This is a genomic window from Corallococcus macrosporus (assembly GCF_017302985.1).
GTDB classification, from domain to species: Bacteria; Myxococcota; Myxococcia; order Myxococcales; family Myxococcaceae; genus Corallococcus; species Corallococcus macrosporus_A.
Genome location: NZ_JAFIMU010000007.1, coordinates 398,387 through 625,812 on the forward strand (window position 1 = coordinate 398,387; position 227,426 = coordinate 625,812).

Genomic DNA, 227,426 nt, shown 5'->3' on the forward strand with positions numbered 1-227,426 from the left:
GAGCTGGTGGTACAACTGGTCCCCCCGTCCCGAGGCGGGCGCCGCCAGCGTCTACGTCTCCGAGAACGTCTCCTTCGTGCCCATGGCCTGGGGCGGCACGCCCACGGTGGCCCAGCTCGAGTCGGAGATCCCGGCGGGCGCGAAATACCTGCTGGGGTTCAACGAGCCCAACTTCAAATCCCAGGCGAACAAGACACCCCGCCAGGCCGCGGCGCTGTGGCCCGTGCTGGAAGAGGTGGCCCGCCGCAAGGGACTCAAGCTGGTGTCACCGGCGGTGAACTACTGCGGCGACTGCGTGTCCGAGGACGGCGTCACCTTCACCGACCCCGTCGTGTACCTGGATGCCTTCTTCAAGGCGTGCGCGAACTGCCAGGTGGATGCCATCGCCATCCACTGGTACGCGTGCGACGTAGGGGCGCTCAAGTGGTACGTGGGGCAGTTCAAGAAGTACAACAAGCCCCTCTGGCTGACGGAGTTCGCGTGCGGCGACCGTCCTCATGACGAAATCACCGTGGCCGTGCAGAAGCAGTACATGGTGGATGCCATTGGCTATCTGGAGTCGGAGCCCGCCATCGAGCGCTACGCGTGGTTCTCCGGACGCAACAATGAAATCCCCTCCATCAACCTGCTGGGCGCCTCCGGGGAGCTGACGGAGCTGGGTCACCTGTACGTCACGCTGGCCGCGGGCGCAGAGAAGCCGGCCCCATGACGCAGGGAGGCACTGGCCTCCATGTGGGGCAGGCGTGGGGGCGTCTATTCGTCGCTTCCGGGATTCTGGAGTTAAGGTGCGCCCCGGATGACTCTTGAGGCAGGAGACACCTTCGGAAGGTATGAGCTGGTGTCCTGGCTGGGCCGGGGCGGCATGGCGGAGACGTGGCATGCCCAGTTGATGGGCGCCGCGGGCGTCACCAAGTCCGTGCTCATCAAGAAGGTCCTGCCCGAGTACGCGGACGACGAAGCCTTCATCTCCATGTTCATCAGCGAGGCGCGCATCTCCGCCACGCTGTCGCACGGCAACATCGCGCAGGTCTACGACTTCGGCCAGGTGGAGAACGAGTACTTCCTCGCCATGGAGTTCGTCGACGGCAAGCCGCTCGACAAGGTGCTCAAGCGCACGATGCGCAGCGGGATGCCCGCCCTGCCCGTCCCCGTCGCCGTCTTCGTCGCGATGGAGATGTGCCGGGGCCTGCACTACGCGCACACGCGCACGGACAGCAGCGGGAAGCCCCTGGGCATCGTCCACCGCGACATCTCCCCGGACAACGTGCTCGTCAGCTACGAGGGCCAGGTCAAGATTGTCGACTTCGGCATCGCCAAGGCGCAGCTGCTGCGCAACTTCAAGACGGCGCCGGGCGTGGTGAAGGGCAAGTACCTCTTCTTCTCCCCGGAGCAGGCGCGCGGGGAAGAGGTGGACGCGCGCACGGACATCTGGGCCACCGGCGTCGTGCTGTATGAGTTGCTCTGCGGCCGGCTGCCCGTGGACGGCCCGCCCCACGTCGTGATGACGAAGATTGCTCACGGGGAGATTCCCCCGTTGAGCCAGGTGCGGCCGGACCTGCCGGAGGCGCTCGACCGCATCGTCCTCAAGGCGTTGAACCCGGATCCGGCGCAGCGCTACGCCACCAGCCACGCGTTCGGGGACGCCCTGGCGGAGTTCCTGTATGCGAACCATCCGCGCTTCTCGTCCTTGAGCCTCGCGCACCTGCTGCGGGTGCTGTTCCGCGGAGACCTGCTGAACGAAGGCCGGGAGCTGGCGGTCCCAGAGGACTTCCTGGAGGAGCTCAAGGCCTGGCGCCAGCCCGTGGCGCAGGATCGGATCCCCACGGTCCGCCACATCCGGGCCCTGAAGCCGCCGCCTCGCCCCGCCACCGCGGCGGTCATCGTCACGCGCGAGTCGCAGGAGGAAGAGGCCCCCGCGCTGCCCACGGCCGAGGTGTCGCCCGTCCGCCGCTCCCGCGCGCCCTGGGTGGGGCTCGCGCTGGGCGGTGCGGCGCTGCTCGCGCTGGGGGGTGGCGCCTGGTGGACCCGGTTCCGGAACGCGCCGGTTCAGGAGCCGCCGCCCCAGGCCAAGGTCGTGGATGCCGGGGTGCTGGTGGTGGAGCAGCTCCCCGAGCCGCCTGCGCCTGAGCCTGAGCCTGAGCCTTCGACTCCACCACCTCCGGTCAATGAGTGGGATGAGACGCGGGTGCGCAAGCTGCTCGAGGACGTGTATCGCCTGGGCAAGAGCAGCAAGGACCTGCCCCGGGCCGCGAAGCTGGTCCAGACCTGTGTGGACGCGCTGCCTGACAACGCGGACTGCCGGCTGGCCGCGGGCTTCGCCTACGAACGGCTCCGGGCCTTCGACAAAAGCGTGCTTCACTACCAGGCCTTCCTGGAGCGCGCCCCCACCACGGACATCCGGCGGAGCGCGGTCGCGGACCGGCTGGCGGACCTGCCGCTGCGCAAGCCGATGGAGTCCACGCCCGCCAGCGAGGCGGAGCTGGAGTCGTCGCGCAACGCCGTCCTGATGAACCTGAGCCGGGGCCAGTTGAAGGAAGCGCTCGACGCCGCCACCCGATGCGTCACGAGCCTGCCCCGTGAGCCGGAGTGTCACCTGTTGCAGGGCGACGTCCTGGCGAGGATGAACCAGGGAGCGAAGGGCGCGCGAAGCTATGAGCGCTTCCTGGCGTTGGCGCCCGCGGACCATCGCCTGCGCCCCTCTGTCCTGCGGAAGCTCGTCGCGCTGCGGGCAACAGGTCCCTAGCCCGGCAGGCAGGGAGCCTGCATTCGGGGTTTCACGCGTTCCGGATAGGATGCGCGCCCCATATGGAACTGCGCGCCGGAGATACCTTCGGAAGGTACGAACTGGTGTCCTGGCTGGGCCGGGGCGGCATGGCGGAGACGTGGCGCGCGCAATTGATGGGCGCCGCGGGTGTCACCAAGTCCGTGCTCATCAAGAAGGTCCTGCCCGAGTACGCGGACGACGAGGCCTTCATCTCCATGTTCATCAGCGAGGCGCGCATCTCCGCCACGCTGTCCCATGGCAACGTCGCGCAGGTCTTCGACTTCGGGCAGGTGGAGGACGAGTACTTCCTCGCCATGGAGTTCGTCGACGGCAAGCCGCTCGACAAGATGCTCAAGCGCGCGCTGAAGGCGGGCCTGGGTGCGCTGCCCATTCCGGTGGCTGTCTTCATCGCGATGGAGATGTGCCGGGGCCTGCACTACGCGCACACGCGCACGGATGGCAGCGGGAAGCCCCTGGGCATCGTCCACCGCGACATCTCCCCGGACAACGTGCTCGTCAGCTACGAGGGCCAGGTCAAGATCGTCGACTTCGGCATCGCGAAGGCGCAGCTGCTGCGCGGCTTCAAGACGGAGCCCGGGGTGGTGAAGGGCAAGTACCTCTTCTTCTCCCCGGAGCAGGCGCGCGGGGAAGAGGTGGACGCGCGCACGGACGTCTGGGCCACGGGCATCGTGCTGTACGAGCTGCTGTGCGCGAAGCTTCCGGTGGATGGGCCGCCCCAGACGGTGATGATGAAGATTGCCCACGGACAGCTCCCCGCGCCCACGGAGCTGCGGCCGGACCTGCCGAAGGAGCTGAACGACCTGGTGATGAAGGCGCTGGCGCCGGACCGCAAGCGACGCTTCGCGACCAGCCATGCCTTCGGAGATGCGCTGGCGGGCTTCCTCCATGCCCACTACCCGCGCTTCTCCTCGCTGAGCCTCGCGAGCCTCCTGCGCGTGCTGTTCCGCGCGGACCTGATGAACGAAGGCCGCGAGCTGGCCGTGCCCCCTGAGTTCCGCGGCGAGGCGAAGCAGTGGGGAGCGCCCGCGCTCACGAAGCTGCTGGATGCCCCGCCGCCGGAGCAGGTCCAGACCCGGCGGATCGTGCGCGCCGTTGCGAAGCCTCCGGCGACGGAGACCACGCAGCCCGACGCCGCCCCCACCCTGCCAGCCCGCACCTCTCGCAAGGCGCTCTACGGCGCGAGCGCGGTGGGAGGCCTGGCCGTGGTGGGAGCCGGTCTGTGGTTCCTGATGGACGCCCGCGCCCCTGCGCCCGTCGCATCGCCGGTCGCGCAGCAGGTCGCGGTCGCAGCGCCCGCGCCGAAGGCCGAGCCGCCCGCGCAAGCCCCCGTGGAGGAACCACCGGAAGCGGTGGCGGTGGCGCCGGCGGAGCACATCGAGGCGCCAGCGCCCGCGAAGCCCGCGCATTCCACCCGGAAGTCCTCCACCCGTCCCGTCCGCGCCCCCCAGCGCGTCCAGCCCGAGGAGCCGCAGCCGGTCCCTGTCATCGAGGAGAAGCCCGCGCCGCCGACGGTCGTCGCGGCCAGCGCCGTCCAGGAGCCGCCTCCCGCCGTCGTGGAAGCAGCTCCCGCACCCAGGAAGGGCGTCCTGGGGCTGCTCGACTCCAAGCGGCAGGAGGTGCAACAGAAGGTCACCTCGCTCGTGAAGACGAAGCAGCAGCAGTTCTCCGGTCTGCTCCAGAGCCAGGACTATGACGCGGCCCTGGAAGCCGCCAATGACTGTGCGAGGAACAATCCAGGCGTGCCGGAATGTCACCTCATGCTCGGGGACGTGCACGCGAAGATGAACCATTCGCGTGAGAGCACGCAGCACTACGAGACCTTCCTGAAGCTCGCCCCCGTGGACCATCCCCGCCGGGCGCGCGTCCTGGAGGTGCTTGGGAGGAGCGGCGCCACGGATTGAGCGGTCAGGGACTTCCACTCGCTGACATCCCAGGCGGCCAGGCAGGCAGAAAGGCAGTCGGGATTCTGCCATCCCTGGAATATGGGTTTAAGATGCCCCACCCATGGCACTCCAAGCGGGCGACGTCTTCGGACGATATGAGCTGGTCTCCTGGCTGGGCCGGGGCGGTATGGCGGAGACGTGGCGTGCCCAACTGGTAGGTGACGCGGGCGTCACGAAGCCGGTCCTCATCAAGAAGGTCCTGCCCGAGTACGCCAACGACGAAGCCTTCATCTCCATGTTCATCAGCGAGGCGCGCATCTCCGCCACGCTGTCACACGGCAACGTCGCGCAGGTCTTCGACTTCGGCCGCGTGGATGGAGAGTACTTCCTGGCCATGGAGTTCGTGGATGGCCAGCCGCTGCACCGCGTCCTCAAGCGGGCGATGAAGAGTGAGCTGGGTGCGCTGCCCATTCCGGTGGCCGTGTTCATCGCGATGGAGATGTGCCGGGGGCTTCACTACGCGCACACGCGCACGGACAGCACTGGCCGGCCGCTGGGCATCGTCCACCGGGACATCTCTCCGGACAACGTGCTCCTGGGTTACGAGGGTCAGGTCAAGATCGTCGACTTCGGCATCGCGAAGGCGCAGCTGCTGCGCGGCTTCAAGACGGCGCCGGGCGTGGTGAAGGGCAAGTACCTCTTCTTCTCTCCGGAGCAGGCGCGCGGAGAGGACGTGGATGCGCGCACGGACGTCTGGGCCACGGGCGTCGTGCTGTATGAGTTGCTCTGCGGGAAGCTGCCGGTGGAGGGGCCACCCCACGTGGTGATGATGCGCGTGGCGCGTGGGGAGATTCCCGCTCCGAGCGTGCTTCGGCCGGAGCTTCCGCAGGAGTTGAATGACATCGTGAGGAAGGCGCTGACCCCGGACCGGGAGCAGCGCTTTGAATCCAGCCACGCGTTCGGGGACGCGCTGGCGGGGTTCCTGTATTCGAACTTCCCGCGCTTCTCCTCCATGACCATCGCGCACCTGTTGCGCGTGCTGTTCCGGGGCGACCTGGCGAACGAAGGCCGCGAGCTGTCCGTGCCGGGGTCCTTCCTGGAGGAGCTGAAGGCCTGGAGAGCGCAGGCCGCACCCGAGGAGGCGGTGACACCGCCGCCCGCCACCGGGCGTCAGACCCGGCGTCTCCGGCCGGTCAACCCGCATGTCACGGAGACCACCCAGCCGCGGTCCATCGCGGCGGCATCTGGCACCCCGCGCCCGCTGCTCTACGGGCTGAGCGTGGGAGGACTGCTGGTCGTGGGCGCGAGCCTGTGGCTCCTCATGGATGCGCATTCCTCCGGGGCCACCGTGGGAGCCCCGCCGCCCACACCCATCCGTGCGCCAGTCACCGAGCAGCAATCCCCGCCGCCGGTCACACCGGAGAAGCGAGCCGAGGCGCCTCCGCAACCCGCGGAAGTCCCCCAGACTCCGCCTGAAACCGATGCCCACCAGGCTCCACAGACTTCCGACGAGACCACGGCCTCAAGCACGACGGACGTCGTCCTGCCCAGCTCAATCGACGCGATACAGCGTGAAGTCCTGAGACTATCCAAAGTGGACGCCCCAGCAGCGCTAAGGATGTCAGAAGCCTGCGCACTCAAGATGCCCAAGACTCCAGAGTGCTACCTCATGCTTGGCGTCGTCTACGCCACGCTCAAAGACCACAAGAAGAGCGAGCAGTCCTACGAGACATTCCTGACACTCACCCCCGAAGGCTACCCCAAGAGAGATCTTGTCATCAGGGCCTTGGGGGAGATGTCGAAATCGAATTCGTCACCCTCCCGCGCTTCCGTGGAGGGCCATGCATTCATCGAATTGGAGAGGGAATGGGCGAAGACAAAGGCGCTCTTCCTGACGCTCGAGAAGAACCACAGCTGCGAGGCCATGGGGCTGCAGTGTCAGCGCTACGGCACGCTCGTGGAGGGGTTCAACGAGGGCGGCAGCAAGACGCCGACCCTCAAGGAAGTGCGGACCCTCTACAACCAGCTCAAGGAAGTGCAGCGTCGTCAGGAGTAGGCCCTACAGCGGCGGCAACAGTCCAATCCAACACATCCATTCCCAGCCTGAGCAACAAGGCATTGCCGCCAGGGATACAATGGCATCACGCCCACCCCTCGGGCGCTCTTCCAAAGGATCCCACCATGAAGAGAAAGCTGCTCACCACCAGCGTGTTCCTGTTTGGCCTTGTCCTCGGAGGCGCCTCCGCCAGTGCGTCCAGTCCGTCCAAGGACGCCCCGGTCCCGAGCATCACGCCGGAGATGTCTGCGTGCCTCGCCGCCTGTCAGAACGATGGACAGACCTTCGAGGCGTGTTGGGCCTGCTGCGTGCGCAACATCTGCGGCGCGGTGGATTGAACCTGAGGCCCACCCTGGTTCGCCATCCTGGCGGGCCGGGGTGAGGCCGTCACTCGTTGCCACAGCCCGTTGAATCCTCGCTTAAGATGCCCAACGCATGGCACTGCAAGCGGGAGACACCTTCGGACGGTATGAGCTGGTCTCCTGGCTGGGCCGGGGCGGTATGGCGGAGACGTGGCGTGCCCAACTGGTAGGTGACGCGGGCGTCACGAAGCCGGTGCTCATCAAGAAGGTCCTGCCCGAGTACGCCAACGACGAAGCCTTCATCTCCATGTTCATCAGCGAGGCGCGCATCTCCGCCACGCTGTCGCACGGCAACGTCGCGCAGGTCTTCGACTTCGGTCGCGTGGACGGGGAGTACTTCCTGGCCATGGAGTTCGTGGATGGCCAGCCGCTGCACCGCGTGCTCAAGCGCGCGATGAAGAGCGGAATGGGTCCCCTGCCCATTCCCGTCGCCGTGTTCATCGCGATGGAGATGTGCCGGGGCCTGCACTACGCGCACACGCGCACGGACAGCAGCGGCCGGGCCCTGGGCATCGTCCACCGGGACATCTCTCCGGACAACGTGCTCCTGGGTTACGAGGGTCAGGTCAAGATCGTCGACTTCGGCATCGCGAAGGCGCAACTCATCCGTGGCTTCAAGACAGCGCCCGGCGTGGTGAAGGGCAAGTACCTCTTCTTCTCTCCGGAACAGGCGCGCGGAGAGGACGTGGATGCGCGCACGGACGTCTGGGCCACGGGCGTCGTGCTGTATGAGTTGCTCTGCGGAAAGCTGCCCGTGGAGGGGCCACCCCACGTGGTGATGATGCGCGTGGCGCATGGAGAGATTCCCGCGCCGAGCGTGCTCCGGCCGGAGCTTCCGCGGGAGCTGAATGACATCGTGAGGAAGGCGCTGACCTCGGACCGGGAGCAGCGCTTTGAATCCAGCCATGCGTTCGGAGATGCGCTCGCGGGCTTCCTCCACGCAAGCTTTCCCCGACTCTCTTCATTGAGCCTTGCCCATCTGCTGAGGGAGTTGTTCAAGCAGGACCTGGCACAGGAAGGCAGGGAGCTGCCGGTGCCCGAGACCTTTCGCGACGATTTGGCGGGATGGAACAAGCCCGCGCCGCCACTCGTCAAACCAGCCGTCAAGCCCCGTGCCCCCATCCAGACCGGGCAGGTCGACGCGCCGCAGCCTGTCACCGCCAGGCCCGATGCACCCGCGGCGTCAGCCCCGGCTTCAAGAAAGTGGCTGCTTCGGTTGGGGTTCGTCTTCCTGGTGGCCAGCGTGAGTTGGGCCATGTTCGTCCTGGGCAGTGCCTTGCCGACCCTCGCGGAGGACACAGCGCAAACAACGCATCCATCGCCGGAGGCCGGGCCGGATGCGGAGATACAGGTCACCACCGGTAAGCCTTCTCAGCTCCGGGAGGAGAAGGCCCGCCAGGATTTGGAACTCGCGAAGTCCTGCCTCCAGGCGCAGCCAGAGGACGCTGACTGCCACCTGATGATGGCGAGCAGCTACCGACAACTCGGCAACTTCCCGGAGAGCGCGCTCCACTACCGGGCGTTCCTCGCCTGCGCGAACCCAAAGGATTCGCGGAGGGATTCCGTGACCGCGGCGTTGGGAGAACCCATGCTTGCGCAGGCCGCGGCCCTTGCCCTCCCCTCTTTCCACTCGCGGGTTCGTGAGCTGCTGGATCGGCGTGCGTACCTCCTGGCCCTCGACCTGGCAGCCCAGTGCGAGGCGCAGTATCCCGAAGACGCGGAGTGCCAGCTGCTGCTCGGGATGGCGAACGCGCGGCTGGAGAAGCCAGCTGAAAGCGCCGAGCACTACCAGAAGTTCGTGCTCCTGGCCTCCGAGGATGAGCCCTTGCGCCAACGTGTCGCAGACCTGTTGCGTGGCATGGGAATCGCTACCCCCGTTGCCCCGGAGCCGCCGCCGCAATTCTATGATTTCGCGCAGTCGCTGTCGGCCGCCCGCAGGGCCGTCAAGAAGGAGCAGCCCCAGGAAGCAATCAATCACTACCGGGCTGCCTTCATGCTCAGACGAAGTTCCGTTGAGGCCAGGACTGGACTGGCCATCCTGCTGACCCAGACGGGTGAGCACGGGGACTGCCAGGAGGCCACGGAGCTGCTCTCGAAGCTGGTCGCCGAGGCCCCGACTCGTGCGAAGCAATGGTACTGGCTGGGAATGGCGCACCACTGCACGAACAAATTGGACCCAGCAGCTCGCGCCCTCAAGAAGTACCTGTCCCTGGAGCCCCGGGGCGCCGAGGCCGCCAGCGCTCGCGAGGTCCTCCAGCAGCTTGCGCCCTTCGCGCCCTGAGTGCGCCCCTGGCTATGCGCCATCCGCGCCGGGCTGGAACCCCAGCCCCTCTGTTACTTCCCCTGCCGTCAGCTCGCGGACGGCCCCTTCCGCCACGTCCAGCGCCACCCGCCCCACTGCTTCACGGTGCAGCGTGAGCACCGGGTGCCCCACCGCCGCGAGCATCCGCTTCACCTGGTGGTGCCGCCCTTCCGTGAGCGTGAGCTCCACCACGCCGGGTGCGCGGAGCGCGGCTTCCGCCGGACGCGTGGGGCCGTCCTCCAGCGTCAATCCCTCTCGCAGTCGCGTGAGCGCCGCCTCCGGAGGCTGCCCCTCCACGCGCGCCACGTACCGCTTGGGCAGGTGTGTCTCCGGCGCCGTCGCGTGCCGCACCAGCCGTTCGTCGTTGGTGAAGAGCAGGAGCCCCGTGGTGTCGCGGTCCAGGCGGCCCACCGCGTACCACTCGAAGCCCTGAAGCTCCGGCGTCAGCACCGCGCGCAGGCTTTCGAAGACAGTGCCCACACCCTCCGGATCCGAGCCGTGCACCACCGGCCCCGCGGGCTTGTGGAACATCAACACGCGCACCTCGCGCGTCAGCGCGCGCTCCACGCCGTCCACGCGCACCCGCGTCCCCTCCCCCACCGGCGCGAACGGCTCCCGCTCCACGCGGCCGTCCACCTCCACGCGGCCGTCGCGGATGGCCTGCTCGGCCTCGGCCCGGGGCAGCACGCCCGCCCGGCCCAGCGCTCGCGCCAGCCAGTCCGCGCCCGGGCCCGAGGGGGCTTCCGGCCCCCTGCGCCTCGCGGCCTCCAGCCATCGCGGCGTCCGTTGCTTGCGCGCCATGCGTCCTCCCGGGTTCCCACCTGCTGTATCAGATGTGTCACGCCTGGGGATTCCCCGAGCACCCCGCACATTGGAGCGAGCAGGTGGGCTTCCGGCGCGGCGCCATGCCGTTTGACTCGCCCCGGCGGCTCTGCGCATGTGCGCGCCCGTCGTGTCCACGCGCCCTCCCGAAACCGCTGATGTGCCGCCCGAGTTCGCCGCCGCGCTCGCGCCCCCACCTCCCGGCCCCGCGGTGGCCTTCGTGCTGCGCCTGGGCCAGGCCCTGCACCGCCACGGCACGCCCGCCCACCGCCTGGAAGGGCTGATGCTGCGGGTGAGCGAGCGGCTGGGCCTGGAGGCCCGCTTCTTCTCCACGCCCACCTCCATCTTCGCCTCCTTCGGCCCGCCCGAGGACCTGCGCACCAGCCTCATCCGCGTGGAGCCCGGCGACATGGACCTGGAGCGCCTCATCCTCCTGGACATGCTCGCGGACGACGTCATCCAGGGACGCCTCACGCCAGCGGAGGGCGCCACCCGCGTGGAGGACATCCTCGCCCGGCCGCCGCGCTACGGCCCCGCCCTCCAGTTGCTCTGCTGGATGCTGGCGGGCGCGTCCGCGGCCCTGCTCTTCGGCGGTGGCTGGAAGGAGATGGGCGTGTCTGGCTTCAGCAGCCTGGCCATCGGCGTGCTGGACCTGGTGACGCGCAAGCAGCCCACCACGGCGCGGGTGCTGGAGCCCGTGGCGGCCGTGCTGTCCGCCGCGTTCGCGGGCATCGCGGCCCACTTCTTCGGCCCGCTGCACGGCGAGGTGGCTACGCTCGCGGGACTCATCGTCCTCCTGCCCGGCCTCACGCTCACCGTCGCCGTCAACGAGGTGGCCACGCGCAACCTCATCTCCGGCACGTCGCGCCTCACCCACGCCGCGCTCATCTTCCTGCAGTTGGGCTTCGGCGCGGCCCTGGGCAGCCGCGTGGCCACGGTGCTGCCTCCGGTGCCCACGCCGCCCCTGCCCGCGGTGCTGCCGCCCGGCACGGCCGTCGTCGCGCTGGTGGTGGCGGGCTTCGCCATCGCGGTGCTCTTCCGCGCCCGGCCGCGCGACTGGGGATGGATTGCCCTGGCCGGCGCCGCCGCGTTCATGGGCGCGCGACTGGGAGCACTGCTGCTGGGGCCTCAGCTGGGCGCCTTCGCGGGGGCGCTGCTCCTGGGCATCGGGAGCAACGCGCTGGCGCGGCTGCGCAACCGGCCCGCCGTCACCACCGTGGTGCCGGGCCTGATGCTGCTCGTGCCCGGCAGCGTGGGCTTCCGCAGCCTCGCGTCGCTGCTGGAGCGCGACGTGGTGGCCGGCGTGGACACGGCCTTCTCCATGCTGATGGTCGCGGTGGCGCTGGCGGCGGGCCTGCTGTCCGCCAACGCCATCATGCCCTCGCGCAAGGTGCTCTAGCGGGCCGGGCTCACGCCAGCCGCAGCAGGTACACCGCCGCGACGGTGACCACGAAGTACGGCACCAGCACGGCGGCGCCCGCGTACTCCTTCGCCATGCGCTGGCCGAAGAAGAGGGCCAGCAGCGACAGCGCGGAGAGCACCGCGCCCAGGTACGCGAGGAACGGGTTGCCGTTCACCAGCAGCGCCACCGCGCCCGCCGCGCTCAGCGCCCCGGACGCCAGCTCCATCAGCGTGATGACCGCCAGCATCGGCGTCACCACGCCCTTCAGGGGCGACTTGGAGAAGTGGCCCGTCAGCCAGCCCAGGTTGCCCTTCCAGTCCACGACCTTGTCCAGGCCGGACTGCAGGAAGAGGATGGCCAGGAAGACGGCGCACAGGAGCTGCGGGAGCCAGAGGGTGAAGCGGGCGGAGTCAAAAGGCGGCATGCGCGCACTCTACCGCCCCCTTCGCCGCCCCCAAGTCCGGTGAGCAGACAGGCGGGCAGGCCTGGGGGAATGTTCCCGCGTCATCCCGGCCGGGCAGGCTCCCGCCGACAGGTCCGGCTCCTTAAATTTGCAAGGCCATGGCCTCCGATCAGGTAGCGCGACGCGTCTTCGTGGGTCTCATCCTCCTGTCCATCCTCCTCCTGTGCCTGGTCATCCGGCCCTTCGCGGAGGCGTTCTTCCTGGCGGCGGTGCTGGCGGGCACCTTCTACGGCCTGCACAGCCGGCTGCGGAAGCGGCTGCGCGGCCACGGCAACGTGTCCGCGGGCCTCATCGTCACCGGCATCCTGCTGGCGCTGCTGCTGCCCCTGGGCGGCCTCACCGCGTTCGTCGTCGCGGAGGTCTCCGAGGGCGCCCGCTTCGTGTCCCAGACCGTGCAGAAGGACGGCATGACGGGCCTGGTGGAGAAGCTGCCCAGCGGCGTCCGGGGCCCGGTGAGCAAGCTCATCGAACGGCTCCCCCTGGAGGAGGAGCAGATCGACCAGAAGCTCCAGGAGCAGGTGACCACCCAGGGCGGCACGGCCGCCAAGGCCGTCACGGGGGCGGTGGCCGCCACGGGCACGCTCGTCCTCCAGACGACGATGATGCTCATCGCGCTCTTCTTCTTCCTCACCGACGGCGCGCGGCTGGTGCAGTGGATCGAGAGCGTGTCCCCGCTGCGGCGCGGACAGACGCGGGAGCTGTTGCACGAGTTCAAGAACACCTCCGTGTCGGTGCTCGTCTCCACCGTGGCCACCGCGGGCGTCCAGGCGGCGGTCGCGCTCATCGGCTTCCTCATCGTGGGGGTGCCCGCGCCGCTGTTCTTCGCGGGCCTCACGTTCTTCCTCGCCCTCATCCCCGCCGTGGGCGCCGCGGTGGTGGTGCTCTTCGCCGCGGGCCTGATGTTCCTCAGCGGTCACCCGTGGGCGGCCCTCTTCCTGGCCATCTGGGGTGTCGTCGTCGTGGGGCTCGTGGACAACGTCGTCAAGCCGCTGCTCGCCCGGAAGGGCATGAACCAGCACGGAGCCATCGTCTTCTTCGCGCTGCTCGGCGGCCTGGCGGCGTTCGGCACGGTGGGCCTGCTGCTGGGGCCCCTCATCGTCGCCTTCTTCCTCTCCGTGGTGCGCATCTACGAGCGCGACTACGGCCGGCCCAACCCCCGGCTGGGCGACCCGGCCACCCCGGGTGGACCGGTGCAGCCGGGGACCCAGCGCGTCGTGCTCACCACGGAGTCCGGCGCGCCCCTGACGGAAGGTGACGCGCCGTCCAATCACTGACGGGCGGCTCGCGTCAGGGCGTGCCCTTCGCCGGCGCCGCTCCCTTCCTGGGAGTCGGCGCCGGAGCCGTTTCAGGCCCCAGCTCCCGGAACGCCTCGCGCACGGCGTCCGGAGAACCCGCCACCTTCGCGGCGACGCGGCGGGCCTCGGCGGGAGACAGCCGGCCCAGCAGGCTGCGCTCCAGGTGCTGATCCACGAAGGCCTGGGTGGTGTCCTCCTTCAGGTCCACCAGCTCCCCCTTGGCGTCCAGCACCGGCACCACGCGCGGAGAGTTGAGCAGCAGCACCGTGGGCACGTCCACGGCCTTCACCCGGCGGGCGACCTCGTCGCGCAGCTTCGGGTCGAAGTGGATGCCCTTCTCCTGCACCAGCGCGCGGATGCCCTCGTAGTCGCCGGTGGCCTTGATGACCATGAGCTTGGAGAGCAGCTCGCCCACGGCCTCGCGCATCCTGGCGTAGTCCGGCACCGTGAGGTACGTGCGGCCGTCCTGCGTCACCTGCTTCACCGCGCCCTTCTCCTCCAGGAACGTCACCGTCATGTGGTGGCCGCGCTGGTGGTCCTCCTCGAAGGCGTTGCCCTGCTCCACCCGGCGCAGGTTGGTGAGCCCCTCCACCAGGAAGTCGCGGTACATCTGCCGCGCGATGGCCTCGTGGTCCGGCGACAGCTCCGCGAGCGCCGGGTCGAACGCGTGCCACAGCGCGATCAGGTCCGCGCGCGCCTCCTCCAGCGTGTTGTCGTACTCCTTGAGGAACACGGACGGGGACTGGCCCTTCAGCTTCGGATCCACCTGGCCGGAGGCGTGGCCCAGCACCTCATGGAAGGCCACCAGCCACTTGCGCGCGGTGACGGAGTACTTGCGCGCCTCCTCGCGATCCTCCGCCGTGCGGGAGAACTCCAGCGCCAGGGGCAGCCGCGTCACGGCGGAGGCCGCGTCCATGACGTTGGTGATCATCACGCTCTTGCTGCCGTACTTCTCGCGGATGTGCTGCTCGTTGGGCAGGTTGATGCCCGCGGGCGGCTCCGGGTTGGACGTGATGAGGTTGATGGCCTTGGCGACGGGCAGCGCGACCTTCTTGCGGCGGTACTTCTCCGGCCACGGCAGCCGGTCCTCGAAGTACTGGGCCTTCTGGCCCATGAGTACCATGATCTGGTTCTCCTGCGTGTCGCGGTAGTTGACCAGGGCCTCCCACTGGCCCTTGTGGCCGCGCGGGTCGACGTACGTCTCGATGAAGCCCAGGTTGGCATCCACCTTCGGATCCACCTTGAGCCACGCGATGTTGTACGCGTCCCAGTCCTTCGGGCTGCCCGTCTGGAAGTAGCGCACCAGCTTGCCCAGCGCGGCCTTCTGCGTGGGCTCCGCGGACTTCATCGCCTCCTGGAGGTGTGCGATGACGCGCGAGAGCTCCTTCGCGTACAGGCCCGGCTTCACCTTGCCGTCCGGTGTGCCCGCGCGGAACACCTGCTCCACCAGCTTCCCGTCCTGCTTCACCACGCGCGAGTTGAGCGGGTACTTCTCCGTGAAGCCCACCAGGTCCTTCTCCGTCACGCCGGGGCCATAGGCGGTGTTGGAGGACGCGGTGAGGAGGTCCTGTCCCGGCGGCGGGGCCTTGGAGGTGAGCTGCGGCTCGAAGGCCGCGTCGAAGAGGGTGGGCTTCAGCTCCTGGAGCCAGGCCTGGAGCGCGGCGTCATCCTTCACGGACCAGGGCGCGCCGGCCTTGAGGGCTCGCGAGGCGCCCGCGGCCAGCTGCTCCGCGGTGAAGCCCGGGACGAACTTCTGGCCGGTGGTGCTGTCGTGGTTGCCGCCGTGTCCGTAGAAGCGCAGCAGGTAGTCCGCCAGCTTCGCGTCGAAGCCGGACGCGGCGCTCTGCGCGTCCCGGCCGAAGAGCCACACGCCCTCCAGCAGTTGCTTCGCGGGCACCAGCTTCCAGCCGAGCTGATCCAACGCGATGTCCTCGCCCGCGTGCGCCGCGAGCGTGAGCGACCACGCCACGCGCTTCTCCGCCAGGGACAGCTCCGCGATGCCCGGCGCGAACATCTGGGCGACGGCGGTGTTGCCGGAGCGGGCGCGCAGGAACTTCCCTCCGGGCACGGTGAGGGAGGGCTGCGCGGCCTGCGCGGGCCCGGCGTCGGGCGCCAGGGACTTCGGCGGGGTGGCGGGCGCGGCGGCGAGGACGGCGGCCAGCAGCAGGGGCTTCATGGCGGGCTCCAGGGAGACGTGACGGGACGTGGCTATCTCGCGCGCGAGGGGGACTCAAGCCGAGAGCCATCCCGAGCCACCGGGGCCGGACAGAGCAGGGCGGCGCACCCCGCAGGGAATGCGCGGAGGGCCGCCGGCTCGCGCAAGGATTGCGCCGGGCCCCCTCACGCGAGACGCCCCGCGCGTGCACGCATGCTGGCAGGCCCGCCGGTACGGGGCATGCAGTGTCGAAGGCCGGACAGGTCCCCGTACCTCTCTCCTTTCGAGCCAGCGCCCATGCCCTCTTCCTCGTCCCTGCCCCACGCGGTCCTGCTCGCCGCCCTCTTCGCCACGGGGTGCGCGGGCTCCGCGAGGGAGACGCGTGCGGATCCGGCCCTGCCGCTGCCGCCCCCGCCCACCTCGGTGGCGCTCACCGTGGGTTACGAGGAGGCCGTGAGGCTGGGGGCCGCGTACGCACGGAACCAGGGTCCGGCACTGGAACTGGTGATGGCGAAGCAGGGGGCCGCGTCCTGGTGGCTGCGCTACGCGTCGCCGGAGGGACACTCCCTGCTGGACCTGCGCGTGGATGGGCAGACGGCGGCGGTGGAGCCCATTCCCCTGCCGCCGCCCCGCGCTCACGCGGAGTGAGCCCGCCACAAAACAGAAGCCTTGCAGTCGCGGTCCCCTTTTTATGAAACGGGACGCGGTCCCCAGGTCCCTTGGAGGTTGCACTGGCGACGCTCATGATGGTGCTGCTCGGCGCGGTGGCTGTGATGGTGGCGATGATTGCCTATGCCGCGGGGTATCTCACCGCGAACGGGCTGGGTCGCCTGGTGTTGCTCGGAGGGCTGGCCCTGCTTCCGCTGGCCGTCAGCGGGGCCGGCGTCGCGGTGGGCGTGCGCGAGTCGAGCCAGACGCAGTTCTGCATGGGCTGTCACGAGATGGAGCCCTACGGGCAGAGCCTGTTCGTGGACAACCCCAACGCCCTGGCCGCGGTGCACTACCAGAAGCGGCTCATCAACCGCGACTCCACCTGCTTCTCCTGCCACACGGACTACGCGCTCTTCGGGGACGCGAAGGCCAAGCTCAACGGCTTGCGGCACGTCTGGGTCCATTACTTCGGGACCGTTCCCCCGGAGCCCCGGCTCTATCAGCCGTATCCCAATTACAACTGCCTCCACTGCCACAACGATGCGCGCGGGTACCTGGAGGGCGGGCCGCACCGGGAGCTCCAGGCGGAGCTCCAGAGCGGGGCACGTTCGTGTCTGACCTGCCACGACGTCGCGCATGACATGGAGGGCGTGAAGGCCCAGAACTTCTGGCTGCCGGAGCGACAGCATCCATGAGCCATGAGAAGCGCATCCGGGTGGCGGCCCTCTTCGTCCTGGCGGGGCTGCTCGTCCAATTGTTCGCACGCCTCGCGTGGTCCCCGCTGGCCTTCGTGGTGTCCACCGCGGTGGGCGTGCCGCTGGTCCTGCTGGGGGTCCTGCTCTACGTCATCACGGTCTGGCGGATCCTCAAGGAGCAGAAGGCCCTATGAGCGCCGCTCCCTCCCAGCGCACGGGGTGGTGGCGGGCCGGGCTCGTCCTCCTCCTGCTCCTCACGACGCCCATCTTCGCCGTGAACTCGCCGCAGGACGTCCGGCTGCCGCCGCTCAAGGAGCGCGCCGCTCCGGCTCCGGCCCTGTTCTCGCATTGGGGGCATGGCTCCATGCACTGCTACAGCTGCCACCCCGGCACCTTCCCGCAGGCCCCGCTGGGCTTCACGCATCAGGACATGCGCGAGGGCCGCTACTGTGGGCGCTGCCATGACGGACGGGCCGCCAGGGCCCAGACGTCCATGAACTGCGAGGCGTGCCATGCGCGCCGCTGAGCGGAAGGCCTGGACGCTGCTCGTCTGCGCGTGGGTGCTGGCCGTCCCCGGCGCCACGCGGGCGCAGTCGCAGGAGGAGAAGCGGCGGCAGCTCCAGGAGCGGCTGGGCATCAAGCCCGCGCCCCCCGGGCAGGCACCGGCGCCCGACGCGGGCGTCATCGAGCCGGGAGCGCCGTCGCCTGTCGTTCCGCAGGGCGCCGTCCGGAGCCCCGCCGCGCCACCGGCCCGGACGCCTTCCGCCGCGGTCCGGCCGCGCGTGCCGGACTTCGACGATGCCCGGCCCATCCTGGAAAAGGCGTGCGGGTCCTGCCACGGTCCTGAGGGCATGGCGTCCAGGTCCCGCTGGGTGCTGCGGGGTGAGCCGGGCGACTACGACGCCACCGTGCGTTTCGTGCAGCCCGCGACCGCCGCACAGAGCCCCCTGCTCAAGAAGGGCACCGGCACCTCGCTTCATGGAGGCAAGAAGGCCCTCGCGGTGGAGTCGGCGGAGTACGCGACGCTCCTGCGGTGGATTGAAGGGGGCGCTCCGCCCGGCCGGGCACGGGCGGGCACGTCCGCGCACGCCGCATCACGTCCGGAGCCCTCCGCGTCAGCGCAAGCCGGTGCGCCCTCCACTGCGCCTTCCGCGTCCACGCACCCGGGTTCGCCCACCCCGACGCCTTCCACGCCCGCGAGCTCCGGTGCGTCCTCGACGGCGCCTTCCGCGCCAGCACAAGCCGGTGCGCCCTCCGCGACGAACGCCACGGCCTCGCAAGCCGGCTCAGCCGCCACTGCGCCTGCCGACGCCGCGCACACGGGTTCGCCTGCCCCGACGGCTTCCGCGTCCAGCTCGGCGCCCACCACGTCCTCCGGAGCAGTCACGGCCGCGCAGCGCTTCGCGCCCCAGGTCCACGAGGCGCTGCTGGCGGACTGCTCCAGCTGTCATGCCTCCGACGGGATGGCCGGCGCCAGCCGCTACGTCACCCACACGGATCCAGACGCGCACCTGCGGTCGGTGACGCCCCTGGTGGTGCCCGGCGACGCCGCCAACAGCCTCCTGTACCAGCGCGCGAAGGGGGACTCGCATCCAGGCGGCGCGGTGTGGGAACCGGGCAGTGCGCAGCTCGCGCTCCTGGCCCGGTGGATTGACATGAGTGCGTCGGGCTCCGCGCCACCCGCCACGGCGAGCGCCGCCGTGCCCACGCCCTCCGCGCCCGCCCCGTCCAAGCCTCCCGTCCCGGCGGGCCCGCATCCGCATGCAGGCGTGCCGCTGGGGACCTTCCCGGTGCTCGGCTCGCTGAGCCTCAACGGGCGCTTCGACCTCAACTACGAGCGCGTCAACTACAACGACCATCCCTTCAAGTCGGAGGGTGAGAGCGCGCTGCGCAGCTATCACCACTTCCTCTTCCTCACGCGGCAGTCCGCGGAGGATCCGGTGACGCTCACCCTGGAGGTGCTGTCGTTGCAGTTCTGGGAGTTGGGCTACCGCGTCAGTGGCGAGTCCTGGCCGGTGAAGGTGTTCGCCAAGGGGGGCAAGGTGCTGGTGCCCTTTGGAGGGGATCCGCTCTTCCACCACAGCTACGGCGGACTCGCCGGCTTCGACCAGCGGGTGCTTCCCGTCGTGTTCGCCCGGGAGGGCCTCACCGTGAACGTGGAGCACCGGCTGGGGCCCCTCGCCCTCTCCGGCGACGCCTATGTCATCGCCGGCTACCGGTTGAAGCGCGCGGACGCGGTGCTCAACCTCCAGTCGGACCTGGCACCGCTGGAGGACACCCGACTGGGCGTCGGGGCGCGGCTGGGCGCGGCGTGGGGACCCATCAACCTCTGGTACTCGCCGTATTACAACTCACTGGGGTTCGGACGCCGCCTGTTCCTCCAGGCGCTGGACGTGGCGGTGTGGCGCCCGCGCGGGCTCCCGGTGCTGGAGCACTTCTCCCTGGGCGCCGGGCTGCTGCGCGCGGATGTCTCCGGAGGCGAGGCCGAGGGCTACGGCGGGCCGGGCGCGGACTACTACCACTTCGCCAGCTACCTCCAGCTGCGCTACCACCCCACGGACTGGCTCTACGTCCAGTACCGGCAGGGCCTGCGCACCTTCGGAAACCGGAGGGGGCTCATCCTGGATGAGAACGCGCTCACCCGGGAGGACGGCTCCAGCCACAACCTGGGCGTGGTGGCCCGGTGGCGCGGCCTGAGCGCCGGCCTCTACCAGTACTGGAACCTGGAGAAGACAGACGAAACGCCGGACGACTTCACCCGGCTGGTGGTGGCGTATGAGTTCTGATTCACGCATCCCGTCCCTCGCCGCGGTCCTCATGGCGGCGGTCGCGCTGCTCGTGGGCTGCGCGGACTTCGAGCGGGGCCCGGTCTCCGCCGACGCAGGGGTTCCTCCCGTCGATGGCGGCGGCGGGGATGGCGGCGGCGCCGTCTCCTTCGCGACCGACGTCCATCCGCTGCTCACCACCGGATGTCAGAGCTGCCATCGCAGCGGAGGGGCCGCGGGCTCCACCTCCTTCCTGCTGACGGGCGAGGCCGAAGCGGACTACGCGGCATCGAGCTCCCTGACGGACAGTTCCAATCCCTCCGCCAGCCGGCTGCTGCGCAAGGCCTCCGGCGCGGGCCACGGCGGCGGGACCATCTACGGGGCGGACACCCCGGAGTACCAGACCCTCCTGTCGTGGATCTCCGGAGGCGCTCAACCATGACGTCTTTCTTTGCCAGGAAGGCTCCGATGAAACGCTCCCCGCTGCTCCTGGTCGGACCGCTGCTGCTGGCCCTGGCGCTGAGTGCCTGCGCCAAACTGGAGACGCCCCACCCGGAAGTCATCACCGACGGTCCGCACTCGGTGCTCGTGGGCCAGACGCTTCAGCTCACCGCCACCACGCGCGAGGCCACCGACGACGGCTATCAATGGGAGAGCGAGAACCCGGCCATCGCCACCGTGGACGCCGCCGGACAGGTGACCGGTGTGGCCGCGGGCGAGACGGCCATCAAGGTCACCGGCACGATGTCCAGGCTGGAAGCGCGCCACGTGGTGGTGGTGATGGGCGCCCTCGCGGGCGACGCCGGCGTCGACCCCAGCCAGGTGCCCTACTTCCTCGCGTGGTCGGGCTCGCCGCATGCGGACACCACCGCCGAGGCCTTCTCCCACTGGAACAAGGACGGGCTCGTCCCCACCAGCTGCGCGCGGTGCCACAGCTCCGAGGGCTACATCGACTTCCTGGGCGGTGACGGCTCCACCGCGGGCAAGGTGGACGCCCCCGCCCCGACAGGGTCGGTGGTCCGCTGCGAGACGTGCCACGACAGCGCCGCCGCCAGCCTGACCTCGGTCACCTTCCCCTCGGGCAAGAAGGTCACCGGCCTGGGCCCGGAGGCCCGGTGCGTGGTGTGCCACCAGGGGCGCGCCTCCGGGAAGGACATCGACGCGCAGGTCGCGGACGCGGGCGTGGTGGGCGAGGACACGACCTCACCCGCCCTGGGCTTCACCAACATCCATTACTACCCCGCGGGCGCGACGCTCTTCGCCAACCAGGCCGCGGGCGGCTACCAGTACTCGGATCAGACCTACGACTCGCGCTTCCGCCACGTGCCGGGCTTCGACAAGTGCAACGAGTGCCATGAGCCGCACAGCACGCGCGTCCGGTGGGACGCCTGCGCCACCTGCCATCCCGGTGTGACGGACGTCACGAAGGCGTGGGACATCCGGCAGATGGCCTCGCGCAACCAGGACTACGACGGGGACAAGAACCGTACCGAGGGCGTCTATTACGAGATCCAGGGCCTGAGGGAGCGGCTGCTGGCCGCCATCCAGCGGTACGGTGCGGAGCGGGCCCAGCCCCTCTGCTACGGCAACACCCACCCCTACTGGTTCCGGGACACCGACGGGGACGGGACGTGTGGGCAGGCTGAATCCGTCGCCACCAACGCGTACGCCAGCTGGACCCCGCGCCTGCAGAAGGCGGCCTACAACTATCAACTCTCCCGTGTGGACCCGGGCGCGTTCGCGCACAACGCGAAGTACATCCTCCAGCTGCTGCATGACTCGACCCAGTCGATGAACAAGGGGCTGAGCGTCCCCTTCGACATGTCCCTGCTGGTGCGCAACGACCCGGGCCACTTCAACGGCGCCAGCAAGGCGGCGCGCAACTGGGACTCGGGCGAGAGCGTCCAGGCCAGCTGCTCGCGCTGTCACAGCGGCGCGCAGGGCTACCGCTTCTTCGTCCAGTACGGCGTGGGACAGCAGGTGCCGGAAACCGCGAATGGCCTGGAGTGCTCCACCTGCCATGAGAACTTCGAGCCGGACTACGACGTCTTCGTCCCCGCCCAGACGTGGCTGCCGGACGGCAAGACGGTGAACCTGCCGGGCCAGGACAACCTCTGCGCCAACTGCCACATCGGCCGCGCGTCCAAGGCCACCATCGACACGGCGCTGGCGGCGGGGGGCACGCCGCGCTTCCAGAACGTGCACTACCTGCCGGCCGCGGGGACGCGCGAGGGAACGCTGGTCCGCATTGGCTACGAGTACCCCAACAAGACCTACGCCGGCCGGCTCACGCACATGGGCGGCGTGCAGTGCACCAGCTGCCACGTCCCCGGCAAGAGCAACCACACCTTCCGCATCCAGGACGTGTGGGGCGAGCGCTGCAAGACGTGCCACGCGGACCAGACCGCGGCCGAGCAGCTCCGGGTCGTCCACGTGTCGGACTACGACGGCGACGGAAACACGACGGAGACCCTGAAGGCGGAGGTGGAAGGAATGGCCGCCCGCCTGCTGACCGCGATGCGCGGGGTGACAGGCAATGGCCTCTGCTACAACGGCGACGTCAACCCGTACTTCTTCAAGGACACGGACAAGGACGGCACCTGCGGCGCCACCGAGTCCGTCTCCGCCAACGCGTTCGCGCCCTTCACGCCGGCGCTCGTGAAGGCAGCGCACAACTACCAGTTGAGCAAGAAGGACCCGGGCGCCTGGGCCCACAACTTCAACTACGTGGGACAGCTCCTCTACGACAGCGTGGAGGACCTCACCGGGGCGGCCCCCTTGAACATGCTTCGGCCTTGAGGGTGGAATCCGCGCGGAAGCATCGTCGCGCACCGGGGCAGGCCCGGTGAGCGACGGTCGCCGAGGAACGCGGACCGATGATGCCCTTCTTGCTCTTCCAGCCCTCCCACGCGGCACGCATTGGCCGTTGGGCCTTGCTCGTCCCCCTGCTCGCCCTGCTGGGTGGACCGGTCGCATGTGGTGACGACCCGGACGAGCCGCGTCCCGATGGCGGCTCCCAGACCGTGGACGCGGGCACTGACATCGACGCGGGCACTGACATCGACGCGGGCACGGACGCAGGCACGGAGGCCGACGCGGGCACCGATGCGGGCACGGTGGCGTGCACCCCGAGCGGTTGGGTCGACACGCCTCCGGACCTGAGCGTCATCCAGGACCCGTCGCTGGACCTCAAGGTCCGGCTGCAGGCCATCCCGGGCCTGACCGTGACCGAGGAGCGGACCAGCGGTGTCCCCGTGGGCTACCGGTTCTTCGTCATGAAGTACAACCAGCCGGCGGATCACGCCCACCCGGAGTGCCAGCGCTTCGAGCAGGTCGTCACGCTGCTGCACAAGGCGGACACCAGCCCGATGGTGCTCTACACCAGCGGATACAACGTCTCCACCGGGGTCGGCCGCTCGGAGCCCCAGCAGCTCCTGACCGCGAACCAGCTCTCCGTGGAGCATCGCTTCTTCAGGTCCAGCACCCCGTCCCCCGCGGACTGGAGCCACCTGACCATCCGCCAGTCCGCGGATGACTTCCACCGCCTCACCCAGGCACTCAAGTCCATCTACACCGGCAAGTGGGTGTCCACCGGTGGCAGCAAGGGCGGCGAGACGGTGGTGTTCTTCCGCCGCTTCCACCCGGACGACGTGGACGCCACCGTGGCGTACGTGGCGCCCATCGCGAAGCGCAACGACGAGCGCTTCGTGACGTTCCAGGACGGCGTCGGCGGTGACGCGCAGGCCGCCTGCCGCGAGCGGCTGTGGGCCTTCCAGCGCGAGGTGCTCTCGCGCCGGGAGAACATGCTGAAGCTCCTGAAGGACTACGCGGTGGACCAGAACGCGACGTACTCGCAGCTCGGCTTCGAGCTGGCGCTGGAGCACGGCGCCATCGAGACCTACTTCGCCTTCTGGCAGTACGACGTCGCCTCGCGCTGCGTGCAGAACATCCCCGACACCACCGCGACGGACCAGCAGCTGTTCGACGCGATGGACCGGCAGGTCGGCATGAACTCCTTCGCGGACGAGGGCCTCAAGAACTACGCCGCCTACTACCACCAGGCCGCGACGGAGCTGGGCTGGCCCCAGCCGTACGACAAGCACCTGGGCGCGCTCATCCACTTCCCGGACACCGACACCGGCGAGGTGTACTCGCCGCCTGGCATCCCGTTCGTGTTCCGTCCGCAGGCCATGCCGGACGTGCAGGACTGGGTGTCCACGCAGGGGCAGCGCCTGATGTTCATCTACGGCAGCCACGACCCCTGGACCGCGGCGGCCTACACGCTGGGCAACGCGCAGGACTCCTACCTGTACTCGGTGGCGGGCGGGAACCACGGCTCGCGCATCAGCCAGCTCCCGGCGGCCCAGCAGGCCGAGGCGAAGGCCACCCTCAACCGCTGGATGGGCCTGTCCCCCGCGCTGAAGCGCGCTCCGAAGTACGTGCCGTCCGAGGAGCCGCCCGTCTTCGGGCCCCACGTGCCGCCCCGCCTGCGCGAGGCGTCGCGGAACTAGTCCGACAGTCGGACAGGTTTCAGCGGCCCATCTTGTACGGCCCGCCCCGCTCCAGCGCGCGCTGGTACGCGGGGCGCGCGTGGAGCCGGTCGAGGTAGGCCGTGAGGTTCGGAAGGTCCCCGAGCAGCCGGAAGGACTTCGCGGCCTCCAGCACGAAGCTGAGCTGGATGTCCGCGCCCGTCAGCGACGGGCCCACCAGGTACTCGCGGCCCTGGAGCACGCCCTCCAGGTAGCCCAGGTGGTTGCTCAGCTCGGAGTCGATGCGCGGCTTGATGGGCGCCGCGGCATCCCCCAGCCGCTTCACGTAGAGCAGCTGCACGATGGGCAGCATCGCGGAGCCCTCCGCGTAGTGCAGGAAGTGCGTGTACGCGTCCAGGTCCTCCGGCGCGGGCGTGAGCCGGCCCTGGCCGTACTTGCGAACCAGTGTCTCGATGATGGCGCCGGACTCCGCCAGCACGCGGCCCGAGTCCTCCACCAGCGGCGACTTGCCCAGCGGATGGATGGCCTTGAGCTCCGGCGGGGCGAACCCCGTCTTCGGGTCGCGCTCGTAGCGGACGACCTCGTAGTCGAGCCCCAGCTCCTCCAGGAGCCAGAGGATGCGCTGCGAGCGGGATTCGGAGAGGTGGTGGACCTTCAGCATGGGGTGTGGGCTCCTCGCGTCCGGTGGCGGGACGGCGACGGGGCACACTCTCCCAGGTCGCTCCTCCGGACCAGCGAAGTCCGGAGGAGCGGTGTTCAGCACTAGAACGCGGTGCCGCTGGCGCGCTTACCGGGCGAGCTGCTCAGGCTGGACACGCCCGTGTGCAGCACGAAGCCGCCCGACGACGACGCATCCGGGCTGCGGTTGGCGGACACGCCGTCCGTGCCCGAGAGCGCCGAGGCGAAGGTCGCCGTGTCCACCGCCGTGCCCGTGCTGTTCTTCAGCGTGACGGTGTCACCGCTGTTGCCCAGGCCCAGCGTGCCGGAGGACGCGGCCACCGCGCCCGTCGTGCCGGAGGGGATGCCGGACGCGCCGCCGAACACCACCACCGCCTTGCCCGCCGCCACGGACGTGCCGCTGGCGAAGGTGTGGCGCACGCCCGTGCTGTCGGACACCGTCCAGCCGCTCAGGTCCACCGCCGCGGTGCCGCTGTTCACCAGCTCCACGAACTCGCCGTTCACGTCCGAGCCCGGCTCGTTGAGCAGCACCTCGTTGATGAACACGTTGCCCGTGCCGCCCGTGCCGCCCGTGGTGATGGTGAAGGCCGCGTTGGACAGGTCGGTGACCGTGGCGTTGCTCGCGTCGCTCACCCGCACCCACGCGTTGGTGCTGGCGCTGGAGGGCACCGTCCACGCCACGCTGCCGCCGGACGCCCCCGTGCTCGACGTGAGGGTCGTCCAAGAGGCGCCGTCCAGCGAGTACTCCACCTTCACGTTGGACACGCCGGAGGAGCTCCAGGTGATGGTGCGCGCCGAGCCGGCCGTCCAGCTCTCACCGCCGTTGGGCGACAGCACCGTCACGGCGGAGGCCGTCGTGCCGTCCCCGGGGATGAGGAAGTCCTTGATGACGCCCATGTGCTGCATGCCGGACGCCCCGCTGTCACCCGACAGCGCCGGGGAGATGTCGGACAGGGGCGAGTACACGCGCGTGTCCACCACCAGGCCGTTGGCGAAGGTGCTGGAGCCCATCACGACGGACGTCTGGTAGGCGCGCAGGTCGCTGTCCACCAGCACGTGGTCGTACGGCGAGCTGCGGCCCGCGTTGGTGTTGGTGTTGCCGTTCTTGTCCGCCGGGTACGGCGACGCCGTGGACACCACGCTGGAGAAGGTGCCGAAGCACGCCTCACCGCGGCTGCCGGTGTTGAAGTCGCCGCCAATCACCAGGTAGTCGCTGGCGGGCACGTTGGCGTTGATGAACTTCACCAGGTTGGAGGCCTCCGTGTTGCGGACGCTGGAGCCGGAGGTCAACAGGTGCACGCTGATGGCCCACAGGTCCTTGGGGCCCGGGATGTCGATGCGCGCCCACGCGAAGTCGCGGTTGGACACCTGCGTGTCGTCCCACTCACCGGCCGCGATGATGGGGTAGCGGCTGATGATGCCGTTGGGAATCTGCGCGCCGGCCTCGCGATAGTACGAGAAGCCCGTGCCGAAGGCGGTGTCCACGAAGGCGCGGATGTCCGCCGCGGAGTCCGTGCCGTAGTTGAACTCCTGGATCATCACGACGTCCGCGTCGGTGCCCTGGAAGATGCGGATGCCGTGGCCCGGGTTGTAGTCCTGCCCCGTGCCGCTGGTGATGTTCGCCGCCATCAGGCGCAGCCGCACGTTCGCCAGCGAGTCCTCGCGCGCCACGAGCCGCGGCGCCACCGTCTCCGCGTCCGCCTCCACGGAGCCACCGCACGCGCTGAGCGCCGCGCACACCAGCGTGAAGGACCACGTACGCCAGGAGACAACAGGACGCCGGAAGAGGTCTTGTTTCAGGCTCACGATGTTTCACCCTGCTCCCGGCGAACCCGGGAGCCATAGAGGTTCAAGGACGTCACGGCAGCGCCGCGGACGCAGTATTCCGCGTACACGACGCCACCGCCGTTTATCCGTCACATTCCTTGAAACGTTGCGTGAGCGGCGCATCCCGTCCTCCGGGCGCGCGCAATGTTACGCATTGTTACATCGCGGCCGTGGTGGACAGCGCCACGAAGGCGTAGCGCAGACCCTTGCCCAGGGTGACGAAGACGACGAAGGGCAAGGGGCGCACGCCCACGAAGCCGCCCGCGAGCACGAATGCGTCCCCCAGGATGGGCAGCCACGCCATGAGCAATGCGGGCGCACCCCAGGTGCGGAGGTTCGCTTCGACCCGCGCCATGCGTGGGCCTTCCTTCTCCCGGCGTCGCGCCACCCAGCGGCCCAGGGCGCCGCCACCGCCACGCGACACCCACTGGCCCAGGATGTAGAGCGTCACCGCGCCCAGCACGTTGCCCACGGTGGCGACGACGGTGGCCGTCACCGGCGGCGTGCCGTTGTAGATGAGGGCGGCGAGCATCGCCTCGGAGGGCACCGGCACCACGGAGCCCGCCATCATGGCGACGAAGAACATCCCGGGGAGACCCCAGGTGGACAGGGTGGACGGCTCGGCGGGCATGGGCGGCATGGGCCATACACCCGGTCCGGGGCGCGCGTCTCGTCCTGCGTCCAGGCTCCCTTGCTCGCCACCCTGTCCCCCGGGGCGTGGGGCTGTCCGGCGACGGGGGCCTCCCGGTGGCACGGGTTGTAGGCGCGGGTGGGGGTCCCCATCGTCCCCGGCATGCGACGCTCGACGCGCGAACGGTCAGGCATGCGGTCCATCGACACCGAGGACGAGCGGATCGCCTCCCTGCTCGTCGCGGAGCCTCCGGCGCTGCACTTCGAGGGCTCCCGGGACCTGGTGGTGCGGCTGCGCGACGGGCGCAGCTTCGTGCTCAGCGTGATGACCCTGGAGGCGCTGGAGGCGCGGCTGGGCAGTGCGCCGTCCTACGTGGCCCCCGGCATCGTCCTGGTTCGCCGGCTGTCGGATGGCGCCCTGCTGCACGCGGTGCGCTCCGCGATGGACCAGGGCCTGGAGCGGTTCGGCACGCTCCAGCCGCCCATCGAGGAGTAGGCGGGTGCTACAGGCCGGGCTCACGGTGGGAAACGGACGCCGCATCGCGGCGCGCGCGTGACTTCCTCCGGGAAGCGGGGCGCCGTGATTATGCTGCCCGCCCGATGGATGAACCCGGCCTGCAATATCCCGGAGAAGCCCTGCGCAGCTGGCTGCGCCAGTTCGCCAAGACACCGCTGGCCGAGCCGACGCTGAAGCTGCTGGTCGTCCTGGCGGACACGGTGTTCTTCGCGAGCCTGGGCCGGGAGGAAGGCGAAGCCACGCGCGTGCGCATCGCCTACCACGCGCAGGGGTTGCAGGGCCTGCAGGCGGTGCGGGAGACCGTCTACGTCGGAGGCCAGAAGGGCAAGCGGCAGGCGTGGGAGACGCTGCCCCTGGAGCCCAAGTCGAGCATCACCGACTTCAGCGTGGAGGCGCTGGTGAAGCTGGCGCCCGCGGCGCACCTGCCGCGCACGGCGGTGGTGGTGGGGCCGCGCGAGGGCAAGCTGCGCATCCAGGGACTGGCGCGGCGGGTGGAGTACACGGAGTTCCACGCCGAGGGCGAGGAGGACGTCTTCATCCTCCACGCGCCGGAGCCGGGCCACCTGGTGGTGAGCACGCAGGGGCGCGAGGTGTTCCGCTACGAGCAGGGCGCGCCGGTGCCGCCGGGCCGCCGCGTGGCGCTGCACGACCTGCTCTTCCACGAGGACAGCGCGGTGCGCGCGGCGCTGATGGAGATGTGCTCCACGCTGGTGGAGTCCCTGCCGAAGGTGCAGCCTCTGATGGGCGGCAACCGCGAGTGGTACGTGTCCAACGCGGTCCAGGGGCTCATCCGGAAGATGGCGGGCCTGCACCACGGAGGGCTCATCGCGCTGTTGCCCAAGCAGCACGACGTGGAGCGCTTCCGCACGCGAGGCAAGTACGTGTTGCCGCCGGAGCAGGGCTCGCTCCTGCGTCAGCGGTTGCAGCGCTTCGTGCAGGCGCGCGCGGACCTCATCAACGGCGCGTGGCAGGCGGAGGCCGGGAAGGCGGCGGAGGAGGAAGAGGACCCGGAGCTGAAGAAGGCCGCCGCCGAGCACGACGACAAGGCGACGGAGAGCGACTTCCAGGCGCTGGTGGAGAGCATCGGGCAGTTCACCGCGGTGGACAACGCGCTGGTGCTGGGGCCGGAGCTGGAGGTGCTCTGCGCGGGGTATCAGATCGCCATCCCGCGAAGCGGCCCACCGCAGGTCTTCGAGGCGCGCACGCTCCAGGGAAGGCCCGGGCCGCACTACCCCATCAGCCAGCACGGCTCACGCCACCGCGCCGCGGCCGTCTTCGCCAACCAGCACTCCGGCGCCATCGTCTTCGTGGCGTCCCAGGACGGGCCGCTTCGCTGCCTGCACCGGCCGCCGGGCAAGAAGAAGGTGCTGCTCTGGAGCCTCCTGCTGACGGAGGACTGAGATGAAGCGGCTGGGCTGGGCGCTGCTGTTGGGATTGTTCGTGTCAGGCTGCGCGACGACGCGGGTCGTGCGGCTGGAGACTGACGACGGAGAGCGGGTCGTCGTCACGCCCCGGGAGGACGCGTCCTCTTCCGAGGCACGGCTGGAGGTGGAGGAGTTCGGGGACGCCGTGAGGACGCTCGCGCGGGACGTGCGGCCGTTCTCGCATCCGCTGCGGGACGCCCGGGCGTTGTTCGGCCTGCCGGAGCGAAGCGGCCTCTTCGGCTTCCAGGAACGGACTCGGCGGATCATCCCGTTGGGCGAGGACGAGGCACGGGACCTGCGTCTGATGGATGCGTCGGACGACCTGACCCGCGGCTACAAGCAGTGGTGCGGCCAGAGGCGCGAACAGGCGGGGGACTGCCTGCGCTTGCTGGACGAAGGGCCATTGCTGGGAAGCGATGGCCGCTATGCGCTAGCGATGGCCATTGCGATGGATTCGGTCTGGCGCGAGACGGCGGAAGCCCTGGAGGGCATGGCGAGTCCCCAGGCCGTCATGGCCACGATGACCTCCACCGTGACGATGTACCTGTTGCTCTGGGCCATGCCGGAGCCGGTGTCCAAGGGGCTCGCCGCCTTGCTCACCGCCACGGCGATTGCGTACCTGGGCGTGGACACGGTGTGGCGCATCCTCGACGGGTGGATGACGCTGGTGCGCCACGTGGACCGGGCGACCACGTTCGTCCAGGTGCGTGACGCGGGCGAGGTCTACGGAGCGGTGCTGGGCAAGAACGCAGCGCGGGTCTTCGTGATGCTGACGGCCGCGGCGCTGGGCAATACGGCGGGGCTCGCGATGAAGGCCCCGACCCTGCCGGGGTCCGCGCAAGCAGCGGTCGCGGTGGAGACACAGGCGGGCCTCCAGTACATGTCGCTCGGAGGCGTGCGCTCCGTGGCAATGACGGCCGAGGGCTTCACCATCGCCCTCGCGCCCAACGCGGTGGCCATGTCATCGCGCCCCGGGAAGCCTCAGCGTCATCACCTGGCCACGATTCGCAACGAGAAGTCCGCGAAAAATGGCGGCCCGTGGACCCCACTCTTCCGGCGCATCTTCAAGCGAGCCGGTATGGAGTTGAAGGATCCGGAGAACATCGTCGAGGTCCCAGGCCACCGGGGGCCTCATCCCGCCGAGTACCATCAACTCGTCTATGACAGGTTGAGGCAGGCTACTTCCGAGTGCCGCAGCGTGGAGGCATGCCGCGAAGCCCTGACGGGCGTCCTCAAGATCCTCGCCGAGCAAGCCAAGACGCGAGGTACGGAACTCAACCGATTGCTGATCCGAGGCCCATGACAGCTCGCTACTTCCGATTGTCAGAAGACGTCTACGCTCCGGGACGCTGGTACCTGGGTGATCCCGTCAATGAAGTCTCCGTGGAGGTCGAAGACCCATGGATGTTCAGCGCGGGGAGGCCCATCCAGGCCCCTGGCTCCCTTCGATTTCCCATCGACGAGCTTGGAAAGCCGCTGGACTACTCAGAAGCGGGCATCGGAGGCACGCCCATCATTCACGTCAAGCTGGCCACCGTCTTCGCGGAGCTTGCACCCGATGACGTCCAGCTCTTCGCAGTGGACATCCCAGGCCACCCTGAGCAGTTCAGCATGCTCGTGGCCACCCGGCTGATCCGCTGCATCGACGACAAGGCCTCCCGGGAAGTGGAGTACTGGGATCCCATCAAGCATCAACAGCCCGAGAAGGCAGGCCAGTACGCCTCCGTCGCGGGAATGCGAATCGATCCATCGAAAGTGGGCGGAGCCAAGGTCTTCCGCACCTGGGGTTGGAAGGTCGCCCTCATCGTCTCCGAGGACCTGAAGACAGCGCTGGAGCGCACCGGCGGCACCGGCATGTCCTTCACGGAGGTGTGATTCGCGCCCCCAAGCTGGCGGGTGCTCTCAAGGAGCTTGCTTAAGAAGCCAATACTCCAGGCACCGTGCTCAACAAGCTGCTGATCTCTCGTCCGGGACGTTGAGACACCCCATGACTGATCGTTTCTTCGAGCTGGATGGCCACCCTCAGGATGGCTACTGGTATTTGGATGATCCTGCGGACAAGAACGGAGTGGAAGTCGACAGTCCCTGGGTCTTCAGAGCAGGCAAGCCTGTCGAAATAACGGGGCCCCTTCAGATTCCCATAATGGAGCCAGGGAGGCGTCGAGACTTCTCAATGGCAGGGTTGAGCGTGGCCCCCGTCATTCACGTCAAGCTCGCCAACATCCTGTTGGAGCACGCGGCGGATGACGTGCAACTCATCCCCGTTACCATCCCGAAGCATCCTGATCAGTACGCACTCCTGGTCGCCACGAAGCTCATCCGTTGCATCGACGAGCAGGCATCGGAGGGGGTTCGATTCTTTGGGCCCGAGCACGGTCAGCCCTGGCGGATCGGTGAGTACCTCTCCGTGGACATCATGCGCATCGACAAGTCGAAGGTGGGGAACGCGAAGATCTTCCGCCCATGGGGCTGGAATGTCGCCCTCGTCGTCTCCGAGGACCTGAAGACCGCGCTGGAGCGCACGGGCGCCACCGGCATGTCCTTCACGGAGGTGTAGCTGGAAGCCGGCGAAGCAGGCTCCTGGTACAACATCCAGATTGTCATGGTACAATCCGGACCATGTCCCGCTCCAATTGGAAGCCCCGCATGAAGCGCTCAGAGGGTCCCCTCTATGGGGCGCTCGTGGATGCGCTGGCCGCGGACATCAGCGCGGGGAAGTTGCGAGCGGGAGACCGGCTGCCCACGCATCGGGAACTGGCCAGCACGCTGGGGGCGTCTCTGGGCACCGTGACCCGGGCCTATGCGGAAGCAGAGCGGCGAGGTCTCATCTGGAGCCAGGTGGGCAATGGGACGTTCGTGCGCGACCTGCGGGAGGGTGACCGGTACTCGCCCCAGCTTGACCGGACGCGCATCGACCTGGGGCCCACGGCGGTGCCCATCGTGCCCGGGGACGTGGGACATCTGGCGTTCGCCGCCGCGCTTCGGCGGCTGGGCGAGCGCGCGGACCTGGGCGCGCTCAGTGGCTATCAGGCCCATGCGGGCACTGGCACGCAGCGCGCGGCGGGGGTTCGCTGGTTGGAGCTCGCGGGGGTCCCGGCCACCAACGAAGAGGTCCTCGTGTGCAGCGGGGCCCAGCACGCGACCCTGATGGTCCTGTCCCTGCTCGCGAACCCGGGCGGCCTGCTGGTGGAGGATCTCACCTATCCGGGCGTCCTCGCCGCGGCGGAACTCCTCCGGCTGCCCATGCATCCGGTGGCGCTCGATGCGGAAGGGCTGATTCCCGAGGCGCTCGCGGAGGCGTGCCGGAGGACCCAGGCTCGGGTGCTCTACTGCACCCCCACGAACCACAACCCGACCACCACCGTCATGCCCCTGAAACGGAGGCAGGCGCTGGTCGACGTCTGCCGGGAGTTCGACGTCACCCTCATCGAGAACGGCACGCTCGCGCCACTCGTAGCGAAGGCACCCGCGCCCCTGGCCGCCCTGGCCCCGGAACGGACGTATCACCTGACGAGCCTGTCCAAGGCCGTCCTGCCCGCGCTGCGCGTCGGCTACATCCGGGCGCCAGTCCATGCACGGCTGTCATTGGAGCAGGCCGCCGCGGCGACGGTCTGGTCCGGGTCGCCCCTGTTGCATGAGCTGGCCACGCAATGGGTGACGGACGGCACCGCCGAGTCCCTCCGCGACGCGCGCCGGGCCGAAGCCGCTGCCCGCCAGTCCCTGGCCGCGAAGGCGCTGAAGGGCCATCCCTACGTCGCGCACGCCAGCGCGTACTTCCTGTGGATGCCCATTCCCGAGCATCGCCGCGCCACGGGCCTGGTCGAGGAGGCCGCCGCGCGCGACGTGCTGCTCGGCCCGGCGCACCTGTTCTCCGCCCGGCCGGGCCAGGCCCCCAATGCGCTCCGCGTATCGCTGGGCGCGGCCGGCTCGCGCGAGGAGCTGGAGCGGGGCCTGAAGACGCTGGCCGAACTGCTCGCTGCCCCCGCACCCCGCCGACTGGCCTGACGTTTCCATCTCCTCCTTCCTGGAGCGTGCCCATGACGTCTTCCCTTCCCCGCCGTGGTGGACTCCTGTCGCGTGCGCGCATCGCGCTGCTCCTCGCGGGGCTCGCCCTCCCCTGGAGGACAGCGGCGGGAGCGGAGGCCGGTGACACGCTCCAGGCGCGGCTCGACTTCTCCCAGGCTTCGCTGCGCTGGCCCGACCGGATCCGGGACACCCTGACGCCGCCCCGGTGGCTGCCCGAGGGCGAACGGTTCGTGTACTGGTCCAGTGTCGAGCCCCATCGCGACACCTGGGTCCTGGTGGATGCGCAGCGGCGCACCCAGCAGCCCCTGTTGGACTCGGAGTCGCTGCGCTCCCAGCTCACGCAGCGGCTCGGCAAGCCGGTAACGTTGCCTCCGTTCATGCCGTTCACGTTCAGCACCGATGCGAAGGCCCTCGTCTTCAGCCTCCAGGGCCGCGCGTTCTCCTTGGGCCTCACCGACAAGCGTCTCGTGGCGCTCGAGCCCTCGCACCCGGTCGCGCTGTCGCTCGTGCGCGGCAACGTCCTGTCACCGGACGGTGGGGCGGTCGCGGTGCAGCGGGACACGGGGTTCGCGGTGGTGGACGCGAAGGGCGCGGCCCGCGTGGAGCGCACCGGCACGGAGGACGCACCGTGGCGGCTGCCCGAAGCGGCGTGGTCCCCCCAGGGCCGGTTCGTGGCGGTCTGGCGCGACGACATGCGCGGCATGCACCGGCTCCCGCTGGTCGACTACAGCACCCCGCTGGAGAAGGTGGAGTGGGCGCCCTACGCCAAGGCGGGCACACCGCTGATGCGCTCGGAGCTGCACTTCGTCACGGTGGAGACAGGGCAGGTGGCGCCCGCGCCGGGTGACGCAACGGAGGGCTACGACTGGTTCGCGGGCTGGCGTCCGGACGGCAGTGAAGCGCTGGTGCTCCAGCTCTCCCGGGATGGCAAGCGGCTGGACCTGATGGCGGTGGAGCCAGCGACGGGCAAGCGCCGCCGCGTGGTGCGGGAAGAGCGCAAGGACACCTTCGTGGGAGCGCTGGACTTCGTGGTGGGCGGCTGGGCCCAGCAGGTGAAGCCGCTGCCGGACAACCAGCACTTCCTCTGGATGTCCGAGCGCGATGGCTGGCGCCACGTCTACCTGTATGACTATTCCGGCAAGCTCGTGCGCCAGCTCACCCGGGGCGCGTTTCCGGTCCACGCGGTGGTGGGCATCGCGCCGAAGTCGGACGCCTTCTTCGTGCTCGCCTCCGCGGAGTCCGGTGCGCCCTATGACCGGTCGGTGTATCGGGTGCCGATGACGGGCGGAGCGCTGAAGCGGCTGTCGCCGGAGCCCGGCATGCACCGGCCCGTGCTGTCGCCGTCCACGCGGTTCTTCGTGGATGGGCACTCCACGCGCGAGCAGCCCCGGGTCTGGGACGTGACGCCCACGGATGGACGCCCGTCCTTCCGCTACGCGAAGGCGGACACGAGCGCCCTGGCGGAGCTGCACTACACGCCGCCGGAGGGCATCACGGTCAAGGCCGCGGACGGCGTCACGCCCCTGTACGGCGTGCTCTACAAGCCCTGGAACTTCGACCCGAAGAAGCGCTACCCGGTCATCGACGTCATCTACGCGGGGCCGTTCACGACGGTGGTGCCCTGGAGCTACGTGGGCCCGTACGAGTCGGTCATCGCGCATTCACTGGCACAGCTCGGGTTCATCACGATGGTGCTGGACGCGCGAGGGACGCCGGGGCGGAGCAAGGCGTTCCAGGACGTGAACTACGGCCGCGTGGGCCAGACGGAAATTCCGGATCACGTCGCGGCCCTGAAGCAGGCGGCCGCGAGCCGGCCCTACATGGACCTGGAGCGCGTGGGCATCCATGGCCATTCCTGGGGAGGCTACTTCGCGCTGCGCGGCATGCTCACGGCGCCGGAGTTCTTCAAGGCAGGCTACGCGGGAGCACCGGGAGCCCTGACGGAAGAAGCCGTCATCAACGAGCCCAACATGGGCCTGCTGTCGGACAACCCCAAGGGCTACGCGGCCGGCTCCAACGAGGCCCTGGCGGACAAGCTCCAGGGAGCGCTCAAGCTGATGCACGGCACGAGCGACGTGAACGCCTCCCTGTCCACGACGATGCGGATGGCCCAGGCGCTGATCCGCGCGAACAAGCCCTTCGACCTGCTGCTCATGCCCGGCGAGGGACACGGCCCCGAGGGCCGCTACTACCCGGACGACGTGCGCCGGTTCTTCCTGCGGGAGCTGGGCGATCCCAAGTGAAGGGGCCAGGCCCCCTCACCCCTCGCGAGGGACGTTGCCCTCCAGGCCGGGCCCCGCCACCGCCATGCCCAGCGCGGCCACCGCCGTGAGCCCCGCGGCGATGGCGAACTGCGTGGCGAAGTGGCCTCGCGCCAGCGACAGCGCCGCCACCGCCAGGGAGCCGCCCAGCAGGCGCATCGAATAGAGTGTGCTCGTCACGATGCCCCGGTACTGCCACGGCGCCCGGGACTGCGGCCCCAGCAGCGAGCTGCTCGCCGCCGGGCCCACGCCCATGCCCACCAGCGCCAGCGCCGCGAACGTGGCGGGAATCCCCCAGCCTCGCAGCGCCGCCACCGACAGCAGCGCCGCGCCCGTCGCAGCGAGCGTGAACCCCAGCCCCACGCTCGCGCGCATCCCGCCGCGCACCAGCACCTTCACGCCGAAGGTGGACCCCACGGACCAACCCAGCAGCATCGGCACCAGCGCCAGCCCCGCGCCGATGGGCGAATGCCCACCCTGCTCCGTCATCCACAGCGGCACCCACGCGGACATCGTGTACAGCAGCGCGCCCGCGAACAGCCCGCCCGCGATGCCGCTCACCACCGTCCGGTCCCGCACCAGCACACCCGGCAGCAGCGGCGCGGACGTCCGCTTCTGCTGCCACACGAACAACGTTATCCCCACCACCGCGCCCAGCGCGCACACGCCCCGCGCCTGCGCCGCGCCCGGCTCCAGTGCGAAGAGCAGCAGCGCCACCGTGCTCCCCGCCAGCACCGGCCCCCAGGTCTCCAGCGTCGTCCCCTCGTGCCGGGGCGGGTCGCGGTAGGACAGGTGCAACAGCAGCGCGGACAGCACGCCCACGGGCAGGTTCACCAGGAACACCCACCGCCACGACGCGTGCATCACCAGCCAGCCGCCAATCAGCGGGCCCAGCGCGTTCGCCGCGCCCCACGCGCCGGTGAAGAGGCCCTGGATGGCCGCCCGCTCGCGCAGCGTGTAGAGGTCCGCGCTGATGGTCAGCGTCGTGGGCTGCAACGCCCCCGCGCCCAGCCCCTGCATCACCCGGAAGCCCACCAGCGCCGGCACCGACGTGGCCAGGCCGCACAGCGCGGACCCCAGCAGGAACAGCCCCATCCCCGCGAAGAACACCGGCTTGCGCCCCAGCCGGTCCGCCAGCTTTCCGCTCACCAGCACGCCCACCGTCGAGGCGAAGAGGAACGCGGAGAACACCCACGAGTAGAGCGCGTCTCCGCCCAGCTCCCGGGTGATGGTGGGCATGGCGCTCGTCACCACCGTGCCCTCGAAGGCGCTGACCACCAGGGCCAGCAGCACCGCCCCCGTGGCCACCCGCCGCGCCCCACCCGGCCGCATCCGGCTGCCCGCTTCCACCGTCACACCGCTTCCATCCATGCCCCCTTCCATACGCCCGGGAGGGCCATGCGGAAACCGCATCTTCGGCATAGGCTCCTTGCGGACTCCGCATGACCTCCGAACAGCTCCGAGCCTTCCTGCAGGTCGCCCGCGAGGGGCGCGTCTCCACCGCCGCGAAGGGCCTGGGCCTCTCCCAGTCCGGCCTGTCCCGGCAGCTCCAGGCGCTGGAGGCGGAGGTGGGTGCCCGCCTCCTGGTGCGCACGCCCTCCGGTGCCGTCCTCACCGACGCGGGGGAGCGCTTCCTCCCGCACGCCACCCGCGCACTGGAGGCCATGGCGTCGGGCCGGGCGGAGCTGGAGCGCCTGGCCGGCACACCTCGAGGTCCCGTGGTGCTGGGCGTCCTGCCCACGGTGGGCGCCTTCCTCGCTCCAGACCTGATGGCCGCCTTCGTCCCCGCCCACCCGGAGGTGCGGCCCCGGCTGGTCCAGGACCACGCGCCCGTGCTGGAGGAAGGCGTGGCACGGGGCACGCTCGACCTGGCCATCCTCACGATGCCCGTGCGCCGGGTGGACCTGGTCGCGCAGCGGCTGTGGGACGAGCCCCTGGTGCTCGCGGTGCCCCGGGGTCACCGGCTGACGCGGCTGGGGCGGCCGGTGGCCATCCAGGAGCTGACGGAGGAGACCTGGGTCCGCATCCCCAACATGGTCGGAACCCGAGCGGTGGAAGCGGCGTGCGAGGCGCGCGGCGTGACGCCGAAGGTGGCGCTGGAGACGGACACCGCCGAAGCGCTGGGGCGCATGGTGGAGCGCGGGCTGGGCCTGGCGCTCGTGCCCCGCCTCATGGCGAAGGACGCTCCCGCCCACGGCTTCGACGTGGTGGCGCTCGTCCGGGGCAGTCCGCGCAGACAGGTGGCGCTCGTGCATCGCGGGCAGGGCTCGCTCACCGCCGCGGCGCGCGTGCTCAAGGACGCCATCACGGACCTGGTGAAACAACAGGTGACCCGCTGACAGCCGAGCCGCCGCTGGACTAGGAGGGCCCCATGCCCCGCATGGACAGCTTCGTGGAGTACACGTTGGAGTTGCTGGAGCCGCTCGGCGCGGTGCAGGCCCGCTCGATGTTCGGCGGCTGGGGTCTGTACTACGGGGGCCGGATGTTCGGCCTCATCATCCAGGGCCAGCTCTACCTGAAGACGGACGACGTCACCCGCGCCGACTTCGAGGCCGAGGGCTGCCGGCCCTTCATCTACCAGAGCCGCGGCAAGGAGCTGCCGATGAGCTACTGGACGCCCCCCGCCGACGCGGAGGACGACGGCCGCCGGCTGCTGCCCTGGGCCCGCCGCGCCGTGGACGCGTCCAACCGCGCCGCGATGAAGAAGGCCGCGAAGAAGGCACCGGCGGCGAAGAAGGCACCTGCGGCGAAGAAGGCCGCCGCGAAGAAGAAGCCGGCGCGCGTCAGGCGGTCTTGATGGCGGCCACGTCGCCGAGCCCCAGCTCGGCGATGGAGACCTCGCGCATGCGGAACTTCTGCACCTTGCCGGTGACCGTCATCGGGAAGCTGTCCACGAACTTCCAGTGGCGGGGAATCTTGAAGGTGGAGATGCGGCCGGTGCAGAACGCCGTCAGCGCCTCCGCGGTGAGCGCGGCGCCGGACTTCAGGCGCACCCACGCCATCACCTCCTCGCCGTACTTCACGCTGGGCACACCGATGACCTGTGCCTCGGAGACCTCCGGGTGCGTGTGGAGGAACTCCTCCACCTCGCGTGGGTACACGTTCTCCCCGCCCCGGATGATCATGTCCTTGATGCGGCCGACGATCTTGACGTAGCCCTCCGCGTCCATGGTCGCCAGGTCGCCGGTGTGCATCCACCCGGCCCGGTCGATGGCCGCCGCCGTGGCCTCCGCGTTGTTCCAGTAGCCGAGCATCACGCTGTAGCCGCGCGTGCACAGCTCTCCAGGCTGTCCCAGCGGCACCACCGCGCCCGTGTCGGGGTCCACCACCTGCACCTCCAGGTGCGGATGCACGCGGCCCACCGTGGCCACGCGCTTCTCCAGCGTGTCGTCCAGGGGGTTCTGCGTGGACACGGGGGACGTCTCCGTCATGCCGTAGCAGATGGTGACCTCCTCCATGTGCATCCGCGATTGCACCTGCTTCATCACCTCCACCGGACACGGCGAGCCCGCCATGATGCCGGTGCGCAGCGACTTCAGGTCGAACTCGCCGAAGCGCGGGTGGTCCAGCTCCGCGATGAACATGGTGGGCACACCGTAGAGGGATGTACAGCGCTCGGCCTGCACCGTCTGGAGCACCGCCAGCGGGTCGAACGCCTCGCCCGGAATCACCATGGCCGAGCCGTGCGACGTGCAGGCCAGGTTGCCCATCACCATGCCGAAGCAGTGGTAGAACGGCACCGGGATGCACACGCGGTCCTCCGGCCCGTAGCGCAGCATCTCGCCCACGAAGAAGCCGTTGTTGAGGACGTTGTGGTGCGACAGCGTCGCGCCCTTCGGGAACCCCGTGGTGCCGGACGTGTACTGGATGTTGATGGGGTCATCGAACTGGAGCGACGACTCGCGAGCCTCCAGCACGTCGTCGCCAATGCTCGCGCCGCCCTTCACCAGCCGGTCCCAGTCCGAGTCCATCACCAGCGCCTCGCGCAGTCCCGAGCACCGGGGCCGCACCTCCGCCAGCATCTGCGTGTAGTCCGTCTGCCGGAAGCCCTTCGCAAGGAGCAGCACGCTCACGCCCGCCTGGTTGAGCGCGTACTCCAGCTCCGACGTGCGGTAGGCGGGGTTCAGGTTGACGAGGATGGCGCCCGTGCGCGCGAGCGCGTACTGCGACACGGTCCACTCGAAGCGATTGGGGGACCAGAGCCCCACCCGGTCGCCCTTCTGGATGCCCAGCGCGAGCAGCCCCTTGGCCACCGCCGTCGTCGCATCCCAGAACTGCCGCCAGGTGACGCGGTAGTTCTGCGAGGCCACCACCAGCGCCTCACGGTCGCCGAAGCGTTCGACGGTGCGGCGCAGGTTCTGGCCAATGGTCTCCCCCAGCAGCGGGGTGGTGCTGGTGCCATGGGCATAGGACAGGGCGGTCGTCATGAAGCCATCGTCCCCACGGTGGCCCCGGGTCGGCAAGCACCGGCGTGGAGCAGGGCCTCCGGCTGTCCGCTTGTACCCGCCGACGCCCCCGCTAGGGTCGAGGGCTTTCCGGGGGATTCGCATGCGCCTGTCGCGGTCGTTCCGTCGTGGGTTGTGGGGCCTCGTCCTGCTGTCCGTCCTTCACGCGAGCACAGCCGTCGCGGCCGGGGACACGCCCATCGTCATCGGCACCCGCACCTCGATGACGTCCAAGGTGTTGGGAGAAGAGCGGCCGCTGATGATCCACCTGCCCGACAGCTACGAGGCCGCGCCCACCGAGCGACACCCGGTGCTCTACGTGCTGGACGCGGAGACGCACTTCGTCCACGTCGCCAGCATGGTGGAGTTCCTGGCGCGGACGCGGCACATCCCGGAGATGATCGTCATCGGGGTGCCCAACACGAACCGCGACCGCGACCTCACCCCGCCCTTTTCAAAGACGGAGCGCGTCGACGACGGCCGGCTGCTCTCCGAAGTCGCGCCCACGGCGGGCCATGCGGACACCTTCCTGCGGTTCCTGACCGAGGAACTCGCTCCGTCCGTGGAGGCGCGCTACCGCACGCAGCCCTACCGGATCCTCGTGGGCCACTCCCACGGTGGCCTCTTCGCGATGCACGTCCTCACGCACAAGCCGGAGAGCTTCAACGCCTACGTGGCCATCAGCCCGTCCGTGCACTGGAACTCCGCGGAGCTCGTGCGCACCGCGCCGGAAGCCCTCGCGCGCCTCTCCGCGCCAAGCCGGGCGCTGTATCTGTACGAAGACGCCGAGGAGGCTCCGAACGTCGCCAACCTGCGCGCGCTCACCCGGGAACTGCGCAAGCGAAAGCCCGCGAACCTCACGTGGCGCTACGACGAACTGTCCGGTCAGGACGACCACGCGAGCCTCCCGCACATCGGGGCGTACGAAGGGCTGCGGTTCCTCTTCAACGGCTGGAAGGTCCCAGAGGAGCTCCAGATGACCGGAAACCTGGCGCGCCTGGAAGCGCACTACGCCGTGCTGTCCAAGCGAGTGGGCTACCCGGTGGTGCCACAGGAGCGCCTGCTCAACAGCGTGGGCTATCGCCACCTGGAGGGGAAGCGCCTTCCCCAGGCGATCGCCGCCTTCGAGCGGAACATCACCCTCCATCCCGACTCCGGCAACGCGCACGACAGCCTGGCGGATGCGCTGGAAGCGGCGGGACGCCTCCAGGAGGCCCTGAAGCATCGCGAGCGGGCCGTCGCGCTGGCATGCGAGCACCAGGATCCGGACCTGCCGCACTACCAGAAGCACGCGGATGCACTCCGAGCCCGGCTCGCCACGCAGCCCGCGCACTGAGCGTCGGCCCCGGACTCCGTCTCTCTCGATGAGAACGTAAGAGCCCTGCCAGGCCACCCGCCGACGGCGCACTCCACGAACCTGTCCGACAGTCGGACCAGTTGAGATGAACCGGCGCCGAAGCCGCTGCGCCATCCAAGCTGCGGAAACCTGTCCGACAAGTTGGGTCCCCCGGCGAGGGAGCCACCGTGCCAGTCGAGCCAAGGAAACCTGTCCGACTGTCGGACAGGTTTGGTCCATGTCGGGTGGGGGCGGGGACAGGCTGGAGATCCGGGGCTCAGGACGCGTGGGCTGCGGCCGGCTTCCGGCGGGGCCCCCTCACGCGGTCCACTCCCTGGCACGCGGCGCAGAAGTAGAGCGTGCGCGCCGCCAGTGGTTGCCCCGTCACCTGTCCTCCGCAACGCGGACACGGCAGGCCCGCGCGGCTGTACACGCAGAAGCGCTCCGCCCGCTTGCGTCCGGGTGACGGCAGCGGCGGTGCTCCCGGGGTGACGATGAGCCCGTCACGTACGCCGTCCTGCAACAGCGCCCGCATCGCGCCCCACAGGCCGTTGAACGCATCCCGCGCCAGCTCGCACGCGGGCATCAGCGGCGGCAGGCGCGCGACGAACAGCGCCTCCGCCCGCACGATGTTCCCCACTCCCGCGATGCGCCCCTGGTCCAGCAGCGCCTGCGCCAGCGGCACGCGCCCCCGCGTCAGCCGCGCGTACGCCCGGTCCGGTGACGCATCCTCGCGCAGCGGATCCTCCCCCAGCCTCGCGCGCAACGCGGCCTCCTCCTCCAGCGACAGCAGCTCGCAGGCGGACGGTCCGGACAGGTGCAGCGTCGCGCCTTCCGACGTCAGCCGCAGCCGGCATGCCGTGGACGGCTCGGGTGCGTCCCCCCGGAAGTGGCGGATGCGTCCGAAGAGGCCCAGGTGGATGTGCAGCCGCACGTCCCCTTCGAACGTGTGGAACAGGTGCTTGCCGTGCGCATCCACGCCCAGCAGCACCCGCCCGGACAACCCGTGCGCCACCTCCGGCCGGCCCTGCGGTGAGTCCGCCGTGAAACGCCGCCCCATCAGCCAGCGGCGGTGGACCCGGGCAACCCGGTGGATGCTGTGACCCTCAGGCATCCCCCTGGGTAATCCCCGCCTCTGCCCGCTGCCATGGCGCACCGCGCCCTGGCCCCTGGACGACCGGACGGCCGCGACGTTTTCTCGCGGCCGGCATCCACGTCCAGAACCCCGCCGTTACGCTCCCAGAGGCAGGAAGAAGACCAACCGGGCCGCCATCAGCCATTCCTCCGGCGGAAACAAAGAAAACGCGGTCCTGCCACGCTATCCTGACGCAACGCCCCATGGACGATCCGAACGCCCGATTGGTTGCCACCCTGCTGGAGGCGCGGCAGCGCCACTGCTTCCCCCCGGACGTGCGCAAGGCGGCGCCCGAGTTCGTCGCGCAGGTGCTGGGGCTGCTCTTCCCCCACTTCGCGGAGCGGCTGGAGTGCAACGCCGCCGCGGTGCGCCGGGACGTCACCGCCGTGGAGGCCAGCCTCCAGCGCATCCAGGGGCTGCTCGCGCCGCACTACCCCGTCACGGACGCGGGCATGTCCTCGCGCTTCATGGCGAAGCTGCCGGACCTCTATGAGTGGCTGCAGCAGGACGCTCGCGCCATCTTCGAGGCGGACCCCGCCGCTCGCAGCGTGGACGAGGTCGTCCTCACCTACCCGGGCTTCTACGCCATCGCCATCTTCCGCGTGGCGAACGCGCTGCACCGGCTGAACTTCCCCCTGCTGCCGCGCCTGCTCACCGAGTACGCCCACCAGCGCACCGGCGTGGACATCCACCCGGGCGCCACCATCGGCCGTAGGTTCGTCATCGACCACGGCACGGGCCTGGTCGTCGGTGAGACGACGGTCATTGGCGACAACGTGAAGCTCTACCAGGGCGTCACGCTGGGCGCGCTCATGGTGGAGAAGGCCCTGGCGGACAAGAAGCGCCACCCGACCATCGAGGACGACGTGGTGGTGTACGCGAACGCCACCATCCTTGGAGGCGGGACGGTGGTGGGCAGGGGCAGCATCATCGCCGGCAACGCGTGGCTCACGCAGAGCGTGCCCGCGCAGTCCGTCGTCACCCGCCGCAGCGAGGTGCGCGCGCGCCACGGCGACGAGGGCCTGGACGTCCTCGACTACCAGATTTGAGCCTTCCCTCACGCAGTGCCCGTTCCCCCTCACAGGAGACGCCATGAAGGTCGACAACATCCTGCAGACCATTGGCAACACGCCGCACGTGCGCATCAACCGGCTGTATCCGTCTCGCGTGACGGTGCACCTGAAGCTGGAGCGCGCCAACCCGGGCGGCAGCATCAAGGACCGCATCGGCCTGGCGATGATTGAAGACGCGGAGAAGAAGGGCCTCCTCAAGGAGGGCAGCGTCATCATCGAGCCGACCAGCGGCAACACCGGCATCGGCCTGGCCATGGTGGCCGCTGTGAAGGGCTACAAGCTCATCCTCGTGATGCCGGAGTCCATGAGCATCGAGCGCCGCCGCGTGCTGGCCGCCTACGGCGCCCAGTTCGACCTGACCGAGCGCGCCAAGGGCATGAAGGGCGCCATCGCTCGCGCCCAGGAGCTGGTCGCGCAGACGCCCAACGCGTGGATGCCGCAGCAGTTCGAGAACGAGTCCAACATCGAGATCCACAAGCGCACGACCGCGCAGGAAATCCTGAACGACTTCCCGGAGGGCCTGGACTACCTCATCACGGGCGTGGGCACCGGCGGCCACATCACCGCGTGCGGCGAGGTGCTCAAGGCGAAGTGGCCCAAGCTGAAGGTGCTCGCGGTGGAGCCGCTGAAGTCCCCCGTCATCAGCGGCGGCCCGCCGGGCCCGCACCCCATCCAGGGCCTGGGCGCGGGCTTCATCCCGAAGAACCTGCACACGGCCATCCTCGACGGCACCGTGCAGGTGGATGAGAAGGACGCCTACGAGTTCACCCGCCGCGCCGCGCGCGAGGAGGGCATCTTCGTGGGCGTGTCCTCCGGCGCCGCGCTGTCCGCGGTGAACCAGAAGCTGGCGGAGATGCCGGACGGCAGCCGTGTGCTCGCCTTCTGCTACGACACCGGCGAGCGCTACCTCTCCGTGGAGAACCTCTTCCCCGCGCAGTAGCCGTCTTCGTGGGTCCCGGTCCGGGTGGGACGCCTCACCCGGGCCGGTACGCGCGCACCAGGTCCACCAGCCGGTCCATCTCCTCGTGCGTGTTGTAGAAGTGCGGCGACAGGCGGATGCGCCCGCGCCGGACGGAGTGGGACACCTTCTGCTCCGACAGGTACGCGCTGAGCGCGCGGACGTTCGCGCCGGGCGGCAGGAAGGTGAGGATGCCCGCGCGGTCCTTCGGCGAGGGCCCCACGTCGCAGCCCAGGTCGCGCAGGCCTGAGTCCAACCGGCCCAGCAGCTCGCCAATCCGCGCGCCGATGGCGTCCGGGCCCACCTCCAGCAGCAGCTCCAGCGCGGCGCCCAGGGCGTAGATGCCGGGGTACGCGGCGCTGCCCTCCTCGAACTTCGCCGCGTCCGGGCGCAGCTCGAAGTGTGAGCGGTTGAAGTTCCACGCGTCGGTGGTGCTGCGCCAGCCCACCAGCGCGGGGCGCACGCGCGGCAGCACGTCCTTCGCCACGTACAGGAAGCCGATGCCGGAGATGCCCAGCATCCACTTGTGGCTGTCCGCGCTGAGGAAGTGCGCGCGGCTCTTCTTCACGTCCACCGGGATGCAGCCCACGCTCTGGATGCCGTCCACGCAGAGCAGCACACCGGAGCGCTCACACAGCTCGCCCAGCGCGTCCAGGTCCGTGCGGTGGCCGGTGGCGAACTGCACCGAAGACACCGCCACCAGCCGCGTGCGCGGAGTGAGCACGGATGCGACGGCCTCCAGCGTCACGCCGCCGTCCGGCGCGGGAATCTCGCGGACCTCCACGCCCCGGGCCTTCAGGTGCTGCCACGGGTAGACGTTGGAGGGGTACTCGATGCTCGTCGCGACGGCGACTTCATCCCCGGGGCGCCAGTCCAGCCCTTCCGCCACCAGCCCCAGGCCGTGGCTGGTGTTGCGCACGAAGGCCACCTCCTCCGGCGAGGCACCGATGATGCGCGCGGCGAGCCCGCGCACCTTCTCGCTGTGGGCCTCCCAGCTCCGCTCATTCAGGACGCCGTGGTTCACCACGTCGTCCATCCACGCCTTCACGGCGGCGGCGGCGCGCAGGCTGGTGGGCGCGACCCCAGCGTGGTTGAGGTAGAGCTGTTCCTTCAGGACGGGGAACTCGGCGCGGTAGGACTCGAACGGGGCGGGCATGTCCCACGAGTGTAGCCACCCGCCCACCGCGAGCCGCGCGCGCAGCAGTCCCCGTCGACTACAGGACGACCAGCAGGCCCAGCGACGCCGTGGGGTACACCGTGCGCAGGCCCAGGTTGCTGGAGCCCACCTGGAGCTCGCGCACGTCCGTGAAGGTGAAGCCCGGGCCGGCTCGCGCCGACAGGCCCACGCGCCCGGAGCCCGGCCGCCACATCACGCCCAGCGTCGGCTCCAGGAAGGCCGTCGTCGTGTAGTCCTTGCGGTCCGGCACCGCCGCGCCAGCGGGGCGCGCGACGAACTCCTCCAGGCCCGCCGTCATCCCCACGAACGGGCGCACCGTGCCGTCCGCCAGGAAGGCGAGCGTGTAGCGGCTGTCCACGCCCACGCCGAAGTTGAGCTTCACGTCGTTGCCGCCCACGCCGGTGAAGCGCGCCTTCGCGCCCAGCGACCGGTTCCACCCGCCCGCGCGCCCCAGCAGGCCGAACGCGAACCGCGAGTCCCTCGACGGAGCCACTTCCGCCCGGATGCCGTACAGCGAGCCGTCCAGCGCGGGCGGCTGCAGCTCCAGGAGGAACGCGCCACGCCGCGGCTGCTCCTGCCCCGTGGACGCGGACGCCATGTCCTGGGCCATCGCCGGCACCGACACCAACGCCGCCCCCACCGCCACCGCCTTCACCCACTGCATCGACCGCTTGGACTCGACTCGCATGGCCCGTCTCCTTCGGTTTAGCCGGACGACTAATTTAGTCACACGGCTAACTAAGACCGACAACGCGGGATGTCAAGCCGGCGACCGGTCGTCGCCCTTGCGGGGGTGGGAGGCGGTGCCCTATGGGACTGGGATGCCTTCCCCCCGCCGTGGCAAGACGCCGCCTCCCCCAACCGCCCCGGAGCCTGACGCCCGTGCGCGCCTCATCACCGCTGGCCAGCGAGTGTTGGGGGAGCGGGGCTACGACGCCGCGACGGTGAAGGAGGTGGCGCGCGAGGCGGGGGTGAACCAGGGGCTGGTGCACTACTACTTCGGCAGCAAGGACGCGCTGCTGCTGGCCGTGACGCAGGAAGCGAGCCGGCAGTACCTGTCGGAGCTGGAGCGGCTGCGCGCGCAGACGCCGGCGGAGGAGCTGGCGGAGACGGCCTTCGCCTGGGGCGAGAAGCTGGCGACGGACGCGCCCGGGACGTGCCGGCTGCGCTACGAGCTGTTCGCGCTGGGCCTGCGCAACCGGGACCTGACGCCCGCGGTGGCGCAGCTGCTGGGCCAGGGGGACGAGGAGATCGCCCGCACCGTGGCGCACGTGCGCACGGGTCACGACTCGGCGCCCACCGCGGAGGACCTGCACTACGCGGTCATCATCAAGGCGTGCGTGGACGGGCTCGCGCTGCACCACCAGTTGGACAAGAGCTTCGATCCGCTGCCCGTGTACGCGCTCCTGCGGCGGATCATCCTCGCGAGCGTCGGGCCGCCCACCCCGCCCCGAGCGTCCACGCGCAAGCCGAAGGCCCAGGGCCGGCGCGCGAAGCCGTCACCGCGCACGCGGAAGACGCCGGGTCCGCGACGTCGCTGAGCCGCCGGGCCTGCGCTTCAGAACGGGGTGCATCACCTCGCCGGTCAACGCGAGCAGTTCCTCGCGAAGCCAGCGGCCCTTCGGGTCCTCATCCACCTGACGGTGCCAGTACAGGTGCAGGTCCACGGGCGGCAGCGCCAGCGGCACGGGCAGCAGGTGATTGCCGAGCCCCACGTCGAGCGCCTCCGCGTGCCGCCGGGGCATCGTGAGCAGCAGGTCCGAACCCGCGACGATGCGGCACGCGGCCTCGTAGTGCTGGCACCGCACGGCCACGTCGCGCTGATGCCCCAGCCGGCCCAGCACCAGGTCCTCGAACGGCAGGCCCGTGCGCCGCGACGACACCGCGACGTGCCGCGCGGACAGGTACGCCGCCCCGGTCAGTGAGCGCTTCCGCGCCGCCACCACGCACAGCTCGTCGCGCAGGAGCACCGTGTGCCGCAGGTCCGGCCCCGTGGGCTGCGCGACGTCGATGGCCAGGTCCAACCGCCCCGACGCCAGGTCCCGCTCCAGCCGCGTGCGCTCCAACCGGACGCTGCTCACGCGCGCCTCCGGCGCACGGACACGCAGCCGCTCCACCCACGCGGGCAACAGCGACGGCTCCAGCACGTCATGCATCGCCAGAGCGACGTGGAGCACGTCGCGCGCGGGCTCGAAGTGCCGGGTCCGGTGCACGGCCTGCTGGAGCAGCGCGAGCGCATCCTGGATGCCGGGGGCCAGCCGCTCGGCCAGCGCCGTGGGTGCCACGCCCCTGCCCTCCCGGACGAAGAGCGGCTCGCCCAGCTGCTCACGCAGGCGCGCCAGCGCGTGGCTCACGGCGGAAGGACTCAGGAACAGCACGTCCGCGGCCCGGGCCAGGTTGCGCTCGCGGAGCACGACGTCGAACACCCGGAAGAGGTTGAGGTCGAGCGCCGGGCGAGCAGCGGAATCCTGAACAGGCTTCATGAGAACACATGACCAACATTCAGTGGCTTCATCAACCCGCCGGGGCGCAGGATGCCCCACATGGACTTCCAGCCCTCCGCCAGGACGACCGAATACCTGGAGCGCGTGAAGCGCTTCATGTCCGACCACATCGAGCCGGTGGAGGCCGAGTACCTCCAGGCCCTGCACGCGATGGAGGCCGGCGGAGACTGGCGCCAGTGGAAGGTGCCGCCCGTGATGGTGGAGCTCAAGGCCCGAGCCAGGGCCGAAGGACTGTGGAACCTCTTCCTCCCGGACGCGAAGCTGGGTGCGGGCCTGAGCACGCTGGAGTACGCGCCGCTCGCGGAAGCCATGGGCCGCAGCTTCATGGCGCCCGAGGTCTTCAACTGCAGCGCCCCGGACACCGGCAACATGGAGGTGCTCTGGCGCTACGGCTCTCCGGAGCAGCAGGAGCAGTGGCTCAAGCCGCTGCTCGCGGGCGACATCCGCTCCGTGTTCTGCATGACGGAGCCGGACGCCGCGTCGTCGGACGCCACCAACATGCAGGCCACCGCCGAGGTGGACGGCGACCACGTGGTGCTCAACGGCAAGAAGTGGTGGTCCAGCGGCCTGGGTCACCCCAACGCGAAGGTGGCCATCTTCATGGGCCGCACGTCGCAGGCGGGCGCGGACCGCCACCACCAGCACTCCATGGTCCTGGTGCCGCTGGACGCGCCGGGCGTGGAGATCATCCGCATGCTGCCCGTCTACGGCGACCATGACGCCCCGCACGGCCACGGCGAGGTGCACTTCCACGACGTGCGGCTGCCCAGGTCCGCCATCATCTCCGGGCCGGGCATGGGCTTTGAGATCGCGCAGGGCCGGCTGGGCCCGGGCCGCATCCATCACTGCATGCGGTGCATCGGCGCGGCGGAGCGGGCGCTGGAGCTGATGATCGACCGTGGCATGGGTCGCACCGCGTTCGGCAAGCCGCTCCTCAACCTGGGCGGCAACCGCGAGCGCGTGGCGGAGGCGAGAATCGCCATCGACCAGGCCCGCCTGCTCACGCTCTACGCGGCGTGGAAGCTGGACGACGTGGGCGCGCTGGGGGCGATGACGGAGATTTCGGCCATCAAGGTCGTGGCGCCCAACGTGCTCCAGCAGGTGGTGGACGACGCCATCCAGGTGCACGGTGGCGCGGGCGTGTCGCGCGACACGCCGCTCGCGGGCTTCTTCGCCCAGGCGCGCAGCCTGCGCATCGCGGACGGCCCGGATGAGGTCCACAAGGGCGTCATCACCCGCATCGAGCTCGCGAAGCGCGGCTTCAGCAAGGGAGGTTGAACATGACGACCCCGGTCTCCATCCCGCTGGACGAGGGCAAGGCGGTGCGCTCCGGCGAGGCGCTGGACGTGCCCGCGGTGGACGCGTGGCTGAAGGCCCATGTGCCCTCGCTCCAGGGCACGCCGGAGGTGACGCAGTACACGGGCGGCGCCTCCAACTGGACCTACCGGCTCAAGTACGAGAACCGCGACCTCATCCTGCGCAGGCCGCCCTCGGGTACCAAGGCGAAGTCCGCGCACGACATGTCGCGCGAGTACACCGTGCAGCAGGCCCTCAAGCCCGCGTACCCGGTGGTGCCCACCATGGTGGGGCTGTGCCAGGACCCGGCCGTGCTGGGCGCGGAGTTCTACGTGATGGAGCGCATCCCCGGCCTCATCCCGCGCAAGCACCTGCCCAAGGGGCTCAACCTGGACAAGGCCCGCACGCGCCAGCTGTGCCTCAACGTCGTGGATCAGCTCATCGCGCTGCACGGCGTGGACGCTCAGGCGGTGGGCCTGACGTCGCTGGGCAAGGGGCCGGGCTATCCGCAGCGTCAGATCTCCGGCTGGTCCGACCGCTACGAGAAGGCGCGCACCTGGAACGTGCCCCGGATGAAGCGCACGCGCGAGTGGCTGGCCGCGCACGTCCCGCCGGACATCAAGACGTGCGTCATCCACAACGACTGGCGCTTCGACAACGTGGTGCTCAAGTCGGAGGACCCCACGCAGGTCATCGGGGTGCTGGACTGGGAGATGGCCACGCTGGGCGACCCGCTGATGGACCTGGGCAACACGCTGGCCTACTGGGTCCAGGCGGATGACGACGCGTTCCTGCGCATGACGCGCCGGCAGCCCACGGACCTCCCCGGCATGCTCACGCGCGAGGAGGTGGTGGCGTACTACCTGGAGCGCACCGGCCTGAAGCCCGCCAACTGGACCTTCTACGAGGTCTACGGCGTGTTCCGGCTCGCGGTCATCGCGCAGCAGATCTACTACCGCTACCACCACAAGCAGACGCGCAACCCGGCGTTCAAGAACTACTGGCTCATCGTCAACTACCTGGCCTACCGCTGCCGCCAGCTCATCAAGAAGGCGGGGGGCTGATGGGCGCGCTCTACCTCATCCGCCACGGCCAGGCGTCCTTTGGCGCGAAGGACTACGACAAGCTGTCGGACGTGGGCGTGCAGCAGGCGCGCGTGCTCGGCGAGGCGCTGCGCTCACGGCTGCCAAAGGTGGACGCCGTGGTGACGGGCACGATGCTGCGCCACCTGGAGACTGCGGAGTCCTGCCTCGTGGGGCTGGGACAGCGGGTGGGCGTCCAGACAATGGAGGGCTTCAACGAGTTCGACCACGTGGAGATCGTCGAACGGCACACGCCGCGCTACGCCGACCCCATGGTGATGCGGGAGGAGCTGGCCGCGACGAAGGATCCGCGCCGCGCCTTCCAGGAGGTGTTCACCCAGGCCGTGGGACGCTGGGTCGCGGGCGGACATGACACCGAGTACCGGGAGTCCTGGCCCGCCTTCAAGAAGCGCTGCCTTCAGGCACTGGCGACGCTCGTGACGTCGCTGGGGCCCTCGCGGACGGCGCTGGTGTTCACTTCCGGCGGTCCCATCACGGCCATCAGCCAGGACCTGCTGGGCATCCCGGATGCGCACGCGTTCCGGACGAACTGGACGCTGGCGAACTGTGGAATCACGAAGGTCCTCTACAGCGAGCGGGGCCGGTATCTGTCCACGCTCAACGAGCACGGACACTTCGAGGGCGAACACCGCGCGCTCATCACCTACCGCTGAGGTGGGGGCTCGCGTAGCGTGGGCCCATGACGCGGTGCCTGCTCAACATCGACCTGGGGGAGCTGCCCGGGGAGGACGAACAGCTCTACGTGCTGGCACACCTGGCGAACATCGCCTGCGGAGGACACGCGGGGGATGCGGCGTCCATGCGCCGGGCGCTGGAGCTGTGTGAGCGGCACGGCACGCTGGCCGGAGCGCACCCGTCGTACGCGGACCGCGAGGGCTTCGGGCGCAAGGCCCTGGACGTGGCGCCGGAGGTGCTGCGCGCGCAGGTGGCCGAGCAGTGCGGGCAGCTGGCCGCGCTGGCTCGAGAGCGCGGCGTGCCGGTGCGGCACGCGAAGCCCCACGGGGCGCTGTACCACGCGGCCAACAAGTCACCCGCGCTGGCTCGCGCGGTGGTGGACGGCGTGGTGGAGGCATTGGGCACGGACGTCACGGTCGTGGGGCCCGGCGCGGGAGCGCTGAAGGACGCGGCGGTGGCGGCGGGGCTCGGGTATGCGCGTGAGGGCTTCGCGGACCGGGGCACGCTGCCGGACGGTTCGCTGATTCCGCGAGGCCAGCCCGGCGCGGTGCTGACGGACGTGGGGCAGGCGCGGCAGAACACGGTGCGGCTGGCCACGGGCGGCACGGTGGACACGCTCTGCGTGCACGGCGACACGCCGGGCGCGGTGACGCTGGCCCGCGAGGTGCGCGCGATGCTGGACGCGCTGGAGCATCCCCCCGAGCCACTTGGGGACAGCGCGCTGAGGCTGGTGTTGCCGGAGGCCGTGGACCGGGGACTGGCGAGAGAAGCCCTGTGCGCGCTGCCGGGCGTGCGGGACGCGGTCATCACCGAAGCCCACGCCTGCGTGTACTTCGACCCGGCGACACCGCCCGAGTCCCCGGCGCTCGTGCTGACGCGGCTGCGAGTGGCGCCCGTCGCGCCGGTGGAGCACCCGCTCATCCGCATCCGCGTGCGCTACGACGGCGAGGACCTGCCAAAGGTGGCCGAGCACGCGGGCCTCACGGTGGAGGAAGTGGTGCGGCGCCACACGGCCCGCGAGTACACGGTGCGCTGCGTGGGGTTCCTGCCGGGCTTCGCGTACCTGGGGGACGTGGATCCCAGCATCGCGTGTCCCCGGCTGCCGGTGCCGCGCACGCGGGTACCAGCGTTAGCGGTGGGCATCGCTGGAGGGCGCACGGGCGTGTACCCGTTCGCGTCGCCAGGAGGCTGGAACCTCGTGGGCACCGCGCTGGACTTCACCGCGTTCGACCCCCAGCGCGGCGCGGTCCTGCACCTGGGCGACCGCGTGCGCTTCGAACGGGTGGACGCATGATCTACACCTCCCGTCCGACACGGCTCTCCCAACCTGTCCGACTGTCGGACAGGTTTCCGCTGTCCGGAGAGGGCGGCCCCTCCCCAGCCACGGCTCTCCAAACCTGTCTGACTGTCGGACAGGTTTCCGCTGCCCGGAGGGGGCGGCCCCTCCCCAGCCACGGCTCTCCCAACCTGTCCGACTGTCGGACAGGTTCGTGCGACGTGCCGCCAACGGGGCGCCCCACCAGGGTTCTCCCCCTGCCCGAGGACCTGGGCACGACCGTGCGGGGTGAGGCGTCATGAGCACCTGGCTGGAGATTGTCGGCCTTGGCGCGCCCGCCACGGTGCAGGACGGTGGACGGCCCGGGGTCATGCACCACGGCGTGCCTCCTGGCGGTGCGTGGGTGCCGGAGCTGCTCGTCGCGGCGAACCGCGCGGTGGGCAATGCACCGGGCGCGGCGGCGCTGGAAGCCTTCGGCCGGTTGGAGCTGCGCGCCCGGGGTCGCGACGTGCGCGTGTCCGTGGATGGCGCAGCTCAGAGCCTCCTCGCGGACGGCGCCACGCTCACCGTGCCCGCCCCCACCCGGTATGCCGTGCGCTACGTGGCCGTGGATGGTGCGCTCGCGGTTCCCGAAGTCCTCGGTGGCCAGGGCACCCTTTGGGTGGCCCGCCTGGGCGGATGGGAGGGACGCCCCCTGCACAACGGCGACCGGCTCCCGCTGGGTCCTCCCGCCACACCGGGCGCGCCCCCTTCCGAAGCCGACCTGTCACGTCTCACCGAGGCCCTGGCCCCCACCGCCCCGCTGCGCGTGCTCCTGGGCCCGGATGCGTCCCGCTTCGGCGACTCGGCCGTGGAGCTCCTCCTGGGCAGCAGCTTCACCGTGTCGCCTTCCAGTGACCGCGTGGGACAGCGGCTGGACGGACCTCCCGTCCCCCACGGCGATGAAGGCGCGGGCACCTCGCGCCCCATGGTTCGCGGCGCCATCCAGGTCACCCTCTCCGGGACGCCCATCGTCCTGGGCCCGGACCACCCCACCACCGGGGGCTACCCGCTCATCGCCGCCGTCATCCGCGCGGACTGGGGCCGGCTGGGGGCTCGCCGTCCGGGCGCCCCGGTGCGCTTCCAGGCCGTCTCGCTGGAAGAAGCGCGGCACGCATGGAAGGGCCACCCGGGGGCAACTTCGGACCCGGCCCCGCCGATACTGGGGCCATGACTCCTCCGAGAATCGGCCCGCGCCCCACGACGACCCCGACCCGCACGCCGGAGACGGCCGTCGCGCCGCGCCCCCGCAACGAGGTGAAGCCCGGAACCTCCCAGGGCGCCTCCCTCTTCGAGTCGCCCAAGGCCCAGAAGTCCCCGGTGGCCCTCTCCACCCCCGCCGCCGCCCCGCAGCAGGGCGGCCCGCGCCCCACGCCCGGCTCCTATCCGACCGCCAAGGACGTCGCGAACATCGCCGCGATGCAGGACCCCGCCGCGCGCAACCTGGCCATCACCCAGGGCTACCACGACCTGTCCGACGCCGTGGGCACGCTGCTGGGCAAGGAGAACGCCAACTGGTCCACCTACGCGACGTGGGCCTCGAAGCAGGCCGGCGTGAGCATCCGCCAGGAGGACATGCCCAAGGCCTTCGTGGACGTGCTCAAGGGCGGCGGCGTCGTGGGCGAGGCCATGGCCAAGGTGGACGACGTGCTGCGCAAGCTGGGCCTGCCCGCCATGCCCACCGGCGACATCGCCAAGGCCGGCGCGGACGCGCTCAACAACGTCAGCAAGGCCATTGGCGACGGCAACCAGTTCGTCTTCCGGGAGGTGGGCCACGAGTTCGCCCGCTTCGTGGAGACCTTCCAGGGTGACACCCAGATGGATCCCGCGAAGCTCCAGAAGTACCTGGACGGCTTCCCCCAGGACAAGCCGCTCCTGAAGGACGCCTTCGGCAACTACGCGAAGGCCATGTTCGAGAAGGACCCGAACAAGAAGGCGGAGCTCATGCTCCTGGCCAACGACACCGTGGGCCTGCACGAGCAGACCCAGCTCCAGGGCTTCGTGGAGAAGGCGCTCAACGCGCCGGTGAAGGAGGTCTTCGCCAACATCCTCAAGCAGAGCATCGAGGCGGGCGCCAACGCGCTGCCCTTCCCCGCCAACCTCGCCGCCAAGGCCGCCATCAAGACGGGCGTGGTGGACCTGGCCACCAAGCCGCTGGTGGACGCGCTGGCCGGCACGTTCCGCGGCATCGCCACCGAGCACATGATGAAGCTCGCGGTGCCCGGCGGCGCGCTGAAGCTGGGCAATGACCTGCCGCCTCCCGCGGGCATGGAGTCCACGCTCTTCCCGCCGCACCTGCGCACCATCGAGGACCCCAAGCTCAAGGCGCTCCTGGCCCGCACGGACAAGACGCCCGACAGCCTCAAGGGCACGGCCGCCAAGGACTGGAGCCAGTTGGACCAGCGGATGAACTACATCGTGGACCTCTTCCGCTCGCGGCAGTCGGATCCGCACCTGTTCGACCAGCCCTTCGGCAAGGAGGCCCACTACCCCGTGGCCCCCGCCCCTCGCCCGGCCGCACCCGCGGTGGCGTAGGCCCCGCTCCCACCCCAGGGGAGGGCTCCGGCCTTGAATTCGCGGCGGCCCGCTGCGTCCATCCTGGCATCCGACGCACTTGAAGGAGCCTCCCCCATGATGGCGAAGTGGCTGCTGGCAACGATGGCGCTGTCCCTCCCGGCCCTGGCGCACGCAGGCGGTCCCCGCGGCAACAACCACGGCGAGCAGGTCCAGGACCGGCAGGAGCTGCGGCAGGACCGCCGCGAGAGCCGGGATGATCACCACGACCTGCGCGAGCTGGAGTCACTGCTCGCCCGCTATGACTCCGCCCGTGGCCGTTCGGCGCGCCGCGACCTGCTGCAGGTGGAAGAGGAGCTGCGCGGCTACGTGGCCTCGGAGCTGAACGAGTCCCGCCGCGAGCTGTCCCAGGACAAGCGGGAGGCGCGCCAGAGCGCCCGCGAGGTGCGCTACGACGGCAACCGCCGCGACGACCGCCAGGACCACCGCGACGACGTGCGCGACGCCCGCCAGGAGTCCCGCTCCCTGCAGCAGACGCGCTCCATCTCCCAGGAGCTCAACGGTCTCTACGGCCGGATGGACAGCCGAAGCCTCTCGCGCAAGCGCATGCTCATGGCCGACCTGGTCCAGCTCGCACGCGCCGAGCAGTCGCAGAACCGCCAGGAGACGCGCGAGGACCGCCGCGAGACTCGCGAGGACAGCGGCTGGCACTGACGCGCGTCACGCGTCCTCGGCGGCGGTGAAGCCCTCCAGCCGTGCGATGCCCAGCTTCTTCATCCGGCTCTGCAGCGTGGACGGCTTGAGCCCCAAGAGCGCCGCCGCGCCGCCCTCGCCGTAGACCCGGCCCCGGGTGAGCGTGAGCACCCGCAGGATGTGCTCACGCTGCACCGCCGCCAGCGTGGGCACCTTCGCCCCCGCGGGCAGCGCGGCCGGCGTCTCCTCCACCGACGCCGGGCCCGCCACCTCCCGCGCGCGCTCGCCGCCCGGCAGGTCGAAGGACTGCGCCGTCAGCTCCTGGCCTCGCGTGAGGATGGTGGCGCGCTCCAGCGCGTTCGCCAGCTCGCGCAGGTTGCCCGGCCAGTCGTACGCCGCCAGCCGCGCCAGCCCCGACGCCGTCACCCGCATGTCCCGCCGGCCCGTCCGCTTCGCCTGCTCCTCCAGGAGGAACACGGTGAGCTGCGGCAGGTCCTCGCGCCGCTCGCGCAAGGGCGGCAGGCGCAGGGGGAAGACGCTCAAGCGGTAGAAGAGGTCCTCGCGGAAGCGTTTCTGCGCGATGGCCTGGTGCAGGTCCACGTGCGTCGCCGCGAGGATGCGCACGTCCGCCTTCACCGTCTTGTCGCTGCCCACCGGCTCGAACGCCTTCTCCTGGAGCGCGCGCAACAGCTTCGCCTGCAGCTCCACCGGCAGCTCGCCAATCTCATCCAGCAGCAGCGTGCCCCCGTGCGCCATCTGGAAGCGGCCCGCGCGGTCGCGGTTCGCGCCGGTGAAGGCCCCCTTCACGTGACCGAACAGCTCGCTCTCCAGAAGGCCCGCCGGGATCGCCGCGCAGTTGAGCGACACGAAGGGCTGGTCGGCCCGTGCGCTCCAGCGGTGGATGGCCCGCGCCAGCCGCTCCTTGCCCGTGCCCGTCTCACCGGTGATGAGCACCGGCGTGTCCGTCTCCGCCACCTGCCGCGCGCGGCGGGACAGGTCGCGCATCACCGGGCTCAGGGACGACTCGAGGATGCCCTCCGAGTCCCCGCCGAGCTGTGACTCCAGCAGCTTCGCGTGCTCGTGGTCCTGGCGGTGCAGCCGCTCCACCACCGCGCGCTGCTCCGCGCCCTGGAGCGCCGTGGCCAGCATCTGCCCGTACACCTCCACCAGGTCCACCACCGGCTGGGCGTACGTTTCACACTGCGCGCGGTCCAGCGTCAGCACGCCGTAGCAGCGCTCCCCCGCGCACAGCGGCACCACCATGCACGCGTGGCCCGCGGGCAGGTCCAGCACGCCGTCGAACGGGTCGCCATCCCCGTGCGAGTGGTCCTCCTCCGTGAAGGCCCGCGCGCGCCGCGTCTCCAGCGCCTGCTTCAATGACGGGAAGTCCGACAGCTGGAGCGAGTGCTTGCGCACCGCCTGGTTCGCGAGCGGACCGCGCGCGGCCACCGCCTCCAGCTTTCCCTCCTTGAGGAGGAACAGCGTGGCCAGGTCGAAGGGCACCACGCGCGTCAGCCAGTCCAATCCCCGACGGAGCAGCTCCCCCACCCCTTCCTCGGTGGTTGCCAGCTCGACCAGCTCCCGAGCATCCTGCGTCACTTCCGGGTGGCGCCCCATCAGTTCATCCGGCATGTGTTAGCGATAATAGCGACCCACCGAAATTGCAGTGGCGAAAGGCACCGGGATTTCGTTATTCACCGACCCGTAGCCACCGCCCGGCCGGTGGGGATTCCAAGGGGTGACGTAACCCTCTGGAATCACGGCAGTTGAAGCATTGGCACGGTGGCTGCTTTACCGGTAGCAACTCACAACCTCTGGGGTGGACCACGGTGGCCCGCCCCCCATCCCCAAGGAGTCGAAACCCATGCTGACCGTTGGCGACAAGCTTCCGAACTTCAAGCTGAAGGGCACCGTGAGCCTGGAGAAGAACAAGGAGTTCCAGGACATCTCCAACGACACGTACAAGGGCAAGTGGACCGTCCTGTTCGCGTGGCCGAAGGACTTCACGTTCATCTGCCCGACGGAGATCGCGGAGTTCGGCAAGCACAACAAGGACTTCCAGGACCGCGACGCGCAGGTGCTGGGTCTGTCCACCGACAGCGAGTTCGTGCACCACGCGTGGCGCACGCACCACCCGGACCTGAAGAACCTGCCCTTCCCCATGCTGGCGGACATCAAGCGCGAGCTGTCCAGCGCGCTGGGCATCCTCCACAAGGAAGAGGGCGTGGCCCTGCGCGCCACGTTCATCGCGGACCCCGAGGGCATCATCCGCCACGTGTCCGTGAACGACCTGTCCGTGGGCCGCAACGTCAAGGAGACCGTCCGCACGCTGGACGCGCTCCAGACCGACGAGCTGTGCCCGTGCAACTGGCAGAAGGGTGAGGAGACGCTCACCTCCAAGCTGCAGAAGGCGGGGTAAGGCACCATGGCTTCGCTCGAAGTGGTCCGCAGCGAACTCGCGGATCCCCACAAGGACACCCGCCTCAACCTCTCCGCCGTCCTGGAGGGGGGAAGCCTCACCCCCGAGCAGCGCTGGGGGACGGCCGTGGCTTGCGCCTTCGCCGCCCGGAACGAGCGGCTGAAGGAAGCAATCCTCAACGAGGCGAAGCAGGCCCTGGGTGACAAGGCCACGCCGGTCATCGAGGACGCCCGCGCGGCGGCCTCGCTGATGGCGATGAACAACGTCTTCTACCGGTTCCGCCACATGGTCGGGAAGGAGTCGTACGCGACCAAGCGCGCCGGTCTGCGGATGAACCGGCTGGCCCAGGTGCTGACCAACAAGGTGGACTTCGAGCTGGTCTGCCTCGCGGTCAGCGCCATCAACGGCTGCGAGATGTGCATCCAGTCGCATGAGAAGGTCGTGCTGGAAGGCGGCCTGAGCGAGGACCACGTGCACGATGCGGTCCGCATCGCGAGCGTCATCCACGCGGCGGCGGTTGGACTGGAGTCCTAGTCCCCTCGTCGTTATCTCTGAGCTGTGATTGCGCCCTCCGGTGGATGACACCGGGGGGCGCTGTCTTTTCCTCTCACCCGAAAGGAACGTGTTCGTCATGGCCCTCTACAAGAGCCCCAGCCCCCTCTCCGAGCAGGCCCGCACCGCCATCGCCGCCACCCTCAACGAGCGGCTGTCGGACGGGTTGGACCTGCACTCGCAGATCAAGGTCGCCCACTGGAACATCAAGGGCCCGCAGTTCGCCGCGCTGCACCCGCTGTTCGAAACGTTCGCGGTGAGCCTGGCCAACCACAACGACTCCATCGCGGAGCGCGCGGTGACGCTGGGCGGCCGCGCCTACGGCACCAGCCGCCACGTGGGCAAGAACAGCCGCCTGCCGGAGTATCCGCAGGAGACCTCGCGCGACCTGGAGCACGTGAAGCTGCTGGCCGAGCGCATCGAGGTGTACTTGAGCGGCCTGCGTGAGAGCCGCGCGGCGGTGGAGGGCCACAAGGACACGGACACGGTGGACCTCTTCACGGGCATCATCACCGAGTTCGAGAAGCACGCCTGGTTCCTGCGCGCCTCGCTGGAAGGCTGAGGCGAAGGCCAGGGGCTGCACTTGGAGCAGGGGGCGCGCTAGCGTGGGCGCCGTGAGCGACAGCGTCCCCCTGCATGCGTTTCGCACCGTGCCCCGCACGGGCGTCATCTTCGTCACCGCCGAGGCCACGCGCCGCGGCTACCGTCCCGGCGACCCGGACTGGTGCAACCTGGGCCAGGGTCAGCCGGAGACGGGCGACCTCCCCGGTGCCCCGCCGCGCGTGAACGCGGTGACGGTGGACATGGCGGACCAGGAGTACGCGCCCGTCGCGGGCCTCTGGGAGGTGCGCGAGGCCATCGCGGGGCTCTACAACCGGCTCTACCGCAAGGGGCTGCCCAGCCAGTACAGCGCGGAGAACGTCTGCCTGTCCGGCGGCGGCCGCGCGGCCCTCACCCGCGCCGCGGCCAGCCTGGGCCAGGTGAACCTGGGCCACTTCCTGCCGGACTACACGGCCTACGAAGAGCTGCTGGACGTCTTCAAGGCGTTCACCGCCATCCCCATCCTGCTGGAGGGCGAGCGCGGCTACGCCTTCACGCACGACGACCTGCGCCGGGAGATTCAAGGGCGAGGGCTGTCCGCGCTGCTCTTCTCCAACCCGTGCAACCCCACCGGCAAGCTGGTGCAGGGCGAGGAGCTGGCGCGGTGGGTGGGCGTGGCGCGCGAGCTGGAGTGCTCGCTGCTCATCGACGAGTTCTATTCTCACTACGTCTGGACGGGCCGCCCGGGCGTGCTGCCGGTGGAGAGCGCCGCCAGGTACGTGGAGGACGTGAACCGCGACCCGGTGATCCTCTTCGACGGGCTCACCAAGAACTGGCGCTACCCGGGCTGGCGCATGACGTGGACGGTGGGGCCCAAGCAGGTCATCGACACGGTGGCCAGCGCGGGCAGCTTCCTGGACGGCGGCGGCAGCCGGCCCCTGCAGCGCGCGGCGATTCCGCTGCTCCAGGAGGACACGGTGGTGGCGGAGACGCGCGCCATCCACTCCACGTTCCGGGAGAAGAGAGACCGGTTCCACTCGCGGCTGGAGCGGCTGGGCATCCGCACGGACCGGGCGCCGGACGGGACGTTCTACGTCTGGGGCAACCTGTCAGGGCTGCCCGCGCCGCTCAACGACGGCATGGCCTTCTTCCGCGCCGCGCTGGAGCACAAGGTCATCACCGTGCCCGGTGAGTTCTTCGACGTGAACCCCGGCAAGCGCCGCGCGCGGGCCAGCCGCTTCCGCAGCTACGTGCGCCTGTCCTTCGGTCCGTCGTGGGAGACGCTGGACAAGGCGCTCCAGCGGCTGGAGGCGCTCGTGATGAAGCACACGCCCGGCGCCACGCCTTAGTTTTCCGGGACCGCGCGCGACTGGAACTCCGCGGTGGCCATCACGTGCACCTTCTTGCGGTGGGACACGGGGAAGCCCATCGCGACGGCGCGCGGCTGCTTCAGGCCATAGCTGCCGGAGGGGGCCATGGGCATCACGTCCTCGCTCCCGCCGCCGTAGCCGCCGCCCCTCGCGCCGAAGGCCTGCGACTCCCAGGTGCGCTCGGAGAAGCGGTGCAGGCCGCCCAGCGTCACGCCCAGCCCGGCCGCCACGCGGCGCGCCTTCTTCACCGACTCGCGGGCCAGCGCCTCCAGCCAGTCCTGGCGGGCCTCCGGCTCGTGCGTGTAGCCCCAGCGCAGCTCGCGCAGCGTCGCCTGCTTCAGGCCGGACAGCGCGGCGAGCACGTCCCCCACCCGCCCCATGTCCACCAGGCGGATGCGCACCGAGTAGAGGGCGGACGAGGAGCGCGTGAGCAGCCCCTCCGTCGTCTCCGCCTGCACCGACTGGAGGGTGAAGGCGGAGTCCTGCACGCCCAGCTCGGCCATGCGGCCCACCAGCGCGGCCACCTCCCGCGCGTTGGTGAAGGCCGCGTTGCCGGTGAAGAACGAGGACGCCTTCACCTCCACCACCGCGTCCACGTGGTCCGCCTCCAGTTCGTGCTCGGCGGACAGCTCCACGACGATGATTCCCGACTCGGTTGCGGCTCGCTCCGGCATGCGGTTCCCCAGGGTGCGGTGACAGGGCCCGCGAGTATAGGCCCGCGACGGACGCCGGAGGGCGTGCCTATGCTCGCGCCACGACCATGCGACGCATCCCGTCCCGGCTGTGGCTGTTGTGCGCGCTGTACTTCGTGCAGGGGCTGCCCTTCGGCTTCCAGGTGACGGCGCTGCCCGTCTACCTGCGCTCGCGCGGTGTGTCGCTGGCCGCGCTGGGCTTCGCGGGCGCGCTGTCCCTGCCGTGGATGCTCAAGGCCCTGTGGGCGCCGCTGGTGGACCGCTACGGCTCCGCGCGCATCGGGCGCCGGCGGTCGTGGATATTGCCCATGCAGGCGGGTCTGGCGCTCGCGTGCGTCGGGGCGGCGTTCGCGGCGGGCCAGGACTCGATGCCGCTGCTCCTGGGCCTCATCTTCGTGATGAACCTCTTCGCCGCGACGCAGGACATCGCGGTGGACGGCTTCGCGGTGGACCTGCTGCGTCCGGACGAACTGGGCCCGGGCAACACCGCGCAGGTCGTGGGCTACAAGCTGGGCATGCTCACCGGCGGCGGGCTGCTCGTGTGGGCCAGCTCGCGCATCGGCTGGTCCGGGCTGTTCCTCGCCATGGCGGCGCTGTGCCTGGCCGTCTTCACCGTCGTCCTCTTCGTGCGCGAGCCGCCCCCGCGCGAGTCCGAGGGCCCGGAGTCACCGAAGCTGGACTGGCCCGCGCTCTGGGCCCGCATGCGGACCGCGTTCACCGTGCCGGGCACCGGGTGGCTGCTGCTCTTCATCGGCACGTACAAGCTGGGCGAGACGATGTCCGACGTCCTCTACAAGCCCTTCCTCGTGGACGCGGGCTACACGCCCGGCCAGATTGGCTTGTGGGTGGGCACGTGGGGCACCGCCGCGTCGCTCCTGGGGTCCACGTGCGGAGGCATCCTCGCCGCGCGCCTGCCGCTGCTGCGGGCGGTGGCCCTCACGGGCGCGCTGCGATTGCTACCGCTCGCGGGGCGGTGGCTGCTCACGCGCGCGGGCGTCAGCGACGCGGGCGTGCTGGGCGTCACGCTCACCGAGGAGTTCTTCGGCGGCGCGCTCACCACCGTGATGTTCGCGTTCATGATGTCGCGCACGGACCGCCGCATCGGCGCCACGCACTACACGCTGCTGGCCAGCGTGGAGGTCGCGGGCAAGGCGCCGGCGGGGCCGCTGGCGGGGATGCTCGCGGATCCGAAGTTCGGCAACCTGGGCTACGCGAACGTGTTCCTCCTGGGCGTCGCGCTGTCCGCCGCGTTCCTCGCGCTGCTCGCGCCCCTGCGCCGCAGCGCGCCGGCACCCACGGCCATACAGCCCGCGCAGTGAAAGATTCCAACCTCGCGACACGCTCCATCACGAACGTGTCACGGGGAGGTGCGTCACCGGAACCTCACGCGGGTCATGTCAGGGGAGCGTGGTACTCGCCACGCCGTCGTTCGAGTTCCCCCCTTGATGAGGTTCCGCATGAAGACCCTGTCGATGAAGTCGCTCGTGGGCGCGCTGATGCTGCTCTCCACTCCGGCGTTCGCCACGTCCATCACCGACTTCGAGGCGGCCGTCACCGCCGCGAAGAGCTCCACCAGCCCGGGCGGCACGACCATCGTCCGCTCGGAGATCCGCAACGCGCTGAACGTGTTCCTCTACAACACCGGCAGCCCCACGGGCGTGGACAGCGCCGAGCGCGCCCATCTCACCACCCGCCTCAATGACACGCTCTTCCAGCAGTCCCTGACGGGCACCGCCGCGAAGTACTACGCGGACTTCTACGAGCTGAACGACGCCACCACCCCGGCCTCCCAGTGGGGCCTCAGCCCGGTCGCCCAGACGCCCGCGTCGCTGTACGGCGCCACCGGCCCGCTGGCCTCCTCCTCCACCATCCGCGAGGGCGTCATCCCCAGCAGCCAGAACGTGGTGGCCAACCAGTTCATCCTGGGAGAAGCGTTCGGCAATGCCTTCGGCCCGCAGGTCAGCATCTTCGAGCCCATCACCGTGAAGGAGCTCCTCGCGCTCCTGAGCGGCCGCACCGTGGCCGGCACGCCGACGGTGGACGAGGTGGAGGGCGCCCTGGCGTACATCACGCAGATTTCCCGCAACAGCAACCGCCTCTACTACACGGGCTGGAGCTGCCGCGGCTGCGGCGCGCCGGGCTACACGGCCGGCTACGTCATCGCGGCCGTGAGCACCGACCGCCGCTTCGTGCGGATGGTCAACGTGATGACCGCCTCTGACTGAGCCTGAAGCACCTCCGCCGTGAAAGCTTGCGGTACTCCCCCTTTGAATGAAGAGGTTCCCCATGAAGACCCTGTCGATGAAGTCCCTGGTGGGCGCGATGATGCTGCTCTCCGCTCCGGCGTTCGCCTCGTCCACCACTGACTTCGAGGCGAGCATCACCGCCGCGAAGAGCCCCACCAGCCCGGGCGGCACGACCATCGTCCGCTCGGAGATCCGCAACGCGCTGGACGCGTTCCTCAACGACGTCGGCTTCGGCGTGGACAGCACCGAGCGCGCCTATCTCACCACGCGCGTCAGCGACACGTCCTTCCAGCAATCCATGACGGGCACCGCGGCGAAGTACTTCGCGGACTTCTACGAGGTGAACGACGCCGTCTTCACGGGCTACCCGCTGAACCTGTACCCCGTCGCCCAGACGCCCGCGGTGCTGTTCGGCGCCACCGGCTCGTTCGCCTCCGCGCGCATCCATGAGGGCTACATCCCCAACGGCCAGGGCATCGCCAACCAGCAGACGCTGGGCGAGGCGTTCAGCAACGCCTTCGGTCCGCAGGCCAGCATCTTCGAGCCCATCACCGTGCGGGAGCTCATCGGGCAGCTCAGCGCCTACAGCTACAACGTGGACGAGGTGGAGGGCGCGGTGGCCTACATCACGCAGATTTCGCGCAACAGCAACCGGCTCTACCGGACGGGCTGGAGCTGCCGTGGCTGCGGCGCCCCGGGCTACACGCAGGGCTTCGCCATCGCGGCCGTCAGCACGGACCGCCGCTTCGTGCGGATGATGTCCGTGACGACGTACGCGGACTGACATGACGCACCGCCGCAAGCGACCGGGCCATGCACCGGGTCGCTTGCGGTCCCCGCCGCCTCCGTTCATTGATGCGCGTCACAACGCAGCAACGGGAGGAAGCACCATGGCGGAGATGAAGACGTATACGGGCGGCTGCCACTGTGGACAGGTCCGCTACGAGGCGACCACGGACCTGCAGCAGGTGGTGACCTGCAACTGTTCCTACTGCCACAAGACGGGCTCGGTGCTGACGTTCGTCCCGCCGGAGCAGTTCAAGTCCCTCTCCGGCGCGGACCACGTGAAGACCTACCTGTTCAACAAGAAGGTCATCAACCACCTGCACTGCCCCACCTGCGGCGTGGAGTCCTACGCCACCGGCAAGGGTCCGGATGGCAAGGCGATGTACGCCATCAACCTGCGCTGCGTGGACGGCGTGGACATCTCCACGCTCAAGCCCTTCCAGTACAACGGCCGGGACGCGTAGGCACTGGGCCTCACGCCCGGCGCGCGCGCCATATCAGGCCGGCTGCGAGGACCGCCGCGGAAGGAGCAGCCCATGGAAGGGACCTCCGCAGCCGGTGCTCCCAGACGTCCACGCGGTCCGCCAGCAGCAGCAGCATCCAGTGGCCGGGCTTGTGGTCCGGCTTCGCGTAGGCCGCCTTTCGCAAGAGGCCGCTCAGCCCCTTCGGAGGCTGGGCGGTGCCGAACACCGGCGGCATCACCTTGCGGCCCGCGTGCTTGAACACCGGCACGTCCGCGTGCTGGAGCGTGATGGGCACGCGCGCCCCCGCAAGCGGCTGGGGCGCCGTCTCCATGGGGACGCCCGGGCGGTTGGCGGGGTCCAGGTCCACGGCCTGGGCCTGCTTCTCCACGGCCGGGGCCGGCTTCGCCTTCGCCCGTGACTTCCGGGGGCCGGTCTTCGCGCGGCTCTGTCTCTGCGGTGTCTTCTGGGGCATGGCGTGCCTCCTGTTAACAGTGGGTGATGTCGCTCACGCGTGGCCGTGCGGCATGAGCACGCACTTCACGCACCCGTCGCGCTTCTGCGCGAACAGGTGGTAGGCGTCCGGCGCCTGCTCCAGCGGGAAGCGGTGGGTGATGATGCCCTTCGCGTCGATGCGGCCCTTCTGGATGTGCTCCAGCAGGTGCGGCATGTACCGGCGCGTGTTCGCCTGGTTCATGCGCAGCGTCAGGCCCTTGTTCATCGCGGTGCCAATGGGCACGAAGTTCCACGGCGGCCCGTACACGCCGATGATGGAGACGTTGCCGCCCTTGCGCACGGTGTTGATGCACCACTCGATGACGGTGGGCGCGCCGGCCTCCAGCTTCAGCCCCAGGCCCAGCACGCGGTGCGCGCGCGAGCCCTCCGCCTCCATGCCCACCGCGTCGATGCAGACGTCCGGGCCGCGGCCGTCGAACATCTCCTTCAGGTGCAGGACGATGTCGCCCACCTCCTTGAAGTTCACCGTCTCCACGTTGGCGAACTTCCGCGCGAACTCCAGGCGGTACGGCACGTGGTCCACCGCCACCACGCGGCCCGCGCCCATCAGCCACGCGGACTTCATCGCGAAGAGGCCCACCGGGCCCGCGCCGAAGACGACGACCGTCTCACCGCCTTTGATTTCGCCCATCTCCGCGGCCTGGTAGCCGGTGGGCAGGATGTCGGAGAGGAAGAGGACGGACTCGTCGTCCATGTCGTCCGGAATCTTCATGGGCCCCACGTCGGCGAAGGGCACGCGCACGTACTCGGCCTGGCCGCCGTCGAAGCCGCCCGTGGTGTGCGAGTACCCGTAGACGCCGGAGGCCACGTCGCTGCCGGGGTTGCTGTTCTCGCAGTTCCCGGTGAGGCCGCGCTGGCAGTAGAAGCAGGTGCCGCAGGAGATGTTGAAGGGCACCACCACGCGGTCGCCCTTCTTCAGCTGCGCGACCTCCTTGCCCACCTCCTCCACCACGCCGGTGAATTCATGGCCGAAGGTGCAGCCCACGCGCGTGTCCGGCACCAGCCCGTGCAAGAGGTGCAGGTCCGAGCCGCAGATGGCGGCGCGGGTCACCTTCAGCACGACGTCCTGGGGATGCTCGATGCGGGGGTCCGGCTTCTGCTCCACCTGGACGCGATAGGGACCCTGGTAGGTGAGTGCACGCATGCGCGGGATTCCTCCGTTCCCTTACGGGTGAGGACGCTCGCGCGGTAAGACAAGGGACGGTGCGCTCCCGGCCCTCGCTCGGCTAGCTGGCCTCCGGCGGTGCGAAGGTGCCCACGGGCAGGTCCGCCGCCCGCCACAGGTACCAGCTCACGATGCTCCGGTACGGGCGCCACCGCTCGCCGTACGCGAGCAGCGCCTTGGGCTTGGGCTGTTCCTTCAGGCCGTGCAGGACCATGAAGCCCTTGCGCACGCCGTAGTCGTCCACGGGCAGCACGTCCGGCCGGCCCAGGCGGAAGATGAGCAGCATCTCCACGGTCCACTGGCCAATGCCGCGCACCTGCGTGAGGTGCTCGATGAGGTCCGCGTCGGACATGCGGCGCACGCGCGCGAGCGTCGGCACCGTGCCGTCCACCGTCTTGCGCGCCAGGTCCTGCATGGCCAGCAGCTTGTTCGCGGACAGCCCGGCCTCGCGCAGGGTGGCGTCCGGCAGCGCGAGCAGCTTCTGGGGCGTGAAGGCCTTGCCCTTCCCCACCCGCTCGCAGACGCGGCCGAAGATGGTCGCCGCCGCGCGGCCGTGGAGCTGCTGGTAGACGATGGAGTGCGCCAGCGCCTCGAAGGGGCTGTGCAGCGGGCTCAGCTCCAGGCGGAAGCGGCCCACCGTCTTGAACAGCGTGCCCAGCACGGGGTCCGCGCGCACGAGGGCGCGGCGCACGGCGGGCGTGAACGCATCCGGCAGCGATACAGGGGCGGAAACAGGAGCGCGCGGCATGGGCCGCATGCTGCCCGGCCCCGTGCCACGCGCAACCCCTGTCTTGCTTCGCGGACGCGGCGCGCTAGATGGGCGCGGCGTGCTCCGTCTCCTCGGGCACGTCGTTGCGCGGCTCGCCGTCCATCAGCGCGTCGTATTCCTCCTCCAACTGGACGCCCAGGTCGTCGAGCTGATCCTTGGTGAGGATCTTCCGCGCCGCCTTGAAGAGGTCCTTCTCCTCCTCCTCGACGTGGTGCTCCACCTGCTCCTGGAGGACCTTCATCTTCGCGTCGAACTCGTCGTCCGACGGATCCATGTCCAGCAGGTCCGCGATGAGCCGCTTGACGGCCAGGTGCTCCTCCACGGCCTCGCGCAGGTCGTCCTCCGTGTCGTCCTTCTTGAGCGCGGGATAGAGGTACAGCTCTTCAATCTTCGCGTGCGCGCCCAGCCGGTCGGCGATCTGCTCGAAGAGCTCCTGGCGCTCGTCGTCGGCTTCATCCCCCAGCTTCTCGTACTTCTTGAAGAGCTTGGACACCTCTTCATGCTGCTGCTTGATGAGTTCCAGCGCGTTCATTCGTGCCCCCGGTGAATGACTTGGACGTGGGGATAGATGGGGGTGGGCTCGCCCGAAGGGAAGCCCCACCCCGACGTACTTTTCACTTCACCGGAAGTTTGACGGACGACAGGTCCTTCACGGCGGGGCCGTTGAGCACGCGGCCGGTGGGGCTGAAGCGGCCGCCGTGGCAGGGGCAGTCCCAGGTGCGCTCGGCGTTGTTCCAGTGCACGTGGCAGCCCAGGTGCGTGCACACCGGGGACACGGCGTGCGGCGTGCCGTCCTCCTCGCGGTACACGGCCACCTTGCGGCCATCCACCTCCAGGATTTTTCCCTCCCCCGGCGCCACGTCCGCCAACTGGTGGCCGTCCGGCTTGGACAGCCGGTCCGCGACGAAGCGGAAGGCCACCTCGGCGTTCTCCTGGATGAAGTCCTTGGCGCCGGCCTTGGGCTTCACGCGGCCCGGTTCGTACAGCGCGGCGTAGGGGTTCTGGTTGCCCAGGATGAGGTCCGACAGCACCATGCCCGCGAGCGTGCCGAACGTCATGCCCGTGCCGGAGAAGCCCGTGGCCACGTACACGTTGCGGCTGCCCACGTTGCGGCCGATATAGGGCAGACCGTCCGCGGGCTCGATGACCTGGCCGGACCAGCGGTGGGTGATGCGCCTCACGGGGAAGCGCTCGCGCATGTACGCCTCCAGCTCGGCGTAGCAGGAGGCGGTGTCCTCCTCGCCGCCGACCTTGTGGTCCTCGCCGCCCACGATGACGTAGGGCACGCTGTCCACCTGCTGGGTGCGGATGTAGTGATACGGGTCGCGGCTGTCGTAGTACTGGCCCGGCTCCAGCGGGCCCTCCAGCGGCGCCGCCACCGCGTAGGTGCGGTACGGGTAGAGCTTGGTGTGCATGGCCACGCGGTTGAGCGGCGTGGTGGTGGCCTCCACCACGGCCCGGGCCGTCACGGTGCCCTTCTCCGTGAGGACGCGGCAGGGCGTGCCGTCGTGGATGTCCAGGACCTTGGTGTTCTCGAAGAGATGGCAGCCGTCGCCCGGGATGCGGTCCGCCAGCGCGAGCAGGTACTGGCGCGGGTGGAACAGCGCCTGATCCTCCACGCGCAGCGCGCCCTTGACGGGGAACGGCAGCGGCACCTCCTTGGTGAACGACGCCAGGAGCCCCACCTGCCGCGCGGCGGAGACCTCATGCAGCAGCTCCCGCAGCTCGGACTCCGTCTCCGCGTAGCGGAAGCCGGGCACGCGGGTGAAGCCGCACTCGATGGAGAGCGACTCCACCAGCGAGGCAATCTGTTCGATGGCGGCCCGGCTGGAGGACGCGGCCAGGTGGGCGCCCTTCTCTCCGAAGTCCTTCACGAGCGTGGTGTACGGGGTGTCCAGCAGCTCCGTGAGGTGCGCGGTCGTCTGTCCCGTCTGCCCGGAGAGGACGCGGTGCATCTCCAGCACCGCCACCTTCTTGCCGGCACGCTTCAGCAGCCAGGCGGTCGTCAGGCCCGCGATGCCTCCGCCGATGATGGCCACGTCCACGTCCAGGTCGCCTGGCAGGGAGGGGAAGTCCCGGGGAAGCGTCGTCACCGTCCAGAGGGATTTGTGCTGGCGCTCGTCGTTCATGACGGAAGGCTAGGAATCCGCTTCCCAGGGCATAAGCCACGCCTGCCGAGCCCCGCCCGGCCGGTTGCCCAGCGCGGGGTGTATGCGACCCAACAGAGCCCCGCCCCGGGTGTTGGTCAGTCAGGGGCCGGGCGTGGACGGGGCTGGGGTCCAGGGAGGCCGGCGCGTTAGAACGATGCTGGACCCGAAGGTCCGCGCCGGGCGGACCCAAGGAGCATGCGCGAAAATGCCCGTGGAACGCGTGGCTGGTGGAGCCAGCCTGGTGGACGTGCTGGACCGCCTGCTGGACAGGGGCCTGCGCTTCGACCCGCCCGCCCTGGAAGCCCTGGGGCGCGCCACGCCCCGTGAAGGGGAGGCGCGCATCGTGGTGGCATTTTCGGAGGTTCGCACCGCAGACTCGCCGGAACGCGGCCGTTCCCCGCGTCCCCCTTCATCCGGAGCGTAAGGTCGTGGCGTCCCCAGCCCCGCTGCCCCCCGCCGAAGTCGACCCCGGGGCTCGCCTCGTGCTCGCCGAGCACCTGCTCGCCTGCGAGTCCGCCGTCGCCTGTGCGCGGGCGGTCGTGGAGTGGCTCGCGCGCAGGCATGGCGCGCCGGCCGCCTGTGTCGGTCCCGGGGAGGGCGCGCCCACGTCCGTGTGCCTCGCCAGCGAGGGGCTGACGGGCGCGCAGCAGGCCGCGCTGGCCCGGGCGTGGGATGCACCGGGCTCGCCGCTCTCCACCTTCCGCACGCGTCCCGGGGCGCGGTGGCTGGCGGCGGACGCGCTGGAGGGCGCGGCGATGCCGGGCGGCTTCCTCGCGGTGCCGCTGGGCCGGCCCGGAGCCACGGCCGTGGCGCTGCTGATGGTGGGGCTGCCCGGCCCGGCCGTGCCAGAGGACGTGGCGTGGGTGGCGTCCTCGGCGGGGCCGCACCTGGCCCGGCAGCTGGCGTCGGATGCGCGGGCGCCGCGCCGCCCGGAGCCGGACCGGCTGCTTCGCCGGGTCATCAACGCGGTGTCGGATCCGGTGCTGCTGACGGACACGGAGGGCACGCTGCTCTTCGCCAACGCCCGCGCGGAAGGCCTGCTGGTGGCGGGCCCGGACGCGAGCCCCGGCCGCACGCGGGCGGTGGAGCTCAACCAGCGGCTGTTCCGGGAGACGCTCGCGCAGGGCGGCACCACGGTGCACCGGCGCGAGGTGCCGCTGGTGGATCCGCTGGAGGGCATGGACCTGCTCTTCGAGCTGGTCACCACGCCGGTGCTGGCCCCGGACGGGCCGTCCGTGGTGGTGAGCGTGCTGCGCAACCTCACGGACCTGGGCCGCGCCACGCAGGCGCTGGGAGAGAGCTACCGGCAGCTGCGCGCCACGGAGCGCGAGGCCCGCAGCGACCGCCACCGCCTGGACCGCGTGCTGGACTCGGTGGCGGACCCCATCATCCTCACCGACCCCGCGGGCGGCATGGTGATGATGAACGACCCGGCCGAGCGCCTCTTCGCGTGGCCCCAGGCCCAGGGCACCTCGGGCGAGGGCACGGCGGACGAGGCCATCCTGCGGCGGGTGCGCGCCAACGACGCCCTCTTCGCGTCGTTCCTCGGCAACCTGCTGGGCCCGGTGAACGCGAGCGTGTCGCGCTGGAAGAGCCAGCTCACCCTGGACGACCCGGGCACCGGCTCGCCCGTGCCCATGGAGGCCATGGCCAACAAGGTGCTGGGAGACGGCGGCGAACTGACGGGCATCGTCACCGTCTTCCACGACCGCTCGGAGGTGCTGGAGCGGGCGCGGCTGCTGGAGCGCGTGAAGGAGGTCTCCAGCGAGCTGGAGGCGCGCGTGCAGTCCGCCACCGCGGAGCTGGCGGAGCAGAACGAGAAGCTGCGCCGGCAGGCCATCCAGTTGGAGCAGGCGAGCGCGGCCAAGTCGCAGTTCCTGGCCAACATGTCGCACGAGTTCCGCACGCCGCTCAACGCCATCCTCGGCTACACGAACATGCTCCTGCAGGGCGTGTCCGGGGAGATGACGCCGCCGCAGCGCCGCAACCTCACGCGCATCGACTCCAACGGGCGGCACCTGCTGGAGGTCATCAACGAAATCCTGGACATCACCCGCATCGAAGCCGGGCGGATGCCGCTGCACCTGTCGGACTTCGGCATCCCGGAGCTGCTCCAGGAGGTGATGGCGGAGATGGACCCCATCATCGCGCGCAGCAAGCTGACGGTGGAGACGCGGCTGGACGCGTCGCTGCCGGGGGTGTGGAGCGACCGACAGAAGGTGAAGCAGATTGTCCTCAACCTGTTGTCCAACGCGCTGAAGTTCACGCACGAGGGCGGCGTGCACATCGCGGCGGAGTATCAGAACGCCACCGGCACCGTGGCCATCTCGGTGAAGGACACAGGGATTGGAATCGACGTGTCGAACCAGGAGAAGATCTTCGAGGACTTCCAGCAGGTGGACAGCTCCCCCACGCGAGCCTATGGGGGCACGGGCCTGGGCCTCTCCATCTGCCGCCGTCTGGCCGCGATGCTGGGGGGACGCGTCTCCCTCCAGAGCGCTCCGGGCCAGGGTTCGACCTTCACCCTGCACTTTCCACGACGCGCGAGACGGACATGACGAACACCCCGGAAAAACAGAAGCCGCTCGTCCTGGTGGTGGATGACTACCAGGATGCCCGGGAGATGTACGCGGAGTACCTGGAGTTCTCCGGCTTCCGCGTGGCGGAGGCGAAGAACGGCCAGGAGGCGCTGGACAAGGCCTTCGAGCTGGTGCCGGACGTCATCCTGATGGACCTGTCCTTGCCGGTGATGGACGGCTGGGAGGCGACGCGGCGGCTGAAGGGCGACGTGCGCACGAAGGCCATCCCGGTGGTGGCGCTGACGGGGCACGCGCTGAAGGGCCACACGGACGACGCGAACGAGGCCGGGTGTGACGCGTACGTCACCAAGCCGTGCCTGCCGGACGCGCTGGTGGACCAGGTGAAGAAGATGATTGCCCGGCGCGAGGCGGCATCCGCGCGCTGAACCGGTCGTGCAGGAAGGTGGGCACGTCATGACGACGAAGACCCCGGCGGAGTCCTCGCGGGAAACGCGGGCGCACTACCTCTACGGCATCGTGCGCGAGGACGGCGGCTGGGAGCCGGACCTCGCGGGGCTGGGCTCGGCGCCGGTGCGCACGGTGCGGGAGGCAGGCCTCGCGGCGCTGGTGTCCGACGTCGCGGGCCCTCGGGTGGTGCCCACGCGGGAGCACCTGTTGATGCACCAGCGCGTCACCGAGGCCGTGGTGCGCGAGCACACGCTGGTGCCGGTGGCCTTCGGGACGGTGCTGCCGACGGAGGAGCGCGTGCGGGAGCTGTTGCGCGTGGCGCGCGCCCCGCTGACCCGGGCGCTGTCGGAGCTGGAGGGCCGGGTGGAGCTGGGGCTGAAGGTGTACTGCCACGGCGACGCGCTGACGCGCCGGCTGGTGGAGGCGAACCCGGAGCTGTCGCGCGGGGCTTCGGAGCCCGAGGAGGACCACGAGGCGCGGCTGGAGCTGGCGCTGCGCGACTGCACCACGAAGGACCTGGACGTCCTGAAGGCGGGCCTGCGTCCGCTGGCGGAGGCCATGCACGAGGCGCCGCCCCTGGGTGAGCGGATGATGTTGAACGCGGCCTTCCTGGTGGACCGCACGCGGGTGGCCGCGTTCGAGGCGCGGGTGACGTCGCTGGTGGCTCGGCTGGACGCGTACACGTTCCGGTTCACGGGGCCGTGGCCGGCGTACAGCTTCGTGGACGTGCGGCTGGACGTGGAGTCGGTGTCCGACGCGCGGTGAGCCTCAGCGCGGCGTGGTGAGCTTCACGGCGTCCTCCGCCAGGAGCTCCAGGCCGCCGCCCATGCGGACCCAGCCGGGGGTGTACTCCGTGCGCGCGTACCACGAGTTGTCGGACGCCTTCGCCATGGAGAGCTCGCCCACGGTCTTGCCGGCGCGCTGGTACTCCACGCGGAAGGCGGGCGTGGAGGGCAGGCCCGGAGGGGCTTCGCCCCGGCCCAGGAGCTCCACGGGGGTGAGGCGCCACAGGCGGTCGTGCCAGTTGCGGGCGAAGTCATCCGGGGTGGTGGGAGCGTTCACGGGAGAGAGCTGCACGGCGCCCGGAGGCTTGCCGCTGGCGGCGAAGGTGCGGGACGCGGATCCGGAGGAGATGACGACGCGGTCGAAGCCATCCACGTCGAAGGTGTGGAGGCGCCGGTCTACGAGCCGGCTGGCCGCGGCCTCCAGGTCCGACAGCAGTCCGGGGCCGAGGAGGAAGACATGGCCATCGGACGTGCGCTGGAGGTAGGGGGCGCCCCAGCCCGAAGCAGGCGCGGCGAGGCGGAACGTCCTGGGAGTCCCGTCGACGGTGAGCGTCAGACCGCGCTCCGTCTTCGCGAGGCCAATCTCCTCCAGCTTCGAGTCGTCCAGGACGCCCAGGTCCCGCTGTGCGCGCAGAGGAGCCAGGCGTGCGAACAGCTTCAGCGCGACGTCGTTGCCACGCAGCTCACGGGGCGGAGGTACAGGAGCGGGTGTCCCCGCGTCGGCGGACGTGCTCGCGCTCATGCCCGCGTCGGGATGCAGATGGGGCCCTGCATTGACAACAGCGGTGGCCAGGGCACCCGCGTCGAGCGGGGCACTTCCGGCGTCACTGGCCGCATGGGCGGGGGTCCCTGCATCCGTGGCGCCCTGTGCTCCGGTGCTCGGCTTCGCGGGCTTGTTGCCCAGGCGGACCCAGAGGGTATCGCGGTCCTGGGGGTCTCGGAACAGCTCCACGAAGCGCGTCTCGTCGTCGTACCGGATGCGGTCGAGCGCGCTGGCCTGCGCGTCCTCCACCGTCACCTCCCCCGGTGCCCGGGCGGGCTCGCGCTGCCACACGAAGAACGCGGCCACCAGGGCCACTGCCGCCAGCACTCCCTGCACCGCCACGTCGCGCGCCTTCATCGCGCACCTCCCACCGCCGCGGCGCTCCGGGGGGCTCGCCGTCCGCGCCGCCGAGTCATGAAGGAGCCCACCGCCAGCACCGCCACCGGCATCCCGAAGACCGTCGCGTAGAACCACACGACGTCCTGCGAGCGCGTGTGCTGCAACGGCACGTCCTCCTCACTCGTCGTCACGCCGGACAGCGCCTCCTCACCGGAGAGCCACCGCAGCGTGTCCACCGCGAGATACGCATTACCCACGTTGCCCAGGATGCCGTCACCCAACGCATCCGCGTCCGCCATCACCACCGCGCGCGACGCGGGCTTCCCCTCCCCCACCGGCCGCTCCACCGCCACCACCAACGGCCACGCCTTCGCCGTCTCCCCCGCCTCCGGCTCGAAGTCGCCGTTGCGGTCCGCGAACGTCTCCCCGTGCGCGCGCACGCTCGTGTCCAGCAACACGCCGGGCACCGGCGGCGTCACCGGCTCCAGCGCCACCGCGCCCACGAACGCCACCGCGCCCTGCGAACCCAGCGCAGACAGCGACGTCACCGACGGATGCGAGGAGAAGCTCGCCGTGCCCAGGTTGCCGCGGTCGCTCAACTGCCGCGTCGTGCGGAAGAACACGCGGTCGTTCGCCAGCGGCACGCGCAGCGACTTGAGCCCCATCGGCTGGAGCAGCGGCTCCAGCGCCGCCCCGTCCGGCTCCAACACAATCCACAGCCGGCCGCCCCGCTCCCAGTACTCGCGCAGCGCCGTGGCCTCCTCCGGAAGCAGCTCCCGCGTGGGCCCGAGCACCGCCACCATCGCCGCGTCCCCCGGCACCGCCGAACCCAACCCCTCCGCCACCGTGAGCGTGCGCACGTCCACGTTCTGCGAGCGCAGCAGCTCCTTGAACTGCGCCACCGAAGGCCGGGCCGCTTCCCCCGGCACGGGCCGCGTGTCGGCGCGCTCGCCATGTCCGCCCGTGAGGTAGACGATGCGCCGGGGCTTCGCCACCGCCAGCAACCGCCGCTGCACCTCCGCGTCCAGCCGCTGGAGCTGCCCACGCGCCCGCTCCGGATCCAGGCCCAGCGTGAGGATCTCCCTGCGGTCCCCTCGCGCCAGCACCACGGAGCCGTTGCTGCTGACACCCAGGGCCTTGCCGCGCGCGGGCTCCACCGCCTGGTCCAACGCCTCCACGGCCAGCTGCGGACTCTCCGGCTCCAGGTCGCGGAAGTACTGCCGCACCGCCTCGCCCACCTCGTTGGCCGGCGGGAAGAAGAGCGTCACCTGCAACGGCTCGTTGAGGCCGCGCACCAGCTTGCGCGTGGCATCGCCCGCCTTCGCGGTGCGGAAGTACGACAGGTCCCACGTCGCGTCCGCCTGCGTGGCCACGTACGTCGCCGCGAACGCGAACACGACGACGAACACCACGCCCAGCCCGGAGAACAGCGCGCTCTTCACCCGGCCCGTCTCCGGCACCGGCGCCCGCGCCATCGCCGCGACCGCGGCCTCCACCATCGCCAGCGGCACCAGCGAGCACAGCAGCAGCGCCGGGAACAGCACCGCCAGCACCCCCGACAGCTTCGGCGAGGAACGCGACAGCGGCTCACCGAAGAGCGCCGTCCCCACGTCCCCCTTCACGAAGTAGAGCACCAGCGCGGCCAGGCCCACGACGTACAGCGCGAGCACCCACCGCTCCAGCGCGCGACGCTCGGAAGGCGCGGAGATCATCCGCACCGCTCTCCACGCCGTCGCGGCCACCACCCCGGCGGTGCCCAGCGCGGCCAGCGCCACGCGTCCGGAGCCCACGCCCAGCACGCGCTCCGCGAGGAACACGGCCACGAGCCCCGCGACGAACGCACCAGTCGCGGCGAGCCCCGTCCCGAAAGAGGCCGGCGTGCTCATCGCCACCTCCGCGCTTCCAGCACCCGTGTCGCCGCGAACAGCGCGACGTAGGTCACGACCAGGTAGTAGACGACGTCCCGCACGTGGATGAGCCCTGCCTGGAACGGGGGGAAATGCTGGTTCCACAGCGACATCGCACTGAAGACGTCCGACAGCGGCTGCTCGGTGATACGCGCCAGCAGCCAGCACAGGATGAGCGCCACCAGCATCACCGCGGAGAAGATGGCCGCGAGCAGCTGGTTCTTCGCCAGCGCCGAACCGAACGTGCCCACCGCCAGCGACGCGCTGCCCAGCAGCAGCAACCCCAGGTAGCCCGCGAACACGTGCCCGAAGGACACCTTGCCGTTCACCAGCACCAGGAGCGGCATGTAGAGCGTCAGCAGCAGGTACAGCGCCAGGAACGCGAGCCCCGCCAGGAACTTGCCCAGCACGATGTCCCGGTCCCGCACCGGCGACGCGTACAACAGCGGCAGCGTGCCCGTCTGCCGCTCCTCCGCGAGCAGCCGCATGGACACGAGGATGGCCGCCACGATGGTGAAGCCGCTCGAGTAGTAGGAGAACCCGGACAGCACCTCCGCGGACCTCTTGCTCGCGCCGCCCAGGGCGTACGCGTTGAAGAACAGCCCGTTCACCGCGAGGATGATGGCCAGGATGATGTAGCCACTGAGCGTGCGCAGGTAGCCGGCCAGCTCGCGGCGCGCAATCAGAAGCGCCTTCACGCCTTCACCTCCTGTCCATGCGTCAGGCGCAGGAACAGCGCCTCCAGCTGTCCCGCGTTCGCGTCCAGCCGCAACAACTCCAGCCCCGCGCCCACCACCGCCCGAGCCACCTGGGGCCGCAGGTCCGGCGCCGCCGCGACCTTCAAGGCCAGCACGCCGCCCTCCCCCTCCCGCACCTCCACCGCGCCGAAGCCCTGCACCGCCTCCATCGCCCGCGCCCGGTCGCCTCGAACTTCCAGCACGATGGACGGACCTCCGAGCGCGCGCGACAGCTCCTCCTCGCTGCCCTGCGCCAGCAGCGTGCCCTTGTGGATGATGAGCAGCCGGTCACACGTCTGCGAAATCTCCGGGAGGATGTGGCTGGACACGAGCACCGTGTGCGCGCCCTTGAGGCCGCGGATGACGTCGCGCATCTCCACGATTTGAAGCGGATCCAGGCCGCTGGTCGGCTCGTCGAGGATGAGCAGCGCGGGCTTGTGCACCAGCGCCTGCGCCAATCCCACGCGCTGGCGGTAGCCATGGCTCAGCGTGGAGATGACGTCGCCGTGCACGTCGCGCAGGCCGGTCTTCTCCTCGGCCTCGCCGACATGGGACGCGGTGGCCTTCGCGGGCACGTCGCGCAGCCTTGCGACGTAGGCCAGGTACTCGCCCACCGTCATCTCCTCGTAGACGGGGGGCACGTCCGGCAGGTAGCCGATGCGCTGGCGCACCTCGTGGGACTGGCTCACCACGTCGTGCCCGTCGATGACGACGCGGCCCGAGGTGGGCAGGAGCACGCACCCCAGAATCTTGAGCGTCGTCGACTTGCCGGCGCCGTTGAGGCCCAGGAAGCCGATGACCTCACCCTGGCCGATGGTGAAGGCCAGGTCCCGGATGGCCGCGTGCTCGCCGTAGAACTTCGTCAGCCCTTCGACCTGGATCATCAGGACTCCTCGAAGCGAGGGGGAAGCGGCGCACTTCTGTCGCCCCTCCCGAGGAGTGTCAAGCGCCGGGCTCAGCCGTGGCGGTATTCCGCGCCCTCGGTGGTGCGGCCCAGCGTGAAGCGCAGCGCGCCCTCCAGGTCGGGCAGCAGGAAGGGGAAGCCGTTCGCCTGCGCCACCGTGGGCAGCGCATGGGTGCTGGACAGCAGGGTCTCCTCGCCCATCTGCCCGAACACGGTCTTCACCACGGTGGCGGGCAGCGGGAACACGGCCGGACGGTGGAGCACCTTGCCCAGCACCTTCGCCAGCTCCCCCTGTCGCACCGCGTTCGGAGACACGGCGTTGACGGGCCCCTGGATGGCCGGGGTGAAGAGGGAGAACTGGATGAGGCCCAGCACGTCCTCCAGCGACACCCAGCTCATCCACTGACGGCCGGAGGCCACGGGCCCGCCGCCGCCCGCCTGGGTCGCGAGCGCCAGCTTCGCGAGCGCCCCGCCGCGCGCGTCCAGCACCACGCCGATGCGCAGGTTCACCACGCGGATGCCCGCGTCCTTCGCGGCCTGGGTGGAGGCCTCCCACTGGCGCGTGACGTCCGCGAGGAAGCCATCGCCGGAGGAGGACGCCTCGGTGACCTCTTCCTCGCCCCGGTTGCCGTAGTAGCCCACGGCGGACGCGCAGATGAGGACGCGCGGCTTGCGGGTGGCGCGGGCCAGGGTCTCACACAGCAGGCGGGTGGTCTCCGTGCGGCTCTTGAGGATCTCCTGCTTGCGCTCGTCGGTCCACCGGCCCTCGCCCACGTTGGAGCCGGACAGGTGCACTACGGCGTCCACGCCCTCCAGGCCCGCGGCGTCGATAGTGCCCTTGTCGGGGGCCCAGGCGATGTCCCCGCGCGCCGGGTTCGCACGGCCGCGCACCAGCCGCTTCACGCGGTGGCCGCCGGTGGTGAGGAACGCCGACAGCGAGGAGCCCAGCATCCCGGACGCGCCGCTGATGGCCACGGTGAGCGGGCCCTGGGAGGCGAACTGTGCATGGCGGCGCAGGTCCGCGCGGGTGAGCGAGTGGCGGTACGCGAACATGCGCTCCAGGCGCTTGCGCGCATAGCCGCCGCCGAAGGTGTCACCCAGCGTCCCCACGGGCAGCTCGTACTGGATGGCGTCCTCCAGGACGGAGGCCTGGGGGCTGGCGGGGCTCATGCGGTGGTCGTGGATCCACTTCGCGAAGGGGCCTTCGCGCTGGGTGTCCTGGAAGGAGGAGCCCTCCACGTAGGCGGTGTGCTCAGCGACCATGCGCTGGGGGATGGGGCCCAGGTGGAGCTTCACGACGACGCGGGCGCCGGGGCGGATACCGTCACCGGAGCGGTCGACGACCTCCGCCGTCTCCCAGGGGGGCGACAGGCGTTCGAAGGCTCCCTCGCGGGTGTGCCAGGAGAAGAGGTCGGCGGCGGGGACCGGCATCTGGCTGTGCGCCTCGAAAACGTGCGACTTGCCCATGGTTTCTCCTGGGGAGACAGTGCGACCCGAGCATGCTTACTCCCGACCTTCTCGACCGTGCAGTCGAATTGCTGCGACGCGGCGGTGTCATCGCCCTGCCAACAGAGACGGTCTACGGTCTCGCGGCCAACGCCGAGGACGAGTTGGCCGTGCGCCGCGTCTTCGCCATCAAGGGCCGCCCCGCGACCCACCCGCTCATCGTCCACATCCCGGATGAGGAGCACCTGCCGGAATGGGCCCGCGTGGTGCCGGACGAAGCCCAGGCGCTGGCCCGGGCCTTCTGGCCGGGGCCGCTGACGCTGGTGCTGCCGCGGACGTCGAAGGCCACGGACGCGGTGACGGGGGGCCAGGACACGGTGGCGCTGCGGGTGCCCGGCCACTCCGTGGCGATGGAGGTGCTGGAGCGGCTGGGCGGAGGCGTGGCCGCACCAAGCGCCAACCGCTTCGGCCGGGTGAGCCCGACGACAGCGGAGCACGTGCAAAGGGACCTGGGCAGCGACGTGGATCTGGTGCTGGACGGAGGTCCGTCCACGGTCGGCGTGGAGTCAACCATCGTGGACCTTTCCTCCGGAGCCCCGGCCATCCTCAGGCCCGGAGGCCTGGCGACGGAAGATATCGAGCGGGTGCTGGGCCGCGCGGTGCCGGTGCGAGCCTCCACCACGGTGCGCGTGTCCGGTTCACTGGCCTCGCACTACGCGCCCAGGGCCGGCGTGGTGCTCGCGGAGCCGCACGAAGCGGTGCAGCGGGTGGAATCCCTGCGTGCCCAGGGATTGCGAGTCGGAGTACTCGGCCCCGAGTCCCTGTCCTTGCCCAAGGACGTGCAGCGCTTCGACGTGCCAGGAGAACCGGCGGAAGCCGCGCGGGTCCTCTACGCACGGCTCAGGGAAGCCGACGAACAGGGCCACGACGTGCTCGTGGCCTGTCTGCCCGCCGCGAGCGGCCTGGGCATCGCCGTGCGAGACCGGCTCTCCCGCGCGGCGGCCCCCCGCTAGGTCCAAACCTGTCCGACTGTCGGACAGGTTCGTGGCGTGTGCCGCCGTCGGGGAGTCCCAGCCGGGTTCTCACCTTCTCATTCACGGGAACGACATCCGTGTCCGAAGGCTTGGGGCTGCTCAGAGGTCCTTCACCAGGTTCTCGCGTGCCTGATTCGTCGTGCGCCCGATGATGGACGCGCGCTTCGGCGCGTACTTCGCGGCTTCGTACTGGAGGGCCATGAGGCTCCTGGACGACAGCGTCCACTGCGTCAGGTTCACGTGGCTCTCCTCCGTGGTCCACCGTTCGAGCACGGTGAACTCCCCCTTCGCCGTCAGCTCGCGCTCCAGGGTTTCGGCCGGAGTTCCCTCCCGTGGCGGCGTCAGCTCCGTGGCGAAGCGCACCGGGGCCTCGCCGCGCTTGAGCTGACGCGCCAGTTGGTGGGGCGTCTTCGGGTCGCCGAACTTGCGGGTCAGCACATCCTTCATCAGCGCCTGGAAGGTGCGCGCATCCGTCACCTCCAGGAAGAAGACGTCCACCGCCGCCAGCTGGCTCTCCAGGAACCCCAGCGCCACCTCCGCCGGCATGTTCGCGACGGTCGTCTTCATCCGCAGCGTCCCATCCGGGGCCACGCTCGCGTCAGGAAGCGCGGTGCGGACCTCCTCCGGCGTCATCCCCCAGCGGACCGTCTGGAACCCCTCCGGGCTGCGGTAGTTCTTGTCCACCGAGTCGCGGACCGCCTCGCGCCGCAGCTGCGAATGACTCTTCTCCGCGCACCCCACCGACACCCCCAACACCACCAGCAGCCCCATGGCCCCAAGCTTCATCCCATCGCTCCATTTCCAGCCACGGGCCTCTCCCATGGAGGCCCGCCGTCGCGGGCATCCCCCGCGCTTCGCGACGTGCGGACATAGAGCAATACGCAAGGCGGCCGGAAGCTGGGGCCCCGCGGCCCCGGGGGGCTTGCGGCCGGGGCGTCAGGTCGCCCAGGCTTGTTCCCTGGAGAGGGGGACCGGACATCCGCCAGCCTGGAAGCGCCGGCATCGGCGGGCCGCGTCAAGGGCCGTTCTCCCTTTTACATCCGCCGTCCGCTCCGCTATCCCGCGACGGTCACCCAGGAGTGTCCCCGTGAAGCGAAGTCTGTCCGGTCTGGTCGTCGCCCTCGCCTTCACCGCCTGCAAGCAGGAGGCGCCGGGCAAGATGGAGCCCATCCCGCGCCCGCCGGGTGCCACCGCGCCCGCCCCCGAGGAGCAGGCCGCCCCCGCCCCCGCCGCGCCCGCTGTCCCCAAGGACGCCGTCGTGCTGCGCTGGAAGCTGGTGCAGGACGCGCCCGTGTCCTTCCGCGTGAACCTCGCGCTGGACCGCAACGCGCCCGTCCCCGAGTCCGCCCCGGCGGAGAAGCCCTCCAAGGCCGACAAGAAGAAGAAGGGCGCCAAGGCCGCCGCCGACGAAGCGCCCAAGGCCGCCACCCCCGCCGCCGCCATGCCCACCGAGTACCTGTACGTGCTCGTGCTGGACAAGTCCGGTGAGCGCCAGCTGCGCGTGACGCCCAACGTCGGCGCGGGCGAGGAGGCCACCTTCAGCGACCGAGGCTTCATCATCGACGGGCTCCAGGGCGCCGCGCGCAACGTGGCCACGCTGGTGCTGGAGCTGCCGCGCGACCCCGTGCGCCCCGGCGAGACGTGGTCCCTGGGCACCGAGCTCACCACGCCGGACGCCCTGGGCACCCTGTTCCGCCGCGCCCCCGGCGGCGAGCGCCACAACCGCGTGAAGCTCGTCTCCGTCACCCCGGGCGACAACGGCGAGCAGGTGGCCACGCTCGAGTACGACATCGTGGAGCAGTTCGGCGGCACCCTCAGCGCCGCGCGCCCACCCCAGGCCGCCGCCAAGAAGAGCCCGCGCCAGCTGCTCGCCGAAGGCGGGGCCATGGAGATGCCCACCGCCGAGCCGGCTGAAGCGCCCGCCCCCGCCGCGCAGCCGGAAGGCACCGAGCTGGGCGCCACCGTGAAGGTCACCGGCAAGGGCGAGTTCCTAGTGAACGCCGGCCAGTGGCGCTCCTGGCAGGGCACCCTGTCCACGTCCCTCACCGGTCCCGCCCAGCCCGCCGTGAACCTACCCGCCGGCACCTACGAGGCCCGCCTCACGCCCGTCGGCGCGCCCCAGGCGGCCCCGGCACCCCAGGCGGCTCCGGCGCCCGCGCCTACCGCGACTCCGCCCGCGCCGTAGCGGGAGGGCCGTCCGAAGCGCGCACCAGCCGCACCACGGCGTCCACCCACTCCGGGTGGGCGTTGAGGGACGGCACCAACGTCAGCGACTCGCCGCCCGCCTCCACGAACTGCTCCTTCGCGCGCAGGCCAATCTCCTCCAGCGTCTCCAGGCAGTCCGCCACGAAGGCCGGGCACATCACCGCCAGCCGCTTCACGCCCTTCGCCGCCAGCTCCGGCAGCACCAGGTCCGTGTAGGGCTTCACCCACGGCGTGCGCCCCAGCCGCGACTGGAAGGACACCGTGTAGCCGCCCTCCGGCAAGGACAGGCGCTGGGCCAGCATCCGCGCCGTCGCGAAGCACTGCGCGCGGTAGCAGTGCCGGTTCGCGGCCGTGATGCTGTCGCAGCACCCCGCGGACGCCAGGCAGTGCTGCCCCGTCGGGTCGCTCTTGCGCATGTGGCGCTCCGGCAGCCCGTGGAAGCTGAACAGCACGTGGTCCGCGCGCGTGTCGGCAATGACCGGCCGCGCCACCGCCGCGAACGCATCCAGGAAGCCCGCGTCGTCCCAGAACGCCGGCACCGCGCGCACGTTGGGGACGTCCCAGCCCTCCGCCAGCACCTCGTAGGTGCGCGCCAGCGACGACGCCGAGGACGACGCCGCCTCATGCGGATACAGCGGCAGCACCGTGAACTCCGACACGCCCCGCGCCTTCAGCCGCGCGATGGCGTCCGGCAGCGACGGGTTGCCGTAGCGCATGGCCAGCTCCACCTCGTAGTCGTCCCCCAGCCGCTCGCGCACCGCGGACTCCAGCGCGCGGCTGTACACGAGCAGCGGCGAGCCCTCCTGCGTCCACACCTTGCGGTACGCCTCCGCGCTCTTCGCGGGGCGGAACGGGAGGATGAAGAGGTTCAGGAGGAACCAGCGCCCCACCGGGTGGATGTCGATGACGCGCGGGTCGTTGAGGAACTCGCGCAGGTAGCGGCGCACCGGGCCGGACTCGGGCGCGTCCGGCGTCCCCAGGTTGACGAGCAGCAATCCCCGCTTCGTGGTCGGCACGGCCATGCGAATGAGTCCCCGCAAGAAGTCTTCAGTGCAGCGCGTGCGGCAGCGTGAGCGCGAACTCGGCGATGCGCGCCTCGAAGCGCGTGCCGTCCGGACGCTCCATCTCGTAGGTGCCGCGCATGGTGCCGAAGGGCGTGCGAAGCATCGCCCAGCTCGTGTACTCGAACCGCTCGCCCGGCTTGAGGTGCGGCTGGCGGCCGACCACGCCCTCGCCCTTCACCTCGTCCACGTGCCCCTGGGCATCGGTGATGACCCAGTGCCGCGCGCGCAGCTGCGCCGGGACCTTGCCCTCGTTGAACAGCTCCACCTTGTACATGAAGGCGAACTGCCCGGACTCGGGGGTGCTGCGCTCCGGCCAGTAGGTCGGCTCCACGGTGACGCGGATGCCATCAGTGGTGGCGGTGGACATGGCGGGAGACTTGGCAGCGACTCCCGCCCGATGCAAGCGAAACGCAGGCCGTCAGCCGCGCTCCTGCTCCCGGGAGGGCGTCTGTGGCGCCTTGTCCCCTTCCGGGGGCTTGGGGAACACCAGCGACGCGAGGATGGCCACCAGCAGGCACCCGCCAATCACCGCCAGCGAGATGCCGATGGGAATCTTGTACCAGTGCTCGATGAGCATCTTCACGCCCACGAAGGCCAGGATGACGCCCAGGGCGACCTTCAGCAGGTGGAACTTCTCCATCAGGCTGGAGACGACGAAGAAGAGCGAGCGCAGGCCCAGGATGGCGCAGACGTTGGACGTGTAGATGATGAACGGGTCCTTGCTGATGCCCAGCACCGCCGGGATGGAGTCCACGGCGAAGAGCAGGTCCGTGGCCTCCACCACCATCAGCACGATGAACAGCGGCGTCACCTTGCGCCGGCCGTCCTCGTGGACGAAGAAGCGGCTGCCCTCGCCCTGACGCGCCACCGGCAACAGGCGCCGGGACATCCTCACGATGAAGCCCGCTTCCGGGTCCACGTCCTCGTCGTCCTTGGCCCAGAGCATCTTGGAGGCCGTGTAGACGAGGAACGCGCCGAACAGGAAGATGAGCCAGCTGAAGCGGGCCACCAGCGCCGTGCCCGCGATGATGAGCACCGCGCGCATCACGAACGCGCCCAGGATGCCCCAGAAGAGCACCCGGTGCTGGTGCTGCGGCGGCACCCGGAAGTAGCCGAACACCATCAGGAAGACGAAGAGGTTGTCGACCGACAGCGCGTACTCCACGACGTACGCCGTCAGCCACTCCAGCGCCGGGCCCTCGCCGCCGTAGCGCCAGATGCCCCCGCAGAACACGAGGCTGATGCTCACCCACACGAGCGTCCACAGCGTCGCCTCCTTCGGCGACACCGCATGCTCCTTGCGGTGGAACAGCCCCAGGTCCAGGGCCAGCATCGCCAGGACGAAGACGTTGAAGGCCACCCAGGGCCAGAGTGTGTGGGTCATCACGCCCGCTGCCTACTCCGGGACGGCCCCGGCGGCTACTCCCATTCCGTCGCCGGCCGGCGCAAGACGACCAGGGAACGTCCCACGGCCTGGACCTTGCCGCCCGCCGGGGTGTGCGTGCGCAGGGACTCGCCCGTGGCCGCGGTGTCCACCACCAGCTCCCAGTCCGCGCCCCACTCCAGGGCCGGGAGCATGAAGGTGATGGGCTCGTGGTGCGCGTTGAGCAGCACCAGCAACGTGTCCCCGACGATGCGGTGGCCCTCGTCGTCCGGCGTGGCGATGGCGTCCCCGCCCAGCAGGAAGGCCAGGGAGCGCACATAGGGCTTCTCCCAGTCCTCGCGCTTCATCTCCTTGCCGTCCGGCCGGAACCACGCCAGGTCCTTCAGCTCGCTGTCCCAGATGTGGGCCCCGCGGAAGAAGCGGCGCTTGGACAGCACCGGCTGCTCGCGGCGCAGCTTGATGATGCGGGAGGTGAACTCCAAGAGCTGGCGCTGCTTCTCGTTGAGCTCCCAGTTCACCCACGACAGCTCGTTGTCCTGGCAGTAGGCGTTGTTGTTGCCCTTCTGCGTGCGGCCCATCTCGTCCCCCGCGACGAGCATGGGCACGCCCTGCGACAGGAAGAGGGACGCCAGGAAGTTGCGCTTCTGCTGCTCGCGCAGCGCGTTCACCTTGGGGTCGTTCGTCTCCCCCTCCACGCCGCAGTTCCAGGCGTGGTTGTCATTGGCGCCGTCGCGGTTCTCCTCGCCGTTGGCCTCGTTGTGCTTCTGGCTGTACGTCACCAGGTCGTGCAGCGTGAAGCCGTCATGCGCGGTGACGAAGTTCACGCTCGCCGTGGGCTTGCGGCCGGACAGCGCGAACAGGTCCGAGCTGCCGGTGAGGCGCGAGCCAATCTCCGCCGCCTGCCGGTCGTCGCCCTTCCAGTAGCGGCGCATGGTGTCGCGGTACTTGCCGTTCCACTCGCTCCACAGCACCGGGAAGTTGCCCACCTGGTAGCCGTAGTCCCCCACGTCCCAGGGCTCCGCGATGAGCTTCACGCGGCTCAGGACGGGATCCTGGTGGAGGATTTGAAAGAAGGCCGCGCGGGTGTCGTAGCCGTGCCTGTCTCTGCCCAGCGTCGTCGCCAGGTCGAAGCGGAAGCCGTCCACGTGCATCACCTCCACCCAGTAGCGCAGGCTGTCCGCGATGAGCTTCAGCGCGTACGGGTGCGTGGCGTTCCACGAGTTCCCGCACCCGGTGAAGTCCATGAAGTAGCGCGGGTCCTTCTCACTGAGCCGGTAGTACGCGCCGGCGTCCAGCCCCTTGAAGGACAGCGTGGGCCCCAGGTGGTTGCCCTCGCAGGTGTGGTTGTAGACCACGTCGAGGATGACCTCGATGCCCGCGCGGTGCAGCAGCTTCACCATCCCCTTGAACTCCGCCACCTGCTCGCCCAGCGAGCCCGACGCGCTGTAGCGCGCGTCCGGGGCGAAGAAGCCCAGCGTGTTGTAGCCCCAGTAGTTGGAGCGCCCCTTCTGGGTGAGGAACGGCTCGTCCACGAAGGCGTGGATGGGGAGCAGCTCCACGCTCGTCACGCCCACCTTCTTCAGGTGCTCGAGGGTGGCCGGGTGCGCCAGCCCCGCGTACGTGCCGCGCAGGTGCTCCGGCACGCGCGGGTGGAGCTTCGTGAGCCCCTTCACGTGCGCTTCGTAGAGGACCGTCTTGTGCCAGGGAATCTCCGGCCGCCGGTCGTCCTCCCAGTCGAACCCGTCCGACAGGATGACCGCCTTGGGCACGCCCCAGGCGTCGTCCTGCGTGTCCATCACCAGGTCCTCGTCCTTGCCCCCGTGCACATAGGCGTGGATGGGCGCCTTGGGGTCCACCTTGCCGTGCAGCGCCTTGGCGTAGGGGTCTACCAGCAGCTTGTGCGGGTTGAAGCGCAGGCCCTTCTTGGGTTCATACGGACCATGCACCCGCAGGCCGTAGAGGCAGCCCGCGTGCACGCCCGGCATGTAGCCGTGCCAGACGTGGTTCGTGGTCTCCAGCAACGGGAAGCGGCGCGTCTCCTTCTTGGGGTCGGAGGGGTCGAAGAGACAGACCTCCACCTTCTTCGCGTGCTCGCTGAACACGGCGAAGTTGACGCCGCTCCCGTCGTACGTGGCGCCCAGGGGAAACGGCTTCCCTGGAAGCACCTCGGCCCTTCTCATCCAGTGCTCCTCTCCAGCAGCACCACCGGGAACTCCGCGAGGAGCGGCCCCAGGGCCAGCCCCACGCCCCCCGGCCCCTGCTGGGGACGGACGGTGCGCCCGGTGAAGACATTGCGGAACATCATGCCCGCATATGCCTCCGGAAGGTTCAGGAACGTACCGTCGTACGCTTGCGAAAGCCCCCCGGACTCCAATGCCTCCAGGGTGTAACGCGGCGCGCAGGCGATGAGCACGCTGTCACCGTGCGTGCGAGCGAAGCCGACCGCCGCGGGCGAGCGCGGCCCGGACAGCTCCAGCGCCTCGTAGCCGCCCATGCGGAAGAGGTCCGCGTACTTCTGGCGCAGCCGCAGCGACTCCGCCAGCAGGAAGAGCTTCACCTGCCCGTCGTCCAGGTCCTGGCCCAGCCGCGCGCACAGGGCCGGCCGGTCCTTCGCCGCCGCGGAGTCCAGCTCGGTGAGCAGCCGCTCGCGCAGGGCGTAGTCCACGGGCCGGCGGTTGTCCGGGTCCACCAGCGACAGGTCCCACAGCTCGCAGCCCTGGTACGTGTCCGCCACGCCTGGGGACGCCAGCTTCAGCAGCAGCTGCCCCAGCGCGTTGTGCTGGCCCGCGCGCTCGATGCGGCGCTTGAAGGCCTTCACGTCGTCCAGGAAGGCCTGGCTCTTCGCCGGGTCGAAGCACGCGTCCACGAAGCGCGCCATGGCGTCGTCATAGGCGCCGTCCGGGTTGGTCCACGACGTGCGGACCTTGGCCTCCTTGATGGCCTTGGCCATGTACTCGCGCACGCGGCGGTGGAACTCCTGGAGCTCGGCCTGGGACACGTGCTCGCCCATGGGCCACGCGCCCACCACCGTCTGGAAGAAGAGGTAGACGTCGTTGGACGACGGCGCGGGGCCGGAGGGCAGGTGGCTGACGAAGGGCTGCGTGAGGTCCGCCCAGGCGCGCACCTTGTCCCGCCACACCTCCGGCAGCTCCGTGAGGACGTTGATGCGCGCGCGCACGTCCTCGCTGCGCTTGGTGTCGTGGGTGCTGGAGGTGAGCATGCTCGCCGGCCAGCGCTCCGCGCGCTCCTGGTTGCGCAGGTGGAAGGTGGTGGCGCGCATGCCGAAGTGCTCCGGCTCGCCGCCCACCTCGTTGAGGCTCACCAGCCGGTTGTAGATGTAGAAGACCGTGTCCTCCAGGCCCTTGGCCATGACGGGGCCCGTGACCTGCTGGAGCTTCATCGCGAAGCGCAGCATCACCGCCTTCTCGTCGTCGCCCACGTGGTCCGGGTAGCGGCCCAGGAGGATGTCGCGCAGGAAGTCGAAGATGGACGCGTTGGTGTTGGTGTTGCGCTCCTTGGCGCGCTGGAGCGTCCACTCGATGTACTGCACGTCGCGCACGTCCAGCTCCGCGCGCCAGCCGTCCACGTAGGTGCGGTAGACGGGGAACAGCGCGATGAACTCCACCAGCGCGCGCCTGAGGCTGTTGAGCGTGAAGTCGCGCGTGCGGCGGTTCATCTCCGAGATGCGGTTGAGCTCGTGCGCCAGCACGTTGATCTCGCTCGCCATGCTCACGCGCATGATGAGCAGCTTCTTCTGGTACACGAGCTCCGCGAAGTCCTGCGTGCCGCCCGCGAAGCGCTCGTACGTCTCCGTCAGGTGCGCCTCCGCGGCCGGGTGCACGAACAGGCCGCTCACCGCGTTGGCGAAGCGGTAGCCGGTGGTGCCGTGCACCGCCCACGCGTCTGGGATGCGCTCGCGGCCGCCCTGAATCTTCTCCACCGCCACGAAGAGCGCCTTGCGCAGCGGGCTGTCCGGCGTGTCCATCACCTCGCGCCGCCACTTCGCGCGCAGGAGCGACTCCACTTCCGCCCACCGCGAGTCGGCGCCCCCGTCCTTCTTCCCGGCGCTGAACCGCGCCCGCGCGCGCTCCACGAAGAAGCGCTCCTGCAGGTCCAGGAAGTAGGCGGTGGGGTCGAAGAGGCCGTCCGGATGGTCGATGCGGATGCCCGTGACGCGGTCCTCGCGCAGCCAGTCGAAGATGAGCTGGTGGGCCTCCTGGAAGACGTCCGGGTCCTCCACGCGGATGGCCGCCAGGCCGTTGATGTCGAAGAAGCGGCGGTAGTTGATCTCCTCGCCCGCCACGCGCCAGTGCGCCAGCCGGTAGCTGCACTGCTGCAGCAGCGCGTCCAGCATGTCGAAGGAGCGCACGTTGCCGGGCGTGCCGTTGAACACCCGGACGTTCTCCTCCACGTACGCCGCCAGCTCCGGGCTGTCCGCCACCACCGTGGCGAGCCGCCGCTTGATGACCTCCTTCTCGCGGTGGCGCTCAATCACCTTCGAGGGCTCCACCTCCGTGCGCGGCGGCAGGTGGTCCAGGGCCGTCAGGATGGAGAGCAGCTCCACCAGGTGCGGCGACTCCGCGCCCAGCTGCTTCTCCAGCCGCTCCAGGCCGTGGCGCAGGATGCTCGCGTACTGCCGGGGCGCCACCGGCAGACGGTGGTCGTAGTAGTGCAGGTGGAAGGCGCCGGACGCGTAGGACAGCTTCAGCTCCCCGCGCTCCAGCACGATGCCGTACTGGTCCCCCAGGATGGGCAGGAGCACCTTGTCCGCCAGCTCGTCCTTCACCGGCCGCCAGTCCACGTCGAAGAACTTCGCGTAGATGGACGACGGGCCGTTCTCCAGCACGTCCAGCCACAGCCGGTTGTCGCGCTCGATGCCCATGTGGTTGGGCACCACGTCCAGCACCTGCCCCAGGCCGTGCTCGCGCAGGGCGTCACAGAGGGCCGCGTGGTCCTCCGGCGTGCCCACCTCCGGGTTGAGCCGTTGGTGGTCCACGCAGTCATAGCCGTGGGTGCTGCCGGGCGTGGCCTTGAGGTAGGGGGACGCGTAGAAGTCGCTCACCCCCAGCCGGGCCAGGTACGGCACCAGGGCCTTCGCCTGCTGGAAGGTGAAACCCTTGTGCAGCTGCATCCGGTAGGTGGACAGCGGCGTGACGCGGCGCGATTGCAGCTCGCGTCGGACCTGCTCGAAGAGCGCCTCCGCCTGCGCCTCCACCGTCGTGTGCGTGCCATCCGCGTCCGCCTGCCGCGCGGAGCGCTCCCCTGCCTCAAGACTGTCGTGGAACATGGGCCCCAGAGGTAGGTCCGACGCGGCGCGTCCGCCAGCGGGCAGATGCGCCTTCGCCCCCTTTTCAACGCTCCTCATGGACGCCTGGGCAGCGGGGAAAAAGCGGAGGGCCCGTCGCGCGCGAAGCGTGACGAGCCCCCAGGGTCCTTCGGGCGACCGGCGACGGCCCCGACGGGCCCTGCACCGTTCAGCTCAGGTGCTTGTTCACCAGCGCGGTCATCTCGAACATGGTGACGTTCTTCTTGCCGCCGAAGATGGGCTTCAGCTTGTCGTCGGCGTTGATCTGGCGCTTGTTCTTCGCGTCCTGGAGGTTGTTCTTCTTGATGTAGTCCCAGATCTTGCTGACCACCGCGGTGCGGGGCAGCGGCTTGTTACCGACGATCGCCGCCAGCTCGGTGGAGGGCGTCATCTCCTTCATGAACGCGGCGTTCGGCTTGCGGCCCGCGGCCTTCTTCGCGGCAGGGGCCTTCTTGGCGGCGGGAGCAGCGGTCTTCTTCGCAGCGGCTTTCTTGGCGGCCATTCGTCTTGTGTCTCCTCCCCTCCGAAGGGGACGTTGCACGGCGTGCTTGCATCTTCAAGCTAGAGCCGATGGCGCGTAGTAGCACGGCCTAGAGCGAAAAACAGCGTCCATCGCGCGCTTTTTCCCTCTGGGGCTCCTCGGAGCAATGGATTCGAAGCCTAGAACTCGGCCCCGCAGCGCATTCTTCCCTCGGGAACGGAAGTCCCGCGGCGCGTCCGGAGCCCTAGAAACCGGCTCCGGAGGCCGTTTCTCCTCGGGGATTGTGCCTCGCGACGCATCCGGAGGCGGAAAGTCGGCTTCTGCCGCATGCTCCTCCTCTACGGGGACGGTGCCCATTTCGGCGGTGGACGGGATGTGGCTTTTCGGATGAAACAGCGCCCATGAATGCCCTCATCACTGGCGCCGGCGGCTTTCTGGGGACCTGGCTCGCGCGGGCGCTGGCCGCTCGCGGCGACCGCGTTTCATGCCTGTTGCGCCCCACCACGGACACCCGCGAGCTGGAGAAGGCCCTGGAGGGCCACCCCTGGACGCGGGTGGTGGGCGACGTGACGGACCCCGGCTCGCTGGCCGGCGCGGTGAAGGGCGTGGACGTCGTCTTCCACCTGGCCGGCATCCGCCGCGCCGCGCAGCGTGACGAGTTCATGCGCGTCAACGCGGAAGGCACCCGCCTCATCTGTGAGGCCATGGCCGCCCTGCCCCAGCCCCGCCCCCGGCTGGTGATGTGCGGCTCGCTGGCCTCCCACGGCCCCTCCACCCCGGACAGGCCCCATGTGGAGGAGGACGCCTTCCATCCGCATGAGTGGTACGGCGAGAGCAAGGCGGAAGGGGAGCGCATCGCGTTCTCCTTCGGGGACCGGCTGCCCGTGACGGTGATCCGCCCGCCCCGCATCCTGGGGCCCGGAGACCGGGAAAACCTGACCTTCTTCAAGCTGGGCAAGAAGGGCATCCGGCTGGAGCTGGCCGGGGGCCCCCGTCCCCTGTCCCTGGTGGACGTGGAGGACGTGGTGGACCTGCTGCTGGTCCTGGCGGAGAAGCCGGAGGCCCTGGGGGAGGCGTTCTTCTGCGCGGGCCCGGAGCGGCTGACCCTGGAGGAGATGCAGGACCTGGGGGCGAGGGCCCTGGGCTTCCAGACGCGCACCTGGCGGCTGTCCCCGGCGGTGCTGACGGCGCTGGCCACGGCGGCGGACGGGGTGACGCGGCTGACCGGCAGGAAGCTCCCCCTGAACCGGAAGCTGGCGCGGCAGCTCCTGGCGCCGGCCTGGACGTGCTCGGGGGCCAAGGCTGAACGCCTGCTGGGCTTCCGGCCGCGCCGGGGTCTGGCGGAGAGCATCACCCGCAGTGGTGAATGGTATCGCGCGCAGGGCTGGTTATAGACCCATGCGCCCAAAGGGCCGGCAGCCCACGCTGGCCCATCCGCTGTCGTTGACCGGACCCCCTCCAGGATGGGAGGAAGCCCGACCGCCCATGCCCCCCAAAGTGCCCGCCAAAGCCGCCTTCTTCGACGTCGACGGGACGCTGGTCCGGACGAACATCGTCCACGTCTACGCCTACTACGCGATGAACCGGGGCTCGCTCCGGGGCATCGCCGGCCGCACCCTGAGCACCGCCCTGGGGTTGCCGGTGTTCGGCATCCTGGATGCCGTCAACCGCAAGGCCTTCAACGAGTTCTTCTACCGCTACTACTCGGGCCTCAGCGAGGACCGGCTGGTCACCATCGCGGAGGACATGTTCGAGGACGTCCTCAAGCCGGCCCTGTATGAACAGACGCAGGACCTCATCGACGAGGCGCGTCGTTCCGGCTGCCGCATCGTGTTGGTGACGGGAGCGCTGGACTTCACCATGCGCCCGCTGGCCCGGCACCTGGGCTGCGACGACGTCATCGCCAACAAGATGCAGTTCGTGGGCGGCAAGGCCACCGGCAAGGTGATTCCGCCCATCATCGAAGGCGCCAACAAGGCCAACGCCATCCGCGCCTACTGCGAGCGCGAGGGCCTGGCCCTCAACCAGTGCCACGGCTACTCGGACAGCGCCTCCGACTACGCCATGCTCGCCGTGGTGGGACGGCCCACCGCGGTGAACCCGGACCTGCGGCTGCGCTCGCTCGCGCGTGCGTACAACTGGCCCATCCTGGACCTGAAGTAACCCACCCCCTTCCCTACTCCCCCGCCCATGCGCCCGCTCAAGACGCTCCAGAAGCTGTACGACGAGGAAAGCCAGGTGGTCATCACGGAGAAGGGCAGCCCCCCACGGGCGCTCTTCTACGGCGAGGGCTTCCTCCAGGAAGACCTGCCCGTGGGCACCCGGGTCATCTTCCCCCGCCCCCCGCTGGAGGGCGTGCCCAACGTGAAGGCCGCCATCCGCTGGGCCATCAACCACCCGGAAGGGATGGACCCGCTGCACGCGCTGCTCAAGCCCGGCATGCGGCTGACCTGCGTCATCGACGACATCAGCGTGCCCCTGCCGCCCATGGTCACGCCGGACGTGCGCCAGTCCATCCTGGAGGTGGTGCTGGAGCTGTGCGCGGACTCGGGCGTGGATGACGTGCACCTGGTCATCGCCAACGCGCTGCACCGCCGGATGACCGAAGGCGAGATGAAGCGCATGGTGGGCGAGAAGATCTTCGACGCCTACTACCCGGACCGCTACTACAACCACGACGCGGAAGACCCGGACGGGATGACGGAGCTGGAGCGCACCAGCCACAACGAAGTGGTGGCGGTGAACCGGCGCGTCGCGGAGAGCGACCTCATCGTCTACGTGAACATCAACTTCGTGCCCATGAACGGCGGGCACAAGTCCATGGGCACGGGCGTGACGAACTACGCGTCGCTGCGCCACCACCACAACCCGAAGACGATCCGCGAGTCGGACTCCTACATGGAGCCGAAGGCGAGCGCGCTCTACACGAAGAACTCGCGCATCGGCACGGTCATCGACAAGACGCTCAAGGTCTTCCACATCGAGACCACGCTGAACAACCGCATGTTCGGCGCGCCCACGGACTTCCTCGCGAAGAAGGAAGAGGACTACACGGAAGCCGACCGGCTGAAGTTCCAGGCCCTGCGCTTCACGCTGTCCAAGCTGCCCCGCGCGGCGGCACGGAAAGTCCTCAACGCCATCCCCGCGCCCTATGACGTGACGGGCGTGTTCGCGGGGGCGACGGAGCCCACGCACGCGAAGACGCTGGAGCAGAGCTGGAAGCAGTACGTGGTGCCGGTGGAGGGACAGAGCGACATCGTCATCTTCCCCATCCCGTTCGTCAGCCCGTACAGCGTCAACTCCATCCTCAACCCGCTGCTCGTGCAGGTGATGGGGCTTGGGTACTTCTACAACCTCAACCGGGGCGTGCCGCTGGTGAAGAAGGGGGGCGTGCTCATCCTCCTGCACCCGGCCTACGACGAGTTCGACCCCGTGCAGCACCCCAGCTACATCGAGTTCTTCCACCGGCTGCTGCCGGAGACGCGGGACTCCATGAAGCTGGAGCACAAGTACGAGAAGGAGTTCGCGGAGAACCCCAGCTACGTGCACCTGTACAGGAAGGGCAACGCCTACCACGGCGTGCACCCCTTCTACATGTGGTACTGGGGCGAGAACGGCCGCCAGCACGTGGGCAAGGTCATCGTCGCGGGCGCGGAGAACAACCACGTCCCGGCCCTGCTCGGCTGGGATCGCACCGACACCCTCTCCGAGGCGATTGAAGAGGCGCGCGGCTTCATGGGGCGCTCGGCGTCCATCAGCCTGCTGCGCATCGCGCCCACGGTGATGGTGGATGTGAAGTGAAAGGGTCGCACACGGACATGGCCACGCTCCCCCCGCTGGACGTCACCCAGGTCTTCACCGGCAAGCGCATCGTCTTCGTCGGCACCACCGGCTTCGTGGGCAAGGTGACGCTGTCGATGTTGCTGTCCCACTACGGCGACGTGCTGGACCGGGTCTACGTCATCGTGCGCAAGGGCAGCGCCGCGTCCGCGGAGCGCCGCTTCTTCGACAAGGTGGCACCCAGCGAGCCCTTCCAGCCGCTGCGCGACCGCCTGGGCGACGAAGGCGCCATGGCGTTCATCCAAGAGAAGTGCACCATCCTGGATGGCGACATCACCGACCCCCTGGTGGGCCTGGAGGAGGCGCAGGTCGCCGCGCTCACCGGTCAGGTGCACGCCATCGTCAACTGCGCGGGCCTGGTGTCGTTCAACCCGTCGCTGGAGGTGGGCCTCAACGTCAACACCCACGGCGTGAAGAACGCGGTGGAGCTGGCGCTGCGCTGGAGCGTGCCGCTCATCCACATGTCCACCGCGTTCGTCGTGGGCAACCGCAGCGGGCTCGTGTTCGAGGACGAGCCGGTGCTGGGCTACTTCCCCAAGCAGGGGGAGATGGACGGGCGCGACTTCAGCCTGGAGCAGGAGCTGGCGGACGCGGACAAGATCGTCGCGCGCCTGCGTGAACAGGCGGATGACAAGGCGCTCACCTCCCTCTTCCGGAAGAAGGCGCTGGACCGCCTGGAGGAGGAAGGCCGCGACGCCACGGATGAGAAGACGCTGCGCCTGGCCGTGGGCCGCGAGCGCAAGCTGTGGCTGTCCGGCGAGCTGGTCCGCGCGGGCATGGAGCGCGCGCAGCACTGGGGCTGGCCCAACACGTACACGTACGCCAAGCACCTGGGTGAGCAGGTGATGGCGGGCACGCCGGGGCTTCGCTACTCCATCGTGCGGCCCTCCATCGTGGAGAGCGCGGCGCACTTCCCCTTCCCCGGCTGGAACGAGGGCTTCACCACGTCCGCGCCGCTGGCGTACGCGGGCATCAAGGGCCAGCGCGGCATCCCCGCGGGCGACCACGCCATCCTGGACATCATCCCGGTGGACCAGGTGGCCGGCGCCACGCTGGGCATCACCGCGCACGCGATGCAGGTGGAGGAGCGCCGCGTCTACAACCTGGCGTCCGGTGACGTGAACCCGTTCCTCGCCAGCCGCTCCGTGGAGCTGGTGGGCCTGTACCGCCGCCGCTACTACCGCAACCGCGAGACGGGCAACTCGCTGGTCAACTCGCTGCGCTCGCGCATCGAGCCGCAGCCCGTGAGCAAGCAGGAGTTCCAGCTGCTCAGCGCGCCCATGCTGGCGAAGGGCGCGAAGCTCTTGAAGAAGGCCATGGACGAGGTGCGGCCCGCGTGGGGCGCGCCGCGCATCCAGGCGATGATGGACAAGGCCCGCGTCGCGCTGGACGAGGTGGAGTCGCAGGCGGACAGCCTCGGCGGCCTCATCGAGCTGTTCCTCCCCTTCCTCTGGGAGAACCGCTACGTCTTCCGCTGCGACAACACGCGCTCCGTCTACGAGCGCATGGTGCCGGCGGACCGCGCGAAGATTGACTGGGCGCCGGACCGCATCGACTGGCGCGAGTACTTCCTGGGCACGCACCTGCCCGGCCTGGAGAAGTGGGTGTTCCCCGGCCTGGACGAGGAGCGCGAGAAGCGCACCGCCATCCCCGCGCACCGCGACCTCCTGGAGCTGTTCGAGGCCACCGTGCACGCGTACCGTCACCGCGTGGCGTTCCGCATGGCCGCGGGGGAGAAGGAGGAGCGCTTCACCTTCGGCGAGGTGCACCGCTACGCGGCCCGCGTGGGCAGCTACCTCATGGCCCAGGGCATCAAGCGCGGCGACCGCGTGCTGCTGGTGTCGGAGAACCGGCCGGAGTGGGCCATCAGCTACTTCGGCATCCTGCGCGCGGGCGGCACCGCCGTCCCCGTGGACCCCGCGCTCACGGAGGCGGAGGTCGTCAACATCGCGAAGCGCGCGGCGGCCAAGCAGTGCCTCGTGTCCGAGCAGGCCGCGCAGGACTTCCCCGGCCTCTTCGCGGCGCTGGGCGAAGGCGTGGGCGTGGCGAGCCTCGCGGAGGCCATGACGGGCGACCCGGCGTACCCGGACCGCATCGGGCCGGTGCGCAAGTCCGCGGCCGCCGACGACGTGGCGAGCGTCATCTTCACCTCCGGCACCACCGGCACGCCCAAGGGCGTGATGCTCACGCACCGCAACTTCGCGTCGCTGGTGGCGAAGCTGGCGGGCGCGTTCGACGTGGGCGTGGGTGACGGCGTGCTGTCCGTGCTGCCCCTGCACCACACCTTCGAGTTCTCCGCCGGCTTCCTCACGCCGTTCATGCGCGGCGCGGAGATCACGTACATCGACGAGCTCACGTCGGACCGGCTGGGTGACGTCTTCGAGACGGGCCGCGTGACGGCGATGATTGGCGTGCCCGCGCTCTGGCAGCTCCTGCACCGCAAGATTACGCAGGAGATGGCCGCGCGCCCGCCGGTGGTGGAGCAGGCGCTCAAGGCGCTGATGGCGGCCAACGGGGAGCTGCGCAACCGCAGCTCGCTCAACCTGGGCAAGCTCCTGTTCTGGCCGGTGCACCGCAAGTTCGGCGGCCGGGTGAAGGTGCTGGTGTCGGGCGGCTCCGCGCTGTCCGAAGAGGTGCACCAGGCCTTCCACGAGCTGGGCTTCACCATGCGCGAGGGCTACGGCCTCACGGAGGCCGCGCCGGTGCTGGCGGTGTCGGAGGCCACCAACAAGCGCATCAAGGGCACGGTGGGCAAGGCGCTGCCGGGCATCGAGTTCAAGGTCCTCAACCCGGACAACGACGGCATTGGCGAGGTGCTGGCCAAGGGCCCGAACGTGATGGCGGGCTACTTCGGGGACCGCGAGGCCACCGAGGCCGTGGTGAAGGACGGCTGGCTGCACACCGGCGACCTGGGCCGCATGGACGACGAGGGCCGCCTGTACCTCATGGGCCGCGCCAAGGACGTCATCGTCGACGCCAACGGCAAGAACGTCTACCCGGACGAGCTGGAGGAGCTGTACCAGGAGCACGAGCACATCAAGGAGCTGTCCATCGTCGGCCTGCCGGAGGACGCGGGCGGCGAGAAGGTGGCGTGCCTGTGCGTGCCGGACTTCAAGGACCGCCCGCGTGAGGAGGTCCGCCACGAGCTGGAGGAGCACTTCCGCAAGGTGAGCGCGGGCATGCCCTTCTACCGGCGCGTGAAGGTGCTGCGCTTCTGGGACGGCGAGCTGCCGCGCACCTCCACGCGCAAGGTGAAGCGCAAGCGCGTGGTGGAGGAGCTGCAGCGGCTGGACCGCGTGGCGGCGAGCGCGGGCCGCGTGAAGGAGAAGGCGCAGGCGGCGCCCACCACGGGCGGCGTGTCGGACTGGCTGCATCCGCTCATCGCGGAAGTCTGCCACCGCCCGGTGTCGGACGTGCGGCCGGACGCGCAGCTCATCGGCGACCTGGGCTTCGACTCGCTGATGCTCACGGAGATGTCCGTGGCGCTGGAGGGCGCGGGCGTGCCGCTGCCCGCCATTGAAGACCTGACGCAGGTGCAGACGGTGGAGGACCTGCGCAAGCTGGTGGTGGCCTCCGGACGTCGGCCTTCGGCGGAGACGCGCGCGCGCGACATCAAGAAGGAGGCCGAGCGCGCGGAGGAGGCGGAGATTCCGGTGCCGGAGTCGGTGTCCGCGCTGGGCCGTCAGCTGATGTCCTTCGGGCAGAAGGTGCTCTACGGCGGCGTCTTCGACGTGAAGGTGACGGGCAAGACGTTCATCCCGCAGAACCGCAACTTCCTCGTCATCGCCAACCACGCCAGCCACCTGGACGCGGGCCTGGTGCGCGTGGTGCTGGGCGACCAGGGCGAGCGCATGGTGTCCCTGGCCGCGCGTGACTACTTCTTCGACACGCCGCTCAAGCGCGCGTGGTTCGAGAACTTCACGAACCTCATCCCCATCGACCGGCAGGGTTCGCTGCGCGAGTCGCTGCGGGTGGCGGGCGAGGCGCTGCGGCAGGGCTTCAACGTCCTCATCTTCCCGGAGGGCACGCGCTCCCAGACGGGCGAGCTGATGGAGTTCAAGCCGACGCTGGGCTACCTGTCGCTCACCTACGGCGTGGACGTGCTGCCGCTGTACATCCACGGCGCGTACGAAGCCTTGCCCAAGGGCTCCATGTTCCCGAAGACGAAGGAGCTGGAGGTGCACGTGGGCCCGGCGCTGGAGTACGCGTCGCTGAAGGCCCGGGCGCAGGGCATGGCGCGCTCGGAGGGCTACCGCTACGTGACGCACATCGCGGAGGAGGCGGTGCGCGCGCTCAGGGCGGGCAAGGTGCTGGACCTGGAGCAGGTGGGCGCGGACCGGGACTTCACCCCGCCCGCCCGGGCCCTGCGGGAAGGGAAGGACGCGTGAAGCTGCTCGTCACCGGAGGCACGGGATTCCTGGGCACGCACCTGGTGCCCAAGCTGGTGGCCGCGGGCCACGACGTGCGCCTCATCGCGCGCTCGAAGCCCTCGGGCCCCGCGTTCGCGAAGACGGAAGTGCAGCAGGGCGACCTGAAGGACCGGGACGCCGTGCGCCGCGCGCTGGAGGGCGTGGACGCCGTCTACCACCTGGCGGGGCTCGTCTCCTTCCAGAACAAGGACGCGCGGCGGATGTACGAGCTGCACGTGGACTGCACGCGCGAGCTGCTGCGCGACGTGCGCGAAGCGGGCATCAAGCGCGTCATCCTGGGCTCCACCTCCGGCACCATCGCGGTGTCGAAGGAGGACCGCGTGGGCACGGAGGACGACGACTACCCCATCACCACCGTCGCCAACTGGCCCTACTACCTGTCCAAGATCTACGAGGAGAAGCTGGCGCTGGAGTACTGCCGCAAGCACTCGGTGCCCCTCGTGGTGCTCAACCCCAGCCTGCTGATGGGGCCCGGGGATGACCGGCTGTCGTCCACCTGGACGGTGGTGAAGTTCCTCAACCGCGAGATTCCGGCCATGCCCGGCGGCGGCATCTCCTTCGTGGACGCGCGCGACGCGGCGGACGCCTTCGTGCAGGCGCTCACCAAGGGCGAGGTGTACGGCCGCCACCTGATGGGCGTGAACATGGCCATGTCGGACTTCTTCGACCGGCTCCAGCGCCTCACCGGCGTGCCCGCCCCGCGCATGAAGCTGCCGCGCGAGCTGAACATCTGGGGCGGCAAGCTGCTGGAGGGCTGGGCGAAGATGCGCGGCACCACGTCGAAGCTCGACCCGCAGGAGGTCGAGATCGGCGAGCACTTCTTCTACCTGGAGCCCGCCAAGGCCGAGCGCGAGCTGGGCTTCAAGGCGCGCGACGTGCACGAGACGCTGCTCGACACCGTGCAGTACATCTACGGGAAGATGCCGCCCGGCAACCTGCCCGGCACGCGCGGCCGGCTGGCCGAGTCCCGCGAAGGCACCTGACGTCGGTTTGAAGCGGGGCGCGGCGGCCTCAAGGGTTCGCCGCGCCGCCGTGCACCCGGCCGCCGCTCACGCGCTCCACGAGCCGGGCGGCGTTCGGGTCCCTGTCCTTCTGGTGCCACACCCAGGCGGCGCCCAGGAAGGCCACGCCCAGGAGGACGAGGATGAGGCGGGCCAGGAAGGACGGACCGCGGGCGTCGTCCGCCATGGCGCTCAGCCCACCACGCGGTTGCGGCCGGACTTCTTGGCCTTGTAGAGGTTCGCGTCCGCCACCTTGATGAACTGGGACGGCTCCGACATCTCCGAGGCGACCTCCGCCACTCCGATGGAGATGGTGACGGGGATGTCCTTGTCCTCGAACATGAAGCGCTTGTCCTCCACCAGCTTGCGGATCTTCTCCGCGAACAGGCGCGCCTTGTCCGGCCCATCCTCCGGCATGACGATGGCGAACTCCTCGCCGCCGTAGCGCGCGAAGCACTGCTCGCGGCGCACCAGCCGCTTGATGGACTGGGCCATCTCGCGCAGCACGTAGTCACCGGCCAGGTGGCCGTGGACGTCGTTGATCTGCTTGAAGTGGTCGATGTCGAACATCATCAACGACAGCGTGCGCTGGTACCGGTGCGAGCGGCCCATCTCGCGCTCCAGGTACTCCAGGAAGTAGCGCTTGTTGTTGATGCCGGTGAGACCGTCCGCGATGGTCAGCGTGTAGATGGTCTCGTGGTACTGGGTCTCGATGTTGTCGCCATCGAGGAACTTGAAGATGGAGCCTCCCACCTTCACCAGGTCCCCGCTGCGCAGGGGCTGCGCCTGGAGGACCTCCCGGTCGTTCAGGTAGGTGCCGTTCGTGGACTGGAGATCCTCCACGTACGTCTTGCCCTGACGGGTCCAGATGCGAGCGTGGCGGCGGGACACGTTGTCCAGGTCCACCACGATGTGGTTGTGCTGGTCGCGACCGATGGTGAACTCGGTCTCTTCCAGCACGTACTTCTTGCCCAGCTCAGGTCCGTGGATCTGCACGAGGCAGCACTCGGTGCCGCGCTCGGGACCCGGGGTGAGGCTGGAGATCTTGGTGACTCGCGTTTGGTCGCCAGACATCGCGACGGCCACGCTAGCACGCAAGGTCCGGGGAAGCCACGCAAGGCGGGAGGACGCACGGGGTTGCGCCCCTCCTCCTACATGCCGCGAAAACGGGAGGTCGCTTTCCTCCCATCCACCCCGCCCGGTTGGGCACTCAACGGTAAGGCGTGCACGGGCCGCACGGCCATTGTGGGCCAGCGGCCGGGGGCTAACGTGGCCGGCACCTATGTCAAAGCTGCTGGCCATGATTCTGGCGGGAGGCGCGGGCACGCGCCTGGAGCCCCTGACCCGTGAGCGCGCGAAGCCCGCGGTCCCGTTCGGCGGGCGCTACCGCATCATCGACTTCGTCCTCTCCAACTTCGCCAACTCCGGCGTGTACCGGATGAAGGTGCTGACCCAGTACAAGAGCGACTCGCTCAACAACCACCTGTCGCGCGCGTGGCGCCTGACGGCGTTCCTGGGTCACTACGTGGAGGCGGTGCCCGCGCAGATGCGCACCGGCGTGGACTGGTACAAGGGCAGCGCGGACGCCATCTACCAGAACCTCAACATCATCACGGACGAGGAGCCGGACCACATCTTCGTCTTCGGCGCGGACCACGTGTACCGGATGGACGTGCGCAAGATGCTGGACTTCCACATCGAGCGGAAGGCCGCGTGCACGGTGGCGGCCATCCCCGTCCCCATCGAGCAGGGGCGCGAGTTCGGCATCATCGACGTGGGGCCGGACGGGCGGATGCTGCAGTTCCTGGAGAAGCCCCAGAACCCGCCGCCCATGCCGGGCAACCCGAAGATGTGCCTGGCGTCCATGGGCAACTACCTCTTCAGCACGGACACGCTGGTGAAGGAGGTGGTGCGCGACGCGGCGGACGAGAAGAGCGCGCACGACTTCGGCAAGTCCATCATCAGCGAGCTCTACAAGCACGAGCCCGTGTACGTGTACGACTTCGCCCAGAACACGGTGGCCGGCCAGGAGGACAAGGAGCGCGGCTACTGGCGGGACGTGGGGAACATCGACGTGTACTACCAGTCCAACATGGACCTGGTGGAGGTGGACCCGACCTTCAACCTGTACAACGACCGCTGGCCCATCATCACGCAGCCCAACAACTACCCGCCGGCGAAGTTCGTCTTCGCGGACCGGGAGAACAAGCGCGTGGGCACCGCGACGGACTCGCTGGTGGCGGAGGGCTGCATCATCTCCGGCGGCCACGTGCACCGCTCCGTGCTGTCGCCGAAGGTGCGGGTGAACTCGTATTCGGAGGTGGAGGACTCCATCCTCTTCGAGAACGTCACCATTGGCCGGCGCTGCCGCATCAAGCGGGCCATCATCGACAAGAACGTGGAGATTCCGCCCGGGATGACCATTGGCTACGACCCGGTGGAGGACAAGCGCCGCTTCCACGTCACGTCCGGCGGCGTCGTCGTCATCCCCAAGGGAATGAAGGTCACCTGACCTGACAGCGGGCTCGGCGGACGGCGGGCGCTCCCGGGACACGTTCCCCGGAGCGCCCTTCCCTTTTTCCGCGCTCACTTCGTGGCGAAGGCCGCCTTCACTTCCGGGCGGTTGAGCACGACGAGCGACCAGATGCCCGGGATGAGCCCCAGGCCCCACGCCGGGCCGCAGCACGGGATGCAGCAGATGATGGCCACCGTCACGGCCAGCCCGTGGAGCTGGAGGTTCTTCATCTTCCACGCCCCGAAGACGACCAGCCCGTTGAGGCAGATTCCGGGCAGGGCGCTGACGGCGAGGAAGGTCGGGTTCAGCAAGGAAGCCACGATGGCGCGCGCCTGCGCCCGGAGCTCCGGCGGGTACACCGCCAGGGCCTTCTCGATGCCCGCGTGCATCTGCTCCATGCCCGCTGGGGTCAGCGTCCGGTAGAGCCCGAAGAGCGAGTAGAGCGCCCACAGCCCGCCCATCCCCATCATCAGGAGGGCGGGCGTCTTGAGGGCCTGGGCCGCCCTCTCACGCGCAGGGTCGATGTCCGGCGGCGGGATGCCCGGGGTTCTGGCCATGGCGCGCAATCAGGCCGGCTGGCGCATGGCCGCGACGGGGCGCTTCTCGAAGGCGGCGAGCGTGGTGGCGATCTCCTGGTTCACCTGCCGCAGCATGTCCTGCTTCTCCCGGAACGGAAGGAAGGCGCTCTTGAAGCCGGACACGATGATGGTGGTGAGGTCCTCCAGCGACAGGCCCAGGTTGCGGTGGGCGAGCCACAGCTCCTTCGTCACCGTGGTGTCGGTGATGAGGCGGTTGTCGGTGTTGATGGTCACCCGCAGGCCGTAGTCGAAATAGAACTTGAGCGGGTGGGACTCCAGCGAGGACACCGCGCCCGTCTGGACGTTGGAGGACGGGCAGACCTCCATGGGGATGCGGTGGTCGTTGACGTAGTTGAGCAGGTCGCCGTCCTCGCGCAGCCGGGTGCCGTGGCCGATGCGGTGCGCGCCCAGCGAGTGGATGGCCTGGGAGATGGACTCCGGGCCGTAGGCCTCACCGGCGTGCGCGGTGCAGTTGACGTTGTTCTTGAGGATGAGGCGGAAGGCGTCCAGGTGGTCCTTGGCGGGGAAGCTGGCCTCCGCGCCCGCCAGGTCGAAGCCGACGACGCCGCGGTTCTTGTACGCGACGGACAGCTCCGCCAGGCGCATGGACGTCTGCGGGTTGATGTGGCGGATGCCGCAGACGATGACGGCGCACTTGATGCCCGTCTCACGCTTGGCGGCGCGCAGGCCCTCCAGCACGGAGTCGATGACCGTGGTCATCTTCAGGCCCTTCTGCAGGTGCAGCGCGGGCGAGTAGCGCACCTCCAGCCAGCGCACGTTCTCCGCGGCGGCGTCCACGGCCAGCTCGTAGGCGGCGCGGTAGAGGGACTCGGCCGTCTGGAGCACGGAGAGCGTCACGTCGAACGCGACGAGGTACTCCTCCAGGCTCTTGCACACCTGGCCCATGTGGATGGCCTTGGCCAGGCCGTCCTCGGTGTCGGCCATGAGCTTGATCTTCTGCTGCTCGGCCAGCTCCAGGATGGTCTTCAGGCGCATGGACCCGTCCAGGTGGCAGTGCAGGTCCGTCTTGGGGAGCGCGTGGAGCAGCTCCTCGGTCACCGCCAGCGTGGGGGGCGGGATGATGTCCGTGCGCCGGGCGGATGAAGGGATGCCGGTGGCGTTGGGGGTTTCGTCGTCACGAATCGTGGGCATGGTCGAAGTTCCTCGCTTGCGTCATCCTCTCCCAAACCATGCCGTCCCGCGCCTGTCCACGCCCCCTCCTGGTGCCCTGCCTGACGTTGACGCTGGCCGTCATGGCGTGCCAGCGGGCGCCGGTGGAAGCGGCCTTCCAGTACTCCAGTGATGCATCCTCCCGGACGGGGCTGACGGCCCTGGCGGACGGGGTGCTCCTGGGCAACGAGGCGGGCGCCGTGGTGCGCCTGGACCGCGAGGGCAGGCCGGTGTGGACCGCCCGACTGGGCCGCGAGGTGGCGGTGGCCCCCGTCCTGGCCGGTGACAGCGTCATCGTGGGGACGGTGGTGGGGGAGCTGGCGTGTCTGTCGCTTCAGGACGGCAAGGAGCGCTGGCGCCTGGGCGGCGAGCCTCCCGTGCTCGCACCGCCCGTGGTGGACGACGCGGGACGCACCGTCTTCCTGGTGGCGCCCGACGGAGCGGTGCACGCCCTGGCGGCGGACTCCGGTCAGGCACGCTGGAAGCGGCCGGCCCCCGGGGCTTCGGCGCAGGCTCCGGAGTCCGCTCCGGTGAAACCGTTGGAGCCGCAGGTGTCCGTGGCCCCGGCGCTTCGGGCGGCGCCGGTGCTGGTGGAGGGCGTGCTGGTGGTGCCGCTCGCCTCCGGGCTGTGGGCGCTGGACGCGGAGAGTGGGGAGCCGCGCTGGTCGAAGCCGGTGACGGACGTGGTGGGGTTGGACTCGGAGCGCGACACCGTCTTCGTGGCCACGCGTCCGGGACAGGTGCTGGCGCTGTCGGTGAAGGACGGGAGCACGCGCTGGGAGCAGCGCTTCGCGGACGGCGTGACGGGGCCACCCGCGCGGGCGCTGGGCGCGCTGTGGGTGGGCGCGGGCCCCACGTCGCTGGTGGGGCTGTCCACGTCGGAGGGCCGGGAGGTGGCGCGGGTGGCGCTGCCTTCGCCGCTCGTGGGCCGGGTGCAGGTGGGGCTGGAGGACCTGCTGCTGGTGCCCACGTCCGGGCGCGAGGGGCGCCTCATCGCGCTCAAGGCGCCGGGCTGGACGCCCGCGTTCACGGTGCGGGCGGACACGCCGCTGCGCACCCGGCCGGTGGTGCGAGGACCGCTGGTGTTCGTGCTGGGGCTGGACGGCCGCGTGCTGGCATGGCGGCTGCGGGTGCCGCCGCCGGCCTGACGCCTCAAGCGCCTTCAGCCGGTGCGCGCGTCCACGTTCGCGTTCACGCCGCCAGCGGACTCCACGTAATCCAGGTCGCGGTGGAAGGTCTCGGCCAGCCGGGACAGGGCCACGAGCGCGAGGAGGAAGCAGACCGCGCCCACCGCGAGCGCCGCGTGCGCCACGCCCAGGGAGCCCTTGAGCTGACCGAAGGCGGTGGCCGCGAGCACCGCGGAGCCGCGCACGAAGTTGGGCACGGACGTCGTCACGGTGGCGCGGATGTTGGTGCCGAACTGCTCGGCGGCCATGGTGATGAGCACGGCCCAGTAGCCCACGCTCAGGCCAATGAGGAAGGTCAGCGCGTAGATGAGCGGGGGGGTGAGCCCCGGCACGAGCCCGTACACGAGCACCAGCGCGAACCAGGCGCACAGGCTGAGGCCCACGGCGCGCTTGCGGCTCTGGAGCCACTGGCTCAGCACGCCGGACAGCAGGTCCCCCAGCGTCAGGCCCACGCTGCCGAAGAGGATGGCGTCGCCCGCCGTCACCGTGCCCTGCACGTGGAGGCCCGCGGTCAGCTCCGGGGCGAAGACGAAGAGGATGCCGGTGGTGAAGTAGATGGGCACGCCCACGAGGATGCAGCCCAGGTACTTCGGGAAGCGGCCGCCCTGGAGGAGCAGCAGCGCGTTGCCCTTCGATGCGCCGGCCTTCTGGGTAAAGAGGACGGACTCGGACACCTTGAAGCGCGCGAAGAGGAGCGTCAGGCCCAGCACGCCGCCCGTCACGTAGGCCGTCTTCCAGTGCAGGTGCTGCGCGACGAGCGCCGCGACGACGACGCCCAGCATGCCCAGCGTGGCGACGACGGTGGTGCCCAGGCCGCGCTTCTCCTTCGGCAGGGACTCCGCCACCAGGGTGATGGCCGCGCCCAGTTCGCCCGCGAGCCCCAGGCCCCCGAGGAAGCGGCAGGCGGCGTAGCTGTTCACGTCCCAGACGAAGGGGTTGAGCAGGTTCGCCGCCGAGTACAGCAGGATGGAGCCGAACATCACCGACAGGCGTCCCCGCTTGTCCCCGAGCAGTCCCCAGAAGAGGCCGCCCACCATCATCCCCGCCATCTGCGCGTTGTAGATGACGAGCCCCTTCTGGAAGATGTCCGAGGGGTCGGTGAGGCCCAGGTCCTTCAGCGAAGCGACGCGCACCACGCCGAACAGCGTGATGTCGAAGAGGTCCACGAAGTAGCCCAGCCCCGCCACGAGGACGGTGAGGTTCAGGACCGAGCGCAGTTCCCGGAGGCGGTTCATGGCGCGCGACCCTACCGCTTCCGGCCCCGGGCCCGCCCCTTCTTCAAACACAGACATCCCCCCCCGCCGCGCCACCCCACCCTCCGCGTCCGGGAGGACAGGCGGGGGCGGCTGACGCCCACCCGCCCTCCCCTCCCGAGCGTGACAGGCGATCCACACGTTGCGGTGCTTCCAGAAGAATTCCCTGGAAGGTAGGTTTTACTGCATGTCCGTGTTGGAGGTCGTGGCGTGGCAGCGCGTGGTGGGACTGGCCTTGTGGCTGGCGCTCGGCGGCTCCGCGTGGGCGGCCGGACCATGGCGGGCGGTCGCGCGAGTGACGTCCGCGGAGGACCGCGCATTGCTGGAGCGGGTGCGAGGGCAGAGCAGTGACCTGCCGGTGGTGCTGGAGGTGGAGACAGGTCCGTCCATGGACTCGAGCCGCGATGGCGCGTGGCGTGAGGCGGAGCGGTTGGCTTCACGGAAGGACGCTCGCGCGGTGTTGTGGTTCACGCGCGCTGGAGCGGAGCTGCGGGTGTCGGTGGCGGCTCCGCGCACGGGACACCTGTTCGTGCGAAGTGCGCGGGTGGAGGGAGCACCGGAGACGCTGACCTGGTCCGTGGGAGCGGAGGCCCTGGCATTGGCGGCACGTTCTGCGCTGCGAGCAGTGGATGCGGGCGAACCGCTAGGAGAAGTCGTCGCGCCTCAGCCTCCCGCGCCAGCGCCAATGGCCAAGGTACCGCCCCTGCCCCCTACGTCGGAGCCGGTGGCCAAGGCACCGCTTTCGCATTCCACGTCACCCGTGGTCGCCAAAGCTCCGCCTCCATCTCCCGTGCCTGATACGGAGGCCAAGACACCGACTCCGCCCACCGCGCAGACTCCGGTGACCAGGACACCGCCTTCGCGCTCCAAGCAGGAGCCGGTGACGAAGACACCGCCTCCGCCCACTGCGCCGAATCCGTTGGCCAAGACACCGCCTTCGCTCTCCCCGCAGGCTCCGGCAAGCAAGGCACCGCCGCCGGCCTCCGCGTCGGCTCCAGTCGCAAAGACACCGCCTCCACTTCTCACACAGGATCCGGTGACCAAGGCATCTCCGCTGCCTTCCGCGCCGGATCCATTGGCCAAGACGCCGCCTCTTCCTCCTGCGTTGGATCCAGTGGCTAAAGCACCGCCTCTGCATCCTGCGGCAGCTCCGCTCGCCAGGGGATCGCCGTCTTCTGCGGCGAACCCGGAGGCCAGGACACCCCTTCCGCCTCCCGCATCACCTCCGCTCGCCAAGGGCTCGCCGTCTTCTGCGGCGAGCCCGGAGAACAAGCCCCCCCTTCCGCCTCCCGCATCAGCGTCGGTGGCCGAGGCGCTACGTCCACCTTCCGCGTCGCCGTCGGTGGCCAAGGCACCGCTTCAGCCTCCTGTGTCGGATCCGGTCGCCAAGACACCGCTTCCGCTTCCCGCACGGGATCCAGCGCCCAAGGCGCCGCCTCCACTTCCCCCGTCCGATCCAGTCGCAAAGGCACTGCCTCCCGCGCCAGCTCCGACGACCAAGGCGCCGCCGCCACTTCCTTCATTCGTTCCAGTCGCAAAGGCACCGTTTCCCCTCCCCGCGCAGGCTCCGGCGACCAAGGCACCGCCGCCACTTCCCCCATCCGAGCCAGACGTAAAGGCACAGCCTCCGCCTCTCGCGCCAAATCCGGTCGCCCAGGCACCGCGTCCGGATCATGCGCCGGCCCCATTGGCCAAGGCACCGCCTCCGCCTCACGCGTTGGCTCCGGTCGCCGAGGCTCCGCCTCCGTCTGCCGCGCAGACTCCGGTCGCCAAGGCACCGCTTCCGTCTCACGCGTCAGCTCCGGTCGCCAAGGCTCCGCCTCCGTCTGCCGCGTCAGCTCCGGTCGCCGAGGCTCCGCCTCCGTCTGCCGCGCAGACTCCGGTCGCCAAGGCACCGCTTCCGTCTCACGCTTCAGCTCGGGTCGCCGAGGCTTCACCTCCGCATTCCACGCCGCCTCTGGACACCAAGGCGCAGCCTCCCGCGTCTACTCGGGTCGTCGAGGCACCACCTCCACCTTCCACGCCGCCTCTGGCCACCAAGGCGCAGCCTCCCGCGTCTGCTCGGATCGTCGAGGCTCCACCTCCGCCTTCCACATCACCCGTGCTCGCCAAGGCTCCGCCTTCGCACCCCGAGTCGGCTCGGATCGCCGAGGCGCCACCTCCGCCTTCCACATCACCCGTGCTCGCCAAGGCTCCGCCTTCGCACCCCGAGTCGGCTCGGATCGCCGAGGCGCCACCTCCGCCTTCCACATCGCCGCTGGTCGCCAAGGCTCCGCCTTCGCACCCCGAGTCGGCTCGGGTCATCGAAGATCCACCTCCGCCTTCCACATCGCCGCTGGTCGCCAAGGCTCCGCCTTCGCACAGCGAGTCGGCTCGGGTCATCGAAGCTCCACCTCCGCCTTACACTTCACCTCTGGTCGCCAAAGCTCAGCCTCCGGCGTCGGCTCAGGTCGCCGAGGCTCCACCTCCGCGCTCCACCTCGCCTCTGGTCGCCAAGGCACCGCGTCCGCCTCACGCGCCGACTCCGGTCGCCGAGGCTCCACCTCCGCCTTCCACATCACCCGTGCTCGCCAAGGCACCGCCTTCCCATCCCGAGTCGGCCCGGGTTGCCGAGGATCCATCAGGGGGGCCGACGGATCCGGGGGTGGCCGGGGCTCCACCGCCGCATCCCGCGCTGGCTCCGGTGGACGGGGCACCGCGGGCAGTGCCGACGAATCCGATGGACGGGGCCTTCGTGCAGGTGGGTCTGCATGCGGCGCTCGACGGCTATCACCCCGCCGGACAGCAGGGCCTGTCCGTGGGCGCGGGATGGGCGGGCCGGGTGCTGCGGCTTCGCGTGCAGTTGCTGGCGGCGCTGCCGGTGCACCTGCGGGACGCATACACGGACCTTCGCCTGGCGCAGGGTTCGGCGCTGGCGTGGGTGGACGTGCCCTTCGTGAAGGCCGGGGCCTGGGAGGGCACGGTGGGCCTGGGCGCGGGCGCCGCGGGCTTCTGGCGGCGCACGGAGGCTCGGGCCGCGGAGGTGGAACCGACGCCGTCGCGGCTGCTCGCGGCCTTCGTCATGGGGCCCGCGATGCGGGTGGCGTGGCGGGTGGGGCCGGCGCTCGCGCTGGAGGCGTCGCTGTCGGGCGAGGTGCTCCTGGGACGGCCCCGGCTGGGCTACTCGGTGGATGGTGTCTTCGTGCTCCGGGAGGACGGCGCGTCCGTGCGTCCCCGACTGGGAGTGGGGATGGTGATTTTTCCGTGAGCACCGATGACCCGATTTCACGCCGTCCCTCCTCCTTGCCGGACATGAGGAGCTCGGGCTCACATGCGACCGTCGCGCCCCGTGGCGAGGACGCCCGGCTGACGGCGGCCATGCGAGGGCAGCGCGATGCGACCGAGTCCCTGCTCCTGGAGCTGCTGCCCCGCGTCCGCAACCTGGTGCGCTACCTGGTGCGCGGGGACTCGGACGTGGAGGACATCGCCCAGGAGTCGCTCATCGCGCTGGTGCGGGGCCTGCCCACCTATCGCGGTGACGGGCGGTTCCACGGCTGGGTAGACCGGGTGGTGGTGCGCACGACGTTCGCGTGGATCAAGCGTTCACGCGGGCGCGAGGCCCGTTACAGTGAGGATCCGGTGGAGTTGTTGGCGGTGCCGTCCGACGAAGCGCCGGCGGACGAGTACCTGCATCGCCGTCACCTCGTGACGTTGCTGGACAAGCTGTCGACGGAGCAGCGGCACGCGCTGGTGCTGCACCACGTCCTGGAATTGAGCGTGCAGGAGATCTCCACAGAGCTGGGCGTCCCCTTCGAAACCGTGCGCAGCCGGCTGCGCCTGGGACGCACCGCCCTGCGAGCGCTGGCCTCGGACGGTGAGCTGCCCGAGGGGGAGTCCTCATGAACTCCCGCCCCCCCGACGACGGTGAAGCGGAGCCGGTGGACGACCTGCTGCGGCCCCTGGATGACGGCAGCGGACCGGCGCGGAGGCTGTCGAGGCAACGCTCGAGCGCGCTCGTCCAGGCGGCGCTGGACGCGGCGCTCCAACAGGCGACGGACCATCCGAGAAGGCGCAAGCGGCCTCCCACGTGGCTGATGGCAGGCGCGGCGCTCGTCTTCACCGGAGCCGCGGCCGCCGCGGCATGGCGCTACACGCGTCCCGAGCAGCCCCACCCGGTGGTACTGACACCCGCCGTGCCGGAGCCAATGCAGGTGGCCACGCTGGAGCCGGTACCCCTTCCCCCCAAGCCCGCGCCCTCCGAACCCTTCACCATCGAGCATCCCCGCCCCCTGCGTCCGAGCATCGCGGTGAAGGAGTCCTCGAAGCCGGAGGACCTGCTGCGGCAAGCCAACGCGTTCCGTTCAGAGGGGAAATGGAAGGAAGCGGAAGAGCTGTACCTGCGCGTCATCCGAGTGGAGCCGTCATCGCTGGCCGCGTACGTCGCGAGAGTGGCGTCGGGCTCGCTGCGACTGGAGCACCTGGGGGACGCACGCGGCGCCCTGCGCCAGTTCCAGGACGCGGTGCGACTGCAACCCGGAGCCATGCTGGATCCGGAGGCCCGCCACGGCGTGGCAGAAGCCTACCGAGCCCTGGGTGACACGGAGGCGGAGGCCCGAGCGCTGGGAGAGTTCCTCACGCTGCATCCGGACTCGCCACTGGGCGCGGCGTCCCGTGCGCGGCTCCGGGAGTTGTCACCGCCATGAGCCACGGCCCGCGGTGGAGCAGCCGCAAGCCAGGGCACACGATGTGCCCAGGCCTTCGGCCATGAAGGTCCTCGCCATGGATGAGCAAGAAGCCCCCGGCGCGCACCGCACGAACCTGTCCGACAGTCGGACAGGTTTGAAGAACCGCGCCACCCGCCGTGGCTGGACGCAACCACTGCCGCCGAGCAACGAACACCGGTGTCAAAAGCAACCAGGTTGCGGCGACGTCGGTCGGGAGGCGGATCACACGAATAGCTGGGGCCTGGGGCATTCGGAGCGCGGCCTGCCTTCACCCAGCGATGTGGCGATTGCCCGTCATGGGCGTGGCACACATGGCGCGGCGAGGTGACAGCCCCATGAGACTCCGCATCACGCGATTCATTCCATGGGCAGCGATGTTGGGCACCGCGTGCACGGTGAACGACCCGGTGGCCACGCTGCACTCGCCTGACGGGGGGAGCGACATCCCGGATGCATGGGCCGAGCACTGCGCGGACAGCGGACCGCCACTCCTGCTGGGAGATCCGGCATCAGTGCCTCTGCTGTGCAGCGGCCAACTGGCGGAGACGTTGTTCCGCCGCGCGGCATGCTCCTGTGAAGGCCTGTCCCTCAGCGCCCCTTTCTCCGTGGATGCATTCCGAAGCTCCGTGGGCCCGTACGCACCCGGGGGCACGGGCGGCGACGTGGGAGTGAATGGCAGTCTGTCCGCGAACGACCGCGTCACGGTGGGCGGCTCGCTCCAGGTGGGAGGAGTCCAGCTCAGCCGCCCGCTCACGGTGGGCGGAAGCCTGCACAGCAACGGTCCCCTCTCCGGTCCGGGCACGTCCGCCACCGTGGCCGGCGACGCGAGGGTGAATGGAGGCGTAGCGCTCGCCGCCCTCACCGTGGGTGGCGTGCTCACGGTTCCTCCGGAGTTCTCCCCCGGGCCAGCCCGGGCGTCGGAGCTGCGCCGAGAGCCCGTGCCCCCGGTCACGCCCTGCGACTGCGCCAACGGCTCCCGCTTCGACCCGGCCGCGCTCATCGCCCACCACTCCGTGGACAATGACAACGCGGCCATCGATCTGGACCCGGCGACGCTGGAAGGCGTCACCGGCGAGCGCGTGCTGGAACTGCCCTGCGGCCGCTTCCTGCTGACCCGCATCGCGGGGCCCGGCCACGCCACGCTGCGCATCCGGGGCCGCACCGCGCTGTTCATCCCCGGCGGTGTGGACTTGGTCGAAGCGCTCACCGTGGACGTGCAGCCTCCGGGTGAGCTGGATCTCTTCCTCGCGGGCGGCTTCATCGTGTCCGGCCAGCTCACGCTGGGCTCAGCCGCCCTACCCTCGCGGGTGCGCGTCTACGTCGCGGGCACGCAGCCCTTGGACATCTCCGCGGGCAGCACGCTCGCCGGAAACCTCTACGCGCCACAGGCCCAGCTCAACCTGAGCGGCAACGCGGAGGTCTTCGGCTCCCTGTTCGTGCGCCACCTGGAGGCGTCCGGAGCGATACAGGTGCACCACGACGCGGACGTGCTCAACGCGGGCGCCGCGTGCCCCGCGGGTTGATCAGTGAGCGAGACGCCCGTTGACCCATCCGAGAGGCGAGCAGCATCTTCATGAACGACAAGGGACATGAACGGACGTCGCCGTTCACGAAGCAGGGAGCCCCAGGAATCGAGTGACGAAGTGCCAGAGGCGCACAGCCCACCGGCCCAGCGGCCCCAGGCTGCCGTGAACCGGGCCGCCATCCATGTGCTCAGTCACACAGGCATGCCCGCTGGAACCGGCAGGTGGAGCTTCGGGTTTGCGTCCACCCTCCAGAGACGAAGCGACCCAACCAGTTGGACTGATGGACAGGCTTCCAAGGACCGCGCTCGCCACGCCTCCCTCGGTGCACGCTCCACCGACCGAGCCAGGTGCAAGCCCCGGGACGGATGGAGACATCAGCCCTGCGGAGTCGGACGCCACGGAAAAGTCCTGCCCATGGCGGCAGAGCGCGAGCGCAGGTGCTGAGCTGTCATTGGCGGCTGACTCCAGGCGGTCGAAACCACGCTCCTCCACGACGAGGCGCGCGTCCGACGCAGCGTCTTGATGGAGAGTTGGCTCAGGGACGCTGAGGCTCCGCACCTCAACGCAAGGAGGTGACGCATGAGCATCGTGCTCCCTGGCGGCTGACGCGGAGTCATCGTTGTCACGAACCTCCACGCAAGGGCCGGTATCTGACGCGGTGGCTTCGCAGAGGCGCTCCTCAGCGCGGGAGTCGTCAGGCGCCGCCCGCTCCCGAGGGACAGGAGCGAAAGCGTCCAGCAAGCCCTCATCGCACGCCTCCAGCAGCGCCGGCAGTTGGTGCTGAAGCGTTCGCACATCCCGCTCGTTCAGTGCGTGCATCGCGCACCTGGCCCATGCACTCAGCGACTCGCCCCCCATGAAGGACAGCAGCCGGGCCGCGTTGCCCCTCATGGCCCGTTGCAGCGACTGGACGAGGAGCATGTGCCCGGGACGTGAAGCCGTGTGGGCCGCCAGCCGCAGCAACTCGAATTCCAGCTCCGCGCAGCGCTCTCCGGGGTGCCAGCGCGCCGCGTCCGAGAGCGCGTAACAGACGGACTCCAACTGGTCCACCTGCGACGCGGAGGCCTTCGTGCAGCAGTCGGCCAGCAGCTCCACCAGCACCTGACGCTTGAGGCTGAAGAAGCCCTCAAAAAGCCGCCGGCCCTCCTCGGTGTGCCGGTGATGCAGCGCCAGGCCCAGGTTCTCCAGCGTCAGCGACTCATCCAGTGCCACCGCGCGCGTCTTGCGACCGGGGTGCTTCACCACCAGGCCTCGCGCCGCCAGTCTCCGGAACGCCTCACGCACGGTGCCCCGGCAGCAGTTGAATTCACCCGCCAGCTTCTCTTCCGAGGCGAACTGCCCCCGCGGCAGCATCCCCAGCGAAATGTAGCGCTCGAGTTGCTCCTCTACGTACGCCACGCGTCCCACCCGCTCCATCACCGTCCTCCTCCTCGCCCACGCCACGCGCATCCAACCAGAGGGGTCTGACATGGACTCGCGGGCCCACCGTCCTCGTCACCTGTTCGAACCAGCGCGGCCCCGGGGGCCATGCGTCAAGAACCTGTCCGACTGTCGGACAGGTTTGCGCAAAGCGCTTCCGGCCAGCCGGGGCCCACCAGGGTGCCTTGCGGCACAAACCTGTCTGACAGTCGGACAGGTTTGCGTGAAGCGCTCCCGGCGGCCGCCTCTTCCCGGAGCCCTACCCTGGCATCCACGCATGCCCACCGCCGCGTCCCGATGCTGCGCTCCGTGTCACTCGCGTCTTCGCGGAGTCATTTGGGGCACGGGGTCTGGTCATGCGCATCTGGCGACCTGCGCTGCTCAGCGGAACACGACGGTCTTGTGACCGTTGAGCAGGATGCGGTGCTGCACGAACCACGTCACGGCTCGGCCCAGCACGACGTTCTCCACGTCGCGCCCTATGGCCGTCAGGGCCTCGGGCGACAGTGTGTGGTCCACTCGCTCCACGTCCTGTTCGATGATGGGTCCTTCGTCCAGGTCGCCCGTGACGAAGTGGGCCGTCGCGCCGATCAGCTTCACGCCCCGGTCGTACGCCTGCTGGTACGGCCTCGCGCCCTTGAAGCTGGGCAGGAACGAGTGGTGGATGTTGATGAGCCGCCCTCGCAGCGCATCGCACGTCTCCGGGGAGAGGATCTGCATGTACCGGGCGAGCACCACCAGGTCCACGCGCTGCTCGCGCACCAACTCCAGCAGGCGCGCTTCCTGCCGTGCCTTGTTCTCCACCGTCACCGGCAGGTGGTGGAACGGGATGTCGTGGGATGCGGCCAGTTGGTAGAAGTCCCGGTGGTTGGACACGATGGCCGGGATCTCCACCGGCAGGATTCCACTGCGGTAGCGATACAGCAGGTCGTTCAGGCAGTGGCCAATCTTCGAGACCATCAGCAACACCCGCGGCTTCTCCGCCGCGTCATGCAGGCGCCAGTCCATGGAGAAGCGCTGCGCGAGCACCCCGAAGGCGTCGCGCAACGCCGCGGACTCGACCTTCCCCTCTTCATCCGCGAAGTGCACGCGCATGAAGAACAGCCGCGTCTGCGGGTCGCCGTACTGCGCGCTGTCGAGGATGTTGCAGCCGTGCTCGGCGAGCCAGCCGGAGACAGCATGGACGATGCCGCGCTGATCCGGGCACGACAGCGTGAGGATGTATTGGGCGGGACGCTCGGTCATGGGCGGCGGCGACTATAGCCACGCCGGATGAACGCCCGTCCCCGGGCGCTATGGGGAGTGTCCGGTGTCCAGCGGGTTCGCGGGCGGCATTTCGTGCTCGGGAGGCTTCCCTCGCGGCGAAGCGAACCTAGACTCTGGCCTGTCATGGCCGACGCCCTCCCATCCGAAGCGGCCCGCCGACGACCGGTGGCGGACTCCCTGCGCGAATACGGCCGGGGCATCGCGGGCGGCCTGCTCTTCAGCCTGCCGCTGCTCTACACGATGGAGGTGTGGTGGGCGGGCTTCACGTCCCACCCAGGCAGCGTGTTGGGCTACCTGGTGGCCACGTACGTGCTGCTGCTCGGGTACAACCGCTACGGCGGTTTCCGCAGGGACGTGTACTGGTTCGACGTCTTCACGGACTCCCTGGAGGAGCTGGGGCTGGGACTGCTCGTGTCCGTGGCCGTGCTCGTGCTCATTGGCCGCATCGGCCAGGGCACGTCACTGCAGGAAGCGGTGGGCATGGTCGTGGTGGAGGCCGGCACGGTGGCCATCGGCGTGTCGGTGGGCACCGCGCAGCTGGGCGGTCAGCACCGCGAGGAGAACGAGGCGGAGGACAAGAAGCGGCTGGAGTCCGCGGATCATGTCCCCGGGCAGCTGGTCATTTCGTTCTGCGGCGCGGTGCTGTTCGCCGCCAACGTGGCGCCCACGGAGGAGATCGTGATGATCGCCGTGGAGACGCAGCCCTGGTGCCTGCTGGGACTCGCCGTGCTGTCGCTGCTGCTGGGCGGGCTCATCCTCTTCCAGAGCGACTTCACCCGCGCGCACCGATTCACTCGCCGCCGACTGCGCCGGGATGTGCTGGCCGGCACGTTCGTCACGTATGCCATCGCGCTGCTTTCGAGCGTGTTCGTGTTGTGGTTCTTCGGCCGGTTCAACGGCAACGGCCTGAGCGTCTGCCTGGCCCAGGTGGTGGTGCTGGGCCTGGCGTCGACGCTGGGGGCCTCTGCGGGGAGACTGCTCATCCAATCATGAGGATGCACTGGAACTGGCTGGAGGGCGTTGTCTTCGTGTCGAGCTGCGTGCTCGTGGCGCTGGTGCTGGGCTACCTGTCCGTGGACGCGTGGAACACGGGCAGCGGCCCGCCGGACCTCGTCGTGAAGGTGGGCACGCCAGTGGCGGCCTCGAACGCGAAGGAGTGGCGGGTGCCCGTCACGGTGACGAACCACGGCGACACGGCGGCCGAGGAGGTCCACGTCCGCGTGTCCCTGCGCGGCGGCCGCGAGCCGGGCGAGGAGGTGGAGTTCGTGCTGGCGTACGTGCCTCGCCACTCCCAGCGGGAGGCCTGGGTCGCGTTCCGCCAGGAGCCACCGCCCGAAGGCGTGGAAGCGCACGCGGTGGGCTTCGCCACGCCCTGACGCACGCTGCTATCCTGACCTCGCATGCGCGCGAGGACGTGGTGGTGGGCAGCCGTACTCGTCCTCGGACTGGGCATGGCCGTGGTGTCCTCCCGGGCTCCTCGCGCTCACGCGCCTTCGTCGAATGAGCACTTCCGCGCCACGGACACGGGCCCTTCGGGAACGCGCTTCACGAAGCAGCTCGCGACGAACGCGGAGAGCTCGCTGCGCATCACGGGCGTCGTGCGGGATGCACGCGGTCCGGTCGCGGGCGTGCAGGTCTCGGCATCTCGGGTGGACGCGGACACACTGTCGGCGCGTCTCTTCCCCGAGGATCCGCTGGCCATGCAGTCCGACGCATGGATGCTGCGACAAGCGGACCCCTCCTACCTGGAACAGGAGTCCGTGCGGCTCGTGGAAACCCGCGAGGGCGCAGCGCCCGAGTTCGCGCGGACAGCGACGGCGGCGGATGGCAGCTTCGCCCTCGAGGGACTGCCGCCGGGCGCATTCTCCCTCTGGGCGATTGGGGACACGGGCGCGACGGTGCAGCCGGATGTCCAGGCGGGCAGCGACGGCGTGACGTTGACGCTGGAGGAGGGGGTCTTCATCTCCGGCATGGTGGTGGAGCAGTACCGGCTCGTTCCCATTCCAGGAGCGCTCGTGACGGTGGTCCACGAGGCCGGGTCCCGCTACTTCGATGCGCTCGCCGATGCCCGGGGGCGATTCCGCGTCGGGCCGCTGCCGCCGGGCCGCTACCTGAAGGTCGCGAGCGCCAAGGGCTGGGTGACCACGGCCCGCCGTGAGGAAGTCTGGCTCGACGCGAACGTGGACGTGATGCTCTACCTTCAGCCACAGCTCCGGCTGGAGGGCGTGGTGCTGACCTCCGAGGGCCGCCCCGCGAGCGGAGTGAACGTCCACCTGGTCTCCCAGGTGGACTCCGACGACACGCGGACCACTCGGAGCGATGGACGGGGAAGGTTCGTCTTCGACGCGGTTCCCCAGACTGAGTACGAACTCTGGGCTCGCTCCGAGGACGAGACTGCCTTCGGCGCGACCCTGGCCATACCGCCCGATTCCGTGGCCCTCCGGATGAAGCCCGTCCTGTTCATGGAGGGCACCGTGAGGGACGAACAGGGCACGCCCCTGAAGGGCGTGCACCTGGACTTCCAGGGCCAGGGCCAGGGAGACCGCACCTCCCCCACGGCCGTCACGGATGAAGCGGGCCGTTACCGGGTGGGGCCGCTGCTCAAGTCCGGCACGCGGGTCAGGCTGCGGGGTGAGCACCTTCTCGATGCCCTGGAGGACATCGAGCTGTCCATGCCCCATGCAGGCCCCTGGGACTTCACCCTGCGGCGGGCCCCATCGGTGGAAGGGCTCGTGGTCGACACCGAAGGCACGCCCCTGCCGGGAATCGAGGTTAAGCTCGAACGGAGCCAGGGTGCCCCCAAGGCCACGGGGTACTTCCGCTCCGACCTCGATGCCGTCCGGTCCGACGACGCGGGCCGCTTCGTCGTGGACGGTGAGGAGGGAGGCGCGAGTCACATTCTCATCGACGCTCCGGGCTTCCGCGCCGTGAAGCAGGCGGTGGTGATTCCGTCAGCAGGCATCCGCGTGGTGCTGGAGCGGGGGGCCTCCGTGTCCGGCACGGTCGTGGATGCGAAGGGTCAGCCCATGCGCCTCGTGGACCTCCAGCTCTGGGACACCGCGTCCCGGAGCGAAACTCCCCGCACCACGTCCCCGGACAAGGCGGGGGCCTTCTCATTCCAGGGACTGAAGGCGGGCCACTACGTGGTGGAGGCCCACGTCCAGAGGCCGGGCATCCAGCACGCGGTGTCCCAGACCGTGGACCTGGAGGAGCGGACACAGGCGCGCGTGACGCTGCGCTTCGAGGAGGGGCGCACGATCCAGGGGAGGACCATCGACACCGAGGGACAACCCGTGGCCGGCGTCCGGGTCCAGGCCTGCCCCACCCTGGAGGACCTCTCCGCGTGGCGGACCACGGGCCCCAGCTGCCGCTTCCCTGCCGGGGACGGCGTGCTGTCCGGAGCGGATGGCCACTTCATCCTCAAGCACCTGACCGCGCCGCGCCATCAACTCATCGCGAGGAAGGACAGCCATGGGTTCGCGCCCGCGCGCTCCCGGGGCGGAACGCCCGACCTCGAAACACTGCTTGTCACGACGGGCGAGGAGGACCTCCAACTGGTCCTGGAACGGAGGCCCCGGCTGCGGGGACAGGTCGTGAGCGAAGAGGGGGCTCCCCTGCCCTGCTCGGTCGGGTTGTGGGGCCCCTCCGCCCATTTTCCGGATGGGACCTTCGACCTTCCCCTGCCAGTGGATGGGTACCAACGCCTCGTCGTGAGCGCGAAGGGCTTCCTGGACCTCTGGCACGACTTCAACGCGAGCCCGGGCCAGGACGTCGACCTGGGGGTTCTGCGGATGGCCCGCGGCCGCACGGTGCGCGTCCTCGTCCAGGATGAGAGGACCCGCGCGCCACTCGCCGGAGTGGACGTGGTCATCGCCGCCCACAACGAGCCTCCTGCTTCCGACCGCATCCGTCTCCCTTCCCCCTTCGAGGGGACCCTGGATGAGGAAGGAGGCACGGACATGGACGGGCTGCCCCGCGCCCGCATCAGCCTCTCCGTCCGGAGGGCCCAGAGCATGATCGTCCAGGAGGTGACCGTCGAAGCGAACCAGGAGACCGTCACGGTGCGGCTGCCCGACCCCTCCCGCTAGCGGCTATCCTGCGCCTTCGCACTCCGGGAGACGCGGCGCATGCGCAGGGGAAATCGGGCAGCCGGGTTCGCGGTCGTGGTCGTCGCTGGACTGCTGCTCGTGGCCTTCTTCGTCCTGCGTGGAGATGGGAGCGCTTCTAACTCCTCGGCCCGGGGCTCTACCGCCTCTGGGTTCTTCTCCCGCTTCGGTGCCGGGCAGGCTTCGTCCCACTCCGCCAGGGGGCCGCGCATCACCGGCGTCGTGCGGGATGCCCGGGGTCCTGTCGCGGGCGTGCGCGTTTCCGCTTCGCGCGTGGAGCCGGAGGTCACGCTGTCGGAGCGCTCCTGCCCTCCTTCCGACACGGGTGAGCCTCCGCTCCGGCTGATGCAGTGCTGGGACGAGGCCTTCGATGAACGGGTGGAGGCGGTGGATCAGCGCGAGGGAGAAGCCCCCACCGTCGCGGAGACCACCAGCGCGGAGGATGGCACCTTCGTCCTGGACGGGCTTCCTCCTGAAGGAACGGTCTGGCTCCACGCCACCCACGGCCAGCGCGTCGCGATGCGGCCAGATGTGCCGACGGGCCTCGAGGGTGTGGTCCTGCAGCTCGACGAAGGCCTCTTCTTCGACGGCATCGTCACGAACGAGCCCCCAGGAAGAGCGCCTGTCGCGGGTGCGCGCGTCACCGTCTTCTCCCACGAACACACGCGATTCTTCCCCGCGACCAGCGGCACGGACGGACGCTTCCGCATCGGGCCCGTGCCACCGGCCGACTACGGCATCCTCGTCACGGTCGTGGGCCTCAGCCCCATGCTGCGCATGCGGGCGGATCCGATGGAGGAGGCCACCTTCATCCTGGACCGCCCCGCGAGGTACTCGGGCACGGTGCTGACGCAGAAGGGAGCCCCCGCGCCCGGCGTCTCCGTCCGGCTGTACACGCCCAGCTTCACGCCCGAGTCGCGCACCGCGCTCACGGATGCTCAAGGACGCTTCGCCTTCCGGTCCGTCGAAGGCGCACCCGGCCAGCTCTTCGTGGAGACACCGGCGCATGACGGCTTCGCCTACGCCGAGACGGAGCCTCGCGAGGACCTGGTCCTCACGCTCGGGCCCGGCATGTTTATCCAGGGCACCGTCAGCAATGAAAACGGCAGCCCGATTCCGGGGGCTCGAGTCGACGCGGATCTCCATGATGCGAACGCGCCTTCCCCACGCGGACAGACCGTCACGGATGCGCGAGGCCACTACCGGCTGGGCCCCCTGTTCCGGCTGCCGCACTTCATGGCGGCCCGAGCCGCGCACCATGTCGACGTGGAGCCGGAGTACCAGGAACTCGGTGGGGTCGAGGAGGAACTCGACTTCACCCTGCCGCACGCGGTCTCCGTGGAGGGCATCCTCATTGACGAAGCGGGCCAGCCGCTCGCGGGCCGCACGGTCCGGCTCCATCCGGGCCCGGTGTCACCCTCCAAGCAAGAGGTCGTCACGGATCAGACCGTGACGGACGCAGCCGGGCGCTTCACCCTGGACTCGGCGGAAGCAGGCCCCGCGTGGCTGGACGTCGACGCCGCGATCTTCATCCCGCAGCGCCTTCCCGTGGAGCTTCCGTCGGAGCACGTGCGGATGGTGCTGCGCCAGGGTGTCGAGGTGACCGTCACGGTCCTGAGCGCGGTGGGAGCCCCGGTGCGCGGCGCGCAGGTGACCCTCTGGAAGCGCGATGCGCGCGGCGAGGCCGACCATGTCGCGGACACCGATGCCCGGGGACAGGCCACGCTCCAGGGTGTGGCCCCGGGGCACTACGTGGCGGAAGCGCGGGTCCAGCGACGCGACGTGGACGTGCATGCCTCCCAACCCCTGGAGGTCCAGGCGGAGGCCTCATCCCTCACGCTACGTCTTGAGGAAGGCCGGACCCTGCGGGGCGTCGTCGTGACGCCTCAGGGACTGCCACTGCCCGGTGTCACCCTCCGCGCGCAGGTCCTGGACGCGGACCGGCCCCGCTACCGCGGCGAGTCTCCCACCACGGGCGTGTTCCCCGAAGGCGTCCGCACGGATGCCGGAGGCCACTTCACCCTGCGCTCGCTGGGCGCGACCCGCCACCTGATCACCGTGAAGCTGTCCGAGCATGTCCTCGATGCCTCGGCCTCGCGGGGCGTGCGCCCTGGCGAGAACGAAACCGAGACCGCCGTGGTGGACCGCGATACGGCGGAGGTCCGGCTGGTGCTGCGGCGCATCCCGCACGTGCGGGGCCGGGTGGTGGCGGAAGACGGCTCGGCGCTGGAGTTCTTCGAAGTGAACGGGACCCGGTACTCGAACCGGGACGGGCGCTTCGACCGGCGCATGTTCGACGCCACCGGTCCCCAGCGGTTCCTGGTGCGCGCCCAGGGCTTCGCGCAGGTGGACCGCACCGCCACGCCGGACGGCGAGAACGACGTGGACCTGGGCACCATCACGCTGACGAGAGGGCGGACCGTGCGGGTGCTGCTGCGCGAGTCCTCCACGGGCGCGCCGTACAACGGGCGCATGCGCGACAGCGCGGGGCGTGAGGTGACGGCGGCCCTCGGCTATCAGGTCCACGGCGAAGGCTTCGCGGACGGGCCGCCCTTCCTGCCTCCGGTCCGGACGGGGCCTCGCAAGGATGGCTCGCTGCTGCTGGAGCACATGCCGCTGAGCGCGTTCACGCTCGAGGTGGACACCCAGTTCCACCTGCCGTCTCGCGCGAGGGTGGGCGCGGAGGAAGAGAGCATCACCCTCCCGCTCGACACGGGCGCCCGGGTGAAGGGGCACGTCCGCGACGCGCAGGGCCAGCCGCTCAGGGCCCGGCTCACCTTCACGCGCTCGGACGGGGTGACGCAGCACATGGACGTCGGTCCGGGCGACTTCACGTTGAGCACCCTGCCTCCCGGGCTCTACACGGTGAATGCCTGGGCGGAGGACGCGGCGGACGGCACCCGCTTCCCTGCCTGCGGCGTGCGGATCCCGCCCGGCGGCGACGTCACACTCGACTTCGACGCGCTGGGCACCGGCGCCACCGTCACGCTCCGGTTGCCGGAGGACGTCGACCGCGTGTTCCTCCTGCCCGGCCAGCCGTCCGCGCCCGGCAGCGCCGGGGACTTCGTCCACCTGGGCCTCCAGCAACATCCCCTGGAGGAATGGACCGGCACGTCCGTCACGTTCCGCCGCGTTCCCTCCGGCCACTACACCGTCATCGCGAGCAACCGCGACCGGAACCGGGTCCACCGCGAGGAGCTGGACGTGCCCGCAGAAGGCACGCTGTCCCGCGACGTGCGGCCCGCCTGGGTTCCCCTCGCGCGCTGACGCACGACACAGGGTCCCGCTATCCTGCCGCGAATGGGGAACGCGAGACGTGGAGGACTGAAGCCCTGGCTGGGAGGAGGCGCGCTCGCAGTCGTCGCGCTCCTCGCGTTCCTCCTGTGGAACGCCCGGCCCGCGTCGTCCGCGACGGACGCGCCTTCGCCCGCCTCCGCGTCCACCGTGACGCCGAAGCCCCGCGTCTCCCAGCTCACGACCCCACCGCGTCCCGTGGGCACCGCGCGAATCACCGGCCGCGTGCTGGGGACCCACGGCGCGGCCGTGGGCGTGCGCGTCTCCGCATCCCGCGTGGAGCCGGGGCTCACGCTGTCGGAGCGGCCCTGCCCCTCCCCTTCCGGCCCGCAGGACGCACAGGCGCCGCTCCTCAAGACGGGCCGATGCAGCTTCGACTCCGAGCACATGCTGGGCGAAGCCGTGGAGGCCCGCGACGGTGAGGCGCCGGTGTTCGCGGAGGCGGCCACGGACGCGGAAGGCCGCTTCGTGCTCGACGGCCTGCCCGAGGGCAGCGTCACGCTCTGGGCGCTGGGCGACACGGGTGCGGTGTCGCAGGGCGGCGTGCCCGTGGGCTCGGACGACGTGGAGCTGACGCTGGAGCAGGGCGTCCTCTTCCAGGGACGCGTCACCGCCACGGACCGGACGCCCATTCCCGATGCGCGGGTGACGCTCGTCTCCCGCTGGCACACGCGCTTCTTCGACGCGACCACGGATGCCGAAGGCCACTTCGTCGCGGGGCCCCTGCCCCAGGGCAGCTACGCCGCCTTCGTCACCGCGGACGGCGGGTCCTCGTGGTTCAAGCCGGAGCTGGACTCACCGGCGGACCTTGCAGCCGTGGTGCTCGCGCGCACGCTCCCCATCGCGGGCCAGGTCCTTTCAGCGGAAGGCACTCCGGCGCCGGGCGTCCAGGTCCTCCTCGAGGGAAGCACCGCGACGGCCTCCACCCAGCGCACCACGACGGATGACGCGGGATGCTTCCGGTTCACCGCGCCCGCGGTCGCCCACCAGCTCAACGCTGAATCCGGAGGCGCGTTCGCCACGCTGGACGTGACGCCGCCCCTGGAGCACGTGGAGCTGCGGCTCCAGCAGGGCGTGTTCCTGGAAGGCACGGTGCGCGACGACACGGGGCAGCCCATCCCGAACGCTCGCGTGCAGACCTACCGAGAGGACGGCGGTCCCCTCGCCGCCGAAGCGGACACCGCGACGGACAGCGCGGGCCGCTACCGGATGGGGCCCACGCGGTCCGGGCCGCACACCTTCCGGATCCTCGCGTCGCATCACCTCGACCTGGAGGTCACGGCCCAGAAGCTCCTGCGGGGCATGGCGCCGCTGGACTTCATGCTCCGGCGAGCGAAGAGCGTGGAGGGCCGCGTCGTCGACACGTCGGGCGCTCCGCTCGAGGGCATCCACCTGGAGCTCTCCGGCAACCTGGGCGCCTGGGACGATCTCGTCTCCCGCGACTCCCAGCGCTCCGACGCCACGGGGCGCTTCGTCCTGGACGCCCAGCGCGGGGGGAAGGCGCAGTTGCTCGTGGAGGATCCTTCCTTCCAAAGCCTCTCCATCGACGTGAGCGTCCCCTCGAAGGACGTCGTGGTGGTGCTGGACCGGGGCGCCTCCGTCTCCGGCACCGTCACCGACCCACGGGGGCTGCCGCTGCGCGGCGCGACCGTGACGTTGTTGGAGGACAGCGAGGACACGGAGGACTCCTCGCTGTACGAGGAGCCGCGGCAGGGCATGACGGATGAGCAGGGCCGCTTCCAGTTGCAAGGGATTGCCCCGGGCAAGTACCTCCTGGGGGCCGTCATCCGGGGAGACCTGATCGACGCCTCGGTGTCCCAGCCCATCGCGTTCCAGGCGCGCGAGCACCAGGACGTGTCCCTTCGCCTGGAAGCAGGCCGCCAGCGCTCCGGCATCGCGGTGGATGGCACGGGCCAGCCGCTCGCGGACGTCATGATCACCGCGGCGCTCCCCGACGAGGATGATTCGCAGTGGCGCGGAGGCTCGGGCGAGGACGGTCCCGCCGGCCTCCGCACGGGCCCGGACGGACGCTTCACCTTGCGCGGGCTCGTGGCGCCCCGCTATGCGCTGTGGGCCTCCCTCCCGGGCCATTCCTTCCGCCCCGAGCGCTCGCAGGGAGGCGAGCCCTTCACGGAGCAGGGCGGCCTGTGGGTGGACTCCGGCGAGGCGCCGCTCCGGCTCGTGCTGGAGCGCGATGGACGCATCCGGGGCCGCGTCGTGGGCTCCAGGGGCGAGGCCGTCACCTCCTTCACGGTGCATGGCCGAGGCCTCCTGGGTCAGGAGCAGCCCGGTGAATGGCCGGACGGCGTCTTCGACCTTCCCTTCAAGGGCTCGGGGCCGGCGACGCTCACGGTGAGGGCCTCCGGCTTCGCGCCCCTGATCCGTGACGTGACCCTGACGGAGGGCGTGGACATGGACCTGGGCGTGCTGACGCTGGACCCGGGCTGGACGCTGCGGCTCGCCCTCCAGGACGCGGAGACGGGCGCCGTCCTCTCCGACGTGGGGTTCCTCTACGCGAAGCTGATGAACCCCGCGGACTCAGACATCGCCCGCGCGATGGTGCGGCCCCGGCGCCTCGCCCCCGAGGATGACGGCTACACGCTGACGCAGCTTCCGCCCCCGCCCTTCGTCCTGGAGCTCAAGGCCCGCGGCACGCGGCCGTTCCAACACGAGGTGACGTCCCGCCTGGACACGCTCACCGTGCCCCTGGACCTGGCCGCGAAGGTGCGCTTCACCGCCCAGGACAAGGACGGCAAGCCCCTGCCCGCCCTCATCCGGCTGCGGTACGCGGAGGGTCTGGTGAGCTATCCCTTCCAGGAGTACGCCCCGGAGGGCACCGTCCTCTCCCGGGGCATCGAACCGGGCGAGTACTTCCTGGATGCCCGCCCCATCGACCCCGAGTCGAAGCAGCACTTCCCTGCCAGGCGGATCCAGATTCCGCCCCGGGGCGAGGTGGCCTTCACCGTGGAGGCGACCCCGCCCTGAGCGGGAGGGCTACGGCACGCGCTCCCACGCGTCCTGCCAGGCGATGCCCGTGCCCGGCGCGTAGTACGACGCCACGCCCTTGCACCAGCCGGAGTACGGGAAGGGCTTGCAGCGGTAGACGAGCCCGTCCGTGCCCTCCACCAGCGTGCCCGCCGTGTAGCTGTCGAGCCCCGCCGGGTACTTGTACTGCGCCGTCCCGGTGCCGCCGTCACCGCCGCCGGTGGAAGGCTTCTCGATGTCCACCTGGAACGTGTAGCCCGTCTCCTTCGCGTACACGCGGTTGCCCAGCGCGTCCTGCACCGGCGTCACGCTGCCCGTCGTCTGCAGCACGCCCACCTGCACGCGGCTGGAGCCCGCGTTCACCTGCTGCGCCAGCCGGTACATCCACGTGGCCGCGGGCGTGGCCGCGTCGAGCGTCAGCGGATGGGACTCGGCGTCGCGGCCCGCGCTGTCGAAGAGGCGGAACGTCACCTTGCTCGCCCTGGGCAAATCCTCGCGCGCCTGCACCTGGCCCAGCTCCTTCCACGCCACCGGCGGGGGCGGCGTGTTGCTGAACTTCACGTCCGTGCAGGCGTAGAAGGCCTCCGGGCTGTCCGCGCGCTGCCAGATGGCGTAGACGACGTGCGAGCCCGTGCGCGCCGCCGGGAAGGGGCAGCTGAGCCGGTAGCGGTTGTTCACCGCGGACACGTTGGTGACGTTGCAGAAGGGCGACGCCTCCAGGTCGGACCACTTCAGGGGCAGCGCCGGGTTGTAGCCCTCCTTCGTCACGAAGAGCTGGAAGTAGCCCGTGGCGTGCACCGCGGTGGCGTGGAAGACGAACTCGAAGCGGCCGCTGCTGTCGGGGGTGATGAGCGTGGACGGCCAGTCCGTGCGCGCCAGGTCCAGCCCCTTGTGGCTCTCATTGGCCGCGCTGCACAGCTTGCCGTCGGGGATGATTTCGCGGTGACGGCCGTTGGCGGCGCCCTGCCGGACGCCGTTCCAGTCATAGAGCGCCTGCGTCCCACCGGCCTGCACCGCGGCCTTGCACGCGGCGGACTTCGGACTCTCCGGCCCTTCCTTGAAACATCCGTAGACGCGGCTCAGGGGAACTTCCATGGAGCCGTGCGCCGCCGCCGGACCAGCGGACAGCAGGGAGACGAAAGCGAGCGCTGCGGTGAAGGCCCTGCGAATGGCTGGGAACATCCCTTCCTCCTCTGTTCGAAAACAAAGGAGGAAGGGCGCGCGTGAATCGGGTCAACGGCTGCGTCAGGCCAGCAGCTCCGTCAGCAGGCCCTTGGGCAGCGAGGGGTCGCCGAAGTCGTCCAGCGGGCCCCCGGCCGCGTTCTTCACGCCCACCGCGGCGCCGATGGTGTTGAGCATCTTGTTGAGGTTGGGGCTGGAGTTGCCGCCCGCCGCCGTCACCGCGACGCCCTGCTTGAAGTAGCCGTTGCAGCTGCCCGCCAGGATGAAGGGCACGTTGCGCGGCGAGTGCGCCGGCCCGTTGCCCAGGTCGTTGAACCAGACGGACACGCCCTGGTCGACCAGCTTCTTGCCGTCCGGCATCTGGTACGCCGCCAGCCGGTCCAGCAGGTAGTTGAAGGTCTGCGCGAACTGCGCGTCCACGCGCGAGTGCAGCAGGTCCGACCCGGCGATGACGCTGCCGTTCGCGTCGTGCGACAGCCGGCGGTGGGAGATGTAGTGGAAGTTCTCCATCAGCTGCCCCGTCGTCGGGTCGCGGTAGCGCGTGGAGCCGTCGTTGCCGTCACCCACCTGGATGGCCACCGAGCGCGTGGTGCCGCACGCCACCGCCAGCACCGCGATGTCCATGTGCAGCCGCACCGAGGCCAGCACCTTGTCGCCGTCCGTGCTGTTGTAGCCGGGCGCCTGCTGCTGCAGCCGCAGCTCCTCGTCCACGCGGGCGCGGCAGCTCAGGGCCACCTCCAGGTCGCGCACGTTGGACAGGTGCAGGTCCAGGCGCTGCCGGTCCGTGCTGCTCAGCTCCGGCCGCGACTGGAGCGCCTTCAACTGACCCGACACCAGGTCGTTGAGGCTCTTCTGGCGCACCAGCAACTGCTCGCGCGCCTCCGGCGTGAGGCCGCCGGGGCCGCCCACCATGGTCTGGTAGGCCACCCACGGGTCGTGCAGCGCGGCCCGGCGTGAGGAGTTGCCCCGGTGGGAGATGCACGGGCCGCCCAGCCACCCGCCGGCCCTGCCCGCGTAGAGGAAGAGCGAGTCGCGCTTCTGCGGGTTCAGCTCGCGGCCGATGCGGTGGTCCAGCGACTCGCCGGACGCCTCGGAGTTGCCGCCCGCGCCCTCCACGGCGGGGCCCCGCGCGGTGAGGCACTGGAGCGCGCCCCGGGCGTGGCCGTCCCCGTAGTTGTAGTCCTTCATGTTGACGTTGCGCACCACCAGCAGGCGCGCGCGGTGGTCCGCCAGCTCCACCAGCGACTTGCCCGCGAGCGTCGTGGTGGTGAGGTTGCCCAGCGGCTCCGGCCAGAAGCGCTCCGGCTCGCTGCCCAGCTCGGAGGTGTTCTGCGCGGTGGCCACGCCATCCGCCTGGCGAAGGAAGATGGCGTACGGCAGCGCGCCGGGCTCCGCCGCCTGGGCCTTCCGGGGCAACAGCCCCTCCAGCACCGGCAGCCCCAGCACGACGCCACCCAGTCCCTGCAACATGCGTCGACGGCTCAGTTTCACGGCAGCTCCTCCGGGTGGCGATTCACGAAGCCCACGCCCGTCACGACCTCGACGACCAGGTCCACGATGGGCAGCTGCCCCGCCTGCGACAGCTTGCCCAGCCGCTGCACCAGCGCCTCGTCCTCTTCCGCCGCGGGGCGCCCGCTCAGGAACTCCACCCAGTGGCGCGCGTAGCACGCGTGCACCGCTTGCGCGTTCGCGAGCGCGTCCGCCAGGTCCAGCGCGCCGTTCACCGACACCTTCTGCCCGCCGATGCCCGGCGACGCCGAGGCGTCCACCGGGTGCCCGTTGTCCGTCGTGCGGTAGCCGCCCACGGCGTCGAAGTTCTCGAAGGGGAAGCCCAGCGGGTTGATGAGCGTCGTATGGCAGGACGCGCACAGCGTGCCGGGCCCTTCCGTGTGCGACGTCACCACCTCGCGGTTGGTGCGGCCGTTGGGCGCGGGCAGCGCGGGGATGTTGGCCGGCGGCGCGCCAATCTTCTGGCAGAGCAGGCGCTCCGACAGGAACACGCCGCGGTGGATGGGGTCCGGGTCCAGCGACGTCGCGTGCGACGCGAGGAAGCCCACCTGCGTGAGGATGCCCCGCCGCTGCGCGCCGTCCAGTGTCACCGGCACGAAGTTGGCGGTGAACGTCCCGGTGAGGCCGTAGACGCGCGCCAGCTCGTCGTTGACGAAGGTGTCGCGCGACGTGAGCAGGTCCGCGAAGCGGCCCTTGCGTCCGAAGACGACGTCCTCCACGAAGAGGGCGTTCTCCTTCGCCGCGGACTCCGCCAGCTTCGCGGTGACGTTGGGGAAGCGCGTGGTGTTGGGGAGGATGCGCCCATAGCGGGCCACGTCGAAGACGACCTGGTGGTAGGCGTCCACCACGCCGCGCGCCCGGGGGTCCGCCATCATCCGGCGGGCTTCCGCGGCCACGCCCTCGCGCTGGGACAGCAGGCCCTCGCGAGCGGCGGCGAACAGCGCGTCGTCCGGCATGGAGTTCCAGAGCGCGTAGCTCAGCCGCGACGCCACCTCGAACGCATCCAGCGGCACCTTGCCGTCCGCCGCCTGCGTGCTGCGCTCCACGCGGTAGAGGAACAGGGGCGACTGGAGGAAGCCCTCCAGCACCATCCGCAGGCCGCCCTGGAACGCGGCCATCGTCGGGTACGCCTGCGGCCCCTTGCGGTACAGGGCCAGGTAGCCCTCCACCTCGTCCGCGGTGAGCGGACGGCGCAGGGCGCGCAGGCCGAAGGACTCCACGAACGCCTTCGCGCGCGCCTCGTCCGTGGTGCTGCCCGGGGGCAGCAGCTTGCCCAGCTTCGTCGCGTCCGTGGCCACCTGCCCGGCCAGGTCCGCCGCCGCGCGCTGGTACGCACCCCACAGCGCCTCGTCCACCGACAGCGCGCGGGCGTCGTTGCCGAAGAGGAAGCCGCTCTGGGCCGGATCCGCGCGGAACGTCTGCGCCAGCGCCGTGGGCGCCGCGTCCAGCTTGAGCAGGTCCTTCACGCTGCTCAGCCACTGCGCATGCGTCAGCCGCGCGACGCGCACCGAGCGCGCCGGCTGCTCCACCAGCGGCGGGGGGTTGTTCGTCCCGCCCGGGCCGCCACCACCCCCGGGGCCCGGGTTGCGTGGATTCGCCGCGTCAGAAATCTGGCCTTCGCAGGCACTCAAGAAACTCAGGGAGGCCGCGAGCAGCGCGGAACTCATCCAGTGTCGACGTCGCGCCATGGGGGGAAGCGCCTCCGTTCGTTGGAGGTCATCCCAATGGGGAAGCGTCAGGAAGTCAATCCGTACACCGGCCGGCCAGCCGGCCGCGTCACACGAATACTGGAAACGGCCACCGGCACCGGATCAGCCGGGAATCAGGAAGCGCGCGATGACGCGCTTGAGGCCCACGTTGCCGCCGAACTCCACGGTGACCTTGGCGTTGGGGCCGCTGCCTTCCGCGGCGACGATTCGGCCGGAGCCGAACTGTTCGTGGCGCACGCGCATGCCGCGCACGTCACCGCCCACGCCGTCCATGTCGGACGACGCCTGGGAATAGCTGCGGTCCACGCGCGGGCCCGTCTCGTCGTCGTCCCAGTTGCGGCGGCGCTGCGGCATGGCGGCGGCGCGCGGCGGGGGCGGCAGGTCGTTCTCCTTGAAGCCGAAGAGCGCCTGCGGCACGTCCGCGAGGAAGCGGCTGGGCGGGTTGTACTTGAGCTCGCCGAAGAGGGAGCGGCACTGCGCCAGGCTCACGAAGAGCCGCTTGCGCGCGCGGGTGAAGCCCACGTAGCAGAGCCGGCGCTCCTCGGCCATCTCCTCACCGCCGTCGGGCTCCTCGCTCTTGAGCGCGCGCGAGTGCGGGAAGACGCCCTCCTCCAGGCCGGTGAGGAACACGGCGTCGAACTCCAGGCCCTTGGCCGCGTGCAGCGTCATCAAAGCCACGCGCCCCTCGCTCACCTCCGCGTCCGCCTCGCCCACCAGGCTGATCTGCTCCAGGAAGGCCTGCAGCGGAGGCACGTCCGCGGTGAGCGGCGCGGAGTCCACGCCCTCCGGCGCCTCCTCCTCGCGCGCCTCCACCGCCTGCGCGGCCGCGACCATGTCCGACGCGCGCTTCAGGTCGAACTCCTGCGCCGCGCCCAAAAGCTCCTTCAGGTTCTCCGCCCGGGTGAGCGCCTCGTCGCTGCCGTCCGCGACGAGCGACTCCACGAGCTTGGACTCCTTGAGCATCTGGTCCACCGCGCCCGCAGCGTCCTTCGCCGTCAGCGAGAAGGCGTGCAGCGACTGGAGCAACTGGTGGAAGCCGCCCAGGCGCTTCTGCGCGGTGGCGTTGAGGGACGGGATGCGGTGGCGCTCGCCCAGGGCTTCGTAGAGGCTCAGGCCCTGCTCGTTCGCGAAGTCCGTCAGCCGCTCCTCGGTGGTGTCGCCGATGCCGCGCGCTGGCACGTTGAGCACGCGCAAGAGGTCCGCGTCCGAGCGCGGGTTCACCATCAGCCGCAGGTACGCGGACGCGTCACGGACCTCCGCGCGGTCGTAGAAGCTGCGTCCGCTCACCAACTGGTACGGCACGCGCGCCAGCCGCAGCGCCTCCTCCAGCACGCGGCTCTGCGCGTTGGTCCGGTAGAACACCGCCATGCTGGAGAACTTGATGAAGCCCTCGCGCTGGACGGCCAGGATGCGCCGGGCCACCTCCTGCGCCTCCGCGCGCTCGTCGCGGTGGAGCATCAGCTCCAGGTTCTCCCCCTTGGGCCGTTCGCTCCAGAGCTTCTTCGCCATGCGGCGCGGGTTCTTGGAGATGACCTCGTGCGCGGCGGTGAGGATGTTCTGGTCGGAGCGGTAGTTCTGCTCCAGCTTCACCACCTTCGCGCCCGGGTACTGCATGGGGAACTGGAGGATGTTGTCCACGTTCGCGCCGCGCCAGCGGTAGATGGACTGGTCGTCGTCACCCACCACCACCAGGTTCGCGGACGGCGGCGGGGCAATCTGGCGCAGGAACGCGTACTGCACGGGGTTGGTGTCCTGGAACTCGTCCACCAGCACGTGCGTGAAGCGCGTGCGGTAGCGCTCCAGCACGTCCGGCCGGTCGCGGAAGAGCTTCACGAGCAGGAGCAGCAGGTCCCCGAAGTCCACCGCGTTCGCCGCGCGCAGCAGCTTCTGGTAGCCCGCGTACACGCGCTTGACGATCTGCCCGCGGATGTCCTCCTGCTCCACGTGCATGTCCTCCGGCAGCCGCGCGGCGTTCTTCTCCTGGTCGATGCGGTGGAGGATTTCGCGCGGCTGCATCACCGGCTCCACGCCCGTGTCGCGCATGGCGCGCTTCACCAGGTTGAGCTGGTCGCCGTCGTCGTAGATGACGAAGGACTTCGTGAGGCCCACGGCCTCCGCCTCGCGGCGCAAAATCATGGCCGCGGCCGAGTGGAACGTGCTCACCACCAGGTCGTTGGCCTGCGCGCCCAAGAGCTGGGTGAGGCGCTCGCGCATCTCGCGCGCGGCCTTGTTGGTGAAGGTGACGGCCAGGATGCGCCAGGGGAAGACGCGGCGCACCTTCACCAGGTGGGCCACCCGGCGGGTGATGACGCGCGTCTTGCCGCTGCCGGCGCCCGACAGCACGAGCAGGGGGCCGTCGCCGTGGAGCACGGCTTCCGCCTGGGGCGGATTGAGGTCTTCGAGGAGGGCGGTTTCGTGCGCGTTCACGGGGGCTTCCACCGGGGGGAAAGAACCCGGTCTTCTAACGTCTTTCGCACGCCGGTGCCGGGTCTTCCGCCATCCCTGGCGCCCGCCGGGCCGTCCGCCCCCGGGACGGGCAGGAGCGTGGGGTATAAACAGGGTCCACAGCCATGTCCGACACCCCGTCCCGCCCCTCCCAGGCCCAGCTCGACCGCTTCGCGGAACTCTTCAACCAGAGCCTCACCCTGCGCCACTTCGGCGCCCGGATGTCCTTCCCCGAAGGCCGCATGGTGGTGGTGGAGCTCCCGGAGGTGCAGGCGCAGCACCGGGGCGGCCTGGGGGCCTCCGCCGTCAACGGCGGCGTGCTCTCCGCCCTCTTCGACTTCGCCATCGGCTGCACCCCGGCCCTGCGCGACCCCACCCGCCGCTGCGCCACCGTCCAGTTGTCCATGAGCTTCGAGCGCCCCGCCACCGGCAACCACCTCCGGGTGGAGGCCGTCATCGACAACGGCGGCCCGTCCACCGTGTTCGCCTCCGCGAAGCTGATGGACGCGGAAGGCCGGGTGTGCGCCCGCTGCCAGGGCGTCGTGCGCGTCTCCTCCCAGCCGTGGGCCTCCGGCGAGAGCCCCGCCACCAACTGACATTCCCCCACCCCGGGCCACCCTTGCCCCTTTCCGTCGATATGCCCGGCCTGGAGGCGCGTTTTCCTGGCAGCCCGGGGCCGGAATGGTCCCCGGGAGACGAGCGCGGCTCGCAACGGGAAGACGGCATGGATGCAGCCGTACAGGGCTTGGGGATGACGACCCTCCAGTCACGGCAGGACACAGACAGGGTCGCGCGTCCGGCGGCGCCGGACGAGGAGGCCCTGTCGCGGCGCGCGCTGGCGGGCGAGCGGGCCGCGTGGGACGCGCTCATCGCGCGGCACCAGCGCCGGGTGGTGGTGTCGCTGCTCGCGCGGGGCATCCGGGTGGACCGGGCCCAGGAGCTGGCGCAGGAGACGTGGGCGCGGCTCATCCAGCAGCAGCAGCGGGGCCTGCTCCCGGAGCTGCGCCTGCCGTACCTGGCCATCACCCAGGCGGCGTTCCTCGCGTCGGATGACGCCCGGCGCACGCGGCGCGAGTCGGTGGACGGCACGGTGGAGGACCTGCCGGAGCGGCAGCATCCGGTGGACCCCGCGCAGTCCGCGGAGAAGCGCCTGTTGTCGGAGGAGCAGCTGGCCCGGGCGCGCGACGCGCTGGAGCAGGTGTCGCCGGGCGCGCGCAACGTCTTCCTCCTGGCCTGTGACGGCCAGGGGCTTCCCCATGCCGAGGTCGCCTCCCGCGTCGGGCTGTCCGTCCAGCGCGTGCGACAGATTTTGTGCGAGGTCCGCAAGAAGCTGCGCACCGCGCTCGAAGAGGAAAACCATGTCTAGCCCCACGCCCCACCTCACCCGCGACCGCACGGAGCAGTACCTGCTGGGCGCGCTGCCGCCCGAAGCCGAGGCGGAGCTGGAGGCCCACACGCTCACGTGCGAGCCGTGCGCGCGGCTGCTCCAGGAGGAGGCCCTGCTGGAGGAGCAGCTGTACGAGGTCGCCGCCGCCACGCCGCGCGAGGCCGTCGTGGTGCGCCCCGCGCGCTGGCACCGTCCGGCCGCTGCCGCGGCGGCGCTGGTCGCGGTGGCCGCCTCCGTGTTCCTGATGCTGCGGCCGGGAGGGACGGAAGCCACCCCGCCCGTGACGCCCGTGGAAGCGCCGGCCGTCGCGGCGCGGGACGTGGAGGAAGGGCCCCGGGACATCGTGGTCGCATGCCCGGACCTGGCCACGCAGGAGCACTGCCTCCGGTCCGCGAGCGCGCGCGGGCTGCTCGTGTATCACCCCGGTGGACAGGGCGAGGTCCCCCGCTACGACGCGTCCAGCGAGCTGCCCCGGGTGGCGCTGAACTCGCGGCCGGCCGCCCTGTGAGGACTTCCGTGATGAGCTTGCGAACCCGCATCCCCGGCCTGCTGCTGGCGCTCTGGGCGCCCCTCGCCGCGGCCCAGACCCCGTCCACCCCGGCGGCCAGCCCCGACGCCACGGCGGCTCCCGCCACCTCCGGGGCCCTGCCCGCCGCGCCTGGCGCCACGCGCCCGAAGCTGCCGCAGGGCTGGTACGTCACGGAGAGCGCGCCCCAGCACTACGAGGCGGGCGTGGACGCGTCCTCTCCGTGCGAGGGCACGCGCAGCGCGTTCCTGCGCTCGCGCACCCAGGCCACGGACAGCTTCGGCACGTTCATGCAGGCCTTCAGCGCGCAGGACTACCGGGGCAAGCGCCTGCGCTTCTCCGCGGCCGTGCGCCACCAGGACGTGAAGGGCTGGGCGGGGCTGTGGATGCGCGTGGAGGGCGCGGACCCCAAGCAGCCGCTCGCCTTCGACAACATGCAGTCGCGCGCCCTCGTGGGCACCCACGGCTGCAAGCGCTACGACGTGGTGCTGGACGTCCCGCAGGAGGCCACCACCATCATGGCGGGCCTCATCATGAGCGGCACCGGCCAGGCGTGGCTCGGCGGCGTGCGCTTCGAGACGGTGGACGCGTCGGTGAAGACGACGGACCTGCTCGCCACCCCGCAGCCCCTGCCCTCCGGTCCGCAGGGCCTGGAGGAGATTCCCGCCTCATCCCCCGTCTGGAGCGGCGGCGAGCGGCTGGGCCGCGTGGGCTACTACTGGTTCGACGCCCTCTCCGTGCAGACGGAGAACCCGCTCGTGAAGGGCAAGGGCCAGCTGTGGCAGGGCACCGTGGGCGACGAGCTCTTCGAGCACGGCATCGAGGTGAACGGCACCTACCGCAACTACCCGCTGCGCGTGAAGGTCCACGCGGGAGGCCCCACCACCCGCATCCAGGGCACCTGGGGCACCGGGCCCGTGGACATCCGCCTCAGCCCGGACGTGCTGCACATGCGCTGGGGCGTCTTCGAGCGCAAGCTCCTGCGCGACCGGGAGGCCGCCGCGGAGCAGGGCTGCAACGTCTACCGGCAGATGGAGGGCGTGCACGAGATGGACCGCATCGACGTGTGCGGCGTCGCGCTCGCCACCCGGCCGCCCCTCACGCAGCTGGTGGTGTCGTTCCTCGCCAACACCTTCCGCCGCGACCCGTCCCCCTTCACTCCGCCGGTACCGAGCGCGCCCGTGCGCTCCCCCCAGCCGGACAACTCGGCCGGGAGCAACCGCCCCGCCACGAAGGCCAGGTAGGGCGGAGCGTGGGTGGAAGGAAGGGCGCTGCCCCTCCTCCACCGCCGGACGTCAGAACGCGAAGTCGCGCTCCAGCGTCTCCTGCCCGGCCTGCACCGTGAGGTGGGCCGCGTGCGCGCCGGTCGCCAGCGCGGTGGACAGGTCGAAGGACAGCCCCTCCGGCCCCTGCGTCGGCTTGAGCGAAGGACGCCCCGGCGACAGGAAGACCGCGGCCGTCACGGCGCGCGTGCCCAGGGGCTGCACCAGAAGCCGCACCCGTTGACGCTCGCGCACCAGCACCACGCGGAAGTCGCGCCGCTCCTCCAGCACCTCGCGGTGCTCCGGCAGGCGGGCCGCGCTCGGGCGCCGGGCCACGTCCGCGCGGGAGTCACGCGCCGCGCGCGGGGCCTGCGCTCCGTCCTCTTCCAGCTCCAGCGCCTCGTCGATGGCGGCGTCGCCCTCTTCCAGCGCCAGCACGGCCTGCGCGCACTCGCCACAGCCGGCCGTGTGGGCCTCCACGCGCTCGCGCTCCTCGCGGGTCATCTCGCCCGAGTCCAGCCGCCACAGCTCGTCGTCCGTGAGGTGACGGCGCGGGGGGCTGTCCACCACCGCGGTGTCCGCCCGGTCCGCGCGGCAACTGGCACAGTCCTTCAGGTGCTCCGGATCCTTCATGGGGCGGCCCGTCCAGGACGCCACCAGGTCATCGCAGCCGGCCCGCGCGGAGAACCACCACGCGCCGGGACGCTCCACGGGGTCCAACAGGTCGCGCTCGGCGCGGCGCTCGGCGTTGAGCGGGATGAACCAGCGCGCGCGGGAGCGCAGCGCGGTGTCCAGGTGGCCCAGCGCCCCGAGAAACCGCTCGCGAGCGGCGAGCGCGTCCCCGTCCAGCGGGCCCTTCAGCAGCTCCCAGGTGGCGAGCGCGCGGGCGGCGGAGGCGGCCCGGTCCCGGGCGGCCAGTCCTTCCAGCGCGGAAGAGCGCCACAGCTCCGCCTCCTCGCCCTCCTCGCCCAGCGCCACCTCCATCGACTCCTCGGCGGCACGCAGGAGCAGCGGCTGGAGCGCCTGCGGCTTCTGCTGGCCAAGCCAGGCTTCCACTTCGGAGCGGCCCAGGCCCTTCAAGGCCTCTTCCACCCCGTCGGTGCCGAGCCGGTCCGAGCGGCGCAGCACGTCCCCCACCAGCTCCAACAGCTCGCCCACCGGAAGGGGGCCCGCGCCCAGGCGCGCGTACCGGGCCTGGTAGCGGGACAGCGCGTCGCCCTTCATCGCGACATCCCGGGCATGGCGGAGGAATCCAGCGCCCCGCGAGACATCACGACGGGTCCTCCGGCATTCCGTCCCGCTGCAGCTCCAGCAGGTACAGACGCAGGTATGCCTGGGCGCGGCTGACGCGCTTGTACGAGTTCACCACGCTGATGTTCAAACGGCGTGCGCATTCCTCGTGATCCTCCACGTCCTCGTGGTGATACAGCTCCCATGCGGAAGCCTCCTTGGGGTGCTCCTGCTGGAGCCTGGCGTAGGCGGCCCAGTACAGCTCCTGCGCCTCGGCGCGCTCCTCGCGACGCCGTGCGCCCTCCACCGCCCGGGCCACCTCGGACGGCGTCTCCTCCATCACGTCGTCGGGCGAGGCCGGCGCGGGCGCCAGCTCCTCCCGGTGCCGCCGGTAGAAGTCGATGGCGACGTGCTTGACGATGCGCAGGAAGAACGTCTTGGGAGACGCGCTCCTGCCCGGCATCTGCTCGGACACGCCCCGGAACTGGTCCAGGCCGCGGTCGAGGAACTTCCCCACCGCGTCCTGGAAGAGCTCGTCGGCGTCCGCCGGGGAGCCGCGTCCGTAGCTGCCCTGAATCCTGCTGATGACGTAGCGGGCCGGGCGCGCCCATCGCGCGCACAGGGCCCCCAGCGGGGTCCCCACGGCCTCGCCCGTGGCGCGGCGGCGGGACACCTCCGCGAACAATTCCTCATCCGTGAGCTGCTCGTACACCGGAGGACCCTGGAGGCTGTCCCGGGACGTCCTCATCCCGGGAGGTTGGGTTACGGGGATGTGGCGCGGCAAATTAACACGTTGCATCCGCGAACAGCCTCCGACTGGTTACCCGAACCCCCGACTCCGGCGCCCGGCATTTCCTGACAGGTTTTTTTCGCGGGCCGCGCATGACGCGGCGGGTCTTCTCCCTAGAGGCTCGGCGGAGGCCCGGGCAGGCCCGCAAGGCCCCGGAAACAGGCCTTTGAAACGCGCCGTCAGGATTCCGGCCCGGGGGGCGTCCAGGGGCGCATCGCTTTCGAGCGCCCGGCCGAAGAGGCCCTACACGCCGTGGTTCGACTCCACCCCTCCGCTCGCAAGGCGGGGGGCCCGCCGGCGGTCCGGCACTGAACTCTGGATTCAGCCTTCCGGCTTCCTCACTCGGGCGCTCACTTTTTCCCTCCCCACACCCAGGCGGCCCTTCCGGGCATGCCTTTTGTCCCGAAAGGGGGACGACCGCCATGACCACCGCTCGCACCCAGACGACCCTTCCGGAGACGCAGCGCGGACCGGCCGAGCGGCTGCTCGACGTGGTGCTCGGCGGCTCCGCCCACCTGTGGCACCACCGCCCGGGCCTGGACGTGAACGGCACCTGGGTGGCCGCCGCCAGCGCGGACGCGAAGGCGCACGCGCGCGGCCGCAAGGTGGCGCCGGGCCTGTTCGTGCCCGCGGCGGTGAAGCTGTACGGCCAGCTCCTGGAGCTCTACCGCCTCAACCCCACGCTGATGGCGCACTTCGCGTCGTACGCGCTGACGCAGACGGACTGGCGCGACCTGAAGGTGGCCACCTGCGCGCTGATGCTGGTGCAGGAGCACGCGGGCCAGCCCGTGCGCGACGGCGAGGGCGCGGTCGCCTTCCACGACGACGACTACCGCGCCATCGGCGAGGCCATGGTGCTGCACTACGTGCGCCGCTCCACGCGGATGCTCACGCCCAAGGCCGTGCTGCGCGTGGCGGAGCTGCTGGAGACGCCGGAGATTGCCCGCCTCAACCGCGCCGCGGGCTTCGGTGACCCCGCGTCGCGCAAGCCGCCGCTGGGCCGCTGGAAGCGCGTGGCGCAGAAGTGGCTGGCCGCGCGCGAGGCGAACCTGCCCATGCTCCAGGGCCTGGTGAAGGCGGGCTACAAGGAGACGCTGAAGAAGCTTGCGCGCAAGGCGGGCTACAAGCCCCAGTCGCAGGGCTTCTTCGAGGTGCTCGGCTGGAAGCAGAAGCAGGCGGACGGGGGTCACCGGCAGGTGGGCCTGCAGGGCCTGACGCTGGTGAAGCGCGAGCGCTTCGACGGCCTCTCCGAGGCGGAGATCTGCGAGTGGATTGAACTGGAGCGGCTCTCCTACAAGGAGGTCGTGGGCCGGCTGCCGAAGGACGTGGGCCTCACGCCCGCCATCCTGGCGACGCTGCTGCCGTCGCTGTCGGACCGCGACCTGCGGCTGATGACGCCCACGCTGGAGGACCTGGGCCTGCTGCAGGAGCCGTCCGTGAAGGCGCGCTGGGAGCGGGCGGTGGCGAACGCCACGGATCAGCGCTCGCTGAACATCGCGAAGAACGTCCGGAGCGAGGACGTGCGTCGCAAGCTGGAGGAGGCGAGCGACAACGCGGTGAAGAAGGCGGTGGCGGAGGCGACGGCGGAGACGGACGTGCGGGTGATGTTCCTCATCGACAAGTCGGGCTCCATGGAGGGCGCCATCGAGCAGTCCAAGGAGGCGCTGTCGCGCATCCTCGCGGGCTTCCCGATGGACAAGCTGCACGTGGCGGCGTTCGACACCATGGGCACGGTGCTCAAGCCCAAGGCAGCGAACCGCACGGCGGTGCAGCACATGCTGGCCGGGCTGAAGGCGTCTGGCGGCACGGTGCACGCGGCCGGTGTGCACGCGCTGCACCGCGCCGGGGTGCGCATCCCGGCGGAGGCGAAGCTGGTGGTGATGGTGGTGGGTGACGAGGCGGGCGAGGCGGGCGACCAGTTCGCCCGGGCCTTCCACGCGTGTGGCTACAGCGTGGCGGCCCTGGCGCTGCTGGTGAGCGTGGCGGGGGCGCGCGGCAACACGGTGCGCTCGGGCGCGAAGCAACTGGGCGTGCCCTTCAGCGAGGTGAACGTGGAGCAGTTCGCGGACCCGTACCAGGTGCCGCGTGTGCTCCAGGCGCTGATGGACGCGCCGCGCGAGGCGGGGGCCAGCCAGTCCGGCTGGGTGGACCGGGTGATGAGCACGCCGCTGTTGAAGGTGGCGTGAAGAAGGAGGCAGGGGCGTGGACTACCGGAAGCTGCTCGGGAAGGTGGAGTCGGCGGTGCTGCCGTATTTCGGCGGCGGGACCGTGGACGCGCCTTCACGCCGCCTGCGCGTCACCCTGCCCGTCGCCCCGGGCTGGTGGCGTTTCGAGGTGAAGGGCCGCGAGGCCACCGCGAAAGAGCCGGCGTCTCCAGAAGGGCTGGAGGCGCTGCCGCGCGTGCGGGGCCATGTCTGGGGGACGCGGCTGGTGCGCGAGGGCGCGGTGGCGGAGGCCCTATCGTTGATGCCGGAGGAGGAGCCGCCGCGCCTGTCGCCGGTGACGGCGCGCCGCTGGCATGACGGCACGCTGCTCTTCGAGGGCGTGGAGTTCGAAAGCGAGGCGGAGGAGGCGGCGCGCCGGGCGCTGGAGGAGGACCGGGCGCTGGGGGACGCGCGGGGCGTGAGCGCGTCGCTGCGCGCGGCGTTCGGCTTCGCGGTGCTGGAGGCAGCGTCGCGGGGCATGGGCATCCCGTTCGCGCCCGTGGAGGCCCGAGCGCGGGTGCTCGACGTGGCGCGCGAGGGACGCGCGGAGGCGGAGCGTTGCCTGCGCGCATTGGCGGAGGAGCGCGTGCGCTTCCTGCGGATGCAGGCGGAGCAGGAGGCCCGGCGCGAGGCGGAGGCCCATGCGCGGTCACGTGCGTGGACAGACCTTGAGCACGGGTCGCCAGCGGTCTGGCGGGACGCGGAGGGACGCGAGATCGCCCGGCCGTTGTCGGGCCGTGAGCGTGAACGCTGGGACGCCCTCCACGGAGTCGGCGCGCGCGAGTGGACGCACCCGGAGTTCGGCGTGCGAGAGGCCTCATCGGACGCGGAGGCGCATGCGCGGACGGCCTGGCGGGACTCGAACGGCCGAGCGACCGCGCGGACCGTTCGGGGGCGCGAACGCGGAGAAGCGTGGCGGGACGCGGACGTTCGCGAGGCCGCGCGGGCCATGTCGGAGCGAGAGCGAGGGGAAGTCTGGCGAGACGCGGACGGCCGCGGGCACGAGACGCGGGAGGCGCGACGGGATGCCTCCGCTCGCGCATCGAGCGTGCGTGACGGACGGGGCCACGGGCGACACGGGCACCGGCGCGCGGAGCCGGACGCCGGTGCGTGGGTGGAGCGTGCGCTCGACAAGGCCGGGGCGCGGCTGCTTGGCCATCGCCGGCTGGGGGATGGCCTCCTGGAGGTCGTCTACGCGTTCATGGGCGAGCGCTTCGTCACGGTGGTGGAGGCCGCGACGCTGCGCGTGCGCGACGCGGGCGTGTGCCTGGCGGGCGCGGACACCCAGGTCACGCTGGAGAGCCTGCCGTCGGTGCTCCGGGAGGCCATCGAAACGGACGCGCTGGTCATCACCCGGCACGTCTGAAACGCGCGTGTCCGACCGGGCCCGTTCCCCACGTCGGTACGGGCCATTCGGAGGAAGAACTTCATGTCGACGACGCGCGAGGTGTGCCTGCTCATCGGACCGGAGGACGCGGTGCTCTGGGGGGACTCCTTCGACGACCCCGTGGCGCTTCCGGACTCCCGCGCACGGTGGGAGGCCATCTGGAGCCTGCGGGACACGCTCGTGGAGATCACCCACAGCCACCCGGAGGGCCCCCTCGGCTTCTCCCAGGAGGACGAGACGACCATGGCCGCGCTCCAGGTGGCGCTGGGCCGGCCGCTGCGCTTCTCCGTGGTGGCCCCCGACGGCATGCTGGTCCGCATCGGCGGCGAGGACGTGCTCGTGCGCGACGAGCCCGCGTGGGCCGCGGCGCTGCGCATCGCCTCGGGGCTGATGTACGGCCGTCCCCGGGCCGCCCCCACCCTGCTCCAGGAAGACGGCCTGCTGGTGGACAGCGCCCACCGCAAGCCGTGAACCGCTTCTCAGCCCGGCAGCAGGATGATGCGGGCGATCTCCGGCGGCGCGGCGACGCGCATGGGCGGCCCCACGAAGCCGCACCCGCGGCTGACGTAGAGGTGGGACTCGGCCAGCCGGCTCAGGCCCGCGTTCTGCTCGCCCCAGATGAGGTGGCCCACCACGGTGCCCGGGAACATCTGCCCGCCGTGCGTATGGCCTGAAATCTGGAGCCCCAGGCCGCGCTGCGCCACCACCTCGAAGTTGGAGGGCTGGTGCGCCAGCAGCACCGACGCACGGTCCGGCCTGCGCCCCTGGAGCGCCGCGTCCAGGTCATAGCCGGGCTCACCGAACCGGCTCGCGCTCCAGTCGTCCACGCCGATGAGGTCGAACGACGCGCCCGCGTCCCCGATGGACACGGTGCGGTTGCGCAGCACGGTGATGCCCAGCCCCCGGACGAACTCCGTCCACGCCTCCACGCCGGAGTAGTAGTCGTGGTTGCCGGTGACGAAGTACGCGCCGTGCCGGGCCTTCAGCGCGCCGAAGCCGCCCACGTACGGGCCCAGCTCCCGCACCGTGCCGTCCACCAGGTCGCCCGTCACCGCGATGAGGTCCGGCTTGAGTGCGTTGGCGCGCGCCACCAGCTCGTCCACGAAGCGGCGCTGCAACACGCCGCCGATGTGGATGTCCGTGAGCTGCACCAGCGTGAAGCCCTCCAGCGCCTTGGGCAGACCGGGCAGCCGCACCGGGATGTCGCGCACGTCCGGCGGATGGAACGCGCGCCAGGCGCCGAAGCTGCTCACCGTCGCGCCCGCCACGGTGGCGCCCGCGGCCATCCCTCGAGCGAGGAAGGCCCGGCGCTCCGGGGACGGCGGCTCCGGCGCCTTGCGCACCCGGGCGAGCACGGCCCGCACCACGTCCAGCCCCAGGGTGAACATGAGCAGGTAGAGCACCAGCCCCATCCACACCAGCAGCACGATGCCCGTCCACCACGCGGCCTCGGAGGAGAACATCGCGCCCACCATCCGGGCGCCCAGGGAGCCCACGAGCCCCCCGGCGAAGAGCCCCATCCCCACGCGGCGCAGCGCCTTGTGCGCCGTCACGTCGCGCACCAGGCGGCGGTACAGGTAGACGTGCGCCACCGCGAGCAGCGCGGTGACGGGCACGAGGAACAGCGCCATCCGGAGCCATTGGGGCATGAAGGCCGCGTCCTACCCGCGCAGGAGCCGGTCCACGAGCGCCACGTACTGCTGCTTCGCGGCGTCCTTCGCCAGCCCCTTGCGGCCGGCCCACGCGTCGTACTTCGCGCGGCCCTTGATATCGAGCATGCCGGGGCGCTTGCCCTGCACGTCCCCTTCGGTGCCCTGCTTGTAGAGGGAGTACAGCTCCAGCAGCGTGTCGTTCGAGGGGGCCTTGGACAGCGTCTTCACCCGGCTCTGGGCGGCGCTGAAGTCATCATCGAGGGCCATGCGCGGTCTCCGGCAAGCGTGTGCCGGAGACCTTAACAGCCTGCTTTACATCGTCGGCAGCCAAAGGTGGCGGATGTCCTCTGGCAGCTGGGCGCTCACGTCCTCCGCCTCACCTTCGCTGATCTGATGGCGGACGGCGTCCATCACCGCGCGCACCACGGGCTCCACCGCATCCGGATGCAGCGCCAGGTCCTCGCCCACCTGTTTCAGGAGCTCGTCGCGGCCGAACTTCTCCGGACGGGGTTCGGCGTCGTGGCGCTCACAGCGGTGCAGCAACTCCGTGAGCTTGCGCGGCAGTTGTGCCTCCAGGTCCTGCGACTCCTCCGCCTGGATGCGCTGCTCCAGGCCGCAGAGCACGGAGACGGCCGCCTGCTGGGCGACGCTCGGAGACATGCCGCCCCGCTCGCAGAGGTGGTCGATGAAGCGGGCATACGTCTGACTGGCCCGCATCGCACTGCGTCGCGCACGCCGCTCCTCGATGGACAGCTCGCGCCGCTCCTCCGCAGGCTCCTCGTCCTGGGGTGTGCCCGAACGGCGCTGCGGATCACGGTCTTCAGCCATGGGGGTTCCTCCCTGTCGGTCCCGGTGGGTAACAGGGTGCCCATGCCCGTCCCGGCGGGCACGTCATCGCGGACTGCTGGACTGTCCGCCGGCTGCCCGGCTGCTAGGCGGCCACGCGCCGGACGTAGGTGTCCCAGAGGGCGCCGAAGAAGAAGCCGCCGAAGCGGGCCAGGGCCTCCGCCCGGTGCACGCCGTCCCGGGCGTTGAGGACCCGAAGGGTGGTGAGCTGGCGGGCGAACTCCTCCGCCGTCAGCCGCAGGAAGCCCCGGCCGATGCACGGCGCCTCCGGACCGTCTCCCCGGTGCAGGGACACGAACAGCGTCGTGGTGTCCTTCCACAGGTCCAGGCCCGGGTCGTCGTAGAGGTCCTTGTAGCCCTCCAGGTAGTACGTCTCCCCGGCCTCGCTGAGCAGGTGGAGCAGGTACTCCATCCGCTGACCACCCGGCCGAGCGTGCTCGCGGGTCATCAGGCGCAGCTCGCCGCGCGTCACCACCAGCGGGCGGGACGACAGCACCGGCGCCGTCACCGTGCCCATCAGCTTCAGGGGGTGGCGCTCGTCGCGCAGCGTCGCGTCCAGGTCCTCCGCCGTCACGGTGAGCACGAAGCGCAGGGGCGTGGCGTCGTCGCGCTCCGGGTCGCCCGCCTCCAGGTGCGGGGCCTTCACGTCACCGGACACGAAGCCGTGCATCGTCTCCGTGAAGCGGACGCCCACGGGCCCGGGGGCCGGACGGGCCTCCGCCTCCGGCAGCGGCGCGTAGTCGATGGTCCATCCGTAACGCCGGGCCATCAGCGCGCAGGCGCGCTCGGCGACCGCGGAGATGGTGAGCAGCGGGTTGATGCCCAGCGAGCGCGGCACCACCGAGCCGTCGGACACGTACAGCCCCTCGTGCACCGCGCGGCCGGAGGCGCCGGAGAAGACGCGCCCTTCGTGGTCCACCACGCCGTCCTCCGCCCGGTCGCCCATGACACAGCCGCCCAGCGGATGCGTGCACAGCAGCTCCTTGCCGAAGGCCTCGGACCAGAGCGGGTAGCGCACGAAGGTGCCGCCCAGCGCGGCGGTGGCCCGGCGCAGGCGCTCCTCGATGCGGGTGAGCTGCGGATCGCGTCCGGCGTCCGGCCAGTGCAGGCGCACGCGGTCGTGCTCCAGCCGCAGCTCGCCCTTGCCCTCGTCGTGGGACATCACCATCAGCGTCTGCGTGTGCTCCACCGCGCCGTGGTCCGGACCGCGCACCAGGCTGTCCGCCTGACGCAGCCGCTCCTGCACCCAGTCCAGGATGCCCTCATCGGTGTCCTCGCCCACCAGCGCCGCGGCCCCCGCGAGCGCCGCGGGCATCAGCGACGCGAGCGCGCCGGGGATGGCGCCCTCTTCGATGATCATCCCCTCGTCCAGCCGCGCGGTGTCGCGCTGGTCGATGACGCCCGCGATGCAGGGGCCCACCGGGTCGCGCGTCTCGTGGTCCTGCTCGCCGTGGCCCACGCCGTGGACGGGCATGTCCAGGTTGTAGCCGAAGGCCAGCACGTCGCCGTTGCTGCTGAAGCGGTGGCCCAGCTTCGAGGACACGGACAGGCCGCGTTCGCGCGAGCGCAGCAGGATTTCCGCCGTGCCCATGGTGCCCGCCGCGAGGATGACCTTGTCCGCGGTGAGCCAGGCATCCGGCGCGTCGAAGCGCTCGCGGCCGGTGTTGAGGGGGCGGTAATAGACGCGCCACTTCGCGCCGTCCGGCACCACCGCGCGCACCGCCACCTCGGTGAAGATGCGGGCCCCGTGCGCGTGGGCATCCGGCAGGTAGTTCATGAGCACGGTGTTCTTCGCGCCGGTGTTGCAGCCCGTGGCGCAGTCACCGCACAGCGAGCACCCCGGCTGCCGCACGCCCGCGGCGTTGACGCCCGCCTCGAACGTCACCGCCACCGGAGGCCGCGTCAGCCGTCCGCCCAGCTTCTCCGCGGAGATGCCGAACGTCTTGAGCTTCTGCAGGGGCGGATGGTCCTCCGGGTACGGCAGCGGCCGCAGCATCAGCTCCGCGTGCGCGAAGCCGTCCTCCAGCAGGCCGTGCACGTCGGCGCGCAGGGCCTCCGGCCAGCGGGGATCCTCGAACACGCGAGGGTCGGGCCGCATCGTCACGCCGGCGTTGATGAGCGACGTGCCGCCCAGGCCGCAGCCGTCGATGACGGACACGTCGCCGTTGCGGTGGACTTCAATCAGACCCGTGGGGCTGCCCACGTCCAGGTCGCCCTGGCCCGGGGCGCAGTGGAGCTGGAACTCGGCCACGGCCTGCGCGGGCGTGCGAGGCATCTCTCCCGGGTGCATCTCCCGGCCCCGCTCCAGCACGCAGACCTGCTGTCCCGCGCGCGCCAGCCGGCTGGCGGAGATGCCGCCGCCATAGCCAGACCCCACGACGACCACGGGGTAGTGTGATGCCAGCTCGCTCCACGGGGACGACAGCCTGCGCATGCTCGCTCCTGGCGGCCTGACCGCCGCCTTCTTCCGGTTGCTGCCTTTTATTCCCCACCGCTGACGTCAGGGCGGGGGCCGCATGCTGCGCGGTTCAACGGCACGGATCCACTCCCCGTCCGGTCAGAGCCCCTGCCTGTCCTCCTGGACAGGCCCCCTCCTGCCCGCCCGAACAGCAGGCGGCCCACCTGACCGGTCGGGTCCTGCCGGACAGACGTGAAGGACGCGCGTTCTTGAGCGGAAATCCGCCGCGGCCTGGCCCCGGGCCCGGTCCGTCCAAACCTGTCCGACTGTCGGACAGGTTCGCGCGGTGCGCCGCCGGCGGGGGGCCGGACTCAAGTCCTTGGGATCCAGAAGAAGCGGCGCACCACCCGACTTCACCCGGGACGCCCCTCCTCCAGCTCCGCGGCCTCGCCCCCCGAGCGGCGGAAGGCGTTCACCAGCCGGTGCGCATGGCGCGTCGTCTCCGGCTCGCGGTAGCGGGGGCTCGCCTTCAGCACCCACTCCACGGCGGTGTCCAGGTCCATGCGGTGGCCGGGTGAGACGTACACGGGGCTGACGCCCGCGCGGGTGCGGACCGCCATGCCCACCACCTCGCCCTTGTGGGTGATGGGGGACGTGGCGCCCCGCCGCTCCGCGAGCTTCCCGGGCGTGCCCACCAGCAGGGACTTCGCGCAGCCGATGGACGGGATGTCGAACAGCAGCCCGCCATGGCACGCGATGCCCACCCGCCGAGGGTGCGCGGTGCCCTGGCCGTCGAAGATGAGCACGTCGGGGCGGACCGTGAGCCGCTTCCAGACGGCGGCCAGCACCGGCAGCTCGCGGAAGGACAGCAGGCCGGGGACATAGGGGAACGTCAGCGGCACCGCGGCCACGGCGCGGGCCACCGGTTCCAGCGTCGCCGCGTCCAGCACCACCATGCCGCCATAGCCCGTGTCGTTGCCCTTCTCCGTGGAGATGTCCGCGCCCGCCAGGCGGGTGACGCGCAGGCCCGGGGGCGGTTCGAGGATGAGCTGCTCGCGCAGGCGCTTCTGCAGGGCCACGGCCTCCGTGGGCGTCACGTTCCAGTCATGCGGGGCTCGCGGTGACTCCATGGGTCTCCTCCCGTGAACCCAACACTGTGCATCGTCCGGCCGGAGCGTGACCGCCGCTCCCTCCCCCTGCGTCCAGGAGCGGACGGACATAGACTGGGCGGATTGTGAAGGAGTGCGTACAGAATGCGCGGGAATGACTTCGCGGACCTGAAGGCCTTCGCGGCCATCGTGGAGCACGGCAACTTCACGCGCGCCGCGTCGCACCTGCGCGTCTCCCCTTCCGCGCTCAGCCAGACACTGCGGGCGCTGGAGGAGCGCCTGGGGGTCCGGCTGCTCAACCGCACCACGCGCAGCGTCGCGGTGACGGAGGCCGGGGCGCGGCTGCTCGCGAGGCTGAGGCCGGCCATGGAGGAGTTGGAGGCAGCGGTGGCGGACGTGAAGGACCTCCGCGACACGCCCGCCGGCACGGTGCGGATCCAGGCGGCCCGCTTCGGTGCCATCTCCTACCTGGAGCCGCTGTTCGGGAAGTTCCACGCGGCCCACCCGGACATCGTGCTGGACCTCACGGTGGACGACGCCATCACCGACCTGGTGGCCGGAGGCTTCGACGTGGGCATCCGGCTGGGCGAGTGGCTGGACCAGGACATGGTGGCGGTGAAGCTGGGAGGCCCGCTGCGTCAGGTGCCCGTCGCCTCGCCGCGCTACCTCGCGAAGCACGGCACGCCCAGGCAGCCCCGCGACCTGCTCAAGCACCGGTGCATCAACTGGCGCCAGCCGGGCTCCGGCGGCATCTACGCGTGGGAGTTCAAGAAGGGCGGCGGCGACTGGTTCTCCATCGCGGTGAAGGGACCGCTCGTCGTCAGCGACCGCGCGCTCGCGCTGTCCGCCGCGCTTCAGGACGTGGGCATCGCGTTCTGGGCGGAGGAACGCGTGCGCCCCCATGTGCAGTCCGGGAAGCTGGTGACGCTGATGGAAGACTGGTGCGCGCCCTTCCCCGGCTTCTTCCTCTACTACCCGAAGCAGAAGCACACGCCGCCACCGGTGCGCGCCTTCGTGCAGTTCCTGCGTCAGGCGTGGTCCTCCTGATTCTGTATGGCTTCCTTCACAAGCCATGAGGACTGCCGCGCATTCTCAACACAATCCGCGCCGCTATCTTGAAGCCATCCCAGCCACTCACGGCTGCAAGAGAGGACATGGCGCCATGGCAACGAACGACTCGAAGGTGTGGTTCATCACGGGCATCTCGCGGGGCCTGGGACGGGAGCTGGCGAAGGCCGTCCTGGCGCGCGGTGACGTCGTCATCGGGACGACTCGCGATGGGACGTCGGGCCTGGAGGCTCGCGCCGGCGCGCTGCACGTGCTGACGCTGGAGCTGACCGACGCGGCGCGGATCCCCCAGGTGGTGAAGCAGGCGCACGCGCTGCATGGGCGTCTGGACGTGGTGGTGAACAACGCGGGCTACGGCCTGCTGGGCGCCATCGAGGAGGCGACGGCGGAGGAGGCACGCCACGTCTTCGACGTGAACTTCTTCGGACCGCTGCGCGTGGTCCAGGCCGCGCTGCCCTTCCTGCGGGCGCAGCGGAAGGGACACGTCGTGAACATCACCTCCATCGCGGGCCTGGCGCCCATGGCGGGCTCCGGGCTGTACGCGGCGGCGAAGTGCGCGCTGGAGGGCCTGTCGCTGAGCCTGGCGCAGGAGGTGGCGCCGCTGGGCGTGAAGGTGACGTTGGTGGAGCCGGGGGCGTTCCGCACGGACTTCCTGTCCCAGCACTCGCGCCGGGAGAGCCAGGGCCGCATCGAGGACTACGCGAAGACGGCCGGCGCGGTGGTGGAGTACCTGGGGAAGATCTCCGGCAAGCAGCTGGGCGACCCGGCCCTGGGCGCGAAGGCCATCGTGGACGCGGTGGTGGCGGACGCCGCGCCGCTGCACCTGGTGCTGGGCTCGGACGCGCTGCGCCGCACGCGCGAGCGGGTGGGCATCCTCAGCGGCGAGCTGGACCGGTGGGAGGCCGTCACGAAGAGCACGGACCTCACCGGCCCGGAGGCCGCGGGCACGCTGCGGCCGTCCTGACGGGTGGGGTTGTCAGGAAGCGCCCGGGGGCGCCGTCCCGGGCCAGGGTTCCCTTCCTGGAGGCTCGAAGCCCATGGCGACGCTCAACATCACCCTCGATGGACACTCGGCGGACGTGCCGGTGGAGCTGGAGCGGCACATCAGCGACGCCGACGTGCGCCGCATCGCGGTGGAGCTGGTGCGCTCGGGCGGCGTGCCCGGCCTGCACCGCTTCGAGCTGCGGGAGGAGGCCTTCCAGCACTACGTCGTGGACCGCTTCCGGGGCGCGCACGGCGAGGAGCGCATCTACCTGCGTCCGAAGGTGCCCTTCGGGGCGTGCTGAGGACCGCCGCCATGCGCATCGTCTTCTGTGGCGTGGGGGCCATCGGGTCCGCGGCGGTGATGTTGTGCCGCAACCTGGACGCGACATTGGTGTTCATCGACTTCGACCGGGTGGAGTCGAAGAACCTGCTGTCGCAGGCCTACGTGAAGCCGTCCGTCGGCAAGAACAAGGCGGAGGCGCTGAAGCTCCAGCTGCACAACCTTCACGGTGTGAAGGCGGAGTCCTTCGGCGTGCGCCTCACGCGCGACAACGTGGAGGCGCTCTGCAAGGGCGCGGGCCTGCTGGTGGATTGTTTCGACAACCAGGACAGCCGCCAGTTGCTCAGCGACCACGCCCGGAAGACGGGCATGCCGCTGGTGCACGGCGCGGTGTCCGCGGACGGCACGTTCGGGCTGGTGCGCTGGGATGAGCGCTTCACGCCCGACGCCGAGGACGCGCAGGGCCAGGCCACCTGCGAGGGCGGCGAGCACCTGCCGCTCCTGGGCCTGCTGGCCGCGACGCTCGCGCGGGCGGTGCAGGACTTCCGCAAGCACGGGGTGAAGCGGGACGCGTTCGTGAACCTGAACGCCGTCACCCCGCTCGCGCCAGGTCCGTGCGCGCCTGGTCGAAGCGCACCAGCGCCTGGACGATGTCCTCCTTCGAGTCCGTGAGGAGCAGGTGGCGCGCGTAGCCGTGCCCCCGGGCCAGGTGCTCCAGCAGTGGGTACACGGGCCGGGTCTTCGTCCAGAACTCGCGGCCCAGGAAGAGCATGGGGCTGATGACGCCCACGGTGTTGTAGTGGTTCTGGCAGGCGTCCTGGAAGATCTCCTGCACGGTGCCCGCGCTGCCGGGTGAGTAGACGACGCCGCCCCGCGCGATGGTGAGCAGGCCCTCCTCGCGCACGCTGTTGGCGAAGTACTTGGCGATGCGCGTGGCGAAGGGGTTGGGCGGCTCGTGGCCGTAGAGCCAGGTGGGGATGCCCAGGCTGTCGCCCATCGCCGCCGCGTCGCGCAGGGGCCAGGTGGCGCGCACCTCGAAGGCCCGCGCCAGCCAGTCCCGGTCCTTGTACGACGGAGCGCGCGCCAGCACCGTGAGCGCCGCGTCCAGCTCGTCGTCCGCGCGCCCCGCGAACCACGCGCCCAGGTGCGTGGCCTCCATGGCGCCCGGGCCGCCGCCGCTCACGAGGAAGAAGCCCAGGCGTGCCAGCGCGCGGGCCAGCTCCGCCACGGCGCGGTAGTCCTCCTGCCCCCGCAGCATCGAGTGCCCGCCCATGATGGCCACCACCCGGCGAGGCCGGCCCTGGTCGAGCAGCGCCTCCTCCAGCGCGTCGCTGATGGCGTGGTCGTGAAGCCGCTGCGCCAGCATCTCCAGGAGGGACGGCGGATGGGCGCCGCCGCGCGAGTTCCAGTGCGCGTAGATGCGCGCGTCCAGCGTGTCCGCGTAGGTCTCCGGCCGGGTCGGGTCGAAGCCCGCGTACAGCTCCTCCGGCGTGTAGAGACCTCCCCGGTAGGGACAGTAGGGCAGCCCGGAGAACGGCGGGAACACCATGGCGCCCCGCGCGAGGACCTGTTGCAGCGTCTCCGGCTCCATCAGGCAACCCAGGAAGACAGTACCGGTGAGGTCCGCGCCGAGCAGCGCGGCGCTCGACGCCCGCAGGTCCAGGCCCTGGAGGATGACGTTGGCGAGGCTGCGGCCATCGCGCAGGTGCTGCTCGAACGCAGCCAGGGTCTCGAGTTCCGTCATGGGGGGTGCTCCGCGAGGTGCGTGTCCGGAAAGGGGAGTATCCTAGCGTTGCCCTTTTCCAACCGCGCGGTGAGCGCCAAAGGAAGCCCTGTGCCAGGCGACGTCATCGTGCTGCCAGTCCCCGTGGTGCCGGACCCCATCGTCTTTCCGGAGGACCCCTACTGGAAGGAACAGGAGCGGATGCAGGCGGAGGCCTGGCGGTACGTCCAGAAGACGCTGCGGGAGACCGGCATGCTCCCCAAGTGGGAGCTCCTGCTGCGCGACCCCAAGTTCGCGGCGGCGGTGGCGGCGGAGACGGCGCGCATCCTGGGCGAGGCGGCGGAAGAGCTCGCGAAGCGGCGGGGCATTGAGTACGGAATCCTGCTGAGCCTTCAGGCCTCCATGGAGGCGGACCGGAAACGCCAGGCCACGGCCAAGCGCAAACGCGAAGCCGAGGAGGCCGAGGAAGAGTTCCAGCGCAAGCGCGTCCGGCTCAAGTACATCTCCGCGGAGCCCCGGGGCTTGCAGGGGTTGGTGAAGGAGCGCAACGTCGAACAAGAGCAGAACGTGACGTACGGCAAGTCCGCCGAGCTCCGCTCCAATCTCAAGCACTGGGCCAAGGGCAAGCACAAGGGCGACCGGCTCGTCATCGTCGGGACGCTGAAGGGCGTGGAGCTGAAGGAGATCCTCCTGGCCATCGACCCGCGCATCGACGTGAGCGAGATCCAGGACCACGTCAACTATGGCGGTGACCTGATGGTCATTGGCCTGGAGCCGAGGGATCCGGCCCAGCGGCTCCTATGGGGCAGGAACGATCGGCGAGTCGTCACCAAGACGGTGCAGATGAAGTGGGGAGAGACCGCCGACCCCGAAGGCACGCTCGGGATGATCACCTACGCGGGCTTGCAGCTCGCCGGCCTGCGTGACGAGACCCCCGCGCCCGGAGGCCTCCGGGTCATCTCCGTGGGCGTCCTCAACCCCGATCATCCCTGGAACAAGTTCGATGGCGTCTCCGCCGCCCTGCTCGTCCCCCAACTGCTGACCTCCTTCGCGGGAGGCGAGAACCGGACCTACAGCGTTCCGCGGGGTGGGCTCTACTCGACGGTGGATCGCATCGTCATCCGCACCCAGAACTGGACCTTCCGCTTCTACGTCGACGGAGAGAACATCCACCTGGCCTCCGCGACCTACACCCCCGACCAGCACGCGGACCTGCTCGCCGAGCCCCGCCCCGCCAAGGACAAGAGCGGTGAGATGGAGGGCATGTTGATCAAGACGAAGACGGAGGCGTGGATCCAGATGAGCGCCAGCACGAGCGGGCAGAAGAAGTACAAGATCCCGCTCTCCGCGCTCCCGTCGTCGCTCAACTCCAAGGACAAGGTCGTCTTCACCGTCGACCCCAAGGGCAACCTCCTCAGTATCCGCAAGAAGGAGGACTGAGCGGAGGCTCCTTCCACTGCCAGGGCGTAAGGTCCACCCGTCCTTGTCCGGCGCCACCGTCCCGCCCTTTCCCCTCGCGACCGGGCAGGCCGTGGAGATGGCGAGGACGCCGGGCGCGTTGCCCTCCTAGCGGACCGGCTGCGCCACCGGCCGCTGCGGCAGGGCCTTCACGGACACCTTGGCGCGCGCCACGTTGTCCGCGGTGGGCGCCTCGCTGGTGTCCTGGAGCGGGCCGTTGCTGTCCGAGTAGACGCCATCCGCGAAGGAGCCCACGAACAACTGGGGCGTGGCGGGCAGCGCGTTGGAGAGCACGGTGAGGTAGTTGTCCATCTCGTGCCGGATGGTCGCCTCCTGCGTGCTGGTATCCCAGTGCTTGTGGAAGAAGAGCACGTCGAACTCCACGCCCACCTGGGTGTAGTTCAGCCCCGGCGGCAGCGTGGGTACCACGTCGTACTGGTTGACCACGCGCACCGTCGCGGGACTCGTGACGTACCGCGCGTAGGCCGTCCCCCAGGAGTCCGCGAGCCCGGCCTTCGGCGCCGCAAACGTGACGGTGATGACCTTCAGCGACGGCTGGCTCACCGCCAGGTCCAGCGCCAGCAACTCCGCCAGTCCTCCGCCCAGGCTGTGACCCGTCACGTAGAGCGTCTGGATGCCGTGGGCCTTCAGCCACGCGAACACCTGCGCCTGCAGGGACTGCGGCACGCCGGTGCCCGTGCCCGTGTAGATGCCCCAGAAGCCGCCGTGCACCTGCGGCACGGGCGACATCGCCGCGCCGGAGAACGGCGTGAAGGACGTGGTGGCGTAGTGCTCGTCCGCGCTCACGTCCGCCGCGGTCACGGTCCCGCGCAGCGCCAGCATCGCCGTGCTCGAAGCCGAGTCGGAGGTGAACCACAGGCCGAACGCCTCCGCGGCCCCGCCCTTCTCCGGCACCCACGCGGTGAGGCTGTCCGCCTGCGTCCAGCCCGAAGGCGCGGAGTACGTCTTGCCGTTGAAGGCGGAGTAGGCCGCGACCACACCCTGCCCCATCCCCAGCACCTGGGTCGCGTCCAGCACGGGCTCGGGCGGCGTGATGAGCGGGCTCTGCTGCGGACGGGCGGCGGCAACGGACGGGGTCGTCATGGTCAACTCCAGGCGGGTGGAACGGGGCGAGGCATGTCGCCAGCCGTTGCCAGAACCGGGTTGCAGCGCCCATGCCGCACGCCGCCCCCTCGGAAGACCTCGCGGCGAGGGCGGGCCCGCGCGCGTTCGACGCGTCGACCGACGCGTCGAACCGCCTTGCCGGGTTACTCGATGGACGCGACCTTGTCGTCCTTGCCGAACTTCACCCGCACCTTGGACGTCTTCGACTTCCAGTACGTCCAGGTGCTGGAGTTGAACGACGGCGTCTCATGCGGAGGCGGCGGGCCCCACGCCATGCGCACGGCCTCGCGGCTCATGCCGGGCTCCACCTCCGACGCGGAGACCTTCTTGCGGTCGTCCGGCGACAGGGCCTGGAGCTTCGCGGCCTGGTCCTCCGCCGCGAACGACGCCTGGAACAGCTTCCACGTCTCCGAACCCGAGCGGGAGTCGTTCTCGAACTCCAGCTCCGCGCCGGTCTCCACGACCTTGAACTTCACGGAGGACGAGCCCTTGTCCAGCACCTCCACGCGCGCGTTGAACGGGATGATGGGACCCTTGAGGTAGTTCACCCAGGACACGGTGCCGTCATCGAAGTGGAAGTTGGCGGTCGCGTAGTAATAGGTCTTCTCCACCGGGAGCGGCGGGGGGGCGGGGGCCACGGGCTCGTCGCCAATCCGCACGACCTTGCCGTCCGGACCGAACTCCACCTCGAACGTGGAGAACTTCGAGCTCCAGTACGTCCAGCGGTTGCCCTGGAGCGACGGCGTCTTGTGCGGCGGCGGAGGCCCCACGGTCAGCAGCACCGCGTCACGCGACATCCCCTTGGCCAGCTCTCCGGCGCGGACCTGCTTCTGGTCCTCGGGCGACAGCGCGGCGATGCGCGCGGCCGGGTCCTCCGGCGCGAAGAAGCTGTTGAACAGCACGTTGATGGGCTTGCCCAGGCTCCGGTGCGTCACGAAGCGGAACTCGGCGCCCGAGTCCATCACCTTGCAGCGGATCTCGTCGTCATCCCGCTCGACGACCGCGACCTTCGCCCCCACGGGGATGGCCACGCCCTTGCCGCGGTAGTTCACCGCGGAGAGCTGGTTCTTGTTGAGCAGGAAGGTGGCCTGGGCAAACACCACCTCGGCCTGGGCACTCAGCGCCGTCAGCAACCCCAGCGCGAAGAGCGCGCCAAGGACATTCTTTCGATACACGTAAACCCCCTCGGTTCAAGCAACGGCGTGGTTGTAGTGGTGTCACACGCGCGCCTGCAAGAGGGTCCGCCGCGCCTCGGAGTGCGCGCGGCGGTCCGGCCCGGGGCCGCTCAGGGGACGTAGCCCGCCCCGATGTTGATGCCCGGGTCGCCAGTGCTTCCGTCGGCCCGCGAAACCCCCACGTTGATCATCCCGAACATGGCGATGAGCTGCTCCGTGTTCGCGCCATCCAGGGCGCTGTTGCCGAAGAAGGGGTCCCACGCGCCTTCGATGATGGCACCGGAGAGCTCCGTGACGGCGTCCTTGCTCGCGTCGATGTCACCGGCGAAGTGGTTGCCCAGCCACTCGAAGACGGTGTCCACGCTCGCGCGGTCCCCGGTGCCGCTCTTGATTTGCGAATAGGCGTCCTTCACCCCTGGGATGGCCTCCAGGGTGGTCTCCATGAGACTGCCCATCACGTCCACGATGGCCGTCTTGCGCGCGTGCTCGTCATCCATGGCCTGCAGCGCGCCCCGAGCCCCCTGGAAGAGCGAGCCCAGGACGAACCCCATGTTGCGAGCCAGGGCGTTGCCCCCTCTGTTCTCCATGAAGTCGGCGCTGCCCTTGTTCGCGGCCAGCGTGTCCACGATGCCCTGCTCCGCTCCCACGCCCAGGTACTTCTGGAGGGCGTCCGTCACGAGGCTCCGGCTGTCCTCGCCGCGGAAGGCGACGTGGTCGAAGAACTTCACCAGCGGCTTGTCCCGCCCTCCGCTGAGGGGGTTCTCGGGGTTGGCGGACGCATCGACGATGCCCGCGGTGTCGTTCGCGAACAGGGTGGCCAGCGCGCGGTGGGTCCCCGGGCTGTCGTGGAGGAAGTCCCCGTCCACGGCCAGCGAGGCCTGGAGGAACGTCTCGACGCGCAGGTCCTTCGCGGCCTGCGGGTTGGAGAAGCCGGCCGGGTCCAGGCGGGCCACGTCCATCAGGAACTCGTTCACGCCGGCCCGGGCGGCGTCCTGGAAGTGCGTCCCGGTCTGCATCTCCGGCGCCTCCGCGGCGGTGAGCGCGCCCAGGAAGTCCGTGCGCTGCGTGCCGGAGAGCTCCACGATGGGCCCCACCCCGTTCGTCGGGCTCTGGGTCATGGAGCCCAGGGCCCACGCCACGGCCCGGGCCTCTTCGGGAGCAAGCGACGACGGGTCGGCCTTGAACGCCTCCAGGTAGCCATGTGCGAACTCGCTCCGCAGCGCATCGCTGCCCGAGTTCGCGACGATCCACGCCGCGGTGGAGGCGCCGGGGGCGTCACCCGCCGGCTGGCCCTGCTGGATGCCCTCCAGCGCCGCCGCGGCCTCGGCCTGGCCCGGCGAGCCCGGGGGCAGCGAGTGGAGCGCGCCCATCATCCGGGAGAGCCCCTGCATCCGGGCCTCGTTCGCCTCCCGGTCCGTCCCCAGCGGGTTGCTCGCGTTCTGGACGCCCCAGGCCAGCGCCTCGCCGAGCAGGTCCGGCCCCAGCGCCTGCACCAGCTTGCCCTGCTCCTCGACGGAGAAGGACTCGGTGGCGGCGGACAGCAGGGTCCTGGCGAGTCCCGGGGCCATGTCCGGCATGCCGTGCAACTGGGTCATCAACTGCGCGACCCGGTCCGAGCCCAGGGCGGTCATCAGCTCCTGGCGGAAGGCGACGTCCTCGGCGCTCGTGCCACGGTGCTCCCCCAGCAGGGTGGTCAGGCCATAGGGCTGCTCCTCCGGCGGGAACGCGTCGAGCTGGTCGATGGCCGCCTGGACCCCCGGAGAGACCGCCCCCGTCGTGGTGGGCGTGGGCTTGAGGACCTGCGCCGTCGAGACGACGGTGCCGCCCGGAGGCATCGGGGTGCCGGCCGGGGGCATGGGCGTGGGCGTAAAGGCATGGAAGGTCGTGCCGCCCCCCAGGAGCTGGGCCTGGCGCGTGCGCGGATCCGCCGCCGCGAACGAGTCCTGGTTCCGCCGCTGCTGGACCGGGTCCGGCATCACCGGCCGCGCGGGAGGCGGTTCGAACTTCACCTGGACGGGCTTGTTCTCCTGCAACGGCTGAGACTGCGCGGGACCCCGGAACTGGATCTTCATGAAACGCTTCCCCCTCGACGCGTGTGAGCCACGCTTGAGACATGGCTCTACCAACGCGCTCCGGGGGAGCGTGCTTAAACGCGATTAAATGCGGTTAATCAGGCCGCGGCGCTGCCGCGCACGCCGTCCCAGTCCTCCACTTCGTAGAGGAACTTCGTGCCGCCCTTGAGCTTGCGGTTGGCGGACGTGCTCTGGACGAAGACGACGTACTTCTCCAGGCTCGCGGGCCGGATGCGCACCGTCTCTCCCGGCGGCAGCCCGAGCATCTCCCGCGCGCGCTCGCCGCTGTAGAGGTCGCCGGACTTGCGGTCCATCAGCACCACCTCCTTGCGGCCCTGGATGGTCTCCGTCTTGGTGAACTCGTAGAAGCCGCGCCCCGTCTTGAAGCCCAGGCCGTTCTCCGTCACGAACTCCTTGATGGCGCTGTCCGCCTCCACCTCCAGCACCTGGAAGCGCCCCGGCGGAACGGCGCGCAGGTCCGTCTCACCGAACAGCGTGGACGCGGCCCGCTTGAGCATCGTGTTGAACATCGCGTTCAGGCCGCGGTTCATGCGGCCCTCGCGGGACACCTCCGCCTCGTACGCCTGGAGCTGCGCGTCCGACGACTGCTTGTAGCAGACGGCCAGCAGCATGTCGGTGACGTGCGCGAACTGATCCAGGCTCAGGTGGAAGCCGCCCGACTTCTCCGCCAGCTCCTTGTAGAACGACGTCGCGTGACGGCGGTTCAGCGCCTGGACGCCATACACCGGCACGCCCATGGCCCCCAGCGCGGCCACCTCCTTGCGCCAGTCCAGCTTCTTCGGGTTGTGCTGGGGCGGGTGCGGCACGTCGTCGCCAATGAGCACGAATGCCTTCGTGTAGCCCTTCGTCCAGGACAGGCTTTGCGCCTCGTGCAACACCAGCTCGTAGCACTCGGGCGCGTCTCCGCCGCCCGTCTGGCCCACCTTCTCCACGAAGCGCGTGATGGCCTTCGCGTCGTCCGTGAGGTCCAGGGCCTTGGTCACGTAGGTGGACCCCGCGTCACAGTAGTCCCCGTGCGCGATGATGCCGATGCGGATGCCCGGAATCTCCTTCGTCAGCCGGTCCACGGCGGCCCCCAGCTTCTTCCGCACCTGCGCGAGACACGGATACATGCTGCCCGTGGTGTCAAAGCTGAAGACGACCTCGACGCGATTATCAATCAAAGACATCGTCATGGCGCACTCCCCCTCGTTTGATTCCTCGCTGCGACGAAAGGAACAATACGCGTGGGGTCTGACATCGAAGGGGGCTCCCGGCGTCGGATTCCGGGCGGCCTCGCACTCCCGTGCCGTTGCCAGACCGGGGGCCTCGTTGCGTAGTCCTGTTGCGGGATGTCAGACCCGCCCATCCAGGGGGAACCATGAGGAACATCGGCATCATCGGCGCGGGTCAGGCGGGGCTCCAGTTGGGCTTCGGCCTGCTGGAGAAGGGCTACGCCGTCACGGTCTACTCGGACCGCACGCCCGAGCAGCTCTTCAACGCCCGGCTCGCCGCGACCACCTACCTCTTCGGCCGCGCGTACCAGTACGAGCAGGAGCTGGGGCTCGACTTCTGGAAGGGCCCGGGGGAGTACGCCCGGGGTGGGGACCTGGACGTCTGCGCGGCCCCGGGCCAGCGGGCGCTGCGCGTGCAGGGGCGCATCCTCCAGCCGGGCAAGGCCCTGGACCTGCGGGCGAAGTACTCACGCTGGCTCGCGGAGTTCGAGCGGCGCGGCGGCACCGTGGTGGTGCGGGACGTGGACGTGGACGGCCTGGAGGCGCTCGCCCCGGAGCATGACCTGGTGGTGGTGACGACGGGGCGCAACAGCTTCACCCGGCTGTTTGAAAGGGACGCCGAGCGCAGCGTCCATACCCAGCCGCAGCGAAACCTCACGGCAATGATTGTCACCGGCATGAAGCCGCTGAATGAGACGCCCTACCCCGCGCTCAAGTTCATCCTGACGGCGGGCCACGGCGAGTACTTCTCCATGCCGTACTTCGACCGCATCCGGGGGCCGCTGAACTGCATCCTGCTGGAGGCCATCCCAGGACAGGGGCTGGACCGCTTCGGCGGCATCGGCACCGCGCGGGAGGCGATGGAGCGGATGAAGCAGGTGCTGCGCGACTTCTCGCCCTGGGTGGCGGAGCGGCTGGAGAACGCCGCCATCGTGGACGAGGCCTCCTGGCTCACCGGCGCGTTCACGCCCACGGTGCGCAAGCCGGTGGGCCGGCTGCCCTCGGGCCGGGAGGTGATGGGGATGGGGGACGTGGTCATGCTCAACGACCCCATCGCGGGCCAGGGGCTCAACAGCGCGTCGAAGCAGGCGCACGCGATGACGGGGGCCATCCTGGAGCACGGCGACCAGCCCTTCACGGCGGACTGGATGGAGCAGACCTTCGAGCACTTCTGGCGGACGGAAGGCCAGTTCATCACCGCGTTCACCAACATGCTGCTCCAGCCGCCTCCGCCGCACGTGCTGCGCTACCTGGGGGCGGCCTCCGCGGTGTCGACGCTGGCGGACACGTTCTTCGACAACTTCGGAGAGCCGCAGCGCTTCTGGCCGTGGATCGTCAGCCCGGCGGAGACGGAGGCCCGCATCCAGCAGGCGTCCGTCGCGTAGCGGCTGTAAGTCTTTGTCATTCCCACCCGGCTGGTCCTTCACTCCCCGTCCTCATGGCTGAATCCTGTCAGTCCCAAGACGGGGGGACGACCATGACAATCCAGTTCGGCTTCATCGACCAGAGTGACGGCGCCAACCTCCGGACACTTCCTGCGGAGATGAAGGGCTCGGCCTGTCTGACCCAGGCGCCCCTGCCTCCGGGAACACGTGTGAGCGTCATCCGCGACCATGCCCAGGCTCCGGGATGGTCCTACGTGTCGACCTCCGTCGGGGGATACCTGCTGCAAGGCTATATGCAGTCCCTGCGCATCACGACCCGGCTGCCGGAGCCCGCGGCGACCCTCTATCAGGTCCGTCCCGGTGACCGCCTGGAGCCCATCGCCGCGCGCATCTACCGGCAGGCCATCCAGCCGGGGCGGGACCTGCGCTTCTACGAGAATGTCATCCATCACGTGAACGCGAAGGGCGGCCGCAAGGGGGTCCAGCGCGTCGACGGTGACGTGCGGCTGGTCGCTGGCGAGCGCATCTGGCTGGTGAGCATTGCCTTCGCCAACCAGCTCCAGGGAATCGTGTCGAGCGGCTCCATCACCCATGAGGCGCTGACCCGGGCCCGGAGAGCCGCCCAGCACCTGGATGACGTCATCACCTCCGTGAACCAGGCGGATCAATTCTTCGGCGAGGTCGCCGGCCAGTACGGCCAGGCCATCCGGGACAACTGGCTGGAGATCGCCGCGATGGTCGTGGGCTTCATCGCCGCGGAGGCCTTTTCCGCCTTCCTGGCGGCGACGCCCACGGGGGTGGGGCAGCTGGCGGCGGCGCTCATCCAGTTGGGACTTGCTGCGTGGGGCGCCCATGGCCTCGTCGAGGCCGGAGGGGAGGCCCTGAAGCACGCGCAGTTGTGGCTCACCCAGGCCTGGGAGGCCAACGGCTCCCCGGAGAAGCTCAAGGAGGCCAGCAAGTCCTTCCTCCGGATGCTCGTGAGCATCGCCATGGCCGCGCTGGCGCTGATGGGCGCGAAGACCAACCTGGGGCGAGGGCTCAAGCTGGCGAAGGCCGTGAAGATCACCCCACCCCGCATCTACATGATGGCGGCGGCGGGTCCCGGCGGTGCCTACGCGGGCGTCCCCGTGTTCCAGCCGGGCTCCATCACCGCCGCCCCCGCTGCCTCGCTTCCCTTCAATCCCTGGGGCTCCGGCACGCCGCTGCTGTCAAAGGCCGTCAAGGAAGGCGGGACGTCCAGGCCGGACCCCGAGCCCCCCTTGACCGAGCGCACGCTCAGTGACGCCGAGCTGGAGAAGCTGCTGGAGAAGCTTCCCAACTGGGACAAGCTCAAGGACTTCGTCGGACGCCGCATCCCGAACGAGGGGACGCCTGAGTTCAACGCGTTCAAGCGGGAGCTCCAGTCCGCCGGATACCGTCTGGAGAAGTTGAACGAAGGAGCCCAGCCCTATCGGCTCCGCCGTCCTGACGGAAAGGCCCTGGGCGACGAGTACGGGGCGCTCACGGTGACCGAGGACGGGCTGGTGGTGCTCAAGGTCGGCAAGGGCACGCCCCGCCTCAGCATCTTCAGCCGCTACCGGAAGAACTACCTGGACTGGGTGGAGGCGGAAACACGGAGTCTGGCGGAGCGGGCGGCAGCGGAGGTCCGGCTCTCCGTCGGCAATCGCATGCACCACCTCATCCCCGACGCGGTCGCCCAGAGCCACCCGCTGATTCGCATGGCCATGGAGCGGCTCAAGGGCTACACGATTGACCGGGGGTCGAACATCCTCGACATGCCTTCCGGGATCAACGTGGAGGGCCAGCTCATCCACTCGGGCAGTCATCCGCGCTACAGCGAGCTCGTGACCGGCAAGCTCGACGTCGCCTGGAATAAATTGCTCCAGAAGGGACCGCCCTCCAAATGGACACCTCAATTCATCGAGGACGCCATCCTCAAGGTCGAGAAAGAGCTGCGCCGGGACATCCAATCCGGAAGCCTGAAGGATCCGGCGATCAAGGTGATCGAGGAGCAGCGCGAAGGTAAGGTGCTCACGGGGAAGAAGCTGGCCTTGCTGGAGCTACCCTCCCTCGGGGAGACACACGCCACATGATGTATGCATTATCGCCGGATATCTCCCACATCGAGGAGGAAGGTGTCCATGACGCCAAGATCATCGAGTTCGACGGCTTCGAGTACGTGACTTTCCACGACCCCGGCATCGACTATCAGCGTCAGCAGGGCGCTCCCGAGGTCATCGAGTTCATCGGCAACCTGGAGAGCGCCGCCCGGCTCGACCACCTGTACACCGCGCCCCTGATGTGGTTGCTGATCTCCCGACGGATGGTGCGCGTGCTCGAAGCGGTGGGCCCGTTCCGCCACCGCATCATCCCCACGGTCATCTACTCGGAACGCATCAGGCACCTCGTGCGTGACCGGTTCACCCGGCAGCGGACCTGGTATTCGGTGACGGACCCGGCGCTGAAGAACGAGGACTTCGTCATCCTCCAGTTGCTGGAGCGGACGGACTGCCTGGACCGGGAACAAACCCTCGTGAAGGGCGTGCCCTTCCACCAGTCCGGCGAAGAACTCCTGGGCCAGGAGGAAGCCGAGCCGCTCGTGCTCCGCCCGCCACCAGGAGGCTTCCCTCCCGTGTTCTCCGTCCCCGAGCTCGTCTTCTACTGCTTCACCGAAGCGGCACGACAGGCCTGCGAACAGGCGGGGCTGAAGGGGTTGTGGTGGCGACCCCAGCCTTGAGCCCTGACCACCGGTCCAGCCGGCTTTTGGAGAAGGCCCGCCCCCTTTAGGATGGCGTCTTCATGGGGGACGCAACATGAGTGGTGAGGGCTCACGACCCGTCGCGGTCGTACTGGCGGGGCTCACGAACTTCCGGCTGGGACGCATCCTGCTGTGGACCACGACGGTGTTCCTGGGACTGCTGGCGCTCGTGCCCGGGCCTGACAGTGGGCTCTTGTGGCGTCTGGCCGCCATTCCGGGCGTGCTCGCCCTGATAGGGACGGGTACGGCGTGGTGGAAGGAGCGCCAGGACTCCCGGTCCAGTCCCATCCCCTGGCTGCTGCCCCGGCTGGCCGTGGGGGCCGTGCTCTTCGGCGCCGCAGCGCTCCTGATGTGGTGGCGGCGCCGGCGTGAACTCCCGTCCGACGTGCCGGCGTCCCCGCCCTCCGCGGAGCAGGTGGACCGGTGGGCCACGGCCGAGCTGGGGCGCGCGTCGTGAGCCTCGCCGCGCTGAGGGAGAGGGACGCGGACGCGGCGCCTCCCCGCGAGTCCATGGGCAGCATCGTCCGCGCGGGCTTGCGGAGCCTCGTCGCCATGGTGCCCGCGCTGCTGGGCTCCGGCGTGAAGGGCGCGCTGAAGGGCTTCTTCCTCTTTGGATGCTTCGGCCTGGGGCTGGCCGGCGTCTTCGTCCTGGCGCCGCGCTGGACGGGCGCGGCTCCGACGCCAGCCTGGCTGGACGTGCTGAGCGTCGTGCTCACCCCGCTGGCCCTGGCGGTCGCCGGGGGCTACGTGTGGATGCTCCACGGCGTCAGCTCACGGCTCGCGAGCGAGGTCCGGGCCCGCGGGCTGATGGGGTATGCGTACGCCATCCTCAAGCCCGCGACGCTGCAGGTCGCCCGGCGCCTGCGCGGGGCCGGCACGCCCAGCCGCGCGGAGCTCACCCGGGCCATCCAGCAGTCGGTGGCGGAGCGCATGCGGGAGCCCGAGCAGGAATCGGCGGCCTCCCGCACGACGTGGCTGGAGGGCTTCCTCATGGAGCAGTCGCGCCGGGTGCTGGGGCTCATCGCCCTGCGCGCGGTGGTGACGTCGCCGGACGTGCCCTCCGCGGTGCGGGAGCTGGAGACGCTGGCCATCGACCGGCTGGAGGGCGTGCTGGAGGAGACGCTGGAGGACCTGTTCTTCCTCCAGATGGTGCTCGTGCTCGGCGTGGGCATCCTGGTTGCCGCGGTGCCGACACTGCTCCTCCTCTTCCTGCCCCGCTGACGGCGGGACGTGGCGCGCTCTGCTACCCTCCTTCCGTCCCGCTGGGGTGGGACAGGAGGCGACGCCGCGATGGACTCACTGGACGCGCGCATGGAGCGGCTGGAAGGCCGGCTCCGCAGGTGGCAGGGCCTCACGCTCGCGGCCTTCGTGCTGGCGGGAGCGGGGCTGGGAACGGCGGCCCTGCGTGACGAGGCCTCGCCAACGCACACGGGAGAGCTGGTCGCCTCCCGCCTGGTGCTCAAGGACGCCCAGGGCCGCACACGGGCCAGCCTGGACGCGAACCGCCACGGCGGCGCGGCGCTGGTACTGAACGACAGCCAGGGCCGTCCCAGGGCCCTGCTGGGCGTGGGCGAGGACGACTCGCCCCGGCTGCGCTTCTCCACGGCGGAGGGCGAGTCACTGGCGGAGCTGATGGTGTTCTCGGACGAAGCGCCGCGCCTGACGCTGTCCAAGTCCGGGGGCGCGGAGCTGTTCTCGGTGGGGCTCCAGGTGGACGGCTCGTCGCGGCTGGAGCTGGCGGACGTAACGGGACGGCCCCGGGCCATCCTGGGCGCGGACGAGGAGGGCTCGCCCGGCCTGCTGCTGGTGGACCGGCGCGGCCAGCCCCGCGTGGAGCTGCGCGTGGGCAGCTCCGACGAGGCGAGCCTCGTGCTGGAGGGCCGCAACGGACAGGTGTTCCGAGCGCCCGGCGTGCAGTGACGCCGCGTCATCCAGTTCCGCGAGCAGCGATGTCAGGACTGATTTCCGGCCGCGTCTCTCCTGGGCAAGAAAGGAGTGTGATGCCCATGACGAAGCGCGACGAGCCAAACCCGCTACCTACCACCGACATGGAGCCCACTCCGGACAGCCTGGACCTGGCCATCGCCTCGTACCGCGGCAGTCCCCCCGGCACCTGACCCACGCCGCCACCCGGTAACCCCGGGACGGGCATGGACAGAGGCCGGGCTCCCGAGGGGGGACCCGGCCTCAGTCATGTCCGGGTCCTCCCTCGAGGGCACAACACCCATCGGGATGTAGCTCAGTCTGGTCAAGAGCGTGTGCCTCGGGCGCACAAGGTCGCTGGTTCGAATCCAGTCATCCCGACTTCCCTTCAAAGACAAACCCCGCCGGGGTAGCCCAACTTGGTAGAGGCGCCGCGCTCAGAACGCGGAGGTTGCGGGTTCGAATCCCGCCTTCGGCACTGTTTTACGCCATGATTACGGTTGGTTAGCAGCGCCTTCCAGCCGTGTCGCACGTATGTCGCATGCCTGAGCAAGCGGACGGTCCAGGACGTTGACCGCCTCTCTCCGGCTATCGGGGCTCAGGTGGGCATAGCGCATCGTCATTTCGATCGTTGAGTGCCCCATCAGCTCCTGAATCGCCTTCAGCGGAACCGCTCGCATGGCGAGGTGACTCCCGTAGGTGTGCCGCAGGTCGTGCCAGCCGATTTGGCCACGCTCGCGGGTGATGACTGCCACCCGGAGGGCCCGACGAAGCGGCCCGGCCATCCTGCTTGCGGTGAGGGGTTGTCCATCCTCTTGGCAGAACACGAAACGCCCCCGCAGGTGCCGGTGAGCCTTGAGGGCCTCCACTACGGACCCGGGCAGTTCGACAGAGCGTTCGCGTCCGCCCTTCGGCAAGCCCTCCACCCCGCGCCAGATAGTTCGGCGGACGTGGAGCAGGCTGCGCGGCAGGTCCAGGTCGCTCCACTGGAGCCCGATCAGCTCCCCTTGCCGCAGCCCCGCCTTGAGGGCGACGAGCAGCGCGGGACGCCACTCCAGGTCAGCGGCGGCGACAAACCTATCGGCCTCCTCAAAGGTCAGGAAGTCGAAGGGGGGCTTCGGCAGCCTCCCGAAGAGCCTCACACGCGGCGCCTGCGGGATGACCCGCTGCTCTTCCGCGAGCGCAAGCAACTTCTGGAGCACGGTCAGAACGTTGTTGAGAGTCTTCAAGCTCAAGGGCTTGGGCTCCACGTCCTTCCGCTTCCGGATTGCCGATACTGTGGGGGTTTCCTTTCGGGCATGAGCTGCCGACTTCTTCTTGCGCATGAGCGCTTTGAAGTCCTCGATCTCAGCCGGCCCGATACTCGCGAGCGACATCCCCCCAAAGAACGGAATCAAGTGGTCCTTGAGGATCTGACGCTTGCTGACGGCAGTGGAGTGTTTGTTGTTGTTCTCGCTGAAGGTGAGGAAACGCGGGGTGAAATCCGCCAGCGTGATAGGGCTTTCCTCGCCGCACTTCTCCTTTCCGAAAGTTCCGTTGAGCAGGGCGTTGCGCAGCTCGCGTTCGTATTGCTCAGCGCCGCGACGTGTCTGCACGGGCGAGAACTTCACGACCCGTTGCTTCCGTCCGTCCGTGTGCTGAAACACGAAGTCCACTTGCCAAGCCTCCTCTGACTTCCCTTCCCTGGTCTTCCACTTCCGCAACCTGACGCTCATCGTCGCTTCCTGTCGTCAGAATCGCGGCCCTTACCCACGGAAGACCCTACCAAGGCAGCACGGCGGATCCGCAGCGATTTCCCCACGCGAACAACCCCCGGCACTTGCCCCAGCCGGATCGACTCATAGAGCGTCTTCCGGTTCACGCGCAGGAGACCTGCGGCTTCGTCGACGGTGAGGAACTTGGGCAGATTCACCGGCTTGGCTTGCGTCGGAGTGGGTTCAGTCATGCCCCTTCCCCCGCCTTTCTGGGCCAACCGGCGACTCGAGCCGCGCCCTCGATCCGGTCGGCCGTTCCGAGCGAGTCGATTTGCAGCTCGCGGAGAATCATCAGGCACGCGGCGGCGTGTGCCAGGTGCGAAAGCCCGGTCTCGGGAGCGGCGTCCTCGCTGCGAGCGAAGGCGAGCGTGTGCCGCAACGCCGCGCCGACGTAGCGACGCCAGTTCGTTCCGCGTCGGTAGTCTTTCGGCGTCGTATTTCTCCGCGCCGTAGGTGAACGCGAGGGCGCTCTCTTCCAGCAGCCGCACCGGCACAAGCTGCCTGAGAGCGCGCCGCGCTTGCCTGGCGTGTATCGATGCTCGATTTCGACTTCGGAGCAGAACACGAGCCGTTCGAGCGCTTCACGAACGCGCAGCTCGTTGCAGCCGAGCGCGCTCGTAAGTTCGGCCGCGGTCATGGGGGCGTCACGAGTCGCGAGCAGCTCACGACCCCGAACGGCGTAGCTGCCGGCGATGTCGGGAAGCGATGAGACAGGTCGGGGCGAAGAGTGCACGTCGCCCTAAATGGGTGCGGATTCTGGTGTTGGCCCGACCGGCACGACGGCACCGCGAAGCGACGGTGTCACGTCAATCCGTCAATCCTCCAGATCTATAAACCCCTAGAGAAAGTTGATGTAGGAGTAGGGAATAGGAAGAGGTGAGCGCCTGTGAGGTGCGCGCGTTTAGGGATTTTCGCCAACGCGGTTTTGACACCCTCCACTCTTGACGCTCGCTCGTGCCGATAGCGGGGGCGCGAGCATGAGCCACGGCACCAGTGGTACCGCGAGGGAGTGTCACGTCAACGCGTCAAATCTCTAGTCTCATAACCCCATAGAAAAAGTTGATGTAGGAGTAGGGAATAGGAAGAGGTGAGCGCCTGTGAGGTGCGCGCGTTTAGGGGTTTTCGCCGATGCGATTTTGACGCCGCCGCGCATGACGACTGCTCGTGCCGATAGCGGGGGGCGAGCATCAGCCACGGCACCAGCGGCACCGCTAGGAGGTGTCACGTCAAAGCGTCAGATCTCTATTACTAAAACCCCTTAGCTAAAAGGTGGTGTAGGAGTAGAGATAAGGGAGAGGTGAGCGCCTGTGAGGTGCGCGCGTTTAGGGGTTTTCGGGGGCTCGACGTTGACGTGCCGCCGTTGACGCTCGCTTGGCACGACGGCAGGTTCGCGAGCGCGACTGACCATTCGGCTGAGCCACTCACGCTGAACCGCACTTATTTAGATCCTGGGCGCAATGTTTCTCAGTGTTCGGGTTTGGCGCGAGCCCATCGCCGCCCACGGGCGAGGTATCGAGAAGCGTTCGCTCGGAGCTAGACGACGTCGGCCGTGACGGGCCGCTTTCTGGAGTTTTGACCCGATGAGGCTTCACGACTCGGCGCCCCCAAGTGCCGATGCCGCACTGAGCAACGCGACACACTCAGTCTCCACCCGAGCAGAGCGACAAGCTGCCCTTGTGTCGCGGATTATGCTCGCACGTAGAACGAGCGACGTGCTGACCGAACGGCTGCTGTTTGCTGTTCTGCTCGTATCTGCCCGTCTTGTGATCAAGCAAGTCGTCAAGCTCGCGTGGCGCTTCGCAGGCTCGCCGTCTCCCGAAGACCTTGAACTGATCGCTGCGTTCGTAGTTCTTCGCGCGTTTGGGAAGTACGACCCCACGAGGGGCGGGCAGTCGTTCGGCGAAGTGGCTTACTTCCGCGCCGGGACAGCCTGCGAGCAGTTCGCGCGGATGAACGCGAGCGACGTTCACCTGAGCGACGGAGCACACAAGGGGCGCACGGTTGGGGGGAGCTTGGCGAGCGCCCCGCGATCCGTGTCGAGAGCACTGACGCAACGACGCCGAAAGCCGACCGCGTGACGGGCAAGACGTGGCTTTGGCAGGAAGTTGAGGTTTCTCTTCGGGGGCTCGGCAGCAAGGATGCCGACGACGAGAACCCCGAGCTGATGCTACTCGCCGCCGAGCGCCGGGCCCTTGTCCTCGAAGCCGTGCGCTACTTAGCGCCCGACCGGCGCGAGCTGGTCTCTCGCGTGTTCGGCATCAACCGGCCGGCGCAGTCCGTGCGTTCCGTGGCGGAAACCTGGGGAGCGCCGAAGAATCGAGTCGACCGGATGCTCGTGCATGCGTTGGCCGACCTGCGCCTGATGCTCGTCGAGCGTGGGCGCTGAGCTGCCCACCCTGACTGCCAAGAGACGCGCGCCGTGTGCTCGCTATCCATTAAGCCGGGCGAGGTCATCACCTACGAGCGAACGGTCGGGGCAAGGCACTTGGCTTGTTCAGACCGCGAGGCAGCTCGACGGCGCAACCTGTACGCGATGCCCTGCGAGCTATGCGGCGTGCGCCTGCTACGTGGGCAGGGCGAGCTGCTTGTCGACGAGTGCCTGACGGATGGCGGTGCGTGGCGCCGCCGCTGGCGGGCGAGGTGTGTCGACGTGCAGGCATGCCACTCACGGATCAAGTCCCATGAATAGCGGTTTGCACGCTCAGTCGTCCTCACCCATGTCCGATAGGTGTGGCACCCACTCTGGTCTGAATCCAGCCAGCGCAGATGTGAGGTCAAAAGCAGGACCCCAGATCTGGCTCTGCTCAGCAATGGGCCTCTTCCAGAAAGACTCGACTTGGTCATCGGTGAAGTGAGGCCATAGCTGCCTGTTCTCGACTAGGTGCGAAAAGCAGTGCCGCGCGAGTGCCTCTGCCGCAATCGAATAGCGACATGCGCGGAGCTGGGACTCACGAGAGGGCAGGACATCCAACCCCTTCTCAGGGTCGTTGAAGTGCTCAATGTTGCTGCGGATGGCATACAACTGGAGGCAAAGATCCTGATAATCTGGTCCTGCCAGCAGGACGCTCCTCTTCTTGAACTCGTGGCGGTCTCGCACCCGGGTCACCCCGTCCAGGGCGCGCACGAACTGGTGGATGCGCTCGCCCAAGTCGTTCTCAGTGAATGCGAGAAGGAATGTACTTATGGCAAGCTGCATCCGGCGCATGCCGGGCATCGCGAGGAGTTCCTGCAAATTGAACGCGAGATTCTTTGCCCGGCGAAGGTGCGCCTCAGTGACGGCCTTAGGCATCATGCCCAATACACGGACGTGGCGATGCAGCTCGGCAATCTGCCGAACGTCGGGACCGTCCCCACTGTTGGCACCTGTCAAATGCGTTCCAGCGCCCTCCAAAGCCAAGCGGTCGGACGCAAGCAGGCCCCAATATAAGTTTCCTGCCTTCCGCATCAGTTCCAGATTCTGCCCGTCAAGCACGGCGGGGTGCTCGGACTTGGTCTTGATAATCAGGAACAGGCTGGATTTTTCAATATCCTCAGCTCGCATTGAGCCGAGCCACTTCTTCCAGTGCCCGGGCAGTTCAAAGGAACCCTCAGGATGCGCGGAGATTCCAGATCCCAGGTCTACAGGAGACTGGATGTCCGTGTCTGCATTGAGAGCGATGAGGGCGTACTTCTCTCCGACGTCTACTGGGAAGTTCATGGAGGCACCTAAGTACCTAGACGTCGGTTGTGTCCAGGCCTGACAGATACCCTTCCAGGTGAGTGCAGCGGCCAGACACACCGCACCCGCTGTCGGTCGTGCGTAGGTGTGCGTGTGTAGGGGTGGGCGCTGCTTGCCGCTTCCCCCCCGGCTCGGACTTTCCGGCAGGGACGGATCTAGACCTTGCTCGGAGCGCGCACACGCTCGAAAAATTTCGAGAAAAAACGCGCGGCCCTGTGGCGATCTTCTCATGGAAGAGGCGTGATCCTGAACGCATCGCCCGCTGCGGCTACACCCGTGCGCGCCCCATCGAGTTTTGAGGCTCCCAAGGCGATGATTTTAGGGAAAACCTCCACCGCGCCGAGCTTGCTCCCCCAGCAACCGACAGAAAAACTTCGCGAAACCGCACCCATTTAGCTTGGGTGGCGCGACCGACTAAGCGCGCTGAGCAGTGCTTCGCCGTCCGAGGTCACGCAATGGGAATGCTCAACAGGGTGCGCGCCGCGCTGAGCGGCAGCAAGCGCAAGGGGACCGGCTTGGAGCTGAGCCGATGGACTTCGGCCCCGCCACGTCGCGAGGTGCCCGCGCTGCTCGCGGCGTATGCCGAAATGCCGTGGCTCGGGACGATCGTCGACACGGTCGGTGACGCCTTCGCTGGCGTGACGTGGCGTGCCTTCCAGCGGCGAGACCCCACGACTCGAAAGGCGCTCGTCGACGTGTCGCTTCGCCGGTCTTGTGGCGACGAGCGCCGCGAGCGGTTGAAGGCACTCGTCGACGTGGCGGGCGCGGTCGAGCTGCCCGACCATCCACTGCTGCGGCTGCTCGCGGACCCCAACGACTACATGACGGGTCGCGACTTCGCGAAGCTGTTCTGTACGCACTACGACCTGACGGGCGAGTTCTTCGCGGTCGTCGAGGAACTCGCGGGCGTGCCGGTCGGCCTATGGCCGGTGCCGCCCGATTGCGTGCTGATGCTGCCCGACCTGAGCAAGCCGCAGGCTGAGCGCACCTTCACGGTCACGGCTGGCGGTCGCATGTTCACGATTCCGACCGCGAACGTCGTCTACGTGAAGCGCCTGAACCCGGCTGACCCACTCGGGCGTGGCATCGGGATCGCCTATGCGCTCGGCGACGAGGTCGACACCGACGAGCACGCCGCGCGCTACACGAAGAACGCTTTTTACAACAACATGCTGCCGGGCGCGGTCATCGCGATCGAGGGCTTCAACGAATCGCAGGCAGGCCCCGCGAAGGCATTCAAGGAATCGCTAGCACGGGAGTATGGCGGGCCGGCGAACGCGGGCCGGGTGATGATCACGAGCGGCAAGACGACGTTTGCCCGGCTCGACACGCCCTTTCGTGACATGCAGCTCGTCGACCTCCGCCGATTCCTCATGGACTTCGTGCGGATGGTCTATCGCGTGCCGCCCGAGATCGTCGGCGACGTGACGAGCAGTAACAGGGCGACGAGCTTCGCTGCACGCGAGCACCTGGCAGAGCAGGCGACGAAGCCGCGAGCCGAGGTGTTTCTCGCCGCAATCCAGAAGCACCTTGCACCCCGCTTCGACGACGAAGTGATCCTTTCCTACGACTCACCCGTGCCCGCCGATCGCGAGCACCGGCTGCGTGTGATGGGTACGCTTCCAAGCGCGTTCACCTTCGACGAGTGGCGCACCGAAGCCGGGTTCAAGCCCCACCCCGAGCGTCACGGTTTCGCCGAGCTGTTGCCCGGACAGAAACCAAACGAGCCGCAGGCGACCCCGACGCCAGCCGCGGGCAGCTCAGCCGAAGCGAACGCCGAAGCCATCAGCGGCGACTGAGCCACGCGCGAAATCCGCACCCATTTACCGGGTGCGATGCCAAACCCGCTCACACGCTCTCTTCAGCTCGCCGCCGTTCGGAAGGATGCGACCGCGCTGACCGCCGTCGAGGCCGGTAGCGATCGGCGCGTCTACACGTTCCGGGCGAGCGACGGCGACTTCGATCGCTACTCCGACCGGCTGAACGTCAGGGGTTGGAGGATCGACGGGTACAACGCGAACGGCGTCGTTCTCTTCAATCACGACGACGGCGCGCAGGCTGCACTCACGGGAGCTGAGCCGCCGCTTCCTATCGGCAAGGGGCGCGTCTACGTCGAGAACGACGCGCTGATGATCGACGTCGAATTCGACGACGAAGACGACTTCGCGCGCAAGGTCGAGCGCAAGGTCGCGAAGGGCATCCTCAACGCTGTCTCAGTCCGTTACCTAATGCTTCCGGGCCAGTATCGCGCGAACGATCGCGGCGGCTTCGATTGCGACGCTCAAGAGCTGCTCGAAGTCTCGGTCGTGACGATCCCGGGGAACGCTCGCGCTTTGCGCGCGAAGTCGCTCGACGGTGAAGGTGAAGACCTCGTCGAGCGTATCGCGAAGCGTGTCGTCGAGCTGCTCGAAGGGCGAGAGAACGACAAGCCTGACGCGAGCGACGAGCAGGGCAAAAAGCCAAACACTGGCGACGAGCCCGCCGCCCCGAACGAGAGCAAGCCCGATACGGGCGAGCCGCCGTCTGCCGATGCGCCAAAGACAGACGACGAGGACGACAAGGCGAAGGGTCTCGACGCCGCCCAAGCCGCGAAGGTCTTCATCGAGGCGTTCAAGGGCTACATCCGAGGGAGTGACAAGGAATGACTCGCAAGCAGATCGCGGAGATGGTGAAGGCGCTCGGCCCCGAGGTTGCGCGTGAGCTGATCGACGCGGCGGCCCGAAGCGCCCCCGGCCGCGTGGGTACGGACAGGGCGACGCGCGAGAGCAGCGTTTACGCGAGCGTCGCAAACTTCGGCGCGTTCACGAAGAGCGTCATCGCCTTGGGTCGCCGCACGAGTGCGACCGAGCTGCTCGACGCCGCGAAGCGCTTCGGCAATGCCGACGTGCAGAAGGCGGTTCAGCTCAGCAAGTTCGACTCGGCGGGCGTGCTCGTACCCATCCAGCAGAGCGGCGAAGTGATCGAGTTCCTGCGGCCCGACGCGGCCCTGCTCAAGCTCGGCGTGCGAACCCAGGCGTTTCGCGGCGAGCTGCACATGGGCACGCAGACGGGGACTTCGGTCTTCAAGTGGGTTGGCGAGGGGGAGACCGTCCCGAGGAGCGCGCCGAAGTACGGGAAGATCGTGCTCAAGGCGCACAAGGGCATGGTGCTGACGGACATCAGCAACGACCTGCTGCGCACGCCGGGGGTCGGTGACGCGGGCGTCGGAGAGGACATCCGCGCCACCGTGGCCCATGGTCTCGACGACGCCGGTTTCAACGGTGACGGCACGGGTGCCGCGCCGAAGGGGCTCTTCGTGCAGCTCGACCCCGCGCACACGTTCGCGAGCACAGGCACGACCGCTGCCGCCTACCTCGCCGACATCGACAAGGCGGTAGAGCTGCCGCTGACCGCTCACGTTCGCATGGGGACTGCGGCGTGGGTCATCCACCCGACGCGGGCAACCGCGCTGATGCAGCTCCAGGAGTCCGGCCTCTTCCTCTTCCGTGGGGAGATGCTCGACAAGGGGACGATTCGTGGCTTCCCGTTCGTGATGACCACGCGCGTACCCGTGTCGCGGATCACGTTCTCGTGCGACTGGCGTCAATTCCTCTACGGGATCGACGAGGATCTGATCCTCTCCGAGCACGATACCCGCGCCGAGCACGACGAGACGACCGTTCGCGCGATCGTGAAGGGCGACTTCAGGCTGCGCCAGCCGAAGGCGTTCAGCTCGATCACCTACTAACCCGACAGCGTGACACCGCGAAGGTCGCCGACGAGTGGGGAACCCCGGACCTAACCGTCGCCTTCGAGCACTCCCTCCGGCCTGGCATGCGCGCAAGGGCGGGCCGCGAGGGTAACTGTCGGGCGATCGCGGTCAGCGCGGGCCGCCCCCTGGACTCGGACTGGATGAAGGGCCGTCCGAGTGGCTGGGAAACGAGCTGCTTGGCGCGTACCTGCTGCCGACAAGGCATGTCGCTGCCTACAGCATGCCGCTTGTCAATGGGGCGTTCGTCTGAGGTGGAAATGTCTACCGATAGCCACGACTTCTAGCGAGCTTTTGAGGTTGTCAGATCCGATTGGTATGTGGCGGATCGCTGCTGATGCTGGCGGCTGAACCTGGGGGCCACATGAGAGCTTTCGTAATAGCCGTGCTGCTGCTGCTGACGGCCGGATGCGCTACGACTCGGGTCGTCAACCTCAACACGGGATACGGCAAGACAATCAGCTACACGCCCCTTGAGTCCGACCCTGTCGAGATAGGGCGGGATGCCTTCAAGCAAGCTGTCACGCAGCTTGTGCTCGACATGAAATTAGATGTCGCGTTCAAGGAAGTTGAACGGGATGACAGTCGCTCCCTGCTCGCGTCGAGTGGCGGAGTCGTTGACGGTGCGCAGGGGCGAGCTGTCCCGTCGGCCTACGAGCGAATCTGCCAGCGACAGGACGACCCCAACGGCTGCATGGGCATGTTGGCGGGTGGGCTTACGTTCGGGCCGATGGAACGCCGCATGATGGCGCTCTACTTCGCGCTCGATACTGTCTGGGAAGGCGTCGAGGATGCCATCCGAGACATGGTGAACGGGGCTGCTTTACGGGCCATGGTGACGACGATGATTGGGACGGCGCTTGTGATGCTCGTCGCGCCTGAGCCGATTACGAAGGTCATTGCAGTTGCGCTAACTGCATCGTTGATTGCCTATCTCGGCACAGGTCCGGTGTGGAATCTCGGGCGGGGGTTCCTGCGCCTTATGGACGAATCGAGGGACGCCGCGAACGTTTCGGAGCTGGAACGCGCTGGGCATCGCTTCGGAAAGATCCTTGGGGACAACGGCGCTCGGGTGCTCGTGATCGTCGCCCTGTCGGCGCTCGGCGGTAAGAACGCGATGGCGGCTCAGGGGCCGAGAATGCCGGGCTTCGCTCAGGCGGCGGTCAGGGCAGAGGCAGAAGGGGGCTTCGTGCTTGCTGGCGCGCTGTCGGGAGGGGTCCAGTCGATTTCGATCTCGGCTGCTGGGGTCCTCAACATTGCGCTTGCTCCGACTGCTGTTGCCGCGGTCGCAATGGGCCCCGGTGCTGGTGTGGGGACTCTACCTGCCGGGGGAGCTGGGGGCGGCATTCAGGGGGACCCAGATGGGGAGGTACACCACATTTGCACGGACAAGAACGAGGTTTCGTCCGCTTCAGGAGGGCCGTGGACACCTCTATTTGAGAATTTTTTTAAGCAAGCCGATATGAAGATGAGTGATCGTGCCAACCAAGTTCGTATCAGTGGGCACCAGGGACCACATCCCCGTGGGTATCATGAGGAGATCTTTCGGCGCCTCACGTTGGCAATGAAAGGATGCCGAGATGTTGCGCAGTGCCGGGGCAGCTTGACTAGGGAGTTAGGTCGGATTGCGCGGGACCTGACAACGGAGGGAAGTAAGCTGCGAATGCTAATTACGAAGGCTGCTGGGAACTAAGGCATGGTGAGACGCTACTTTGACTTGAAGATCGACGTGTACGTGAAGGGGCGTTGGTATCTCTCAGAACCAACAGACCTTTCGGGTCGACAGATTGACGACATCTGGCAATTTCTTGACGGAAGGAGAATTGCCGACCCAGGGCCCTTATCCATACCGCTTTCCAGACCCGGCAAGGCGCTCGATATCGACTTTGCCGGCGCAGGTCAGGCTCCAATCGTGAATGCGTTGGTTGCGAGAGTATTTCGTGATTTGGCACCCAACGACGTGCAGCTCTTTCCCGTGAAAATTGAGGGGCAGGCCGAGCCTTTTTTCCTCCTGAACATTGCGCGCACGGTTCGAGCCATTGACGACGCGGCATGCGAAGAAGCTCGACGGTGGGCACCGGAAGATGATGAGCCTGAAAAGGTTGGTCAATACCATGTCGTCTCCGGTCTTCGCATAGACAAGGCGAAGGTTGAATCTGAGCGTGTATTTCGTTTATGGGGATGGCCCCTGCCAATCGTCGTCGACGAAGAAATCAAGGAAGCGCTGGAGCGGGTTGGCGCCTCGGGTGCTCGTTTCGACGAGGTCTAAACCGTCCCCCATAGTTGCTGAACATGCCCCGACGCCGCTCACAGTCGCGTCGGAGCGTTCTGCTTGCAGGAGGGGCTCTCCTCTGGGGCGAGCTGGATAGTTAGGGACCGTTGTCCGTGATCCTGGGGTAAAACGTCCCACTGCGCGCGTGTCCGCGATGGTAGCCTTCCCCCTCGGGAGGTCATGCACCATTGCTCCAACCGTTCAGATTGGCCCTTGCGCTCGCGCTCGTCTCGGGAGCTGCTGCGGGGGCTGAGCCGGCATCGGGGGCGCGCGTTGACCGTAAGCGCCCCGTCACCGTCGCCAGCACGCCCACCGAACCGCTGCCCGTCGTCCACGTTGCGGGGGACACGCCGACGCTGTTCCTGTTCTCCTCGCCGATCCAACGGAAGACCCTGACCTTCGACGAGTCCCGGATTCGCGTCCTGGATGCCGGCGAACGGTCGATCGTCGTTCAGCCCGTGGCCAATCTCGGCGACGGCGAGCGTCAGGAGATCGGGGTCTTCTTCGCCGACGGCCGAGCGCCAGCACGGGCCGCCTTCGTGCTCGTGACCGACCCTGCCGAAGTGGACTCGCGGATCGACGTGCAGCGCCCCACGTCGCCGAACGAGACCTGTCCGACGGACGCTCACGCCCCGGTGCCGAAGCCCGAAGACTTCGTGTTGCTTGGTTTCGTAGACGGGCAAGGCGTCACAACCTCTAGCATCAAAGGCAAGAAGGACTTTGCTCAGGGCTTCGCGTCAGTCAATCCAACTTCCTATCGGGGCAAGGGTTGGATTCTGGTGGACGTAGGAATCTGGAATGAATCCGATCGGCCAGCCTGGACACCACGAGAGGCGACGTTCACGGGGCGTGTCGGCATGCCTTTTCGGGGACGGATCGTGACAGACAGGAAGGGTGCGATCCCACCTGGAGAGATTGGGCGCGTGCTCGCGGTCGCCGAAATTCAAGAGTCGGACGCAAGCCTTGTTTTCACCCTGGAATTGCGGGGGGATGGGGGCCGCAGTTTGACGATTCCTGACGTGCGCTTTCCGAAGCATGGGACAGGGGGCACTCCATGACGCCGACGCCGACGGGGGCGCCGCCCGACACCCTCATTGACGGATGGCAGGTTTCCAGGGAACTCGGCAACGGTGGCTTTGCCCGCGTCTTCCTCGGAGAGAAGAACAGCAAGCGCGGTGCGATCAAGGTGGCGCGTCACCGGGAAGTGAGCGGCGATCTCAAGCAGACCCATGCCCGGACCTTGCGCGAGTTGACGGCTCTTCTCATGCTGGATCACCCGAACATCGTCCGCCCGCAGGGGCATGGCTACACGGCGACCGGCAACGTGTACCTTGCGCTTGACTACGTGGACGGCTGGACGCTCGCAGAGTGGGCAGAGCGAAAACACCCCACGATTCGTGAGTTCCTGAGCGTCTTTGAAAAGATTGCCGGTGCGCTGTCTTACATGCACAGTCGGGGCGTGCTGCATCGGGATTTGAAGTTGCTCAATGTCCTGATCCGCAAGAGTGACGGCGAGCCTGTCATTATCGATTTTAGCTGCGCGACCTACGCCCTTGCAGAAGACATGACGAATGGGGGCCTGCCTCCCGGCACGGACCGCTACCGCGCACCAGAACAGTTCCAATTCCTGCGCGAGCACAAGGACGAGCACCGGGCCCGCTATGCCTTCCAGGTCGCCGACGAGATTTTCGCCGTTGGCGTCATGCTGCATGAGTTGCTGACAGATCCGCGACCGACAGAGTTCCGCCCGCGCTTCGCCCTGAACAGCCAACAATTCGAGCCGCCGCCGCCCCGACTCGCGAACGCTCGTGTTCCCGAGGTGCTGAGCGATCTCGTCGAAAGCCTCCTGGATCGGGACCCTTCACGGCGCCCGGTCGACACGGAAGCACTTCGTCGCGAGTTCGCGGATCTCCGGGCCGACCCAATCGCCGACTACGACGTGCCGGCGCATCCGCCATCGGAACAGCATCCGTCCGAGCCCGACACACGGGGGCCACTCGGAGCGCCGCTCCCTATCGGCCCCGCCCCCCTCAAGTTGCACGTCGCCCTGATGAAGCGCCCGCACAAACCGGCAAGGTGGCTCGTGGCCGCTGCGGGTGTCGTCGCGCTCGTCGTGGCTGCGGCCCTCTGGGGCCCATCAGCCGAGAGTCCCGCCCCGCCTCCCGAGCCCCGCGTCGCGGCAAGCCCGCGCCCTCCCAAGGCTCCCCATTCCACGCCGCCCATGGCAGCCCCTCCTGCTATGTCACCTCCTGGCCCGTCGCCCGTGACAGCCCCTGGGCCGGCAATCGCCGCTGTTCCGAAGGAAGGATCCGCTTTGAAGAACCCCGCCCCCGAAGTCCTGACCCAAGGACGCACGCCCCGCATGCCGAAGAAGTTCGTTGCTGCCGCTGAGTGCGCATCGCTATCGCTCGTCGCGGCGCTGGCGGCGGGTTGTCCGGGCGCCCAGATCCGGCCCGAGTCCTTCACCTGCCCGGCTGGGGCGAAAGAGGCCATGCGGGAGAATCTCCACTGGACGGGCGGCGACCGATTCGCGCTCCTCCTCGACGACCGCTATGGGCACGAAGACGTCTGGTTCACGGCTGGCGCGGAGGTGGTGGGGATCGTCCCGAAGGGCATGAACATCAGGCGGCAGCGGGAGGTCGCCCCTGTCGGAACACGCTTCTACGGGAGGGCTTACTACCTGTCCGACAAGATGGGCCGCGCTGACGGGCCGGCGCTCGTCATCCGGTATGAACGCGTGAAGCTCCCGGGGCAGGACGAGCAACCTGTTTGCTTCGTGGTTGAGGCGACGGCCGAAGCGTTCAAGGACGGCAAGGTGAAGGCGTTCAACTTGGACGGCGGAGGCGTCGTGGACCGCTGGCCCTGAGCGCCTCGCGAGTGACATACCGGGTAGGTGCTCGATTTCGGCCGCCCTCTCGCTGGATGCCATAGGACCTATCAGGGTAGTTTCCCCGGAGCCCATCCCACGGGTAATCTGCTCCGCGCAACGCGTTGGCTTCGGTGCCAGCGCGAGCAAGTGGAGGCACGAGCATGCCGGCAATCGAGTTCAAGGTTCCCCGAGGGGCGATTCTCTTCACGACAGGCGGCTTTCGGTACGAGTTCCGCGAAGACCTGGGCGAAGCGCACCACGGGCTGAGCCTCTTCGTCGCGCGGCGCCGGACGCTGGAGGGGAACCACCCCCGGGGGAAGGTGCTGCTCAAGGCGGTTGGCCCCCAGACGGGCCACGAGGGGGCGCGCATCAAGCGGGCAAGGGTAAGGCTCGAAGAGCAGGTGCGTCTTGCGACCTTCCTCAACCATCCGGGGCTCCTTCGCGTCCACGGGATGCACAAGGCGGAAGGGTGCTGGTACGTCATCACCGATCATCCGTCAGGGCACAGCGTGAGCGACATGCTGACGCTCGCTGCGGAGTGCGGGCGCCGGTTCTCGCCCCTGTTCGCGCTGTACGTGGGTGCGAAGGTGGCTGCGGCCCTTGAGCACGCCCACGAGGCCACGGACGGCGAGGGGAAGCCCCTCAACATCGTTCACCGGGCCGTCGACGTGGGGACCATCTTCGTTGACTGGAAGGGCGGCGTGCAGGTTGCCGACTTCGGACTCGCCCTGTCGGACTTGCCTGGGCGCGTTTCATCCACGGTGCGCCGTCCGCTGGGGGATGCGTTCTACTCTTCCCCCGAAATGCTTCTGACCGGGCGTGTGGATGCACGTTCGGACCTCTTCGCGCTCGGCGTCGTCATGCTCGAAATCGCGACGGGGAGGAACCTTCTCGACGCTCCGGACGACCTGACCGAAGAGGTGAAGGGCTCGCTGTCGGTCAGGCAGCGCGTGCGCGTCCGGCGTGCCATCCGACGAGCCCGCCTCGCGAACAGTCACCCCATGGTTGAAGACGTGATCTGGCGCGCGGCGACCTACTCGCAGGCGGACCTGGACGCGTTGATGGAGAACCTCCCGCAGGGGTTGCGGGTGACGTTGGGCCGGCTTCTTCAACCGAAGCCCGCTGACCGCTACCAGTCGGCGCGCGAGCTGGCGTCGGACCTTCGCCGATGGCTGGGGGAAGGCGAAGTCTACGGCCCCGACGAAGCGGAAGCCGAGTTGCTCATGCTCATGAAGCTGGCCGGCGAGGCGCTGACCGATCTGGGCATTCGGCGTCCCCAAGGCTTTGAGGCGTCCCAGGACGAAATCAGCACGAACTAGCAGGGCGTCCAGGTGCCACCCCTTACGGCCCGAGGGGTGGCGCCATGACCGCGAGGCCCGCGTCCGACATGTCCGGCCTGGACGAGCCCCAGCGCTTACCGCGAAACTCTCGTCGACGTGGCCCGCCTGGACGTGGCGTGCTTCAGCTGACGGCCTTTCCGACTAGGCCGCCTGCGCCAAAGCCCAGCATCCCACCGACCAGCGCGAAGGGTGCAAGCGGGGTGAGCAGGAGGACGGCCGTTGTCCCTGCTCCGCCGACTACAGCGCCAACGAGCATATTCTTATTCTTTTTTGCGACGGGGATGCTCACCCCTGCCGCATTGATGTCGACGGTGCTCCGCTTTTCCTTGGTGATGTTCGGCATCTTCAATTCCTTGTGTCACCTCTTCTTCGCTCTATTGCGAATCTTAGAGGGCAACGAGTAAGGAGAAGGACCAAGCGAAAATTCCTTAGCTGAGCGCACGTTCGGCCGTGTGCTGAGCGAGGGGCCGTCTGAAAGGCTGTGAAGTTTTTCGTTGAGTCGGCCCGTAGCGGACCAGTGTCCAGCCTCGACGCTCGCCACGAGACCTCAGCACTCACCACTTCCGCCATGTTGCACGTATGTCGCATGAGCCTGCGGAATGGTCTGGAACGGGGCGGGACACCAGGGGACGCGGCGGGATATCGAACCTAAGTCGTTCCGGGCGGTTACGAGGTAAGGGCGCGATTCTGTTGGGAGTTTCGCACCGCCCGGTGCGGGTTCGATTCCCGCCTTCGGCACACGCATGGGCAGTCAGCTTCTGCACGTTCAGCTGGCCCCCAGGTCGTACCCGCGCGTTTTAAAGCATTGATTCGCGGGGTCCTCGTCTCCTCTGACGTGCGGGCACTTCATTCCAGCCCGCGCCGTGATGACGCGCGCGCCATTCCGGAGCGCCAGCGTTTCGAGGGGGACGAGACTTGAACCGAGGCATGCACGTCCGAACCGCTTTCCTCCTGGTGTCCCTGGGAGTGTTGTCCATTGCCTGCGGGGGCTCCACCCCGCCGCCTCCGGCACCTCCCCCGCCACCCGAGAATCTGCGCCCGGTGGCCCGTGCGGGCTCCTCCCAGGAGGGGGTGGTGGACCAGGCCGTGGAGCTGGACGGCAGCGCGAGCAGCGACCCGGAGGGACAGCCGCTCAGCCATGCGTGGACCGTCGTCGCCGCCCCGTCCGGCAGCAAGGCCGCGCTCTCCCAGCAGTCCTCCGCGAAGCCGTCCTTCACCCCTGACCTGGAGGGCGGCTACGTCCTCAGGCTGGTGGTCAGCGACGGTACGCACGAGTCCGAGCCGGCCTTCCTCACGCTCTCCGTGCGGAGCGCCGCACCTACCGCGCGCCCGGGCACGTCTCGCGCCGTGCTCAGCCGCAAGCCCGTGACGCTGGATGGCAGCGCGAGCTCGTCCTCGACGGGCGAGCCCGTCACCTTCGCCTGGTCCTTCGCGTCGGTGCCCGAGGGCAGCGCCGCCACGCTGCGGGATGACACCGCGATGAAGCCCACCTTCATCCCCGACCAGGACGGCGACTACGTCGTCAGGCTCGTCGTCAGCGACGGGAAGCGCGCCTCCGCGCCGGCACTCGTCAAGGTGACGGCAGAGAACCGGGCGCCGGTGGCGGACGCCGGTGCCGACCGCGTGGGCATCGTCGGCACGTCCGCGACCGTGCGGGGAAAGGGACAGGACGAGAATGACGACACCCTGACCTTTGTCTGGACACTCAGCCGCAAGCCCACGGGCAGCACCGCCACCCTGCGGCAGGCCAATACCCAGACGCCGTCCCTCACGCTGGACGTCGAAGGCAGCTACGAGCTGTCACTCGTGGTGGAGGACGGCCGGGCCGCGAGCCTCGCGGATGCGGTGGTCATCACCGCCCAGCGCCCCTCCGTCCACAAACTCAGCCATCGCGTCATCGACGCCGAGTACAGCAAGGCGCTCGACCGGGTGGTGATGGTCGCCACCAACCCCAACGCCCTCTACCTCTATGACCCGTCCACGCAGACGGAGACCTCGGTCGCCCTGCCCTCGACTCCCACCGCCGTCAGCGTGGGACCGGACGGCCTGTTCGCGGCGGTGGGGCATGACGCGAACATCTCCTATGTCGACCTCTCCGCGCCGCGGCTGGTGAAGACGGTTCCCGTCACCGCCGATGTCTTCGACGTCGTCCTCGCCGGGAATGGCTTCGCATATGTCTTTCCGCGCACGGACCAGTGGGTGTCCATCCATTGCATCGACCTGGCCTCCGGTGTGGAGACGCTGAGCAGTTTCTGGTCAATCCGTGCCGGCACCCGGGCGCGCCTGAATCCCAGCGGGACGGCCGTCTACGGCGCGAACAACGGCCTGTCGCCGGACGACATCGAAAGGTATGACATCAGCGGCGGCACCGCGCAGGTGCGCTACGACTCGCCCTACCACGGCGACTATTCCATGTGCGGGAACCTGTGGTTCTCCGAGGACGGAGCCCGCATCTTCACCGCCTGCGGCAACACCTTCCGCGCCTCCGACGCCAGGAACGAGGACATGACGTACGCGGGCGCGCTCCCCGACCCGGTGTTCATCGGTCATCTGACCCACTCCACCGCGGCCGACCGCATCGCGCTGGTCCAGGGAAGTTCCTGGAGTAGCACGGGGGGGAAGGAGGTCCGGCTCTACCACCCGGACTTCCTCGGCTTCGACCAGAGCATTCCGTTGCCGCGCTTCCTGGTGAATGGCTCCTCGCACGACAGCTTCGGCCGCTTCGTCTTCTACTCCGCGGCGGGCGACAGGCTCATCACGGTGGTGCAGGCCGATCCGAACGCCGGCCTGCTGAACGACTACGGCGTCGTCACCTTCTGACCGCCGCGCACGGCTCCTTGCTCAAGGCGAATCCTCGGCAGGGCGCTCGGGGGTCAACTTCCACAGCTGCCCCGAGTCATTGCAGCCTGTCTTGCCGAGGATGGGGATGTTGTTGGCCCGGCTGTCATTGACGATGTCCAATGACAGCGCGTCCCCCTGCGCCTGGGTCGTCAGCCGGTAGCTGCCGTTGGGCTCCGGGACCAGCTTCCATCGCTGCTCCGGAACCGGCGCCGATTTGACGAGGAGCGGGCGATTGCCGGCGGTGTTGGCCAGGGACAGGGTGGTTCCACGCCACTGGGTCGTCAGCCGGTAGAAGCCGTCGGCCTCCGGCGTCAGCTTCCACAGCTGCCCCGAGTACCGGCCCGTCCTGGCGAGGATGGGCGTGTTGGCCTTGTCGTCCCCGAGAATGTCCAGCGACATGCCATCGCCCTGCCACAGGGTCGTCAGCCGGTAGTAGCAGCGGGCATCGACGGGGGCGGCCCCCGGCGGCGGGGTGGGCGCCGTGGGCGGGGTCGGTGCCGGAGTCGTGGGCAACTTCCACAGCTGCTGGAGCAACACGAGCATGTCCGGGTCATGCCGGGCCAGCTCTTCCCGTGTGAAGGGATAGAAGTCGTTGCGGCCGAAGAGCGCCTCCGAGTTCTCCGCGAAGTACTCCCCCACGTCGGTCATGGCATAGGCAGACTCGAAGGTGTTGGGCCGCTCGGCACTGCGCCAGCGCTCCACGCAGTCGTAGCTCCTGCTTGCCTTCGCGCGGTAATAGGCAGCCGCGAGGGCGGCGTGCTCCCAGCCGAGCACCTGGTCATGATAGGCGTGGCTGAGCTCGTGGAGCACGAACAAGGGCATCCGCTTGGATTCCTTCTCGAAGATGAGGACGTTCGCGAACTCGATGCTCTTCAACATCGCCAGGTTGTGACCGTTCTGGCGCAGCAAGTAGTCGCCCGCGTGGTACCAGGCCACCTCCGGCTCGTTGGGATAGGGCGGCGACATCCACAGCGTCACCTTGCGCAGCTGAGCCACGGGGCCCGAGGGAATGAGCCGGACGACCTCCTTGAGTTGCGCCGCCAGGAGCACCAGGGCCTTGTCCGTCAGGGGCTTGTTCGCCCCCGCCAGCAGGCGTTCATCGATGCGAACCGTCCACCCCTCCAAGGTCTGGGTCTTGTAGGTGGGAGCAGGGCTGGCCGAGGAGGCGACGCTCGCGAATGCCAGGGTGGCCAGCAGGAGCCATTTCGGAGAGGGCATGCCACATCGTACTCTCCGTGCGACAAGCGGCGCACCGCCTTCGGCACACGCATGGGCAGTCAGCTTTCGCAGGGTCCTCGTCCCCCCTGACGCCAGGAACGAGGACATGACGTACGCGGGCGCGCCCCGACGGGGTGTTCATCGGGCATCAGACCCACTCCACCGCGGTCGACCCGGACCTCCTCGGCTTCGACCAGAGCATCCCATTGCCGCGATTCCTGGTGCGGACTTCCAGTCGACCATCAGTGCCTCGAGAGGCAGACTCATCTGCCATGGGAATGTGGCTGAACGTGGCCTTCATTCAGTGTCCGGATGTTGCCCGGGTAGAGAGAGAGCTCTCACGCTTGTTGGTGGAAGGAGGGCGGCGACTGACCACACCCAAGCCGCGCACCCGGGAACGGCACGACCGCATGCAGTACGGGCTGGGTGACGAGGTACAGCGCTGGGGTCTGGCGGGTTTTCACGGCGCCCGTGGATGGACCGTCTTGCGCACCGCACCTTTCGAACTCCTGATGCAGGGCACCCCGCCGCTGCTCGCACGCCTCTCCTCGCGATTGGGCGTGCCCGCCTTTCAGTACAACATCTATGACAGCACCCCTGAGTTCCTGATGGAGGTGGATGCAGACGGACGCGTCGAACTCTCGGGCTTCGTCGGCCAAGATGTAACGCGCTATTGGAACAGCGAACCGCCGATGGAGCGTTTGCAGACACGGTTTCGTATCATCAATCCATCCGCAGTGGCCGCATGGGCGGAGTCGGCCATTCCGGAGGCACGTGTTACCGGATGGCTTTACCGCTCTCACGCAAACTCTCCTCTGACGGAATTCGACAAGCTTTGGGGGTCACAGCGGGCGGATCTCGTGCGATGGCTCGGCCAACTGGGCACCCGAATCGACCCTGAGAGCCATGAGTGGCGGATACATCCCGCGCACATCATTCGCCGGCTCGCTCAAGCTGGCAGTGCGCATCTTCCCGCGGAAGAGTGCGTAGAGCCGGCAATCAAGACCGTATTTGGCGGGCCGAACGCCAGGCACTGCGACAACCTCTTTCTCGTGGAGACACTCGTCCCCCATGCCCCCATGCCTGTCGATGGATTCGTGTTGTACGCCGAAGCGAGCAGCAAGTAGACGTGGGCACTTCATGACCACTGGTGTGCTCCGGGCCAAGCTGCCGCGTCCCGGCACATTCTCGATATTCTAGTTATTCTTGGATGCTGGCATACTTCACATGCGGCCAGGATTACCCCGCAGCTCGCTGGCTCGCCTGAAAGGACGTGACCATGCGACTCCGCGCCTGCGCCGCACTCCTGCTCTTCCTCTCGGCTTGCGCCACGTCGGCACCGGGCCCGGCAGAGCGCGCGTCCCGGAACCCGAGGGTGGTCAATCTCCAGCGTGCGGCGGGGCTGCCGTGGACTGACGGGGGACGGTGCGTCGTCCGTGAGGCTTCGCAGCCTTGGCCCTTGCTGGTGGAGAAGTGCTAGCGGACCCTCGACCATGACCGGCTCGAGTTCCACGACACCACGGGAAGATGCACGGTCGCGTCCGCTGACGCCGCTGCCGTGGGAATCGGGTTCTGCGTGCTGGCGGCTCCTGAGATTGCCGTGGGAGCCGTGATCGCGCTTGGCGTGGTGGTGGTCGGCGTCGCCATCCAGGAAGCGCTGGACGCATATGAACTCCGCCACGCCTATCCCGAGGAAGCAGGAACTTCACGAGGAACGAAGGTGGCCTCCCAGGAGGCCGAAGCCCAACGCAACCCCAAGCTGAAGCCCGAGCCAACGGGGCAGGACTGGCAGCCTACAGTGCCGCCTGTGCCCGTGGACCGGACAGGACGTGCCAGTTGCGAACCTGTTCCAGTGCCCCACGCGGGCGAGGACGACCCACACAATGAATGTGCCGACGAATTCCCACCCAACCGTTATCCCGGGATGGACGTGCTCGTTGGCGGTGTGCGCTTCGATGCGCTGCAAGTTGGCGTGCGCGTGCTGTGGGAGATCAAGACCCATCGGTTTGACACATACAGTTCCTTTATCCAGAGGACGGAAATCGAGAAGGAGCTCAAGCAACTGCTCGAAGAGCGCAGGATAGCGCAAGCCTGTGGATATGAATTCGTCATTGGCGTAAGCACTCAAGCACACAAAGATGCGCTCCAGCAACGAAACCGGACTTTCAAAATCGTTGTTACGGGATGCAAGAGATGACTACCCGAAGCTCGCTCATTCTCAACGCCTATGCGTCCGAGCTTGTAGATAAAGACGAGCGTACAATCGCTGCCGTCCATGGCTTGGAACGTGCGCTACCTGGATTGCGCCTTGAGTCGGGGGTTACTGAGGCGCGAAAAATTGCAATATTGCCACGGCGCGACGAATGGCTTGCCAAGGCAACGACCCGGAGGGAGTTTCCTTTGGTATGCAATGGCGACGAAAGGTTCCCGGTGATGATCAGCGGGCTGCTGACCCCAGCCGCCCAATCGCCAGCCCGCCAGCCGTTACTTGATGTCCAAGCGGAGTTGCCACTGGTTCCGGCCGTGATCACAGTAGCGGCCAATGTAATTGAAGCTGTCGCCGACGGCGTGCGTGCATTCTGGGGGCATGCAACGCCAGAGGGGGCTGCGCTGGATATCAGCTATCAGACTGCCCCCACTCTGCAAGGGCCGCCGGCCCCGCGCCGGAGCCTGCCAGCCCTCAAGCTCTTCGAGCACATCCGCTCGCCTGAGATTCCCTATTACCTCGGGTGGCTGAACTACTGGTCCGCCGCTGCCGCGAAGGCTATCGGATTCCCGGACCCGACCCGTGACGCTGAGCTTCTTTCACGGGCGCGGCGCACGGCATCCGGTGGCTGGGGCGTGCAGCTCACCGACGCGCCGCTCGATCTGGACAACTCCGCTCACTTGGACACGCTCAAGCGGACCTATGAGCGCTTTCCGGAGATCGGCGGGCGCGCGGCGCCTTGACCCAAGCACGCCGCTCCGAGCCCCGCATCCGGCACATCAGGACAGCGGCTCGACGTACACTTCCGCAGATCCGCTGTCCATCGCACGGCTCAGAGGCCGTCCGTGAGGTTGAGCTGGTGCTTGTCGGCCGCCACGTTGGTCTGGAAGAAGTTCGAGAAGGACCTGCAAGCGTTCGGCACGTCCGGGGCCGAGCTGTCGCACGACGGCTCATCGCTCCTCGGCAGGAGGATCGCTAGGACCTCCCACTTGCCCGGCGGATCCGCGAGATCCAACGTCAATGACGAGGCCTCGTGGGCGGCATCGTGGCAATCCGTCCATTCACCGGGCTGGGGGTTCAGGCCTCCACGGGCGACCCACGCGCCGTTGTCCACGCGGGTGAAGACGTTGAACGCGCGGCCACTCGGAGGACCAAAGGCATCGTTGACGTGCGTGCAGTTGAACATCTGGACGAAGCGGGCCTGGTTCGCGGAGCTGCCGCTCCCACTCGCCCCATTGCTGTTCGGGAAGAAGCAGCCCGTGAGCGTGAACACCACTGCCGCCAAGGACATCATCTGTTTCGTTCGCATGCGCAGCCCATGAGCAACCGGGATGCCAACCCCGAAGCAGACGTACGGCCGTCACAGACCGGCAAGCCTTGCATGGATGGCGCTGTCTCAGCCCTCCCACGCGGAGAGGCGGGTGAAGTCCTCGGCGGTGTAGCGGCCTGTCTCCAGGCCATTGGTCACCCAGGCGCCCACGACGTTCACGGTCTCCGGCGTGGTCCACAACCGGTCTCCCGGCACGCGGTCGAACATGAAGTTGTGATTGTGCGCGTGCGCTGTTCTCCGCTTCGCGCCTCAGGGGCAACGCCAGGGCCGCGAACTGCTTGCGCGAACGCTCCAGCAACGCACGCGCCGGCTCCGAGCCGGCCCACCACGCCGGACCGTCCTGCAGGCAGCGCTCCCCACCAGAAGCGCGGTCAGCGCGAGGGCTCTCATGGGAATAGACTACCCGCCCATGATCAAGCTCTACCAGTTCCACCCTTCCGGCAATTGCTACAAGGTCCGTCTGCTGCTGCATCAGCTCGCGATTCCCTTCGAGACGCGGGAGGTGGACCTCTCCGCGGGACAGGCGCGCACGCCGGAGTTCAAGGCGATGAACCCCATTGCCAAGACGCCCACCGTGGAGCTGGAGCCCGGGGTCTTCCTCGCCGAGTCCAATGCCATCCTCTGGTACTTCGCCGAGGGCACGCCCTTCATCCCCACCGACCGGCTGGAGCGGGCGCGGATGCTCCAGTGGATGTTCTTCGAGCAGTACAGCCACGAGCCCTACGTCGCCGTGGCCCGGGCGTGGCTCGCCTTCTTCGGCGTCCCCGCCGGCAAGGAGAAGGAGCTGGAGGAGCGCATCCAGAAGGGCTACGCCGCGCTCGACGTCATGGAGGGTGAATTGAGCAAGCGGCCCTTCTTCGCGGGCCAGAACTACAGCCTCGCGGACATCTCGCTGTATGCGTACACGCACGTGGCGGAGGAGGGCCGCTTCGACCTGGGCCGCTACCCCGCCATCCGCGCCTGGTTCGAGCGGGTGCGGGCCCAGCCCCGCCACCTGCGCATCACCGACGTCACCCAGGCGCCGTAGGGCTCACGTCACGCCCAGGCAGCGTCAAAGCCGCCAGGTCAGGTCGGCGCCCACGAATGCCCGGGCCACCCGCCCCTCCAGGGGCACCGTGATGGACACGCCAGGCTGGAAGGCGAATGGCGGACTGTTCACGTGGACCGGGTCCGGTATGTACCGGAGCGAGGCCGCGGCGGAGTGATGGAACCTGCTCCGCGAGGCGCGCTCTCTGTACCGGGTTCCCGCCACCTCGAGCGTGGCGTTGAACCCGGTCAGGCTGTAGGCGACCCCCGCGCCCCATCGTGGGGAGAGCTGAAAGCCCCTGCCGAAGGAGTGATACCCATCCACTCCCGCGTCCAACCGGAACGAGCAGCGGATGCAGAAGAGCCTGCCCAGAAGGGATGCACCCAGCCTTCCACCCAGGGCTCCTGGCTGGAACAGCACGGCCTGGACCGGGCGCTGTGCCGCCACGCTCTCGTTGAGGCTCGCGCCCACCTCGTCCTCGTCCCCGGTGGGAAGGACCAGCCCTCCCTTGAGCACGAACCGGGTGCGTGTGCCTTCGTGCGCGCCCCCGGTGGAGCGTGTCCAGAACAGTCCCACGTCGAGGTTGCTCAGCGCCGAGGCCGACCTGGCACCGCCCATGTTCTTGGTCCCGGAGACGTCCGCGTACCACCCCAGGCGGGTCTCAGGAGAGCGGGAGAACAAGAGGTAGGAGAAGTCGGCGAAGGAGACGTCGAGCCGCACGGGGATCCCATCCCCCTTGCCATCGAACAGCAGGCTGGATGCGACGCTCGATTCCCTTCGACCCTCGGCATGCTCCAGCATGGAGAAGCGCGGTCCGTACTCGTCCTCACGATCGTCGGTATAGGAGGGCTGGATCAGCTCCAGTTCCTCCCGGGTGAGCCCCGTGGTGGCTGCCCACCGCGCCAGCAGCGGTGAGTTCATCTCCCGGATGAAGGCGTACTTGTACCCGGCGGCGATGGCTTCGGCGGCGGACCGGCCGAGGTCCTGCTCCAGCAGGTATCCCACCGCGCAGATACGTCCCCGCGAGTCGATGAAGGTGGGGCGCCGGGCATCGGGATGGCCGTCGTTCCGCGGGAACCGCCCCGCACGGACGTAGGCCTCCAGCCGCTCGAGCTGGCGTGTCCTGGCGGCGAGCACCGAGGCGGAGAGTCCGTCCGTGCGCCGCTGCCGCAGCAACGTCAGCACGTATTCGAGATGCACCCGGATGCGGAGGTCTTCGTCGTCCTGCGCCGTCGGAAGCCGGCCGAAGCGCGCCTGGAAGCTCGCATCCCCCAGGACGAGGTTGACGCCGTCGGTGTGCAGCGGCGCCGGAGCGGGAGGCGCTCCGCATGCGAACACACCGGTCATCAGGAGGACGACGGGGACAACCACACGCAGCGACACGGACATGGAGCGATTCCCTCAGGCTGTGACCCGAACGCTACACGGTGAAACCCGACGCGGAGCCACGGGCTCCCTGACCAGGCGGGCTTGACTACTTAGGAGTCCTAACTTAGATCTAGACGCATGACTGGGAAGCTACCGGGGTACTTCGACGCGAACAGCGAGTCGCTGTCCGCGCGCATCGCGACCGGGCTGCACAAGCTCGGGCTCGCGATGAAGCAGCAGTCGTGGCAGCAGGCGAACGGGGCGGGCCTGTCCGCCACGCAGGGGCAGATCCTCGCCGCGCTGGTCGCGCAGGGCCCCCTCACCGGCTCGGAGCTGAGCGAGCGCCTTGGCGTGACGCTCCCCACCATCAGTGATTCCGTCCGCGTCCTCGTCGAGAAGGCGCTCGTGACCAAGTCCCCGGACCCGAGGCACCCGCGTGCCAGCCTCCTGACGCCCACCGCGCAGGGCGCGACGCTCGGTGCCCGCGCGCGGTCGTGGCCCGAGTTCATGGCGGACGCGGTCGCGGACCTCTCCCCGGACGAACAGCGCGCGTTCTTCTCCGGCATCGTGAAGATGATCCGGATGCTTCAGGAGCAGGGGCTCGTGCCGGTCACCGGCATGTGCGTGACCTGCAAGCACTTCCGTCCCAACGTGCGCACCGGCCCGTCGCCGCATCACTGCGCCTTCGTGGACGCACCCATCTCCAGTGAGCAGTTGCGGCTCGACTGCCCGGAACACGAACGCGCGCCGGAGCCGGTGCGGCGAGAGGTCTGGGAGCAGTTCCTGCGTCGCGACTGACGCCACCTCGCCTCAAGCACGAGTGAAGACAGATTCCGCGGCCCTTCCGGCCGACGGCGACAGCGGAGCCTTGCTCCACGAAGGAGAAGCAGCGATGAACTCCATCCCCGGCTACACCCATGGCACCCCGGTTGTCTCACGCTCGCCGGTGTCACTCGGCGACTTCGAGCAGATGAAGGCCAGCGTCCTGTTCGGCGAAGAGGACGTGAAGTACCTCCGCATGTCGCATGACATCGTGAAGGGGCGCGTCGAGGCCATCCTCGACGTCTGGTATGGATTCGTCGGGAGCCAGCCGCACCTGCTCGCGTCGTTCAGTGGAAAGACGGACGGCAAGCCCCTGGGCGACTACCTCACCCCGGTCCGCAAGCGCTTCGGCCAGTGGATCCTCGATACGGCCAGCGCCCGGTACGACCAGGCCTGGCTCGACTACCAGCACGAGATTGGCCTGCGGCACCACCGGGTGAAGAAGAACAAGACGGACGGCGCACCTTCGACGGACCTCGTGCCGTTCCGCAACCTGTTCGCGCTCATCTTCCCGGTCACCTTCACCCTGCGCCCCTTCCTGGCGGAGCAGGGCCACTCCGCGGAGGACGTCGAGAAGATGTATGCCGCGTGGGTGAAGTCCTGCCTGCTGCAGGTGACGCTCTGGGCCCACCCGTACGTCAAGGACGGGGACTTCTGATGACACCGCGCCTCGCACCCGCGTGGCGGACGACCACGTGGCTCAACACCCCGGAGCCGCTCACCCTCGAGCGGCTCCGCGGCAAGGTCATCCTCCTCCACGCCTTCCAGATGCTCTGCCCCGGCTGCGTCGCCCGGGGCATCCCGCAGGCCCAGCGTGTCGCGGAGCTCTTCGCGGGCGCGCCGCTCGCCGTGGTCGGGCTGCACACGGTCTTCGAACACCACGAGGCCATGAAGCTCGAATCCCTCCGGGCGTTCCTCCACGAATACCGCGTGAAGTTCCCGGTGGGCGTGGACGCACCGGGCGAAGGCGGGAATCCCATCCCGCAGACCATGGACGCGTACGCCATGCGGGGGACGCCGACGACGGTCCTCATCGACGCGCAGGGACGCCTTCGCCGGCAGCTCTTCGGTGTTCACGACGACCTGCTGCTGGGCGCCGAGCTGCAGACCCTGCTGCTCGAGGCCCAGGCGGGCCCGGTGTCCGGTGTGCAGCGCCCTGCCACCGAGGTTCTTCCCGCCGCGGCCTGTGACGCGAGCGGCTGCGCCGCGCCCTCCCGCTGAGGGAGCAGGGCGGCGGCGTCACGGGCCGTCGCGCCTGGACGAAATCCGTTTTCGCTCCGCGTGGGCGCCCATTAACGTGGGTTCCCCAGCAGCCCTGTCCCACCTGGAGACGATATGTCGCGCGAGTATCCCGAGGAGCAGCTCCTGGCGTTCGTCCAGGCCATGGCCAACGTGGCGGCCAGCGATGGCCGCGTCACCGAGGACGAGCGGCAGCAGCTCGATGACGTGGTGCGGGGCATGGGGCTGTCACCCCGGGATGAGCAGGTCGCCGCGGTCATCGAAGCGGAGTTCAAGAAGCCCGGCAACCTCACGGACATCGTCCGCAAGATTGAAGTCCGTGAGCTGCGCGTCTCCCTGCTGCGCATGCTCGTCGAGGTGGCCTGTGCCGACGGCGAAATCGCCAACGAGGAGCGCAAGGCCGTGAAGGACGCCGCCAGCGCCTTCGGTTTCGACGTGGCGGCCGCCGACGAGCTCATCGGCTGGACGCTCGACTCCATCAAGCTGGAGCAGCGCGAGCAGCAGATCATGTCGAAGCTGCTCTGAGACGGGCGGAGGCCCGGTGCGGGAGATGGCCCCCGCACCGGAAGCACCACCGGAAATTGACCCGTCTCAGAATTCGCTCAGCACGTTGATGACCTTGCCGTCGTTGGCCACCACGCGAAGGCGGCTGAAGCCCCAGACCTTGCTGGTCTGAACGGCCTTCACATGCAGCACGCCGTCCTGCTTGCTTCCGGAGAGCGGAATCTTCAGTTCGGCGACCGCGTCATCGCCGTGAGACTGGGTCCTGCCAGAGAAGAAGAAGGCGCCGCTCACGGGCGAGCCCAGCGACTGGACCACCTGACGGTGGTTCACCACGCGAGCCAGGGCCTCCTCATGGGGAAACTGACTCCGCAACCACATGCCTCCGCAGCCGCAGCACATCAACGGAAGTCCCACGAGCGCTCCGAGCACCCACTTCAGCGTCGGCGACATTGCTGGCTCCTGGCCCTCTGGGGGGCGTGACGACGTGGCGAGGAGCATCCTAAATGCCTATCGAAACCGGCAAAAACGGATGGGCGACGCGGCGTCCCTGGGAGGCATCACATGACTGACATTCCACGCAAGCCCATGGACGCCCCGGAGCGAATGGCCCGCGCCCTCGTTTCGCTGGACGGGGTGTCGGTCGGGGATGCCTTTGGCGAGCGGTTCTTCGGCCCGCACGAGCGCGGGTGGAGCAGCGGCTCCTGCCCCGCGCGCCATGGACATACACCGACGACACCGAGATGCCGCTGGCCCTGGTCCAGGTGCTGGAGGACCACGGGCACGTGGACCCGGACGGGTTCGCGAACCTCCTGGCGAAGCGCTACCGCCGCGACAAGAACCGCGGCTATGGCGCCACCGCGCACGACATCCTGTGGAAGCTGGGACACCGTGCCCTTCGCCGTGTGGTGCGCGGCCAGACACCTGGACTCCTTCGAGGAGGCCCTCTGGTGCACGGTGGCCGGCTTCGGGGACCGGGACACCACGTGCGCCATGGTGGGAGGAATCGTCGCCCTGAGCGCCGGGCACGATTCCATTCCCTCGCCCTGGCTTTCCGCCCGGGAGCCGCTGCGCCGACGCTAGATTCGGGGCCGTGAGCGCCTTCCCGACCGACCTGCCTCCCGCCGATGCCACTCCCTTGCGCGGAGGGCCCGTGCTGCGCTGGGGCGTGCTCGCGCCCGGGCGGATCGCGGGGGGCTTCGTCTGGGCGCTGCATCGGCACACCGACCAGCGCGTCCAGGCGGTCGCCTCGCGCGACCCCGAGCGCGCCGCACGCTTCGCCTCGCAATACGGCATCGCGCGTGTCCACGGGTCCTACGAGCAGCTCGTCGCGGACCCGGACGTCGACATCGTCTACGTGGCGTCTCCCCACAGCGAGCACAAGCGTCAGGCCCTGCTCGCCATCGCCGCCGGCAAGCACGTCCTCGTGGAGAAGCCGCTCGCGCTCAACGCCGCGGAGGCTCGCGACATCGCGCGGGCCGCTCGCGCCGCGAACGTCTTCGCGATGGAGGCCCTGTGGTCCCGCTTCCTTCCCCAGACGCTGCTCATCGAACGGCTGCTGCGCGACGGCGTGCTCGGGGACATCCGGCTCGTCGCGGCGGACTTCGGGGGCCGCTTCGACTTCGACCCCGAAGGCCGCGTCTTCAACCCCGCGCTCGGCGGGGGCGCCCTGCTCGACATCGGCATCTATCCCATCTGGCTCGCGCACCTAGTGCTGGGCCCTCCCCCGCACGTGCACGCCACGGGGTCGCTTGCCCAGACGGGGGTGGATGGACAGGCGGCCCTCGTCCTCACCTACCCCCAGGGTGCCCAGGCGCTGCTGCACACCACCCTCTTCGCGGAGACGCCCCAGGAGGCGGTCATTGCGGGAACGCACGCGCTGCTCCAGATTGACTCGCGCTTCTTCACGCCCGGCGGCTTCACGCTGAAGGCCGCGCGGTCGGATCAGCGGCTGCGCTGGACCGACGCGTCCGGTCTCCACGGCAGCGAAGGTCTGGCCTGGCAGGCGGCCGCGGTCGCGCTGCACATCTCCGAAGGACGCACCGAGTCCCCGCTGCACCCGCTGGAGCACAGCGTCGCCCTGCTCGAGACCATCGACGCCGCGCGGGCCCAGTTGTTGACGTCCTGACGCCGGGCTTCCCCATCCCCCCGCCCGTGCCTCGGGTAGCGACCCGAGCGGAGCCGCCATACACTGCGTGCGACTCTACGCTCGGAGGACGTCATGGGTTTCCTGCGGCCCCACGCTGAACGCATCTACGCACTGCTCCGGATCATGTCGGGGCTGATGTTCATGCAGCACGGTCTGCAGAAGCTCTTCGGACTGTTTGGCGGGGTGCCCGCGGGGGCACCCGCCTTCGTCGTCTACGGCGCGGGAGGCATCGAGTTCCTGGGCGGCTTGCTCATCGCGCTGGGGCTGTTCACCGGCCTCGCGGCGTTCATCGCCAGCGGCACGATGGCGGTCGCCTTCTTCCTCGGGCACGTGGTGCCCAACGGCGGCAACCTCATCCCCATCGCGAACCAGGGCGAGCTCGCGGCGCTCTACTGCTTCGTCTTCTTCTACATCGCCGCGCGCGGCTCCGGCATCTGGAGCGTTGACGCCGCGCGCCGGGGGACGCCGCGCACGTAGTGCGTGCGACACCGCACGCCGCGTCCCCGGCCGGAGGGCTGGACGGCCGCCCTCCAGGGCCCACGTCGAGGGGCCAACCTTCGTCCGACACACCCCGCCAGCCCCCAGGGGCCGTGTGTTAACGAACGCGGCTGATGAGCTCCTCGACCCGCACGAGCGCGACCGCCCCCAGCGACCCCGAGACGTCGGACGTCCACCGCCGCGAGGCCGCGGCGGTGCTCGAGGGCGGAGGCGAGATGGGCGCCCTCATGCGCTCCATCGACTGGACGCGGACGCCCGTGGGCGCGCCCGGGACGTGGCCCCAGTCGCTGCGCACGGCGGTGAGCATCCTGCTCGAGTCGCGCTTCCCCATGTACATCGCGTGGGGGCCGCGGATGGTCCAGTTCTACAACGACGGCTACCGGCCGGTGCTGGGCGCGACGAAGCACCCGGCGGCCATGGGCCACAGTGCGCAGAGCACGTTCGCGGAGAGCTGGCACATCATCGGCCCGATGTTCGAGGGCGTGAGGCAGGGCACGGCGGTCGGCTCCGAGGACTGGATGCTGCCGCTGGACCGCAATGGCTACCTCGAGGAGTGCTACTTCACCTATTCCTACAGCCCCATCCGGGATGAGAGCGGCGGCGTCGGGGGCGTGCTGGTCACCCTCACCGAGACGACCGGCAGGGTGCTGGGCGAGCGGCGGCTGCGGACGCTGCGGGACCTGGCGGCGCGGACCGGGGCGGTGAAGCGCGAGCAGGACGCCTGGCGTGAAGCCGCGGCCGCGCTGGAGACCAACGGCTTCGACATCCCCTTCGCCCTGCTGTACCGCCAGGGCGACGCGGGCCAGGGCCTGGAGCTGGTGGCGACGACGGGCTGGGGGCAGGACACCACCACGCCCGCCGCGCTCTTCGGCACGGACCCGGCCGGCGCCGCGTGGCCCTTCGCGGAGGCGGCCGGCGCCCGGGGGCCGAAGCTCGTCACGGACGTGCAGGCGCGCTTCGGGCCGCTGCCCGGCGGCAGGTGGCCGGAGTCTCCCCGCACGGCCTGGCTCTTCCCCATCGCGCGGGCCGGCGCCGAGCACCCCTACGGCTTCCTGGTGGCGGGCGTGAGCGCGCGGCGCGCCCCGGACGACGACTACCGCGGGTTCCTGGGGCTGGTGGCGGACCACCTCGCGACGGCGCTCGGCAACGCCCGCGCCTACGAGGAAGAGAAGCAGCGGGCGGAGGCGCTGGCGGAGCTGGACCGCGCGAAGACCGCGTTCTTCAGCAACGTGAGCCACGAGTTCCGCACGCCGCTGACGCTGATGCTGGGCCCCATCGAGGACGGCCTCGCGGATGGCCGGCAGCCGCTGCCTCCCGCGCAGCGCGAGCGCCAGGAGGTGGTGCGCCGCAACGGGCTGCGCCTGCAGAAGCTGGTCAACACGCTGCTCGACTTCGCCCGCCTGGAGGCGGGGCGCGCCCAGGTGTCCTTCGTCCCGACGGACCTCTCCGCGCTCACCGTGGACCTGGCGAGCAACTTCGACTCCGCCGCGACCGCCGCCGGGCTCACGCTGCGCGTGGACTGCCCGCCGCTGCCCGAGCCCGTCTACGTGGACCCCTCCCTCTGGGAGAAGGTCGTCCTCAACCTGCTCTCCAACGCGTTCAAGTACACGCTCCAGGGGGAGATCCGCCTCGCGCTGAAGTGGCTGGGCGCGCAGGTGGAGTTCACCGTGCAGGACACGGGCATTGGCATCCCGGAGGAGGAGCGGCTGCGCGTCTTCGAGCGCTTCCACCGCGTGGAGGGCGCCCGGGGGCGAAGCCACGAGGGCACCGGCATCGGCCTGGCGCTGGTGAAGGAGCTGGTGCAGCTGCACGGGGGACGCGTGACGGTGACCAGCACGCTCGGCCAGGGGAGCACCTTCCACGTCCTGCTGCCCACCGGCACCGCGCACCTGCCCCGGAAGCCGGACGCGCGGGAGCCCGTGCTCCCGCCCACCGGCATGGGCCCCGGTGCGTTCCTCGCGGAGCTGTCCCAGTGGAACGAGGCCGCGCCCGCCGCGCCGCGGTCCACCGTCCGCGCGGACGCCCGCATCCTGGTGGTGGACGACAACGCGGACATGCGCGCCTACCTCACCCGGCTCCTGGAGCCCCGGTGGAGCGTGGAGGCGGTGAACGAAGGGAGCGCCGCGCTCGCCGCCGCGCGTGCCCATGCGCCCGACCTCATCCTCTCCGACGTGATGATGCCGGGGCTCAATGGCCTGCAACTGGTCCAGGCGCTGCGCGCGGACGAGCGCACGCGCGCCATCCCCATCCTCCTGCTGTCCGCGCGCGCGGGCGAGGAGGCCACCATCGAGGGGCTCGACAGCGGCGCGGACGACTACCTCGTCAAGCCCTTCTCCGCGAACGAGCTGCTCGCGCGCGTCAACGCGCAGCTCACCGTCGCACGGCTGCGGCAGGACGCCCTGACCGCGGAGCGCGAGCACACGGCGGAGGCCCAGCGGCTGCTGGAGGAGTCCCGCCGCGCCACGCGCCTGCGCGAGGAGACGCTCGCCGTCGTCAGCCACGACCTGCGCTCGCCCCTGACCGCCATCCGCGCCGCCACGGAGCTGCTCCAGCGGCTGCCACCCGAATCCGAGGCGACCGCCCGCGCGCGCAAGCAGGCGGACGCCATCCGCCGCTCGGTGGACCGGATGAACCGGCTCATCGAGGACCTGCTCGACCTGGCGAGCATCGACGCGGGCACGCTCGCCATCGAGGTCCACCCGCAGCCGGTGGAGGCGCTGCTGCGCGATGTCCGCGAGCTCTTCGAGCCCCAGGCCACGGAGAAGGGCCTGAAGCTCGTCGTGGAGCAGGAGCCCGGGCTCACCCTGGGGTGCGACCGGGAGCGCATCGTCCAGGCGCTCGGCAACCTCGTGTCCAACGCGCTGAAGTTCACCCCCGCCGGAGGCAGCCTCCACCTGCGCGTGGAGCGCGAGCCCGGCACGGACGACCTGCACTTCCGCGTGGCGGACACCGGCCCGGGCATCCCCGCCAGCGTGCAGCCGCACCTCTTCGACCGCTACTGGCACGCGACGCAGCGGCGGCGCGACGGTCATGGCCTGGGCCTCTCCATCACGAAGGGCATCGTGGAGAGCCACGGCGGATACATCCGGGTGGAGAGCGAGCCCGGCCAGGGCACCACCTTCCACCTCATCCTTCCGCGCGAGCCGCGGGTCCTGGCCGCCGCCGTCGCGCCCGTCCCGCGCGCTCTCGCCCCGGAGCCCACGCCGTCCACGCGGCCGGCCACGGAGGAGCCCTTCATCCAGCAGGGCGGCGACATGGGCGCGATGATGCGGGCCCATGACTGGTCCACCAACTCGCTGGGCCCGCTCGCGCAATGGCCGCAGTCGCTGCGCACGTCCGTCAGCACGATGCTGCGCTCGCCCTACCCCATCATCCTCTTCTGGGGCCCCGAGCTGCGGATGCTCTACAACGACCCGTTCCGGCCCATCCTGGGGGCGAAGCATCCCCAGACGCTGGGCGCGCGCGGCAGCGAGGCGCTCGTCGAGGAGTGGGGGCAACTGGGCCCGTTGATCCAGCGCGCCCAGGACACGGGCGAGCCCATCTACATCGAGGACGGGAACGTCAACTTCGCGCGCCGGCCCGGCGGCCTGCGGGAGGAGTCCTACTTCACCTGGTCCTACAACCCGACCATCGGCGAGTCGGGGGAAATCGCGGGCATGTTCGCCATCGCCAGCGAGACGACGCGGCAGGTGGTGGGCGACCGCCGGCTGGCCATCCTCCGCGAGCTGTCCATCCGCACGGCGCTGGACAAGACGGTGGAGGGCATCTTCCGCTCGCTGGAGGACGTGCTCGCGCAGGCGGCGCACGACCTGCCCTTCGCGCTGCTCTACCTCGTGAAGGGAGACCAGGCGCGGCTGGTCAGCTGCGCGGGCCTGGAGCGCGGGACGGCCGCCGCGCCGGTGACGCTGGCCGTGGGCGACACGGCCTCCTGGCCCCTCGCGACCGTCACGGGCGCGCGGCAGGAGGTCCTGATGGAGGACCTGGCGAAGCGCTTCGGGCCGCTTCCCGGCGGGCCCTGGCCGGAGCCCACGACGCGCGCGCTCGTCCTCCCGGTGCCCGTGGGCGCGGACGCGGACGCCATGGCGGTGCTCGTGGCGGGCCTGAGCCCCCTGCGCGCGCTGGACGACGAGTACCGCGGCTTCCTGCAACTGCTGGCGCGGCAGCTGGCCGCCGGCATCTCCAGCGCCCGCGCGTATGAGCAGGAGAAGCAGCGGGCCGAGGAGCTGTCCCGGCTGGACGCGGCGAAGACGGCGTTCTTCAGCAACGTGAGCCACGAGTTCCGCACGCCGCTCACGCTCATCCTCGGCCCCATCGAGGACGCGCTGGCGAGGACGACGAAGACACTGGAGGGCGAGCCACTGGAGCTGGTGCGCCGCAATGCCTTGCGGCTCTACAAGCTGGTCAACACGCTGCTCGACTTCTCCCGGATGGAGGCGGGACGGGCCCAGGCCAGCTACAAGCCCATGGACCTGGCCGCCTTCAGCACCAGCCTCGCGAGCGCCTTCCAGTCCGCCGTGGAGAGCGCGGGCCTGCGGCTGGTGGTGGACTGCCCTCCTTTGCCCGAGCCCGTCTACGTGGACCCGGAGATGTGGGAGAAGGTTGTCCTCAACCTGCTCTCCAACGCGGTGAAGTACACCTACCACGGGGACATTCGCGTGAGCCTGCGGTGGGAGGACGCGCAGGCGGTGTTGCGCGTCCAGGACACGGGGGTGGGCATCCCCGAGGAGGAGCTCCCGCGCGTCTTCGAGCGCTTCTACCGCGTCCGCGTCACCCAGGGCCGCAGCCACGAGGGGACGGGCATCGGACTCGCGCTGGTGCAGGAGCTGATGAAGCTGCACGGAGGCGCCGTCACGGTGACGAGCCAGCTGGGCCAGGGCACCACGTTCACGGTGCGGCTGCCCGGGGGAACGGCCCACCTGCCCGCGGAGCGCGTCGAGCGCACGTCCGCGCCGCTCCCGCTGTCCTCGGCCGCCGCGCCCTTCGTCGAGGAGGCGCGCCGCTGGTCCACGGACGTCATCGCTCCGGACACGGAGGCCGCTTCCGAGTCCCTGGCGGCGGAGGTCTCCCCGGAGCTCGCGCGCTCCCGCATCCTCCTGGTGGACGACAACGCCGACCTGCGCACCTACGTCATGGGGCTGCTCAAGCAGGCCTTCCCCTACGTGGAGACGGCGCGCAACGGACAGGACGCGCTGGAGCAGGCGCGCGCCCGGCCGCCGGACCTCATCCTCTCCGACGTGATGATGCCGGTGCTGGATGGCTTTGGCCTGGTGCGCGCGCTGCGCGCCGACGAGCGCACCCGCGCCATCCCCATCATCCTGCTGTCCGCGCGCGCGGGCGACGAGGCCACGGTGGAAGGCCTGGGCAGCGGCGCGGATGACTACCTGGTGAAGCCCTTCTCCGCGCGCGAACTCCAGGTGCGGGTGCGCACCCAACTGGAGATGGCCCGCGTGCGCCGGGAGGTGGTCCGCAACGAGGTGGAGCGGGACGCGCTGCGCGAGTCGCTGCGGACGCGGGACGAGTTCCTGCGGCTGGTCAGCCACGAGCTGCGCACGCCGGTGAGTGCGCTGTCGCTCAACATCCAGTCCCTGGTGCGCAGCCTGGACGGCCCGGCCGCGGACGCGGCGCCGGAAGCCACCCGGGGCAAGGCGCGGACGACGGAGAAGCACCTCCAGCGCCTGGCGCGCCTGGTGGAGCAGCTGGTGGACGTGTCGGAGTTCGTCACCGGGCCGCTGGACCTCTCCCGCGAGGAGGTCGACCTGGCGCGGCTCGCGACCAGCGTCGTGGAGCGGTCCCGGGAGAAGGCCCTGCGCGCGGACTGCGTCCTCACCCTGGAGGCGCCCCAGCCGGTGGTGGGACGCTTCGACCGCGCGAGGCTGGAGCAGCTGCTCGACAGCCTGGTGGACAACGCCCTCAAGTTCGGGAAGGGCAAGCCCGTGGAGGTGCGCGTGGCCCACGCGGCGGACGGGGTGAGCCTGGCGGTCCGGGACCATGGCGAAGGGGTGGGCCTGGAGGACCAGGAGCGGGTCTTCAGGCGCTTCGAGCGCGCGGTCCCCGCGAACCACCACGGCGGCTTCGGGCTGGGCCTCTGGATGGCCCGCCACATCGCGGAGGCCCACGGGGGCCGCCTGCACCTGGAGCCCACGGAGGGCGGGGGTGCCACCTTCACCACGGTGCTGCCGCTGGACGCGGCTTCGGGAGGGTGACCTCCGGTCGCTGGAGCACGGCCCCCCTGAGCTGTGCTAATCCCGCAGGCCCGTAGGCAGCACCTCACCCTCCTTCATCCCGGAAGACCTCCATGGCCGGCAGCAGCCTGATTGCGCTCATCGACGACATCGCGACCATCCTGGATGACGTCTCCATCCTGACGAAGGTGGCGGCGAAGAAGACGGCGGGCGTGCTGGGAGACGACCTGGCGCTCAACGCGCAGCAGGTGACGGGCGTGAACGCGGACCGCGAGCTGCCGGTGGTCTGGGCGGTCGCGAAGGGCTCGCTGGTCAACAAGGCCATCCTGGTGCCGGCGGCGCTGGCCATCAGCGCGGTGGCGCCCTGGCTGGTGACGCCGCTCCTGATGGTGGGCGGCGCCTTCCTCTGCTTCGAGGGCTTCGAGAAGCTGGCGCACAAGTTCCTCCACAGCAAGGAGGAGGACGAAGCGCACCACGCCGAGCTGCGCGAGGCGCTGGCGAACCCGAACGTGGACCCGGTGGCGCTGGAGAAGGACAAGATCAAGGGCGCGGTGCGCACGGACTTCATCCTCTCCGCGGAGATCATCGCCATCACGCTGGGCACGGTGGCGACGGCGGACTTCACCACCCGCGTCACGGTGATGGTGGGCATCGCCCTCATCATGACGGTGGGCGTGTACGGGCTGGTGGCGGGCATCGTGAAGCTGGACGACGCGGGGCTCTACCTCAGCCGCAAGGGCGGCTTCGCGAAGGCACTGGGCGGGGGCATCCTCCGCGCGGCGCCGTTGCTGATGAAGTTCCTGTCCGTGGCGGGCACGGCGGCCATGTTCCTGGTGGGCGGCGGCATCCTCGTGCACGGCGTCTCCAGCCTGCACCACGCGGAGGAGTCCTTCACCGCCTGGGCCGGCCGCGTGCCCGGCGTGGGGAGCATCCTGGGCGGGCTTGCCCCCATGCTGCTCAACGCCGCGGTGGGCCTGGGCGCCGGCCTCGTGCTGGTGCTGCTCTTCACCCTGGGCCAGAAGCTGTTCAAGGGCCGGGGCGCGAAGAAGTAGCGCGGATCCTGGGGGCCAGGCGCTCGCGCGCGAACGCTTCGAGCGTCGTGGGCGTCGTCGTCTCCGCGGTGCGAGGCTCGGAGGGCCGGTAGTCCGGCTGGCCGAAGCCCCGGAACATCTGGGCGTAGGCCTCGGCGACGGAGGGGCTCATGCCGCGCATCATGAAGTTGTGCCGGAGGGTTTCAGCCGGAACCCGCTGGCACCGCAGGGGCCCGCCGAGCACGCGCCCCAGGATGTCCGCCAGCTCGTTCGCGCTCAGGTCCTGGGGGCCGTGCACGCCCCGGACGTGATGGCCGCTCCAGGAGGCATCCAGCAGCCAGCGGGCGGCCACGTCCCCGACATCGCGCGTAGCCACCAGCGGGTACTGCTTGTCGGGAGGCAGCAGGGTGAAGAGCTGCCCGCCCTTCAGCGTGTCCACCGACGCGAGCAGGTTCTCCATGAAGCCCGCGCACCGCAGCGACACTGTGTGCGGCGCGGCGGCTTCCAGCAGCTTTTCCACCTCGCCCGCGAAGGTGACCTGGCCCAGGTCCGGACGGTCCGCGCCGTGGCTGGACACGAAGACCACGCGCGGGATGCGGTTCTCCTGGAGGGCCCGCGCCGCGTTCCGCGCCAGGTCCAGGGTGTAGGCCCTGAAGTCCTGCACGCCGTAGGTCGTCGGCGTCAGCCAGAGCAGGGCGTCGGCACCACGGGTCGCGCGGACCACGAAGGCGCCATCTTCCAGGGTCCCCTGCTCCACCTGGACCCGCGAGCGCAGCGGCTCCGGCAGCTTCTCCGGGTGGCGGACCAGCGCGACTGCCTGCGCTCCTGACTGAACGACCTGCTCCAGGGCACGGCCCGCGACGGGTCCCGTGGCTCCGACCAGTGCGATTCTCATCATGGCTTCCGTCTTTCTTGAACGGCTGCGGTGATTCGCAGTGCCTTGACTGTCCGCGAAATGGTGACAGCCTGTGGCACCTTTGAAGAAGGCACCCCACGAGAACGTCAGCGAGCGCCTGGACCGGCTCCTGGGCCTGCTCGCCTCCCAGCGGAGCTGGAACGGCCCGGGGCTCGCGGCGGAATTGGGCGTCAGCCTGCGCACCCTGCGCAGGGACATGGCGCGGCTCGCGGCGCGCGGGGTTCCCATCGAAGCGGAGCGGGGACGCGGTGGCGGGGTCCGGGTGCCAGCGCGCATGGGCCTGGGACGGCTCCAGCTCAACCACCGCGAGGCGCTCGACCTGCTCCTGGCGCTGGCGATTGGTGAGCGCATGCGCTCGCCCCTGCTCCTGTCGAGTTTGAAGGGGCTGCGGCAGAAGATCGCGATGGCCTTCCCTCCGGAGGAGCGCAGCCGCATCAACCGGCTGCGGCGCCGCATCCTCCACGGACCCCTCGCGTCGCAGCGGGTCTCGGACACCTGGGAGAATCCGCGTCCGGCGGTGCTGGGGCTCGTGCAGGACGGCTTCTTCGAGCAGCGCGCCATCGAGGTCGTCTACCGGAGCGCGAGGGAGCGGACCACGCGGGTCGTGGAGCCCCACTACCTGATGCTGGCGTGGCCCGCCTGGTACCTGCTCGTCTGGGACCATTTCCGTGAGGCCATCCGCATCCTGCGGCTGGACCGCATCGAGTCCGCCCGGCTCACGGACAGGACCTTCCAGCTCCGCGAGGCCGACGCGATGCTGCTGGTGGCCAGGGACCTCTTCACCGCCGTCTGAGGGCCGTTCGCCGCACGCGGGTGCCCGTTCACCGCAGGCACGTTCCCACCGGCTGAACGCTTTCCCGGCGCGAGGCCAGCACAGGCACCGTGCCGCCCACGTCCCCTTCGACTGGAAAGCGCCCCATGCCGCGTCGGTTGCTCGTGTCGTCGTTCCTGTTCCTTGGCCTCACGGGCGCTCCCGCCCTCGCCGCGGACACCCTACCCAAGGACCGCCATGCACAGGTGGATGCACTCTTCGCGCCCTGGAGCGGCAAGACCACGCCCGGCTGCGCCGTGGGCATCTCCCATGAGGGCACACTGGACTACGCGCGCGGCTACGGCATGTCGGACCTGGAGGACGACGTCTCCATAACGCTCCGGTCCGTCTTCCTCATCGCGTCCATCGCCAAGCAGTTCACCGCGTTCTCCATCGGGCTGCTGGCGCAGGAGGGCAAGCTCTCGCTGGACGACGACATCCGCAAGCACCTGCCGGAGCTTCCTGCCTACGCAAAGACAATCACCGTCGCGCACCTGATGCACCACACCAACGGCCTGCGCGAACAGGGACAGTTGCTGAACCTGGCCGGCTGGCGCGGCGATGACGTCTACACCGAAGCGGACATCCTCTGGGCGCTCAGCCGGCAACGCGGCGTGAACTTCGAGCCGGGCTCGGAGGTCCTGTACGGCAATGCCGCGTACACGCTGCTGGGAATCATCGTGCGGCGCGTCTCCGGCCAGTCGCTGCGGGCGTTCACCGACGAGCGGATCTTCAAGCCGCTCGGAATGACCGACACCCACTTCCGCGATGACCACTCGGAGCTCGTGCCCCGGCGCGCGTGGGGCTACGGCCCGCGCGAAGGCGGCGGCTGGCGGCTCAGCGTCCCCAACACCGACCACTACGGCTCAAGCAACCTGTTCACCACGGTCGGCGACCTGCTGAAGTGGGAACAGAACCTGCTCGACGGGCGCGTCGGTGGACAGGCACTGGTCACGCTGATGCGGACCTCCGGCAGGCTGAACGACGGCACCGTCACCGGCTACGGCGGGGGCCTGAGACTGGAGGGGTATCGCGGCCTGCGCATGGTGAGCCACGACGGCATGGAAGGTGGCTACCGCGCGGAAGCGCTCCTCTTCCCGGACCACCGTCTGTCCATCGTGACGCTGTGCAACGGCGGCAACATCGACGCCGGAGAGCTCGCGCGGAAGGTGGCCGACGTCTACCTGGGCAGGCACCTGAAGGACGTGATGCCCCCGGCCGTGAAGTTCGCGGAGGCGAAGCTGGCGGAGCTGGCCGGCAACTACTGGGGCCCCCAGACGGATGAAGTGGTGCGGCTGGAGTTCAAGGACGGAGCGCTGCGACAGGTCGGCGTGCCCACGGCCTTCGTGCCCATTGGCAACGGCGCGTTCCGTCCGGGCGAGTCGATGCACCAGTGGCGCTTCTCCACACCGAAGGCCAATGCCCCACGCGAGCTGAGCATCCAGGACTTCTGGCCGACGACGCGGAAGTTCATCCGCCTGAGCGCGCCCGTGCCCACGGGCCCGGCGCTGGCGACGTTCGAGGGGAAGTACCGCAGCGACGAGCTCGACACGACCTACGCGGTGCGCGTCGTGGACGGCAAGCTGGCGATCCGCTGGCCCCGCAGGGATGAAGTCATACTGGATGCCGTGGACGGTGAACGCTTCGTGGGCTCGCTCGGCGCGGTCACGTTCACGCGCGCGGCCTCCGGTGGAATCGACGGGCTGCTGATCAGCAACCGCCGGCTGCGCCGGCTGCGCGCGCAGAGGCTGGGAGACGCGAGCTGATGAGGGCTCAACACCCGACGGTGCGTGCCAGAGAGTTCACTTGAGGAGCACCTTGAATTCCGTGAAAGAGACGGAAGCAAAGGAGCAGCTCAATGCACGTTCGTCACCTGGTGGCCGGACTCCTGGTCGCCGTCGCTGTTGGTTGTGAAGGAAAGCCGGAGAACGACCCCGAGTTCCAGACGCAGGACGCCTCCGTGACCGCGGGCACGCGGCTCATCGGCGTGCAGTCCGGCCGCTGCCTCGACGTGGCTGGGAACACCCAGACGCCGGGGACCGAGCTCCACATCTACGACTGCAACGGCCAGGTGAACCAACGGTTCCTGTTCACGCCCGAGGGCGAGCTGCGCGCATTCGACGGCGCCCGGTGCATCCAGCCGGAGACGTCCAGCTCCGGAGCACGCGCGGTCAGCGTCCTCTGCGATGGGACGGCGAACCAGCGGTGGGTCCGCAACACCAACGGCGCGGTCGTGCACACGGCGACCTCGCTGTGCCTCGACGTGTCCGGCCAGGCCACCGCGAACAGCTCGAAGGTCATCCTCTGGACCTGCAATGGCCAGACGAACCAGCGGTGGTCGCTGCCGCCCGACACCCAGGCGCCCACCGTACCCACGGGGCTCACGCTGTCCAACGTGACGTGCAACACGGCCACGCTGTCCTGGTCGCCGTCCACGGACAACGAGGGCGTCGCCTTCTATGACGTCTACCACGACGGCCAGCTCATGAAGTCCGTCTCCGGCGCGGTCGTGTCCACCGGGCTGACCGTGGTCCCCGGCGCCACCTGGGGCCTGTATGTGAATGCGCGGGACGCGGCGGGCAATGTCTCCCAGGGCAGCGCCACGCTCTCCATCACCCCGCCGCCGTGCCAGGTGGACACGCAGGCCCCCACCGTCCCGACCGGCGTCACCGCCACCGCCTCCGGCACCAGCGTGACCGTGACGTGGAGCGCGTCCACCGACAACGTGGGCGTCACCGCGTACGACGTGTTCCGGGGAGGCGTGAAGATTGGCACGTCGTCCGGCTCGCCGCCCGGGAGGACCTTCGTCGACAGCGGCCTGTCCCCGAACACGGCCTACGCCTACGCCGTGCTCGCGCGGGATGCCCAGGGCAACGCGTCCGCCCAGAGCGCGTCCACGACGGTCACCACCGGTCAGGCCTGCGCGAACCCCGTCTGCTCCGTCACCCAGGTGGCCACCGACACGGACATCCCGTGGGGCCTGGTGAACCTGCCGGACGGCTCCGTGCTGTACGGCCGCCGGGACGCGCAGGACATCGTCCGGTTGGATCCGGCGACGGGCCAGAAGACGTCCGTGGGCACCGTCCCCAACGTGCAGAGCACCGACGGCGAAGGCGGCCTGATGGGGCTGGCCCTCTCCCCCACCTTCTCCACCGACCGGTGGCTGTACGTGATGCACACCTCGCCCACCGACAACCGCATCGTGCGCCTGCGGTATGAGAACGGCGCCCTCAACACCGCGTCGCTCCAGGTGCTGCTCCAGGGCATCGGCCGCAACAAGTTCCACAACGGCGGGCGCCTGCGCTTCGGGCCGGACGGCAAGCTCTACGCGTCCACGGGCGATGCGCAGAACGGCGCCTACGCGCAGGACCTCAACAACCTGGCTGGCAAGGTGCTGCGGCTCAACGCGGACGGCACCGTGCCGTCCGACAACCCCTTCGGCAACTACGTCTGGAGCTACGGCCACCGCAACCCGCAGGGGCTGGCCTTCGACTCCCAGGGCCGCCTCTGGGAACAGGAGTTCGGCAACTCCGTGATGGACGAGACCAACCTCATCCAGAAGGGCGGCAACTACGGCTGGCCCAACTGCGAGGGGACCGTGTCCCAGGGCGGCTCCGGCTGCGCGACGGCCGGGTACATCGCGCCGAAGCAGACCTACTCCACGGCGGAGGGCTCCTGCTCCGGCATCGCGGTGGTCCGTGACGTCCTCTACGTGGCCTGCGCCCGCGGCACGCGCCTCTACCGCGAGGTCATCAGCGGCACCAGCCTGACCAACGTGCAGCAGTTCTTCGTGGGCACCTACGGCCGGCTGCGCACCGTCGAGCCGACGCTCGACGGCAACCTGTGGCTGACCACCACCAACCAGGGTGACAAGGACAGCATCCCCAACAACAGCAACGAGAAGATCTTCCGCGTCGTCCTGGGGCCGTAGCGCGAAGGCTCACGCATGGCGCCCCGCTGCGCCATGCGTGAGCGTCCCGTCAGTCCGGCCAGGTCCAGTCCGCGATTTCAGGCCGGTCCCGGCCGTGCTCGTGCGCGTAGGCCAGGTTGTCGAGGATGGCGTTCTTCATCTCCTCCTTCAGGTGCCCGGCCTTCACGGACAGCCCCGGCACGCGGTCGATGACGTCGATGACCAGGTGGAAGCGGGACGTCTCGTTGAGGATCGCCAGCTCGAAGGGCGTGTTGATGTTGCCCTTCTCCCGGTAGCCGTGCACGTGCAGGTCTTCGTGGTCGATGAAGCGATAGGCCAGCTTGTGGATGAGCGACGCATAGCCGTGGAAGCTGAAGATGATGGGCTTGCCCGGCGGGAACAGGCTCTGGATCTCTCGCTGGGTGGACCCGTGCGGATGATCCGCTGACGACTGGAGCTTGAACAGGTCCACGACGTTGATGAAGCGCAGCTTCAGGTTCGGTGCGCGCGCGCGCAGGATGGAGGCGGCGGCCAGGGCCTCCTGCGTCGCGACGTCGCCGCAGCAGGCCATGATGACGTCCGGCTCCGCGTCCTCGTCCGTGCTGGCCCGCTTCCAGATGCCGATCCCCTTGGCGCAGTGGGCGACGGCCTCGTCGATGCTGGTGAACTGCAGGTGCTTCTGCTTGTCCGCGACGATGACGTTGACGCAGTCGGTGCTGCGCAGGCACTGGTCCGCCACCACCAGCAGCGTGTTGGCGTCCGGCGGCAGGTAGATGCGCGTGACCGTGCCGGACTTGTTCGTCACCAGGTCGATGAAGCCCGGGTCCTGATGGGAGAACCCGTTGTGGTCCTGACGCCACACCGTGGAGGACAGCAGGATGTTCTCCGACGCGACGGGCGCCCGCCATTTCACGTGGTTCTTGCTGATGTCCAACCACTTGGCGTGCTGGTTGAACATGGAGTCGATGACGTGGGCGAACGCCTCATACGTGTGGAAGAAGCCGTGGCGCCCCGTGAGCAGGTACCCTTCGAGCCACCCGAGCAGCGTGTGCTCCGACAGCATCTCCATGACGCGGCCGTCCCTCGCGAGGAAGCCCCCGTCTTCGTCCTGCGGCGACAGGTTGGCCATCCAGGTCTTCCCGCTCACCTCGTAGAGGGCCTGGAGCCGGTTGGAGGCGGTCTCGTCCGGGCCGAAGACGCGGAAGCGCGTCGGGTTGTCACGCATGATGTCGCGCAGGAACTCGCCGAGCGGCTTCGTGTTCTCATGCAGCGTGGTGCCGCGCGAGCCGACCTTGACCGCGTAGTCTCGGAAGTCGGGCATCTTGAGCGCCTTGCGAAGCAGACCGCCGTTGGCGTGGGGGTTCGCGCTCATCCGCCGGTTCCCCTTGGGCGCGAGCGACCGGAGCTCCGGCATCAGCCGTCCCTCCGCGTCGAACAGCTCCTCGGGCCGGTAGCTGCGCATCCAGTCCTCGAGCGCCTTCAGGTGCCCCGGGTTGTTGCGCACGTCGCCGAAGGGGACCTGGTGTGAGCGCCAGGAGCCCTCCAGCTTGTGGCCGTCCAGCTCCTTGGGGCCGGTCCAGCCCTTGGGCGAGCGCAGGACGATCATGGGCCAGCGCGGACGCGTCGGGGTGTCCGTCAGCCGCGCCTTCTTCTGCAGGGCGCGGATCTCCTCGACGGCACGCTCCAGGGTCTCCGCCATCTTCTGGTGCATCTCAACCGGGTCGCTGCCCTCGACGAAGTAGGGCTTGTAGCCGTAGCCGACGAACAGGGACTCCAGCTCCTCCTGGCTGATGCGGGAGAGGATGGTCGGGTTGGCGATCTTGTACCCGTTGAGGTTCAGGATGGGCAGCACGGCGCCATCCCGCACGGGGTTGAGGAACTTGTTCGAGTGCCAGGCCGTCGCGAGCGGCCCCGTCTCCGCTTCGCCGTCACCCACGACGCAGGCGACGATGAGGTCGGGGTTGTCGAAGGCCATGCCATACGCGTGCGACAGGCTGTAGCCCAGCTCGCCGCCTTCGTGGATGGAGCCCGGCGTCTCCGGGGTAACGTGGCTGCCGATGTGGCCGGGGAAGGAGAACTGCTTGAAGAACCTCCGCATCCCCTCCGCGTCCATGCTCTTGTCCGGATAGACCTCCGAATAGGTGCCCTCCAGGTACGCGGGCCCGAGCACGCCCGGGGCACCGTGGCCCGGCCCGGCCACGAAGATGACGTCGAGGTTCTGCTCGACGATGAGCCGGTTCAGGTGGACCCAGGTGAACGAGAGCGCCGGGCTCGCGCCCCAGTGGCCGAGCAGCCGGTGCTTCACGTCCTTCGGCGTCAGGGGCCGGCGCAGCAGCGGGTTGTCCTGGAGGTAGATCATCCCCACCGCCAGGTAGTTGCACGCCCGCCAGTACGCGTTCATCAACTCCACTTCCCTGGCGGTGAGCGGTCCCCCGCCCCGGGTCTGCTCGCGGCCTGGAACGTAGGGTCCCTGGCCGTGCTCCCTGGCCGACAACGGCGGCCCATACTCCGACGCTTCCGTCCCTTCGGGGTGTGCCATGACATGCCTCCCATCAGTGGTGGGTGTGGAGAGTTGAGTCGGACGGGCCGTGGATGGAGAACGGCTCCATGGCCCGGGCGAAGCCCGCTTCGCCCTCCATGTCCTCGCTGTACGTGCCCAGGGCCGCCGCGCTGTCGCACCAGGCGCGGTGGTGGAACATGCGCTGGGCGGCGGGCACCTGCTCGCTCCGGCCCGCCCAGGCTTCGAGCGCTTCGTCCTGCAGCGCGCGTCCGTAGGAGAAGCTCAGCGTCCAGGGCTTCGGGCCTTCCAGCGCGTTGATGGCGTTGAGGTGTTCCGTGGCCAGGACCGGGTCCTGTCCGCCGGACAGGAAGACGATTCCAGGGACCGCGGGCGGCACATGGCGCGTCAGGACGCGCAGCGTCGCCTCCGCCACCTCCTCCACGGAGGCCTGCCTCGCGGAGCCGTGGCCCGCGGTGATCATGTTCGGCTTGAGCAACATCCCTTCCAGGGACACCCGCGCGGCGAAGAGCTCGTTGAAGACCGCCTGCAGCACGCGCCCCGTCACGTCCTCGCACCGCTCGAGCGCGTGCGCGCCCTCCATCAGGACCTCGGGCTCCACGATGGGCACCAGGCCCTGCTCCTGGCAGAGCGCGGCGTAGCGCGCGAGCGCGTGCGCGTTCGCGTGGATGCACGGTGCGCTGGGCCGCCCGTCGCGGATGGTGAAGACCGCGCGCCACTTGGCGAACCGCGCCCCCAGCTCGCGGTACTCCTCCAGCCGCTCGCGGAGCCCGTCGAGCCCTTCCGTGACGAACTCTCCCGGCGCGCCGGCCAGGGGGCGGACGCCGGCGTCGACCTTGATGCCGGGGATGATGCCTCGGCCCGCCAGCAGGTCGACCAGCGGGATGCCCTCCGCGCTGTCCTGACGAATCGTCTCGTCCTGCATGATGACACCGCCGATGAACTCGGCGATGCCGGGTGTACTGAAGAGCAGCTCCCGGTAGGCGCGGCGGCTGTCCGCGGTCGACTCGATGGCGCGCGCGGTCAGGCGCTTCGTGATCGTGGAGACCGTCTCGTCCGCCGCCAGGATGCCCATTCCGTCAGCAATGATGGCTCTCGCGGTTTCACCGAGCCCTGGCGTCGTCGGCATGTGTTCCTCCCATCCCTCGGACGAAAACCTGAGCGCGTCCCGGTGCTCCGACAACTGCCGGTGGGGCGCTCGGCAACGGGTCTGCCTTTGAGCGCCAGGCAGCAGGGTGCGCATCCTGCTCCCAGCCCCCACTGTCACAGGCGAGGCCCGGCGTGCGGACATGGCGGCGACGAGCGGGCGGGCGGAGGCAGCCATGACCATCAAGTTGCTCATCGCGGACGTCGACGGGACCATGGTGACGCGGGACAAGGTCCTCACGCCGCGAACCTGCGAGGCCGTCGCCCGGCTGCGCGCCAGCGGCATCCAGTTCACCCTCACGAGCGGGCGGCCGCCGCGCGGGATGGCAGGGTTGGTGGCCCCGCTGAAGCTCACCGCGCCCCTGGCGGCGTTCAACGGCGGCATGTACGTCAAACCCGACCTCACGACGGTGCTGGCACAGCGGATCCTGCCGCCCGCCATTGCCAGACAGGCCGTCGACTTCATGCTCCAGGCGGGCCTGGATGTCTGGGTATACCAGGGGGTGGACTGGTTCCTCCGCGCCCCCGAGGCCTTCCGCGTGGCTCGGGAGAAGAGCAACGTCGGGTTCGACCCGATCGTCGTCGCGGACCTGCACGGCGTGCTCGACGCCGCCATCAAGCTCGTCGGGGTGAGCGAGGACACGGCGCGGGTCCAGCGCTGTGAGGCCGAGCTCGCCCTGCGCCTGGGGGCGGAGGCCTCCGCGGCGCGCTCGACGTCGTACTACCTCGACGTCACGCACCCCGAAGCGAACAAGGGCATGGTCGTGCGCGAGGCCTCACGCCTGCTGGGGCTTCCGCTCGAGCAGATCGCGGCCATCGGGGACATGGCCAACGACCTGCCCATGTTGAGCATCGCCGGCATGGGCATCGCCATGGGCAACGCCAGCCCCGAGGTCCAGGGCCTCTCACGCCACGTCACGCGCACCAACGAGGAGGAGGGCTTCGCCCACGCGGTCGACACCTTCATCCTGGGCCAGCCGCCCCTCGCCCGGACGAAGCTGGGCCTGCCGCCGCGCGCGCGCGCCTGCCTCTTCGGTCTGGATGGTGTCCTCACCCAGACCGCCAGCCTCCACGCCCGGGCCTGGAAGCAGCTGTGCGACTACTACCTGCGGCAGCGGGCGCGGTCCTCGCGGCAGCCCTTCATCCCCTTCGACCTGGTGCGCGACTACAGCCGCTACTTCGACGGCAAGCCGCCCCTGGAGGGCATCCACGCGTTCCTCGACGCGCGCGGCATCGAATTGCCGGAGGGCACGGTCCACGCGCTGAACGACCGCAAGGGTGAAGTCCTGGTGGAGCTGCTCCGGCAGGAGCGCGTGGAGACGTATGAGGGGACGGTCCGCTACGTCCAGGCGGCGCGCGCCGCGGGACTCCGGACCGCGGCCGTCTCCACGAGCAGGCACGGCGCGGAGCTGCTCCAGTCCGCGGGCCTCCCGGAGCTCTTCGACGCGCGGCTGGACGCCACGCCGCCTCCGGAGCTCTACCTCGCGGCCGTCCGGGCTCTCGGTGCCAGCGCCGAGGAGGCGGTCGTCTTCGAGGACTCGCCCGCCGGCGTCGCGGCCGCACGGGCGGCCCACTTCGCCTATGTCATCGGCGTCGACCGGGTGGGACAGCCCGCCGGGCTGCGCCGCCACGGCGCGGACCTCGTGGTGACGGACCCCGCCGCCCTGCTCAATACCTCTCCGGAATGAAGTTCTTCCCCCGGAGCGACGCGTCGTCGTCGTACTCGCCCTTCGTGGAGCGATGGGGCAGCTTCACCTTGGGACGCTTCACCTGTTCGTGGGGAATCTTCTCCAGCAGGAAGCGGATGCAGTTGAGCCGCGCCTTCTTCTTGTTGTCGGAGCGCAGGATGTGCCAGGGCGCATGCGGCGTGTCCGTCGCGGCCAGCATCTGGTCCCGCGCCCGGGAGTAGTCGTACCAGCGCGTCCAGGACTCGAGGTCCATCGGGCTCAGCTTCCACTGCCGCAGGGGGTCGTCGATCCGCGCCGCGAACCGCCGGTCCTGCTCCGCCTTGCCGACCTCGAGCCAGATCTTCAGCAGGAGGATCCCGCTCTCGACCATGTACTTCTCGAAGACGGGACACCCCTGCAGGAAGCGCTCGTGCTCCTCGGAGGTGCAGAAGCCCATCACGGGCTCCACCCCGGCCCGGTTGTACCAACTGCGATCGAAGATCACGATTTCGCCCGCCGCGGGGAAATGCGGCACGTATCGCTGCAGGTACAGCTGTGACTTCTCCCGGCTTGAAGGGGCCGGGAGGGCCACCACGCGAAACACCCGGGGGCTCACCCGCTCCGTGATGGCGCGAATCGTGCCCCCCTTCCCCGCGGCGTCCCGCCCTTCGAAGACCACGATGACGCGCATCCCCTCCTGCTTGACCCAGTCCTGGAGCTGGCAGAGCCGGGCCTGGAGCTTGCGAAGCTCCTTGTCATAGTCCTTGCGCTTCAGGGGCTCTGAATGGGTGTCCTGGGCCATGGACTCAGGGTCGTGCGCCCCAACGGCAAGCGCAATGCGTACCCGGGGGAGACGCGCCCGCCTGCCGAAGGCGCCCAACGGAAGACACCCACCTTGTCGGGCCGACGGCATCCACGTCGCCCCCGGGCCGGTGTCTCGCATTGCGGAAAGGACATCGCGGGCCGTCCCCCGGGGCATCCAGGTGGCTCGTACTTCCGCGCGCTCCGCGCAGTGCGGACCCTCCCAGCCATCGAGGTGTCTCGGATGCGGGGGACGAACAACACCATGCAGGGGATGAAGCCGGGGTTCGGCCCCATCGTCTACACATTGCCGCTGCTCGGCGTCCTATCCGCGCTCTCCGGGTGCACGGTAGGCCCCGACTTCAAGAGGCCCGAGACCGCGATCGCCAAGGAGTGGCGCACCCAGGACGACCCCCGGCTCGCGAAGCAGGCCGAGGTCGACACCCAATGGTGGAAGTCGTTTGGGGATCCGACACTCGATCGCCTCGTCGAGACCGCCTGGCGGCAGAACCTGCCGCTGCAGGTCGCGGGGCTGAGGATTGTCGAGGCGCGCGCCCAGTTGGCCATCCTCACCGGCCGGCAGTACCCGCAGGTGCAGGTGGCCACCGGCAGCGCCGCCGCGGTGGGCCGCAGTGAGAACTCCGCCGCGTCCAATCTGTTCGACGCGGCCAACCTCGGCGACATCGACCGCCACTTCCTGGAATACCAGCTGGGCTTCGACGCGCTGTGGGAGGTGGACTTCTGGGGCAAGTACCGGCGGGGCGTGGAGTCGGGAACCGCCAATCTGCTCGCGTCCGTGGCGGACTACCAATCCTCGGTCGTGTCACTCACCGCGGAGGTCGCGCGGACCTACGTGCTGGTGCGGACGTACGAGGTGCTCATCGAGCAGGCGCGGCAGAACGTCCGCATCCAGGAGGAGGGCTTCGGGATCGCCGAGGCGCGCTTCAGCAGTGGCGCCACTTCGGAGCTCGACATGACGCAGGCCGCGACCCTGCTGGAGAGCACCCGGGCCACCATCCCGCAGCTGGAAGGTGGGTTGGAGCAGGCGCGCAATGCCCTGAGCACGCTGCTGGGCCAGCCCACGGGCGCCGTGGACGCCTTGCTGGCGGGGCCCAAGCGGATCCCCATGGCGCCCGCGACGGTGGCGGTGGGCATGCCGGCTGAAATCCTGCGGCGGCGCCCGGATGTCCGCAGCGCGGAGCTCTTCGCCGCCGCGCAGTGCGCGCGGATCGGGATCGCCGAGGCGGAGCTCTACCCGAGCTTCTCCCTCTTCGGGACCATCGGGCTGCAGGCGAGCACCGCAGGCACGTCCTCCGGCAACCTCTTCTCCCTGGGCAGCCTGGTCTATTCGGTGGGCCCCCGCATCGTCTTTCCCTTCCTGAACTACGGCCGCCTGAAGAACGGGGTGCGTGTCGAGGACGCGCGGTTCCAGCAATTGCTGGTCAACTACCGCAACACGGTGCTCAAGGCGGGCCAGGAGGTGGAGGACTCGCTGTCAGGGTTCGTCAGTGCCCAGAAGGCCTTGGCGTTCCAGCAGGCCGCCGTGAAGGCCGCGCAGCGGTCGGTGGAGCTCGCGGTGGTGCAGTACCGGGAGGGCGCCGTGGACTACCAGCGCGTGCTGGACGCGCAACGCTCGCTCCTGGAACAGCAGAACAACCTGACCCAGACGAGCTCGTCCATCGCCACGAACCTGGTCGCCCTCTACAAGGCGCTGGGCGGAGGCTGGGAGGTCCGCCGCGGCCAGCCCGTCGTGCCGGAACCGATGCAGGCCGAGATGGAGCAGCGGACGAACTGGGGAGACATGCTGTCCAAGCCACGGGCGCAGGAAGCCAAGACGCTTTCGCAACCGGGAAAGCAATAGGGAGTCCGCCATGCCCAAGCTTCCGGAAGGAAAGACGAAGTGGGTCATCGGGTTGGTCGCCGTCGCGATCCTCGCGTTCATTGGCTTCAAGTATTGGAAGGGGAAGCAATCCGCGCTGCCGGAGGGAATCTTCTCGGGCAACGGCCGCCTCGAGTCGAAGCTGGCGGACGTCTCCGCCAAGGAACCCCTGCGGGTGAAGCAAATCCTGGTCAACGAAGGTGACCTCGTCAAACCAGGCCAGGTGCTGGTGCAACTGGACACCACCACGCTGGAGTCCAACCTGGCGGAGGCCCGGGCGAACCTCGCCGCCACGCAGGAGAAGCTGGCGGTGGCCCAGGCAGGGATCGTCAAACAGAAGAGCGAGATCGAGCTCGCCACCATCGAGGTCGAGCGCGCCCGCAGGCTGGTGGCCCGGGGCGCCGGCTCGCAGCGGGACCTGGACGTCCGCACGAGCCAGTTGGAGACCACGCGGGCCAGCCTGGCGGAAGCGGAGGCCACGCTGAAGACCTCCAAGCAGGAGATCGAGGTCGCGCGCGCGAACGCCGAGACCATCCAGACGCGCATCGCGGATGCGACGCTCAAGTCTCCGGTGACGGGACGGGTCCTCTACCGCCTGGCCGAGCCCGGCGAGGTGCTGTCTCCCGGAGGGCCGGCGCTGACGCTGGTGAACCTGGAAGACGTCTACATGGAGATCTTCCTGCCGGCCAGCGAGGCCGCCCGCGTGAAGCTGGGCTCCGAGGCGCGCCTCACCGTCGACTTCGAACCCAACCGCGCCATCCCCGGGTACGTGTCCTTCGTGTCCCCGGAAGCGCAGTTCACGCCCAAGCAGGTGGAGACGAAGAGCGAGCGGGAGAAGCTGGTGTTCCGCCTGAAGCTCCAGGTCCCCCGGGAGCTGGCCAGCCGCTACGTCGAGCGCATCAAGACGGGCATCCGGGGCGTCGGCTACGTCAAGGTGGACCCTTCCGTGGAGTGGCCCGCTCGGTTGCGGAACGTCATCACGGAGCAATCCGCGTCCCGTTAGCCGGACACCGGGAGGGCTCCGCCATGGTCTCAGCCGTGTCTCCAGCATCGCCGGGCGGCTCCTCCAGCAAGCTCGCGGTGTCCATCCAGGACGTGACCCACCGCTACGGCAAGGTCGTCGCGCTCGACGGCATCTCGCTCGACGTCCCGGCCGGCATCATGGTGGGCATCGTGGGGCCTGACGGCGTGGGCAAGTCCACGCTGATGGCCCTGGTGGCCGGCTCCAAGAAGATGCAGCAGGGCCGGGTGATGGTCCTGGACGGGGACATCGCGGACGCCCGGCACCGGCGCGCCGTGGGGCCGCGCGTCGCGTACATGCCCCAGGGCCTGGGCAAGAACCTCTACCTGGAGCTCAGCGTCTACGACAACGTGGACTTCATGGCCCGGCTCTTCGGACTGTCACCCGAGGAGCGCAAGGTGCGCGTGCCGGAGCTGCTCGCGGCCACGGGCCTGGGCAAGTTCGCGGAGCGCCCCGCCGGCAAGCTCTCCGGCGGCATGAAGCAGAAGGTGGGCCTCTGCGGCGCGCTGGTGCACGACCCGGATCTGCTCATCCTCGACGAGCCCACCACCGGCGTGGACCCGCTCTCCCGGCGGCAGTTCTGGACCCTCATCGACGACATCCGCGCCGGGCGCCCCGGCATGAGCGTCATCATCTCCACGGCCTACATGGACGAGGCCCAGCAGTGGGACTGGATCGTCGCCATGGACGCGGGGCGCGTGCTGGCGACAGGGACTCCCGCGGAGCTGATGGCGCGCACGGGGACCCAGGACCTGGAGAAGTGCTTCATCGCGCTGCTCCCCGAGGAGAAGCGCCGGGGCCACAAGGAGATCGTCATCCCGCCGCGTGTGCAGGGCAACGCGGAGCTGGCCATCGAGGCCCATGGACTGACCCGCCGCTTCGGGACCTTCACCGCCGTCGACCACGTCACCCTGTCCATCGAGCGCGGGGAGATCTTCGGCTTCCTGGGCTCCAACGGCTGCGGCAAGTCCACGACGATGAAGATGCTGACCGGCCTGCTGCCCCCCACCGAAGGGACGGCGAAGCTCTTCGGCAGCTCCGTGGATGCCGGCAGCATGGAGGTGCGCAAGAACCTGGGCTACATGACGCAGGCGTTCTCGCTGTACGGCGAGCTGAGCGTCCAGCAGAACCTGGTGCTGCACGCGCGGCTCTACCACCTGCCTCCAGACAAGGCGAAGACACGCATCGATGAGCTGGTCGAGCGGTTCGGCCTGGGCGCGCACCTGGAGGCGCTGGCCGGGGACCTGCCCATGGGCCTGCGCCAGCGGCTGTCGCTGGCCGTCGCCGTGCTGCACGGGCCGCAGATCCTCATCCTGGACGAGCCCACGTCAGGCGTCGACCCGGTGGCCCGGGACAGCTTCTGGGAGCTGCTCATCGACCTGTCGCGCAAGCAGGGCGTCACCATCTTCGTGACGACGCACTTCATGAACGAGGGGATGCGCTGCGACCGTATCTCCCTCATGAACGCCGGGCGGGTGCTGGCGGCGGACTCCCCCCAGAAGCTCATCGAGGCCCGCAACGCGGACAGCCTGGAGACCGCCTTCATCGGCTACATGGAGGACGCCATCGCGGAGAAGGCCCGCGCCGAGAGCAAGGGCGCGGCGCCCAAGGAGGTGCCTCCCGCGCCCGCGCCCAAGGCCGCCCCGCCCCCGCCTCCGGCCGCGCATCGTGTGGACCGGGCCGGCCTCCGGCTGCGACTCGGCCGGTTGCTCGCGTACAGCCACAACGAGACCATCCAGATCCTCCGCGACAAGGTCCGCCTGGCGTTCGCCTTCATCGGCTCGGCGCTTCTGATGCTCGTCTTCGGCTTCGGCATCACGACCGACGTGGAGAACATCCGCTACTCCGCGCTGGACATGGACCAGACGCCGGAGAGCCGCGCGTACCTGGAGCAGTTCAGCGCGGCGAAGCCCTATTTCGCCGAGACGCCGCCCGTGTCGTCCTCGGACGAGGCGCTCCGCCGGCTCCAGTCAGACGACGTCTCCATGGTGCTGGAGATTCCGCCGCGCTTCGGCCTGGATCTCCGCAGGGGCTCGGGGCCGGAGGTGCTGGCGCAGGTGGACGGCGCCATGACGTTCCGTGGCGACACCGTGGAGCAATACGTCCAGGGGGTCCACAACCGGATGCTGCGGGATCCCGCGAGCGGCTTCTTCTCCGCCAGCGCGCAGAAGGACACCGCCAACATCGAGGAGCGCTTCCTCTACAACCCCACCTTCGAGAGCGTCTACTCCATCGTGCCGAGCGTCCCGGCGCTGCTCCTGCTGCTCATCCCCGCCATCCTCATGACGGTCAGCATCGTGCGTGAGAAGGAGCTGGGGTCGATCATCAACTTCTATGTCACGCCCACCGGGCGGCTGGAGTACCTGCTCGGCAAGCAGCTGCCCTACGTGGTCATCGGCATGGCCAACTTCTTCATCCTGACCGCGCTGGCGCTGGTCGTCTTCGGGGTGCCCATCAAGGGCAGCTTCCTGACCTTGACGCTCTGCGCGCTGTTCTACGTCGCGGCGACGACAGGCATCGGGATGGTGACGTCCACCTTCACCGGAAGCCAGGTGGCGGCCGTCTTCGTCACGGCCATCCTGACCATCGTGCCCACCATCCAGTTCTCCGGCTTGTTGCAGCCGGTGTCCACGTTGCAGGGCGGGGCCGGTGTCGTCGGCTCCATCTGGCCCGCCACCTATTACATGCACGCCAGCCTGGGCGCCTTCACCAAGGGACTGGGAGCGGGCCTCATCATGCGGGACGTCCTCTTCATGGCCGTATGCGTTCCCCTCCTCCTGGCCGTCAGTGTCATCGGCCTGAGAAAGCAGGAGAAATAGCGGTGAACTCACTGCTGAACATCCTGTGGCTCGGGCTCAAGGAACTTCGCAGCCTGCTCAGCGACGCGGTGCTGGTCGTGTTCGTCGTGTATGCGTTCACGCTGGCCATCTACGTCCAGGCCACGGGGACCTCGAGCGAGGTGAACAACGCCTCGATTGCCTTCGCCGACGAGGACGGCTCCGCGTTGTCCAAGGAGCTGCTCAACGCCTTCTACCCGCCCCGCTTCAAGCTGCCGGAGCTCATCTCCCCGGATGAGGTCCAGGCGGACATGGACCGGGGCCGGTTCATGTTCGTCGTGGTGATTCCGCCCCGCTTCGAGCACGACCTGCGCGCGGGGCGCAATCCAGACATCCAGGTGAACATCGACGCGACCGCCATGCAACAGGCGGGCATCGGCTCCGGCTACATCAAGAACATCATCAACGACCGGATCGCCTCCTTCCTCAAGCGCACGGAGGAGACGGGACCGAAGCCCGTGAACCTGGTCGTTCGCAAGCTCTTCAACCCCAACGGGGTCTCGTCCTGGTTCAAGAGCGTGGTGGCCATCATCAACCAGATCACCCTGTTGACCGTCGTGCTGACGGGCGCGGCGGTCATCCGCGAGCGCGAGCACGGCACGCTGGAGCACCTGCTCGTGATGCCGCTGACCTCGTTCGAGATCGCGATGGCGAAGGTCTGGGCCAACGGGCTGGTGATCCTCGTGGCGACCGCGGCTTCGCTCCTGCTGGTCGTGCACATGGTGCTGAAGGTGCCGTTCGCCGGCTCGGTGGCGCTGTGGTTCGTCGGCGTCGTGCTCTACCTGTTCTTCGCCACGGCGCTCGGCATCTTCCTGGGGACCATTTCCCGCTCCATGGCGCAGTTCGCGCTGCTCATCATCCTGGTGGTGCTGGTGCTGATGCTGCTGTCGGGCGGGAGCACGCCCGTGGAGAGCCAGCCGAAGTGGCTGCAGTACGTGACGTACCTGCTGCCTGCCCGGCACTTCGTCAGCTTCTCCCAGGTCATCATCTACCGCGGCGGAGGGCTGGGGGCCGTCTGGCGCCAGTTCCTGATGGTGAGCGCGGTGGGCGTGGGGTTCTTCGTCTACAGCCTGGCGCTCTTCCGCAAGTCCATCGCGGTGAGCAAGTAGGGACCCGTCGCGGAGGGATCCACGGGTCCGCGTCCGCGCGATAGGACCCAGAAGCTGCCCGCGCGGATTCGGCGGGAGCCACGGGACTGGCATCGCGAGGAGGCTCTAACGTCCTCGCCATGCGACTGCTCCCCCGCCTCCACCTCTTCGAGTTCCTCGACCAGCCGTGGTTGCCCGCGCTGTTGCGCCGTGGCGAGGTCGACTACCTGCACATCGTGCTGGACCGCACGCGGCCCTACGACGCCGTGGCTCCGCAGCTGGGCGATCTGCTGCGCATGACCGGGACGAACCGGATCATCGACCTGTGCTCCGGCACGGGTGGCCCCTGGCGCACGCTGCTCCCGACGCTGCGCAAGGCGAATCCCGAGGCCGAGGTCGTGCTCACGGACCTCCACCCCACGCCGGTGCCGGGGCTGCCCGAGGGCGTGCAGTACCGCGACACCCCGGTCGACGTCACCCGCATCCCGGAGGAACTGACGGGGCTGCGCACCCTCTTCGAGGGGCTGCACCACTTCCGTCCGAAGCAGGCGCGCGCCCTCCTGGCGGACGCCGCCACGCGCGGAGTCCCCATCGCCGCCTTCGAGCTCACGCAGCGCTCCCTGCCCTACGTCCTCATCCAATTGCTGCTCATCATCCCCCTGGTGTGGGGCTTCACCCCGCTCATCCGCCCGGTGCGCTGGTGGCGGCTGCTGCTCACCTACCTGGTGCCCATCATCCCGCTGCTCATCCTCTGGGATGGCATCGTGTCCTCGCTGCGGACCTACGCCCCGGAGGACCTGGAGGAGCTGACGGAGGGGCTGGATGCCAATGGCTACCGCTGGCACAGCGGGGTGCATCGCGCGCAGGGAATGACCATCACCTATCTGCTTGGACTGCCCCGGCCCCGGTAGAGAGGGCCTGCCCCTTCGCACGAACGACACGCGGCCTCCCAGGACACTCCCACCCCCTTGGGGTGCCCCTTGGAAGGCAACGCCTCGCGTCCCACCGTCCGCGCTTCGTGGACCGGGAGGCGTGGACATGCATGCAAGGAATTGGGGGGCCCTGCTGTGGCTCAGCCTGGCAGGGGTGGGTTGTGGGGGATTGCCAGAGGCGGTGGAAGACGGCTCTCGCGAGGTGACCGCCCAGGCATGCCCCCCTGGGGTGGCGTCCCGGGTGGCGGCCATCACACCGCCGGGTTCCGCGGGCTTCATGGGGGAGCTCACGAACGTCCAGGGGACGCTCTACTTCGTCACCTCCGACTTCGACACCGGTTCGGTCCTGTGGCGCAGCGACGGCACGGAGGCGGGGACCGTCCCGGTGAAGACGTTTCCGGGGCCCCCCGGCGTCTACCAACCGACGAACCTCGTCGCGGTGGGCAACAGGCTCTTCTTCCAGACCCGCACCGACGCCACCGGCATGGAGCTGTGGAGCAGTGACGGGACGGAGGATGGGACCCAGCTGGTCAAGGACATCACCCCCGGTCCAGCCGACTCCGTCCTGGACAAGGCCTACGAGGTCAATGGCCGCCTGGTGTTCTTCCGCTGGGTGCCGGTGTCGTCAAGCGAGTCGCGGCCGGAGCTGTGGCGGTCCGACGGGACGTCCGCCGGCACGCTGCGGGTGCGGAACTTCCGCGCGTTCACGGGCTTGAGCTACGACAAGTTGAAGGTCGGCAACGCGTTGCTCTTCTTCTTCTCGGAGGAAACGGGCACCACGCTGTGGAGCACCGACGGCACGCTGGCCGGGACCACTCCCGTGAAGCAACTGGACGCGGGGTTCACCTACGTCAGGGGCGTGAGCCGCCCGGGCGAGCCACCGCTGTTCATCCTGGATGACGGCCCCAACCACGAGGTGTGGAAGACGAATGGCACCGCCGCGGGAACCCTCCGTCTGGATTCCTTCGGCAAGCCCGTGAACCTGCTCGGGGCGCTGGGCTCGTATGTCTATCTGACGTCCGTGGACAGCCCGGTGACGAAGCGGCTGCGCATCGACCGGCTCTCGTTGAACGGCGGTGGCAAGGCACAGGTCACCACCCTGCCCAACCCCTATGCCTCCGACGAGTACGCCTCTCCCGCCGTGCGGATGGCGGCGGTCTCCGGCAGCGACCTCTTCTTCTCCATGGTCATCCAGAGCGACGCCCCCGTGCCCACGAACGTGTCGCTGTGGGCGACGAATGGAACGGCCGCGGGGACCCGCATGCTCTTCAACAATCGCTATGTGGAGTACGGGTACCCGTACCCGGTGTTCGCCACCGGCACGGGTCAGGTCCTGTTCGGCGGCGCGCCAGACGAAGACGGCCCCGTCCTGCCCTATTTCACCCGGGGCTCCGTGGCGACGCAGGGTCAGCTGGCGGACGTCTTCCAGCCGCAGTCGTTCACCCGCGTGGGCAATCGCATCTTCTTCACCGCCCTCGACGCCACCGACGAGGGCCAGCTGTGGTCCGTGCCGGCCACCTTCAGCTGCCCGCCAGGGACGACGCCGGTGCGCTGAGCCGCCCGGCGGTGAGGTACACTCCAGCGCACTCGCTGGCATGCCCTCCGACCTGCTGGAAATCTCAGACCTCATCGTCGACTACGACGTCGCGACGCTCCAGCCCCGGCCGGTGTCGCGCTCGGCGGTGGTGGCGCGGCTCATGGCGAACGGGCAGCGCTCCGCCGCGCGGCTCGTGCAGCGGCTTCCCGCGTCCAATGACACGCTCGACGTCGAGGCCTGCAACCTGGCCCTGCTGCGCTCGCACATCGAGCTGCAGCGGCTGAGCGAGGAGTTCCTTCAGGCGGACCGCATCCGCGGCGTGCTGCTGCCCCTGCTGCAGGCGCTGCGAGAGGCCGGCGTGAAGCCTCCGCTGCGCGTCGTCGACGTCGGGTGCGGCCTGGGCTACGCCGTCCGCTCGCTCGCGGCGCACGGACGGCTGGGACGCGACGTCGAAATCATCGGCTGCGACATGAACGTGACGCTGATTGAAAACGCCCGGCGGCTCGCGGAGGAGGAATCCCTCTCCTGCGAGCTCAAGGTCGCGAACGCGTTCCAGTTGGAGCAGCCAGGCCACGTCTTCATCTCCACGGGCGTCTTGCATCACTTTCGTGGGAACGACCTGAACGCGTTCTTCGCGGGCCAGCGGCAGGGGCACGCCTTCGTGCACTACGACATCCAGCACTCGGTGCTCTCGCCCTGGGGCTCGTGGATGTTCCACCAGGCCCGCATGCGGGAGCCGCTCGCGCGCCATGATGGCGTGGTCTCCGCGCGGCGCGCCCATCCCACGGAGACCCTGCTGACGGCGGCCCGGTTGGCGACGGGGTTCACCTGCGCGTCCCTGGACGGCGCCCGGAACCTCCTCGGCGCGGTGCTGCGCCCCATGACGGCCACGCTGGGGGCCCGCGCGGAGCTGTGGGACCCGCTCCTGCGCCACCTGGGACCGCTGCGCGCACGGCTGGGGCCCGCGCGATGAACGCCGTCCTTCCCGTGCTGCTGGCGCTGCTGGCCATCACGGATGCCTCGTTCTGCGGCTTCCGCGTCGCGGCGGGCCGGGATGCCCGCATCTTCAAGGCGGACTACTACCGGGCCGCCATCCGCCGGGGGATGGGGCGGGGCCTCTTCACGACCGCCGCGGTGGGCGCCGGAATCGCCGGGGCCTGCCTGTTCGCGCCGGGCCTGTTCCCGCAGTTGCTCGTCTGCGCGCGGGCCATCCTCTGGGTGCTCCTGCCGTACGCGACGCTGACGCTGGTGGGCATGGGCGTCTGGGCGGCGGCGGAGGCGGATGCGCGGACGCTCGCGAGCGTGGTGGTCCTGGGGCCGTTCACGCTGATCCGCCCCTGGGTCATCGCGGCGGCGGCCGCCGTCGGCGCGTGGAAGGCTCCGGGCCTCATGGCCGCGCTCGTCACCGTCGCCGCGTGCGGCGCCCAGCTCGCGCTCGAACCGTGGCTGAACGCGGGCATGCGCCCGAGGCTCCCGGGCCATGGGTCCAACGGGACCGTGAAACACGAAAACACGCGTGTTTCCTGACAGTTCCAGACCGCCTTCCCTCCCCTGGCTTGCCCGCTCCCCGGTCTCTTCCTAGGATTCGCGGCTCCGCCAGTTCCCCCCTCAACTCCTGGAGCGACCACCATGCGGTACACGCGCAAGAACATCTCTGACCTGCTGGGCACCGTGCAGGGCAACCCCGACGTGGTGGGCTTCTGGACGTCCACCATCGGCAGCTACACGTACAACATCACCCCGTCGGCGGGCGGCAACATCCTCCAGGACATCTACAACCCGAATCACCGGATGTGCGAGGACGGCGGCCAGACCGTCTTCGAGGACGCGGCGCAGATCGGCTGCTACTAGCGCCCCCCCGCATCCCCTCCCTCCACACGACACGCGGAGCACAGCCATGCGTTACACGCGCAAGAACGTCAGTGACCTGTTGAGCTCGGTGCAGGGCAGCCCGGATGTGCAGGGCTTCAGCACGTCCACCTTCGCCGGCTCCTCCTGGACGATGGTCGCCTCCTTCGGTGGCGGCGCCGTCTGGCAGAACTCCTGGACGTACCAGTGGACCTGCGAGGACGGCGGCAGCGTCACCGCCGAGGACCGCTCGACGTTCGGCTGCTACTAGCGCCGCGCCTTCCCCCTGCCGTTCCACCCGCCGCACGGAGGTCCCCCGATGCGTTTCACGCGCAAGGATGTCTCGGAGTTGCTGGAGCAGGTCCACGGAGGCCCGGACGTCGTGGGCTTCGCCACGTCGAACTTCTCCAGCACCACGTACTCGCTCGTCGCATCGGGGCCGGGGACCGTGTGGCAGGACCTCTACAACTCGGCCCACCGGCTGTGTTCCGAGGACGGCGCGACGTCTCCCTCCGAGGACTGCGGCGGCGGCGGCATCTCCTTCTAGCCGTCCCGCGGTCCCCGGTGCTTCCCCCGCTTCCCCCCGTCTCGCGGTCCCCTCATGAACACGCGCCTCACCCTGATCCTCAACACCCACATGCCGCAGGTGTTGGGCGAGGGGCCCCTCTTCGATGAGCCGGAGAACTGGCTCTTCGAAGCGCTGACGGAGACGTACATCCCGCTGTTCCGGATGCTGGAGCGCTGGGACTCCCGGCGCTTCGCCGGCACGCTGGTGATGTCCTTCACCCCGTGCCTGGTGGATCAGCTCATCGCCTGCGAGGAGCGCTACACCGGCTACCTCCAGCTCTTGCGCCGCATCGCCACGCGCGAGCTGGAGCGCACGTCGCGGCTGGAGCTCTACAACCGCTACGAGAAGTTCCCCCAGTCGCTGTCGGACGAGTCGCTGGCCCGGATCCACCGCACCGCGGGCATGTACCTGCACCGCGTGGAGGACAGCCTCCAGTTCCTGCGCGAGCACAGCCTGCGCGACGTGTTCGCCACGCTGGGGCGCTCGCGGCTGCCGGGCGTGCAGCTGTGGACGTCCACGCCGCAGCACAACTTCCTGCCCTTCTTCCAGCCCGCCGTCGCGGACCGGCTGGTGGCGCGGGGCGTTGAGTCCTTCAACGAGGTCTTCGGGCGCGAGCCGGACGGCCTCTGGCTGCCCGAGTGCGCCTTCCAGCCGGGCGTGGAGCGCGTGCTCACGCGCCATGGCATCCGCCGCACCGCGCTCAGCCTGACGGGCATTGGCGCGTCGCAGCCGCAGGACCCCAGCGGCGTGTTCCGCCACGAGGGCCTGGAGGTGCTGGTCCACGACTACCGCATCGGGCTGTACCTGTGGAAGTCGCCCGAGTCCACGTTCCCCGCGCACCCGGTGTACCGCGAGTTCTTCCGCGACGTGGGCTTCGACCTGCGCCCCGAGTACTTCGAGGAGCTGGGCGTGCCCGTGCCCGCGAACAAGCGGGGCCACGTGTGGACGGGGCTCAAGTACCACGCGGTGAGCGGCCAGAAGGTCGACCTGGGACAGAAGGCCCTCTACGACGTGGAGGC

193 protein-coding genes, 2 tRNA genes and 1 pseudogene (2 of these 196 running past the window's edge) are annotated in these 227,426 nt (G+C 69.5%); 127 read left to right on the forward strand and 69 right to left on the reverse strand.

What is annotated here, in order from left to right; all coding sequences use genetic code 11:
* From JYK02_RS13855 to JYK02_RS13880, 6 genes are all read left to right on the forward strand, one after another.
* Nucleotides 1-709, forward strand: partial view of a glycoside hydrolase family protein gene (locus tag JYK02_RS13855; protein ID WP_207051400.1) — the 3' portion only. The gene continues 185 nt to the left of window position 1, outside the view; the window shows 709 of its 894 coding nt (coding positions 186-894); its start codon lies off the left edge, out of view; its stop codon occupies nt 707-709.
* 87 nt (nt 710-796) lie between these two features.
* Nucleotides 797-2,743: a serine/threonine-protein kinase gene (locus JYK02_RS13860; protein ID WP_207051401.1), complete on the forward strand. Its 1,947-nt coding sequence runs from the start codon at nt 797-799 to the stop codon at nt 2,741-2,743.
* 62 nt (nt 2,744-2,805) lie between these two features.
* Nucleotides 2,806-4,686, forward strand: coding sequence for a serine/threonine-protein kinase (locus JYK02_RS13865; protein ID WP_207051402.1), 1,881 nt, complete (start codon nt 2,806-2,808; stop codon nt 4,684-4,686).
* Between the two features lie 103 nt (nt 4,687-4,789).
* Nucleotides 4,790-6,724, forward strand: a complete 1,935-nt coding sequence (locus JYK02_RS13870) for a serine/threonine protein kinase (protein WP_207051403.1) — start codon at nt 4,790-4,792, stop codon at nt 6,722-6,724.
* 125 nt (nt 6,725-6,849) lie between these two features.
* Entirely contained in the window at nt 6,850-7,062 is a 213-nt protein-coding gene (locus JYK02_RS13875) for a hypothetical protein (protein ID WP_207051404.1), read from the forward strand.
* A gap of 97 nt (nt 7,063-7,159) precedes the next feature.
* Nucleotides 7,160-9,367: a protein kinase domain-containing protein gene (locus JYK02_RS13880; RefSeq protein ID WP_207051405.1), complete on the forward strand. Its 2,208-nt coding sequence runs from the start codon at nt 7,160-7,162 to the stop codon at nt 9,365-9,367.
* A gap of 12 nt (nt 9,368-9,379) precedes the next feature.
* On the opposite strand, the gene JYK02_RS13885 is transcribed toward JYK02_RS13880, so the two are convergent.
* A complete protein-coding gene (locus JYK02_RS13885; protein ID WP_207051406.1) occupies nt 9,380-10,189 on the reverse strand; it encodes a pseudouridine synthase in 810 nt (269 codons plus the stop codon).
* A gap of 136 nt (nt 10,190-10,325) precedes the next feature.
* On the opposite strand from JYK02_RS13885, the gene JYK02_RS13890 reads away from it, so the two are divergent.
* Nucleotides 10,326-11,609, forward strand: a complete 1,284-nt coding sequence (locus tag JYK02_RS13890) for a threonine/serine ThrE exporter family protein (protein ID WP_207051407.1) — start codon at nt 10,326-10,328, stop codon at nt 11,607-11,609.
* Nucleotides 11,610-11,619: 10 nt separating this feature from the next.
* Here the strand turns inward: JYK02_RS13890 and JYK02_RS13895 are convergent, their stop codons facing one another.
* A complete protein-coding gene (locus tag JYK02_RS13895; protein ID WP_207051408.1) occupies nt 11,620-12,036 on the reverse strand; it encodes a DoxX family protein in 417 nt (138 codons plus the stop codon).
* A gap of 137 nt (nt 12,037-12,173) precedes the next feature.
* Here JYK02_RS13895 and JYK02_RS13900 point away from each other — a divergent pair, with 137 nt between their 5' ends.
* Entirely contained in the window at nt 12,174-13,349 is a 1,176-nt protein-coding gene (locus tag JYK02_RS13900; protein WP_207051409.1) for an AI-2E family transporter, read from the forward strand.
* Nucleotides 13,350-13,362: 13 nt separating this feature from the next.
* Here JYK02_RS13900 and JYK02_RS13905 read toward each other — a convergent pair whose 3' ends face one another.
* On the reverse strand, nt 13,363-15,546 hold the full coding sequence (locus JYK02_RS13905) for a dipeptidyl-peptidase 3 family protein (RefSeq protein WP_207051410.1): 2,184 nt from the start codon (nt 15,544-15,546) through the stop codon (nt 13,363-13,365).
* A 276-nt stretch (nt 15,547-15,822) separates the two neighbouring features.
* On the opposite strand from JYK02_RS13905, the gene JYK02_RS13910 reads away from it, so the two are divergent.
* From JYK02_RS13910 to JYK02_RS13945, 8 genes are all read left to right on the forward strand, one after another.
* Nucleotides 15,823-16,173: a hypothetical protein gene (locus JYK02_RS13910; protein ID WP_207051411.1), complete on the forward strand. Its 351-nt coding sequence runs from the start codon at nt 15,823-15,825 to the stop codon at nt 16,171-16,173.
* A gap of 95 nt (nt 16,174-16,268) precedes the next feature.
* Nucleotides 16,269-16,871 (forward strand): NapC/NirT family cytochrome c, encoded by a 603-nt coding sequence (locus tag JYK02_RS13915; RefSeq protein WP_207051412.1) that lies wholly within the window; start codon nt 16,269-16,271, stop codon nt 16,869-16,871.
* A complete protein-coding gene (locus tag JYK02_RS13920; RefSeq protein WP_207051413.1) occupies nt 16,868-17,065 on the forward strand; it encodes a hypothetical protein in 198 nt (65 codons plus the stop codon). The genes JYK02_RS13915 and JYK02_RS13920 overlap by 4 nt, the downstream gene beginning before the upstream one ends.
* Nucleotides 17,062-17,397 carry a c(7)-type cytochrome triheme domain-containing protein gene (locus tag JYK02_RS13925; protein WP_207051414.1) on the forward strand — a complete coding sequence of 112 codons (336 nt, stop codon included), beginning with the start codon at nt 17,062-17,064 and terminating at the stop codon, nt 17,395-17,397. Before JYK02_RS13920 ends, JYK02_RS13925 begins: the two co-directional genes overlap by 4 nt.
* Nucleotides 17,384-19,657 carry a hypothetical protein gene (locus JYK02_RS13930; RefSeq protein ID WP_207051415.1) on the forward strand — a complete coding sequence of 758 codons (2,274 nt, stop codon included), beginning with the start codon at nt 17,384-17,386 and terminating at the stop codon, nt 19,655-19,657. The genes JYK02_RS13925 and JYK02_RS13930 overlap by 14 nt, the downstream gene beginning before the upstream one ends.
* On the forward strand, nt 19,647-20,078 hold the full coding sequence (locus JYK02_RS13935; RefSeq protein ID WP_207051416.1) for a hypothetical protein: 432 nt from the start codon (nt 19,647-19,649) through the stop codon (nt 20,076-20,078). Before JYK02_RS13930 ends, JYK02_RS13935 begins: the two co-directional genes overlap by 11 nt.
* Before the next feature lie 26 nt (nt 20,079-20,104).
* A complete protein-coding gene (locus JYK02_RS13940; protein WP_207051417.1) occupies nt 20,105-22,435 on the forward strand; it encodes an Ig-like domain-containing protein in 2,331 nt (776 codons plus the stop codon).
* A 77-nt stretch (nt 22,436-22,512) separates the two neighbouring features.
* Nucleotides 22,513-24,147 carry a S28 family serine protease gene (locus JYK02_RS13945; RefSeq protein WP_207051418.1) on the forward strand — a complete coding sequence of 545 codons (1,635 nt, stop codon included), beginning with the start codon at nt 22,513-22,515 and terminating at the stop codon, nt 24,145-24,147.
* A 19-nt stretch (nt 24,148-24,166) separates the two neighbouring features.
* Here JYK02_RS13945 and JYK02_RS13950 read toward each other — a convergent pair whose 3' ends face one another.
* From JYK02_RS13950 to JYK02_RS13960, 3 genes are all read right to left on the reverse strand, one after another.
* Nucleotides 24,167-24,787 (reverse strand): glutathione S-transferase family protein, encoded by a 621-nt coding sequence (locus JYK02_RS13950; protein ID WP_207051419.1) that lies wholly within the window; start codon nt 24,785-24,787, stop codon nt 24,167-24,169.
* A gap of 101 nt (nt 24,788-24,888) precedes the next feature.
* Nucleotides 24,889-26,610: a lamin tail domain-containing protein gene (locus JYK02_RS13955; protein ID WP_207051420.1), complete on the reverse strand. Its 1,722-nt coding sequence runs from the start codon at nt 26,608-26,610 to the stop codon at nt 24,889-24,891.
* Nucleotides 26,611-26,788: 178 nt separating this feature from the next.
* The gene (locus tag JYK02_RS13960) at nt 26,789-27,262 is read right to left on the reverse strand and encodes a YqaA family protein (RefSeq protein ID WP_207055117.1); all 474 of its coding nucleotides are present in this window, start codon (nt 27,260-27,262) and stop codon (nt 26,789-26,791) included.
* A gap of 192 nt (nt 27,263-27,454) precedes the next feature.
* On the opposite strand from JYK02_RS13960, the gene JYK02_RS13965 reads away from it, so the two are divergent.
* From JYK02_RS13965 to JYK02_RS13995, 7 genes are all read left to right on the forward strand, one after another.
* On the forward strand, nt 27,455-27,757 hold the full coding sequence (locus JYK02_RS13965) for a hypothetical protein (protein WP_207051421.1): 303 nt from the start codon (nt 27,455-27,457) through the stop codon (nt 27,755-27,757).
* 104 nt (nt 27,758-27,861) lie between these two features.
* The gene (locus JYK02_RS13970; protein ID WP_207051422.1) at nt 27,862-29,178 is read left to right on the forward strand and encodes a putative sensor domain DACNV-containing protein; all 1,317 of its coding nucleotides are present in this window, start codon (nt 27,862-27,864) and stop codon (nt 29,176-29,178) included.
* 1 nt (nt 29,179) lies between these two features.
* Nucleotides 29,180-30,505, forward strand: coding sequence for an AHH domain-containing protein (sitA5, locus tag JYK02_RS13975; RefSeq protein WP_207051423.1), 1,326 nt, complete (start codon nt 29,180-29,182; stop codon nt 30,503-30,505).
* On the forward strand, nt 30,502-31,077 hold the full coding sequence (locus JYK02_RS13980) for an imm11 family protein (RefSeq protein WP_207051424.1): 576 nt from the start codon (nt 30,502-30,504) through the stop codon (nt 31,075-31,077). The genes sitA5 and JYK02_RS13980 overlap by 4 nt, the downstream gene beginning before the upstream one ends.
* A gap of 313 nt (nt 31,078-31,390) precedes the next feature.
* A complete protein-coding gene (locus JYK02_RS40755; protein ID WP_347402493.1) occupies nt 31,391-31,759 on the forward strand; it encodes an imm11 family protein in 369 nt (122 codons plus the stop codon).
* A gap of 89 nt (nt 31,760-31,848) precedes the next feature.
* Nucleotides 31,849-33,207: a PLP-dependent aminotransferase family protein gene (locus JYK02_RS13990; RefSeq protein ID WP_207051426.1), complete on the forward strand. Its 1,359-nt coding sequence runs from the start codon at nt 31,849-31,851 to the stop codon at nt 33,205-33,207.
* A gap of 32 nt (nt 33,208-33,239) precedes the next feature.
* Complete coding sequence (locus JYK02_RS13995; RefSeq protein WP_207051427.1) at nt 33,240-35,471, forward strand: S9 family peptidase; 2,232 nt, start codon at nt 33,240-33,242, stop codon at nt 35,469-35,471.
* A gap of 15 nt (nt 35,472-35,486) precedes the next feature.
* On the opposite strand, the gene JYK02_RS14000 is transcribed toward JYK02_RS13995, so the two are convergent.
* A complete protein-coding gene (locus tag JYK02_RS14000) occupies nt 35,487-36,860 on the reverse strand; it encodes an MFS transporter (protein ID WP_207051428.1) in 1,374 nt (457 codons plus the stop codon).
* A gap of 71 nt (nt 36,861-36,931) precedes the next feature.
* Between JYK02_RS14000 and JYK02_RS14005 the strand changes: the two genes are divergently transcribed.
* Nucleotides 36,932-37,828 (forward strand): LysR family transcriptional regulator, encoded by an 897-nt coding sequence (locus JYK02_RS14005; RefSeq protein ID WP_207051429.1) that lies wholly within the window; start codon nt 36,932-36,934, stop codon nt 37,826-37,828.
* A 32-nt stretch (nt 37,829-37,860) separates the two neighbouring features.
* Entirely contained in the window at nt 37,861-38,286 is a 426-nt protein-coding gene (locus JYK02_RS14010) for a TfoX/Sxy family protein (RefSeq protein WP_207051430.1), read from the forward strand.
* Here JYK02_RS14010 and JYK02_RS14015 read toward each other — a convergent pair.
* Nucleotides 38,273-39,916: an AMP-binding protein gene (locus tag JYK02_RS14015; protein WP_207051431.1), complete on the reverse strand. Its 1,644-nt coding sequence runs from the start codon at nt 39,914-39,916 to the stop codon at nt 38,273-38,275. The two genes, JYK02_RS14010 and JYK02_RS14015, sit on opposite strands and share 14 nt — an antisense overlap.
* Nucleotides 39,917-40,037: 121 nt before the next feature.
* Here JYK02_RS14015 and JYK02_RS14020 point away from each other — a divergent pair, with 121 nt between their 5' ends.
* Complete coding sequence (locus JYK02_RS14020) at nt 40,038-41,270, forward strand: alpha/beta hydrolase-fold protein (protein WP_207051432.1); 1,233 nt, start codon at nt 40,038-40,040, stop codon at nt 41,268-41,270.
* A 277-nt stretch (nt 41,271-41,547) separates the two neighbouring features.
* On the opposite strand, the gene JYK02_RS14025 is transcribed toward JYK02_RS14020, so the two are convergent.
* Nucleotides 41,548-42,384, reverse strand: a complete 837-nt coding sequence (locus JYK02_RS14025) for an Fpg/Nei family DNA glycosylase (protein WP_207051433.1) — start codon at nt 42,382-42,384, stop codon at nt 41,548-41,550.
* A 224-nt stretch (nt 42,385-42,608) separates the two neighbouring features.
* On the opposite strand from JYK02_RS14025, the gene epsC reads away from it, so the two are divergent.
* Entirely contained in the window at nt 42,609-43,454 is an 846-nt protein-coding gene (epsC, locus tag JYK02_RS14030) for a serine O-acetyltransferase EpsC (RefSeq protein WP_207051434.1), read from the forward strand.
* Nucleotides 43,455-43,497: 43 nt separating this feature from the next.
* Complete coding sequence (gene cysK, locus JYK02_RS14035; RefSeq protein WP_207051435.1) at nt 43,498-44,418, forward strand: cysteine synthase A; 921 nt, start codon at nt 43,498-43,500, stop codon at nt 44,416-44,418.
* A gap of 34 nt (nt 44,419-44,452) precedes the next feature.
* Here the strand turns inward: cysK and JYK02_RS14040 are convergent, their stop codons facing one another.
* Nucleotides 44,453-45,592 carry an aminotransferase class V-fold PLP-dependent enzyme gene (locus tag JYK02_RS14040; RefSeq protein ID WP_207051436.1) on the reverse strand — a complete coding sequence of 380 codons (1,140 nt, stop codon included), beginning with the start codon at nt 45,590-45,592 and terminating at the stop codon, nt 44,453-44,455.
* A gap of 58 nt (nt 45,593-45,650) precedes the next feature.
* Complete coding sequence (locus JYK02_RS14045; RefSeq protein WP_207051437.1) at nt 45,651-46,301, reverse strand: hypothetical protein; 651 nt, start codon at nt 46,299-46,301, stop codon at nt 45,651-45,653.
* A 133-nt stretch (nt 46,302-46,434) separates the two neighbouring features.
* Here JYK02_RS14045 and JYK02_RS14050 point away from each other — a divergent pair, with 133 nt between their 5' ends.
* The gene (locus JYK02_RS14050; RefSeq protein ID WP_242588735.1) at nt 46,435-47,154 is read left to right on the forward strand and encodes a TetR/AcrR family transcriptional regulator; all 720 of its coding nucleotides are present in this window, start codon (nt 46,435-46,437) and stop codon (nt 47,152-47,154) included.
* Here the strand turns inward: JYK02_RS14050 and JYK02_RS14055 are convergent.
* The gene (locus tag JYK02_RS14055) at nt 47,113-48,096 is read right to left on the reverse strand and encodes a LysR family transcriptional regulator (RefSeq protein WP_207051439.1); all 984 of its coding nucleotides are present in this window, start codon (nt 48,094-48,096) and stop codon (nt 47,113-47,115) included. The genes JYK02_RS14050 and JYK02_RS14055 overlap by 42 nt on opposite strands.
* 60 nt (nt 48,097-48,156) lie before the next feature.
* Here JYK02_RS14055 and JYK02_RS14060 point away from each other — a divergent pair, with 60 nt between their 5' ends.
* The 7 genes from JYK02_RS14060 to JYK02_RS14090 all read left to right on the forward strand — a co-directional run bounded on the left by JYK02_RS14060 (nt 48,157) and on the right by JYK02_RS14090 (nt 55,734).
* Nucleotides 48,157-49,395, forward strand: a complete 1,239-nt coding sequence (locus JYK02_RS14060; RefSeq protein WP_207051440.1) for an acyl-CoA dehydrogenase family protein — start codon at nt 48,157-48,159, stop codon at nt 49,393-49,395.
* A 2-nt stretch (nt 49,396-49,397) separates the two neighbouring features.
* Nucleotides 49,398-50,477: a phosphotransferase family protein gene (locus JYK02_RS14065; protein WP_207051441.1), complete on the forward strand. Its 1,080-nt coding sequence runs from the start codon at nt 49,398-49,400 to the stop codon at nt 50,475-50,477.
* Nucleotides 50,477-51,169, forward strand: coding sequence for a histidine phosphatase family protein (locus JYK02_RS14070; protein ID WP_207051442.1), 693 nt, complete (start codon nt 50,477-50,479; stop codon nt 51,167-51,169). Before JYK02_RS14065 ends, JYK02_RS14070 begins: the two co-directional genes overlap by 1 nt.
* A 26-nt stretch (nt 51,170-51,195) precedes the next feature.
* A complete protein-coding gene (locus tag JYK02_RS14075) occupies nt 51,196-52,485 on the forward strand; it encodes a LamB/YcsF family protein (RefSeq protein ID WP_207051443.1) in 1,290 nt (429 codons plus the stop codon).
* Between the two features lie 280 nt (nt 52,486-52,765).
* Nucleotides 52,766-53,680, forward strand: a complete 915-nt coding sequence (locus tag JYK02_RS14080; RefSeq protein ID WP_207051444.1) for a biotin-dependent carboxyltransferase family protein — start codon at nt 52,766-52,768, stop codon at nt 53,678-53,680.
* Nucleotides 53,677-55,041 (forward strand): hypothetical protein, encoded by a 1,365-nt coding sequence (locus JYK02_RS14085; RefSeq protein ID WP_207051445.1) that lies wholly within the window; start codon nt 53,677-53,679, stop codon nt 55,039-55,041. The genes JYK02_RS14080 and JYK02_RS14085 overlap by 4 nt, the downstream gene beginning before the upstream one ends.
* 96 nt (nt 55,042-55,137) lie before the next feature.
* On the forward strand, nt 55,138-55,734 hold the full coding sequence (locus JYK02_RS14090) for a hypothetical protein (protein ID WP_242588736.1): 597 nt from the start codon (nt 55,138-55,140) through the stop codon (nt 55,732-55,734).
* Between the two features lie 6 nt (nt 55,735-55,740).
* Here JYK02_RS14090 and JYK02_RS14095 read toward each other — a convergent pair whose 3' ends face one another.
* A complete protein-coding gene (locus JYK02_RS14095; RefSeq protein ID WP_242588737.1) occupies nt 55,741-57,345 on the reverse strand; it encodes a sigma 54-interacting transcriptional regulator in 1,605 nt (534 codons plus the stop codon).
* Between the two features lie 232 nt (nt 57,346-57,577).
* Here JYK02_RS14095 and JYK02_RS14100 point away from each other — a divergent pair, with 232 nt between their 5' ends.
* From JYK02_RS14100 to JYK02_RS14115, 4 genes are all read left to right on the forward strand, one after another.
* Nucleotides 57,578-58,132 (forward strand): peroxiredoxin, encoded by a 555-nt coding sequence (locus JYK02_RS14100; protein WP_014394422.1) that lies wholly within the window; start codon nt 57,578-57,580, stop codon nt 58,130-58,132.
* A 6-nt stretch (nt 58,133-58,138) separates the two neighbouring features.
* Nucleotides 58,139-58,666: a carboxymuconolactone decarboxylase family protein gene (locus tag JYK02_RS14105; RefSeq protein WP_207051446.1), complete on the forward strand. Its 528-nt coding sequence runs from the start codon at nt 58,139-58,141 to the stop codon at nt 58,664-58,666.
* A gap of 97 nt (nt 58,667-58,763) precedes the next feature.
* Entirely contained in the window at nt 58,764-59,246 is a 483-nt protein-coding gene (gene dps, locus JYK02_RS14110) for a DNA starvation/stationary phase protection protein Dps (protein WP_207051447.1), read from the forward strand.
* 52 nt (nt 59,247-59,298) lie between these two features.
* Nucleotides 59,299-60,573, forward strand: coding sequence for an aminotransferase class I/II-fold pyridoxal phosphate-dependent enzyme (locus JYK02_RS14115; protein ID WP_207051448.1), 1,275 nt, complete (start codon nt 59,299-59,301; stop codon nt 60,571-60,573).
* Here the strand turns inward: JYK02_RS14115 and JYK02_RS14120 are convergent.
* Nucleotides 60,570-61,268: an SIMPL domain-containing protein gene (locus tag JYK02_RS14120; protein WP_207051449.1), complete on the reverse strand. Its 699-nt coding sequence runs from the start codon at nt 61,266-61,268 to the stop codon at nt 60,570-60,572. The two genes, JYK02_RS14115 and JYK02_RS14120, sit on opposite strands and share 4 nt — an antisense overlap.
* An 86-nt stretch (nt 61,269-61,354) precedes the next feature.
* On the opposite strand from JYK02_RS14120, the gene JYK02_RS14125 reads away from it, so the two are divergent.
* The 4 genes from JYK02_RS14125 to JYK02_RS14140 all read left to right on the forward strand — a co-directional run bounded on the left by JYK02_RS14125 (nt 61,355) and on the right by JYK02_RS14140 (nt 64,782).
* Entirely contained in the window at nt 61,355-62,605 is a 1,251-nt protein-coding gene (locus JYK02_RS14125; RefSeq protein ID WP_207051450.1) for an MFS transporter, read from the forward strand.
* Nucleotides 62,606-62,743: 138 nt separating this feature from the next.
* Complete coding sequence (locus JYK02_RS14130) at nt 62,744-63,511, forward strand: hypothetical protein (RefSeq protein WP_207051451.1); 768 nt, start codon at nt 62,744-62,746, stop codon at nt 63,509-63,511.
* A 61-nt stretch (nt 63,512-63,572) separates the two neighbouring features.
* Entirely contained in the window at nt 63,573-64,316 is a 744-nt protein-coding gene (locus tag JYK02_RS14135) for a hypothetical protein (RefSeq protein WP_207051452.1), read from the forward strand.
* Nucleotides 64,317-64,422: 106 nt separating this feature from the next.
* The gene (locus tag JYK02_RS14140) at nt 64,423-64,782 is read left to right on the forward strand and encodes a GFA family protein (protein WP_207051453.1); all 360 of its coding nucleotides are present in this window, start codon (nt 64,423-64,425) and stop codon (nt 64,780-64,782) included.
* A 10-nt stretch (nt 64,783-64,792) separates the two neighbouring features.
* On the opposite strand, the gene JYK02_RS14145 is transcribed toward JYK02_RS14140, so the two are convergent.
* The 5 genes from JYK02_RS14145 to JYK02_RS14165 form a co-directional block, all read right to left on the reverse strand.
* Nucleotides 64,793-65,254, reverse strand: coding sequence for a hypothetical protein (locus JYK02_RS14145; protein ID WP_207051454.1), 462 nt, complete (start codon nt 65,252-65,254; stop codon nt 64,793-64,795).
* A gap of 33 nt (nt 65,255-65,287) precedes the next feature.
* Nucleotides 65,288-66,439, reverse strand: a complete 1,152-nt coding sequence (locus JYK02_RS14150) for a zinc-dependent alcohol dehydrogenase (RefSeq protein ID WP_207051455.1) — start codon at nt 66,437-66,439, stop codon at nt 65,288-65,290.
* Between the two features lie 82 nt (nt 66,440-66,521).
* Nucleotides 66,522-67,208: a DNA-3-methyladenine glycosylase family protein gene (locus tag JYK02_RS14155; protein ID WP_431603479.1), complete on the reverse strand. Its 687-nt coding sequence runs from the start codon at nt 67,206-67,208 to the stop codon at nt 66,522-66,524.
* A gap of 64 nt (nt 67,209-67,272) precedes the next feature.
* A complete protein-coding gene (locus tag JYK02_RS14160) occupies nt 67,273-67,761 on the reverse strand; it encodes a hemerythrin domain-containing protein (RefSeq protein ID WP_207051457.1) in 489 nt (162 codons plus the stop codon).
* Nucleotides 67,762-67,843: 82 nt separating this feature from the next.
* Complete coding sequence (locus JYK02_RS14165) at nt 67,844-69,358, reverse strand: FAD-dependent oxidoreductase (RefSeq protein ID WP_207051458.1); 1,515 nt, start codon at nt 69,356-69,358, stop codon at nt 67,844-67,846.
* A 226-nt stretch (nt 69,359-69,584) separates the two neighbouring features.
* Between JYK02_RS14165 and JYK02_RS14170 the strand changes: the two genes are divergently transcribed.
* Genes JYK02_RS14170 through JYK02_RS14185 form a run of 4 tightly spaced genes read left to right on the forward strand, consistent with a single transcriptional unit; the run spans nt 69,585 to nt 73,131 of the window.
* The gene (locus JYK02_RS14170; protein WP_207051459.1) at nt 69,585-69,803 is read left to right on the forward strand and encodes a hypothetical protein; all 219 of its coding nucleotides are present in this window, start codon (nt 69,585-69,587) and stop codon (nt 69,801-69,803) included.
* Between the two features lie 4 nt (nt 69,804-69,807).
* Nucleotides 69,808-71,937, forward strand: coding sequence for an ATP-binding protein (locus JYK02_RS14175; protein WP_207051460.1), 2,130 nt, complete (start codon nt 69,808-69,810; stop codon nt 71,935-71,937).
* Nucleotides 71,934-72,344 carry a response regulator gene (locus JYK02_RS14180; RefSeq protein WP_207051461.1) on the forward strand — a complete coding sequence of 137 codons (411 nt, stop codon included), beginning with the start codon at nt 71,934-71,936 and terminating at the stop codon, nt 72,342-72,344. Before JYK02_RS14175 ends, JYK02_RS14180 begins: the two co-directional genes overlap by 4 nt.
* Nucleotides 72,345-72,372: 28 nt before the next feature.
* The gene (locus JYK02_RS14185) at nt 72,373-73,131 is read left to right on the forward strand and encodes a GvpL/GvpF family gas vesicle protein (RefSeq protein WP_207051462.1); all 759 of its coding nucleotides are present in this window, start codon (nt 72,373-72,375) and stop codon (nt 73,129-73,131) included.
* Between the two features lie 3 nt (nt 73,132-73,134).
* On the opposite strand, the gene JYK02_RS14190 is transcribed toward JYK02_RS14185, so the two are convergent.
* The 5 genes from JYK02_RS14190 to JYK02_RS14210 form a co-directional block, all read right to left on the reverse strand.
* Nucleotides 73,135-74,271 (reverse strand): hypothetical protein, encoded by a 1,137-nt coding sequence (locus JYK02_RS14190; RefSeq protein WP_207051463.1) that lies wholly within the window; start codon nt 74,269-74,271, stop codon nt 73,135-73,137.
* Complete coding sequence (locus tag JYK02_RS14195; protein WP_207051464.1) at nt 74,268-76,139, reverse strand: Gldg family protein; 1,872 nt, start codon at nt 76,137-76,139, stop codon at nt 74,268-74,270. The genes JYK02_RS14190 and JYK02_RS14195 overlap by 4 nt, the downstream gene beginning before the upstream one ends.
* Nucleotides 76,136-76,858, reverse strand: a complete 723-nt coding sequence (locus JYK02_RS14200; RefSeq protein ID WP_207051465.1) for an ABC transporter permease — start codon at nt 76,856-76,858, stop codon at nt 76,136-76,138. Before JYK02_RS14200 ends, JYK02_RS14195 begins: the two co-directional genes overlap by 4 nt.
* Nucleotides 76,855-77,781 (reverse strand): ABC transporter ATP-binding protein, encoded by a 927-nt coding sequence (locus JYK02_RS14205; protein ID WP_207051466.1) that lies wholly within the window; start codon nt 77,779-77,781, stop codon nt 76,855-76,857. The genes JYK02_RS14200 and JYK02_RS14205 overlap by 4 nt, the downstream gene beginning before the upstream one ends.
* A gap of 71 nt (nt 77,782-77,852) precedes the next feature.
* On the reverse strand, nt 77,853-79,268 hold the full coding sequence (locus JYK02_RS14210; RefSeq protein WP_207051467.1) for a TIGR01777 family oxidoreductase: 1,416 nt from the start codon (nt 79,266-79,268) through the stop codon (nt 77,853-77,855).
* Nucleotides 79,269-79,300: 32 nt separating this feature from the next.
* Between JYK02_RS14210 and JYK02_RS14215 the strand changes: the two genes are divergently transcribed.
* Nucleotides 79,301-80,260 (forward strand): L-threonylcarbamoyladenylate synthase, encoded by a 960-nt coding sequence (locus JYK02_RS14215; RefSeq protein ID WP_207051468.1) that lies wholly within the window; start codon nt 79,301-79,303, stop codon nt 80,258-80,260.
* Between the two features lie 120 nt (nt 80,261-80,380).
* Here the strand turns inward: JYK02_RS14215 and JYK02_RS14220 are convergent, their stop codons facing one another.
* Nucleotides 80,381-81,067, reverse strand: coding sequence for a hypothetical protein (locus tag JYK02_RS14220; protein ID WP_207051469.1), 687 nt, complete (start codon nt 81,065-81,067; stop codon nt 80,381-80,383).
* Between the two features lie 301 nt (nt 81,068-81,368).
* Between JYK02_RS14220 and JYK02_RS14225 the strand changes: the two genes are divergently transcribed.
* Nucleotides 81,369-82,466 carry a hypothetical protein gene (locus tag JYK02_RS14225; protein WP_207051470.1) on the forward strand — a complete coding sequence of 366 codons (1,098 nt, stop codon included), beginning with the start codon at nt 81,369-81,371 and terminating at the stop codon, nt 82,464-82,466.
* Here the strand turns inward: JYK02_RS14225 and hemH are convergent.
* The 6 genes from hemH to JYK02_RS14255 all read right to left on the reverse strand — a co-directional run bounded on the left by hemH (nt 82,441) and on the right by JYK02_RS14255 (nt 90,741).
* Nucleotides 82,441-83,508, reverse strand: coding sequence for a ferrochelatase (gene hemH / locus JYK02_RS14230; RefSeq protein ID WP_207051471.1), 1,068 nt, complete (start codon nt 83,506-83,508; stop codon nt 82,441-82,443). The two genes, JYK02_RS14225 and hemH, sit on opposite strands and share 26 nt — an antisense overlap.
* Nucleotides 83,509-83,533: 25 nt before the next feature.
* Complete coding sequence (gene apaG, locus JYK02_RS14235; protein WP_207051472.1) at nt 83,534-83,917, reverse strand: Co2+/Mg2+ efflux protein ApaG; 384 nt, start codon at nt 83,915-83,917, stop codon at nt 83,534-83,536.
* Between the two features lie 51 nt (nt 83,918-83,968).
* Nucleotides 83,969-84,934: a TerC family protein gene (locus JYK02_RS14240; protein ID WP_207055120.1), complete on the reverse strand. Its 966-nt coding sequence runs from the start codon at nt 84,932-84,934 to the stop codon at nt 83,969-83,971.
* A 35-nt stretch (nt 84,935-84,969) separates the two neighbouring features.
* Complete coding sequence (gene glgX / locus JYK02_RS14245; RefSeq protein ID WP_207051473.1) at nt 84,970-87,114, reverse strand: glycogen debranching protein GlgX; 2,145 nt, start codon at nt 87,112-87,114, stop codon at nt 84,970-84,972.
* Nucleotides 87,111-90,221: a malto-oligosyltrehalose synthase gene (treY, locus tag JYK02_RS14250; protein WP_207051474.1), complete on the reverse strand. Its 3,111-nt coding sequence runs from the start codon at nt 90,219-90,221 to the stop codon at nt 87,111-87,113. The genes glgX and treY overlap by 4 nt, the downstream gene beginning before the upstream one ends.
* A 187-nt stretch (nt 90,222-90,408) precedes the next feature.
* The gene (locus tag JYK02_RS14255) at nt 90,409-90,741 is read right to left on the reverse strand and encodes an SWIB/MDM2 domain-containing protein (protein ID WP_120527703.1); all 333 of its coding nucleotides are present in this window, start codon (nt 90,739-90,741) and stop codon (nt 90,409-90,411) included.
* 380 nt (nt 90,742-91,121) lie between these two features.
* Here JYK02_RS14255 and JYK02_RS14260 point away from each other — a divergent pair, with 380 nt between their 5' ends.
* From JYK02_RS14260 to JYK02_RS14280, 5 genes are all read left to right on the forward strand, one after another.
* On the forward strand, nt 91,122-92,114 hold the full coding sequence (locus JYK02_RS14260) for an NAD-dependent epimerase/dehydratase family protein (protein WP_207051475.1): 993 nt from the start codon (nt 91,122-91,124) through the stop codon (nt 92,112-92,114).
* Between the two features lie 103 nt (nt 92,115-92,217).
* Nucleotides 92,218-92,883: an HAD-IB family hydrolase gene (locus JYK02_RS14265; protein WP_207055121.1), complete on the forward strand. Its 666-nt coding sequence runs from the start codon at nt 92,218-92,220 to the stop codon at nt 92,881-92,883.
* A gap of 27 nt (nt 92,884-92,910) precedes the next feature.
* Nucleotides 92,911-94,521 carry a lactate racemase domain-containing protein gene (locus JYK02_RS14270; RefSeq protein ID WP_207051476.1) on the forward strand — a complete coding sequence of 537 codons (1,611 nt, stop codon included), beginning with the start codon at nt 92,911-92,913 and terminating at the stop codon, nt 94,519-94,521.
* 17 nt (nt 94,522-94,538) lie between these two features.
* Nucleotides 94,539-98,948, forward strand: coding sequence for an AMP-binding protein (locus JYK02_RS14275; protein ID WP_207051477.1), 4,410 nt, complete (start codon nt 94,539-94,541; stop codon nt 98,946-98,948).
* Nucleotides 98,945-99,973, forward strand: a complete 1,029-nt coding sequence (locus JYK02_RS14280) for an NAD-dependent epimerase/dehydratase family protein (protein ID WP_207051478.1) — start codon at nt 98,945-98,947, stop codon at nt 99,971-99,973. The genes JYK02_RS14275 and JYK02_RS14280 overlap by 4 nt, the downstream gene beginning before the upstream one ends.
* A 28-nt stretch (nt 99,974-100,001) precedes the next feature.
* Here the strand turns inward: JYK02_RS14280 and JYK02_RS14285 are convergent, their stop codons facing one another.
* Nucleotides 100,002-100,178 (reverse strand): hypothetical protein, encoded by a 177-nt coding sequence (locus JYK02_RS14285; RefSeq protein ID WP_242588739.1) that lies wholly within the window; start codon nt 100,176-100,178, stop codon nt 100,002-100,004.
* A 5-nt stretch (nt 100,179-100,183) separates the two neighbouring features.
* Entirely contained in the window at nt 100,184-101,065 is an 882-nt protein-coding gene (locus JYK02_RS14290; RefSeq protein WP_207051479.1) for a GGDEF domain-containing protein, read from the reverse strand.
* Nucleotides 101,066-101,273: 208 nt separating this feature from the next.
* On the opposite strand from JYK02_RS14290, the gene glgC reads away from it, so the two are divergent.
* Nucleotides 101,274-102,503 (forward strand): glucose-1-phosphate adenylyltransferase, encoded by a 1,230-nt coding sequence (gene glgC / locus JYK02_RS14295; RefSeq protein WP_207051480.1) that lies wholly within the window; start codon nt 101,274-101,276, stop codon nt 102,501-102,503.
* Between the two features lie 74 nt (nt 102,504-102,577).
* Here the strand turns inward: glgC and JYK02_RS14300 are convergent, their stop codons facing one another.
* Together JYK02_RS14300 and add are read right to left on the reverse strand one after the other, a co-directional pair.
* Complete coding sequence (locus JYK02_RS14300) at nt 102,578-103,063, reverse strand: hypothetical protein (RefSeq protein WP_207051481.1); 486 nt, start codon at nt 103,061-103,063, stop codon at nt 102,578-102,580.
* 9 nt (nt 103,064-103,072) lie between these two features.
* Nucleotides 103,073-104,236: an adenosine deaminase gene (gene add, locus JYK02_RS14305; protein ID WP_207051482.1), complete on the reverse strand. Its 1,164-nt coding sequence runs from the start codon at nt 104,234-104,236 to the stop codon at nt 103,073-103,075.
* A 101-nt stretch (nt 104,237-104,337) separates the two neighbouring features.
* Between add and JYK02_RS14310 the strand changes: the two genes are divergently transcribed.
* Nucleotides 104,338-105,402, forward strand: coding sequence for a PQQ-binding-like beta-propeller repeat protein (locus tag JYK02_RS14310; RefSeq protein WP_347402494.1), 1,065 nt, complete (start codon nt 104,338-104,340; stop codon nt 105,400-105,402).
* Between the two features lie 14 nt (nt 105,403-105,416).
* Here JYK02_RS14310 and JYK02_RS14315 read toward each other — a convergent pair whose 3' ends face one another.
* Nucleotides 105,417-106,676: an MFS transporter gene (locus tag JYK02_RS14315; RefSeq protein ID WP_207051484.1), complete on the reverse strand. Its 1,260-nt coding sequence runs from the start codon at nt 106,674-106,676 to the stop codon at nt 105,417-105,419.
* A gap of 198 nt (nt 106,677-106,874) precedes the next feature.
* Entirely contained in the window at nt 106,875-107,210 is a 336-nt protein-coding gene (locus JYK02_RS14320) for a hypothetical protein (protein ID WP_207051485.1), read from the reverse strand.
* A 2,188-nt stretch (nt 107,211-109,398) separates the two neighbouring features.
* On the opposite strand from JYK02_RS14320, the gene JYK02_RS14325 reads away from it, so the two are divergent.
* The 4 genes from JYK02_RS14325 (at nt 109,399) to JYK02_RS14340 (ending at nt 112,920) form a co-directional block, all read left to right on the forward strand.
* Nucleotides 109,399-109,941 (forward strand): hypothetical protein, encoded by a 543-nt coding sequence (locus JYK02_RS14325; protein ID WP_207051486.1) that lies wholly within the window; start codon nt 109,399-109,401, stop codon nt 109,939-109,941.
* Nucleotides 109,942-110,051: 110 nt separating this feature from the next.
* Complete coding sequence (locus tag JYK02_RS14330; RefSeq protein WP_347402495.1) at nt 110,052-110,576, forward strand: RNA polymerase sigma factor; 525 nt, start codon at nt 110,052-110,054, stop codon at nt 110,574-110,576.
* Entirely contained in the window at nt 110,573-111,376 is an 804-nt protein-coding gene (locus JYK02_RS14335) for a tetratricopeptide repeat protein (protein ID WP_207051488.1), read from the forward strand. Before JYK02_RS14330 ends, JYK02_RS14335 begins: the two co-directional genes overlap by 4 nt.
* A gap of 356 nt (nt 111,377-111,732) precedes the next feature.
* A complete protein-coding gene (locus JYK02_RS14340) occupies nt 111,733-112,920 on the forward strand; it encodes a DUF7305 domain-containing protein (protein WP_242588740.1) in 1,188 nt (395 codons plus the stop codon).
* An 84-nt stretch (nt 112,921-113,004) separates the two neighbouring features.
* On the opposite strand, the gene JYK02_RS14345 is transcribed toward JYK02_RS14340, so the two are convergent.
* Entirely contained in the window at nt 113,005-114,339 is a 1,335-nt protein-coding gene (locus JYK02_RS14345) for a FadR/GntR family transcriptional regulator (protein WP_207051489.1), read from the reverse strand.
* 384 nt (nt 114,340-114,723) lie between these two features.
* Complete coding sequence (gene purU / locus JYK02_RS14350) at nt 114,724-115,587, reverse strand: formyltetrahydrofolate deformylase (protein WP_207051490.1); 864 nt, start codon at nt 115,585-115,587, stop codon at nt 114,724-114,726.
* A gap of 144 nt (nt 115,588-115,731) precedes the next feature.
* Here purU and JYK02_RS14355 point away from each other — a divergent pair, with 144 nt between their 5' ends.
* The 5 genes from JYK02_RS14355 (at nt 115,732) to JYK02_RS14375 (ending at nt 125,993) form a co-directional block, all read left to right on the forward strand.
* Nucleotides 115,732-116,601, forward strand: a complete 870-nt coding sequence (locus JYK02_RS14355) for a TIGR02587 family membrane protein (RefSeq protein WP_207051491.1) — start codon at nt 115,732-115,734, stop codon at nt 116,599-116,601.
* The gene (locus tag JYK02_RS14360) at nt 116,598-116,984 is read left to right on the forward strand and encodes a hypothetical protein (RefSeq protein WP_207051492.1); all 387 of its coding nucleotides are present in this window, start codon (nt 116,598-116,600) and stop codon (nt 116,982-116,984) included. Before JYK02_RS14355 ends, JYK02_RS14360 begins: the two co-directional genes overlap by 4 nt.
* A 75-nt stretch (nt 116,985-117,059) precedes the next feature.
* Nucleotides 117,060-119,696 (forward strand): carboxypeptidase-like regulatory domain-containing protein, encoded by a 2,637-nt coding sequence (locus JYK02_RS14365; protein WP_242588741.1) that lies wholly within the window; start codon nt 117,060-117,062, stop codon nt 119,694-119,696.
* Between the two features lie 270 nt (nt 119,697-119,966).
* Nucleotides 119,967-122,981, forward strand: a complete 3,015-nt coding sequence (locus tag JYK02_RS14370) for a hypothetical protein (RefSeq protein WP_207051494.1) — start codon at nt 119,967-119,969, stop codon at nt 122,979-122,981.
* Between the two features lie 33 nt (nt 122,982-123,014).
* On the forward strand, nt 123,015-125,993 hold the full coding sequence (locus JYK02_RS14375) for an MSCRAMM family protein (protein ID WP_207051495.1): 2,979 nt from the start codon (nt 123,015-123,017) through the stop codon (nt 125,991-125,993).
* 9 nt (nt 125,994-126,002) lie between these two features.
* On the opposite strand, the gene JYK02_RS14380 is transcribed toward JYK02_RS14375, so the two are convergent.
* From JYK02_RS14380 to JYK02_RS14395, 4 genes are all read right to left on the reverse strand, one after another.
* Complete coding sequence (locus JYK02_RS14380; RefSeq protein WP_207051496.1) at nt 126,003-127,175, reverse strand: lytic polysaccharide monooxygenase auxiliary activity family 9 protein; 1,173 nt, start codon at nt 127,173-127,175, stop codon at nt 126,003-126,005.
* 63 nt (nt 127,176-127,238) lie between these two features.
* Nucleotides 127,239-128,666, reverse strand: coding sequence for a DUF1552 domain-containing protein (locus JYK02_RS14385; RefSeq protein WP_207051497.1), 1,428 nt, complete (start codon nt 128,664-128,666; stop codon nt 127,239-127,241).
* Nucleotides 128,663-130,372: a DUF1592 domain-containing protein gene (locus tag JYK02_RS14390; protein WP_207051498.1), complete on the reverse strand. Its 1,710-nt coding sequence runs from the start codon at nt 130,370-130,372 to the stop codon at nt 128,663-128,665. The genes JYK02_RS14385 and JYK02_RS14390 overlap by 4 nt, the downstream gene beginning before the upstream one ends.
* A gap of 123 nt (nt 130,373-130,495) precedes the next feature.
* Nucleotides 130,496-132,820, reverse strand: a complete 2,325-nt coding sequence (locus JYK02_RS14395; protein ID WP_207051499.1) for a UvrD-helicase domain-containing protein — start codon at nt 132,818-132,820, stop codon at nt 130,496-130,498.
* A gap of 143 nt (nt 132,821-132,963) precedes the next feature.
* Between JYK02_RS14395 and JYK02_RS14400 the strand changes: the two genes are divergently transcribed.
* From JYK02_RS14400 to JYK02_RS14415, 4 genes are all read left to right on the forward strand, one after another.
* Entirely contained in the window at nt 132,964-133,434 is a 471-nt protein-coding gene (locus JYK02_RS14400) for a PaaI family thioesterase (protein WP_207051500.1), read from the forward strand.
* A 128-nt stretch (nt 133,435-133,562) separates the two neighbouring features.
* Entirely contained in the window at nt 133,563-134,204 is a 642-nt protein-coding gene (locus JYK02_RS14405) for an RNA polymerase sigma factor (protein ID WP_242588742.1), read from the forward strand.
* Nucleotides 134,197-134,733, forward strand: coding sequence for a zf-HC2 domain-containing protein (locus JYK02_RS14410; RefSeq protein ID WP_207051501.1), 537 nt, complete (start codon nt 134,197-134,199; stop codon nt 134,731-134,733). Before JYK02_RS14405 ends, JYK02_RS14410 begins: the two co-directional genes overlap by 8 nt.
* An 11-nt stretch (nt 134,734-134,744) precedes the next feature.
* The gene (locus JYK02_RS14415; protein ID WP_207051502.1) at nt 134,745-135,995 is read left to right on the forward strand and encodes an AraC family transcriptional regulator; all 1,251 of its coding nucleotides are present in this window, start codon (nt 134,745-134,747) and stop codon (nt 135,993-135,995) included.
* Between the two features lie 51 nt (nt 135,996-136,046).
* Here the strand turns inward: JYK02_RS14415 and JYK02_RS14420 are convergent, their stop codons facing one another.
* Together JYK02_RS14420 and JYK02_RS14425 are read right to left on the reverse strand one after the other, a co-directional pair.
* Entirely contained in the window at nt 136,047-137,237 is a 1,191-nt protein-coding gene (locus JYK02_RS14420) for an anti-sigma factor family protein (protein ID WP_207051503.1), read from the reverse strand.
* Between the two features lie 46 nt (nt 137,238-137,283).
* Nucleotides 137,284-137,955 (reverse strand): sigma factor, encoded by a 672-nt coding sequence (locus tag JYK02_RS14425; protein ID WP_207055126.1) that lies wholly within the window; start codon nt 137,953-137,955, stop codon nt 137,284-137,286.
* A 500-nt stretch (nt 137,956-138,455) separates the two neighbouring features.
* On the opposite strand from JYK02_RS14425, the gene JYK02_RS14430 reads away from it, so the two are divergent.
* The 3 genes from JYK02_RS14430 to JYK02_RS14440 are packed head-to-tail and all read left to right on the forward strand — an operon-like array spanning nt 138,456 to nt 142,095.
* Nucleotides 138,456-140,219, forward strand: a complete 1,764-nt coding sequence (locus JYK02_RS14430) for a vWA domain-containing protein (RefSeq protein WP_207051504.1) — start codon at nt 138,456-138,458, stop codon at nt 140,217-140,219.
* Between the two features lie 16 nt (nt 140,220-140,235).
* Nucleotides 140,236-141,603: a hypothetical protein gene (locus JYK02_RS39630; protein WP_347402496.1), complete on the forward strand. Its 1,368-nt coding sequence runs from the start codon at nt 140,236-140,238 to the stop codon at nt 141,601-141,603.
* Nucleotides 141,604-141,648: 45 nt separating this feature from the next.
* Entirely contained in the window at nt 141,649-142,095 is a 447-nt protein-coding gene (locus JYK02_RS14440; protein WP_347402588.1) for a hypothetical protein, read from the forward strand.
* A gap of 8 nt (nt 142,096-142,103) precedes the next feature.
* Here the strand turns inward: JYK02_RS14440 and JYK02_RS14445 are convergent, their stop codons facing one another.
* The 5 genes from JYK02_RS14445 to nfi all read right to left on the reverse strand — a co-directional run bounded on the left by JYK02_RS14445 (nt 142,104) and on the right by nfi (nt 147,650).
* Nucleotides 142,104-143,273: a metallophosphoesterase gene (locus JYK02_RS14445; RefSeq protein WP_207051506.1), complete on the reverse strand. Its 1,170-nt coding sequence runs from the start codon at nt 143,271-143,273 to the stop codon at nt 142,104-142,106.
* A gap of 12 nt (nt 143,274-143,285) precedes the next feature.
* Complete coding sequence (locus tag JYK02_RS14450; protein ID WP_120528614.1) at nt 143,286-143,543, reverse strand: acyl-CoA-binding protein; 258 nt, start codon at nt 143,541-143,543, stop codon at nt 143,286-143,288.
* 45 nt (nt 143,544-143,588) lie between these two features.
* Nucleotides 143,589-144,104 carry a DUF2267 domain-containing protein gene (locus tag JYK02_RS14455; RefSeq protein ID WP_207051507.1) on the reverse strand — a complete coding sequence of 172 codons (516 nt, stop codon included), beginning with the start codon at nt 144,102-144,104 and terminating at the stop codon, nt 143,589-143,591.
* A 103-nt stretch (nt 144,105-144,207) separates the two neighbouring features.
* Nucleotides 144,208-146,556, reverse strand: coding sequence for a GMC family oxidoreductase N-terminal domain-containing protein (locus tag JYK02_RS14460; protein WP_207051508.1), 2,349 nt, complete (start codon nt 146,554-146,556; stop codon nt 144,208-144,210).
* 377 nt (nt 146,557-146,933) lie between these two features.
* The gene (gene nfi / locus JYK02_RS14465; protein ID WP_207051509.1) at nt 146,934-147,650 is read right to left on the reverse strand and encodes a deoxyribonuclease V; all 717 of its coding nucleotides are present in this window, start codon (nt 147,648-147,650) and stop codon (nt 146,934-146,936) included.
* Nucleotides 147,651-147,773: 123 nt separating this feature from the next.
* Between nfi and JYK02_RS14470 the strand changes: the two genes are divergently transcribed.
* From JYK02_RS14470 to JYK02_RS14485, 4 genes are all read left to right on the forward strand, one after another.
* Nucleotides 147,774-148,676: a LysR family transcriptional regulator gene (locus JYK02_RS14470; protein WP_207051510.1), complete on the forward strand. Its 903-nt coding sequence runs from the start codon at nt 147,774-147,776 to the stop codon at nt 148,674-148,676.
* 115 nt (nt 148,677-148,791) lie between these two features.
* On the forward strand, nt 148,792-149,661 hold the full coding sequence (locus JYK02_RS14475; RefSeq protein ID WP_207051511.1) for an oxidoreductase: 870 nt from the start codon (nt 148,792-148,794) through the stop codon (nt 149,659-149,661).
* Nucleotides 149,662-149,734: 73 nt separating this feature from the next.
* Nucleotides 149,735-149,983, forward strand: coding sequence for a hypothetical protein (locus JYK02_RS14480; protein ID WP_207051512.1), 249 nt, complete (start codon nt 149,735-149,737; stop codon nt 149,981-149,983).
* 11 nt (nt 149,984-149,994) lie between these two features.
* A complete protein-coding gene (locus JYK02_RS14485) occupies nt 149,995-150,633 on the forward strand; it encodes a HesA/MoeB/ThiF family protein (protein WP_242588744.1) in 639 nt (212 codons plus the stop codon).
* Here JYK02_RS14485 and JYK02_RS14490 read toward each other — a convergent pair.
* Entirely contained in the window at nt 150,554-151,705 is a 1,152-nt protein-coding gene (locus tag JYK02_RS14490; protein WP_207051513.1) for an LOG family protein, read from the reverse strand. The two genes, JYK02_RS14485 and JYK02_RS14490, sit on opposite strands and share 80 nt — an antisense overlap.
* A 90-nt stretch (nt 151,706-151,795) precedes the next feature.
* On the opposite strand from JYK02_RS14490, the gene JYK02_RS14495 reads away from it, so the two are divergent.
* On the forward strand, nt 151,796-153,124 hold the full coding sequence (locus JYK02_RS14495) for a hypothetical protein (protein ID WP_207051514.1): 1,329 nt from the start codon (nt 151,796-151,798) through the stop codon (nt 153,122-153,124).
* Between the two features lie 126 nt (nt 153,125-153,250).
* Here the strand turns inward: JYK02_RS14495 and JYK02_RS14500 are convergent, their stop codons facing one another.
* From JYK02_RS14500 to JYK02_RS14515, 4 genes are all read right to left on the reverse strand, one after another.
* On the reverse strand, nt 153,251-154,246 hold the full coding sequence (locus JYK02_RS14500; protein WP_207051515.1) for a lipase family protein: 996 nt from the start codon (nt 154,244-154,246) through the stop codon (nt 153,251-153,253).
* A 164-nt stretch (nt 154,247-154,410) separates the two neighbouring features.
* Complete coding sequence (locus tag JYK02_RS14505) at nt 154,411-155,442, reverse strand: hypothetical protein (protein WP_207051516.1); 1,032 nt, start codon at nt 155,440-155,442, stop codon at nt 154,411-154,413.
* A gap of 110 nt (nt 155,443-155,552) precedes the next feature.
* Complete coding sequence (locus JYK02_RS14510) at nt 155,553-157,514, reverse strand: hypothetical protein (RefSeq protein WP_207051517.1); 1,962 nt, start codon at nt 157,512-157,514, stop codon at nt 155,553-155,555.
* 98 nt (nt 157,515-157,612) lie between these two features.
* The gene (locus JYK02_RS14515; protein WP_207051518.1) at nt 157,613-158,710 is read right to left on the reverse strand and encodes a vWA domain-containing protein; all 1,098 of its coding nucleotides are present in this window, start codon (nt 158,708-158,710) and stop codon (nt 157,613-157,615) included.
* A 185-nt stretch (nt 158,711-158,895) separates the two neighbouring features.
* Here JYK02_RS14515 and JYK02_RS14520 point away from each other — a divergent pair, with 185 nt between their 5' ends.
* The 8 genes from JYK02_RS14520 (at nt 158,896) to JYK02_RS14555 (ending at nt 165,293) form a co-directional block, all read left to right on the forward strand.
* A complete protein-coding gene (locus tag JYK02_RS14520) occupies nt 158,896-160,134 on the forward strand; it encodes a styrene monooxygenase/indole monooxygenase family protein (RefSeq protein WP_207051519.1) in 1,239 nt (412 codons plus the stop codon).
* A 92-nt stretch (nt 160,135-160,226) separates the two neighbouring features.
* Nucleotides 160,227-162,227 carry an AHH domain-containing protein gene (locus JYK02_RS14525; RefSeq protein ID WP_207051520.1) on the forward strand — a complete coding sequence of 667 codons (2,001 nt, stop codon included), beginning with the start codon at nt 160,227-160,229 and terminating at the stop codon, nt 162,225-162,227.
* Nucleotides 162,224-162,871: a hypothetical protein gene (locus tag JYK02_RS14530; RefSeq protein ID WP_207051521.1), complete on the forward strand. Its 648-nt coding sequence runs from the start codon at nt 162,224-162,226 to the stop codon at nt 162,869-162,871. Before JYK02_RS14525 ends, JYK02_RS14530 begins: the two co-directional genes overlap by 4 nt.
* Nucleotides 162,872-162,947: 76 nt before the next feature.
* Entirely contained in the window at nt 162,948-163,349 is a 402-nt protein-coding gene (locus JYK02_RS14535) for a hypothetical protein (RefSeq protein ID WP_207051522.1), read from the forward strand.
* Nucleotides 163,346-164,113, forward strand: coding sequence for a hypothetical protein (locus JYK02_RS14540; protein ID WP_207051523.1), 768 nt, complete (start codon nt 163,346-163,348; stop codon nt 164,111-164,113). The genes JYK02_RS14535 and JYK02_RS14540 overlap by 4 nt, the downstream gene beginning before the upstream one ends.
* Before the next feature lie 69 nt (nt 164,114-164,182).
* Complete coding sequence (locus tag JYK02_RS14545) at nt 164,183-164,812, forward strand: hypothetical protein (RefSeq protein WP_207051524.1); 630 nt, start codon at nt 164,183-164,185, stop codon at nt 164,810-164,812.
* A 308-nt stretch (nt 164,813-165,120) separates the two neighbouring features.
* Nucleotides 165,121-165,196: transfer RNA gene (locus JYK02_RS14550), tRNA-Pro, on the forward strand.
* 22 nt (nt 165,197-165,218) lie between these two features.
* Nucleotides 165,219-165,293, forward strand: a tRNA-Leu gene (locus JYK02_RS14555).
* Between the two features lie 16 nt (nt 165,294-165,309).
* Here the strand turns inward: JYK02_RS14555 and JYK02_RS14560 are convergent.
* The 3 genes from JYK02_RS14560 to JYK02_RS14570 are packed head-to-tail and all read right to left on the reverse strand — an operon-like array spanning nt 165,310 to nt 167,206.
* A complete protein-coding gene (locus JYK02_RS14560; protein ID WP_207051525.1) occupies nt 165,310-166,530 on the reverse strand; it encodes a tyrosine-type recombinase/integrase in 1,221 nt (406 codons plus the stop codon).
* Entirely contained in the window at nt 166,527-166,760 is a 234-nt protein-coding gene (locus tag JYK02_RS14565; protein ID WP_207051526.1) for a helix-turn-helix domain-containing protein, read from the reverse strand. Before JYK02_RS14565 ends, JYK02_RS14560 begins: the two co-directional genes overlap by 4 nt.
* Nucleotides 166,757-167,206, reverse strand: a complete 450-nt coding sequence (locus JYK02_RS14570) for a dATP/dGTP diphosphohydrolase domain-containing protein (RefSeq protein WP_207051527.1) — start codon at nt 167,204-167,206, stop codon at nt 166,757-166,759. Before JYK02_RS14570 ends, JYK02_RS14565 begins: the two co-directional genes overlap by 4 nt.
* 1,075 nt (nt 167,207-168,281) lie before the next feature.
* Here JYK02_RS14570 and JYK02_RS39635 point away from each other — a divergent pair.
* Complete coding sequence (locus JYK02_RS39635) at nt 168,282-168,647, forward strand: hypothetical protein (RefSeq protein WP_242588745.1); 366 nt, start codon at nt 168,282-168,284, stop codon at nt 168,645-168,647.
* The gene (locus JYK02_RS39640) at nt 168,644-168,955 is read left to right on the forward strand and encodes a hypothetical protein (RefSeq protein ID WP_242588746.1); all 312 of its coding nucleotides are present in this window, start codon (nt 168,644-168,646) and stop codon (nt 168,953-168,955) included. The genes JYK02_RS39635 and JYK02_RS39640 overlap by 4 nt, the downstream gene beginning before the upstream one ends.
* 315 nt (nt 168,956-169,270) lie before the next feature.
* On the opposite strand, the gene JYK02_RS14580 is transcribed toward JYK02_RS39640, so the two are convergent.
* On the reverse strand, nt 169,271-170,266 hold the full coding sequence (locus JYK02_RS14580; protein WP_207051528.1) for a hypothetical protein: 996 nt from the start codon (nt 170,264-170,266) through the stop codon (nt 169,271-169,273).
* Nucleotides 170,267-170,742: 476 nt separating this feature from the next.
* Between JYK02_RS14580 and JYK02_RS14585 the strand changes: the two genes are divergently transcribed.
* The 8 genes from JYK02_RS14585 to JYK02_RS14620 all read left to right on the forward strand — a co-directional run bounded on the left by JYK02_RS14585 (nt 170,743) and on the right by JYK02_RS14620 (nt 180,495).
* Nucleotides 170,743-172,086, forward strand: a complete 1,344-nt coding sequence (locus tag JYK02_RS14585; RefSeq protein ID WP_207051529.1) for a phage portal protein — start codon at nt 170,743-170,745, stop codon at nt 172,084-172,086.
* Between the two features lie 36 nt (nt 172,087-172,122).
* Nucleotides 172,123-172,932 carry an HK97 family phage prohead protease gene (locus JYK02_RS14590; RefSeq protein WP_207051530.1) on the forward strand — a complete coding sequence of 270 codons (810 nt, stop codon included), beginning with the start codon at nt 172,123-172,125 and terminating at the stop codon, nt 172,930-172,932.
* Nucleotides 172,929-174,014: a phage major capsid protein gene (locus JYK02_RS14595; RefSeq protein WP_207051531.1), complete on the forward strand. Its 1,086-nt coding sequence runs from the start codon at nt 172,929-172,931 to the stop codon at nt 174,012-174,014. Before JYK02_RS14590 ends, JYK02_RS14595 begins: the two co-directional genes overlap by 4 nt.
* A 385-nt stretch (nt 174,015-174,399) precedes the next feature.
* Complete coding sequence (locus JYK02_RS14600) at nt 174,400-175,728, forward strand: AHH domain-containing protein (RefSeq protein WP_207051532.1); 1,329 nt, start codon at nt 174,400-174,402, stop codon at nt 175,726-175,728.
* A 24-nt stretch (nt 175,729-175,752) separates the two neighbouring features.
* A complete protein-coding gene (locus JYK02_RS14605; RefSeq protein WP_347402497.1) occupies nt 175,753-176,304 on the forward strand; it encodes an imm11 family protein in 552 nt (183 codons plus the stop codon).
* Between the two features lie 191 nt (nt 176,305-176,495).
* Complete coding sequence (locus JYK02_RS14610) at nt 176,496-177,365, forward strand: DUF2381 family protein (protein ID WP_207051534.1); 870 nt, start codon at nt 176,496-176,498, stop codon at nt 177,363-177,365.
* Entirely contained in the window at nt 177,362-179,173 is a 1,812-nt protein-coding gene (locus tag JYK02_RS14615) for a serine/threonine protein kinase (protein ID WP_207051535.1), read from the forward strand. Before JYK02_RS14610 ends, JYK02_RS14615 begins: the two co-directional genes overlap by 4 nt.
* A gap of 164 nt (nt 179,174-179,337) precedes the next feature.
* Entirely contained in the window at nt 179,338-180,495 is a 1,158-nt protein-coding gene (locus tag JYK02_RS14620; protein ID WP_207051536.1) for a serine/threonine protein kinase, read from the forward strand.
* A 142-nt stretch (nt 180,496-180,637) separates the two neighbouring features.
* On the opposite strand, the gene JYK02_RS14625 is transcribed toward JYK02_RS14620, so the two are convergent.
* Nucleotides 180,638-180,859 carry a hypothetical protein gene (locus JYK02_RS14625; RefSeq protein WP_207051537.1) on the reverse strand — a complete coding sequence of 74 codons (222 nt, stop codon included), beginning with the start codon at nt 180,857-180,859 and terminating at the stop codon, nt 180,638-180,640.
* A gap of 584 nt (nt 180,860-181,443) precedes the next feature.
* Here JYK02_RS14625 and JYK02_RS14630 point away from each other — a divergent pair.
* Nucleotides 181,444-183,336 carry a PKD domain-containing protein gene (locus JYK02_RS14630; RefSeq protein ID WP_242588747.1) on the forward strand — a complete coding sequence of 631 codons (1,893 nt, stop codon included), beginning with the start codon at nt 181,444-181,446 and terminating at the stop codon, nt 183,334-183,336.
* A 21-nt stretch (nt 183,337-183,357) separates the two neighbouring features.
* Here JYK02_RS14630 and JYK02_RS14635 read toward each other — a convergent pair whose 3' ends face one another.
* Nucleotides 183,358-184,575 carry an RICIN domain-containing protein gene (locus JYK02_RS14635; RefSeq protein ID WP_207051539.1) on the reverse strand — a complete coding sequence of 406 codons (1,218 nt, stop codon included), beginning with the start codon at nt 184,573-184,575 and terminating at the stop codon, nt 183,358-183,360.
* A gap of 272 nt (nt 184,576-184,847) precedes the next feature.
* On the opposite strand from JYK02_RS14635, the gene JYK02_RS14640 reads away from it, so the two are divergent.
* The 3 genes from JYK02_RS14640 to JYK02_RS14650 all read left to right on the forward strand — a co-directional run bounded on the left by JYK02_RS14640 (nt 184,848) and on the right by JYK02_RS14650 (nt 187,524).
* Complete coding sequence (locus JYK02_RS14640; protein ID WP_207051540.1) at nt 184,848-185,702, forward strand: hypothetical protein; 855 nt, start codon at nt 184,848-184,850, stop codon at nt 185,700-185,702.
* Between the two features lie 473 nt (nt 185,703-186,175).
* Nucleotides 186,176-186,772: a DUF6310 domain-containing protein gene (locus JYK02_RS14645; protein ID WP_347402498.1), complete on the forward strand. Its 597-nt coding sequence runs from the start codon at nt 186,176-186,178 to the stop codon at nt 186,770-186,772.
* Nucleotides 186,769-187,524 (forward strand): DUF5953 family protein, encoded by a 756-nt coding sequence (locus tag JYK02_RS14650; RefSeq protein ID WP_207051541.1) that lies wholly within the window; start codon nt 186,769-186,771, stop codon nt 187,522-187,524. The genes JYK02_RS14645 and JYK02_RS14650 overlap by 4 nt, the downstream gene beginning before the upstream one ends.
* Nucleotides 187,525-187,613: 89 nt before the next feature.
* Here JYK02_RS14650 and JYK02_RS14655 read toward each other — a convergent pair whose 3' ends face one another.
* Entirely contained in the window at nt 187,614-188,090 is a 477-nt protein-coding gene (locus tag JYK02_RS14655) for a hypothetical protein (RefSeq protein ID WP_207051542.1), read from the reverse strand.
* Nucleotides 188,091-188,177: 87 nt separating this feature from the next.
* Nucleotides 188,178-188,318, reverse strand: a complete 141-nt coding sequence (locus JYK02_RS14660; RefSeq protein ID WP_207051543.1) for a hypothetical protein — start codon at nt 188,316-188,318, stop codon at nt 188,178-188,180.
* 181 nt (nt 188,319-188,499) lie between these two features.
* On the opposite strand from JYK02_RS14660, the gene JYK02_RS14665 reads away from it, so the two are divergent.
* Entirely contained in the window at nt 188,500-189,138 is a 639-nt protein-coding gene (locus JYK02_RS14665; RefSeq protein ID WP_242588748.1) for a glutathione S-transferase family protein, read from the forward strand.
* A gap of 24 nt (nt 189,139-189,162) precedes the next feature.
* Here JYK02_RS14665 and JYK02_RS14670 read toward each other — a convergent pair whose 3' ends face one another.
* Nucleotides 189,163-190,527 (reverse strand): hypothetical protein, encoded by a 1,365-nt coding sequence (locus JYK02_RS14670; RefSeq protein ID WP_207051544.1) that lies wholly within the window; start codon nt 190,525-190,527, stop codon nt 189,163-189,165.
* Nucleotides 190,528-190,644: 117 nt separating this feature from the next.
* Between JYK02_RS14670 and JYK02_RS14675 the strand changes: the two genes are divergently transcribed.
* The 4 genes from JYK02_RS14675 (at nt 190,645) to JYK02_RS14690 (ending at nt 193,092) form a co-directional block, all read left to right on the forward strand.
* Nucleotides 190,645-191,304, forward strand: a complete 660-nt coding sequence (locus JYK02_RS14675) for a MarR family winged helix-turn-helix transcriptional regulator (protein ID WP_207051545.1) — start codon at nt 190,645-190,647, stop codon at nt 191,302-191,304.
* 94 nt (nt 191,305-191,398) lie between these two features.
* Nucleotides 191,399-191,986 (forward strand): protoglobin domain-containing protein, encoded by a 588-nt coding sequence (locus JYK02_RS14680; protein ID WP_207051546.1) that lies wholly within the window; start codon nt 191,399-191,401, stop codon nt 191,984-191,986.
* Complete coding sequence (locus JYK02_RS14685) at nt 191,986-192,549, forward strand: redoxin family protein (RefSeq protein ID WP_207051547.1); 564 nt, start codon at nt 191,986-191,988, stop codon at nt 192,547-192,549. The genes JYK02_RS14680 and JYK02_RS14685 overlap by 1 nt, the downstream gene beginning before the upstream one ends.
* Before the next feature lie 114 nt (nt 192,550-192,663).
* Nucleotides 192,664-193,092 carry a tellurite resistance TerB family protein gene (locus JYK02_RS14690; RefSeq protein WP_207051548.1) on the forward strand — a complete coding sequence of 143 codons (429 nt, stop codon included), beginning with the start codon at nt 192,664-192,666 and terminating at the stop codon, nt 193,090-193,092.
* A gap of 66 nt (nt 193,093-193,158) precedes the next feature.
* On the opposite strand, the gene JYK02_RS14695 is transcribed toward JYK02_RS14690, so the two are convergent.
* Nucleotides 193,159-193,521: a cytochrome c oxidase assembly factor Coa1 family protein gene (locus JYK02_RS14695; RefSeq protein ID WP_207051549.1), complete on the reverse strand. Its 363-nt coding sequence runs from the start codon at nt 193,519-193,521 to the stop codon at nt 193,159-193,161.
* Nucleotides 193,522-193,757: 236 nt separating this feature from the next.
* On the opposite strand from JYK02_RS14695, the pseudogene JYK02_RS40905 reads away from it, so the two are divergent.
* From JYK02_RS40905 to JYK02_RS14720, 6 genes and pseudogenes are all read left to right on the forward strand, one after another.
* Nucleotides 193,758-193,920, forward strand: a pseudogene (locus JYK02_RS40905) (ADP-ribosylglycohydrolase family protein); the annotation flags it as partial.
* Complete coding sequence (locus JYK02_RS39645; RefSeq protein ID WP_242588749.1) at nt 193,918-194,151, forward strand: ADP-ribosylglycohydrolase family protein; 234 nt, start codon at nt 193,918-193,920, stop codon at nt 194,149-194,151. The pseudogene JYK02_RS40905 and the gene JYK02_RS39645, both read left to right, overlap by 3 nt.
* A gap of 10 nt (nt 194,152-194,161) precedes the next feature.
* A complete protein-coding gene (locus JYK02_RS14705) occupies nt 194,162-195,196 on the forward strand; it encodes a Gfo/Idh/MocA family protein (protein WP_347402499.1) in 1,035 nt (344 codons plus the stop codon).
* A gap of 93 nt (nt 195,197-195,289) precedes the next feature.
* Entirely contained in the window at nt 195,290-195,694 is a 405-nt protein-coding gene (locus JYK02_RS14710) for a DoxX family protein (RefSeq protein WP_207051551.1), read from the forward strand.
* Nucleotides 195,695-195,828: 134 nt separating this feature from the next.
* Nucleotides 195,829-201,918 (forward strand): ATP-binding protein, encoded by a 6,090-nt coding sequence (locus JYK02_RS14715; protein ID WP_431603480.1) that lies wholly within the window; start codon nt 195,829-195,831, stop codon nt 201,916-201,918.
* A gap of 92 nt (nt 201,919-202,010) precedes the next feature.
* Nucleotides 202,011-202,949: a DUF808 domain-containing protein gene (locus JYK02_RS14720; protein WP_207051552.1), complete on the forward strand. Its 939-nt coding sequence runs from the start codon at nt 202,011-202,013 to the stop codon at nt 202,947-202,949.
* On the opposite strand, the gene JYK02_RS14725 is transcribed toward JYK02_RS14720, so the two are convergent.
* A complete protein-coding gene (locus JYK02_RS14725; protein ID WP_207051553.1) occupies nt 202,924-203,826 on the reverse strand; it encodes an NAD(P)H-binding protein in 903 nt (300 codons plus the stop codon). The genes JYK02_RS14720 and JYK02_RS14725 overlap by 26 nt on opposite strands.
* A gap of 70 nt (nt 203,827-203,896) precedes the next feature.
* On the opposite strand from JYK02_RS14725, the gene JYK02_RS14730 reads away from it, so the two are divergent.
* The 3 genes from JYK02_RS14730 to JYK02_RS14740 all read left to right on the forward strand — a co-directional run bounded on the left by JYK02_RS14730 (nt 203,897) and on the right by JYK02_RS14740 (nt 208,586).
* A complete protein-coding gene (locus JYK02_RS14730) occupies nt 203,897-204,637 on the forward strand; it encodes a helix-turn-helix transcriptional regulator (RefSeq protein ID WP_347402500.1) in 741 nt (246 codons plus the stop codon).
* A gap of 125 nt (nt 204,638-204,762) precedes the next feature.
* Nucleotides 204,763-206,421 carry a serine hydrolase domain-containing protein gene (locus tag JYK02_RS14735; protein ID WP_207051554.1) on the forward strand — a complete coding sequence of 553 codons (1,659 nt, stop codon included), beginning with the start codon at nt 204,763-204,765 and terminating at the stop codon, nt 206,419-206,421.
* 92 nt (nt 206,422-206,513) lie between these two features.
* Nucleotides 206,514-208,586, forward strand: coding sequence for a lectin (locus JYK02_RS14740; protein ID WP_207051555.1), 2,073 nt, complete (start codon nt 206,514-206,516; stop codon nt 208,584-208,586).
* A 49-nt stretch (nt 208,587-208,635) separates the two neighbouring features.
* Here the strand turns inward: JYK02_RS14740 and JYK02_RS14745 are convergent, their stop codons facing one another.
* Complete coding sequence (locus JYK02_RS14745; protein WP_207051556.1) at nt 208,636-211,104, reverse strand: phosphoketolase family protein; 2,469 nt, start codon at nt 211,102-211,104, stop codon at nt 208,636-208,638.
* A gap of 13 nt (nt 211,105-211,117) precedes the next feature.
* Entirely contained in the window at nt 211,118-212,212 is a 1,095-nt protein-coding gene (locus JYK02_RS14750; RefSeq protein ID WP_207051557.1) for a class I fructose-bisphosphate aldolase, read from the reverse strand.
* A 193-nt stretch (nt 212,213-212,405) separates the two neighbouring features.
* Here JYK02_RS14750 and JYK02_RS14755 point away from each other — a divergent pair, with 193 nt between their 5' ends.
* Complete coding sequence (locus JYK02_RS14755) at nt 212,406-213,917, forward strand: Cof-type HAD-IIB family hydrolase (protein WP_242588750.1); 1,512 nt, start codon at nt 212,406-212,408, stop codon at nt 213,915-213,917.
* Here the strand turns inward: JYK02_RS14755 and ppk2 are convergent.
* Nucleotides 213,898-214,698 (reverse strand): polyphosphate kinase 2, encoded by an 801-nt coding sequence (gene ppk2 / locus JYK02_RS14760; RefSeq protein ID WP_207051559.1) that lies wholly within the window; start codon nt 214,696-214,698, stop codon nt 213,898-213,900. The genes JYK02_RS14755 and ppk2 overlap by 20 nt on opposite strands.
* A 243-nt stretch (nt 214,699-214,941) precedes the next feature.
* Here ppk2 and JYK02_RS14765 point away from each other — a divergent pair, with 243 nt between their 5' ends.
* The 12 genes from JYK02_RS14765 to JYK02_RS14820 form a co-directional block, all read left to right on the forward strand.
* Nucleotides 214,942-216,558, forward strand: a complete 1,617-nt coding sequence (locus tag JYK02_RS14765) for an efflux transporter outer membrane subunit (RefSeq protein WP_207051560.1) — start codon at nt 214,942-214,944, stop codon at nt 216,556-216,558.
* Nucleotides 216,559-216,568: 10 nt separating this feature from the next.
* Nucleotides 216,569-217,579, forward strand: a complete 1,011-nt coding sequence (locus tag JYK02_RS14770; RefSeq protein ID WP_207051561.1) for an HlyD family secretion protein — start codon at nt 216,569-216,571, stop codon at nt 217,577-217,579.
* A gap of 23 nt (nt 217,580-217,602) precedes the next feature.
* Nucleotides 217,603-220,416 carry a ribosome-associated ATPase/putative transporter RbbA gene (gene rbbA / locus JYK02_RS14775; protein ID WP_242588751.1) on the forward strand — a complete coding sequence of 938 codons (2,814 nt, stop codon included), beginning with the start codon at nt 217,603-217,605 and terminating at the stop codon, nt 220,414-220,416.
* 2 nt (nt 220,417-220,418) lie between these two features.
* Complete coding sequence (locus JYK02_RS14780) at nt 220,419-221,543, forward strand: ABC transporter permease (protein ID WP_207051562.1); 1,125 nt, start codon at nt 220,419-220,421, stop codon at nt 221,541-221,543.
* Between the two features lie 119 nt (nt 221,544-221,662).
* Nucleotides 221,663-222,433: a hypothetical protein gene (locus tag JYK02_RS14785; protein ID WP_207051563.1), complete on the forward strand. Its 771-nt coding sequence runs from the start codon at nt 221,663-221,665 to the stop codon at nt 222,431-222,433.
* A gap of 262 nt (nt 222,434-222,695) precedes the next feature.
* The gene (locus JYK02_RS14790; protein WP_347402501.1) at nt 222,696-224,009 is read left to right on the forward strand and encodes a hypothetical protein; all 1,314 of its coding nucleotides are present in this window, start codon (nt 222,696-222,698) and stop codon (nt 224,007-224,009) included.
* Between the two features lie 40 nt (nt 224,010-224,049).
* Complete coding sequence (locus tag JYK02_RS14795) at nt 224,050-224,964, forward strand: class I SAM-dependent methyltransferase (protein ID WP_207051565.1); 915 nt, start codon at nt 224,050-224,052, stop codon at nt 224,962-224,964.
* Entirely contained in the window at nt 224,961-225,518 is a 558-nt protein-coding gene (locus tag JYK02_RS14800; protein WP_207051566.1) for a hypothetical protein, read from the forward strand. The genes JYK02_RS14795 and JYK02_RS14800 overlap by 4 nt, the downstream gene beginning before the upstream one ends.
* 102 nt (nt 225,519-225,620) lie before the next feature.
* Nucleotides 225,621-225,842, forward strand: coding sequence for a hypothetical protein (locus tag JYK02_RS14805; protein ID WP_207051567.1), 222 nt, complete (start codon nt 225,621-225,623; stop codon nt 225,840-225,842).
* 46 nt (nt 225,843-225,888) lie between these two features.
* The gene (locus JYK02_RS14810; RefSeq protein WP_207051568.1) at nt 225,889-226,110 is read left to right on the forward strand and encodes a hypothetical protein; all 222 of its coding nucleotides are present in this window, start codon (nt 225,889-225,891) and stop codon (nt 226,108-226,110) included.
* A 48-nt stretch (nt 226,111-226,158) separates the two neighbouring features.
* A complete protein-coding gene (locus JYK02_RS14815) occupies nt 226,159-226,386 on the forward strand; it encodes a hypothetical protein (RefSeq protein WP_207051569.1) in 228 nt (75 codons plus the stop codon).
* Nucleotides 226,387-226,440: 54 nt separating this feature from the next.
* Nucleotides 226,441-227,426, forward strand: the beginning of a protein-coding gene (locus JYK02_RS14820; protein ID WP_207051570.1) for a DUF1611 domain-containing protein. It continues 2,005 nt past the right edge of the window; 986 of the gene's 2,991 nt are visible here — the first part of the coding sequence; it begins with the start codon at nt 226,441-226,443; its stop codon lies off the right edge, out of view.

What these genes read in the sequence shown, in the direction of transcription:
- JYK02_RS13860 (WP_207051401.1), top strand. Translation starts at nt 797, where the DNA reads ATGACTCTTGAGGCAGGAGACACCTTCGGAAGGTATGAGCTGGTGTCC.
- JYK02_RS13865 (WP_207051402.1), top strand. Translation starts at nt 2,806, where the DNA reads ATGGAACTGCGCGCCGGAGATACCTTCGGAAGGTACGAACTGGTGTCC.
- JYK02_RS13870 (WP_207051403.1), top strand. Translation starts at nt 4,790, where the DNA reads ATGGCACTCCAAGCGGGCGACGTCTTCGGACGATATGAGCTGGTCTCC.
- JYK02_RS13875 (WP_207051404.1), top strand. Translation starts at nt 6,850, where the DNA reads ATGAAGAGAAAGCTGCTCACCACCAGCGTGTTCCTGTTTGGCCTTGTC.
- JYK02_RS13880 (WP_207051405.1), top strand. Translation starts at nt 7,160, where the DNA reads ATGGCACTGCAAGCGGGAGACACCTTCGGACGGTATGAGCTGGTCTCC.
- JYK02_RS13885 (WP_207051406.1), bottom strand. Translation starts at nt 10,189, where the DNA reads ATGGCGCGCAAGCAACGGACGCCGCGATGGCTGGAGGCCGCGAGGCGC.
- JYK02_RS13890 (WP_207051407.1), top strand. Translation starts at nt 10,326, where the DNA reads ATGTGCGCGCCCGTCGTGTCCACGCGCCCTCCCGAAACCGCTGATGTG.
- JYK02_RS13895 (WP_207051408.1), bottom strand. Translation starts at nt 12,036, where the DNA reads ATGCCGCCTTTTGACTCCGCCCGCTTCACCCTCTGGCTCCCGCAGCTC.
- JYK02_RS13900 (WP_207051409.1), top strand. Translation starts at nt 12,174, where the DNA reads ATGGCCTCCGATCAGGTAGCGCGACGCGTCTTCGTGGGTCTCATCCTC.
- JYK02_RS13905 (WP_207051410.1), bottom strand. Translation starts at nt 15,546, where the DNA reads ATGAAGCCCCTGCTGCTGGCCGCCGTCCTCGCCGCCGCGCCCGCCACC.
- JYK02_RS13910 (WP_207051411.1), top strand. Translation starts at nt 15,823, where the DNA reads ATGCCCTCTTCCTCGTCCCTGCCCCACGCGGTCCTGCTCGCCGCCCTC.
- JYK02_RS13915 (WP_207051412.1), top strand. Translation starts at nt 16,269, where the DNA reads ATGATGGTGCTGCTCGGCGCGGTGGCTGTGATGGTGGCGATGATTGCC.
- JYK02_RS13920 (WP_207051413.1), top strand. Translation starts at nt 16,868, where the DNA reads ATGAGCCATGAGAAGCGCATCCGGGTGGCGGCCCTCTTCGTCCTGGCG.
- JYK02_RS13925 (WP_207051414.1), top strand. Translation starts at nt 17,062, where the DNA reads ATGAGCGCCGCTCCCTCCCAGCGCACGGGGTGGTGGCGGGCCGGGCTC.
- JYK02_RS13930 (WP_207051415.1), top strand. Translation starts at nt 17,384, where the DNA reads ATGCGCGCCGCTGAGCGGAAGGCCTGGACGCTGCTCGTCTGCGCGTGG.
- JYK02_RS13935 (WP_207051416.1), top strand. Translation starts at nt 19,647, where the DNA reads ATGAGTTCTGATTCACGCATCCCGTCCCTCGCCGCGGTCCTCATGGCG.
- JYK02_RS13940 (WP_207051417.1), top strand. Translation starts at nt 20,105, where the DNA reads ATGAAACGCTCCCCGCTGCTCCTGGTCGGACCGCTGCTGCTGGCCCTG.
- JYK02_RS13945 (WP_207051418.1), top strand. Translation starts at nt 22,513, where the DNA reads ATGATGCCCTTCTTGCTCTTCCAGCCCTCCCACGCGGCACGCATTGGC.
- JYK02_RS13950 (WP_207051419.1), bottom strand. Translation starts at nt 24,787, where the DNA reads ATGCTGAAGGTCCACCACCTCTCCGAATCCCGCTCGCAGCGCATCCTC.
- JYK02_RS13960 (WP_207055117.1), bottom strand. Translation starts at nt 27,262, where the DNA reads ATGCCCGCCGAGCCGTCCACCCTGTCCACCTGGGGTCTCCCCGGGATG.
- JYK02_RS13965 (WP_207051421.1), top strand. Translation starts at nt 27,455, where the DNA reads ATGCGGTCCATCGACACCGAGGACGAGCGGATCGCCTCCCTGCTCGTC.
- JYK02_RS13970 (WP_207051422.1), top strand. Translation starts at nt 27,862, where the DNA reads ATGGATGAACCCGGCCTGCAATATCCCGGAGAAGCCCTGCGCAGCTGG.
- sitA5 (WP_207051423.1), top strand. Translation starts at nt 29,180, where the DNA reads ATGAAGCGGCTGGGCTGGGCGCTGCTGTTGGGATTGTTCGTGTCAGGC.
- JYK02_RS13980 (WP_207051424.1), top strand. Translation starts at nt 30,502, where the DNA reads ATGACAGCTCGCTACTTCCGATTGTCAGAAGACGTCTACGCTCCGGGA.
- JYK02_RS13990 (WP_207051426.1), top strand. Translation starts at nt 31,849, where the DNA reads ATGAAGCGCTCAGAGGGTCCCCTCTATGGGGCGCTCGTGGATGCGCTG.
- JYK02_RS13995 (WP_207051427.1), top strand. Translation starts at nt 33,240, where the DNA reads ATGACGTCTTCCCTTCCCCGCCGTGGTGGACTCCTGTCGCGTGCGCGC.
- JYK02_RS14000 (WP_207051428.1), bottom strand. Translation starts at nt 36,860, where the DNA reads ATGGATGGAAGCGGTGTGACGGTGGAAGCGGGCAGCCGGATGCGGCCG.
- JYK02_RS14005 (WP_207051429.1), top strand. Translation starts at nt 36,932, where the DNA reads ATGACCTCCGAACAGCTCCGAGCCTTCCTGCAGGTCGCCCGCGAGGGG.
- JYK02_RS14010 (WP_207051430.1), top strand. Translation starts at nt 37,861, where the DNA reads ATGCCCCGCATGGACAGCTTCGTGGAGTACACGTTGGAGTTGCTGGAG.
- JYK02_RS14015 (WP_207051431.1), bottom strand. Translation starts at nt 39,916, where the DNA reads ATGACGACCGCCCTGTCCTATGCCCATGGCACCAGCACCACCCCGCTG.
- JYK02_RS14020 (WP_207051432.1), top strand. Translation starts at nt 40,038, where the DNA reads ATGCGCCTGTCGCGGTCGTTCCGTCGTGGGTTGTGGGGCCTCGTCCTG.
- JYK02_RS14025 (WP_207051433.1), bottom strand. Translation starts at nt 42,384, where the DNA reads ATGCCTGAGGGTCACAGCATCCACCGGGTTGCCCGGGTCCACCGCCGC.
- epsC (WP_207051434.1), top strand. Translation starts at nt 42,609, where the DNA reads ATGGACGATCCGAACGCCCGATTGGTTGCCACCCTGCTGGAGGCGCGG.
- cysK (WP_207051435.1), top strand. Translation starts at nt 43,498, where the DNA reads ATGAAGGTCGACAACATCCTGCAGACCATTGGCAACACGCCGCACGTG.
- JYK02_RS14040 (WP_207051436.1), bottom strand. Translation starts at nt 45,592, where the DNA reads ATGCCCGCCCCGTTCGAGTCCTACCGCGCCGAGTTCCCCGTCCTGAAG.
- JYK02_RS14045 (WP_207051437.1), bottom strand. Translation starts at nt 46,301, where the DNA reads ATGCGAGTCGAGTCCAAGCGGTCGATGCAGTGGGTGAAGGCGGTGGCG.
- JYK02_RS14050 (WP_242588735.1), top strand. Translation starts at nt 46,435, where the DNA reads ATGCCTTCCCCCCGCCGTGGCAAGACGCCGCCTCCCCCAACCGCCCCG.
- JYK02_RS14055 (WP_207051439.1), bottom strand. Translation starts at nt 48,096, where the DNA reads ATGAAGCCTGTTCAGGATTCCGCTGCTCGCCCGGCGCTCGACCTCAAC.
- JYK02_RS14060 (WP_207051440.1), top strand. Translation starts at nt 48,157, where the DNA reads ATGGACTTCCAGCCCTCCGCCAGGACGACCGAATACCTGGAGCGCGTG.
- JYK02_RS14065 (WP_207051441.1), top strand. Translation starts at nt 49,398, where the DNA reads ATGACGACCCCGGTCTCCATCCCGCTGGACGAGGGCAAGGCGGTGCGC.
- JYK02_RS14070 (WP_207051442.1), top strand. Translation starts at nt 50,477, where the DNA reads ATGGGCGCGCTCTACCTCATCCGCCACGGCCAGGCGTCCTTTGGCGCG.
- JYK02_RS14075 (WP_207051443.1), top strand. Translation starts at nt 51,196, where the DNA reads ATGACGCGGTGCCTGCTCAACATCGACCTGGGGGAGCTGCCCGGGGAG.
- JYK02_RS14080 (WP_207051444.1), top strand. Translation starts at nt 52,766, where the DNA reads ATGAGCACCTGGCTGGAGATTGTCGGCCTTGGCGCGCCCGCCACGGTG.
- JYK02_RS14085 (WP_207051445.1), top strand. Translation starts at nt 53,677, where the DNA reads ATGACTCCTCCGAGAATCGGCCCGCGCCCCACGACGACCCCGACCCGC.
- JYK02_RS14090 (WP_242588736.1), top strand. Translation starts at nt 55,138, where the DNA reads ATGATGGCGAAGTGGCTGCTGGCAACGATGGCGCTGTCCCTCCCGGCC.
- JYK02_RS14095 (WP_242588737.1), bottom strand. Translation starts at nt 57,345, where the DNA reads ATGCCGGATGAACTGATGGGGCGCCACCCGGAAGTGACGCAGGATGCT.
- JYK02_RS14100 (WP_014394422.1), top strand. Translation starts at nt 57,578, where the DNA reads ATGCTGACCGTTGGCGACAAGCTTCCGAACTTCAAGCTGAAGGGCACC.
- JYK02_RS14105 (WP_207051446.1), top strand. Translation starts at nt 58,139, where the DNA reads ATGGCTTCGCTCGAAGTGGTCCGCAGCGAACTCGCGGATCCCCACAAG.
- dps (WP_207051447.1), top strand. Translation starts at nt 58,764, where the DNA reads ATGGCCCTCTACAAGAGCCCCAGCCCCCTCTCCGAGCAGGCCCGCACC.
- JYK02_RS14120 (WP_207051449.1), bottom strand. Translation starts at nt 61,268, where the DNA reads ATGCCGGAGCGAGCCGCAACCGAGTCGGGAATCATCGTCGTGGAGCTG.
- JYK02_RS14125 (WP_207051450.1), top strand. Translation starts at nt 61,355, where the DNA reads ATGCGACGCATCCCGTCCCGGCTGTGGCTGTTGTGCGCGCTGTACTTC.
- JYK02_RS14130 (WP_207051451.1), top strand. Translation starts at nt 62,744, where the DNA reads ATGAAGACCCTGTCGATGAAGTCGCTCGTGGGCGCGCTGATGCTGCTC.
- JYK02_RS14135 (WP_207051452.1), top strand. Translation starts at nt 63,573, where the DNA reads ATGAAGACCCTGTCGATGAAGTCCCTGGTGGGCGCGATGATGCTGCTC.
- JYK02_RS14140 (WP_207051453.1), top strand. Translation starts at nt 64,423, where the DNA reads ATGGCGGAGATGAAGACGTATACGGGCGGCTGCCACTGTGGACAGGTC.
- JYK02_RS14145 (WP_207051454.1), bottom strand. Translation starts at nt 65,254, where the DNA reads ATGCCCCAGAAGACACCGCAGAGACAGAGCCGCGCGAAGACCGGCCCC.
- JYK02_RS14150 (WP_207051455.1), bottom strand. Translation starts at nt 66,439, where the DNA reads ATGCGTGCACTCACCTACCAGGGTCCCTATCGCGTCCAGGTGGAGCAG.
- JYK02_RS14155 (WP_431603479.1), bottom strand. Translation starts at nt 67,208, where the DNA reads ATGCCGCGCGCTCCTGTTTCCGCCCCTGTATCGCTGCCGGATGCGTTC.
- JYK02_RS14160 (WP_207051457.1), bottom strand. Translation starts at nt 67,761, where the DNA reads ATGAACGCGCTGGAACTCATCAAGCAGCAGCATGAAGAGGTGTCCAAG.
- JYK02_RS14165 (WP_207051458.1), bottom strand. Translation starts at nt 69,358, where the DNA reads ATGAACGACGAGCGCCAGCACAAATCCCTCTGGACGGTGACGACGCTT.
- JYK02_RS14170 (WP_207051459.1), top strand. Translation starts at nt 69,585, where the DNA reads ATGCCCGTGGAACGCGTGGCTGGTGGAGCCAGCCTGGTGGACGTGCTG.
- JYK02_RS14180 (WP_207051461.1), top strand. Translation starts at nt 71,934, where the DNA reads ATGACGAACACCCCGGAAAAACAGAAGCCGCTCGTCCTGGTGGTGGAT.
- JYK02_RS14185 (WP_207051462.1), top strand. Translation starts at nt 72,373, where the DNA reads ATGACGACGAAGACCCCGGCGGAGTCCTCGCGGGAAACGCGGGCGCAC.
- JYK02_RS14190 (WP_207051463.1), bottom strand. Translation starts at nt 74,271, where the DNA reads ATGAAGGCGCGCGACGTGGCGGTGCAGGGAGTGCTGGCGGCAGTGGCC.
- JYK02_RS14195 (WP_207051464.1), bottom strand. Translation starts at nt 76,139, where the DNA reads ATGAGCACGCCGGCCTCTTTCGGGACGGGGCTCGCCGCGACTGGTGCG.
- JYK02_RS14205 (WP_207051466.1), bottom strand. Translation starts at nt 77,781, where the DNA reads ATGATCCAGGTCGAAGGGCTGACGAAGTTCTACGGCGAGCACGCGGCC.
- JYK02_RS14210 (WP_207051467.1), bottom strand. Translation starts at nt 79,268, where the DNA reads ATGGGCAAGTCGCACGTTTTCGAGGCGCACAGCCAGATGCCGGTCCCC.
- JYK02_RS14215 (WP_207051468.1), top strand. Translation starts at nt 79,301, where the DNA reads ATGCTTACTCCCGACCTTCTCGACCGTGCAGTCGAATTGCTGCGACGC.
- JYK02_RS14220 (WP_207051469.1), bottom strand. Translation starts at nt 81,067, where the DNA reads ATGAAGCTTGGGGCCATGGGGCTGCTGGTGGTGTTGGGGGTGTCGGTG.
- hemH (WP_207051471.1), bottom strand. Translation starts at nt 83,508, where the DNA reads ATGGCCGTGCCGACCACGAAGCGGGGATTGCTGCTCGTCAACCTGGGG.
- apaG (WP_207051472.1), bottom strand. Translation starts at nt 83,917, where the DNA reads ATGTCCACCGCCACCACTGATGGCATCCGCGTCACCGTGGAGCCGACC.
- JYK02_RS14240 (WP_207055120.1), bottom strand. Translation starts at nt 84,934, where the DNA reads ATGACCCACACACTCTGGCCCTGGGTGGCCTTCAACGTCTTCGTCCTG.
- glgX (WP_207051473.1), bottom strand. Translation starts at nt 87,114, where the DNA reads ATGAGAAGGGCCGAGGTGCTTCCAGGGAAGCCGTTTCCCCTGGGCGCC.
- treY (WP_207051474.1), bottom strand. Translation starts at nt 90,221, where the DNA reads ATGTTCCACGACAGTCTTGAGGCAGGGGAGCGCTCCGCGCGGCAGGCG.
- JYK02_RS14255 (WP_120527703.1), bottom strand. Translation starts at nt 90,741, where the DNA reads ATGGCCGCCAAGAAAGCCGCTGCGAAGAAGACCGCTGCTCCCGCCGCC.
- JYK02_RS14260 (WP_207051475.1), top strand. Translation starts at nt 91,122, where the DNA reads ATGAATGCCCTCATCACTGGCGCCGGCGGCTTTCTGGGGACCTGGCTC.
- JYK02_RS14270 (WP_207051476.1), top strand. Translation starts at nt 92,911, where the DNA reads ATGCGCCCGCTCAAGACGCTCCAGAAGCTGTACGACGAGGAAAGCCAG.
- JYK02_RS14275 (WP_207051477.1), top strand. Translation starts at nt 94,539, where the DNA reads ATGGCCACGCTCCCCCCGCTGGACGTCACCCAGGTCTTCACCGGCAAG.
- JYK02_RS14285 (WP_242588739.1), bottom strand. Translation starts at nt 100,178, where the DNA reads ATGGCGGACGACGCCCGCGGTCCGTCCTTCCTGGCCCGCCTCATCCTC.
- JYK02_RS14290 (WP_207051479.1), bottom strand. Translation starts at nt 101,065, where the DNA reads ATGTCTGGCGACCAAACGCGAGTCACCAAGATCTCCAGCCTCACCCCG.
- glgC (WP_207051480.1), top strand. Translation starts at nt 101,274, where the DNA reads ATGTCAAAGCTGCTGGCCATGATTCTGGCGGGAGGCGCGGGCACGCGC.
- JYK02_RS14300 (WP_207051481.1), bottom strand. Translation starts at nt 103,063, where the DNA reads ATGGCCAGAACCCCGGGCATCCCGCCGCCGGACATCGACCCTGCGCGT.
- add (WP_207051482.1), bottom strand. Translation starts at nt 104,236, where the DNA reads ATGCCCACGATTCGTGACGACGAAACCCCCAACGCCACCGGCATCCCT.
- JYK02_RS14310 (WP_347402494.1), top strand. Translation starts at nt 104,338, where the DNA reads ATGGCGTGCCAGCGGGCGCCGGTGGAAGCGGCCTTCCAGTACTCCAGT.
- JYK02_RS14315 (WP_207051484.1), bottom strand. Translation starts at nt 106,676, where the DNA reads ATGAACCGCCTCCGGGAACTGCGCTCGGTCCTGAACCTCACCGTCCTC.
- JYK02_RS14330 (WP_347402495.1), top strand. Translation starts at nt 110,052, where the DNA reads ATGCGAGGGCAGCGCGATGCGACCGAGTCCCTGCTCCTGGAGCTGCTG.
- JYK02_RS14335 (WP_207051488.1), top strand. Translation starts at nt 110,573, where the DNA reads ATGAACTCCCGCCCCCCCGACGACGGTGAAGCGGAGCCGGTGGACGAC.
- JYK02_RS14340 (WP_242588740.1), top strand. Translation starts at nt 111,733, where the DNA reads ATGAGACTCCGCATCACGCGATTCATTCCATGGGCAGCGATGTTGGGC.
- JYK02_RS14345 (WP_207051489.1), bottom strand. Translation starts at nt 114,339, where the DNA reads ATGGAGCGGGTGGGACGCGTGGCGTACGTAGAGGAGCAACTCGAGCGC.
- purU (WP_207051490.1), bottom strand. Translation starts at nt 115,587, where the DNA reads ATGACCGAGCGTCCCGCCCAATACATCCTCACGCTGTCGTGCCCGGAT.
- JYK02_RS14355 (WP_207051491.1), top strand. Translation starts at nt 115,732, where the DNA reads ATGGCCGACGCCCTCCCATCCGAAGCGGCCCGCCGACGACCGGTGGCG.
- JYK02_RS14360 (WP_207051492.1), top strand. Translation starts at nt 116,598, where the DNA reads ATGAGGATGCACTGGAACTGGCTGGAGGGCGTTGTCTTCGTGTCGAGC.
- JYK02_RS14365 (WP_242588741.1), top strand. Translation starts at nt 117,060, where the DNA reads ATGGCCGTGGTGTCCTCCCGGGCTCCTCGCGCTCACGCGCCTTCGTCG.
- JYK02_RS14375 (WP_207051495.1), top strand. Translation starts at nt 123,015, where the DNA reads ATGGGGAACGCGAGACGTGGAGGACTGAAGCCCTGGCTGGGAGGAGGC.
- JYK02_RS14380 (WP_207051496.1), bottom strand. Translation starts at nt 127,175, where the DNA reads ATGTTCCCAGCCATTCGCAGGGCCTTCACCGCAGCGCTCGCTTTCGTC.
- JYK02_RS14390 (WP_207051498.1), bottom strand. Translation starts at nt 130,372, where the DNA reads ATGGCGCGACGTCGACACTGGATGAGTTCCGCGCTGCTCGCGGCCTCC.
- JYK02_RS14400 (WP_207051500.1), top strand. Translation starts at nt 132,964, where the DNA reads ATGTCCGACACCCCGTCCCGCCCCTCCCAGGCCCAGCTCGACCGCTTC.
- JYK02_RS14405 (WP_242588742.1), top strand. Translation starts at nt 133,563, where the DNA reads ATGGATGCAGCCGTACAGGGCTTGGGGATGACGACCCTCCAGTCACGG.
- JYK02_RS14410 (WP_207051501.1), top strand. Translation starts at nt 134,197, where the DNA reads ATGTCTAGCCCCACGCCCCACCTCACCCGCGACCGCACGGAGCAGTAC.
- JYK02_RS14415 (WP_207051502.1), top strand. Translation starts at nt 134,745, where the DNA reads ATGAGCTTGCGAACCCGCATCCCCGGCCTGCTGCTGGCGCTCTGGGCG.
- JYK02_RS14420 (WP_207051503.1), bottom strand. Translation starts at nt 137,237, where the DNA reads ATGAAGGGCGACGCGCTGTCCCGCTACCAGGCCCGGTACGCGCGCCTG.
- JYK02_RS14430 (WP_207051504.1), top strand. Translation starts at nt 138,456, where the DNA reads ATGACCACCGCTCGCACCCAGACGACCCTTCCGGAGACGCAGCGCGGA.
- JYK02_RS14445 (WP_207051506.1), bottom strand. Translation starts at nt 143,273, where the DNA reads ATGCCCCAATGGCTCCGGATGGCGCTGTTCCTCGTGCCCGTCACCGCG.
- JYK02_RS14450 (WP_120528614.1), bottom strand. Translation starts at nt 143,543, where the DNA reads ATGGCCCTCGATGATGACTTCAGCGCCGCCCAGAGCCGGGTGAAGACG.
- JYK02_RS14455 (WP_207051507.1), bottom strand. Translation starts at nt 144,104, where the DNA reads ATGGCTGAAGACCGTGATCCGCAGCGCCGTTCGGGCACACCCCAGGAC.
- JYK02_RS14460 (WP_207051508.1), bottom strand. Translation starts at nt 146,556, where the DNA reads ATGCGCAGGCTGTCGTCCCCGTGGAGCGAGCTGGCATCACACTACCCC.
- nfi (WP_207051509.1), bottom strand. Translation starts at nt 147,650, where the DNA reads ATGGAGTCACCGCGAGCCCCGCATGACTGGAACGTGACGCCCACGGAG.
- JYK02_RS14470 (WP_207051510.1), top strand. Translation starts at nt 147,774, where the DNA reads ATGCGCGGGAATGACTTCGCGGACCTGAAGGCCTTCGCGGCCATCGTG.
- JYK02_RS14475 (WP_207051511.1), top strand. Translation starts at nt 148,792, where the DNA reads ATGGCAACGAACGACTCGAAGGTGTGGTTCATCACGGGCATCTCGCGG.
- JYK02_RS14480 (WP_207051512.1), top strand. Translation starts at nt 149,735, where the DNA reads ATGGCGACGCTCAACATCACCCTCGATGGACACTCGGCGGACGTGCCG.
- JYK02_RS14485 (WP_242588744.1), top strand. Translation starts at nt 149,995, where the DNA reads ATGCGCATCGTCTTCTGTGGCGTGGGGGCCATCGGGTCCGCGGCGGTG.
- JYK02_RS14490 (WP_207051513.1), bottom strand. Translation starts at nt 151,705, where the DNA reads ATGACGGAACTCGAGACCCTGGCTGCGTTCGAGCAGCACCTGCGCGAT.
- JYK02_RS14500 (WP_207051515.1), bottom strand. Translation starts at nt 154,246, where the DNA reads ATGACGACCCCGTCCGTTGCCGCCGCCCGTCCGCAGCAGAGCCCGCTC.
- JYK02_RS14510 (WP_207051517.1), bottom strand. Translation starts at nt 157,514, where the DNA reads ATGAAGATCCAGTTCCGGGGTCCCGCGCAGTCTCAGCCGTTGCAGGAG.
- JYK02_RS14515 (WP_207051518.1), bottom strand. Translation starts at nt 158,710, where the DNA reads ATGACGATGTCTTTGATTGATAATCGCGTCGAGGTCGTCTTCAGCTTT.
- JYK02_RS14520 (WP_207051519.1), top strand. Translation starts at nt 158,896, where the DNA reads ATGAGGAACATCGGCATCATCGGCGCGGGTCAGGCGGGGCTCCAGTTG.
- JYK02_RS14525 (WP_207051520.1), top strand. Translation starts at nt 160,227, where the DNA reads ATGACAATCCAGTTCGGCTTCATCGACCAGAGTGACGGCGCCAACCTC.
- JYK02_RS14530 (WP_207051521.1), top strand. Translation starts at nt 162,224, where the DNA reads ATGATGTATGCATTATCGCCGGATATCTCCCACATCGAGGAGGAAGGT.
- JYK02_RS14535 (WP_207051522.1), top strand. Translation starts at nt 162,948, where the DNA reads ATGAGTGGTGAGGGCTCACGACCCGTCGCGGTCGTACTGGCGGGGCTC.
- JYK02_RS14545 (WP_207051524.1), top strand. Translation starts at nt 164,183, where the DNA reads ATGGACTCACTGGACGCGCGCATGGAGCGGCTGGAAGGCCGGCTCCGC.
- JYK02_RS14560 (WP_207051525.1), bottom strand. Translation starts at nt 166,530, where the DNA reads ATGAGCGTCAGGTTGCGGAAGTGGAAGACCAGGGAAGGGAAGTCAGAG.
- JYK02_RS14565 (WP_207051526.1), bottom strand. Translation starts at nt 166,760, where the DNA reads ATGACTGAACCCACTCCGACGCAAGCCAAGCCGGTGAATCTGCCCAAG.
- JYK02_RS14570 (WP_207051527.1), bottom strand. Translation starts at nt 167,206, where the DNA reads ATGACCGCGGCCGAACTTACGAGCGCGCTCGGCTGCAACGAGCTGCGC.
- JYK02_RS14580 (WP_207051528.1), bottom strand. Translation starts at nt 170,266, where the DNA reads ATGAACTTCCCAGTAGACGTCGGAGAGAAGTACGCCCTCATCGCTCTC.
- JYK02_RS14585 (WP_207051529.1), top strand. Translation starts at nt 170,743, where the DNA reads ATGGGAATGCTCAACAGGGTGCGCGCCGCGCTGAGCGGCAGCAAGCGC.
- JYK02_RS14590 (WP_207051530.1), top strand. Translation starts at nt 172,123, where the DNA reads ATGCCAAACCCGCTCACACGCTCTCTTCAGCTCGCCGCCGTTCGGAAG.
- JYK02_RS14595 (WP_207051531.1), top strand. Translation starts at nt 172,929, where the DNA reads ATGACTCGCAAGCAGATCGCGGAGATGGTGAAGGCGCTCGGCCCCGAG.
- JYK02_RS14600 (WP_207051532.1), top strand. Translation starts at nt 174,400, where the DNA reads ATGAGAGCTTTCGTAATAGCCGTGCTGCTGCTGCTGACGGCCGGATGC.
- JYK02_RS14615 (WP_207051535.1), top strand. Translation starts at nt 177,362, where the DNA reads ATGACGCCGACGCCGACGGGGGCGCCGCCCGACACCCTCATTGACGGA.
- JYK02_RS14620 (WP_207051536.1), top strand. Translation starts at nt 179,338, where the DNA reads ATGCCGGCAATCGAGTTCAAGGTTCCCCGAGGGGCGATTCTCTTCACG.
- JYK02_RS14625 (WP_207051537.1), bottom strand. Translation starts at nt 180,859, where the DNA reads ATGCCGAACATCACCAAGGAAAAGCGGAGCACCGTCGACATCAATGCG.
- JYK02_RS14630 (WP_242588747.1), top strand. Translation starts at nt 181,444, where the DNA reads ATGCACGTCCGAACCGCTTTCCTCCTGGTGTCCCTGGGAGTGTTGTCC.
- JYK02_RS14635 (WP_207051539.1), bottom strand. Translation starts at nt 184,575, where the DNA reads ATGCCCTCTCCGAAATGGCTCCTGCTGGCCACCCTGGCATTCGCGAGC.
- JYK02_RS14640 (WP_207051540.1), top strand. Translation starts at nt 184,848, where the DNA reads ATGGGAATGTGGCTGAACGTGGCCTTCATTCAGTGTCCGGATGTTGCC.
- JYK02_RS14650 (WP_207051541.1), top strand. Translation starts at nt 186,769, where the DNA reads ATGACTACCCGAAGCTCGCTCATTCTCAACGCCTATGCGTCCGAGCTT.
- JYK02_RS14655 (WP_207051542.1), bottom strand. Translation starts at nt 188,090, where the DNA reads ATGCGAACGAAACAGATGATGTCCTTGGCGGCAGTGGTGTTCACGCTC.
- JYK02_RS14660 (WP_207051543.1), bottom strand. Translation starts at nt 188,318, where the DNA reads ATGTTCGACCGCGTGCCGGGAGACCGGTTGTGGACCACGCCGGAGACC.
- JYK02_RS14665 (WP_242588748.1), top strand. Translation starts at nt 188,500, where the DNA reads ATGGGAATAGACTACCCGCCCATGATCAAGCTCTACCAGTTCCACCCT.
- JYK02_RS14670 (WP_207051544.1), bottom strand. Translation starts at nt 190,527, where the DNA reads ATGTCCGTGTCGCTGCGTGTGGTTGTCCCCGTCGTCCTCCTGATGACC.
- JYK02_RS14675 (WP_207051545.1), top strand. Translation starts at nt 190,645, where the DNA reads ATGACTGGGAAGCTACCGGGGTACTTCGACGCGAACAGCGAGTCGCTG.
- JYK02_RS14680 (WP_207051546.1), top strand. Translation starts at nt 191,399, where the DNA reads ATGAACTCCATCCCCGGCTACACCCATGGCACCCCGGTTGTCTCACGC.
- JYK02_RS14685 (WP_207051547.1), top strand. Translation starts at nt 191,986, where the DNA reads ATGACACCGCGCCTCGCACCCGCGTGGCGGACGACCACGTGGCTCAAC.
- JYK02_RS14690 (WP_207051548.1), top strand. Translation starts at nt 192,664, where the DNA reads ATGTCGCGCGAGTATCCCGAGGAGCAGCTCCTGGCGTTCGTCCAGGCC.
- JYK02_RS14695 (WP_207051549.1), bottom strand. Translation starts at nt 193,521, where the DNA reads ATGTCGCCGACGCTGAAGTGGGTGCTCGGAGCGCTCGTGGGACTTCCG.
- JYK02_RS39645 (WP_242588749.1), top strand. Translation starts at nt 193,918, where the DNA reads ATGGCGCCACCGCGCACGACATCCTGTGGAAGCTGGGACACCGTGCCC.
- JYK02_RS14710 (WP_207051551.1), top strand. Translation starts at nt 195,290, where the DNA reads ATGGGTTTCCTGCGGCCCCACGCTGAACGCATCTACGCACTGCTCCGG.
- JYK02_RS14715 (WP_431603480.1), top strand. Translation starts at nt 195,829, where the DNA reads ATGAGCTCCTCGACCCGCACGAGCGCGACCGCCCCCAGCGACCCCGAG.
- JYK02_RS14720 (WP_207051552.1), top strand. Translation starts at nt 202,011, where the DNA reads ATGGCCGGCAGCAGCCTGATTGCGCTCATCGACGACATCGCGACCATC.
- JYK02_RS14725 (WP_207051553.1), bottom strand. Translation starts at nt 203,826, where the DNA reads ATGATGAGAATCGCACTGGTCGGAGCCACGGGACCCGTCGCGGGCCGT.
- JYK02_RS14735 (WP_207051554.1), top strand. Translation starts at nt 204,763, where the DNA reads ATGCCGCGTCGGTTGCTCGTGTCGTCGTTCCTGTTCCTTGGCCTCACG.
- JYK02_RS14740 (WP_207051555.1), top strand. Translation starts at nt 206,514, where the DNA reads ATGCACGTTCGTCACCTGGTGGCCGGACTCCTGGTCGCCGTCGCTGTT.
- JYK02_RS14745 (WP_207051556.1), bottom strand. Translation starts at nt 211,104, where the DNA reads ATGGCACACCCCGAAGGGACGGAAGCGTCGGAGTATGGGCCGCCGTTG.
- JYK02_RS14750 (WP_207051557.1), bottom strand. Translation starts at nt 212,212, where the DNA reads ATGCCGACGACGCCAGGGCTCGGTGAAACCGCGAGAGCCATCATTGCT.
- JYK02_RS14755 (WP_242588750.1), top strand. Translation starts at nt 212,406, where the DNA reads ATGACCATCAAGTTGCTCATCGCGGACGTCGACGGGACCATGGTGACG.
- ppk2 (WP_207051559.1), bottom strand. Translation starts at nt 214,698, where the DNA reads ATGGCCCAGGACACCCATTCAGAGCCCCTGAAGCGCAAGGACTATGAC.
- JYK02_RS14765 (WP_207051560.1), top strand. Translation starts at nt 214,942, where the DNA reads ATGCGGGGGACGAACAACACCATGCAGGGGATGAAGCCGGGGTTCGGC.
- JYK02_RS14770 (WP_207051561.1), top strand. Translation starts at nt 216,569, where the DNA reads ATGCCCAAGCTTCCGGAAGGAAAGACGAAGTGGGTCATCGGGTTGGTC.
- rbbA (WP_242588751.1), top strand. Translation starts at nt 217,603, where the DNA reads ATGGTCTCAGCCGTGTCTCCAGCATCGCCGGGCGGCTCCTCCAGCAAG.
- JYK02_RS14785 (WP_207051563.1), top strand. Translation starts at nt 221,663, where the DNA reads ATGCGACTGCTCCCCCGCCTCCACCTCTTCGAGTTCCTCGACCAGCCG.
- JYK02_RS14795 (WP_207051565.1), top strand. Translation starts at nt 224,050, where the DNA reads ATGCCCTCCGACCTGCTGGAAATCTCAGACCTCATCGTCGACTACGAC.
- JYK02_RS14800 (WP_207051566.1), top strand. Translation starts at nt 224,961, where the DNA reads ATGAACGCCGTCCTTCCCGTGCTGCTGGCGCTGCTGGCCATCACGGAT.
- JYK02_RS14805 (WP_207051567.1), top strand. Translation starts at nt 225,621, where the DNA reads ATGCGGTACACGCGCAAGAACATCTCTGACCTGCTGGGCACCGTGCAG.
- JYK02_RS14810 (WP_207051568.1), top strand. Translation starts at nt 225,889, where the DNA reads ATGCGTTACACGCGCAAGAACGTCAGTGACCTGTTGAGCTCGGTGCAG.
- JYK02_RS14815 (WP_207051569.1), top strand. Translation starts at nt 226,159, where the DNA reads ATGCGTTTCACGCGCAAGGATGTCTCGGAGTTGCTGGAGCAGGTCCAC.